187 protein-coding genes and 3 pseudogenes (1 of these 190 running past the window's edge) are annotated in these 196,123 nt (G+C 70.5%); 82 read left to right on the forward strand and 108 right to left on the reverse strand.

The window, feature by feature from the left end; all coding sequences use genetic code 11:
* Both RT2_RS07485 and RT2_RS07490 read left to right on the forward strand, forming a co-directional pair.
* A protein-coding gene (locus RT2_RS07485) for a response regulator (protein WP_072843934.1) crosses the window boundary here: on the forward strand, positions 1-334 show its 3' portion. The gene continues 308 nt to the left of window position 1, outside the view; 334 of the gene's 642 nt are visible here — the last part of the coding sequence; the start codon falls outside the window, past its left edge; it ends in the stop codon at positions 332-334.
* A gap of 51 nt (positions 335-385) precedes the next feature.
* Positions 386-2,014: a GAF domain-containing sensor histidine kinase gene (locus RT2_RS07490; RefSeq protein ID WP_307718207.1), complete on the forward strand. Its 1,629-nt coding sequence runs from the start codon at positions 386-388 to the stop codon at positions 2,012-2,014.
* 93 nt (positions 2,015-2,107) lie between these two features.
* Here the strand turns inward: RT2_RS07490 and RT2_RS07495 are convergent, their stop codons facing one another.
* The 4 genes from RT2_RS07495 to hemE all read right to left on the reverse strand — a co-directional run bounded on the left by RT2_RS07495 (position 2,108) and on the right by hemE (position 5,735).
* Positions 2,108-2,425: a hypothetical protein gene (locus tag RT2_RS07495; RefSeq protein WP_072843938.1), complete on the reverse strand. Its 318-nt coding sequence runs from the start codon at positions 2,423-2,425 to the stop codon at positions 2,108-2,110.
* A 169-nt stretch (positions 2,426-2,594) separates the two neighbouring features.
* Complete coding sequence (gene hemQ, locus RT2_RS07500; RefSeq protein ID WP_072843940.1) at positions 2,595-3,290, reverse strand: hydrogen peroxide-dependent heme synthase; 696 nt, start codon at positions 3,288-3,290, stop codon at positions 2,595-2,597.
* Positions 3,291-3,294: 4 nt separating this feature from the next.
* Positions 3,295-4,641 (reverse strand): protoporphyrinogen oxidase, encoded by a 1,347-nt coding sequence (locus RT2_RS07505; RefSeq protein WP_072843941.1) that lies wholly within the window; start codon positions 4,639-4,641, stop codon positions 3,295-3,297.
* Positions 4,638-5,735, reverse strand: a complete 1,098-nt coding sequence (gene hemE / locus RT2_RS07510) for a uroporphyrinogen decarboxylase (protein WP_072843942.1) — start codon at positions 5,733-5,735, stop codon at positions 4,638-4,640. The genes RT2_RS07505 and hemE overlap by 4 nt, the downstream gene beginning before the upstream one ends.
* 126 nt (positions 5,736-5,861) lie before the next feature.
* Here hemE and RT2_RS07515 point away from each other — a divergent pair, with 126 nt between their 5' ends.
* Complete coding sequence (locus RT2_RS07515) at positions 5,862-6,446, forward strand: DUF3000 domain-containing protein (RefSeq protein ID WP_072843943.1); 585 nt, start codon at positions 5,862-5,864, stop codon at positions 6,444-6,446.
* Here RT2_RS07515 and RT2_RS07520 read toward each other — a convergent pair.
* Entirely contained in the window at positions 6,395-7,705 is a 1,311-nt protein-coding gene (locus RT2_RS07520) for an alpha/beta hydrolase (RefSeq protein WP_072843944.1), read from the reverse strand. The two genes, RT2_RS07515 and RT2_RS07520, sit on opposite strands and share 52 nt — an antisense overlap.
* An 82-nt stretch (positions 7,706-7,787) precedes the next feature.
* Here RT2_RS07520 and RT2_RS07525 point away from each other — a divergent pair, with 82 nt between their 5' ends.
* Positions 7,788-9,212 carry a WS/DGAT/MGAT family O-acyltransferase gene (locus tag RT2_RS07525; RefSeq protein WP_072843946.1) on the forward strand — a complete coding sequence of 475 codons (1,425 nt, stop codon included), beginning with the start codon at positions 7,788-7,790 and terminating at the stop codon, positions 9,210-9,212.
* Here RT2_RS07525 and RT2_RS07530 read toward each other — a convergent pair.
* A complete protein-coding gene (locus RT2_RS07530) occupies positions 9,157-9,975 on the reverse strand; it encodes an alpha/beta fold hydrolase (protein ID WP_072844235.1) in 819 nt (272 codons plus the stop codon). The two genes, RT2_RS07525 and RT2_RS07530, sit on opposite strands and share 56 nt — an antisense overlap.
* Before the next feature lie 205 nt (positions 9,976-10,180).
* Between RT2_RS07530 and RT2_RS07535 the strand changes: the two genes are divergently transcribed.
* The 6 genes from RT2_RS07535 (at position 10,181) to RT2_RS07560 (ending at position 18,919) form a co-directional block, all read left to right on the forward strand.
* Positions 10,181-11,434: an HRDC domain-containing protein gene (locus tag RT2_RS07535; protein WP_072843948.1), complete on the forward strand. Its 1,254-nt coding sequence runs from the start codon at positions 10,181-10,183 to the stop codon at positions 11,432-11,434.
* A 129-nt stretch (positions 11,435-11,563) separates the two neighbouring features.
* The gene (locus tag RT2_RS07540) at positions 11,564-12,781 is read left to right on the forward strand and encodes a thiolase family protein (RefSeq protein ID WP_072843949.1); all 1,218 of its coding nucleotides are present in this window, start codon (positions 11,564-11,566) and stop codon (positions 12,779-12,781) included.
* Positions 12,781-14,886, forward strand: a complete 2,106-nt coding sequence (locus RT2_RS07545) for a 3-hydroxyacyl-CoA dehydrogenase NAD-binding domain-containing protein (protein WP_072843951.1) — start codon at positions 12,781-12,783, stop codon at positions 14,884-14,886. Before RT2_RS07540 ends, RT2_RS07545 begins: the two co-directional genes overlap by 1 nt.
* A gap of 348 nt (positions 14,887-15,234) precedes the next feature.
* Entirely contained in the window at positions 15,235-16,233 is a 999-nt protein-coding gene (locus RT2_RS07550; RefSeq protein ID WP_245709166.1) for an alpha/beta hydrolase, read from the forward strand.
* A gap of 100 nt (positions 16,234-16,333) precedes the next feature.
* Positions 16,334-17,341 carry an iron-siderophore ABC transporter substrate-binding protein gene (locus RT2_RS07555; protein WP_072843955.1) on the forward strand — a complete coding sequence of 336 codons (1,008 nt, stop codon included), beginning with the start codon at positions 16,334-16,336 and terminating at the stop codon, positions 17,339-17,341.
* Between the two features lie 132 nt (positions 17,342-17,473).
* Positions 17,474-18,919 carry a sugar porter family MFS transporter gene (locus tag RT2_RS07560; RefSeq protein ID WP_072844237.1) on the forward strand — a complete coding sequence of 482 codons (1,446 nt, stop codon included), beginning with the start codon at positions 17,474-17,476 and terminating at the stop codon, positions 18,917-18,919.
* 12 nt (positions 18,920-18,931) lie between these two features.
* Here RT2_RS07560 and RT2_RS07565 read toward each other — a convergent pair whose 3' ends face one another.
* Together RT2_RS07565 and dxs are read right to left on the reverse strand one after the other, a co-directional pair.
* Entirely contained in the window at positions 18,932-20,596 is a 1,665-nt protein-coding gene (locus tag RT2_RS07565; RefSeq protein WP_072843957.1) for an amidase, read from the reverse strand.
* Positions 20,597-20,743: 147 nt separating this feature from the next.
* Complete coding sequence (gene dxs / locus RT2_RS07570; protein WP_072843959.1) at positions 20,744-22,678, reverse strand: 1-deoxy-D-xylulose-5-phosphate synthase; 1,935 nt, start codon at positions 22,676-22,678, stop codon at positions 20,744-20,746.
* 182 nt (positions 22,679-22,860) lie between these two features.
* On the opposite strand from dxs, the gene glsA reads away from it, so the two are divergent.
* The 4 genes from glsA to RT2_RS07590 are packed head-to-tail and all read left to right on the forward strand — an operon-like array spanning position 22,861 to position 27,241.
* On the forward strand, positions 22,861-24,711 hold the full coding sequence (glsA, locus tag RT2_RS07575; protein WP_072843960.1) for a glutaminase A: 1,851 nt from the start codon (positions 22,861-22,863) through the stop codon (positions 24,709-24,711).
* 54 nt (positions 24,712-24,765) lie between these two features.
* Entirely contained in the window at positions 24,766-25,773 is a 1,008-nt protein-coding gene (locus RT2_RS07580) for an ATP-binding cassette domain-containing protein (RefSeq protein ID WP_072843961.1), read from the forward strand.
* Positions 25,770-26,606 (forward strand): ABC transporter permease, encoded by an 837-nt coding sequence (locus RT2_RS07585; RefSeq protein WP_072843963.1) that lies wholly within the window; start codon positions 25,770-25,772, stop codon positions 26,604-26,606. The genes RT2_RS07580 and RT2_RS07585 overlap by 4 nt, the downstream gene beginning before the upstream one ends.
* Positions 26,603-27,241 carry an SIMPL domain-containing protein gene (locus RT2_RS07590; RefSeq protein WP_072843965.1) on the forward strand — a complete coding sequence of 213 codons (639 nt, stop codon included), beginning with the start codon at positions 26,603-26,605 and terminating at the stop codon, positions 27,239-27,241. The genes RT2_RS07585 and RT2_RS07590 overlap by 4 nt, the downstream gene beginning before the upstream one ends.
* A gap of 74 nt (positions 27,242-27,315) precedes the next feature.
* On the opposite strand, the gene RT2_RS07595 is transcribed toward RT2_RS07590, so the two are convergent.
* Both RT2_RS07595 and RT2_RS07600 read right to left on the reverse strand, forming a co-directional pair.
* Positions 27,316-28,845: an MDR family MFS transporter gene (locus tag RT2_RS07595; RefSeq protein WP_092775914.1), complete on the reverse strand. Its 1,530-nt coding sequence runs from the start codon at positions 28,843-28,845 to the stop codon at positions 27,316-27,318.
* Positions 28,846-28,898: 53 nt separating this feature from the next.
* Positions 28,899-29,390 (reverse strand): MarR family winged helix-turn-helix transcriptional regulator, encoded by a 492-nt coding sequence (locus RT2_RS07600; RefSeq protein ID WP_072843969.1) that lies wholly within the window; start codon positions 29,388-29,390, stop codon positions 28,899-28,901.
* Between the two features lie 197 nt (positions 29,391-29,587).
* Between RT2_RS07600 and RT2_RS07605 the strand changes: the two genes are divergently transcribed.
* Entirely contained in the window at positions 29,588-30,559 is a 972-nt protein-coding gene (locus tag RT2_RS07605; RefSeq protein ID WP_072843971.1) for an esterase/lipase family protein, read from the forward strand.
* Between the two features lie 77 nt (positions 30,560-30,636).
* Here the strand turns inward: RT2_RS07605 and RT2_RS07610 are convergent, their stop codons facing one another.
* Positions 30,637-31,905 carry a class I SAM-dependent RNA methyltransferase gene (locus RT2_RS07610; RefSeq protein WP_072843973.1) on the reverse strand — a complete coding sequence of 423 codons (1,269 nt, stop codon included), beginning with the start codon at positions 31,903-31,905 and terminating at the stop codon, positions 30,637-30,639.
* A 4-nt stretch (positions 31,906-31,909) separates the two neighbouring features.
* Complete coding sequence (locus RT2_RS07615; protein ID WP_072843975.1) at positions 31,910-33,919, reverse strand: APC family permease; 2,010 nt, start codon at positions 33,917-33,919, stop codon at positions 31,910-31,912.
* A gap of 207 nt (positions 33,920-34,126) precedes the next feature.
* Here RT2_RS07615 and RT2_RS07620 point away from each other — a divergent pair, with 207 nt between their 5' ends.
* Both RT2_RS07620 and RT2_RS07625 read left to right on the forward strand, forming a co-directional pair.
* Positions 34,127-34,792, forward strand: coding sequence for a potassium channel family protein (locus RT2_RS07620; protein ID WP_072843976.1), 666 nt, complete (start codon positions 34,127-34,129; stop codon positions 34,790-34,792).
* 85 nt (positions 34,793-34,877) lie between these two features.
* Positions 34,878-35,546: a potassium channel family protein gene (locus RT2_RS07625; protein ID WP_072843977.1), complete on the forward strand. Its 669-nt coding sequence runs from the start codon at positions 34,878-34,880 to the stop codon at positions 35,544-35,546.
* Positions 35,547-35,671: 125 nt separating this feature from the next.
* On the opposite strand, the gene RT2_RS07630 is transcribed toward RT2_RS07625, so the two are convergent.
* From RT2_RS07630 to RT2_RS07640, 3 genes are all read right to left on the reverse strand, one after another.
* The gene (locus RT2_RS07630; RefSeq protein ID WP_072843978.1) at positions 35,672-36,634 is read right to left on the reverse strand and encodes a pirin family protein; all 963 of its coding nucleotides are present in this window, start codon (positions 36,632-36,634) and stop codon (positions 35,672-35,674) included.
* Positions 36,635-36,805: 171 nt separating this feature from the next.
* Positions 36,806-37,525, reverse strand: a complete 720-nt coding sequence (locus RT2_RS07635; protein WP_245709167.1) for a DUF3159 domain-containing protein — start codon at positions 37,523-37,525, stop codon at positions 36,806-36,808.
* 31 nt (positions 37,526-37,556) lie between these two features.
* On the reverse strand, positions 37,557-37,937 hold the full coding sequence (locus tag RT2_RS07640; protein ID WP_072843982.1) for an OB-fold nucleic acid binding domain-containing protein: 381 nt from the start codon (positions 37,935-37,937) through the stop codon (positions 37,557-37,559).
* A 137-nt stretch (positions 37,938-38,074) separates the two neighbouring features.
* Here RT2_RS07640 and RT2_RS07645 point away from each other — a divergent pair, with 137 nt between their 5' ends.
* Positions 38,075-38,797, forward strand: coding sequence for an alpha/beta fold hydrolase (locus RT2_RS07645; RefSeq protein ID WP_072843984.1), 723 nt, complete (start codon positions 38,075-38,077; stop codon positions 38,795-38,797).
* Positions 38,798-38,829: 32 nt separating this feature from the next.
* Here RT2_RS07645 and RT2_RS07650 read toward each other — a convergent pair whose 3' ends face one another.
* A complete protein-coding gene (locus RT2_RS07650) occupies positions 38,830-39,687 on the reverse strand; it encodes a DUF3710 domain-containing protein (protein ID WP_072843985.1) in 858 nt (285 codons plus the stop codon).
* Positions 39,687-40,223, reverse strand: a complete 537-nt coding sequence (gene dut, locus RT2_RS07655) for a dUTP diphosphatase (RefSeq protein ID WP_072843986.1) — start codon at positions 40,221-40,223, stop codon at positions 39,687-39,689. The genes RT2_RS07650 and dut overlap by 1 nt, the downstream gene beginning before the upstream one ends.
* Here dut and RT2_RS07660 point away from each other — a divergent pair.
* Positions 40,203-40,712 (forward strand): DUF3093 domain-containing protein, encoded by a 510-nt coding sequence (locus RT2_RS07660; protein ID WP_072843988.1) that lies wholly within the window; start codon positions 40,203-40,205, stop codon positions 40,710-40,712. The two genes, dut and RT2_RS07660, sit on opposite strands and share 21 nt — an antisense overlap.
* A gap of 201 nt (positions 40,713-40,913) precedes the next feature.
* Here the strand turns inward: RT2_RS07660 and RT2_RS07665 are convergent, their stop codons facing one another.
* Entirely contained in the window at positions 40,914-41,216 is a 303-nt protein-coding gene (locus RT2_RS07665) for a DUF4193 domain-containing protein (protein ID WP_072843989.1), read from the reverse strand.
* A gap of 497 nt (positions 41,217-41,713) precedes the next feature.
* On the opposite strand from RT2_RS07665, the gene cei reads away from it, so the two are divergent.
* Positions 41,714-42,403, forward strand: coding sequence for an envelope integrity protein Cei (cei, locus tag RT2_RS07670; RefSeq protein ID WP_072843990.1), 690 nt, complete (start codon positions 41,714-41,716; stop codon positions 42,401-42,403).
* A gap of 31 nt (positions 42,404-42,434) precedes the next feature.
* Here cei and RT2_RS07675 read toward each other — a convergent pair whose 3' ends face one another.
* Complete coding sequence (locus RT2_RS07675) at positions 42,435-43,307, reverse strand: inositol monophosphatase family protein (RefSeq protein WP_072844239.1); 873 nt, start codon at positions 43,305-43,307, stop codon at positions 42,435-42,437.
* Between the two features lie 137 nt (positions 43,308-43,444).
* On the opposite strand from RT2_RS07675, the gene ppgK reads away from it, so the two are divergent.
* Complete coding sequence (ppgK, locus tag RT2_RS07680) at positions 43,445-44,257, forward strand: polyphosphate--glucose phosphotransferase (RefSeq protein WP_083577171.1); 813 nt, start codon at positions 43,445-43,447, stop codon at positions 44,255-44,257.
* Positions 44,258-44,452: 195 nt separating this feature from the next.
* Positions 44,453-45,856, forward strand: a pseudogene (locus tag RT2_RS07685) (RNA polymerase sigma factor); the annotation flags it as partial.
* Positions 45,857-45,935: 79 nt separating this feature from the next.
* On the opposite strand, the gene RT2_RS07690 reads toward RT2_RS07685, so the two are convergent.
* From RT2_RS07690 to RT2_RS07700, 3 genes are all read right to left on the reverse strand, one after another.
* Positions 45,936-47,147 carry a cation:proton antiporter gene (locus RT2_RS07690; protein WP_072843992.1) on the reverse strand — a complete coding sequence of 404 codons (1,212 nt, stop codon included), beginning with the start codon at positions 47,145-47,147 and terminating at the stop codon, positions 45,936-45,938.
* A 40-nt stretch (positions 47,148-47,187) separates the two neighbouring features.
* Complete coding sequence (locus tag RT2_RS07695; RefSeq protein WP_072843994.1) at positions 47,188-47,670, reverse strand: cation:proton antiporter regulatory subunit; 483 nt, start codon at positions 47,668-47,670, stop codon at positions 47,188-47,190.
* Positions 47,671-47,768: 98 nt separating this feature from the next.
* Positions 47,769-48,125 (reverse strand): DUF952 domain-containing protein, encoded by a 357-nt coding sequence (locus RT2_RS07700; RefSeq protein ID WP_072843996.1) that lies wholly within the window; start codon positions 48,123-48,125, stop codon positions 47,769-47,771.
* Positions 48,126-48,325: 200 nt separating this feature from the next.
* Between RT2_RS07700 and RT2_RS07705 the strand changes: the two genes are divergently transcribed.
* Entirely contained in the window at positions 48,326-48,526 is a 201-nt protein-coding gene (locus RT2_RS07705; RefSeq protein WP_072843998.1) for a DUF7455 domain-containing protein, read from the forward strand.
* Positions 48,527-48,657: 131 nt separating this feature from the next.
* Here the strand turns inward: RT2_RS07705 and RT2_RS07710 are convergent, their stop codons facing one another.
* Positions 48,658-50,391 carry a DEAD/DEAH box helicase gene (locus RT2_RS07710; RefSeq protein WP_083577175.1) on the reverse strand — a complete coding sequence of 578 codons (1,734 nt, stop codon included), beginning with the start codon at positions 50,389-50,391 and terminating at the stop codon, positions 48,658-48,660.
* Positions 50,392-50,681: 290 nt separating this feature from the next.
* On the opposite strand from RT2_RS07710, the gene RT2_RS07715 reads away from it, so the two are divergent.
* Positions 50,682-51,782, forward strand: a complete 1,101-nt coding sequence (locus RT2_RS07715) for a YihY/virulence factor BrkB family protein (protein WP_072844242.1) — start codon at positions 50,682-50,684, stop codon at positions 51,780-51,782.
* Here the strand turns inward: RT2_RS07715 and RT2_RS07720 are convergent.
* Positions 51,755-51,991 (reverse strand): DUF3039 domain-containing protein, encoded by a 237-nt coding sequence (locus RT2_RS07720; RefSeq protein WP_072844000.1) that lies wholly within the window; start codon positions 51,989-51,991, stop codon positions 51,755-51,757. The genes RT2_RS07715 and RT2_RS07720 overlap by 28 nt on opposite strands.
* 80 nt (positions 51,992-52,071) lie before the next feature.
* Here RT2_RS07720 and RT2_RS07725 point away from each other — a divergent pair, with 80 nt between their 5' ends.
* From RT2_RS07725 to RT2_RS07740, 4 genes are all read left to right on the forward strand, one after another.
* Positions 52,072-52,443, forward strand: coding sequence for a DUF3099 domain-containing protein (locus RT2_RS07725; RefSeq protein ID WP_072844002.1), 372 nt, complete (start codon positions 52,072-52,074; stop codon positions 52,441-52,443).
* A 56-nt stretch (positions 52,444-52,499) separates the two neighbouring features.
* Positions 52,500-54,005, forward strand: coding sequence for a DUF7782 domain-containing protein (locus RT2_RS07730; protein WP_072844004.1), 1,506 nt, complete (start codon positions 52,500-52,502; stop codon positions 54,003-54,005).
* Positions 54,006-54,147: 142 nt separating this feature from the next.
* The gene (locus RT2_RS07735; protein ID WP_072844006.1) at positions 54,148-55,119 is read left to right on the forward strand and encodes a sigma-70 family RNA polymerase sigma factor; all 972 of its coding nucleotides are present in this window, start codon (positions 54,148-54,150) and stop codon (positions 55,117-55,119) included.
* A 127-nt stretch (positions 55,120-55,246) separates the two neighbouring features.
* Positions 55,247-55,801, forward strand: a complete 555-nt coding sequence (locus RT2_RS07740) for a universal stress protein (RefSeq protein ID WP_072844008.1) — start codon at positions 55,247-55,249, stop codon at positions 55,799-55,801.
* A gap of 27 nt (positions 55,802-55,828) precedes the next feature.
* Here the strand turns inward: RT2_RS07740 and RT2_RS07745 are convergent, their stop codons facing one another.
* Entirely contained in the window at positions 55,829-58,516 is a 2,688-nt protein-coding gene (locus RT2_RS07745) for a bifunctional acetate--CoA ligase family protein/GNAT family N-acetyltransferase (RefSeq protein ID WP_371851144.1), read from the reverse strand.
* Positions 58,509-59,795 (reverse strand): acetoin utilization protein AcuC, encoded by a 1,287-nt coding sequence (locus RT2_RS07750; protein ID WP_072844010.1) that lies wholly within the window; start codon positions 59,793-59,795, stop codon positions 58,509-58,511. The genes RT2_RS07745 and RT2_RS07750 overlap by 8 nt, the downstream gene beginning before the upstream one ends.
* A 166-nt stretch (positions 59,796-59,961) precedes the next feature.
* Between RT2_RS07750 and RT2_RS07755 the strand changes: the two genes are divergently transcribed.
* From RT2_RS07755 to RT2_RS07765, 3 genes are read left to right on the forward strand one after another with little or no spacing between them, the layout of a single operon-like run.
* Positions 59,962-60,648 carry an iron-dependent transcriptional repressor DtxR gene (locus RT2_RS07755; RefSeq protein WP_072844246.1) on the forward strand — a complete coding sequence of 229 codons (687 nt, stop codon included), beginning with the start codon at positions 59,962-59,964 and terminating at the stop codon, positions 60,646-60,648.
* Positions 60,649-60,654: 6 nt separating this feature from the next.
* The gene (gene galE / locus RT2_RS07760) at positions 60,655-61,653 is read left to right on the forward strand and encodes a UDP-glucose 4-epimerase GalE (RefSeq protein ID WP_072844011.1); all 999 of its coding nucleotides are present in this window, start codon (positions 60,655-60,657) and stop codon (positions 61,651-61,653) included.
* A gap of 58 nt (positions 61,654-61,711) precedes the next feature.
* Positions 61,712-62,761 carry a phosphatidylinositol-specific phospholipase C gene (locus RT2_RS07765; protein ID WP_245709168.1) on the forward strand — a complete coding sequence of 350 codons (1,050 nt, stop codon included), beginning with the start codon at positions 61,712-61,714 and terminating at the stop codon, positions 62,759-62,761.
* Here RT2_RS07765 and RT2_RS07770 read toward each other — a convergent pair.
* Both RT2_RS07770 and RT2_RS07775 read right to left on the reverse strand, forming a co-directional pair.
* Positions 62,754-63,872, reverse strand: a complete 1,119-nt coding sequence (locus tag RT2_RS07770; protein WP_169888208.1) for a DUF4192 domain-containing protein — start codon at positions 63,870-63,872, stop codon at positions 62,754-62,756. The genes RT2_RS07765 and RT2_RS07770 overlap by 8 nt on opposite strands.
* Positions 63,873-64,004: 132 nt before the next feature.
* Positions 64,005-64,694 (reverse strand): sensor domain-containing protein, encoded by a 690-nt coding sequence (locus RT2_RS07775; RefSeq protein ID WP_245709169.1) that lies wholly within the window; start codon positions 64,692-64,694, stop codon positions 64,005-64,007.
* A 314-nt stretch (positions 64,695-65,008) separates the two neighbouring features.
* Between RT2_RS07775 and RT2_RS07780 the strand changes: the two genes are divergently transcribed.
* From RT2_RS07780 to RT2_RS07790, 3 genes are all read left to right on the forward strand, one after another.
* The gene (locus tag RT2_RS07780; protein ID WP_072844013.1) at positions 65,009-65,959 is read left to right on the forward strand and encodes a proteasome assembly chaperone family protein; all 951 of its coding nucleotides are present in this window, start codon (positions 65,009-65,011) and stop codon (positions 65,957-65,959) included.
* Between the two features lie 106 nt (positions 65,960-66,065).
* Positions 66,066-67,103 (forward strand): alpha/beta fold hydrolase, encoded by a 1,038-nt coding sequence (locus RT2_RS07785; protein ID WP_072844015.1) that lies wholly within the window; start codon positions 66,066-66,068, stop codon positions 67,101-67,103.
* A 23-nt stretch (positions 67,104-67,126) separates the two neighbouring features.
* The gene (locus tag RT2_RS07790) at positions 67,127-69,631 is read left to right on the forward strand and encodes a DEAD/DEAH box helicase (protein ID WP_072844017.1); all 2,505 of its coding nucleotides are present in this window, start codon (positions 67,127-67,129) and stop codon (positions 69,629-69,631) included.
* Positions 69,632-69,701: 70 nt separating this feature from the next.
* Here the strand turns inward: RT2_RS07790 and RT2_RS07795 are convergent, their stop codons facing one another.
* Together RT2_RS07795 and RT2_RS07800 are read right to left on the reverse strand one after the other, a co-directional pair.
* Complete coding sequence (locus RT2_RS07795; protein WP_072844019.1) at positions 69,702-69,881, reverse strand: hypothetical protein; 180 nt, start codon at positions 69,879-69,881, stop codon at positions 69,702-69,704.
* A gap of 316 nt (positions 69,882-70,197) precedes the next feature.
* The gene (locus RT2_RS07800) at positions 70,198-70,635 is read right to left on the reverse strand and encodes a DUF5997 family protein (RefSeq protein WP_072844021.1); all 438 of its coding nucleotides are present in this window, start codon (positions 70,633-70,635) and stop codon (positions 70,198-70,200) included.
* Positions 70,636-70,719: 84 nt separating this feature from the next.
* Between RT2_RS07800 and RT2_RS07805 the strand changes: the two genes are divergently transcribed.
* Positions 70,720-71,574 carry a LysR substrate-binding domain-containing protein gene (locus RT2_RS07805; RefSeq protein ID WP_072844023.1) on the forward strand — a complete coding sequence of 285 codons (855 nt, stop codon included), beginning with the start codon at positions 70,720-70,722 and terminating at the stop codon, positions 71,572-71,574.
* Between the two features lie 89 nt (positions 71,575-71,663).
* Here the strand turns inward: RT2_RS07805 and RT2_RS07810 are convergent, their stop codons facing one another.
* A complete protein-coding gene (locus RT2_RS07810) occupies positions 71,664-72,584 on the reverse strand; it encodes a hydrogen peroxide-inducible genes activator (protein ID WP_072844025.1) in 921 nt (306 codons plus the stop codon).
* A 228-nt stretch (positions 72,585-72,812) separates the two neighbouring features.
* Here RT2_RS07810 and RT2_RS07815 point away from each other — a divergent pair, with 228 nt between their 5' ends.
* The 3 genes from RT2_RS07815 (at position 72,813) to RT2_RS07825 (ending at position 74,709) form a co-directional block, all read left to right on the forward strand.
* A complete protein-coding gene (locus RT2_RS07815) occupies positions 72,813-73,400 on the forward strand; it encodes a peroxiredoxin (RefSeq protein WP_072844027.1) in 588 nt (195 codons plus the stop codon).
* 2 nt (positions 73,401-73,402) lie between these two features.
* The gene (ahpD, locus tag RT2_RS07820; RefSeq protein ID WP_072844028.1) at positions 73,403-73,930 is read left to right on the forward strand and encodes an alkylhydroperoxidase, AhpD family; all 528 of its coding nucleotides are present in this window, start codon (positions 73,403-73,405) and stop codon (positions 73,928-73,930) included.
* A 104-nt stretch (positions 73,931-74,034) separates the two neighbouring features.
* Positions 74,035-74,709: a PhzF family phenazine biosynthesis protein gene (locus tag RT2_RS07825; protein ID WP_072844030.1), complete on the forward strand. Its 675-nt coding sequence runs from the start codon at positions 74,035-74,037 to the stop codon at positions 74,707-74,709.
* A 99-nt stretch (positions 74,710-74,808) separates the two neighbouring features.
* Here the strand turns inward: RT2_RS07825 and RT2_RS07830 are convergent, their stop codons facing one another.
* Positions 74,809-75,384, reverse strand: coding sequence for a LysM peptidoglycan-binding domain-containing protein (locus RT2_RS07830; RefSeq protein ID WP_072844032.1), 576 nt, complete (start codon positions 75,382-75,384; stop codon positions 74,809-74,811).
* A gap of 374 nt (positions 75,385-75,758) precedes the next feature.
* Complete coding sequence (locus RT2_RS07835; protein WP_072844034.1) at positions 75,759-76,241, reverse strand: MarR family winged helix-turn-helix transcriptional regulator; 483 nt, start codon at positions 76,239-76,241, stop codon at positions 75,759-75,761.
* 97 nt (positions 76,242-76,338) lie between these two features.
* On the opposite strand from RT2_RS07835, the gene RT2_RS07840 reads away from it, so the two are divergent.
* Complete coding sequence (locus RT2_RS07840) at positions 76,339-77,256, forward strand: alpha/beta fold hydrolase (RefSeq protein WP_072844035.1); 918 nt, start codon at positions 76,339-76,341, stop codon at positions 77,254-77,256.
* Here the strand turns inward: RT2_RS07840 and RT2_RS07845 are convergent.
* Entirely contained in the window at positions 77,207-77,902 is a 696-nt protein-coding gene (locus RT2_RS07845) for a hypothetical protein (protein ID WP_072844037.1), read from the reverse strand. The two genes, RT2_RS07840 and RT2_RS07845, sit on opposite strands and share 50 nt — an antisense overlap.
* A gap of 17 nt (positions 77,903-77,919) precedes the next feature.
* On the opposite strand from RT2_RS07845, the gene RT2_RS07850 reads away from it, so the two are divergent.
* The 3 genes from RT2_RS07850 (at position 77,920) to RT2_RS07860 (ending at position 81,269) form a co-directional block, all read left to right on the forward strand.
* Positions 77,920-78,171 carry a hypothetical protein gene (locus RT2_RS07850; protein WP_072844039.1) on the forward strand — a complete coding sequence of 84 codons (252 nt, stop codon included), beginning with the start codon at positions 77,920-77,922 and terminating at the stop codon, positions 78,169-78,171.
* A 578-nt stretch (positions 78,172-78,749) separates the two neighbouring features.
* Complete coding sequence (locus RT2_RS07855; protein ID WP_072844041.1) at positions 78,750-80,135, forward strand: WS/DGAT/MGAT family O-acyltransferase; 1,386 nt, start codon at positions 78,750-78,752, stop codon at positions 80,133-80,135.
* A gap of 150 nt (positions 80,136-80,285) precedes the next feature.
* On the forward strand, positions 80,286-81,269 hold the full coding sequence (locus RT2_RS07860) for a TauD/TfdA family dioxygenase (RefSeq protein ID WP_245709170.1): 984 nt from the start codon (positions 80,286-80,288) through the stop codon (positions 81,267-81,269).
* A gap of 86 nt (positions 81,270-81,355) precedes the next feature.
* Here RT2_RS07860 and RT2_RS07865 read toward each other — a convergent pair whose 3' ends face one another.
* Positions 81,356-82,549, reverse strand: coding sequence for an aminotransferase family protein (locus RT2_RS07865; RefSeq protein WP_072844256.1), 1,194 nt, complete (start codon positions 82,547-82,549; stop codon positions 81,356-81,358).
* 38 nt (positions 82,550-82,587) lie between these two features.
* Positions 82,588-83,241, reverse strand: a complete 654-nt coding sequence (locus RT2_RS07870) for a Pr6Pr family membrane protein (RefSeq protein WP_072844043.1) — start codon at positions 83,239-83,241, stop codon at positions 82,588-82,590.
* Between the two features lie 151 nt (positions 83,242-83,392).
* On the opposite strand from RT2_RS07870, the gene hrpA reads away from it, so the two are divergent.
* The gene (gene hrpA / locus RT2_RS07875) at positions 83,393-87,325 is read left to right on the forward strand and encodes an ATP-dependent RNA helicase HrpA (protein WP_072844044.1); all 3,933 of its coding nucleotides are present in this window, start codon (positions 83,393-83,395) and stop codon (positions 87,323-87,325) included.
* A gap of 52 nt (positions 87,326-87,377) precedes the next feature.
* On the opposite strand, the gene nrdR is transcribed toward hrpA, so the two are convergent.
* Positions 87,378-87,842: a transcriptional regulator NrdR gene (gene nrdR / locus RT2_RS07880; protein ID WP_072844046.1), complete on the reverse strand. Its 465-nt coding sequence runs from the start codon at positions 87,840-87,842 to the stop codon at positions 87,378-87,380.
* 126 nt (positions 87,843-87,968) lie between these two features.
* Entirely contained in the window at positions 87,969-88,469 is a 501-nt protein-coding gene (locus RT2_RS07885; protein ID WP_072844048.1) for a LysM peptidoglycan-binding domain-containing protein, read from the reverse strand.
* A 310-nt stretch (positions 88,470-88,779) separates the two neighbouring features.
* Between RT2_RS07885 and lexA the strand changes: the two genes are divergently transcribed.
* A complete protein-coding gene (gene lexA / locus RT2_RS07890) occupies positions 88,780-89,502 on the forward strand; it encodes a transcriptional repressor LexA (RefSeq protein ID WP_072844050.1) in 723 nt (240 codons plus the stop codon).
* 75 nt (positions 89,503-89,577) lie between these two features.
* On the opposite strand, the gene RT2_RS07895 is transcribed toward lexA, so the two are convergent.
* Positions 89,578-90,720: an acyl-CoA dehydrogenase family protein gene (locus RT2_RS07895; RefSeq protein WP_072844052.1), complete on the reverse strand. Its 1,143-nt coding sequence runs from the start codon at positions 90,718-90,720 to the stop codon at positions 89,578-89,580.
* 127 nt (positions 90,721-90,847) lie between these two features.
* On the reverse strand, positions 90,848-94,123 hold the full coding sequence (locus RT2_RS07900; RefSeq protein WP_072844258.1) for a helix-turn-helix transcriptional regulator: 3,276 nt from the start codon (positions 94,121-94,123) through the stop codon (positions 90,848-90,850).
* A 232-nt stretch (positions 94,124-94,355) separates the two neighbouring features.
* On the opposite strand from RT2_RS07900, the gene RT2_RS07905 reads away from it, so the two are divergent.
* Positions 94,356-95,627 carry a cytochrome P450 gene (locus tag RT2_RS07905; protein ID WP_072844054.1) on the forward strand — a complete coding sequence of 424 codons (1,272 nt, stop codon included), beginning with the start codon at positions 94,356-94,358 and terminating at the stop codon, positions 95,625-95,627.
* On the opposite strand, the gene RT2_RS07910 is transcribed toward RT2_RS07905, so the two are convergent.
* On the reverse strand, positions 95,588-96,880 hold the full coding sequence (locus tag RT2_RS07910; protein WP_072844055.1) for a uracil-xanthine permease family protein: 1,293 nt from the start codon (positions 96,878-96,880) through the stop codon (positions 95,588-95,590). The two genes, RT2_RS07905 and RT2_RS07910, sit on opposite strands and share 40 nt — an antisense overlap.
* A gap of 141 nt (positions 96,881-97,021) precedes the next feature.
* On the opposite strand from RT2_RS07910, the gene RT2_RS07915 reads away from it, so the two are divergent.
* A complete protein-coding gene (locus RT2_RS07915; protein WP_072844057.1) occupies positions 97,022-97,657 on the forward strand; it encodes a pyridoxamine 5'-phosphate oxidase family protein in 636 nt (211 codons plus the stop codon).
* Here the strand turns inward: RT2_RS07915 and RT2_RS07920 are convergent.
* Both RT2_RS07920 and RT2_RS07925 read right to left on the reverse strand, forming a co-directional pair.
* Positions 97,647-98,672, reverse strand: a complete 1,026-nt coding sequence (locus RT2_RS07920; RefSeq protein WP_072844260.1) for a PHP domain-containing protein — start codon at positions 98,670-98,672, stop codon at positions 97,647-97,649. The two genes, RT2_RS07915 and RT2_RS07920, sit on opposite strands and share 11 nt — an antisense overlap.
* A 32-nt stretch (positions 98,673-98,704) precedes the next feature.
* Positions 98,705-100,411, reverse strand: coding sequence for a phosphoenolpyruvate--protein phosphotransferase (locus RT2_RS07925; RefSeq protein ID WP_072844059.1), 1,707 nt, complete (start codon positions 100,409-100,411; stop codon positions 98,705-98,707).
* Positions 100,412-100,554: 143 nt separating this feature from the next.
* Between RT2_RS07925 and RT2_RS07930 the strand changes: the two genes are divergently transcribed.
* The 4 genes from RT2_RS07930 to RT2_RS07945 all read left to right on the forward strand — a co-directional run bounded on the left by RT2_RS07930 (position 100,555) and on the right by RT2_RS07945 (position 104,699).
* On the forward strand, positions 100,555-101,316 hold the full coding sequence (locus tag RT2_RS07930; protein ID WP_072844061.1) for a DeoR/GlpR family DNA-binding transcription regulator: 762 nt from the start codon (positions 100,555-100,557) through the stop codon (positions 101,314-101,316).
* Complete coding sequence (locus RT2_RS07935) at positions 101,313-102,338, forward strand: 1-phosphofructokinase family hexose kinase (RefSeq protein ID WP_072844063.1); 1,026 nt, start codon at positions 101,313-101,315, stop codon at positions 102,336-102,338. Before RT2_RS07930 ends, RT2_RS07935 begins: the two co-directional genes overlap by 4 nt.
* A gap of 9 nt (positions 102,339-102,347) precedes the next feature.
* Positions 102,348-104,375 (forward strand): PTS fructose transporter subunit IIABC, encoded by a 2,028-nt coding sequence (locus RT2_RS07940; RefSeq protein WP_072844065.1) that lies wholly within the window; start codon positions 102,348-102,350, stop codon positions 104,373-104,375.
* Between the two features lie 66 nt (positions 104,376-104,441).
* Positions 104,442-104,699, forward strand: coding sequence for an HPr family phosphocarrier protein (locus RT2_RS07945; protein ID WP_072844067.1), 258 nt, complete (start codon positions 104,442-104,444; stop codon positions 104,697-104,699).
* Positions 104,700-105,128: 429 nt separating this feature from the next.
* On the opposite strand, the gene RT2_RS25775 is transcribed toward RT2_RS07945, so the two are convergent.
* Together RT2_RS25775 and RT2_RS07955 are read right to left on the reverse strand one after the other, a co-directional pair.
* A complete protein-coding gene (locus tag RT2_RS25775; protein WP_169888211.1) occupies positions 105,129-105,272 on the reverse strand; it encodes a hypothetical protein in 144 nt (47 codons plus the stop codon).
* A gap of 230 nt (positions 105,273-105,502) precedes the next feature.
* Complete coding sequence (locus RT2_RS07955; RefSeq protein ID WP_072844069.1) at positions 105,503-106,126, reverse strand: dihydrofolate reductase family protein; 624 nt, start codon at positions 106,124-106,126, stop codon at positions 105,503-105,505.
* A 316-nt stretch (positions 106,127-106,442) separates the two neighbouring features.
* Between RT2_RS07955 and RT2_RS07960 the strand changes: the two genes are divergently transcribed.
* Both RT2_RS07960 and RT2_RS07965 read left to right on the forward strand, forming a co-directional pair.
* On the forward strand, positions 106,443-107,543 hold the full coding sequence (locus RT2_RS07960; protein WP_072844261.1) for a PQQ-dependent sugar dehydrogenase: 1,101 nt from the start codon (positions 106,443-106,445) through the stop codon (positions 107,541-107,543).
* A 69-nt stretch (positions 107,544-107,612) separates the two neighbouring features.
* Positions 107,613-108,125: pseudogene (locus RT2_RS07965) on the forward strand (Tn3 family transposase); the annotation flags it as partial.
* Between the two features lie 266 nt (positions 108,126-108,391).
* On the opposite strand, the gene RT2_RS07975 reads toward RT2_RS07965, so the two are convergent.
* Complete coding sequence (locus tag RT2_RS07975) at positions 108,392-109,786, reverse strand: FAD-dependent oxidoreductase (RefSeq protein ID WP_072844071.1); 1,395 nt, start codon at positions 109,784-109,786, stop codon at positions 108,392-108,394.
* A 12-nt stretch (positions 109,787-109,798) separates the two neighbouring features.
* Positions 109,799-110,686 (reverse strand): AurF N-oxygenase family protein, encoded by an 888-nt coding sequence (locus RT2_RS07980; RefSeq protein ID WP_072844072.1) that lies wholly within the window; start codon positions 110,684-110,686, stop codon positions 109,799-109,801.
* Positions 110,687-111,101: 415 nt separating this feature from the next.
* Between RT2_RS07980 and RT2_RS07985 the strand changes: the two genes are divergently transcribed.
* Positions 111,102-111,566, forward strand: a complete 465-nt coding sequence (locus RT2_RS07985; RefSeq protein ID WP_083577181.1) for a MarR family winged helix-turn-helix transcriptional regulator — start codon at positions 111,102-111,104, stop codon at positions 111,564-111,566.
* Between the two features lie 7 nt (positions 111,567-111,573).
* On the opposite strand, the gene RT2_RS07990 is transcribed toward RT2_RS07985, so the two are convergent.
* From RT2_RS07990 to RT2_RS08025, 8 genes are all read right to left on the reverse strand, one after another.
* Positions 111,574-112,515, reverse strand: coding sequence for a VOC family protein (locus tag RT2_RS07990; protein ID WP_083577183.1), 942 nt, complete (start codon positions 112,513-112,515; stop codon positions 111,574-111,576).
* Positions 112,516-113,019: 504 nt separating this feature from the next.
* Positions 113,020-114,345, reverse strand: coding sequence for an alpha/beta hydrolase (locus tag RT2_RS07995; RefSeq protein WP_072844076.1), 1,326 nt, complete (start codon positions 114,343-114,345; stop codon positions 113,020-113,022).
* A gap of 86 nt (positions 114,346-114,431) precedes the next feature.
* The gene (locus RT2_RS08000; protein ID WP_072844078.1) at positions 114,432-115,514 is read right to left on the reverse strand and encodes a hypothetical protein; all 1,083 of its coding nucleotides are present in this window, start codon (positions 115,512-115,514) and stop codon (positions 114,432-114,434) included.
* A gap of 86 nt (positions 115,515-115,600) precedes the next feature.
* Complete coding sequence (hflX, locus tag RT2_RS08005; protein WP_072844080.1) at positions 115,601-117,088, reverse strand: GTPase HflX; 1,488 nt, start codon at positions 117,086-117,088, stop codon at positions 115,601-115,603.
* Between the two features lie 69 nt (positions 117,089-117,157).
* On the reverse strand, positions 117,158-118,027 hold the full coding sequence (gene dapF, locus RT2_RS08010; RefSeq protein ID WP_072844265.1) for a diaminopimelate epimerase: 870 nt from the start codon (positions 118,025-118,027) through the stop codon (positions 117,158-117,160).
* A 10-nt stretch (positions 118,028-118,037) separates the two neighbouring features.
* Positions 118,038-118,916 carry a TrmH family RNA methyltransferase gene (locus RT2_RS08015; protein WP_072844081.1) on the reverse strand — a complete coding sequence of 293 codons (879 nt, stop codon included), beginning with the start codon at positions 118,914-118,916 and terminating at the stop codon, positions 118,038-118,040.
* Positions 118,913-119,830, reverse strand: coding sequence for a tRNA (adenosine(37)-N6)-dimethylallyltransferase MiaA (miaA, locus tag RT2_RS08020; protein ID WP_072844083.1), 918 nt, complete (start codon positions 119,828-119,830; stop codon positions 118,913-118,915). The genes RT2_RS08015 and miaA overlap by 4 nt, the downstream gene beginning before the upstream one ends.
* Positions 119,818-120,534 carry a class III extradiol ring-cleavage dioxygenase family protein gene (locus RT2_RS08025; protein ID WP_072844085.1) on the reverse strand — a complete coding sequence of 239 codons (717 nt, stop codon included), beginning with the start codon at positions 120,532-120,534 and terminating at the stop codon, positions 119,818-119,820. Before RT2_RS08025 ends, miaA begins: the two co-directional genes overlap by 13 nt.
* 172 nt (positions 120,535-120,706) lie before the next feature.
* Between RT2_RS08025 and RT2_RS08030 the strand changes: the two genes are divergently transcribed.
* On the forward strand, positions 120,707-122,047 hold the full coding sequence (locus tag RT2_RS08030; RefSeq protein WP_072844087.1) for a DUF349 domain-containing protein: 1,341 nt from the start codon (positions 120,707-120,709) through the stop codon (positions 122,045-122,047).
* Positions 122,048-122,195: 148 nt separating this feature from the next.
* Here RT2_RS08030 and RT2_RS08035 read toward each other — a convergent pair whose 3' ends face one another.
* From RT2_RS08035 to ctaD, 3 genes are all read right to left on the reverse strand, one after another.
* A complete protein-coding gene (locus RT2_RS08035) occupies positions 122,196-122,771 on the reverse strand; it encodes an Rv2732c family membrane protein (RefSeq protein ID WP_083577185.1) in 576 nt (191 codons plus the stop codon).
* Entirely contained in the window at positions 122,768-124,327 is a 1,560-nt protein-coding gene (miaB, locus tag RT2_RS08040; RefSeq protein WP_371851145.1) for a tRNA (N6-isopentenyl adenosine(37)-C2)-methylthiotransferase MiaB, read from the reverse strand. The genes RT2_RS08035 and miaB overlap by 4 nt, the downstream gene beginning before the upstream one ends.
* A gap of 98 nt (positions 124,328-124,425) precedes the next feature.
* A complete protein-coding gene (ctaD, locus tag RT2_RS08045) occupies positions 124,426-126,189 on the reverse strand; it encodes an aa3-type cytochrome oxidase subunit I (protein WP_072844093.1) in 1,764 nt (587 codons plus the stop codon).
* Positions 126,190-126,328: 139 nt separating this feature from the next.
* On the opposite strand from ctaD, the gene RT2_RS08050 reads away from it, so the two are divergent.
* The 5 genes from RT2_RS08050 (at position 126,329) to RT2_RS08070 (ending at position 130,406) form a co-directional block, all read left to right on the forward strand.
* The gene (locus RT2_RS08050) at positions 126,329-127,075 is read left to right on the forward strand and encodes a helix-turn-helix transcriptional regulator (protein ID WP_072844095.1); all 747 of its coding nucleotides are present in this window, start codon (positions 126,329-126,331) and stop codon (positions 127,073-127,075) included.
* 129 nt (positions 127,076-127,204) lie between these two features.
* The gene (locus RT2_RS08055) at positions 127,205-127,933 is read left to right on the forward strand and encodes an amino acid ABC transporter ATP-binding protein (RefSeq protein WP_083577200.1); all 729 of its coding nucleotides are present in this window, start codon (positions 127,205-127,207) and stop codon (positions 127,931-127,933) included.
* A 17-nt stretch (positions 127,934-127,950) separates the two neighbouring features.
* The gene (locus RT2_RS08060; protein WP_072844099.1) at positions 127,951-128,781 is read left to right on the forward strand and encodes a glutamate ABC transporter substrate-binding protein; all 831 of its coding nucleotides are present in this window, start codon (positions 127,951-127,953) and stop codon (positions 128,779-128,781) included.
* Positions 128,782-128,805: 24 nt separating this feature from the next.
* Positions 128,806-129,492, forward strand: coding sequence for an amino acid ABC transporter permease (locus RT2_RS08065; protein WP_072844267.1), 687 nt, complete (start codon positions 128,806-128,808; stop codon positions 129,490-129,492).
* Positions 129,489-130,406, forward strand: a complete 918-nt coding sequence (locus RT2_RS08070; protein WP_072844100.1) for an amino acid ABC transporter permease — start codon at positions 129,489-129,491, stop codon at positions 130,404-130,406. Before RT2_RS08065 ends, RT2_RS08070 begins: the two co-directional genes overlap by 4 nt.
* Positions 130,407-130,496: 90 nt before the next feature.
* On the opposite strand, the gene recX is transcribed toward RT2_RS08070, so the two are convergent.
* The 9 genes from recX to RT2_RS08115 form a co-directional block, all read right to left on the reverse strand.
* Complete coding sequence (gene recX / locus RT2_RS08075) at positions 130,497-131,057, reverse strand: recombination regulator RecX (RefSeq protein ID WP_072844102.1); 561 nt, start codon at positions 131,055-131,057, stop codon at positions 130,497-130,499.
* 10 nt (positions 131,058-131,067) lie between these two features.
* Entirely contained in the window at positions 131,068-132,111 is a 1,044-nt protein-coding gene (recA, locus tag RT2_RS08080) for a recombinase RecA (RefSeq protein WP_072844104.1), read from the reverse strand.
* Positions 132,112-132,385: 274 nt separating this feature from the next.
* Complete coding sequence (locus RT2_RS08085; protein ID WP_072844269.1) at positions 132,386-132,580, reverse strand: DUF3046 domain-containing protein; 195 nt, start codon at positions 132,578-132,580, stop codon at positions 132,386-132,388.
* A gap of 9 nt (positions 132,581-132,589) precedes the next feature.
* The gene (locus tag RT2_RS08090; protein WP_072844105.1) at positions 132,590-133,744 is read right to left on the reverse strand and encodes a glycosyltransferase; all 1,155 of its coding nucleotides are present in this window, start codon (positions 133,742-133,744) and stop codon (positions 132,590-132,592) included.
* Positions 133,745-133,828: 84 nt separating this feature from the next.
* On the reverse strand, positions 133,829-134,497 hold the full coding sequence (locus tag RT2_RS08095) for a hypothetical protein (RefSeq protein WP_072844107.1): 669 nt from the start codon (positions 134,495-134,497) through the stop codon (positions 133,829-133,831).
* A gap of 19 nt (positions 134,498-134,516) precedes the next feature.
* Positions 134,517-135,500, reverse strand: a complete 984-nt coding sequence (locus RT2_RS08100) for an LLM class F420-dependent oxidoreductase (RefSeq protein ID WP_174556681.1) — start codon at positions 135,498-135,500, stop codon at positions 134,517-134,519.
* Positions 135,501-135,564: 64 nt separating this feature from the next.
* On the reverse strand, positions 135,565-136,107 hold the full coding sequence (locus RT2_RS08105) for a DinB family protein (protein ID WP_072844111.1): 543 nt from the start codon (positions 136,105-136,107) through the stop codon (positions 135,565-135,567).
* Positions 136,108-136,224: 117 nt separating this feature from the next.
* The gene (locus RT2_RS08110) at positions 136,225-137,751 is read right to left on the reverse strand and encodes a glycerol-3-phosphate dehydrogenase/oxidase (protein WP_072844112.1); all 1,527 of its coding nucleotides are present in this window, start codon (positions 137,749-137,751) and stop codon (positions 136,225-136,227) included.
* Between the two features lie 25 nt (positions 137,752-137,776).
* A complete protein-coding gene (locus RT2_RS08115) occupies positions 137,777-138,376 on the reverse strand; it encodes a TetR/AcrR family transcriptional regulator (protein WP_072844114.1) in 600 nt (199 codons plus the stop codon).
* Between the two features lie 86 nt (positions 138,377-138,462).
* Here RT2_RS08115 and RT2_RS08120 point away from each other — a divergent pair, with 86 nt between their 5' ends.
* The gene (locus RT2_RS08120; RefSeq protein WP_169888220.1) at positions 138,463-140,043 is read left to right on the forward strand and encodes an FAD-binding oxidoreductase; all 1,581 of its coding nucleotides are present in this window, start codon (positions 138,463-138,465) and stop codon (positions 140,041-140,043) included.
* A complete protein-coding gene (locus RT2_RS08125) occupies positions 140,040-140,966 on the forward strand; it encodes a diacylglycerol kinase (RefSeq protein ID WP_072844118.1) in 927 nt (308 codons plus the stop codon). The genes RT2_RS08120 and RT2_RS08125 overlap by 4 nt, the downstream gene beginning before the upstream one ends.
* Here RT2_RS08125 and RT2_RS08130 read toward each other — a convergent pair.
* Positions 140,960-141,667 (reverse strand): PIG-L deacetylase family protein, encoded by a 708-nt coding sequence (locus RT2_RS08130; RefSeq protein WP_072844271.1) that lies wholly within the window; start codon positions 141,665-141,667, stop codon positions 140,960-140,962. The genes RT2_RS08125 and RT2_RS08130 overlap by 7 nt on opposite strands.
* A 66-nt stretch (positions 141,668-141,733) precedes the next feature.
* Positions 141,734-141,907, reverse strand: coding sequence for a hypothetical protein (locus tag RT2_RS25780; protein ID WP_169888214.1), 174 nt, complete (start codon positions 141,905-141,907; stop codon positions 141,734-141,736).
* 238 nt (positions 141,908-142,145) lie between these two features.
* Between RT2_RS25780 and RT2_RS08135 the strand changes: the two genes are divergently transcribed.
* From RT2_RS08135 to RT2_RS08145, 3 genes are read left to right on the forward strand one after another with little or no spacing between them, the layout of a single operon-like run.
* Entirely contained in the window at positions 142,146-142,754 is a 609-nt protein-coding gene (locus RT2_RS08135; protein ID WP_072844120.1) for a biotin transporter BioY, read from the forward strand.
* Between the two features lie 10 nt (positions 142,755-142,764).
* Positions 142,765-143,445: an energy-coupling factor ABC transporter ATP-binding protein gene (locus RT2_RS08140; RefSeq protein ID WP_072844122.1), complete on the forward strand. Its 681-nt coding sequence runs from the start codon at positions 142,765-142,767 to the stop codon at positions 143,443-143,445.
* Positions 143,442-144,047, forward strand: coding sequence for an energy-coupling factor transporter transmembrane component T family protein (locus RT2_RS08145; protein WP_072844124.1), 606 nt, complete (start codon positions 143,442-143,444; stop codon positions 144,045-144,047). Before RT2_RS08140 ends, RT2_RS08145 begins: the two co-directional genes overlap by 4 nt.
* A gap of 23 nt (positions 144,048-144,070) precedes the next feature.
* On the opposite strand, the gene RT2_RS08150 is transcribed toward RT2_RS08145, so the two are convergent.
* Positions 144,071-144,637: a GNAT family N-acetyltransferase gene (locus tag RT2_RS08150; RefSeq protein WP_245709172.1), complete on the reverse strand. Its 567-nt coding sequence runs from the start codon at positions 144,635-144,637 to the stop codon at positions 144,071-144,073.
* A 160-nt stretch (positions 144,638-144,797) separates the two neighbouring features.
* Here RT2_RS08150 and RT2_RS08155 point away from each other — a divergent pair, with 160 nt between their 5' ends.
* Both RT2_RS08155 and RT2_RS08160 read left to right on the forward strand, forming a co-directional pair.
* On the forward strand, positions 144,798-145,403 hold the full coding sequence (locus RT2_RS08155) for a ClpP family protease (protein WP_072844127.1): 606 nt from the start codon (positions 144,798-144,800) through the stop codon (positions 145,401-145,403).
* The gene (locus RT2_RS08160; RefSeq protein WP_072844128.1) at positions 145,403-145,999 is read left to right on the forward strand and encodes an ATP-dependent Clp protease proteolytic subunit; all 597 of its coding nucleotides are present in this window, start codon (positions 145,403-145,405) and stop codon (positions 145,997-145,999) included. The genes RT2_RS08155 and RT2_RS08160 overlap by 1 nt, the downstream gene beginning before the upstream one ends.
* 6 nt (positions 146,000-146,005) lie before the next feature.
* On the opposite strand, the gene RT2_RS08165 is transcribed toward RT2_RS08160, so the two are convergent.
* From RT2_RS08165 to pgsA, 5 genes are all read right to left on the reverse strand, one after another.
* Positions 146,006-146,392 (reverse strand): helix-turn-helix domain-containing protein, encoded by a 387-nt coding sequence (locus tag RT2_RS08165; protein WP_072844130.1) that lies wholly within the window; start codon positions 146,390-146,392, stop codon positions 146,006-146,008.
* A gap of 153 nt (positions 146,393-146,545) precedes the next feature.
* On the reverse strand, positions 146,546-147,379 hold the full coding sequence (locus tag RT2_RS08170; protein ID WP_072844132.1) for a PspA/IM30 family protein: 834 nt from the start codon (positions 147,377-147,379) through the stop codon (positions 146,546-146,548).
* 217 nt (positions 147,380-147,596) lie between these two features.
* Positions 147,597-147,986: a helix-turn-helix domain-containing protein gene (locus RT2_RS08175; protein ID WP_072844134.1), complete on the reverse strand. Its 390-nt coding sequence runs from the start codon at positions 147,984-147,986 to the stop codon at positions 147,597-147,599.
* Positions 147,987-148,053: 67 nt separating this feature from the next.
* Positions 148,054-148,566 (reverse strand): CinA family protein, encoded by a 513-nt coding sequence (locus RT2_RS08180; RefSeq protein ID WP_072844136.1) that lies wholly within the window; start codon positions 148,564-148,566, stop codon positions 148,054-148,056.
* Entirely contained in the window at positions 148,563-149,204 is a 642-nt protein-coding gene (gene pgsA, locus RT2_RS08185; protein ID WP_083577187.1) for a CDP-diacylglycerol--glycerol-3-phosphate 3-phosphatidyltransferase, read from the reverse strand. The genes RT2_RS08180 and pgsA overlap by 4 nt, the downstream gene beginning before the upstream one ends.
* Before the next feature lie 123 nt (positions 149,205-149,327).
* Here pgsA and RT2_RS08190 point away from each other — a divergent pair, with 123 nt between their 5' ends.
* Together RT2_RS08190 and RT2_RS08195 are read left to right on the forward strand one after the other, a co-directional pair.
* Positions 149,328-149,852, forward strand: a complete 525-nt coding sequence (locus RT2_RS08190) for an amino-acid N-acetyltransferase (RefSeq protein WP_072844138.1) — start codon at positions 149,328-149,330, stop codon at positions 149,850-149,852.
* Between the two features lie 33 nt (positions 149,853-149,885).
* Positions 149,886-150,173 (forward strand): YciI family protein, encoded by a 288-nt coding sequence (locus RT2_RS08195; protein WP_072844140.1) that lies wholly within the window; start codon positions 149,886-149,888, stop codon positions 150,171-150,173.
* A gap of 112 nt (positions 150,174-150,285) precedes the next feature.
* On the opposite strand, the gene RT2_RS08200 is transcribed toward RT2_RS08195, so the two are convergent.
* From RT2_RS08200 to thyX, 5 genes are all read right to left on the reverse strand, one after another.
* Positions 150,286-151,275, reverse strand: coding sequence for a TerC family protein (locus tag RT2_RS08200; RefSeq protein ID WP_072844142.1), 990 nt, complete (start codon positions 151,273-151,275; stop codon positions 150,286-150,288).
* 193 nt (positions 151,276-151,468) lie between these two features.
* Positions 151,469-154,198, reverse strand: coding sequence for a DNA translocase FtsK (locus tag RT2_RS08205; protein WP_174556682.1), 2,730 nt, complete (start codon positions 154,196-154,198; stop codon positions 151,469-151,471).
* Positions 154,199-154,292: 94 nt separating this feature from the next.
* A complete protein-coding gene (locus RT2_RS08210) occupies positions 154,293-156,308 on the reverse strand; it encodes a ribonuclease J (RefSeq protein WP_072844144.1) in 2,016 nt (671 codons plus the stop codon).
* The gene (gene dapA / locus RT2_RS08215) at positions 156,305-157,210 is read right to left on the reverse strand and encodes a 4-hydroxy-tetrahydrodipicolinate synthase (RefSeq protein ID WP_072844145.1); all 906 of its coding nucleotides are present in this window, start codon (positions 157,208-157,210) and stop codon (positions 156,305-156,307) included. Before dapA ends, RT2_RS08210 begins: the two co-directional genes overlap by 4 nt.
* Before the next feature lie 67 nt (positions 157,211-157,277).
* On the reverse strand, positions 157,278-158,030 hold the full coding sequence (gene thyX, locus RT2_RS08220; protein ID WP_072844148.1) for an FAD-dependent thymidylate synthase: 753 nt from the start codon (positions 158,028-158,030) through the stop codon (positions 157,278-157,280).
* Between the two features lie 216 nt (positions 158,031-158,246).
* Between thyX and RT2_RS08225 the strand changes: the two genes are divergently transcribed.
* The 4 genes from RT2_RS08225 to RT2_RS08240 all read left to right on the forward strand — a co-directional run bounded on the left by RT2_RS08225 (position 158,247) and on the right by RT2_RS08240 (position 160,952).
* Positions 158,247-159,056 (forward strand): tyrosine-protein phosphatase, encoded by an 810-nt coding sequence (locus tag RT2_RS08225; protein WP_072844150.1) that lies wholly within the window; start codon positions 158,247-158,249, stop codon positions 159,054-159,056.
* Positions 159,057-159,125: 69 nt separating this feature from the next.
* Complete coding sequence (locus tag RT2_RS08230) at positions 159,126-159,608, forward strand: hypothetical protein (protein WP_072844151.1); 483 nt, start codon at positions 159,126-159,128, stop codon at positions 159,606-159,608.
* A gap of 107 nt (positions 159,609-159,715) precedes the next feature.
* Positions 159,716-160,150, forward strand: coding sequence for an SRPBCC family protein (locus tag RT2_RS08235; RefSeq protein ID WP_072844153.1), 435 nt, complete (start codon positions 159,716-159,718; stop codon positions 160,148-160,150).
* Positions 160,151-160,232: 82 nt separating this feature from the next.
* On the forward strand, positions 160,233-160,952 hold the full coding sequence (locus RT2_RS08240; RefSeq protein WP_072844154.1) for a DUF427 domain-containing protein: 720 nt from the start codon (positions 160,233-160,235) through the stop codon (positions 160,950-160,952).
* A 41-nt stretch (positions 160,953-160,993) separates the two neighbouring features.
* Here RT2_RS08240 and RT2_RS08245 read toward each other — a convergent pair whose 3' ends face one another.
* Positions 160,994-161,722, reverse strand: a complete 729-nt coding sequence (locus RT2_RS08245; protein ID WP_072844156.1) for a sulfite exporter TauE/SafE family protein — start codon at positions 161,720-161,722, stop codon at positions 160,994-160,996.
* 157 nt (positions 161,723-161,879) lie between these two features.
* Between RT2_RS08245 and RT2_RS08250 the strand changes: the two genes are divergently transcribed.
* Positions 161,880-162,935, forward strand: a complete 1,056-nt coding sequence (locus RT2_RS08250) for a pirin family protein (RefSeq protein WP_072844157.1) — start codon at positions 161,880-161,882, stop codon at positions 162,933-162,935.
* Positions 162,936-162,978: 43 nt separating this feature from the next.
* Here the strand turns inward: RT2_RS08250 and RT2_RS08255 are convergent, their stop codons facing one another.
* From RT2_RS08255 to dapB, 4 genes are all read right to left on the reverse strand, one after another.
* The gene (locus RT2_RS08255) at positions 162,979-163,458 is read right to left on the reverse strand and encodes a flavodoxin family protein (RefSeq protein ID WP_072844159.1); all 480 of its coding nucleotides are present in this window, start codon (positions 163,456-163,458) and stop codon (positions 162,979-162,981) included.
* An 18-nt stretch (positions 163,459-163,476) separates the two neighbouring features.
* On the reverse strand, positions 163,477-163,815 hold the full coding sequence (locus tag RT2_RS08260; RefSeq protein ID WP_072844161.1) for a hypothetical protein: 339 nt from the start codon (positions 163,813-163,815) through the stop codon (positions 163,477-163,479).
* A gap of 82 nt (positions 163,816-163,897) precedes the next feature.
* Positions 163,898-164,365, reverse strand: coding sequence for a hypothetical protein (locus tag RT2_RS08265; protein ID WP_072844164.1), 468 nt, complete (start codon positions 164,363-164,365; stop codon positions 163,898-163,900).
* Entirely contained in the window at positions 164,362-165,126 is a 765-nt protein-coding gene (dapB, locus tag RT2_RS08270) for a 4-hydroxy-tetrahydrodipicolinate reductase (RefSeq protein WP_072844277.1), read from the reverse strand. Before dapB ends, RT2_RS08265 begins: the two co-directional genes overlap by 4 nt.
* Before the next feature lie 323 nt (positions 165,127-165,449).
* Here dapB and RT2_RS08275 point away from each other — a divergent pair, with 323 nt between their 5' ends.
* The gene (locus tag RT2_RS08275; RefSeq protein ID WP_139191136.1) at positions 165,450-166,433 is read left to right on the forward strand and encodes a hypothetical protein; all 984 of its coding nucleotides are present in this window, start codon (positions 165,450-165,452) and stop codon (positions 166,431-166,433) included.
* A gap of 272 nt (positions 166,434-166,705) precedes the next feature.
* Here RT2_RS08275 and RT2_RS08280 read toward each other — a convergent pair whose 3' ends face one another.
* From RT2_RS08280 to RT2_RS08300, 5 genes are all read right to left on the reverse strand, one after another.
* Entirely contained in the window at positions 166,706-167,077 is a 372-nt protein-coding gene (locus RT2_RS08280; protein WP_245709190.1) for a VanZ family protein, read from the reverse strand.
* A 12-nt stretch (positions 167,078-167,089) separates the two neighbouring features.
* Positions 167,090-168,433, reverse strand: coding sequence for a M16 family metallopeptidase (locus tag RT2_RS08285; protein ID WP_072844166.1), 1,344 nt, complete (start codon positions 168,431-168,433; stop codon positions 167,090-167,092).
* A gap of 185 nt (positions 168,434-168,618) precedes the next feature.
* Positions 168,619-170,892 carry a polyribonucleotide nucleotidyltransferase gene (locus RT2_RS08290; protein WP_072844167.1) on the reverse strand — a complete coding sequence of 758 codons (2,274 nt, stop codon included), beginning with the start codon at positions 170,890-170,892 and terminating at the stop codon, positions 168,619-168,621.
* A gap of 448 nt (positions 170,893-171,340) precedes the next feature.
* The gene (gene rpsO / locus RT2_RS08295; RefSeq protein WP_072844169.1) at positions 171,341-171,610 is read right to left on the reverse strand and encodes a 30S ribosomal protein S15; all 270 of its coding nucleotides are present in this window, start codon (positions 171,608-171,610) and stop codon (positions 171,341-171,343) included.
* Positions 171,611-171,754: 144 nt separating this feature from the next.
* Positions 171,755-172,735, reverse strand: coding sequence for a bifunctional riboflavin kinase/FAD synthetase (locus RT2_RS08300; protein WP_174556683.1), 981 nt, complete (start codon positions 172,733-172,735; stop codon positions 171,755-171,757).
* A 94-nt stretch (positions 172,736-172,829) separates the two neighbouring features.
* Between RT2_RS08300 and RT2_RS08305 the strand changes: the two genes are divergently transcribed.
* Positions 172,830-173,567, forward strand: a complete 738-nt coding sequence (locus RT2_RS08305) for a metal-dependent transcriptional regulator (protein ID WP_072844171.1) — start codon at positions 172,830-172,832, stop codon at positions 173,565-173,567.
* Entirely contained in the window at positions 173,564-173,758 is a 195-nt protein-coding gene (locus tag RT2_RS08310; RefSeq protein ID WP_072844173.1) for a hypothetical protein, read from the forward strand. The genes RT2_RS08305 and RT2_RS08310 overlap by 4 nt, the downstream gene beginning before the upstream one ends.
* Before the next feature lie 106 nt (positions 173,759-173,864).
* Here RT2_RS08310 and truB read toward each other — a convergent pair whose 3' ends face one another.
* The 11 genes from truB to rimP all read right to left on the reverse strand — a co-directional run bounded on the left by truB (position 173,865) and on the right by rimP (position 184,771).
* A complete protein-coding gene (truB, locus tag RT2_RS08315; protein ID WP_072844175.1) occupies positions 173,865-174,785 on the reverse strand; it encodes a tRNA pseudouridine(55) synthase TruB in 921 nt (306 codons plus the stop codon).
* An 11-nt stretch (positions 174,786-174,796) separates the two neighbouring features.
* Positions 174,797-175,468 carry a 4'-phosphopantetheinyl transferase Npt gene (gene npt / locus RT2_RS08320; protein ID WP_072844176.1) on the reverse strand — a complete coding sequence of 224 codons (672 nt, stop codon included), beginning with the start codon at positions 175,466-175,468 and terminating at the stop codon, positions 174,797-174,799.
* Positions 175,465-176,391, reverse strand: a complete 927-nt coding sequence (locus tag RT2_RS08325; protein ID WP_072844178.1) for a metallophosphoesterase family protein — start codon at positions 176,389-176,391, stop codon at positions 175,465-175,467. Before RT2_RS08325 ends, npt begins: the two co-directional genes overlap by 4 nt.
* Positions 176,388-177,719, reverse strand: coding sequence for an MATE family efflux transporter (locus tag RT2_RS08330; protein WP_072844180.1), 1,332 nt, complete (start codon positions 177,717-177,719; stop codon positions 176,388-176,390). Before RT2_RS08330 ends, RT2_RS08325 begins: the two co-directional genes overlap by 4 nt.
* 9 nt (positions 177,720-177,728) lie before the next feature.
* The gene (locus tag RT2_RS08335; protein WP_072844182.1) at positions 177,729-178,724 is read right to left on the reverse strand and encodes a DHH family phosphoesterase; all 996 of its coding nucleotides are present in this window, start codon (positions 178,722-178,724) and stop codon (positions 177,729-177,731) included.
* A gap of 28 nt (positions 178,725-178,752) precedes the next feature.
* Positions 178,753-179,223 (reverse strand): 30S ribosome-binding factor RbfA, encoded by a 471-nt coding sequence (gene rbfA, locus RT2_RS08340; protein WP_072844184.1) that lies wholly within the window; start codon positions 179,221-179,223, stop codon positions 178,753-178,755.
* Between the two features lie 107 nt (positions 179,224-179,330).
* On the reverse strand, positions 179,331-179,621 hold the full coding sequence (locus tag RT2_RS08345; RefSeq protein ID WP_072844186.1) for a DUF503 domain-containing protein: 291 nt from the start codon (positions 179,619-179,621) through the stop codon (positions 179,331-179,333).
* 113 nt (positions 179,622-179,734) lie between these two features.
* Positions 179,735-182,623, reverse strand: coding sequence for a translation initiation factor IF-2 (infB, locus tag RT2_RS08350; protein WP_072844188.1), 2,889 nt, complete (start codon positions 182,621-182,623; stop codon positions 179,735-179,737).
* 156 nt (positions 182,624-182,779) lie between these two features.
* Positions 182,780-183,088, reverse strand: coding sequence for a YlxR family protein (locus RT2_RS08355; RefSeq protein ID WP_072844189.1), 309 nt, complete (start codon positions 183,086-183,088; stop codon positions 182,780-182,782).
* 44 nt (positions 183,089-183,132) lie between these two features.
* Entirely contained in the window at positions 183,133-184,164 is a 1,032-nt protein-coding gene (gene nusA, locus RT2_RS08360) for a transcription termination factor NusA (protein ID WP_072844191.1), read from the reverse strand.
* 4 nt (positions 184,165-184,168) lie between these two features.
* Positions 184,169-184,771, reverse strand: a complete 603-nt coding sequence (gene rimP / locus RT2_RS08365) for a ribosome maturation factor RimP (RefSeq protein ID WP_072844194.1) — start codon at positions 184,769-184,771, stop codon at positions 184,169-184,171.
* Between the two features lie 132 nt (positions 184,772-184,903).
* Between rimP and RT2_RS08370 the strand changes: the two genes are divergently transcribed.
* On the forward strand, positions 184,904-185,410 hold the full coding sequence (locus tag RT2_RS08370) for a hypothetical protein (RefSeq protein ID WP_169888217.1): 507 nt from the start codon (positions 184,904-184,906) through the stop codon (positions 185,408-185,410).
* A complete protein-coding gene (locus RT2_RS08375) occupies positions 185,407-185,862 on the forward strand; it encodes a ferritin-like domain-containing protein (RefSeq protein WP_072844195.1) in 456 nt (151 codons plus the stop codon). Before RT2_RS08370 ends, RT2_RS08375 begins: the two co-directional genes overlap by 4 nt.
* Positions 185,863-185,890: 28 nt before the next feature.
* Here the strand turns inward: RT2_RS08375 and RT2_RS08380 are convergent, their stop codons facing one another.
* On the reverse strand, positions 185,891-186,997 hold the full coding sequence (locus RT2_RS08380) for a PQQ-dependent sugar dehydrogenase (RefSeq protein WP_245709173.1): 1,107 nt from the start codon (positions 186,995-186,997) through the stop codon (positions 185,891-185,893).
* 113 nt (positions 186,998-187,110) lie between these two features.
* The gene (locus RT2_RS08385) at positions 187,111-188,541 is read right to left on the reverse strand and encodes a DHA2 family efflux MFS transporter permease subunit (protein WP_072844288.1); all 1,431 of its coding nucleotides are present in this window, start codon (positions 188,539-188,541) and stop codon (positions 187,111-187,113) included.
* 103 nt (positions 188,542-188,644) lie between these two features.
* Here RT2_RS08385 and RT2_RS08390 point away from each other — a divergent pair, with 103 nt between their 5' ends.
* A complete protein-coding gene (locus tag RT2_RS08390) occupies positions 188,645-189,271 on the forward strand; it encodes a TetR/AcrR family transcriptional regulator (RefSeq protein WP_072844197.1) in 627 nt (208 codons plus the stop codon).
* Positions 189,272-189,560: 289 nt separating this feature from the next.
* Here the strand turns inward: RT2_RS08390 and RT2_RS08395 are convergent, their stop codons facing one another.
* A complete protein-coding gene (locus RT2_RS08395) occupies positions 189,561-190,460 on the reverse strand; it encodes a hypothetical protein (RefSeq protein ID WP_139280376.1) in 900 nt (299 codons plus the stop codon).
* An 896-nt stretch (positions 190,461-191,356) separates the two neighbouring features.
* Positions 191,357-192,036: pseudogene (locus tag RT2_RS26795) on the reverse strand (O-methyltransferase).
* A 137-nt stretch (positions 192,037-192,173) separates the two neighbouring features.
* Here RT2_RS26795 and RT2_RS08405 point away from each other — a divergent pair.
* From RT2_RS08405 to RT2_RS08415, 3 genes are all read left to right on the forward strand, one after another.
* Entirely contained in the window at positions 192,174-192,701 is a 528-nt protein-coding gene (locus RT2_RS08405) for a nuclear transport factor 2 family protein (RefSeq protein ID WP_072844201.1), read from the forward strand.
* Positions 192,698-193,531 (forward strand): SDR family NAD(P)-dependent oxidoreductase, encoded by an 834-nt coding sequence (locus RT2_RS08410; RefSeq protein WP_072844203.1) that lies wholly within the window; start codon positions 192,698-192,700, stop codon positions 193,529-193,531. The genes RT2_RS08405 and RT2_RS08410 overlap by 4 nt, the downstream gene beginning before the upstream one ends.
* Before the next feature lie 106 nt (positions 193,532-193,637).
* On the forward strand, positions 193,638-194,258 hold the full coding sequence (locus RT2_RS08415) for an FHA domain-containing protein (protein ID WP_072844205.1): 621 nt from the start codon (positions 193,638-193,640) through the stop codon (positions 194,256-194,258).
* Here the strand turns inward: RT2_RS08415 and RT2_RS08420 are convergent, their stop codons facing one another.
* The 3 genes from RT2_RS08420 to RT2_RS08430 all read right to left on the reverse strand — a co-directional run.
* Positions 194,259-195,239, reverse strand: coding sequence for an alpha/beta fold hydrolase (locus RT2_RS08420; RefSeq protein ID WP_072844207.1), 981 nt, complete (start codon positions 195,237-195,239; stop codon positions 194,259-194,261). It abuts the gene before it with no gap.
* 61 nt (positions 195,240-195,300) lie between these two features.
* Positions 195,301-195,600, reverse strand: a complete 300-nt coding sequence (locus tag RT2_RS08425) for a hypothetical protein (RefSeq protein WP_072844208.1) — start codon at positions 195,598-195,600, stop codon at positions 195,301-195,303.
* Between the two features lie 86 nt (positions 195,601-195,686).
* On the reverse strand, positions 195,687-196,123 hold a 437-nt coding region (locus RT2_RS08430; RefSeq protein WP_072844210.1), incomplete at its 5' end, for a hypothetical protein.

Raw genomic sequence — 196,123 nt, forward strand, 5'->3', positions numbered from 1 at the left:
CAAGGACATCAAGGGCATGGAACTCGCGCGGGCGGTCCGCGACGTCGGCGAGGGGAAGTCACTGCTCGACAGCCGGGCGGCCGAGGCCCTGATGTCGAAGCTGCGCCACCAGACGCGGGACGCCGACGGACCGTTCGCCGAACTCACCGACCAGGAGCGGACCCTGCTCTCCCTCCTCGGCGAGGGGTTGACCAACAGACAGATCGCCGGACGGATGTTCCTGGCGGAGAAGACGGTGAAGAACTACGTCTCGCGGCTGCTGACGAAGCTGGGTGTCGAACGAAGGACGCAGGCCGCCGTCCTCGCCACGAAGATGACACCGCGACCTCGGTGAGCCTCTCCGGACCGTGCCCGGCCGGGTGCCACCCGTGACAGACTGAACCGCGTGACGCCCGCCGGGAGCAGGCCAGACGATCCGGAACCCGCACCGCTGCTCGGAGCCGTGCTGGCCGTGGCAGCGGGTCTCGATCTCGACGAAACGCTGCGTTCCATCGTCCATGCCGCGGTACTACTGGTCGACGCCCGCTACGGCGCCCTGGGTGTGCGCGGACCAGGCGATGAGCTCACCGAATTCGTCTACGAGGGCATCGACGACGAGACCCGGACGCTCATCGGGGACCTGCCCCGCGGACGCGGCGTCCTGGGCCTGCTGATCGCCGAGCCGAAACCGATTCGCCTGGACGACATTGCCGCTCATCCGGCATCGGTCGGGTTTCCCGCCCACCACCCGCCGATGAAGACGTTCCTCGGGGTGCCGGTCCAGATCCGGGACGAGGTGTTCGGCAACCTCTATCTCACGGAGAAGTCGGGCGGCGAACCGTTCACCGCACACGACGAGGCGGTTCTGACGGCCCTGGCCGCGGCCGCCGGCATCGCGGTCGACAACGCCCGCCTCTACCAGCAGTCGCAAATCAGACAGGCCTGGCTCGAGGCGACCAGCGACATCGCCACCGGACTCCTCGCCGGTGGCGACCCGACCGAGGTCCTGCAGCTGATAGCCGACAAGGCGCTCGGGCTGACCGATTCCGACAGCGCCTTCCTCGCCGTCCCGGACGATCCGGACGCCGGGCCCGAGGACGTGGCCGAGCTGGTGGTCACCGTCTCGACCGGGGCGACGGACACACTCGTGGGCCACGTCATTCCGCTGACCGGCTCCACCTCGGGCGAGGCCTTCCGGAGCCGTCGGCCGCTGCAGGTGGACATGCTCGCCTTCGACCCGGGTGCCGAGGTGCGCACCCGATTCGGTCCCGCCCTGGTGCTGCCGTTGCGCGCCGCGGAGTCTGTCGCGGGGGTGCTGGTGACCCTTCGCCGCGGCGGGTCCCCGCAGTTCGACGCGGAGCAACTTTCGTTCATGTCCGCGTTCGCCGACCAGGCAGCCGTCGCCCTCCAACTGGCCAACACCCAACAGCGAATGCGGGAACTCGACGTGCTCGCGGACCGTGACCGGATCGCCCGTGACCTGCACGACCACGTCATCCAACGGCTCTTCGCCGTCGGCCTCTCCGTGCAGGGCACCCTGCAACGCGCCCGATCACCCGAGGTGCAACGGCGCCTGACCGACACCGTCGACGACCTGCAGGAGATCGTGCAGGACATTCGCACCGCGATCTTCGACCTGCACGGCGGCACCGAGGGAACGACCCGGCTGCGGAGCCGCCTGCACGAGGTCATCGCCGAGACGACCGCCGACTCCGGTCTGCGCACCACGGTCCACATGTCGGGGCCGTTGTCGGTCGTCGACCCGGACCTCGCCGATCATGCCGTGGCCGTACTCCGCGAGGCTCTGAGCAATGTCGTCAGGCACGCCGATGCCGATGCCGTCACCGTGAAGGTCTCGGTGTTCGACGACCTGACAATGGAAGTCACCGACAACGGCGCCGGTATCCCGGTGGACGCCGAGCGTCACGGACTCGACAACCTGGCCGCACGGGCAGCCGAAGTCGGCGGCACGATGACCGCGGAACCCGCGCCGGCCGGGGGCACCACTGTCCGGTGGTCTGCCCCACTGCCGTGAACCGCTCGGCCGCGAACGATCATCAGCGGGCACTGGACCCGTCCCAGCAAGAAGGGCGTCCGGGCACAGGGTTCGAGTCGGCGCTCCGGGTGCTCACGGCACAGGGAACACACCCGTTCCGGCGATGGTCTCGTAGCCGGTCGTCATCGATGCGGTCACCAGTCCCGCCCCGGTGAACACGCTCATCGCCTGGCTGTACGGGATCGTCAGCACCCCCGAGGCGCCGGTCCCCAGATTTCTCCAGTGCATCCAGTAGGTCCAGTTGGTGTTGGCGCCGGGTGACAGGGCGGGGAACGTGACGGTGCCGGGCGCCTCCCCCGTGATCGCGACCGGGGCGGACGTGCAGTAGAGGGAAAGACCGCACGACCAGATGCTGTTGGGCGTGACGAGTGGAACCTGAAAGGTGTTCACGACAGGCGCGGCCGACGCCGGAGCCGTCAGACCTACCGCGGGAACGACGACAAGGCCGGCGGCTACCACGCTTGCACCCAGTGACCGTCGTGGACTCCACATCGGGATGCCTTTCCTCGGGAAATTCAGGATACGAGGAAAGGCATCCCGGGTGCAGAAGTCCTACCGGTCAGGGCAGGGCAGCGATCAACTGCTCGACGGAGACCCGCGGCCCGGAGAAGAACGGCGTCTCCTCGCGCACGTGCATCCGGGCCTCGGTGGCGCGCAGGTCACGCATGAGGTCGACGATGCGGTCCATCGCGGGCGCCTCGAAGGCCAGGAGCCACTCGTAGTCGCCGAGCGCGAACGCGGGGACGGTGTTGGCCCGCACGTCCGGGTAGTCGCGGGCCTCCTTGCCGTGGTCGGCGAGCATCTTGCGCCGCTCCGCGTCGGGCAGCAGGTACCACTCGTAGGACCGCACGAACGGGTACACGCAGATGTAGTCGCCCGGCTCCTCGCCGGCGACGAACGCCGGCAGGTGGCTCTTGTTGAACTCGGCGGGACGGTGCAGGCACGCGTTCGACCACACCGGGTCGCTGGCCTGCCCGAGGTCGGTGGTGCGCCGGAAGTCGGCGTACAGCTTCTGCAGGTCCTCCAGCCGTTCGGCGTGGTACCAGATCATGAAGTCGGCGTCCGCGCGCAGACCCGAGACGTCGTAGATGCCGCGGACGATCACGTCGGTCTCGTCGAAGGACGCGAAGAAGGCCTTCGCGTCCTCGATCGCCTTCGTGCGGTCCTCGTCGAGGACACCGGGCTGCACCTGGAACACCGAGAACATCGCGTACCGGAGCGTGGAATTGAGCTTGTCGTAATCGAGGCGTGCCATGGCCCTATCCTGCCACCCGCGCCGCGGCCCGTGCGGCCGCCGTCGCCGACGCCACACAGGCGGGCACGCCGACGCCGTGCAGCAGCGCGCCGGCCACCCCGAGCCCAGGCAACTCGGCCACGCCGTCCTCGATCGTCGCGACCCGGTCCAGGTGCCGCGGCCCGTACTGGGGCAGGCCGCCGTGCCATCGCTGCACCGCAGCGCCGACCGGGTCGGCCCGCAGCCCGGTGACCTCCGCGAGGTCCGTCCGGGCCAGCGCGACGAGTTCGTCGTCGGTGGCGTCGACCACCGCGGCGTCGCCGAACCGGCCGAACGAGGCCCGGACCAGCCCGCCGCCACGCTCGGCCAGGTGCGGCCACTTGCGGCTCGACAGCGTGAAGGCCTTGGCGCGCAACGACTCCCCCGTCGCGACCAGGATGCCCGAGTTCTGCGGCAGGTCCACCCCGACCGGCAGCGCCAGCGCGACCACCACCGACGAGGCCAGCGGGACGTCCGCGGCGGCAGCGCTCGCGGCGGGCGCGACGTCGCGTAGCAGTGCGGCCAGTCGCGGCGCGGGCACCGCCAGCACCACGCCGTCGACCCGTCCCACCGGGTCCAGCCACCAGCCGTCGCCGTCGCGCCGCAGCCCGGACGCACCCGCGGTGACCACCGTCGGACGGGCTCGTTCGAGCAGCGCGTCGAGCAGCACGCCGTAGCCGTCGCGCAGGCCCCCGAACACCGGTCCCGGCTTCGGTTCGGGCATCGCCTCGGCAACCGCCGCCGTCAGGCTCGGTGCCCCGCGGTCCAGGGCGGCGGCCAGCGTCGGCAACGCCGCCCGGACCCCGATGGAGTCCGAGAGCCCGGAGTAGACGCCGCCGAGCAGCGGGTCCACCGACCGGCGGACCACCTGCTCGCCGAACCGCTCGCCGACCAGCGTCGCGACGTCGGTGTCCGAGCCGGGACGCCAGTGCAGCGGCGACCGCGGTTCGGCGTCGATCCGGGCCAGGGTCTGCGCGTCGACCAGCCCCGTCAGCGCCTGCGCGGACGCCGGGACGCCCATCAGGGTGCCGATGGGCAACGGATGCAGCGCGCCACCGGACCAGATCAGCGGCCGGGCGCCCGACGGCTCGACCACCTGGTCGGACAGGCCCAGCTCCGCGAGCAGTGCCGGCACCTCGGGGCGCCGGGCGATGAACGCCTCGGCGCCGACGTCCACCGGGCCGCCCGCGAGGGTGACGGTGCGGAGTTTGCCGCCGACCCTGGCCGACTCCTCGACGAGGGTGATCTCGGCGTCGGGGCCGAGCAGGCCGCGCAGCCGGTAGGCGGCGACCAGCCCGGAGATGCCCCCGCCGACGACGGCGAACGCGGTCACAGCGAGTGCACCAACTCCACCACCGCGGTCAGCACGCCCGGGTCGGTGTCCGGCAGCACGCCGTGGCCGAGGTTGAAGATGTGGCCGGTGGCGCCGGCCGCGAGCGCCCGGTCGGCCTCGGCGGCGATCCGGCGGACCTCCCGCTCGACCGCGTCCGCGCCCGCGAAGAGCACGGCCGGATCCAGGTTGCCCTGCAGTGCCTTGCCGGGGCCCACCCGGCGGGCGGCCTCGTCCAGCGGGATCCGCCAGTCCACGCCGACCACGTCGGCGCCGACCTCGCCCATCACCCCGAGCAGCTCACCGGTGCCCACCCCGAAGTGGATACGGGGCACGCCGGCGTCGGCCACCTCGGCGAGGACCCGCTCGGAGTGCGGCAACACGAAGGTGCGGTACTCGGCCAGCGACAGCGTCCCGGCCCAGGAGTCGAACAGCTGGATCGCGTCGACTCCGGCGTGCAACTGCGCCTGCAGGAACGCGATGGTGGTGTCCGCGATCGTGCCGAGCAGCGCGTGCCACGTCTTGGGGTCCGAGTGCATGAGCGCCTTGGTGCGCTCGTGGTTGCGACTCGGCCCGCCCTCGACCAGGTAGGAGGCGAGCGTGAACGGCGCCCCGGCGAAGCCGATCAGCGGGGTGTCGCCGAGCTCACGGGTGAGCAGCGAGACGGCCTCGCTGACGGCCCCGACCTGCTCGGGCCGCAGCCGCGGCAGCGCGGCGACGTCGGCGATGGTGCGCACCGGGTTGGCCACCACCGGGCCGACACCGGCCACGATGTCGAGGTCGATTCCCGCGGCCTTGAGCGGAACCACGATGTCGGAGAACAGGATTGCCGCGTCCACCTTGTGCCGGCGCACCGGCTGCATGGTGATCTCGCAGACCAGTTCCGGGTTGAAGCAGGACTCCAGCATCCCGATCCCGGCCCGGACCTCCCGGTACTCCGGCAGCGACCGTCCCGCCTGCCGCATGAACCACACCGGCCGGTGCGCGGGGCGCCTGCCGGTCGCGGCAGCGATCAGCGGTGCGTCCGCAATCGTTCGCCGGAACGGGTACTTCGTCCCGCTCGTCATCGCCGAATTCGTGTCTTCCAAGTCGCTCATGTGTCCCAACGCTCGTCGCCCGCCGTGTACGTCCACCGGCCATGCTGCCAGATGACCGGGCGGAGCCGGGCGGGTGCTCGGCGCGCCTCCACCACCGACCATCGGAGCCCGTCTACCGTCCGCGATGTGACCACGTCCGGATCCGCCGCCGAGCCAGCGCAGTTCCGTACCGCCGTCGAGTCGATGCTCAGGGCCGCGGTACACCCGCAGATCGAGATCGGCCCGATCCGGCCCCCGCAGCGGCTGGCGCCCTTCAGCTACGCGATCGGCGCGGAGGTCACCCACCCGGACGCCGACGTCGTCACCCAGGACTCCGAGGGCGACGCCTTCGGTCGGCTGATCCTGCTGCACGACCCCGCCGGCGACGAGGCCTGGCACGGCACCATGCGACTGGTCGCGTACATCCAGGCCGACCTCGACGAAGACCTGGCCGCGGACCCACTGCTCCCCGAGGTCGCGTGGAGCTGGCTGGTCGACGCACTGGAGGCGCGGCACGAGCCGCTGACCGCGCTGGGCGGCACCGTCACCGCCACCAGCTCGGTCCGGTACGGCGACATCGCCGGCCCCCCGCGCGCACACCAACTCGAACTGCGCGCCTCCTGGACGGCCACCACCACCGAGCTGGCGGGGCACGTCGAGGCGTTCTGCGAGGTGCTGGCCTACGCGGCGGGACTGCCGCCGGCCGGGGTCAGCCCGCTCGGCGGCCGCTGATCCGCTTCGGCTTCCATCGGCACCGGCGCGTCCGCCACGTCGGGCGCCTCGCCTGCCGGTCGCAGGGTCCCGAGCCGGGCCGCGTCGAGGAACGCCGCCGCACCGCTGATCACCCGCTCGGTGCGGATCGAGTGGAAGATCTCGAAGGCGTGCTGCGCGCCCCGCAACTCCGCGTACCCGACCGGGTTCGACGAGACGTCCCGCAGCCGCCGGACGAATTCGCGGGCCTCGGCCACGGGGATCAGCGAGTCGTTGGTGCCGTGCACCACCAGGAACGGCGGCGCGTCGGCGTGCAGCCTGGCCAGCGGCGACGCGGCCAGGTAGTCCCGCGGGAACTGCGCGTTCCGGCCGAGGATCATCGCGCTCAGCGGTGACTGCACCCGCGCCGTGACGGCCTTGATCCCGGTCTCCGCGGCGAAGTCGTAGGCGCCGTAGAACGGCACGCAGGCCTGCACCGAGGTGTCGACGCCCTCGAAGCCCGGCTGGTACTGCGGGTCGTTCCCGGTGAGCGCGAGCATGGTCGCCAGGTGCCCGCCCGCGGAACCGCCGGTGACGGCGAGGAAGTCGGGGTTGCCGCCGAAACTGGGCGCCTCGGCGCGCAGCCAGGCGATGGCCTGCTTGAGCGCCACCAGGTGCGCCGGCCACTTGGCCTTCGGCGAGAGCGGGTAGTTCACCGCCGCGCAGACCCAGCCACGCGAGGCCATCTCCGCCATCAGCGGCAGGCCCTGGTGGTCCTTGCTGCCGACCACCCAGCCGCCGCCGTGGACCTGCAGCAGGATCGGCGCGTCGGGCGGGGTGTCGCGGCGGTGGTAGACGTCCACCCGGAACCGGACACCGCCGGGGGCGTACTCGAGGTTGCGCACCCGGCGGACCTCGGGCCGGACCATCCGGAACGGCCGTGCGGTGGCCCGCCAGTCCAGCGGCAGCCCGGCGGCCGGGTCCGTCACCCCGACCTCGGCGAGGGCGGTCGCCATCTCCGCGCCCGCCCGCCGGGACGCCACGACGTTCGCGGTCAGGCCGGCGGCGGACGCGGCCGCCAGCGCCAGACCCAGCCGCTCGGTTCGGGTCGAGACCCGGCCGCGGGCCACCTGGACCGCCGCGTCCAGCACCGTCGCGCCGAGCTGCTGGGGGGCCAGTTCCGAAGTGAGCCAGCCGGCGAAGAAGGCGCCCACCGATGCCGGCATGCCGGGCACCGGCCGCAGCGAATTCGCGGTCAGGGCGAGGTTCACAGCCTGACGGGCCAGGAAACGTTGCGTCATATGGCGCCTTTCACGGTCGACTCGTGGGCCCGAAAAACCGAAGTCCCGGCCTCAATCTAGAACAGGATTTACGATCACCGCCATGGAGAGACTAAGCGGTCTGGATTCCACGTTCCTCTACCTCGAAACGCCTTCTCAGCTGCTCCACGTCTGCGGACTGATCGTCCTCGACGTCTCGACCGTCCCCGGCGGCTACAATTTCCCCGCCTTCAAGACCGAGCTGACGGCGCGGGTCCGGTCCATGCCCGGCTTCCGTCGCAAGCTCTTCGACTCCGCTCTGAACCTCGACCACCCGGCCTGGGTGGAGGACACCCAGTTCGACATCGACCGACACGTGCACCGGGTCGCGGTGCCCGCGCCCGGCGGCCGGGCGGAGCTCGCGGACCTCTGCGGCCACATCGCCAGCCAGCAGATGGACCGGACCATCCCGCTGTGGGAGATGTGGGTGATCGAGGGCCTCGACGACGGCTCCGTGGCCATCATGTCGAAGATGCACCACGCCAACGTGGACGGCGTCACCGGCGCGAGCATGATGGCGCAGCTCTGCGGGCTCACCCCGGACGCGCCGCGGCCCGAGCCGGACCCCGACCAGCCCCAGCTGGGCCGGGCGAACACCCTGGACCTGGCCGTCGGCGGCCTGATCGGCTTCGCCGGCCGGCCCCTGAAGATGGCGAAGGTGCTGCCGAGCGGGGTGGCGTTGCTGCCCAGGTGGATCCGTCGGGCGCGCCGCGGCGAGGCCATGCCCGCGCCGTTCACCGCGCCGCGCACCTCGCTCAACGGCGCGATCACCGGGCACCGCAACATCGCCTACTCGCAGCTCGACCTCGGCAAGGTGAAACTGGTCAAGGACGCCTTCGGGGTCAAGGTCAACGACGTGGTGATGGCCACGGTCGCGGGCGCGCTGCGCCGCTACCTCGCCGACCGCGACGAGCTGCCCGACTCCTCGCTGGTGGCGATGGTGCCGGTCTCCGTGCACGACACCTCCGACCGGCCGGGCACCAACCAGATCTCCGGGATGTTCACCCAACTGGGCACGCAGATCGCCGATCCGGTCGAGCGACTGAACGAGACCAACGTGCACAACACGATGGTCAAGTCGCACAACGCCTCGCTCGGTGCCAGCCTGCTGCAGGACTGGTCCCAGTTCGCCGCGCCCGCCGCCTTCGGTGGCGCGATGCGGGTCTACTCCAACCTCAAACTCGCCGAACACCACCCCGTGGTGCACAACCTGGTGGTCTCCAACGTGCCGGGGCCACCGGTCCCGCTGTACTTCCTCGGCGCCCGGATCTCGGCGATGTACCCGCTCGGGCCGATCTTCCACGGCGCCGGCCTCAACGTCACCGTGATGTCGATGGACGGCAAGCTCAACGTGGGCCTGGTGTCCTGCCGGGAGCTCGCGCCCCAACTGTGGGACCTCGCGGACGCGTTCGGCCCCGCACTCGAGGAACTGGTCAAGGTCGCACGCGCGAAGACACGGAAACGCACGCGGGCAGCAAACCCGAAATGAACGTCTCGGATTCGAGCACACAGGAGGCGTGCCCGGCGTCCACCTCGTAGGTCGACGCCCCGTCGATCTGCCGGGCCATCCAGCGCTGCCTGCGCGCCGGGATGACCAGGTCGGTCCCGGTCACCACGACCGCGGTCGGCACGTCCACGTCTGCGATCCACCCGCTGGAGTCGAACTTGCCGATCTCCGCGGTGGCCCGCCCGACCGCACCCGCGCTGGTGGACCGGAACTGACGCAGTGCCCAGGCCCGGTCCTGCGCGTCCGTCCGGTCCAGCCCGTCCGGCCGCTCCGGCCCGGGCGGGCGGCCGGCGCCGGGGCGGAGCGTCCCCATCCAGGCGTTCAGGGCGTCGAGGGTGACCCGTTCGCGGGGCGCACGCCGGAACCCGGTGGTCCCGGCGCACAGAACCAGGCCGGCCACCCGGTCCCGGTGCCTGCGCCAGGTCAACTGGGCGACGAGGGTCCCCATCGAGTAGCCGACCGGCACGACGCGCTCGAGCCCGAGCGCGTCGGCCAGTGCGGCGACGTCGTCGGCGCAGTCCTCGAGGGTGAACCGCTCGGACCGGATCCCGCGTCCGTGCCAGCGCTGGTCGAGGGTCACCACCCGGTACCGTTCCGCGAGCCGCGGGATTGCCGGGTACCAGGTGAGCGCGCCGGTGCAGGCCAGGGCGTGCAGCAGGACCAGCGTCGGCTTCGGCGACGCGCCGCCGCCGGGCGCACCGGTGTCGGTGACGTACGTACTGCCGCGGCCTGGCAGATCCACCATCGAGCCGGACGGTGGTTCGCCGACGGGGGCGACGTTCGCGAGTGTCAGCACGCTCCACTGCCTTTCGGTCACACCGGCTTTCGGTCACACCGGCCAGGGTTCGAATTACGTTCTACCTTATTACGGATCTCCGGGAGCACGGAGACTGGCCGCGTCGGGCACCGGATGCGCGACCGGGGCCGCCGCGGGTCGTAAGGTCACGGTCATGTCAGAGGCCAGCGACCAGGAATCCGAGCGCACCGTGGTGCCGCTCCTCGCCCCAGCCGACGGAGTGCCCGCCGTCGTCGACTCCCCGCGACTGCTCGCCGACGCCGTGCGAGCGCTCGCCGACGGCACCGGCCCCCTCGCCGTCGACGCGGAACGCGCGTCCGGCTTCCGCTACTCGGCCCGTGCGTACCTGCTGCAGTTCCGACGCGCCGGCGCCGGCACCATCCTGATCGACCCGATCCCCCTGACCGGCGCGATGGACGCGCTCGCCGACGTGATCAACCCCCTCGAGTGGGTACTGCACTCGGCCGACCAGGACCTGCCCGGCCTCGACGAGCTGGGACTGCGCCCCGCTGCGCTCTACGACACCGAGCTCGCGGGCCGGCTGGCCGGCTTCGAGCGCGTCGGGCTGGCCGCGATCGTCGAACGCACCCTGGGACTGGGCCTGCAGAAGGGCCACGGCGCCGCCGACTGGTCCTCGAGGCCGCTGCCCGACTCCTGGCTGAACTACGCCGCGCTCGACGTCGAGGTGCTGCTGGAACTACACGAGGCGATGGCCGCGGAACTCGAGTCGCAGGGCAAGACCGAGTGGGCCGCACAGGAATTCGAGCACATTCGGCTGGCCGGTCCGCCGAAGCCCAAGCCGGACCGCTGGCGCCGCACCTCGGGGATCCACTCGCTCAAGACCCAGCGCCAACTGGCCGCGGTCCGCGAGTTGTGGACCACCCGCGACGAGATGGCGAGCTCCCGCGACATCGCCCCGGGACGGGTGCTGCCGGACAAGGCGATCGTCGACGCCGCGGGCGCCGACCCGAGGACCGTCGACGCGCTGCGGGCCCTGCCGATCTTCGGCGGTCCCCGCCAGCGCCGGATGTCCAAGACCTGGCTGCAGGCGCTCGACCGGGCCCGCGCGCTGCCCGACGACGAACTGCCTCCCCTCGCGCAGCCGTTCACCGGCCCCCCGCCGGTGAGCAAGTGGCAGCGCCGCAACCCCGAGGCGGCCGACCGACTGGCCGCCGAACGGGCCGCGATGACCGAACTCAGCGAGCGGGTACGGGTGCCGGTGGAGAACCTGCTGACGCCGGACCTGGTCCGCAGGCTGGTCTGGGACTGGACCCCCGGCCCCGCCGAGGCGGCCGAGGCCCGGGTGGACGCCGTCCTCGTCGCGGGCGGTGCGCGCCCGTGGCAGCGCCAGCTCACCGTGCCGATGCTGGCCGCGGCCCTGTCCACCGCCTCGGCCACGGCCGACTGAGCGGGGCGTCGCGCCGGGTTTCCGCGACCGAGGCGGCCGCTATGTTACCGGCGGGTAATTAGCGCTAGAGTGGAGTCTGCCGGGCCAAAGCTCGGCAGACCGCTCCACTCCCGCCAGGAGGAATCCAGCGTGGCTGCATCCACATCACCGCGAAGTGTCGTCTTCGTCGACGGCATCCGTACCCCGTTCGGCAAGGCCGGACCGAAGGGCATGTACGCCGACACCCGCGCCGACGACCTGGTCGTCAAGGCGATCCGCGAACTGCTCCGCCGCAACCCCCAGCTGCCGCCCGAGCGGATCGACGAGGTCGCCGTCGCCGCCACCACGCAGACCGGCGACCAGGGCCTGACCATCGGCCGCACCTCCGCGATCCTCGCCGGGCTGCCGGAGACCGTGCCGGGCTTCGCCATCGACCGCATGTGCGCCGGCGCGATGACCGCCGTCACCACGACCGCGTCCGGCATCGGCTTCGGCCAGTACGACGTGGTCGTCGCCGGCGGCGTCGAGCACATGGGCCGTCACCCGATGGGCGAGGGCGCCGATCCGAACCCGCGGTTCCTGGCCGACAAGCTCGTCGACCCGAGCGCCCTGGTGATGGGCAACACCGCCGAGAACCTGCACGACCGGTTCCCGACCATCACCAAGGAGCGCACCGACGCCTACGCCGTCGCGTCGCAGAACAAGTACGAGGCCGCCAGGAAGGCCGGCTTCATCGCCGACACCCTGGTGCCCGTCGCCACCCGCTCCGCCGCGGGCTGGGGCCTGGCCACCGAGGACGAGCCGCCGCGCCCCGGCACGACGGTCGAGGACCTCGCCCAGCTCAAGACCCCGTTCCGCCCGGCCGGCCGGATCACCGCCGGCAACGCCGCCGGCCTCAACGACGGTGCCACCGCGGCGATCCTCGCCGGGGAGGACACCGCCCGCGAACTCGGCCTGCCGGTCGGCATGCGGATGGTCGGCTTCGCCTACCAGGGCGTCGACCCCGCCGTGATGGGCATCGGCCCGGTCCCCGCGACCGAGAAGCTGCTGGCCCGCACCGGTCTGAAGATCGAGGACATCGGCCTGTTCGAGATCAACGAGGCGTTCGCCGTGCAGGTGCTCGCCTTCCTCGAGCACTTCGGCATCGCGGACGACGACCCGCGGGTCAACCAGTGGGGCGGCGCCATCGCGTGCGGCCACCCGCTCGCGTCCTCCGGAGTCCGCCTGATGACGCAGCTCTCGCACCAGTTCGCCCAGAACCCGGACGTCCGTTACGGCCTGACCACCATGTGCATCGGTCTCGGCATGGGCGGCACCGTCATCTGGGAGAACCCGAACCATGCCGATTACGAAGCCGGAGTCGCGTAATGACTGACATCGCAACCGCTTTCGCCGACGAGGTCGTGACGAACGCATACACCAAGATCATCTCGGTCCCCGGCATCGAGGGCCCGGTCGCGCTGATCACCCTCGACAACGGCTTCGACCACACCAAGCCGAACTCCTTCGGCCCCGCCGGCCTGCTCGCCTTCGACAAGGCGATCGACGAGGCGTTCGCCGCGAACCCGGCGGCCATCGCGGTGACCGGCAAGCCGTTCATCTTCGCCGCGGGTGCGGACCTCAAGGGGGTGCCGTCGATCACCTCCCGCGAGCAGGGCCTCGAACTGGGACGACTGGGCCACAAGGTGTTCCGTCGCCTGCGTGAGTCCTCGGTGCCCACCTTCGCGTTCGTCAACGGCGTCGCCCTCGGCGGCGGCCTCGAAGTGGGCCTGCACTGCCACTACCGCACCTTCGCCGACAACGTCGGCGCCCTCGGCCTGCCCGAGGCGATGCTGGGCCTGGTTCCCGGCTGGGGCGGAACGCAGTTGCTGCCCAACCTGATCGGGCCGTCGAACGCCGTCACCGTGGCGGTCGAGAACCCGCTCAACAACGGCAAGGTCATCAACTCGAAGAAGGCGCTCGAGCTCGGTATCGCCGACGTCGTGCTCGGCTCCGCCGACTTCGTCGAGCAGTCCCTCGCCTGGGCGTCGCAGGTGCTCGCGGGCACCGTCACCCCCGCCCGCCCCGAGATCGACCGCGGCGCCGGCTGGGACGAGGCCATCGCCCGCGCCAAGGCCATCGTCGAGGGCAAGACCAAGAACAACGCGCCCGGCGCGGTTCGCACGGTCGCACTGCTCGAGCTCGCGCGCACCACCGACCTGTCCGACCCCGCCTCGCTCGACGCCGGCTTCGCGGCCGAGGACGAGGCGCTCGCGGACCTGCTCATGACCGACGAGCTGCGTGCCGGCCTGTACGCCTTCGACCTGGTGAACAGGCGGGCCAAGCGTCCCGCCGGCGCGCCGGACAAGTCGTTGGCGCGCAAGGTCTCCGGCGTCGGCATCGTCGGTGCCGGCCTGATGGCCAGCCAGCTCGCGCTGCTGTTCGTCAAGCAGCTCAAGGTGCCGGTGATCCTCACGGACATCGACCAGGAGCGCATCGACAAGGGCGTGGGCTATGTGCACGCCGAGATCGACAAGCTCCACGGCAAGGGCCGGCTGTCCCCCGACGCCGCGAACCGGCTCAAGGCCCTGGTCTCCGGTTCGCTGGACAAGGCAGCGTTCGCCAAGACCGACTTCGTCATCGAGGCCGTCTTCGAGAACATGGACGTCAAGAAGAAGGTGTTCGCCGAGCTCGAGGAGCACATCGCGCCCGAGACCATCCTGGCGACCAACACCTCCTCGCTGTCGATCACCGAGATGGCGTCCGACCTGAAGCACCCGGAGCGGGTCGTGGGCTTCCACTTCTTCAACCCGGTCGCGGTGCTCCCGCTGCTCGAGATCATCCGCGGCGAGAAGACCGACGACGCGACCCTGGCGACGGCGTTCGCCACCGCCAAGTCGCTGCGCAAGTCCGCGGTGCTGTGCGGCGACAAGGCCGGCTTCGTGTTCAACCGGCTCGTCACCCGCACCCTGGGCGAGGTCATGTCCGCGGTGGACGAGGGCACCCCGTTCGACGTCGCGGACAACGCGATCGCCGAGCTCGGCATGCCGATGAGCCCGTTCACCCTGCTTGCCCTCGTCGGCCCGGCGGTGGCGCTGCACACCGGCGAGACGCTGCAGGCGTCGTACCCGGAGCGGTTCAAGTCCTCCCCCGGCCTCGAGGCCCTCGTCGAGGCGCGCAAGCCCGGCGTGTGGACCTGGGGCCCCGAGGGCCAGGCCGTCGACCCCGAGGTGGCCGCGCTCTGGCCGCAGGGCGACAAGGTGTCCACCGCCGAGGAGGTGCTCGAGCGGACGCGTCGCGCGTTCGCCGAGGAGATCGCGATCATGCTCGACGAGGGCGTCGTCGCGGCGGCCGAGGACATCGACCTCTGCCTGATCCTGGGCGGCGGGTTCGGATTCTGGAACGGCGGCATCACCCCGTACCTGGACCGCACCGGCACCTCCGAGGCCGTGAACGGCAGGCGGTTCCTCGCCGAGGGCGTGGCGAGCGTCTAGCTAACGCGGACATCCGTCACGACGAAACGGGCGCGGCGCGGGAGGTTTCCCGTGTCGCGCCCGTTTCGTGACATCCGGCGTCGCCCAAGCGAAGCCGAGACCTCTGTACGCCCTCGACCTGCGGATACTGTCAGCCCCCGCAATCCGGGCGGTCCGGAACGAGGCGGACACCTGCTTCCGACACCACGTTTTCGGCGGCTCTTGCCGACGACGCCGCGATAGGGTGCACGAGTCCGTGTACCGCGGCCAAGCCTGGCCGCAATTACGAAAGGCCTGACAGTTATGCGAGTCAGACGTCTGAGAGCCGGGAGAGCCACCGCGTTGCTCAAGCGGTCGATGCTGGTGTCAATGGCGATCCTGCTGCCGCTCGGGGCGTCGGTAGCAGGTCCCGTGGGCACCGCGTCGGCCGCTTACGACCCGAATTTCGGGTTCGACTTCTGGGCCGACTCCGACATGGGACCGATCAAGTCGCGCATCTTCCGCGCGGCGGACGGCAACAGGGACAGGGTGGTGTACGCGCTCGACGGCATGCGCGCCCGCAACGACCTCAACGGCTGGGAGATCGACACCAACGTGGCGCGGGCGTTGACCGCGGCGAACATCAACGTCGTGATGCCGGTCGGCGGCGAGTCCAGCTTCTACGCGGACTGGAACGCGCCCAGCACCTGGGGTCCGGGCGACCTCGGGTCGTCCACCGGCAGCTCCGGCGGATCGTCGGCGCTCGGCAGCTCAGATGCCGCGGGCGATGTCGACGGCAAGGTCAACACCTACCGCTGGGAGACCTTCCTGACCCGCCAGCTGCCGAGCGCGCTGGCCGCACGGGAAGGGTTCAGCTCGACCCGCAACGGCGTGTTCGGCCTGTCGATGGGCGGCAGCGCCGCGCTGACCCTGGCCGCGTACTACCCGCGGCAGTTCAGCTTCGCCGGCTCGTACTCCGGCTTCCTCAACAACTCCGCGCCCGGCATGCGTGAGGCCCTGCGCGTCGCGATGGTCTCCGCCGGTGGCTTCAACATCGACGCGATGGCGCCGCCGTGGGGGAAGCAGTGGCTGCGGATGGACCCGTTCGTGTTCGCGCCGATGCTCAAGGCCAACAAGACCCGGCTGTGGATCTCCTCCGGGAGCGCCGTCCCCGGTCCGGGTGACATCTCCAATGCGATGGAGATCGTGCAGGGCATGCCGTTGGAGGCCCTGGCGCTGGCCAACACCCGCGCCTTCGAGGTCCGGATGGCCACCATCGGAGGGGGCAACGCCCACTACGACTACCCCGCCACGGGCGTGCACAACTGGAAGAACTGGGAGGACCAGGTCAACCGCATGATTCCCGACCTGTCCGCCAACATCGGCTGACACGTCGAGCGGCGTTCGCCACGGATCCGCGCCCCAGGCCCTGCGCCCGGGGCGCGGTTCTGTTTTCCGCCACCCGCAGACATAGGTTAGGCTTCCCTTCGTGAAGCTCCCTCTCCGTCTCGGTATCGCCGCCCTCGCCATCACCACACTGGTCGGCTGCTCAGCCGACACCGGCAGCTCCGACGGTGCGACCTCCGGCGCCGACGGCTCCTTCCCCGTGAGCATCGACCACACCTTCGGCACCACCACCGTCGACAGCTCCCCGCAGCGGCTCGTCACCATGGGCTGGAACGCGCAGGACGTGCTCTACGCGCTCGGGCTCTCGCCCGTCGGCCAGCCGAGGTACAGCTACGGCGCCACCCCGGCCGGCATCATGCCGTGGACGGAGAAGTACTTCGACCCCACCGAGACCACGCTGTACGAGGACCCGGCGGCAGGCGAACCGTCGATCGAGGCGATCGCCGCCCTCGCGCCCGACGCGATCCTCGCCCCGTACGAGGGCTTCGACGAGGCCTACTACGACAAGCTCAGTGCACTCGCACCGACCGTCGCATATCCGGGCGACGCCTGGCAGACCACCTGGCAGGACCAGACCACCCTCGTCGGCCAGGCGGTCGGCAAGCCGGAGGAGGCCCGCGGCCTGGTCGACGGGCTCGGCCGGACCCTGTCGGACACCGCCGCCGCGCACCCCGAGTTCGCGGGCAAGACCCTCGCCGTGGTCAACCTCGACACCGCCTCGGGCGAGGCCAACGTCTACCTGCCCACCGATCCCCGCGTGCAGGTGCTGACCGAACTGGGCTTCGTCGATGCGCCGGGAGTCGAGGCGCTGGCCGAGGACAACCCGGCAGGCAACTTCTTCAAGTCGATCTCACTCGAGAACCTCCGCGACATCGATGCGGACGTGGTCGTCGGGTTCGTCAGCGGAAACGCCGGTCCCGCTTCCGATCCCGCATTCGCCCAGCTCTCGGCCTTCGGCCGCGGCTCGGCGGTGGTGCTGAGTGACGAACAGGTCATCTCCGGCCTGAGCAGCGTGAGCGTCCTGAGCGTCCCGTGGGTCCTGGACAAGATCGTCCCGCAGCTCGCCGAGGCCGCCCGCCGGGCCGGCTGAGCGTCGCGGCGCCCCCGAGGAGTGGGCGCTGAAATGTGGGCACCGGGACCGAGCGCGCAGTAGCGTTCGATCCAGTCCCCGGGTGTTGTACGACGCAATGGGGCGTCGACCGCGGGGCCCAAGGGGCCGATGATGTCACCCAGCGACACAGTCTTCGGTGGACCGGGATCGAGCGCGGCGAAGGCCGACGTCGCGCACGCGGTGATGTTCTCCGCCGCCGCCGCCCTCGGCGGCTTCCTCTTCGGCTACGACACCGCGGTCATCAACGGCGCGGTGGGTGCCATCCGGGACAAGTACGACATCGGCGCGGGCGGCACGGGTCTGACCGTGTCGCTGACCCTGCTCGGCGCCGCGCTCGGCGCCTGGATCGCGGGCACCCTGGCGGATCGGCTCGGCCGCATCCGGGTGATGCAGCTCGCCTCGGTCATGTTCATCGTCGGGGCGATCGGGTCCGCGTTCCCGTTCACCGTCTACGACCTCACCGCCTGGCGGGTCCTCGGCGGCGTCGCGGTCGGCTTCGCGTCGGTGATCGCCCCCGCCTACATCGCGGAGATCTCCCCCGCCGCCATCCGCGGCCGGCTCGGGTCGATGTACCAGCTCGCCATCGTGCTGGGCATCGCCATCTCCCAGCTGGTCAACTACGCCCTCTCGTCGACGGCCGGCGGCGCTCGGGGCATGCTCGCGGGCGTCGAGGCCTGGCAGTGGATGCTGGCGCTCGAGGCGGTGCCGGCCGCGCTCTACCTGATCATGACGTTCACCATCCCGGAGTCGCCCCGGTACCTGGTCGCACGGGGCCACGACGACGACGCCCGTGCCATCATCTCCGAGCTCGAGGGCGGCGACCACGACGCGGTGACCCACCGGATGGACGAGATCCGGAACTCGCTCAGCGAGCACCGGACCAAGACCACGGTGCGAGAACTGTTCTCCCGCAAGCTCGGTGTCGCACCGCTGGTCTGGATCGGCATGGCCCTCGCCGCGCTGCAGCAGTTCGTCGGCATCAACGTGATCTTCTACTACTCGAGCACGCTGTGGCAGGCCGTCGGGTTCGGCGAGGACCGGTCGCTGTTCATCAGCGTGGTCAGCGCGATGGTCAACATCGTCGGCACCTTCGTCGCGATCGCGGTGATCGACCGGATCGGCCGTAAACCGCTGCTGCTCATCGGTTCCGTCGGCATGGCACTCTCGCTCGGGACCGCCGCCGTCTGCTTCCACTCGGCGGTGGTGACCACCAACGACATCGGCGAGTCCGTCGCGACCCTCGAGGGCACCAACGCGACCGTCGCACTGATCGCGGCCAATGCGTTCGTCTTCTTCTTCGCGTTCTCGTGGGGCCCGGTGGTGTGGGTGCTGATCAGCGAGATGTTCCCCAACCGGGTGCGCGCGGCGGCGGTCGGCATCGCCACCGCCGCCAACTGGGTGGCGAACTTCCTGGTCTCGTCGACCTTCCCGGCACTGGCCGACTGGAACCTCTCGCTCACCTACGGCGGCTACGCCGTGATGGCGGTCGTGTCGCTGTTCGTGGTGTCCCGGTTCGTCACCGAGACCCGCGGTCGCACCCTCGAACAGGCGGGCTGACGCCGGACCGACTCACACGGGGTCGGTCGCGGTCGACGCCGTGAACCGCAGGGCCGGCGGCGCGGCGTCGGTGTTGGTCGGGTCCGGACCCGGACCCGGTGTCGTGCGAACGGCTTCGGGGATCGCCCGCGGCGACGCCGGGAGATCCGGCGCGTCACGCCAGTACGGCCGTGCCTCCTGCAGTTCGAGCGCAAGAGAGACCAGTCCTGCCTCGTCCCACGGGCGCCCGCCCACCTGGACCCCGAAGGGGATGCCGGTGGCCGCGGACCGACCGGCCGGCGTACAGACGACGGGTGCGCCGCTGAGGTTCGCCCACTGCGCCGCGCCGTTGACGTACTGTCCTGGGCCGCCGCCCCGCCGCATCCCGTCGTGGATGGTGCCTGGTACCAGCACCGCGTCCAGTCGCGCCTCGGCGAACAGGCGGTTGTAGGCACGCTGATAGGTGGCACGCTCGCGGTTGAGCTTCAACTGGTCGGCGACCGGCCCGGAGAGGGACGCGACGGCAGCGGTGACCTGCGCCGCGTTCACCGCGTCGTAGGACCCGACCCGGTCCGTGAACTGCTGGTGGTAGGCCCCTGCCTCGAACTGGTCTCCGAGCAGCAGCCCCTTCGGCAGCGGGGGCATCGTGACATCGACGATCTCGCCGCCGAGTTCGCGCACCAGCCCCAGGAAGTCGTCGAACAGGGCGGCGGTTGCCTCCGGCAGATCGTCGCTCACGGTAGCGGGAAGGCCGAATCGCTTTCCCGCCAAGGGCTTCCGGCCGCCGCGGGCGACGAGTGGGTAGCCGTCGGCACCGACGTCCGGCCCCAACTTGGTGACGACGTCGTTGGCGTCCGGGCCCGCCATGTGGGAGAGCAACAGTGCGGCGTCGGCAACGCTGCGCCCCATTGCGCCGACGTGGTCACGGTTCCATGCCAACGGGATCACCCCGTAGGTGCTGCATCGACCGAACGTCGGCTTGATCGAGGTGACACCGCAGACGGATGCAGGGAACCGGATGGAGCCACCGGTGTCGGTTCCTACGGCCAGCGGAGTGAATCTCGCCGCGAGCGCCGCTGCGCTACCACCCGAGGACCCGCCGACCGACGCCGCCGTGTCCCAGGGATTCCCAGTCTGCGGAGTGCCGGCGCCGAGGGCAAACTCGTGGGTGTGCGCGTGACCCAAAAGCACCATGCCCGACTCACCGAGACGACGCCACACGGTCGAGTCACCCGCGGCGATGTTGCCCTCCAGGACGCGACTCGACGCGGTCAGCGGCAGGCCCTTGACCGCGAACAGGTCCTTGAGCGCGATGGGCAGACCGCACACCAGCGGTGCGGCGCCGTCACGACGCACCCCGTCCGCGGAGAGCCTGGTCCCGGCGCGCTCGGCCTGTTCGCGCGCGACCTCGGGGTAGATGCGCACCCAAGACCCGATGTCGCCGTCGTGTCCGGCGCTGCGGGTGAGGCACGCCTCCAGCAACTCCCGCGGATGCAGCTTACGTGCCTGCAGCAGGCTGGCCGCCTCGACTGCACTGAGCAGCGCGGGGTCGGTCACGGTGATCGAATCGACGTCCGGCAGCGTGCGCTCGCGTCGGTGGATCCGCTCGCCTGCGGCCGCCCGGCCGCCTAGTCCGACCGCGGCAGCGCCGACCCCGGCTCCGGCAATGAACGTCCTACGTGACAAACCCTCGCGCATCGACTGCTCCCAGTTGAACTGTCATCGCCGACCGGCAAATACCTGGACAAGCGTTCAGCATAAGTCGAATCCCGGGATTCGAGACGCGGTAGGCCAGATCGGACGCGGGTTTTCGGGTCCGATCCACAGCTTGCCGAGCGACCGGCCCTAGCCGATGCCAGGCGTGCCGGTACCCAGCCCAGACTCCGCCTGCTGCTCGTCGGTGTGCATCCCCGCCACCCAGCCGGTGATCTGACGGGCCAGGTCCTGAGCGGTCAGCCCGACCTCGGCCAGGATCTGGTCGCGGGAGGCATGGTCGAGGAAGCGCTGCGGGATGCCGGCATCGCGGGCCGGGGTGTCCACGCCGGCCGCCCGCAACGCCGCCGACACCGACGCGCCGATCCCGCCCTGCACGCCGCTGTCCTCGAGCGTGACGACCAGCCGGAACTTCGCTCCCAACTCGATCACGGACGCCGGCACGGGCAGCACCCAGCGCGGGTCCACGACGGTCGCGGTGATGCCCTGCTGCCCGAGCCGCGTCGCGGTCTCGAGCGCCACCGTGGCGAACGGACCGACCGCCACGATCAGCACGTCACCGCCCTCGCCCTCCGGCCGGGCCAGCACGTCGACGCCGTCGACGAGCCGCTCCACGGCCGGGATGTCTTCGGCGACAGCGCCCTTCGGGAAGCGCAGCGCGGTGGGCCCGTCGTCGACGGCGAGCGCCTCACCGAGCTCCTCGCGCAGGGTGGCCGCGTCCCGCGGTGCGGCGACGCGCATCCCGGGCACGATCCCCAGCAGCGAGAAGTCCCACATACCGTTGTGGCTGGCACCGTCCGGGCCGGTGACGCCGGCCCGGTCCAGGACCAGGGTCACCGGCTGGTCGAGCAGCGCGACGTCCATCAGCACCTGGTCGAAGGCACGGTTGAGGAAGGTCGAGTAGACGGCGACCACCGGGTGCAGGCCGCCCAGCGCCAGGCCCGCCGCGGACGTCATCGCGTGCTGCTCGGCGATGCCGACGTCGAACATCCGGTCCGGGAACCGCTCCCCGAACGCGGCGAGGCCGGTGGGACCGGGCATGGCCGCGGTGATCGCGACGATGTCCTCGCGCTGCTCGGCCCGCGCGATCAGCTCGCTGGAGAACACCGACGTCCAGTCCGGCGCGGACACCGTGGTCGCACGCCCGGTGCGCGGGTCGATCACGCCGGTCGCGTGCATCTGGTCGGCCTTGTGGTTCTCGGCGGGCGCGTAGCCCATGCCCTTGCGGGTCACGGCGTGCACGATCACCGGACCGCCGAAGTCCTTGGCCCGCCGCAGCGCCGACTCGAGCGCCGCCTGGTCGTGGCCGTCCACCGGACCGAGGTACTTGACGCCCAGGTCGGTGAACATCACCTGCGGGCTCACCATGTCCTTGATGCCGGCCTTCATGCCGTGCAGCAGCTGGTAGGCCGCCCGGCCGACCCACGGCATCTTCTTGACCATCCGACGGCTGTTGTCGAGGACCTTCTCGTAGCCGGGCTGCAGCCGCAGCGCCGCGAGATGGTCGGCGAGGCCGCCGATGGTCGGGGCGTAGGAGCGACCGTTGTCGTTGACGACGATGACCACCGACCGGTCCTTGCCGGCGGCGATGTTGTTGAGCGCCTCCCAGCACATGCCGCCGGTGAGCGCGCCGTCGCCGACGATCGCGACGACATGCCGGTCCTGACCGGTCAGCTCGAACGCCTTCGCCAGGCCGTCCGCGTACGACAGCGCCGCCGACGCGTGCGAGGACTCCACCCAGTCGTGCTCGCTCTCGGCGCGACACGGGTAGCCCGACAGGCCGCCCTTCTTGCGCAGGGTGTCGAACTGGTCCATCCGGCCGGTGACCATCTTGTGCACGTAAGCCTGGTGTCCGGTGTCGAAGAGGATCGCGTCCCGCGGCGAGTCGAAGATCCGGTGCACGGCGAGGGTCAGCTCGACGACACCGAGGTTCGGACCGAGATGACCGCCCGTGGCGGAGACCTTGTGGACCAGGAAGTCCCGCGCCTCAGCGGCTAGCTCACGCATCTCGGCGAGGCTCAGCCCCCGTAGATCGCCGGGCGTCTGGACTCGCGATAGGACACCCAACGAGATCGCTCCCTCCGAGGAACACCGCCGACCGCGTGTCGGTGGACCGGCCCAGTCTACGGAGCCTCATACCCACACCACCGCCAGGCGTGCCGACAGCCACGCCGGACAGCAACGCTGCCAGCCCATTATGCCCGCAATCGTGAGTCAGTTCACAGGTCGAAACCCCTAGGCTGATCGCCATGGGACGCATCGAGGACACCTCGCCGGGCAACGTCGTCGACCGGATCATCCACGAGGTGTACACGCTGTGCCGGGAGAACCGGGCGGGTGAACTCGCCGACTACATCCCCGAACTCGCCGCGGTCGAACCGGACGAGTTCTCGCTGTGCGTGGCCACCAGCGACGGCTACGTCTACCGAGCGGGCAACGCGGACACCGAGTTCACCATCCAGTCGATCTCCAAGCCCCTCACCTACGGTCTCGCGCTCGCCGACCACGGCGTCGACGCCGTCGCCCGGAAGATCGACGTCGAGCCGTCAGGCGAGCCGTTCAACGAGATCAGCCTGGACCCGGTGACCGAGCGTCCCCGCAACCCGATGATCAACGCGGGCGCCATCACCTCCGCGTCGCTGATCCAGGGCGCGGACCCGGCGGAGCGATTCGAACGGTTACGGCGCTGCTACTCCCTCTACGCGGGCCGGGACCTCGAACTCAACCAGGACGTGTACGCCTCCGAGTCCCGGACCGGGCATCGCAACCGGGCGATCGGGCACATGCTGCGGTCCTTCGACATCGTCTCCGGCGACCCGGACGAGGCCGTGGACCTCTACTTCCGGCAGTGCTCGATCAACGTCACCTGCCGCGACCTCGCCCTGATGGCGGCCACGCTCGCGAACAACGGCGTCAATCCGCTGACCCGGGAGCGGGCCCTGGCCCCGGACCTGGTGGAGCGGGTGCTCAGCGTCATGACGTCCTGCGGCATGTACGACGCCGCCGGGGACTGGATCACGCAGGTCGGCCTGCCCGCGAAGAGCGGGGTCGGCGGCGGCGTACTGGCGGTGCTGCCCGGTCAGATCGGGATCGCGGTGCACTCCCCCCGGCTCGACTCGCACGGCAACAGTGTCCGCGGTGTCCAGGCCTGCCGGGAGCTCTCGCGCACCCTCGAACTGCACTTCATGCACGTCACCCGGGCCGGCCGGTCCGCCATCCGGACCAGCTACTCCGTCTCCGAGGTGCCCTCGCGGCAGCGGCGCAGCGGGGCCGAGCTGTCCACGCTGGCCACCTACGGGAACAGGGCCCGGATCTACGAACTGCACGGCGACCTGCTGTTCTCGGGCGCGGAGACCGCGGTCCGCGCGATCGCCGAGCGCGGCACCGACCTCGAGGCACTGGTGGTGGACCTGCGCCGGGTCGACGACGTGAGCGCGGTGGCCCGCCGGATGCTCGACACCCAGCACGCGGAACTCGCCGAACGCGGGTGCCAGGCCGCGGTCGTCGACCCGGACGGGCGGCTCGGGCGCACCGCCTCGCGGCTCGGGTCCGGCGCCGCGGCGGGGCGGGTGTTCGTGGACCTCGACGTCGCGCTGGAGTGGTGCGAGGGCGTCCTGCTCGACCGGCACTGCACCGGCGAGCGGATCCCGGCGTCCATCACGCTGGCCGAGCACCCGCTGCTGACCGCGCTGACCGACGACCAGTTCGCCCGGGTGAGCGGCGACCTCGAGCGCCGCACCGTCGCCCGGGGCGAGACGATCGTGCATCGCGGCGACCCGGCGGCCGGCATCTTCCTGATCCTCTCCGGCCAGGTCAGCCACCTGCTGCCCGGCGGAGACGGCCGCACCCACCGGATCACCTCGCTCTCGCCTGGCATGACGTTCGGCGAGATGACGACCCTGATCGGCGGCACCGCCCTGGGCGACATGCGGGCCGACACCGCGGTGACGCTGGCCCTGCTGACACCGGAGGCGTTCGCGGCGCTGACCGCGCAAGCGCCGCAACTCAAGTCGGCACTGCTCGAGCGTCTCGCGGCGGGCGCGTACGCGCAGCTCGACGCCGCCGTCCGGTCCGTCGCGCTGCGCGGTCCCGCGATGTGAACAATCTCTAATATTCATTTCCGTTCATTCCTCCGATCGGACAAGGTGAACGCCATGCACTCGCAGAGAGAACTGGCCATCCACACCGAGGGCCTGGTGAAGCGGTTCGGGACGAACATCGCGGTCGCCGGGGTGGACCTCGCGGTACCCACCGGGGGCGTGTACGGCGTCCTCGGACCCAACGGGGCCGGCAAGACCACCACCATCCGGATGCTCGCCACCCTGCTGGAGATCGACGGCGGCACCGCCCGGGTCCTCGGGCACGACGTGGCCCGCGAGGCCGACGCCGTCCGCAGCAAGGTCTCGCTCACCGGCCAGTTCGCCTCCCTCGACGAGGACCTGACCGGCACCGAGAACCTGCTCCTGCTGGCCCGGCTGTTCGGCTTCTCCCGGGCCGCGGCCCGGGCGCGTTCCGAACAACTGCTCACCGCGTTCGACCTGAGCGAGGCCGGCTCGCGCCAGGTCAAGACCTTCTCCGGCGGTATGCGCCGGCGCCTCGACATCGCCGCCAGCATCATCGTCACACCCGAGCTGATATTCCTCGACGAACCGACCACCGGGCTCGACCCGCGCAGCCGCAACCAGGTCTGGGAGATCGTCCGGGCGCTCGTCGCCGGCGGCACGACCGTCCTGCTGACCACCCAGTACCTCGACGAGGCCGACCAGCTCGCCGACCGCATCGCGGTGATCGACCACGGCAAGGTGATCGCCGAGGGCACCACCGGCGAGCTCAAGGCCTCGGTGGGATCCGGGGCGTTGCACGTCCGGGTCATGGACCCGTCCCAGCGGGCGGCCGCGGCGGTGCTGCTGACCGACGTGCTCGGGGTCGACGTGACCTCGGAGTCCGACCCGGCGGCGCTGACCGCCCGGATCAGCGACCCGAAGCGGGTGTCGCTGGCCCTGCCCGCGCTGGACGACGCCGGGATCGCGGTCGCGACGTTCGCCCTCGGCCAGCCCAGCCTGGACGAGGTGTTCCTGGCACTGACCGGCCACCCCGCGGAGTCCGAGTCCGGCTCCGCATCCGAGAACGACCCCACCGCACTGAAGGAGACCGCATCATGACCTCGACGACGGTGGCGAGCCCCACGGCGGCCGCGGTGGGCGACGTCCTGCAGCTGACCGGTCCACGACCGGCCCGGCCCAGCGCGTTGTCGGCATCGCTGTCCTTCGGCTGGCGGGCGCTGCTCAAGATCAAGCACGTGCCCGAGCAACTGTTCGACGTGACCATGTTCCCGATCATGTTCACGCTGATGTTCACCTACCTGTTCGGCGGCGCCCTGGCCGGTTCCACCGCCGACTACCTGCAGTTCCTGCTGCCCGGGATCCTGGTGCAGACGGTCGTGATGATCACCATGTACACCGGACTGACCCTGAACAAGGACATCTCGGCGGGCGTCTTCGACCGGTTCCGGTCGCTGCCGATCTGGCGTCCGGCCCCACTGGTCGGCGCGCTCTTCGGGGACGTCGTCCGGTACACGATCGCGTCGACGATCGTGCTGCTGCTCGGCCTGGTCCTCGGCTTCCGGCCCGCGGGCGGCGTGGTCGGGGTGCTCGCAGCCGTGCTCCTGCTGCTGCTGTTCTCGTTCAGCATGTCCTGGATCTGGACGATGATCGCGATGGTGATGCGCAGCGAGCAGTCCGTGATCGGCGTGTCGATGATGATCCTGTTCCCGCTGACCTTCGCCAGCAACATCTTCGTGGACCCGGCGACCATGCCGGGCTGGCTGCAGGCCTTCGTCAACGCCAACCCGATCACTCACCTGGTGTCCGCCATCCGGGGCCTGATGGCGGGCAGCGTCGAGATCGGCGAGCTCGCGATGGTGTTCGGCTGGTGCGCCGGCTTCATGCTGATCTTCGGACCGCTCACCATGCGGCTGTACAACCGGAAGTCGTGACCGTGGTGACGCCGTCGGTGACCGTGCTCGGTCAGGGATCCGCGTCGGCCACGCCGGACCTGATGCGGGTGACCGTGACGGTGGAGGTGCGGCGGCCGGACGTGGCGGGCGCCTTCGCGCGGGCCGGGGTCGCGGCCCGCGCGGTTTCGGCGGCGCTGCGGGACGCGGGCGTCGCGGACGCGGACCTGTCGACCACCGGCCTCGGGGTGCAGGCCGACACCGTCTGGCAGGAGAACCATGGCCAGAAGGTGGTCGGCTACCTCGCGAGCAGCACCCTGTCGGTCACGCTCCGGGACCTGTCGGATCCGGGGCGGGTGATCGCGGACTGCGTCGCCGCAGGCGGGGACGACGTCCGGCTCGGCGGGCTCGACCTGGGCCTCGCCGACCAGTCCGACCTGCTCGCCCGGGCCCGCGAGGCCGCCTACGCGGACGCACGCGCGAAGGCCGAGCAGTACGCGCGGCTGTCCGGGCGCGCCCTCGGCGCGGTGCTCGAGGTGACCGAGACACCCGACGCGCCGGGGCCGCGGCCGATGCTGCGGGCGATGGCCGCCCCCGCCTCCGACGCCTCGATGCCCGTCGAGCGCGGCGAGAGCACGGTCGCCGCCTCGGTTCGGGTGTGCTGGGCGCTGGCCTGACGCCGCAGACCTCTCCGACACGCGGAAGGCCCCGACGCACCTGCGTCGGGGCCTTCCGTCAGATCTGAGGAGATCTAGACCTTCGCGTACTCCTCGTCCAGCTCGGACGGCCCGAGGTCGATGGTGGTGCGCAGCGGCTTGTTCGGCAGGAAGACCACCGCGACCACGGTGATCACCGAGACCGCCGCCGAGACCAGGAAGATCAGCCCGGTGGCGTCGCCGTAGGACATCCGGACGACCTCCTGCACCGGCTCGGGGAGCACCGCCAGGTTCAGGTTGCCGCCGCCCTGACCGTGGGTGTCGATGCCGAGCGTCGCGAGGCCCGTCGCGGTCAGTTCGGAGACGCGGGTGGCCAGGACCGATCCGAGAACCGAGACGCCGATCGCGCCGCCGAAGGTCCGGAAGAACGCCACCACACTGCTGGCCGCGCCGATGTCCTGCACGCTGACGGTGTTCTGCACCGCGAGCACGACGTTCTGCATCAGCATGCCGGTACCCAGACCCAGCACCGCGATCATCGCCCCGATCACCCACATGTGCGTCTCGTGGTCGACGGTGCCCAGCATCAGGAAGCCGACGAGCTGCAGCACCGCGCCGGCCACGACGAAGCTCTTCCACTTGCCGAACTTGGTGATCAGCTGGCCGGAGCCGACGGTGCCCAGGAGCATGCCGAGGACCATCGGGATGGTGAGCAGGCCGGCCTCGGTGGGTGAGTACCCGCGGGCGGTCTGGAAGTACTGACCGAGGAACGTGGTGGCGCCGAAGAGCCCGACGCCGACGGCGACCGAGGAGATGATGGCCAGCGCGGTGGTGCGCTCCATGACGATCTTCAGCGGGATGATCGGCGACTTCGCGCGGCTCTCGACGAGGACCGTCAGCACGAGCAGCACCACGCCGGCGCCGACCATCAGGGCCGACTCGGTGGAGATCCAGTCGTAGTAGGCGGCCTTGCCGGCGAAGGAGACCCACACCAGCAGCACGGAGACGCCGGCGGTGAGCAGGGTGGCGCCGAGCCAGTCGATGGACACGTCGTCCTTGCGCACCGTCTCGATGTGCAGGGTCTTGTGAAGCAGGAACAGCGCGATCACGGCGAGCGGGACGCACACGAAGAAGCACCAGCGCCAGCCGAGGCCGTCGGCGATGACGCCGCCCGCGACCGGTCCGCCGGCCATGGCGACGGCCATGACGGCGCCCATGTAGCCGGAGTACCGGCCACGCTCACGCGGCGGGATGATGGTGCCGATGATCGCGACGACGAGCGCGGTCAGGCCGCCCATGCCGATGCCCTGGATCACCCGGGCGCCGAGCAGGACCGGCACGTTGTGGGACAGGCCCGCGATCACGGAACCGACCACGAAGATCACGATCGCGCTCTGGACCAGCAACTTCTTGTTGTACAGGTCGGCGAGCTTGCCCCAGATCGGAGTCGAGGCGGCGGTCGCCAGCAGCGAGGTGGTGATGACCCAGGCGTACTGGGTCTGGCTGCCGTTGAGGTCGCCGATGATCGTCGGCAGGGCCGTCGAGACGATGGTCGAACTGATCAACGCGGTGAACAGCGCGGCGAGCAGGCCGGCGAGGACCTCGAGGATCTGACGGTGAGTCATCAGCGGCGCGGCGCCCGGCGACGCCGACCGCGCCGCGGTGTTGTCTGTGCCTGTCATGGGCGTGTGTCCCCCCGGAAATCGGTTTCGGTGGCGGCCACGGTCTGCCGTGCCGTCGGGTTGACGAAGGTGTCCTTGAGCCGACGCAGCGACGCGAGCGCGGTGTCCGCCTCGTCCTCGCTCCACGAGTCGAGCAGTGCGGTCAGCCGCCGTGCGCGGTCCGCCCGGTTGTCCTCGAGCAGTCGCAGGCCCGACTCCGACGCCTGCACCAGGCAGGCCCGGCCGTCGTCGGGATCGGGACGGCGCTCGACGAAGCCGGCGTCGAAGAGGTCGGCGATCTGCCTGCTCAGCGACGACTGGCTCACGCACAGGCCGGCGGCAAGGTCGCCCTGCCGGCGCGGTCCCCCGGTGGCCAACGAGTGCAGGACCCCCAGCAACGCCGGGGGCAGTCCGGTCTCGTCGTCCGCGAGCAGGACGTTGCGCAGCACCCTGCCGAAAAGGAACACCTCCTCGACGAGGTTCTCCGCGGTGGCGGGGTGTACCGACATTTCAATCCTCAAGGTAAAGAGTCATTAATGATGCTTGCAGTAAGCAACTATATATTGGTTGCATTACCCACACAATTGGCTGTGACGGACCAGACACGGCCCCACCGCGCTCGGGACGGGCGGAGAACCGGTGGTGTCGCCGGTCGGACACCGGCAATCCCCGCACTAGGCAACGGACCGAGCAGTTGCTAGGTTCGATGACCCGTACAACATTCGGAGGCTCTGTGTTACGTACGTCACGTGCTGTCGTCCTTGCGCTGTCCCTGGTCGCGTTGGTGTTGCCGTTCGGGGCAGGTGGCGCTCAGGCCCAGCCGCTGCCCGAGAACTACAACTTCTTCGCGGGCATCCCGGACGAGCTGACCAACCCCGGCGGGTCGCTGCCCGGATCGAACGACTTCTCGTGCAAGCCGTCGGCGGAGCATCCACGGCCGGTGGTACTGGTGCACGGCACCGGGGGTTCGCAGCAGACCAACTGGGGCGCATACGTCCCGATGCTCAAGAACGCCGGCTACTGCGTGTTCGCCCTGACCTACGGCGCCATTCCGGGTGCGCCGTGGCCGATCTCGGCGATCGGCGGGATGGGTCCGATCGGTGAGAGCGCCGCCCAGTTCAAGACCTTCGTCGACCGGATCCGCTCGTCGACCGGTGCACAGACGGTGGATGTCGTCGGCCACTCGCAGGGCACGATCATCCCGACCTACTACCTCAAGCAACTGGGCGGTGAGGGGACCATCACCAACTACGTCTCCATCGCTCCCCCGTGGCGCGGCCTCACCACGCTCGGTGCGGACGGACTCCCCGCGCTCGCGAAGCGACTGGGCGTGCCGGAGTCCTCGATACCCGTGTGCCAGGCGTGTGGCGAGATGACGGCCGAATCCGAGGTGGTCAAGAAGGTCAACGCCGGCGGCACCCCCTACGTCGAGGGCGTGAACTACACCAACATCTCCACCCGCTACGACGAGGCCATCCGGCTCGAACAGGGCCAGGTCCCGGGCCCGCCCGGCTACAACGTGACAAACATCGTGGTGCAGGACACGTGCTCGCAGGACTACTCCGAGCACGCGGCGATCGCGGGATCCAGGCGCGCGGCCTACATGACGCTCAACGCCCTGGACCCGGCGCACCCACGCGAGGTGCCGTGCATGTTCGTGCCCCCGTTCAGCGGCTGACCACAGCGTCCCTCTGAGGAGACGGTGCCGGCCGGTGCCTCCCGGGCCGGCCGGCACCGTGCCCGCACACCGGTGCCCTACCTCGTCAACAGCGCCAGGCACTCCACATGATGGGTGAGCGGGAAGGCATCGAACGCCCGCACCTGCTCGAGCCGGTAGCCCTGCGCCAGGTACAACCCCACGTCGCGGCCGAACGCCGCCGGGTCGCAGCCGATGTGCACCACCCGCTCCGCGCCCGCCGCGGCGACCGCCTCGACCACCTCGCGGCCCGCACCAGCCCGCGGCGGATCCAGCACCACCGTCCGGACCGGACCGGGCAACTCGCCGACCACGGTTTCGACCCGATCCGCCCGCAACTGCACCTGGCCCAGGTCGCCGAGCGCGCGCCTGCCGTCCTCGACCGCGCCGCGGCCGGACTCCACCGACATCACCAGGCCTCGCTCGCCGACCCGGCTCGCCAGTTCCGCGGCGAACACACCGACCCCGCCGTAGAGGTCCCAGGCGGTGTCCCCGGGGGTCAGACCCGACCACTGCCCCACCGCGTCCGAGTAGGCGGCGGCTGCGCCGCGGTGCGCCTGCCAGAACCCGGTCGCGGACAGCTCCCAGGTCCTCTCCCCCACCCGCTCCACCGCGCGGCCGGTGCCGAAGGCCACCCGCTCGCGGCGGGGCCGCGCCGAGGCCGCCCGCCGGGCCATGGCGCCGCGGCGGCCGGGACTGCGCCTGCCGGTCTGCGAGATCCGGGCCGGCTCGATCTCCACCACGTGCCGCGTGCCGTCCGCGTCGACGGTGACCTGCAGCTCGCCGCCGGGGCGCCAGCTCTGCTCCGCGAGCCCTGCGAACGCCCCCGCCACCGCCTGCGGGCACGCCAGTTCGGTGACAACCGCGCTGCTGCGGTACCCGTGGAAACCGGCCGCCCCCTGCCCGTCGACGGCCAGCCGGACCCGGGTGCGCCAGCCGGTACCGTCGCCCGTGCCGGGCAGCTCCTCGACCTCGACGTCCCACTCCAGGCCCGCCAACCGGCGTAGCTGCTCGGCCACCACCGCGGCCTTCATCGACCGACCGGCGGCCGGCGTCGCGTGCGAGTAGTCGCAGCAGCCCGCGCCGCCCGGCCCGGAGATCGGGCACAGCGGCGCCACCCGGTCCGCGGAAGCCTCGAGCACCTCGACGGCGTCGGCCCGGCAGAACGAGCCGCCGCGGTCCTCGGTGACCCGGGCCCGGACCAGTTCGCCCGGCAGCCCGTGCCGGACGAACACCACCCGTCCCTCGTGACGGGCCACGCATAACCCGCCGTGCCCCGGATTGCCCAGGCGCAGATCGAATTCCAGCCCGAACCAGTTCTCGCTCATCTACCTACTTGCCTTCCGGTGCGTCGAAACCCCGACGCGTCGCGCCCGGTGCCGCCGACGGTTCGACCCGTCGGGCGCGTTCACGGGCCTTCTCCGACGAACTGAGCTGCCAGGGCACGCTGGTGACCATCACGCCGGGCTGGAACAGCAGCCGGCTCTTGAGCCGCAGCGCGCTCTGGTTGTGCAGGATCTGCTCCCACCAGTGCCCGACCACGTACTCGGGGATGAAGACCGTCACCACGTCCCGCGGCGAGTCCCGACGGACCCGCCGGACGTAGTCCAGGATCGGCTTGGTGATCTCCCGGTACGGGGACTCGATCACCTTGAGCGGCACCGTGACGTCGCTGCGCTCCCACTCGCGCACCAGGGCACGGGTGTCCGGCTCGTCGACGTTGACCGTCACCGCCTCGAGGGTGTCCGGCCGGGTGGCGCGGGCGTAGGCCAGCGCGCGCATCGTCGGCATGTGCAGCTTGGACACCAGGACGATCGAGTGGGTCCGACTGGGCAGCACGCCGTCCCACTCCTGCTCGTCCAGTTCGGCGGCGACGTTGTCGTAGTGCCGCCGGATCGACTTCATCACCAGGAAGATCGCGATCATCGCGACGATCGCGATCCAGGCGCCGGCGGCGAACTTGGTGAGCAGCACGATGATCAGCACCGCGCCGGTCATGGCCAGGCCGATCGAGTTGATCACCCGGGAACGATGCATGCGCCGGCGCTGCGCCGGATCGGTCTCGGACTTCAGGTGCCGGGTCCAGTGCCGGATCATGCCGGTCTGGCTGAGTACGAACGAGACGAAGACGCCGACGATGTAGAGCTGGATCAGCTTGGTGACCTCGGCCCCGAACACCACCACGAACGCGATCGCCGCGCCGGAGAGGAACAGGATGCCGTTGCTGAACGCGAGCCGGTCGCCGCGGGTGTGCAGCTGGCGGGGCAGGTAGCGGTCCTGGGCCAGGATGGAGCCGAGCACCGGGAAGCCGTTGAAGGCCGTGTTGGCGGCCAGCACCAGGATCAGCGCGGTGACGATCGCGATGAAGTAGAAGCCGATCGGGAAGCCGGCGAACACCGCCTCCGCCAGCTGCGCGATGAGCGTCTTCTGCTGGTAGCCCTCGGGCGCGCCGACCAACTGCTCCGCAGGGTTGTGGGCGTACACGATCCCGATCTTCTGGGCCAGGATGATGATGCCCATCAGCAGCACGATCGCAAAGGTGCCGAGCAGCAGCAGCGTGGTCGCGGCGTTGCGGGACTTAGGCTTCTGGAATGCGGGAACGCCGTTGCTGATCGCCTCGACGCCGGTCAGCGCGGCACAGCCCGAGGAGAACGCGCGGGCAATCAGAAACGCGAACGCGATCCCGTACAGGTGCTGGTCCTCGGCGTTCAGGACGAACCCGGACGAGACCGCGCGCACGTCGTCACCGAGCACGTAGATCCGGAACAGCCCCCATCCGAGCATCACGAACATACCCACGATGAAGGCGTAGGTCGGGAGCGCAAACGCGGTGCCGGACTCCCGGATGCCGCGCAGGTTGATGGCGGTGAGCAGCACGATGGCGGCGACCGCGAACAGCACCTTGTGGGTCGCGACGAACGGCACCGCCGAACCGATGTTGGACGCCGCCGAGGAGATCGAGACCGCCACGGTGAGCACGTAGTCGACCATCAGGGCGCTGCCGACGGTCAGCCCGGCATTCGGACCGAGGTTGGTCGTCGCCACCTCGTAGTCGCCGCCGCCGGACGGGTAGGCGTGCACGTTCTGGCGGTAACTCGCCACCACAACCGCCATCACGACGCAGACGGCGAGGCCGATCCACGGGGTGTACGCATATGCCGAGATGCCGGCCACCGACAGCACCAGGAAGATCTCCTCGGGTGCGTAGGCGACCGACGACATCGCATCGGATGCGAACACGGGCAGCGCAATCCGCTTCGGCAAGAGGGTGTGCCCCAGCTTGTCGCTTCGGAACGGTCTACCCACCAACAGCCGCTTCGTGGCGGTCGAGAGCTTTGACACTGGCAAAGCGTAAGCCGTCGGAACCGATCCAGTGCCATCGCACGCCAACTCGCGGTCCAATACGGACAACGGCACGGGCCGGCGACAGGCGAATACCGACGGCACGCGGCACCGCCGCGGCGGGGGCGGTAGCGTTCCACCGACCGGTCGCCGCCACCGCGGCGACCCCAACCAGAGCGTCGGGAGACCGACGAGCGGAGGCCAGCGGTGTATGTAGTCGTGATGGGGTGCGGCCGAGTCGGATCTGCCCTCGCGGCGGGTCTGAGCCGGATCGGCCACGAGGTCGCAATCATCGACCGGGACCCCGAGTCGTTCCGCCGGCTCGACCCCGAGTTCACCGGCACGCGGGTGGTCGGCATGGGATTCGACCGCGACGTGCTGATCAAGGCCGGCATCGAGCGGGCCGAGGCGTTCGCGGCGGTGTCCTCCGGCGACAACTCGAACATCATCTCCGCCCGGGTGGCCCGGGAGACCTTCGGCGTCAGCCGGGTCGTCGCGCGGATCTACGACGCCAAGCGCGCCGCCGTGTACGAACGCCTGGGCATCCCGACCGTCGCGACCGTGCCGTGGACGACCGACCGGTTCCTGCACCACCTCACCCGGGAGTCCGACACCACCAAGTGGCGCGATCCCACCGGCACCGTGGAGGTGGCCGAACTCGCGTTGCACGAGGACTGGGTGGGGCACTCGGTCGCGGAGCTCGAGGAATTCACCGCCTCGCGGGTGGCCTTCCTGATCCGGTTCGGCACCGGCGTGTTGCCGGACCGCAAGACCGTCATCCAGGCCGACGACCAGGTGTACGTCGCCGCGGTGTCGGGGCGGGCCGCCGAGGCCCTCGCCCTGGCCGCGACCCCGCCGCCGGTGGACGCGTGAGCGCCCCCGCCGCGGCAGCGGCAGTGGCATCAGCCGCGGCGCCGGCCGTGACCTGTCCGTCCACCAACCTGATCGGAGGGACCCGATGAGGGTCGCAATCGCTGGAGCCGGTGCCGTCGGGCGGTCGATCGCCCGCGAGCTGATCCGCAGCGAGCACCACGTCATGTTGCTCGAACGCAAGCTCGAGCACGTCGAGCCCGATGTCCTGCCCGAGGCGCTGTGGGTGCACGCCGACGCCTGCGAGCTCGCGCTGCTCGAGGCGGCGAAGCTCGAGTCCTACGACGTGATGATCGCGGCGACCGGCGACGACAAGGCGAACATCGTGGTCAGCCTGCTCGCCAAGACCGAGTTCGCGGTCCGGCGCGTCGTTGCGCGGGTCAACGACCCCCGCAACGAGTGGCTCTTCGACGAGTCCTGGGGCGTCGACGTCGCGGTGTCGACGCCGCGGATGCTGGCCTCGCTGGTCGAGGAGGCCGTCTCCGTGGGTGACCTCGTCCGCCTGATGACCTTCCGGCAGGGCCAGGCGAACCTGGTGGAGATCACCCTGTCCGACGACACCCCGCTGGCCGGCAAGCCGGTGCGAAAGATCCAGCTGCCCCGCGACGCCGCCCTGGTGACCATCCTGCGCGGCGGCCGGGTGATCGTGCCGCAGCCCGACGACCCGATCGAGGGCGGAGACGAGCTGCTGTTCGTGGCGTCCCACGAGGTGGAGGACGAACTGCGCGAGGCGGTCGGTGTCCGGCGCCTGAGCTGACGGCCCCGTTCCGTTCGGCGAAGTCCCCGCCGACCGGTCCCCTATGTCACATTTGGTGTCCCTGGATACCGAATGTGACATAGGGGAGCGCGTAGGAGCGGAGCCTGCGGAGCGACCGGCTCCGGTCAGCGGGTGCGGCCGCCCGGCTTCAACGCTCCCGGCGGCAGTGCCGGCGCGGGCAGCTGCGGACCGTCGTAGGCGTTGACCACCCCGAATCCGGTGCCGCTCGAGTACTCGGTTCGGGCGGCGACGATCTCCTCGTGGCTGCGGGCCACGAAGTTCCACCACATCACGATCTGCTCCTCGAACGGTTCGCCGCCGAGCAGCATGACCCGCGATTCCACCTCGCCGTGCACGGCGAGCTCGGTGCGTCCGCAGCCGAGGTAGAGCATCGACCCCGGCCCGACCTGGACCCCGTCGAAGACGACGACGCCCGACATCACGAGCACCGCATGCTCGAAGTCACGCTCGAGGGGCAACCGGGCGGTCACCCCGCTGCCGACGGCAAGGTCGGCGCCGACCAGCGGGCTGAAGGTGGTGCCCGGCGAGCGGGCCCCGTCCACCTCGCCCAGGATCACCGTGGTGTGGTGGCCCCGCCCGGAGAGCGCCGGCAGCTCGGCGTGGTGCTCCCAGGACGGCGCGGTGAAGCGGTCCCGGTCCGGCAGTGCCACCCACAGCTGGACGCCGTGCAGGAGCGGGCTGTGCCCGGCGGGGCTGTGCTCGGCGTGGGAGATGGCCCGACCCGACGTCATCAACCCCAGCTCGCCGGGACAGAACTGCTGGTCGCTGCCGATGCTGTCGCGGTGCCGGATCTCCCCCTCCAGCAGCCAACTGACGGTCTGCAGGCCGGTGTGCGGGTGCGGCGGCACCGCCATGCCGGGCTCGGACTCGATGTCGTCGGGACCGTAGTGGTCGACGAAGCACCACGCGCCGACGAGGCGCCGGCCCAGGTTCGGCAGTATCCGGCGGACCGGCGTGTTGCCCAACATCACCTCGCGGCCCGCGTACGTCTCCAGAACCGGGGTGGCTGCCGTGTCACCGAGCCCGCCGCAGACGGTCTCGCGGGGCGCGGTTTCCAGGTTGCTCATGCCTCGACGGTACGGGCGTCGTCAAGGCCTGCGAGGGGCGCACCGAGCGAATGGAAATGGACGTTTGTTTCATTAATCGGCGGACCGATTGGAGCGTGTAGCAGAAATTGCCGGCGATATACCGGGACATCCGATTTTCAATTCACAACGACACGCAATTGTGAGGTCCGTCTACCTGTCGCGGGAATTCCCGGTCTCGGTCCCGTCGACGTCGGAGACATCACTTTCGGCCTCCGCAACTGCCGTGTCGGCACTCGCCGCGTCGTCGGCATCGAGGCCGGCCGCGTCCACCACCCGGTCGGCCCGCCGGACCGCCCACACCGTGACCACCATGACCAGGGCCGTCAACGGCCAGCCCATCGCGATCCGGGAGAAGGCCAGCCAGCCGGTGTGGTCGGTGTCGTAGAGCTGCGACTGCACCAGGTACCGGGCGCCGAAGACCAGCGCCCAAGCCGCGGTCGCGATGTCGTAGGCCCGCACCGCTGGTCGGGCGCGTCGCCAACTGTTGCCGTGGCCGTTGAGGAAGCCCCACAGCACACCGACCAGGGGCCAGCGCGCGAGGATCGACACCAGGAACACCCCGGCGTACAGCAGGCTGGTGTAGATCCCGAACAGGAAGTAGCCCTTGGCGTCACCGGTCCGGTGCGCGATGAAGGCGCACACACCGACACCGATGAAGCCGGAGATCGCCGGCTGGACGGTCCCCTTGACCGCCAGGCGCCACACGAGGACGACAGCCGCCGCGCCGAGCGCGGCCCAGATCGCGGCGGTCAGCCCCCAGATGCTGTTGACCGGCACGAACAGCAGGATGGGCAGGGTCGAGTAGACCAACCCACTGATCCCGCCGAGTTGCTCGAGGATGGTCTGCTGATCCCGCTGCGCGTCTGCCACCACACGAGGGTGCCACAGACGGGCGACTGGGTTACGAGTCGCCTTGCAGCTCGTAGTAGGGGTTGTAGATGACCTTCAGCCCGTTGCGGTCGCCGAGGCGCCCTCGGACCAGGATCTTCTTCCCCGATTCGATGCCCGCGATGCGGCGGCGACCGAACCACACCAGGGTCACCGCGTCGGTGCCGTCGAAGAACTCGGCCTCCACGCTGGCGGCCGACGCCTTGGGACAGGCCGCGACCGCGCGCAGCCGCCCGTACATGGTGACCTCTTCACCACAAGCACAGTCACGGGCGCGTTGAGCGCCCGACGCATGTGCCGACTCGGCCATCATCTCCTCGGCATCGAGCTGATCGATGTCCTCGGTGAGTCGATGGGTGAGCCGACGGAAGTAGCCGGTGGCCGCGAGTGCCATAACGCGCTCCTGGAGCATGTGCGGGGCGACGGTCGCTCCGCGTGAAAGGGCTGTATATCCGCAACTGTAGCCCCGATCGCAGACGTCAACCCACACCGCCCGAGTGACCCGCCTCACGCACGAGGCAGTATCGACGTATGCCACATCAGAAGTTGCCGCCCGTCGCGGTGGTCCTGCCCGGAACCGGATCCGACGCCGCCTTCGCCACGAGGGCGTTCACCGACGCGTTGTCGCAGGTGGGAGTGCGGGTGATCGCGGTCGAACCGAATCCGCGGCGGGTGGTCGGCAGCTACCTCGACGCCCTCGACGAGGCGGCCGCGGAGCACGGCTCGATCCTCGCCGGCGGCGTCTCCATCGGCGCCGCCGTGGCCCTCGCCTGGGCCGCCGAACACCCGTCCCGCACGGCGGGCGTGCTGGCGGCGCTGCCGGCCTGGACCGGGTCCCCGGAAGGCGCACCCGCGGCCATGAGCGCCGCCTACACGGCCGGCCGACTCCGGGCCGAAGGCCTCGACGCCGTCACCTCGGCGATGATCGAGACCAGCCCGGCCTGGCTGGGCGGTGAACTCGAGCGGTCCTGGCGCTCGCAGTGGCCGCACCTGCCGTCGGCTCTGGACGAGGCGTCCGGCTACCGGGGGCTGACCGAGGCGGAGATGGCACGGATGACGGTTCCCGTCGGCATCTGTGCGGCGACCGACGACCCGGTTCACCCGCACGAGGTGGCCTCGGAGTGGGCGGCGGCGCTGCCCGTCGCCGCCGTCGCGACGACCACCCTGGACGCGATCGGCGCCGATGCCGGGGTGCTGGGACGGGCCTGCCTGACGGCCCTGAGCGACGCCCTGTCCCGGCGGCCCGTGGGCTGACCGGCCCCCGCCCCTAGCTGCTGACTCGGCGCCTAATGGCCGAGCTGCTGCATGGCCGATCCCCCGCCGCCCGGACGCTGTTCGGGCGGCTGGACGGCCGGTTCCTCGGGCAGCACGGCGGCCTGCTCGGGCACCGGCGGCTGCTGTTGCTGCTGTTGCTGCTGGACCTGCTGTTGTTGCTGCTGCGCGAGCTCCTGCTCCTGCTGGGCCTGCAACTGCTGCTGCTGCGCCGCGATCAACTGCTCCGCGAGCATCTGCGGCAGCACCACGGGCAACGGGGTGCGCACCGGGTGCGGCTCGTCGCCGCGCTGGACGACGGTGTCGCGCAGGACCTCCCGCGCCGACTCGGCGAGCGGCGAGTCCAGGCCCACGGACCCGGCCGGACCGGCCACGACGCACCGGATCATCCACCGGTAACCGTCCACGCCGATGAAGCGCAGGTCCGCACCGGGGGTGACGGCGTGCAGCTCACGTCCCCAGGGACCGGATTCCACGCTCACCGCGGCGTTGTCGTTGCGCAGCGAGTCGGCCAGGTCCGCGGCGACCTCGCGCCACTGACCGGCGGACTTCGGCGCGGCGTACGCCGCCACCGTGATCCGACCCAGCACGGTCACCAGGTGGACGGCCTGGGGCGTGCCGTCCGGCGCCATCTCCACCTGGATCTGGCCGCCCTCGGGCATCGGCACCAGCACCGACCCGAGGTCGAGGCGAGGGCCGTTCTCGCCCTCGGTCGGCTCCGCGCCGTCGAGGTCCGCCAGGTCGTAGGGGCCGCGGTCCTCGACACCCGTCGGCGCGTCCACGTCGACCTCCGCCGCGGCATCGTCGCGCAGGTCCGCGAAACGGTCCGCTGCCGCGTCCTGCGCAGCGTCCTTCTTCTTACGTCCGAACATCAATGCGCCTCTTCCTGGGGCAGTGCCGACACCGCATGCAGGATCGCATGACCGCCGGTGGAGCCGTGACCTGCCTCACCCCGACTGGTCTCGTCGAGCGAGTCGACCTCGACGAAGGTGACCAACTCGACGCGCTGGACCAGCAGCTGAGCGATGCGGTCGCCGCGCCGGATCTCGACCGCGGTGCGAGTGTCGTGGTTGATCAGGCAGACCTTGATCTCCCCGCGGTAGCCGGCATCGACCGTGCCGGGCGTGTTGACCACCGACAATCCGGACTTTGCGGCCAGGCCGGAACGGGGATGGATCAGCCCGACCGTGCCGACCGGCAGCGCAATGGCGATGCCGGTGCCGACCAGCACGCGTTCGCCTGGCTCGATGGTCACATCGACGGTCGAACACAGGTCGACGCCGGCGTCCCCCTCGTGCGCCCGTGTCGGGACCGGCATCTGGGGATCGAGGCGCAGCAGCTCGATGGCAGGAAGATCGTTCACGTGCACCGAGACTACTCTGGATGCGTGCCCGAGAACCCGCAACATGCCCCTGCCGCCTCCCACGACCCGGCCACCGCGCCGCGGTACTCCGAACGCCTGTGGGTTCCGATCTGGTGGTGGCTCGCCGGCCTCGGGGTGGCCGGCCTGCTGGCCGCCGAGATCCACATGGGCGCGCCCGGACTGTTCGCCTGGCTGCCCTACGTGCTGCTGTTCCCGTTCCCGGTGTGGGGACTGCTGTGGCTCAGCCGCCTCCGCGTCGAGGTCGTCGACGGGGCGCCCGGCAGCCCGGGTGAACTCCGCGTCGGCCGGGCCCGGCTGCCGCTCGACGTCATCTCCCGGGTCGCGGTGGTTCCCGGCACCGCGAAGTCCGCGGCCCTGGGGCGTCAGCTCGACCCGACCGCCTTCGTCCAGCACCGGACCTGGGTCAAGCCGATGGTGCTGATCGTGCTCGACGACCCGGAGGATCCGACGCCGTACTGGCTGGTCAGCACGCGTCACCCGGAGAAGCTCGCGGCGGAACTCGGCGGCCGCTGACCGCGCCCCCCGCTCGACCCGGAGCGGCCCGATCGAAGAACGAGAGCGGTGCCCGGCCATGGAGGCCGGGCACCGCTCTCGTGGTTCGGGGCACGCGCGCGCATCTGGGCTGGATGCGGCCGCGCTACGCCACGGCCGGACCCGTCACGGTCCGGCCACAGCACACGGCGCCACTCGCACCGCGGCACGTCTGCATCGTCGTCAGGCGGCGCAGTCCATGCAGATCAGCACGCCGTCGGCGTCGCTGGCGAGCCTGCTCCGGTGGTGCACCAGGAAGCAGCTCGAGCAGGTGAACTCGTCGGCCTGCTTCGGTACGACCCGGACGGACAGTTCTTCGCCGGACAGATCCGCGCCGGGCAGCTCGAAGGACTCCGCCGTATCCGACTCGTCGACGTCGACCACCGCGGACTGTGCCTCGTTGCGCCGAGCCTTCAACTCCTCGAGTGAATCCTCCGATACCTCGTCGGATTCCGAACGCCTCGGTGCGTCGTAGTCGGTTGCCATCTCGTCTTCCCCTCGTCCTCTCTGATGATTCGATCCCGTTCACCGCGTCCCGTGGGACACGTGGCTGCATAACGCGTTGGTTCCCGAAATGGTGCCCAGAAGTTAACGTCAGCAAATATGACTTGTGCCACATTCACAGTCGACTCCCAACTATCGACACCCACGTTCTGTCAGCATGGGGCCGCCAGACAATAGCCGAACTCGGCGCAAATGTCGCAGTCCTATTCGTCGAGGCCCGAAAACCGTCCGACAATCGAGATAAACGCCGACGGGAAGCGAGACATTCCGGGCATCGTGACGGCCGCCGCCGCCGCCCGCCGCGACGCGCCGACCCGCGCCGGACGCCAGGCTCACGGCTCTCTAAGCTGTCCTTCTCTACAGTGGGTCGAGCTTTGCGCTGGGACTCGTTCCCGAGCACCATCCAGCGAGTTGCACCCAGCGAGTCGGTCGCCGCCTGCGGTAACCGGCACCCGAACACCGAGAGGTCAGGACGAATCGTGGTTTCACTGATCGCCGATGGGCACAGCAGCGACGAGAACGGCCGGCCGTTCCGACGCCGTCGCGCCCTGCCCGTCGTCGCCCTGCTCGGCGTTCTCGCGGTGCTCGGCTCCGTCCTGTGGTTCCGGATCCTCACCAAGGACGAGGTGCTCTCCGCCACGGTCACCTGCAACCTGCCGCAGACACCCGCGACACTGGACCCGGACGCGCCCGCCCCGCAGCCACTCGGCGCGAAGGTCAATCCCGACACCATGCTCGACGTCGAACCGGCCGCGCTGTCGGCCACCCGGGTCCGGGTGTTCAACGCGAACGGCGAGCGCGGTCAGGCCGCCCACGTCGCCTCGCAGCTGAGCGACTACGGATTCGCCAGCGCCCCCGACGTGCAGGTCGGCAACGACCCCGTCTACGTCGACCAGAACATGCAGTGCCAGGGCCAGATCCGGTTCGGCCCGAACGGAATGGCGGCGGCCAGCACGCTGTGGCTGATCGAGCCCTGCGCCGAGCTCATCCAGGACGAGCGCGCGGACGACAGCGTGGACCTGGCGCTGGGAACCTACTTCCGGGAACTGCAGCCGAACACCGACGCCGAGGAGGTGCTCGCCTCGCTGAAGAACCCCGCGCCCGGCGGAAGCGCCACGGCGCCGGTGGACATCGACCTGCTCAAGGCAGCCCGCACCACGCGCTGCTGAGCCGCCCCGGGCTGCGTCGGCCCGGCGACCCTCACGCCGGGATCGGCGCGAACACCCCCAGCTCGTCAAACATCGCGTCCAACTCGGCCGCGATGCCGGGTGCGGCGGCGACTGTCACCAGCCCGTCGTCGCTGGTCGAGTCCGGCGCGGGCAGTCGCACCTCCGCTCCCGCCTCCGACGCGATCAGCGCGCCCGCCGCCCAGTCCCAGGGGCTCAGGCCGTGCTCGAAGTGCGCGTCCACCCGGCCGGTCGCGACCATGCACAGGTCCAGCGCCGCGGACCCGATCCGGCGGATGTCACGCACCCGCGGCAGCACCGACGCGATCAACTCGCCCTGCCGGACGCGACGGCTCCGCGCGTACCCGAACCCGGTGGCCAGCAACGCCATTGACACGTCGGTGACCGGGTTGCAGCGCAGCGCGTGCACCTCGCCGGACGCCTCGTGCAGGCTGGCACCGCCACCCCGGGCGGCGGAGTAGACCGCGCCCGCCGCGACGTCGACCACGGCACCGGCCACGGAGACGCCGTCGACCTGCGCCGCGACCGACACCGCGAAAGCCGGGATCCCGTAGAGGAAGTTCACGGTGCCGTCGATGGGGTCGACGATCCACTGCACCCCGTCGACCCTGCCCGCGGCTCCCCCGCCCTCCTCGCCGAGTATCGCGTCCGCCGGGCGCCATCGGGCCAGCAGAGCGCGGACAAGCTCCTCCGTCTCGGTGTCGACGACGGTGACCGGGTCGGTCGGTGTGGACTTCGTCGCCACCGCCTCGTCGGTCTCGGCGGCGCCTCCGCCGACCGCGCCGAACACCTCGGGACGACGGACCCGCACGTGCTGGGCAGCCTCGACGGCGATCCGGACCGCCACGCCGCGCAACACCTCCGGGTCGTCGGAACCGGCCGACAGGTCGGGCGCCGGGAGAGCTCGGACAGCGGGATGGTTCTCGAAAAGTGGCACGCCCCATGGTGCCTCACCTCGATCCGGCCGCGCGAGTTCTTCCCTGGCCGTGCCGGCCGCAGGGTGCGGCCACTATGGTGGCCCCCATGGCTGAATCGGTGAACGACCTGTCCCCCGCCGTCGCGGCGGCCTCGGCGGGCGACGTCTCGGGGCGACGCGGGTTCGGCGTCGACGTCGGCGGCAGCGGCGTCAAGGGGGGTCTGGTCGACCTCGAGACCGGCGAGTTGATCGGTGACCGGATCAAGATCGAGACGCCGCAGCCCGCCACCCCCGACGCCATCGCCGCCACCGTCCGCGAGATCGTCACGCAGGCCGGCTGGGACGGCGAGGTCGGGCTCACGCTGCCCTCGGTGGTCACCGACGGCGTCGCACGGACCGCGGCGAACATCGACAAGTCCTGGATCGGCACCGACGCACGGGCCCTGTTCTCCGCGGCACTCAGCGGTCGCCCCGTGACCGTCCTCAACGACGCCGACGCGGCGGGCATCGCGGAGGACCGCTACGGCGCCGGCAAGGACGTCGACGGCGTCGTCGTGCTGCTGACCTTCGGCACCGGCATCGGCTCGGCGATCCTGCACCACGGCGTCCTGCTGCCGAACACCGAGCTCGGACACATGGAGGTGGACGGCAAGGAGGCCGAGCACCGGGCCGCGTCCTCGGTCAAGGAGCAGCAGGACCTGTCCTACAAGGACTGGTCGAAGGAGGTCACGCGGGTGCTGACCCGGTTCGAGGACCTGCTGTGGCCGGACCTGTTCATCGCAGGTGGCGGCATCAGCCGCAAGGGCGAGAAGTGGATTCCGCACCTGACGAACCGGACCCCGGTGGTGGCCGCCACGCTGCGCAACACCGCCGGCATCGTGGGCGCCGCGCTCGCCGCCCAGTCCACCCCGGCCCGCTGAACGGGCTGCGCCGCGCCGGCCTCCCGACCCCGCGGCGCTGCCTCTCGACCCCCGCAGCGCAGCGTCTCGACCCCGGAGCACACGCCCCGATCACCGCGTCGACCAGCATCTGGACATCAACGCCCGAATCGATAGTTACAATGGTGGGGCCCGGCTCGATGCCGGCGAAACTCAACTGACCTCTCCGCCGGAAAATCACTCTGGCGTGACGCCGCACGACACCGTCACGAAAGGGCGTACGTGGCCGCCACCGATACAAGTCAGACCGCCGAACCGAGCACCGAATCGGCGTCCGCCGAGGCGGCCACGGGCACCGCACCTGCGAAGAAGGCTGCAGCGAAGAAGGCCCCCGCGAAGAAGGCGCCGGCCAAGAAGGCCCCCGCCAAGAAGGCCGCCGCGAAGAAGGCCCCCGCCAAGAAGACGGCCGCGAAGAAGGCCCCCGCCAAGAAGGCCGCCGCGAAGGGTGACCCCGAGGGCCACGAGGACAACATCGACATGGCCGACCTCGAGGTCCCCGAGGGCGACCTCACCGACGAGGTGGTCGAGGTCGTCGCCGTCGAGGAGGACGAGGAAGAGACCGCCGAGCCGACCGAGAAGGACAAGGCCTCCGGAGACTTCGTCTGGGACGAGGAAGAGTCCGAGGCACTGCGCCAGGCGCGCAAGGACGCCGAGCTCACCGCGTCGGCCGACTCGGTCCGCGCGTACCTCAAGCAGATCGGCAAGGTCGCCCTCCTCAACGCCGAGGAGGAGGTCGAGCTCGCCAAGCGCATCGAGGCCGGTCTGTTCGCGACGCACAAGATGGGCAAGATGGCGGAGGCCGGCGAGAAGCCGACCCCCACCGATCGTCGCAACCTGAACTGGATCACCCGCGACGGCAACCGCGCCAAGAACCACCTGCTCGAGGCGAACCTTCGCCTCGTCGTCTCGCTGGCCAAGCGCTACACCGGTCGCGGCATGGCGTTCCTGGACCTGATCCAGGAGGGCAACCTCGGACTGATCCGCGCGGTCGAGAAGTTCGACTACACCAAGGGTTACAAGTTCTCCACGTACGCCACGTGGTGGATTCGCCAGGCGATCACCCGCGCGATGGCCGACCAGGCCCGCACCATCCGTATCCCGGTGCACATGGTCGAGGTCATCAACAAGCTCGGCCGCATCCAGCGTGAGCTGCTCCAGGACCTGGGCCGCGAGCCCACGCCCGAGGAGCTCGCCAAGGAAATGGACATCACGCCCGAGAAGGTGCTGGAGATCCAGCAGTACGCGCGTGAGCCCATCTCGCTCGACCAGACGATCGGCGACGAGGGCGACAGCCAGCTCGGCGACTTCATCGAGGACTCCGAGGCCGTGGTCGCGGTGGACGCGGTCTCGTTCACCCTGCTGCAGGACCAGCTGGCATCGGTGCTCGAGACGCTCTCCGAGCGCGAAGCCGGCGTCGTGCGCCTGCGCTTCGGTCTCACCGACGGCCAGCCGCGCACTTTAGACGAAATCGGTCAGGTCTACGGCGTCACGCGTGAGCGGATCCGCCAGATCGAGTCGAAGACGATGTCGAAGCTACGCCACCCGTCGCGTTCGCAGGTGCTCCGGGACTACCTGGACTAATCGGTCCCGACCAGACGACGAATGCCCCGTCACCGCGAAGGTGGCGGGGCATTCGTGTGTCCGGTCGACGGGTGCGGGCTCAGTCGCCGGCGGGCACCGGAGTGACGCCGGGACCGCCCGTCGAGCCCGGCACCAGGCGCAGCACCGCGCGGGCCGTCGGTTCGACCACCCGGGCGGCCACGGGACCGAGCACGGCCATCAGCAGCACGTAGGCGGTCGCGAGGGCCGCCAACTCCCCCTCGACCGCGCCGGCGGAGACCGCGAGCCCGGCGATGACGATCGAGAACTCGCCGCGGGCCACCAGCGCGGCGCCGGCCCGGGCCTGGCCCATCCTGGCGATCCCCTGCCGCCGCGCGGCCCACACCCCGGTCGCCACCTTGGTGAGGGTGGTGACCACCGCCAGCACCACCGCCCACCCCAGCACGGGCGGGATGGTGCCGGGATCGGTGTTCAGGCCGAACACGACGAAGAACATCGCCGCAAACAGGTCCCGTAGCGGCTCGAGCACCTTGGTGGCGTTGCGCGCGGTCGACCCCGAAATCGCGATGCCGAGCAGGAACGCCCCGACCGCCGCCGACACCTGCATCGCCGACGCGAGGCCCGCGACCAGCAACGCCGCGCCGAGCAGCTTGAGGAGGAAGACCTCCTTGTCCTTGCTGTCGACGACCGCGGACACGACGTGGCCGTACTTGAGCGCGATGACGAGCACCAGGGTGACCACGCACAGCGAGATGCCTACCGCCTTGAGGCCGCCGAGCAGGCTCACCCCGGCCAGCAGGGCGGTGAGGATGGGGAGGTAGACGGCCATCGCCAGGTCCTCGAACACCAGGATGGACAGCACCACCGGCGTCTCCCTGTTGCCGAGGCGGCCCAGGTCCCCGAGCACCTTGGCCACGATCCCCGACGACGAGATGTAGGTGACGCCCGCCATCACCATGGCCCCGACGGGACCCCAGCCGAGCATCAACGCGACCAGCGCTCCGGGTGTCGCATTCAGCACCAGGTCCAGGACGCCGCCCATCCAGGACTTGCGCAGCCCGGTCATCAGCTCCGATGCCGTGTACTCGAGGCCGAGCAGCAACAGCAGCAGCACCACGCCGATCTCGCTGGCCAGGTGCGAGAACGAGCCGATGTCACCGAGTTCGAGGAAGCCGCCCTCCCCGAAGCAGAGCCCGCCGACCAGGTACAGCGGAATCGGCGAGAGCCCGATCCGGCCGGCCAGCCGGCCGAGCACACCCAGGGCGAAGAACACCGCGCCGAGTTGGATCAGGGCCAGCGCGGTGCTGGTCACCGTCCACCCCGCGCAGGACTACCGGTGCGGAAGACCGACCTCATCCGTGATGCAGGATCTTCGTCGCACTGTCGAGGCCGTCGGCGGTGCCGACTGCCACCAGCAGGTCGCCCGCGGTGAGGTTGAAGTCCGGGGTCGGCGACGGGTATGCGTGCCCGGCGCGCATCACCGCGACCACGGACACCCCGGTCCGGGTCCGCAGTGCCGTCTCGCCCAGCGTCCGGCCGTCGAACGGGGAGTCGTCGACGATCGGCAGCTGCCGGGTGTTGATGCCGGCCAGCTCCCGGTGCTCCTCGCGCAGCTGCGCGACCAGCTGCGGGGCGCCCAGCAGATTCGCCAGCACCCCCGCCTCGTCACTGCTCAGCGGGATCGACGCCATGCACGCATCGGGGTCGTCCCGCTTCGAGATGATGAGGTCGGTCCCGCCGTCGCGATGACTGACGACACCGATGCGCCGCCCGGTGGTGGTCTCGAAGTCCTTGCGGATACCGATACCGGGAAGAGGGGTCACTTCCACGTTCATGCCACCACGGTAACCGTGTGCCGCCACCCGAGGGGAGGGAACCTCCCCGGCCGCCCGCCGGCGCCGCCCGCGACGCCCGGCGACGTCGTGCGCAGGCGCTACGCCGGCGGTCCGAATGCCCCGTCGGCGCCGGGCAGGTACTCGCGCACCTCGGTCACCGCGGCCACCGGGAGGGTCCCGTACAGGTGCGGGAACAGCATGGCGTCCGGGTCCCCGGGCACCCCCGGCTCCCAGCGGACCTCGGCGCCGAACCGGTCCGCGTCCAGGTGGAGCAGGACCAGGTCGGTGCGGCCGGCGAACAACCGGTTCGCGGGCAGGTGCACCTGCGCGGTGGTGGACAGGTGCACGAACCCGTCCGCGGCGTAGGTCTCGGGGACCCGCTCCCCCGCCCGCTGGGCCTGTCGCCACTGCTCGACCGTGCAGATGTGTACCAGGGTGTCCGTCCGATCCGTCACCTGCGAAGGCTATCGCCGAGCGCGGTATGACCTGCGTCACCGCGGCCGCGTGTTCCCTGTTAGAGAAACCACAAAGAAACGCTGCCGGGAACAACGACGGCACGCCAAACGTCTGACAGAGTGGATCCACCGCGCCAACCCGACGCGGCGGACCAGGCCCCAGGCGGCCGGCTAGGACCGGAAGCCAGTACGGAGGAGTCATGCCCGGAACACTGACCAGCCCCCCGTTGACCGCAGCCGACCGGTGCGACCGGTGCGGTGCAGGAGCCCGCGTCCGCGCGGTGTTGTCCTCTGGTGGTGAGCTTCTCTTCTGCCAGCACCACGCCAACGAGCACGAAGATCGACTTCGCTCGATGAACGCCACGATCGTCAGCGGCGTCCTCGACGAGGCAGCGATCTAGGCCGTCAGCGCCACCGGGCGCCCACGAGGGCCCCATACGACAAGCACGACACAGAGAGCCCGCACCGAACCGGTGCGGGCTCTCTGCTGTGTGTCTCCCCGACGCCGCTGCCACTACCCAGCGCGGCGCCGCTACCACTTACGCAGCGTGGCGATCCGCTCGGTCAGCTGCTCGACGGTCGCGATCGCGGTCGGCGGGCCGCCGCAGACCCGGCGCAGCTCCCCGTGGATCCAGCCGTGCGGCTTGCCGGTGCGGTGGTGCTGCATGGCGACCAGCCCGTTGAGTTCCTTGCGGAGCTCGGCCAGCTTCCCCGCCGAGGCCACCCGGTCCGCGACCGCGGTCGGCGCGGCGACGGTGGGCGCGGCCTGGCGGGCGGCGACCTTGTCGAGCTGAGTGGCCTGGCGTTCGCGCAGCAGCGCCCGCATCTGGTCGGCGTCGAGCAGGCCGGGCAGGCCGAGGTAGTCGGCCTCCTCGTCGCTGCCCGCGAAGGTGGCCGTCCCGAACGAGGAGCCGTCGTAGATCACCTGGTCCAGTTCGGCGTCGGCGCCGAGCGAGGTGAACGCCTTCTCCTCCTCGCCCGGCTCGTCCTTCTGCTTGTTGGCGTCGGCGAGCAGCTCGTCCTCGAGGCCGTCCTTCTCGCGGTGCGGCTTGCCGAGTACGTGGTCGCGCTGCACCTCGAGCTGGCTGGCCAGGTCGAGCAGGACCGGCACCGAGGGGACGAAGACGCTCGCCGTCTCGCCCTTGCGGCGCATCCGCACGAATCGGCCGATGGCCTGGGCGAAGTACAGCGGCGTCGAGGCGCTGGTGGCGTACACACCGACCGCGAGGCGGGGCACGTCGACGCCCTCGGACACCATCCGCACCGCGACCATCCAGGCGTCGGTGCTGGCACTGAACTCGGCGATGCGCTTGGACGCCGTCGGGTCGTCGGAGAGCACCAGGGTCGGCGTCGTCCCGGTGATGGTCTCGAGGATCTTCGCGTAGGCCCGGGCCACGGTCTGGTCGGTCGCGATCACGAGGCCGCCCGCGTCCGGTATGCCGCCGGCCCGCAGCTGTCCGAGCCGGGTGTTGGCCGCGGTCAGCACCGCCGGGATCCAGTCGCCGGTCGGGTCCAGCGCGGTACGCCAGGCCCGTGCGGTCTGCTCGGCGTTGAGAGGCTCGCCGAGCCGGGCGGTGAACTCCTCGCCCGCGCTGGTGCGCCAGCGCGCCTCGCCCGAGTACGCCAGGAACACGACGGGCCGCACGACGCCGTCGGCGAGCGCGTCGGAGTATCCGTAGGCGTGGTCCGCCTTGGACCGCAGCAGCCCCTCCCGGTCCGGCTCGTACTGGATGAACGGGATGGCGCTGTCGTCGCTGCGGAACGGGGTACCGGTGAGGGCAAGCCGCCGGGTCGCCGGGTCGTAGGCCTCCCGGATCGCCTCACCCCAGCTCTTGGCGTCGCCGCCGTGGTGGATCTCGTCGAGGATCACCAGGGTGCGGCGGTTCTCGGTGCGGACCCGGTGCCGGGTGGGGTGCGAGGCCACCTGCGCATAGGTCACCACCACACCGTGGTAGTCCGATGACGTCTGCCCGGTCGAGTTGGAGAAGTTCGAGTCCAGTGCGATGCCCATGCGCGCCGCCGACTCGGCCCACTGGTGCTTGAGGTGCTCGGTCGGCGCGACCACCGTGACCTCGTCCACAGTGCGGTCGCCGAGCAGTTCGGCCGCCACGCGGAGCGCGAAGGTGGTCTTGCCCGCGCCGGGGGTGGCTACGGCGAGGAAGTCGCGAGGTTTGGTCGCCAGGTACTTCGTGAGGGCACGGCGCTGCCACGCTCGAAGGGTGGCGACGGGTGCGGGTGGCGGAGATTCGGCGTTACCCGTGAGCACTGTCGCTTTCGCTCCTTCTGGTCTGCTGTCGGTCGCGATGGAGCCTAACCCTGACGACCGACCTTCTCCGCATCCCCGACACGCCGCCCGCGGGTCCGCCGCGTGTCGCGGTGGCAGAATTTTCCCGACACGGCCACCGCAATCGGCGGCCCCGACCGGCAGTCAGGAATGCTGGACTCACCATGAGTGAACCGATCCCGGGAGAGCGCGCCGGCACGCCGCCGGCCGCGCGGGTCGGCGCACCCGCGGCGACGGAGCCGCCCGAGGGCAGCGCACTGCGCCTGGTGTGGATGGTCGTCGCCCGTACCGCCGTCAAGGCGTGGGGGGACTCGATCTTCGGCAAGGCCGCGACCGCCGCGTTCTGGCAGACGCTGTCCCTTCCGCCGCTGCTCCTGGGCCTGCTGGGCACCCTCGGCTACGTCGGCGGCTGGTTCGGCCCGGACACCGTCGACATCATCGAGTCCAAGATCATCACCTTCAGCCACACCGTGTTCAGCGAGAACGTCGTCGACCAGATCATCCGGCCGACCGTCACCGACGTCCTGGGCCGCGGACGGCCCGAGGTGGTCTCGGCCGGCTTCCTGCTGTCGCTGTGGGCGGGCTCGTCGGCGATCTCCACGTTCGTCGACTCGATCGTGGAGGCACACGGGCAGAAGGACGCCCGCAACCCGGTGTGGCAGCGGATCTTCGCGCTGCTGCTCTACGTGATGTTTCTCATCGTGTCGATGTTCGTGCTGCCGTTGGTGGCGCTGGGGCCGACGCTCATCGGCCAGGCACTGCCCGAGGCCTGGTACGAGGTCGGCTCGCAGACCATCGACACCTTCTACTACCCGGCGGTGGGCCTGCTGCTGATCGCCGGCCTGACCACGCTCTACAAGGTCGCGCTGCCCAAGTCCCTGCCCTGGCACCGACTGCTCGGCGGGTCGCTGCTGGCCGGGGTGTTCTTCATGGCGGCGAGCGCGTTGCTGCGCCGGTACCTGACCTGGATCACCGGCACCGGCTACACCTACGGCGCGTTGGCCGCGCCGATCGCCTTCCTGCTGTTCACGTTCTTCCTGGGGTTCGCCGTCGTGCTCGGCGCACAGTTCAACGCCACCATCCAGGAGTTCTGGCCCGCACGCGCCACCCGGATCGAGCAGATGCGTGAATGGCTGGCCGCCCAGGCTGCCGCGGCCGCGAGCGCGCCGCCCGGCACCTCCACGGGCCCGGTCACCGGCGCGGTGACCAACCTCACCTGGCGGCTGGCGACCGGCCCGATCCGTACCACCGGGACCGACCGCACCACCGGGACCGGTTCGGCGGCCGCCGAACCGGAAGGCCCGGTGCCACCGCCGCCTCCGGCCGCGGTGGCGGCTCAGTCGGCTCAGTCGCCCGCGCGCAACCCCTCGTAGATCTCCTTGCAGGCCGGGCACACCGGTGAACCCGGCTTCGCGGACTTGGTCACGGGAAACACCTCGCCGCACAGCGCGACGACATGGGTGCCCATGACCGCGCTCTCCGCGATCTTGTTCTTCTTCACGTAGTGGAAGAACTTGGGCGCGTCGTCGTCGGTCGACTCGTCGGTGGTGGTGTCGGGACGTTCCTTGGTCTGGGTGCTCACCCCACCATGATGACGCATTCGCCCCCTGGTCGGCGAGACCCGGTAGTGCATCGGGGCCGCCGGAGTGGGAGGCTGGAGTAATGGCAGCCAGTTCGGGATTCTTCCGGCCCACCGACAACGGCGGCGGCGACGACGCGGCCCGCAATCCGGTCCTCATCACCGACGCGGCCCAGTCCTTCCAGGACCAGCAGCACGCCCGGGTGCGCAAGTACACGATCCTGATGGCCTTCCGCATCCCCGCGCTGGTACTCGCCGCGATCGCCTACGGCGAGTGGCACAACGGCTGGATCAGCCTGCTGATCATCGGCGCCTCGATCCCCCTGCCGTGGATCGCCGTGCTGATCGCCAACGACCGTCCGCCCCGCCGCTCGGACGAGCCTCGCCGCTACGACCACCGCCCCCCGACGTCGCCACAGATCGAACCCGGAAACCGTCACACCATCGAGGGCTGAGCGCTCCTCGGGTCCGCGCGGGCAGAGGCCGGCCCGGGCCCTGCGAGACTGTGCGGGTGAACCGCGAACTGCTCTCCCTCTGCGGCCCGCTGCGCGAGGCCCTCCGCCGTACCGAGTACACCGCCGACGCGCTGCTCGACGCGCTGGGCCCGCAGGCCCACGACGCACTCGGACGCAACGAGCCGGTGCCGGTGCGGCGGGCCACCCGAGACGCCGGCGGCCTCGGCGTCCTGACCAGGCTTTTCCTCCTCGGCGACGACTGCCCGGCCACCGAGGTCGCGGCGGCGCTGGCCCCCGTCGACCTCGACCACGCGGTCGCGGCAGGACTGCTCGAGCGCGACGGCGACGAGGTCCGCGCGGCGCTCGACCTGCGCCCCCTCGACCTCGGCGCCGGCAACCGCTGGGTGATCTCCGATCTCGACGGCGCGCTCCGGCCCCGGCAGACCGCCCCGGACCACGTCCTCGGCGTCGGGCACGCCTCGCTCTCGCTGCTGCGCGGCACTCCCACGGCCCCGGCCGGCTCGGTGCTCGACATCGGCACGGGCTGCGGCATCCAGGCGCTGCACGCCACCGGCTACGGCACGTCGGTGACCGCGACGGACGTGAACCTGCGGGCCCTCGACCTCTCGGCGGCGACGTTCGCGCTCAACGACGTGGACGTCGACCTGCTCGCCGGGTCCTGGTACGAGCCGGTGGCGGGACGCCGGTTCGACCGCATCGTCGCCAACCCGCCGTTCGTTGTCGGCCGGGCCCGCGTCGAGCACACCTACCGCGACTCCGGGCTCGACCTGGACGGCGCCAGCGAACTGATGATCTCGCGGACCCTCGACCACCTCGAGCCGGGCGGCACCGCGTCCATGCTGGCCTCGTGGGTGCACGTCGCCGGCGAGGACTGGCGCTCCCGCGTGGCGTCGTGGCTGCCCGCGCACGGCGTGGACGCCTGGGTTGTGCAACGCGACGTCGCGGATCCCGCCCTGTACGTCGGCACCTGGATGCGCGACGCCGGACTCGACCCGCGTGACCCGGCCACCGCCGCCCAGGCCGACGCCTGGCTGACGCACTTCGAGGAGAGCGACGTCGAGGGCATCGGTTTCGGGTTCGTCTACCTGCGCCGCACCGACGAGGTCAGCGACGTGATGGCCGAGGACCTGCGGCACGGCTACACCGACCCGCTCGGCGACGAGGCCTTCGGCTACTTCGACCGGGTGCGGTGGCTGCGGGATCGGGACGTGCTCGAGCACCGGTTCCTGGTCGCCGACTCGACCGCACTCGAGCGGGTGTACCTGCCCGGCGAGGAGGGCTGGCGTCAGGTGGTCGCGCGGGTGCACCGCGGCGACGGCCCGAACTGGCAGCACGAGGTGGACGACCTGGCGGCGGCGTTGCTCGGCGGAATGCAGCCCGGCGGTCTGGCGTTGGAGGAACTGGTCGAGTTGCTCGCGGCCGCGCACGGCGAGGACGCAACCGACCTTGCGGCGGCCGCGGCGCCCCTCGTCCACTCCCTGGTGCGGCACGGGCTGGTGCTGCCCGACGGCGTGGGCTCCGACCGGTTCCCGGCGAACTAGCGGATCGTCGCCTTCTCAGCAAGTTCTCAGGACCGCCCCCACGTAACGCCAGGTCAGAGACATTGTGACGCAGGTCTCGCGGGAACTTTGGGTGGCAAATCGGCGTTGAGCCATATGAGAGACGCCGATGAGGAGGCAGGCCATGACGAGCCCCACCACCACCGAACGAGCGCGGCCCACCGCCGAGGATCTGGACGCCCAGAGCCCGGCCGCAGACCTGGTCCGGGTGTACCTGAACGGAATCGGGCGCACCGCGCTGCTGACCGCGGCGGAAGAGGTCGAGTTGGCCAAGCGCATCGAGGCGGGGTTGTACGCTGCCCACGTCCTCGACACCCGCAAACGACTCACCCCCGCCAAGAAGCGGGATCTTGCCACCGTTGTCCGTCAGGGACAGTCGGCACGAAGCCACCTGCTCGAGGCCAACCTGCGCCTCGTGGTCTCCCTCGCCAAGCGCTACACCGGACGAGGCATGCCGCTGCTGGACCTGATCCAGGAGGGCAACCTGGGGCTGATCCGCGCGATGGAGAAGTTCGACTACGCCAAGGGCTTCAAGTTCTCGACCTACGCCACCTGGTGGATCCGGCAGGCCATCACCCGCGGCATGGCCGACCAGTCCCGCACCATCCGGCTCCCCGTGCACCTGGTCGAGCAGGTCAACAAGTTGGCCCGGATCAAGCGGGAACTGCACCAGCAGCTCGGCCGCGAGGCCACCGACGACGAGTTGTCGAGCGAGTCCGGCATCCCGGTCGCGAAGATCGCGGACCTGCTCGACCACAGCCGTGACCCGGTCAGCCTGGACATGCCGGTCGGCAGCGACGAGGAGGCGCCGCTCGGCGACTTCATCGAGGACTCCGAGGCGACGTCCGCGGAGAACGCCGTCATCGCGGGCCTGCTGCACAGCGACATCCGCAGCGTCCTGGGCACCCTCGACGAGCGCGAGCAGCAGGTCATCCGGCTGCGCTACGGGCTCGACGACGGGCAGCCGCGCACCCTCGACCAGATCGGCAAGATCTTCGGCCTCTCCCGCGAGCGGGTGCGTCAGATCGAGCGCGAGGTCATGGGCAAGCTCCGGCAGGGCGACCGCGCCGAGCGGTTGCGCTCCTACGCGAGCTGACCTCCGCACAGGGCCAGCGGGCCGGCGACGATCCCCTCACGTCGCCGGCCCGCTTTCTGCTCTGTGCCCCCGGGCGGCCTCCGGAGCATGATGGTGGTGCTGGACCGCCGAGCACCGGAGGTGCGCAATGACCGCCAGCCACCGGCACCGTCGCCCCACCGGGGTCCCGTCGACCCCGGCCGCGCCGGTCCCCGCGCGGGACTGGCGGGACCGCACCCGCGTCGAGCATCCGCTCGGCCACGGCCCGGTCACCCAGCACCTGGTGGTCGGGCTGGACGACCATGGCCCCAGCCACCGCGCGCTCGCCTACGCGATCGAACTCGCCACGTCGCTGAACGCCCACCTCGACGTGGTGCACGTCGTCGACATCGAGGACATCCCCGTCGACCCCGAGTTGCGGGACTTCGACGAACAGATCCTGGGGCACCTCGACCGGGCCCGGGCCGAGACCGAACGGCTGATGGCCGCGTGCTCGCAGCGGTGGACCTACCACTGCGCCCGCGGCGATCCGGCGAACCTGCTGCGCACCGTCGCCCGGGAGAACGACGCAACGATGATCCTCGTCGGCAGTCCCCGCCACCGCATGCTGTCCTGGGTCGAACGACTCCTCGGCACCTCGGTGTCCGGCAGCCTGGTCCGTCACGGCCACCGGACCGTCGTCGTGGTGCCCGACGCGGCCTGACCCCGCCCGCGACCGGGGGCGCCCGGGCTATCGGAGCCGGCGGGGCCCCAGGTCCACCCGGCCGCTCGGCTCCGGGCCGATCCGCACCCGCGCGTCGGTGACAACGGCCCCGGACGCGCTGGCCAGCACCGGTTCGCACACCAGCTCGCGCACCTCGGGCAGGTCGTCGCCGAGCGCCGAGATCCGCTGCACCAGTTCCACCAGAGCCGCCTTGTCCACGGTCGGCGCGCTGCGGTAACCGGAGAGCAGCGGCGCGGCCTTGGGCGCGTCGATCAGCTCGGCGGCTTCGTCCTCGGTGACCGGGAGTACCCGGTAGGCCCGGTCGCCCAGCAGGTCCGAGATCACCCCGGCCAGTCCGAACGAGATCAGCGAGCCGAACGACGGGTCGTCCTGGACCGCGACCACGCAGCCGATGCCCTTGGTCGCCATCTTCTGCACGTGCAGCAGCGGCTCCCCTGACGCGGCGGCCAGGTCCCGGTACGCGACGCGGACTGAGTCCGCGGTGGTCAGGTCCAGCCGCACACCACCCAGGTCGGGTCGGTGCCGCCACTGCTCGCCGGTGGCCTTGACGGCGACCGGGAAGCCGAGCGCCTCGGCGGCCGCCACCGCCTCGTCCTCGCCTGTCGCGGCGGCGAACTCGATCACCGGCACGCCGTAGCAGGCGAGCAGTTCGGCCGCCTCGAAGTCACTGAGCCAGCGCCCTTCCCCGTCGCCGAGCCAGGTGTCCACCAGCCGGGCGGCGCGGTCGGCATCGATCCCGCCCGGCCGCACCACCTTCGAGACGGGCCGCGTCTTCCACTGCGCGTAGCGCCAGGCCCGCGCCAACGCGAGTGCCGCCCGCTCGGGGCCGGGATAGGACGGCACCGAGCCGCGCACCGGGCTTCCGTCCGGCCCGCGCACCGCCAGGAGGTCCGGGATACCCTCGGCGGCAAGGAATGTCGAGACGATCGGCTTGCTGGTGTCGCACGCTGCCTCACGCAGCGCCTTCGCGTACGGCTCGGCGTCCATCGCCACCGGCGGCACGAACACCGCGATCACCGAGTCCACGTCGTCGGAGTCGATCGCCGCGGTCACGGCGCCCGCGAACTCCTCGGGGGTCGCCTGGGCACCCAGGTCGACGGGGTCACGCACGTCGAGCCCCTCGCTGCGGGCCGCGTCGGCCGCCAGGACCCCCAGCGCGGTGGAGTTGCCGACCACCGCCAGCCGGGGTCCGGCCGGCAACGGCTGGTAGCCGAAGATCACGGCGCAGTCGAAGAGTTGGGCGATGGACCCGACCTGAACCACGCCGGCCTGCTCGAACAGCGCGGACACGATGGAGTCGTCGATCTCCACCCCGGTGGCGGCCAACGCGGGCGGCACCGCGTGCCGACCGGACTTCACCGCCACGATCGGCTTGTTCCGGGCCACCCGGCGCGCGATCCGGGAGAACTTGCGCGGGTTGCCGAAGCTCTCCAGGTACAGCAGCACCACCTCGGTCTCCGGGTCGGAGTCCCAGTACTGCAGCAGGTCGTTGCCGGACACGTCGGCGCGGTTGCCCGCGGAGACGAAAGTGGACAGGCCGAGTCGGCGGCGCGCGGCCTCGTCGAGGATCGCGATGCCGAGGGCACCGGACTGGCAGAAGAAGCCCACCCGGCCGGCCGGCGGCAGCGCCGGCGCCAGGGTCGCGTTCAGCCGCACCGCCGGGCTGGTGTTCGCCACGCCCAGCGCGTTCGGTCCGACCAACCGCATCCCGTGTGCGCGCGCCGCGTGCACCAGGCGCCGCTCGGACTGACTGCCGTCGGGACCGGTCTCGCTGAATCCCGCGGACACCACCACCAGCGCCTTGACGCCCTTGGCGAGGCAGTCGTCGAGCACCGAGTCGATCGCCTCGGCGGGCACCGCGACGACGGCGAGGTCGACGTCGTCGGGAATGTCCCGCACCGACGGGTACGCGCGCACCCCCCGCACGGAGCGGCGCTCCGCGTTGACCGGGTAGACCGGACCGGAGAAACCGGCGCCGAGGAGGTTGCGCAGCACCGCGTTGCCCACCTTCGCGTCGTCGGTGGACGCGCCGATCACCGCCACCGACTGCGGGCTGAGCAGGTTCCGGACGCTGCGCGCCTCCGCCGACCGCTCCCGGGCGTTGCGCACGTTGACCAGCGCCTCGGTGGGGTCGATGGCGAACTCGAGTCGCAACACACCGCCGTCGAAGCTGCGGCTCACCTGGTAACCGGCCTCGCGGAACACACTGAGCATGCTGCGGTTCTCGGCCAGCACCTCGGCGACGAACATGGTCAGGCCGTTCTCGGCGGCGGCCGCCGCCAGGTGCTCGAGCAGGATCGAGCCGAGCCCGCGGCCCTGGTGCGCGTCGGCCACCACGAAGGCGACCTCGGCGGAGTTCCCGTCGCCGACCTCGAGCAACCGCTCGTACCGGCCGACGGCGATGATCTCGTCCCCGAGGACCGCGACGAAGGCGACCCGGTTGTGGTGGTCCACGGTGGTGAACCGGACCAGGTCGCGGTTGGACATGGTCGGGTACGGCCCGAAGTAGCGCAGGTACCGCGTCCGCTCGGAAAGCTTGGCGTGGAAGGCGATCAGCCGGTCGGCGTCGGCCGGGGTGATCGGGCGCAGGTGCACCGCGCCGCCGTCGGTCGCGAGCACGTCGACCACCCAGTGCGGCGGGAACTGCGCGTGCGCGGCCGGCGTGGCATCGGCGGTGTCGTTCAGGTCAGTCACGGGGATCCTCCGGATCGAGTCCGAGCAGTGGGAACGTTGCCCGCCGGGTGGCGATGATGGCCGAGTCCAACCGGACCAGCGCACGGTCGACGCTCTCCACCCCGGTCTCGACGGTGCCGCCGGGACCGTCCCACGGCCGGTAGTCCCCCGAACTCCCGTCGCTCATCGTCTCGGGCGCGGCCACCTCCGGCGCCAGGCCCGCGACCCGATCGCGCCAGGACCCCGGCACCGCGGTCTGCGGGTCCAGGTCGCGGTCGAGCGCAGTCGCGATCAGGTGCGTCCAGGCGCGCGGTACCACCCGGATCAGCCCGTAACCGCCGCCGCCGAGGGCGAGCCAGCGTCCGTCGGCGTAGCGGTCGGCGAGGTCCCGCATCGCCCGGAAGGCCGCCCGCTGGCCGTCGACGGTCAGTGACAGGTCCGCCAGCGGGTCCTCCCGATGGCTGTCCACACCGCACTGACTGATCACGATCTGCGGCTTGAACGCGGCCACCGCGGCCGGGACCACCGCGTGAAATCCCCTCAGCCACACCGAGTCCACCGTGCCGGGCAGCACCGGGAGGTTCACCGAGGTGCCCTCGCCCGCACCGGCCCCGACCTCACTCGACCATCCGGTGTTGGGCCACAACGTCGCCGGGTGCTGGTGGAGCGAGATCGTCAGCACCCGAGGGTCGCCGAGGAACGCGTGCTGCACGCCGTCGCCGTGGTGGGCGTCGACGTCGATGTAGGCGATCCGGTCGAATCCGTTCTCCAGCAACCAGGAAATGGCGATCGCGGCGTCGTTGTAGACGCAGAACCCGGAGGCGTAGTCGGGCATCGCGTGGTGCATGCCACCGCCGATGCTCACCGCCCGGCGGGCCCGGCCGGACGCGATCTCCTTGGCCGCCGCCAGCGACCCGCCCGCCAGGATCGCGCTCGCCTCGTGCATCCGCGGGAAGATCGGGTTGTCCTCGGTGCCGAGCCCGTGTGGCGCCGCGGCGCCGTCGGCCCGGGCGTCGGCCAGCCCCTGCACGGTCCCGTGGCCGGCAGCCTTGACCGCCGCGACGTAGGCCGGCGTGTGGATCCGCATCAGGTCACCGTCCGACGCCGCCGCAGGCCGGACCAGTTCCACGCCCTCGATCAGGCCGAGCCCGCGGGCGAGCCCCATGGTGAGGTCCAGCCGGGTCGGGTTCATCGGGTGGTCTGCGCTCCACCGGTAGTCCAGGTACTCCGGGCTCCACACCACGACGCCGCCGGTCGGCGGCCGATCCGTGGCGGGAGGGTGAGGGGAATTCAGGGCCATGGATCCACGCTACGTGCGCACCCTCGCCGGGCGCGAACGGCGGGTCGGGTGGACCGGGGGCGCCACACCTGGTGGGGTATTCGGCGCGGGGGTGCCCCGACTGTCGGTGCCGAACCGAAAGTGCGGCACAGCCAGGTAGAATCGGCGCAGACGAAGGGGCGTGAGCGTGAAGGATCTTGTCGACACAACGGAGATGTACCTCCGGACGATCTACGACCTCGAGGAGGAAGGCGTAGTTCCGCTGCGGGCGCGTATTGCCGAGCGGCTCGAGCAGAGTGGCCCGACCGTGAGCCAGACTGTGGCGCGCATGGAGCGCGACGGGCTGCTGCGGGTCGCCGGCGACCGCCATCTCGAACTGACCGACCGGGGACGCGACCTCGCGGTCTCCGTGATGCGCAAGCACCGGCTGGCCGAGCGGCTGCTGGTGGACGTGATCGGACTCGAGTGGGACCAGGTGCATGCCGAGGCGTGCCGCTGGGAGCACGTGATGAGCGAGGACGTCGAGCGGCGCCTGGTGAAGGTGCTCAACAACCCCACCACATCGCCGTACGGCAACCCGATTCCCGGCCTGGACCAGCTGGGGCTGGACCGTCCCGTGGACAACGTCGAGACGCTGATCCGGCTCACCGACGTGCCGCAGGGCAAGCCGACCGCCGTGGTGGTCCGCAGGCTCGCCGAGCACGTGCAGTCCGATCCCGACGTGATCGTGCAGCTGCGCGCGGCCGGCGTGGTGCCGGACGCACGCGTCACCGTCGAGCGCACGCCGGGCTCGGTGACGATCACGGTGCCCGGGCACGACGGGGTCGAACTCCCCGAGGAGATGGCACACGCAGTCCAGGTCAAGCAGGTCTAGCGGCCAGTGCGACTTCTCGTCACCGGCGGAGCCGGATACGTAGGCAGTGTGTGCGCGACGGTGCTGATCGAGCGCGGTCACGAGGTGGTGGTGGTCGACGACCTGTCGACCGGCAACGCGGACGCGGTCCCCGCGGGCGCACAGTTCGTCGAGGGCGACGTCGGCGAGGTGGCCGCGTCGGTCCTCGGCGACGGTTCGGACGGGCCGCGGTTCGACGGTGTGCTGCACTTCGCGGCGCAGTCCCTGGTCGGCGAGTCGGTGCTCGAGCCCGAGAAGTACTGGCGCGGAAACGTCGTCACCACTCTCGCGCTGCTGGAGGCGATCCGGGTCTCCGGCACGCCGCGGTTGGTGTTCTCGTCCACCGCGGCGACGTACGGCGAACCCGACCGCTCCCCGATCACCGAGTCGGACCCGACCCGCCCGACCAACCCGTACGGGGCGACCAAGCTGGCGATCGACCACGCGATCACCTCCTACTGCCAGGCGTACGGCCTGGCCGCGACCAGCCTGCGGTACTTCAACGTCGCGGGGGCCTACCGCGGAGCGGGCGAAAACCGGGTTGTGGAAACACATCTCATCCCGTTGGTGCTGCAGGTGGCGCTCAGGCAGCGGGACAAGATCTCGGTGTTCGGCACGGACTGGCCGACACCGGACGGCACCGCGGTCCGGGACTACATCCACGTCCTCGACCTGGCCGAGGCGCACCTGCTCGCGCTGGAGAAGGCGAGCGCCGGCACGCACGGCATCTACAACCTCGGCAGCGGCGCCGGTTTCAGTGTCCGCGAGGTGATCTCGGCATGCCGTCGGGTGACCGGGCTGCCGATCGCGGCGGAGGACGCGCCGCGTCGCGCGGGCGACCCGGCGGTGCTCGTGGCGTCGAGCGAGCGCGCGATGGCCGAGCTCGGGTGGCGTCCGGAGCGAACCGACCTCGACGAGATCGTCTCCGATGCATGGACTTTCCTGCAGGAGCTCGGAGACCGTTCGCACTCGGCCCGCCGCGGCTGAGCGCACCTGTTCGCAGAAAGGACCTCGGGGGTCGGCGCTGCATGCCATGCTGCCGACCATGGTGCTGACCCCCGAGCTCCGCGGCCGAAAAGTGGCCCGCAGACACACCCTGATGCCGCTCGTCGCGGCCACCTTCCTCGCCGCGGCGTCCCTGCTGGTCAGCGCCCCCACCACGGTCGCCATGCCGGCCGGGTCCGCCGGGTCGTCGACCCTGTCGGCGGGGTCGGACAGCGGACTCGACACCGCCCACGACCCGGACTGGATGGCCGGGCTGCCCGACTCCGCGAGCCTCGCCACCCTCTCGGTTCCCGGCACCCACGACACCATGACCACGGGCGCATCGGTTCTCGCGCAGACCCAGGATCGCTCGTTGCCGGTGCAACTCGAGGCCGGGGTCCGCGCCCTGGACATCCGCACCCGGCACTTCCGGGACGCCTTTCCGATTCACCACAGCCTCGAGTACCTCGACGCCAACTTCACCGACGTGGTCCGACAGGCCACCGACTTCCTCCGCGCACACCCCACGGAGACGGTGCTGATGCGGATGAAGAGCGAGCACACGGAGGCCGAGAACACCCGCACCTACGAGGACACCCTCGACTGGTACATCCACGACAACCCGGACACCCGGGACCTGCTCGACACTCACCTGTGGACCCCTCCCGCCGGGTACGACGGCGCCCTCCCCACCCTGGGCGAGACCCGTGGCAAGCTTGTCATCTTGCAGAACTTCACCACCACAAAGTCTTTCGGCCCCCAGTGGGCCGGTCCGCACACGGACATCCAGGACGACTACCAGCTCGGCAACCTCGCCGACCTCCCGCAGAAATGGGACGCGGCCCGAGTCCAGTTCGAGCGCGCCGATGTCGGCGCACCGGACACCCTGTTCGTCAACCACCTCAGTGCCACCGGCGTCCCCGACCCGGTTGCGATGGCGTCCGGCGCAGTGCCCGTCACGATTGCCGCCGGCGCGCCCGGGCACCCCGGGATGAATTCGCGCGCCACGGAGTACCTGCAAGCGGGGACCACCGGCCGCACCGGCATCGTGATGGCCGACTTCCCCACCGCCGCACTGGTCGAGGCCGTCATCGCCCACAACTTCAGCTGACCGGCGGCAACGTCACACCGAGCCGGTCTGCCACGTCGAGACCGGTCCGGGCAAGATCCGTCACCGCTTCCGGCCGCACCCCACGCTGCATGGCCTCGTCCAGCAGACCCGCCAGCCGGTGCCCCGGGTGCGCGCCGAGCGCCGCCCCCAACGCTATGCCCGCCAGCGGGCCGTCGCCGCGCGCGTAGGCACTGAACCCGAACATCGTCGCCGCCTCCGCGCAGTCCGGCGGCGGCAACGCCCGCGCCAGCCGCAGCCACATCCGCTCGGCCGCCGCGGCCTCCTCGGTGAGAGCCAGCCCCAGCAGGGCGTCGCGGACCGTCGGCACCGCGAGCGCCAGCGCGATCTCCACCAGGTCACGGTCGGCGAACTCTTCCCTCGACTCCGCCCGGGCGATCGCGGTCAGGACCGACTCGAGCAGCACGCGGGCAAGTTCGTCGGGCATCTCGCCGGCGGGCGATCCCGCGGCCGCACCCGGCGGCGGGGTCGGCTCCGAATCCGCGCGGGCCCGGGCGAGCAGCAGCGCCAACCGCCGCCGACCGTCCTCGCCGTCCGGGCGCAGCACGTCCGCCAGATCCTCGCGGGTGGGGTGGATGACACGGCCCTCGAACACGAGGGTCGCGGCCAGTTGGGACGCCCCGGGATCCGGCAGCACACCGCCGTCGCCGTCGCCGCGTCGTCCACACCACGGCGCGCCCGCCTCCAGCGCCGCCAGCTCGAAGGACTCCCGCAACGGGACGCCGCGCTCGGCGAGGAAGTCCCGCAGCACCTCGAGCAGGTACGCGTGCATCCGGCGGGCGCCGGCCGAGTCGTCCTCGTCGATCACCACCGCCACGGCGAACTCGAAGTCCTCGCGCCCGCACACCCCGGCGATCCGGTACAGGGGTTCGAGATCGGGCGGGTCGATCCCGCTGTCGGGCAGGTCGTGACGCATCACGGCCCGCACGGCGCAGCGGCCGCGGTCGCCCACCGCGGCGAAGCCGATCACCACCAGCGAGCGTTCCGGGCAGAATCCGAGCATCGCCGGGATTGCCGCGATCAGGTCGCCGGGGTCCGTGATCCGGACCGAGCCGGGCATCTCGGGGTGCGGGTTCGGGTGCATGGTTGCCATGCCCCGGACCCTGCCCCGGCCGCCGGCTTCGACCCGGGCCTCGACCTGGGCTTTCAGTTGCCCTGTGGATGAACGGACAGCCATCCACAGGCGGGTGGACAGGAGGGGCCCGCCGTCAGGCCTCCTGCCCGGTCAGGCCTCGGCGTTGACCCGCGCCACGGCCTCGGTGAACACCTGGTCCAGGGTCGCGGAGTCGGGCACCCCGGCACCGAACGACATGAACGTCGCCGACACCCGCACGTCCCTGACCTGCGCGATCAGCGAGAGCGTCGACTGTGTGACCGTCTCGGCCCCGGCGCCGGAGGTCACCGTCTGCCGCAACGCCAACGTGTCGTCCGCGTTCAGCGGAGGCGCGGGCACGATCGCGGTCTTCACCGTCGCGGTGGCCCCGTTCTTGGTGGTGGTCACCTCGAGGCAGTTGCCGATCTCCTTCTCGCGAACGGAGAGCGGGGTCGCGGTCCGCATCAGCTCGACGGAGATGGTGGCCCGGTTCGCGTTGTCGGTGCCCACGATCATCGCGGTGCCGTCCGCGCTGTAGTCCTGGTTCGGCGGCTTGCACCCCGCCGGGTCCACCTTCGCGCCGGCCGGGATGCCGCTGAGGTCGGCCGCGGCCTGTGCCACCGCCTGCGACGGCAGCACGATGGCCTCGTACGGGGCCGGGAAGTCGGTCGGCGTCAACAACATCGAACCGAGCGAGGCGTCGATGGTGGCCGAGTCGCCCGTCTCCGGGGTCGGCGCGGCGACGCCCGCCACGGTCGACGAACACCCGGCGAGGGCCAGGGACGCGGCGGCGAGACCGGCGACCAGGATGCGGCGAGTCAACTTCGATCCTCCAGGGTGCAGTGGCACAGCGGTACGAGACACCGGGTTACGCGGTGAACAGCGGTTCGGGCGTTGGCCGGCGCCGTCAGGAGCCGACACCGACCACTCTGCCACCCCGGCCCCGGCCAGTCGCACAGGCCGGTCACGCGTCGCGGCCGCGCCACACCCCAAACCGCCCGTTTCGCTGTGAGCGCAATCCCCTTTCGCCCGGGAATGAACGCGCTGCCGGGATGCTTTCCACCGACAGACGGGTGTGAGCACATCGGCGCCTCGTGAGGGACACTGATAGGGAACGAAGAAGCGAAGGGGTCACGATGGACGATCAGTCGAGAATGTATGAGCTCGAATTCCCGGCGCCTCAGGTCATGCCCGGGGACGGGCGCGGCCCGGTGCTGGTCCACGGTCTCGAGGGCTTTTCCGATGCCGGGCACGCGGTCAAGATCGCGACCACCCACCTGCGCGAGAGCCTCGAGTCGGAACTGGTCGCCTCGTTCGCGGTGGACGAGCTGATCGACTACCGGTCGCGTCGGCCCACCATGACGTTCAAGGCGGACCACTTCTCCGACTACGACGAGCCGCAGCTGAACCTCTACGCGCTCAAGGACACCGCCGGCACGCCGTTCCTGCTGCTTGCGGGCCTGGAGCCGGACCTGAAGTGGGAGCGGTTCACCACCGCCGTCCGGCTGCTCGCCGAGCAGCTCGGGGTGCGGCGGACCATCGGCCTCGGCGCGATCCCGATGGCGATCCCGCACACCCGGCCCCTCGGCGTGACCGCGCACTCGACCAACAAGGACCTGATCGGCGAGAACCAGAGCTGGGCCGGCGAGCTGCAGATCCCCGGCAGTGCCTCCTCGCTGCTCGAACTGCGGATGGCGCAGCACGGCCACGAGTCGCTGGGCTACTCGGTGCACGTGCCGCACTACCTCGCACAGACCGACTATCCGGCCGCCGCCGAGACGCTGCTCGAGAACCTCTGCGAGACCGGCGACCTGGAGCTCCCGCTGGCCGCGCTGGGCGAGGCCGCGGCGCGGGTTCGCGAGCAGGTCGACGCGCAGATCACCGGCAACGAGGAGGTCCAGTCCGTGGTGCACGCACTGGAGCGCCAGTACGACACCTACGTGGCCGCACAGGAGCAGCAGTCCAGCCTCCTGGCCACGGACGGCGACCTGCCGAGCGGCGACGAACTCGGCGCCGAGTTCGAGCGATTCCTCGCTGAGCAGGCCGGACTCGGCGACAACCCCGACTCGGACGAGCCGAAAATGTAACGCGTTTCACTGTTCGGGGGGCGCGTCGGGGGCGCCAACCGTACGATCGTCCAGGTACGGGGGCCGACCGGGGACAGCCGGATCGGCCCGGCGACAGGAGACGAGAATGAGTGCACGCCGAGACCGCGCCCTGCGCACCGTGCCGGATACCGAACCCCGCCTGGTGTTCCGGACCATCCACGGGTACCGGCGCGCATTCCGGATCGCCGGTTCCGGGCCGGCGCTGCTGCTGATCCACGGGATCGGGGACAACTCGTCCACCTGGAACGAGGTGATTCCGCACCTGGCGAAAAACTTCACCGTCATCGCCCCGGACCTGCTCGGTCACGGCCGCTCCGACAAGCCGCGCGCCGACTACTCGATCGCGGCCTACGCCAACGGCATGCGGGACCTGCTCACCGTGCTGGGCATCGAGCGGGCCACGGTGATCGGGCACTCACTGGGCGGCGGCGTCGCCCTGCAGTTCGCCTACCAGTTCCCGCAGATGGTCGAGCGACTCGTGGTGGTCGCGCCGGGCGGCGTCACCAAGGACGTCAACCCCGCCCTGCGGTTCGCGTCCGTGCCGGTGGCGGGCGCGGCCCTGAGTCTGCTGCAGGTGCCCGGCTGCATGACCGCGCTGAGCGTGCTCGGCAAGGTCGCCGACCAGCTCTACCGGGGACCGTTCAAGTCCGTGACCGTCTTCCACGACGCGCCCGACCTCGTCCGCGTCCTCAGTGACCTGCCCGACCCCACCGCCCGCGAGGCATTCCTGCGGACGCTGCGCGCCGTGGTGGACTGGCGCGGCCAGGTGGTCACGATGCTCGACCGGTGTTACCTCACGGGGCAGCTCCCGGTGCAGATCATCTGGGGCGACGTCGACTCCGTCATCCCGGTCACCCATGCGTACCTGGCGCACTCGGCGCTGCCGGAGTCGCGGTTGGAGATCTTCGCCGGCAGCGGGCACTTCCCGTTCCACGACGACCCGATTCGCTTCCTGCGGGTGATCGAGGAGTTCGTCGAGTCCACCCAGCCGCACGAGTTCGACGTCGAGGCGTGGCGGCAGACGCTGATCGCGGGCGTCGGCGAGGCCCACATCACCGGGTCGACGTCGACCCGCGAGGCGGTGCTCGGCGCCATGGGGGCGGACGAGCGCAACGCCACCTGAGCGCGACCGCATAGCCTGTATCGGTGCTCCTCACCGACCTCGTCCCCGCCAGCCCCGACGCCGACTCCCTCTTCGACGCCTTCTCCGAGTGGGCGACGGGCCAGGGCCTGACCCTCTACCCCGCGCAGGAGGAGTCGCTGATCGAGGTGGTCTCCGGTGCCAACGTCATCCTGTCCACCCCCACCGGGTCCGGGAAGTCGATGGTCGCGATCGGCGCTCACTTCGCCGCCCTCGCCGCGGGACGTCGCACCTTCTACACCGCGCCGATCAAGGCGCTGGTCAGCGAGAAGTTCTTCGCCCTCTGCGAGGTGTTCGGCGCCGAGAACGTCGGCATGATGACCGGTGACGCGGCGGTGAACTCGTCGGCACCGATCATCTGCGCGACCGCGGAGATCGTCGCGAACCTGGCGCTACGCCAGGGCGCCGGTGCCGACATCGGCCAGGTGGTGATGGACGAGTTCCACTACTACTCGGAACCGGACCGCGGCTGGGCCTGGCAGGTTCCGCTGATCGAGCTGCCGAACGCGCAGTTCCTGCTGATGTCCGCGACCCTCGGCGACGTCTCGTTCTTCCAGGAGGACCTCACCCGCCGGACGGGTCGGCCCACCACCGTGGTCGGCGGCACCGAACGTCCCGTGCCGCTGACCTTCTCGTACGCGCGCACCCCCGTCGGCGAGACCATCGAGGAGCTCGCCACCACCAACCAGGCGCCGGTGTACGTGGTGCACTTCACCCAGGCCGCAGCGCTCGAGCGCGCGCAGGCGCTGACCAGCGTGAACTTCAGCTCCCGAGCCGAGAAGGACGCCATCGCGGAGGCCATCGGCTCCTTCCGGTTCACCACCGGCTTCGGTAAGACTTTGTCCCGCTTGGTCCGTCACGGTATCGGCGTCCACCACGCGGGCATGCTGCCGAAGTACCGGCGGCTGGTCGAGAAGCTGGCACAGGACGGGCTGCTCAAGGTCATCTGCGGTACCGACACCCTCGGCGTCGGCATCAACGTGCCGATCCGCACGGTGCTGCTGACCGGGCTCACCAAGTACGACGGCACCCGCACCCGCCACCTGCGGGCCCGCGAGTTCCACCAGATCGCCGGCCGGGCCGGCCGCGCCGGGTACGACACCATGGGCACCGTGGTCGTGCAGGCACCCGAGCACGACATCGAGAACTACCGGATGGTCGCCAAGGCCGGCGACGACCCGAAGAAGCTGAAGAAGATCCAGCGCAAGAAGGCGCCGGAGGGCTTCGTCTCCTGGGGCGAGCCGACCTTCGAGCGGCTCGTGTCGGCGTCGCCGGAACAGCTGACGTCGCGCTTCCAGGTGTCGAACTCGATGCTGCTCAACGTGATCGCGCGCCCCGGCAACTGTTTCGACGCGATGCGGCACCTGCTCGAGGACAGCCACGAGACGCGCGCGCAGCAACGCAAGCACATCTTGCGGGCCATCGCGCTGTACCGGGGGCTGCTGCAGGCCGGCATCGTCGAGCAGCTCGACGAACCTGACGCGGACGGCTCGATGGCCCGGCTGACGGTGGACCTGCAGCGCGACTTCGCGCTCAACCAGCCGCTCTCGCCCTTCGCGCTGGCGGCGATCGAGTTGCTGGACGTGGAGGCGCCGACCTACGCCCTCGACGTGGTCTCGGTGATCGAGTCGACGCTCGACGACCCGCGTCAGATCCTGATGGGCCAGCAGCACCAGGCCCGGGGCGAAGCGGTCGCGCAGATGAAGGCCGACGGCATCGAGTACGACGAGCGGATGGAGCTGCTCGAGGAGGTCACCTGGCCGAAGCCACTGGCGGACCTGCTCTTCCCCGCGTTCGAGATGTACCGCGGCGGGCACCCCTGGGTCTCGGAGTTCGCCCTCTCCCCCAAGTCCGTGGTCCGGGACATGGTGGAGAAGTCGATGACGTTCGCCGAACTGGTGAGCCACTACGGCCTGACCCGCTCCGAGGGGCTGGTGCTGCGGTACCTGGCCGACGCGTACCGGGCCCTGCGGCAGACGGTGCCGGACTCGGCGCGGACCGAGGAGCTCGAGGACATCACGGAGTGGCTCGGCGAGCTGATCCGTCAGGTGGACTCGTCGCTGCTCGACGAGTGGGAGCAGCTGACCAACCCGGGCGTCGAGGCCGACGATCAGCAGATCGCGTTCGGCGCGGACATCCCGCGGCCGGTCTCGGCGAACACCCGCGCGTTCAAGGTGATGATCCGCAACGCGATGTTCAAGCGGGTCTCGCTGGCCGCGCGCAAGCGCTGGGACCTGCTCGCCGAGCTGGGCGACGGGCTCGAGGCCGAGGACTGGTCGGACCTGATGGAGCTGTACTTCGAGGAGTACGACGAGATCGGCACCGGCCCGGACGCGCGCGGACCGCAGCTGTTCACCGTCTCCGTCGAGCCGGAGCTGTGGCGGGTGCGTCAGACGCTGGCCGACCCGATCGGCGACCACGGCTGGGCGCTGGTCGGCGAGGTGAACCTCGCGGAGTCGGACGCCGCGGGCGAGGTGGTCTTCGACGAGTTCGAGGTGATCGAGGGCTGAGCGGGCAGCCCTCGCGGGCAGCCCACCGGGGCGGCCCCGTCACAGACGGGGCCGCAGGGCGCCTGGCCGGCTACTTCGTGTCGGGGCAGTCCTTGACCCACTTCACGTTGCCGTCGAAGTTGCAGCTACCCGCATGCGTCCCGGCGAGGGCCGGTCCCACGGCAAGTCCGAGGGGCAGCACGGCGAGCGCACCGGTCAGCGCGACCTTGGCGACGAAGCGGCGGGTGGATGACTTGGCGGAGGTCGTCACAGTGGGTCGATCCTTACGTTCACGGCAGCCCTGAACGCGTGGCACCAGCGCTCTTGACCGGCACCTTCCGGCTGCCTTGCGGGGGGTCCGCACCTGATTACGCCGATTCGCGCACCGGAACGGTGTAGCCATGGTATAGGGATTTTCAGCCCAAGGGTAGGGGTCTTTTCACCCTGGGGTGGGGTGCGCGTCTATCGCCGGAGGTGTAGGGGCAGCCCGTTGGCCGCCCGGAGCGGGAATCGTGCCCAGACAACAAACAGCGGCCGGGCACCATGCCCGGCCGCTACCTTGGTCTCTGACTGTCCGGCTGCCGCGCCTACTTGTCGGCCGGGTGCATGATCGGCTTGGCGTGCCGCTCCCGGCGGTTGGACTGCTCGCGACGGGCCGCCTGCTGCTCCTTGATCCGCTTCTCGTCCTTGCGGACCTCCACCAGCGAGGCGCGTTCGGCCTGCAGCCAGTCCGGCTGATCCGCGAGCAGGGCATCGATCTGCTCGGTGGTCAGCGCCTCCTCGACGCCTCCGCGGGACAGGCCCGCGATGGAGACCCCGAGCTTGGCTGCGACCACGGGCCGCGGGTGCGGGCCGACGGCACGCAGTTCGACGAGCCACGCCGGGGGGTCGGCCTGCAGTGCGGCGAGTTCGTCGCGCGTGACCGGACCCGCCTGGAACTCGGCGGGGGTGGCCTCGAGGTACACGCCCAGCTTCTTTGCCGCGGTTGCGGGCTTCATGTTCTGGGCGCTCTTGTGCGACGTCATGGGTCAAGGGTAACGAGCGGCCGCGACGACGGCCCCCTCGGTGCGCCGGTCGTGGGCCGCGGCGCGCACCGGTAGCCTGAACCGATGACCGATCCGGCGCCGTCGCCCTCCTTCCGGCTGGCGTACGTCGCCGGTGTCACCCCCACCAAGTGGACGCGAATCTGGGCCGAACGCCTCCCCGACGTCCGACTCGAACTGGTGAGCCTGCCCGCGCTCGAGGTGGCCGACGCGCTGCGGGACGACACCGTCGACGCCGCACTGGTGCGCCTGCCCGTCGACCGCGAGGGCCCGCGGCCGCTGAGCGTCATCCGGCTCTACGCCGAGACGCCGGTGGTCGTGATCCCGAAGGACCACGTCATCTCCGCGGTCGACGAGATCGGCGTCGAGGACCTGGCCGGGGAGATCGTGCTGCATCCGCTCGACGACCTGCTCGAGTGGGACGCACTGCCCGGCGAGCGGGCCGCCCAGCGTCCCGAGACCACCGAAGATGCCGTCGAACTGGTGGCCGCCGGGATCGGCGTGGTGGTGGTGCCCCAGTCGCTGGCCCGGCTGCACCACCGCAAGGACCTGACGTACCGCCCGGTGACCGGGGCACCCGAGTCGCCGATCGCGTTGGCCTGGCCGGAGGACGCCACCACCGACCTGGTCGAGGAGTTCATCGGCATCGTGCGGGGGCGCACCGCGAACAGCTCCCGTGGCCGCGCCGCCGCCGAGACCGGTCCCGCGCCGAAGCGGAAGGCGTCGGAGAAGACGGCGGACAAGGCTGCCGCGAAGGCTGCGGCGGGAAAGTTGCCGTCCGGCAAGGCTTCACCCAAGGGCTCAGCCAAGGGATCGGCCGGCAAGTCGGGCGCCAAGGGCGCGCCGGCCAAGGGCACGGCGGGCAAGGCCGCGGCGAGCAAGCGCAGCGGCAAGGGGTCGGGCGGCCGCGGCCGCCGCTGACACACAACGCCGACGAACGGGCGGTTACCGGAACAACCGCCGGGTGACCCGCCCGGTAGCCGCCCGTTCATGAGCGAAAGCCGGGCTCGCTACCGAGTTCCCTTGGGCGCCACCGAGGTCACCAACTCCGCCAGCGCCCGGTAGGCGTCGGCGCGACCGCTCGACGCCCGGAAGACCAGCCCGATCGCCCGGCCCGGCGCCGGTGCCGCGAACCGCGCGGTGGCCAGGTCGCCGCGGCCGGTCTCGACCGCGACCGCCGAGTCCGGAACCAGGGTCACGCCGAGACCGCCTGCGACACACTGCACCACGGTGGTCAGCGAGGTGGCGCGGGTGTCGCCGGAGACCGGCCGCGCGTCCACCGAGCGGCACAGGTCCAGGGTCTGGTCGCGCAGGCAGTGCCCCTCGTCGAGGAGCAGCAGCGGCAGCTCGTCGAGCACGTCGATCGACAAGTCCGTTCGCCCGGCCAGCGCATGCCCCGCCGGCACGACCATCACGAAATCCTCTTGGTAGACCGGGATCTCGACCATCCCCGGCGCCTCGGACGGCAAGGCCAGCACCGCCACGTCGAGCACCCCGACGCGCAGCGAGTCGAGCAGCCGGGCGGTCTGGTCCTCGACCACGAACGGCCGCACCGAGGGCAACTGATCACGCAACGCCGGCAGCAGCACGGGCAGCACGTACGGCGCGACCGTCGGGATCAGCCCGATCCGCAGCGGCCCGGTCAGCGCCTCCCCCACACCCGCGGCCGCCGCGACGAATCCGTCGGCCGCCTCCAGGATCACCTTCGCCTGCGCGAGCAGCTGCGAGCCGGCCGGCGTCACCAGCACGCGCCGGGTGCTGCGCTCGATCAACTGCACGCCGAGGCCGTTCTCCAGCGCCGCCAGCGCCTGCGAGAGTGTGGGTTGACTCACACCCAAACGCGCTGCAGCGGTACCGAAGTGGCGATACTCGGCGACCGCGACGAAGGCACGCAGCTGCGACAGTGTGGGTTGATAAGTCTGATCAGCCATGCCTATCAGTGTAGTGACACCTATCGCCTTTACCTTTTGCATAGCTTCGGGCACTATGGAGTCATACCGAGTTGAGCGCAGAACACCGCGGCTCACTCGGGTGAAACCACCAGTACACCGACCGCACCAGTGCGCCGACCCCGGCGCAGCCAGGTGTACTGCCGCATGCCCGAGATGAAGTCACGGCGCCGACCGCGCCGTGGACCCGCACAAGTAGGAGGACCACACATGGCTCTGCTGACCATCGGCGACCAGTTCCCGGCTTACAACCTCAAGGCTGTCATCGGCGGTGACCTGTCCAAGGTCGACGCGCAGCAGCCCGACGACTACTTCACCCAGGTGACCAGCGACGACTACGCCGGCAAGTGGCGCATCGTGTTCTTCTGGCCCAAGGACTTCACCTTCGTCTGCCCCACCGAGATCGCCGCCTTCGGCAAGCTCAACGAGGAGTTCGCGGACCGCGACGCGCAGGTGCTCGGCGCCTCCGTCGACAACGAGTTCGTGCACTTCCAGTGGCGTGCGCAGCACGACGAGCTCAAGACCCTGCCCTTCCCGATGCTCTCGGACCTCAAGCGCGAGCTGGCCGAGGCCACCGGCGTCCTGAACGCCGACGGCGTCGCGGACCGCGCCACCTTCATCGTCGACCCGAACAACGAGATCCAGTTCGTGTCCGTCACCGCCGGCTCCGTGGGCCGCAACGTCGACGAGGTGCTGCGCGTGCTCGACGCACTGCAGTCCGACGAGCTGTGCGCCTGCAACTGGAAGAAGGGCGACCCGACCATCAACGTCGGCGAGCTGCTCTCCGAGAGCGTCTGACCATGAGCGTCGAGAACCTCAAGAACTCGCTGCCCGAGTACGCGAAGGACCTCAAGCTCAACCTCGGCTCCCTCGCGCGCTCGACCGAGCTCACCGAGCAGCAGCTCTGGGGCACCTTCCTCGCGTGCGCGGCCGCCAGCAAGTCGGCGACCGTGCTGCGTGAGATCGCGGAGGAGGCTGCCGACAACCTGTCGGCCGAGGCCTACAACGCCGCGCTCGGCGCCGCTTCGATCATGGGCATGAACAACGTCGCCTACCGGGCCAAGAGCTTCCTCGGTGACGAGTTCGCCCAGGTGCGAATGGGTCTGCGGATGAACATCATCGGCAACCCCGGCGTGGAGAAGGTCGACTTCGAGCTGTGGTCGCTCGCCGTCTCGACCATCAACGGCTGCCACGACTGCACCGCCGCCCACGACGCGGTGGTCCGCAAGGAGGGCATGACCAAGGAGCAGGTCTGGGAGGCCGTCAAGGTCGCCGCGACCGTCCAGGGCGTCGCCCAGGCCATCGTGGCCAGCGAGACGCTCGCCTGATCGTCAGTTCCGCTCGACTGTGCGCGGTCTCCACCCCGACGGGGAGGAGACCGCGCACAGTTGCATTCCGGGCCGGACGTTGCGTTTGGCGGTATCGTTTAGCGATGGGTATCGAGGTTGAGGTAGTCAGGGTTTTCACCGACGCCGATGGCCGCCACGGCAATCCGCTCGGCATCGTGGACGCGGCACTCGTCGCTCCCCCGGGCCGACAGGCGCTGGCCGCCGAACTGGGCTTCAGCGAGACCGTCTTCGTCGAACTGCCCACGCCGGGAGCCGATTCCGTGCATGCACAGATCTACACACCCGCCGTCGAACTGCCCTTCGCGGGACACCCCACGGTCGGGCTGTCGTGGTGGTTGCGCGAGCGCGGGCACGACATCGAGACGCTCGAGGTGCCGGCCGGGCCGGTCACCACCCGATTCGCGGACGGGTTGACCTGGATCCGCGCCAAGGCGGACTGGGCGCCGGAGTTCGTGCTGCACCCCGCGCCAGACTCCGAGGCCGTGCGCACGGCCCGGGCGGCCGCCTACGACAGCGGGCACCACTACGTGTGGGCCTGGGCCGGCGAGGGCGCGATCCGGAGCCGGATGTTCGCCCCGGACATGGGCGTTCCCGAGGACGAGGCCACCGGCGCCGCGGCAGTCCGGATCACCGACCACCTGCGCCGCAGCCTGCACATCACCCAGGGCCGCGGGTCGCAGATCTTCACCGTCTACGCCCCCGACGGCTGGATCGAGGTCGGCGGCCGGGTGCACCCCGACCGCACCCTCACCGTCTGATCCGCCGCCCGGCGACACGCCGCGGCGACGACGAGGGGGCGGGCCTAGTCACGTGACTCGGCCCGCCCCCTCGTCGTCGAGGTCAGACCGGCGCCGAGGTCAGACCGACAGGGTCTGGCCCGGGAAGATCAGGTCGACGTTCTGGACCTGACCGGCCAGCGAATCCACCGAGACGCCGTGCGCGGCGGCGATGCCCGAGAGGGTGTCGCCCGAGACGACCACGTAGGTGCCGCCCGCGGGTGCCGGCGCGGACACAGCGGGGGTGGAGGCGACGGGGGCCGATGCCAGGACCGGCTCGGCAACGTCGGAGACCGTGGTCTCGTAGCCGGCGGCGGTGGTGCCGGCGGTCAGGTACTGACCGCACACGGGCCACGCACCGGCGCCCTGGCCCGCGAGCACGTTCTCCGCGACGCGGATCTGCTCGGCCTGGCTGGCGTCCGCCGCGTTGCCGGTGCCGCCGTAGGCCGCCCAGGTGCTGGGGGTGAACTGCAGGCCACCGGAGAAGCCGTTACCGGTGTTGGTGTTCCAGTTGCCGCCGCTCTCGCACTGCGCGACGCCGGACCAGTCGTGGCCCTGCGCGGAGGCGGTTCCGGTGGCCAGGGCCATCGGGACCGCGACGAGGGCGCCGGTGGCGACGACGGCGCCGAGGGCGCGCTTGATGGTGAAATCGGTCATGAACGTGGATCCTCTCCGCTCCCGCCGGCGAGGTGGACCGCCGGCGACAACTGCGTCGTCGCCCTGGTGCTGCGTCCGTCTCGCTCCCGCCCCTGAAGGGATTTCGGCGATTCCGGTCCGCGGGGCGAGATCGAGCGGTGGCGGACCGGCGTTTGCCCGGCTGTTTCGGGCTGGTTCTGACCGTAGGGGATGGTCACGGACAGATCACGACGCACGTTTCTGGCACAGCCGTACCGCTCCCGAACTCCCGGTTCGAGGTTCCCGCAGGCCCGGTCGGCGATCCCCGAAAGTCACATCGCGGTAGTTACACGGCCGTAAGGTGATGACCGACACAGCACAATTGTGGCGCCGGTCACACCATCCGGGCCTGCCGCCTACCGCTCGACGTCCCCGCCCGGCCGGGCCGCCTCGATCGCGGATCGCATGTCGCCCAGGAACTTGACGACCGTCGCCCTCTCCGCGTCGCTGTAACCGTCGAGGGCCGCGGACGCGTTCGCGATCACCGGCCCGAAGAACGACCAGCCGAGCTCCATGGCCGCGGGCGTGACGGCCAGCAGGACCCGCCTGCGGTCGCCGGGGTCGCGCTCGCGCCGGACGTGCCCCGCCTTCTCCATCCGGTCGACCAGCGCGGTCACCGACGCCGAGTTCAGGTGGAGCTCCTGCGCCAACCACCCCGGTGTCGCCGTCCGACCGCCGCGGTCCGCGTCGAGGAGGCAGATCAATGCCCGGACGTCGGTCGGGTGCAGTCCGTGCACGCGCGCGAACTCCGCACCCAGCAGGTGCAGATCGACCGTCAGCGCCCGCAGACGATGCACGGTGGCAAGGGAATCCCCGGCCGGTTCGCGTCCGACACCCATCACGGCCTCCCGCTCGACAACATCACCCGGCCAATCTACTATCTCGACACACCAATTATCTCGATCAATCGAACTAAATTGAGACGAGGAGACCCCGATGCCCCCGTTGTCGACGGCAGCCTTCGCAGCCACCCCTGCAGGATCCGCCTTCTACCGCGCCTATGACCGCGTGCTGGCGAAGTGGCCGGTCGAGGTCACCGGCGTCGACCTCGAGTCGGCGCACGGGACCACCCGGGTCAACGTGTGCGGGCCGACCGACGCCCCGCCGGTGGTACTGCTGCCGGGCGGCGGGGCCACGTCGACGGTGTGGTTCGAGAACGTCGCCGCGCTCGCCGAGCGGCACCGGGTGTTCGCGGTCGACCTGATGGGCGACCCCGGCCGCAGCGCCGCCGGGGCCATGCCGCCGCGGACCGCCGAGGACCTCACGTCCTGGCTCGACGCCGTCGTGACGACGGCGGGCCTGGACGAGTTCGGTCTCGTCGGCCACTCCTACGGGGCGATGATCGCGCTCGCCTACGCGCTGCGTGAGCCGGGCCGAGTGAGGAACCTGGTGCTGTTCGACCCCAGTTCGTGCTTCACCGGCATGCGCGCGCAGTACCTCGCGCGCGCGGTCCCCCTGCTGGTGCGGCCCACCGAGAAGCGCCAACGCGACTTCATCCGGTGGGAGACCGACGGCCGGGACGTCGACGAGGACTGGCTGGAGCTCATCGCCCTTGGCGCAGCGCATTTCCCGAAGTCGAAAACTGTCGTGCCCAAGCGCCCGGGCCGGGACGTTCTCGCCACCCTGACGCCCGCCACCACGGTGCTCCTCGCCGCCGGCAGCAAGGTGCACGACAGCAGGAAACTGAAAGCCACAGTCGCGGAGTCGAACCCGCGACTGCGCACCGTCGTCGTCGACGGCACCACGCACCACACCATGCCGATGATTCCCGCCGCCGAACTGAACCGCGCCCTGCTCGGCGCACTCAGCGATGCGGGTCCGGTGGCCGACCCGCCGCCAGGTCATCGTCGCTGAGCAGGACGGCGATCTCCCGGCCCAGCTCGGCGCCCGGGGCCAGCGGCAGTCGGTCACCGCTCCAGAACCGTCCCGGGTCGTACCAGTTCGTCTTCTTCCGCTCGGTGAGCAGACCCATCGACTCGTAGGTCTGCGCGACCACCTCGGCGCAGTACGCACTCTCGAGCCCGGCGGCCTTCTCCTCCTGAGATCGCCTGCGCAACGCCGGAAGTCGGCCGCCGAACCAGCGCGAGGCCAGCTTCGCCGTCGAGGGGAACGGGGTGCCGTCGAGCCGGGCAATGGTCCGCAGCAGCTCGTCCTCCTGCTCCCGGGTGACGGGCCGGTCCAGCTGACGCAGCCAGCCGCGCTGACCGTACCGAGCGCCCCAGACCTGCACGGCCTGACGCAGGTCGTGCAGCTGGACGCCGCGCTGGAATCGCCCGGTCCACATGTCCTGCAACGAATGTCCGAGCTCGGCATGCCACATCAGCGGCGGCATGTCGTCGAGCACCACCGACATCCCGACGTGGTTGACGGGGCTGTTGGTCAGCGTCTGGATTGCCCGGTCCGCGCCGGAATGTCCACGGAATATCCAGATGTCGCCGGTCCGGGTGGCCTCGACGGCCGCGTCCAGGCTCACCTGTGATTCGTGCATCCGCCTGCTCATCCACCTAGCCTAGAGCGATGGGAATCGAAGGCAGGCACCTGTGGAAGTTCGTCGGCCTCGCCGGCGTGGTCGGCGTCGCCGCCACCGGGGCGTTGACGGTCCGCGCCGAGCGCAAGCGCCGCGCCTACTCCCCCGACGAGGTGCGCTCCCAACTGCACGCCCGCTTCGCCCAGGCCACCACGGCCGCCGCGTCCGAGCGGCCGACGGTGGATCTCACACCCGTCAGACCCAGCCTCCGGCAACGCCTCTCGCACCTCCGGCGCCGGTGAGCGACGCTCGGCACAAATGCCGCTGATGCACTCGATAGAAATTGAATTGAATCAATCCTCAACCAAAATGGGAAACCTTGACTATTAATCGCCCAGACCATTGGACAAGGACACGGTTCGGAGTGTCGCGGACTTCGATCGCCGTAATCGATCGCGCGCCCTTTCCGGGTCGATCGAATGAATGAACTCTGAATGAACGCACTGCGGCAGTCGCTCCCTGTCGTCGGCCTCTCGGGTCCCCCGACTCCGTGACGGAAACTCGTCGTGACCTCGCGGTTGCGACATGAGTCCAGTTCAGACGTCGGATCTCAGGTCACCACCCCCGATTCCCGATCGGCGGGCAGTCCGGATCGCCGCCAACCCGGAACTCGAACCCGGGCGCCGCACCGAGTGTCCCGTTCGGGTTGGTGGTCGCACACAAATCATGTAGAACAGATCACTACTGATCCAGGTTCGTGATCTTGATTCAATGGCGATGTTTTGGTGGGAAACACGCACAGGACGCGGCCTGTATCGAGGTCCCCCGGGGGGCCGGACCGCAGGGTCCGGGCACGGGCTAAAAGAGAACAGGCGAAATCATGCTATTACCGATGTCACCGGCCGATTCGATGTTCCTGCTCGGCGAGTCTCGCGAGCATCCGATGCACGTAGGAGGGCTTGCGCTCTTGGCCCCGCCGGAAGGCGGCGATGCCGACGATGTGCGGGCCATGCTCGATTCCGCATTGGCCGGCGGGGCGGTGTCGCCGGTGCTGCGCAAGCGCCCGCGGCGATCGCTGACCTCGCTCGGGCAGTGGGGCTGGGAAGAGGACGTCGAGGTCGACCTCAGCCACCACATTCGTCACAGCGCCCTGCCGCAACCGGGCGGCGTCAAGGAACTCCTCGAGTTGGTCTCACGGCTGCACGCGCACCTGCTCGACCGCAACCGGCCGCTGTGGGAGATGCACCTGATCGAGGGCCTCTCGGACGGGCGCTTCGCCGTGTACATGAAGATCCACCACGCGGTGACCGACGGCGTCTCCGCGATGAAGCTGTTGCGCAGCACGCTCAGCGAGGACTCGGGTGAGCGCGGGATGCCGGCGCCGTGGGAGCCGCTGGCGCGGGATCGTCCGGCGAGGGTCCCGGCCGCCGCGCCCGACGGCTTCAACCTGCTCGGCCTGCCCGGCGCGGCCGTGGGCGCGGTTCGCGGCGCGTTCGGCCTGCTGCCGGTGCTCGCGACCACCGTCGACCGGGCGCGCAACAACCGCGGCGGCTCGCTCTCGCTCGCCGCCCCGAAGAGCATTCTCAACGTGCCGATCGGCGGGGCCCGCCGCTTCGCCGCCAGGTCCTGGCCGATCGAGCGGCTCCGACTCGTCGCGAAGGCGGGCGACGCCACCATCAACGACGTGGTCCTCGCGATGTGCTCCGGTGCGCTGCGCAGCTATCTGGACGAGCTCGACGTCCTCCCCGCCGACCCCCTCGTGGCACTGGTGCCGGTCTCGCTGCGACGGGAAGGCGTGGAGAGCAAGTCCGGCAACGACTTCGGGCTTCTCTCGTGCAATCTGGCCACCCATCTCGAGGAGCCCGCAGAGCGGTTCGACGCGGTCCGCAAGACGATGGGTGAGGGCAAGGAGGAGATGAGCACCAGGAGTTCGGGCGAGATCCTGGCGATGAGCGCGCTCGGCGCCGTTCCGCTGGTGCTCGGGGTGCTCTTCGGCGAGCGGGCGCCCATCCGGCCCCCGAACGTGATGATCTCCAACGTGCCGGGGCCGGGCATGCCGCTGTACTGGAACGGCGCGCGGCTGACTGCGCTGTACCCGCTGTCGATCGCCGTCGACGGGCAGGCCCTGAACATCACCATCACCAGCACCGACGACGAGATCGCATTCGGCATCACCGGATGCCGTCGCAGCGTGCCGCCACTGGCTCCGCTGCTGGGATGCCTCGACGACGAACTCGGTGCCCTCGAGGCGGCGGTCGGGTTGTAGCCACCGTCCGGGCGGTCGGGTTGTAGCCACCGCCCGGACGGTCAGTCCCTGCGCGCCCGCTGCGTCACCGCGGCGGCCGAACCTACCCGTCACACCGATCCGGCAGGCATGATGGTCACGCCCGACACCGCACGCACACCGGGAGACGACGTGTCCGACCGCTCACCCCAGGATTCAGACGCGGTCTGGACGAGACCTGACTTCCCGGACAGCTCGACGTGGACCGTGGTGCTGTCGGAGGCCGAGCGGGCGGAGATCGTCGACGCGGGCAGGGCCGACGGGCTCGACCCGTCGCGCCTGTTCCCCACCCTCCGGTCCCGCTGCGAGGAGTGGGCGCACACGCTCAGCGCCGGATGTGGATTCGTGCTCCTGCGCGGGTTTCCCGTCGACGAGCTCGGCACCGAGCAGACCGAGCGCGCATACCTCGCCCTGGGTGCCATGCTCGGGACGCCGGTGGGCCAGGACCGGGAAGGGTCCGTACTCACCCACATTCGTGACGAACGAATCACCAGGACCGACCCCACCGTCCGGCTCTACCGGACGAGGGAACGTCAGGACTTCCACACCGACGGTTCCGACCTGGTCTCGCTGCTGTGCCTGAGCCAGGCGCAGGCCGGCGGAGAGAGCCTGATCGCCAGTTCCGCGGCGATCTACAACGAGGTGTTGCGACGACGCCCGGACCTGCTCGAAGTGCTCTACTCCCCCATGCCGTGGGATCGCAACGGCGAGGAGCCGCCGGGGCAGCCGCCCTACTTCGAACTCGCACCCCTCAACGACATCGACGGGGCGCCGCGTCTGTTCTACATCAGCTGGTACATCCGTGACTCCCAACGACATCCGGAGGCTCCACGGCTGACCGCCGGCCAACTCGAGGCCCTCGAGCTCGTCGAGACCATCGCCAACGAGCCACGCTTCCACGTCGAGATGGTCTTCGAACCCGGCGACATCCAGATCCTGCACAACGGGCGCATCCTGCACGCCCGCAACGCCTACCGAGACCACCCCGACCTCGACCAGCGGCGGCACCTGCTCCGACTGTGGTTGACGGCCAGGAACTTCCACGGCGTCGCAGAACCGTTGCGGTCGGGAATCCCGTCGCGGTCTGCGAACGACGGCCCCGCCGCGACACGCTGACCCGCCGGCCGATGTGCGTGTGCCGGCACGGCCGGACCGGCTTCCGGCGGGTCAGCGACTGCCGCAGCACTGGTCGGTGTTCAGGCCTAGCCGAGCGCCGAGAGGACCCCCGCCGCCATCTCGGCGACCTGCGCGTCGGTCATCACGAACGACGGCGAGAACTGCATGGCCCCGACGCCGGCCGCGCGACCGGAGATGCCGAACTTGCGCAGCGTCTTCACGAACGGCAGCGCCTCGGCCGGATCCGCGAGCTGCACGGCGGCGACCGCACCGAGACCGCTGCGCACCTCTTGCACCCGTGGGTGCTCGGCCAGCGGCGCGAACTGCTCGTGCAGCGTGCGCTCGAGCCGGGCGGCGTCGTCGAGCAGGTTCTCCCGCTCGATGATGTCCAGGTTCGCCATCGCCGCGGCCGCCGCACCGGCGTGCCCGCCGTAGGTGTAGCCGTGACGCCACCAGACCCCACCCGCGAAGAACGGCTCCGCGACGTTCGGCGCGATGAACACCGCGCCCATCGGGACGTACCCGGAGGTCAGTCCCTTCGCGGTCGTCACCATGTCCGGCTGCAGGTCGAATCGGGTGGAGGCAAACCAGGATCCACCGATGCGGCCGAAGCCGGTGACGACCTCGTCGACGACGAAGAGGATGTCGTGGTCGCGGCAGATCTCGCGGACCTCGCGCAGGTACCCCTCGGGCGGCAGGTAGATCCCGCCGGCGCCGATGATCGGCTCGCAGAAGAACGCGGCGATGGAGTCGGCACCCTCCTTCTCGATCAGTTCGAGCAGCGACTTCGCATCGTCCCACGCCACGGTGCGCGCGTCGGCCATCAGCTCGCCGTAGCCCTCCCGGTTCACCGGGATGCCGGCCAGCGCGGTGCCGGCGACGTGCATGCCGTGGTACGCCTTCTGGCGGCCGACCACGATCCGCTTGCCGGGCTTGCCCATCTCGTGCCAGTAGCGTCGCGCCAGCTTGGCCGCGGTGTCCACCGAGTCGGACCCGCCGGAGGTGAAGAAGATCTTGCTCCCGGGCACCGGCGCGATCGCCGCGAGCCGCTCGGCCAGCGCCGCCGTCGTCTCCGGGACGAAGTCGCCGAAGTTCGAGAAGTGCGCGATCGTCGACAGCTGGGTAGCGACGGCGTCGGCGATCTCCTTGCGGCCGTGCCCGACGTTGGTGAACCACAGCCCTGCCGTCGCGTCGAGGTACCGGGAGCCCTGGTCGTCCCAGATGTACGCGCCCTCACCCCGACTGACGACGAACGCGCCATCCTGCTGCACCGCGCCCATGTCCGCGAACCCGTGCCACAGTGCGGAACCGTTTGAACTCACGCCTCGACCTCCATCTCGCCACTCTCGATCTCCGCCGGCGTCAACGGACGGATGTCCTTGCCGTAACGCCGGCGCCGGGCCAGCCTACCTGCGGCGTTGACCGCCAGCGCCATCAGCACGAAGGCCAGGAGCAGCACCACCAGCCCGATCGACATCTGCAGGTAGCCCTGCTTCATCGGGCTGAGGAACGGGTAGGGGTACCAGTCGACGACCGCCCCGCGGATCAGGCTGTACACCCCGTAGACGAGCGGGAACCACAGCCAGCCGACGGCCTGCTTGTCGCTGATCCGCATCCGCGGCGGGTTGACGAGCCAGTCGAGGAGGATCACCAGCGGCAGGATCCGGTGCAGGGAGTTGTTGATCCAGTCGTCGTTGAGGTTCACGTCGATGCCGGCGAGCAGGACGGCGTAGATGATCCCGGTGATGACCATGTAGAGGGTCGTCGCGCCGCGGAAGAGCTGCCAGCGACGCGACTGCGGGTCGGTGAGCCCGCCGACCGCGAACACGACCACGGTGAGCACGTTGCTCAGGATGGTGAAGTAGCTGAAGTAGTTGACGACGGAGAACGAGTCGCTGTCGATCTCGCGGATCGGTATCCACGCCAGCGCCACGACGCCGAGGGCGGCGAAGGCCAGTCGCAGAGCGCGCATGAGCGGGCTCGTCCGGGGGTACACCGTCGCTTCGGTGGTGGCAGCAGTCACCCGCCGATGCTCGCACGCCCGCCCGCCCGGAGGCCGGACCGACGCGCACCGGTTCCGGCCTGCGCGGCCCGCGTGGGGCGTTCGATACGCTGGCACGAGCATGTCGAACACAGAGCCCACGACCCCGCCCGGCACCCCGCCCGCCGCCCAGCCCGGCCTCGACCGCCGCGAGCTCAAGAGGCTCCTCCCCGACCTCTCCCTCCGCGACGAGCACCGGCTCCGCCGCAAGCTCGACCGCGCCCGAACCCCGGAGGCGCTCGCGTCGCTCGCCCGCGAGGTGAACCAGGCCCAGGCCCGGATCTCGTCGCGCCGGGCCTGCGTGCCGAAGACCAGCTACCCGGAGGGCCTTCCGGTCAGCGCCCGGCGCGACGACATCGCCGCGGCTATCGAGGCCCACCAGGTGGTGATCGTGGCCGGCGAGACCGGCTCCGGCAAGACCACCCAGATCCCGAAGATCTGCCTGGACCTGGGCCGCGGGGTGCGCGGGCTCATCGGGCACACCCAGCCGCGCCGGCTCGCCGCCCGCACCGTCGCCGAGCGGATCGCCGAGGAACTCGACACCGAGCTCGGCGAGGCCGTCGGCTACACGGTCCGGTTCACCGACCAGGTCTCCGACGGCACCCTGGTCAAGCTGATGACCGACGGCATCCTGCTCGCGGAGATCCAGCGCGACCGCCTGCTGCGCCGCTACGACACCCTGATCATCGACGAGGCCCACGAGCGCAGCCTCAACATCGACTTCATCCTCGGCTACCTCCGCGAGCTGTTGCCGCGCCGGCCCGACCTGAAGGTGATCATCACCTCCGCCACCATCGACCCGGAACGGTTCGCCGAGCACTTCACCGTGAACGGCGTCCCGGCGCCGATCGTCGAGGTGTCCGGCCGCACCTTCCCCGTGGAGATGCGCTACCGCCCGCTGAGCGTCGACGTGGGCGAGCAGACCATCGACCGCGACCCGGTCGACGCCGTCGGCGAGGCGGTCGAGGAACTGATGGCCGAGGGCGACGGCGACATCCTGGTGTTCCTGTCCGGCGAACGCGAGATCCGCGACACCGCCGAGGCGCTGCGCGAGCGCAAGCTGCGCGGCACCGAGATCCTGCCGCTGTACGCCCGGCTGTCCGCGGCCGAGCAGCACCGGGTCTTCGAGCGGCACACCGGCCGCCGGGTGGTGCTCTCGACGAACGTCGCGGAGACGTCGCTGACGGTGCCCGGCATCCGTTACGTAGTGGACCCGGGCACGGCCCGCATCTCCCGCTACTCCGTGCGCACCAAGGTCCAGCGACTGCCCATCGAGGAGATCTCGCAGGCCTCGGCCCGCCAGCGCGCGGGCCGCTGCGGCCGCGTCGCCGACGGCATCTGCATCCGGCTGTACTCCGAGGAGGACTTCGAGTCCCGGCCCGAGTTCACCGAACCCGAGATCCTGCGCACCAACCTGGCGTCGGTGGTCCTGCAGATGACCGCCCTCGGCCTCGGCGACATCGCCGCGTTCCCGTTCGTGGAGGCGCCGGACCCGCGCGCCATCCGGGACGGCATCGCGCTGCTCGAGGAACTCGGCGCGATCAAGCCGGCCGGCAAGGACGCGGTCGCCGAGCTCACCCCCGTCGGGCGGGAGCTGGCCCAGCTGCCGGTCGACCCGCGGATGGCCCGGATGCTCGCGCAGGCCCACAACACGGGCTGCCTGCGCGAGACCCTGATCATCGTCGCCGCACTGTCGATTCAGGACGTGCGCGAGCGGCCCGCCGAACACCAGCAGGCCGCCGACGAGAAGCACGCCCGGTTCAACGTCGCCGGCTCGGACTTCCTCGCCTACCTCAAGCTCTGGGACTACCTCCGCGAGCAGCGCCGGGAGCTCTCCTCCAACCAGTTCCGCAAGATGTGCAAGAGCGAGTTCCTGCACTGGCTGCGGATCCGGGAGTGGCAGGACCTGCACGGCCAGCTCTCCCAGATCACCCGCGGCCTCGGCTGGACCGGCAACGACCAGCCCGCGAGCGAGGCCTCGGTGCACCAGGCGCTGCTGTCCGGGCTGCTCTCGCACATCGGCCTGCGCGAGGGCGAGAAGCGGGACTTCCTCGGCGCCCGCGGCGCCCGGTTCGCGGTGTTCCCCGGGTCGTCGCTGTTCAAGAAGCCGCCGCGCTGGGTGATGGCCGCCGAACTGGTGGAGACCACCCGGCTGTGGGGCCGGATGGCCGCGGGCATCGAACCGGAGTGGGCCGAGAAGCTGGCCCCGCACCTGGTCAAGCGCACCTACTCGGAGCCGCACTGGTCCACCAAGCGGGCCGCCGCGATGGCCTACGAGCGGGTCACGCTCTACGGCATCCCGCTGGTCGCCAAGCGCGCCGTCGGCTACGCCACCATCGACCCGGAGGCCTCGCGGGAGCTGTTCATCCGGCACGCGCTGGTGCAGGGCGAGTGGCAGACCCAGCACAAGTTCTTCCACCAGAACCGCGCCCTGCTCGACGACGTCGAGGAGATGGAGACCCGGGCCCGCCGGCGCGACATCCTGGTCGACGACGAGACGCTGTTCGAGTTCTACGACGAGCGCGTCGGCCCTGAGGCGGTGTCCGCCAAGCACTTCGACACCTGGTGGAAGCAGGCCCGCCGCGCCGACCCGGACCTGCTGACGTTCACCGCCAAGACCGTCGTCAACGCCGACGCCGCCGGGGTGCTCGGCGGCGACTACCCGAACACCTGGCGCCAGGGCGACATCTCGTTCCCGCTGACCTACCAGTTCGAGCCGGGCACCGAGGACGACGGCGTCACCGCCCGCATCCCGGTGGCCCTGCTGGCGCAGCTGCGGGACGTCGGCTTCGAGTGGCTGGTCCCCGGCATGCGTGAGGAACTGGTCACCGCACTGATCAAGTCGCTGCCGAAGGCGCTGCGGCGCACCGTCGTTCCGGCGCCGGACTACGCCCGGGCAGCGCTGTCCGCGGTCAAGGCCCGCGCCGAGCCGCTGACCGTCGCAATCGCGCGGGAACTCTCGCGGATGGCCGGAACCCCCATCGCGCCCACCGACTTCGACCTGACGGCGGTACCGGACCACCTGCGGATGACCTTCGCCGCGGTGGACCCCGGCGGCAAGGTGCTCGGACGCAGCAAGAACCTGAGCCAGTTGCGTGAACAGCTCGCTCCCCGGGTGGCGAAGGAGGTCTCGCGGGCGACCGCGACGACCGAGCGGCCCGCGGCCACGGTGTGGACGTCGGAGACGCTGGGGTCGCTGCCGGAATCGGTCTCGCGCACCCTCGGCGGGCAGAAGGTCGTCGGGTACCCGGCGCTGGCCCCGGAGGCCCGCGGCGTCGCGGTGCGGGTGTTCGCGACGCCGGCCGAGCAGCGACGGGCGATGCAGGACGGCACCCGGGCGCTGCTGCTGCGGGCGATCCCGACGCCGACGAAGTCCGCAGTCGGCGGGCTCGGCACCCGGGACCGGCTGGCGCTGGGGCAGAACCCGCACGGGAGCGTGGACGCCCTCGTGGAGGACTGCCGCGCCTGCGCGGTGGACGCGCTGATGGACGCGCACGGCGGTCCGTCCCGCACCCCGGAGGGCTATCAGAAGCTCGAGGCGGCGGTGCGCCCCGAACTGCCGCGGCAGGTGGCCGCCTTGGTGCGTCTGGTGGTACCCGTCCTCGACCGGGCGCACCGGCTGCGGCTGCTGCTCGACCGCACCTCAGGCGAGGCCGCCGACGACGTCCGCGAGCAACTGGAGTCGTTGGTGTACCCCGGTTTCGTCGCGGACACCGGCGCCGTGCGACTGCGCGATCTGCCGAGGTACCTTGACGGCGCGATCAAGCGGCTCGAGGCACTGCCCGGCTCCGCGACCCGGGACCGGCAGGCCCTCGCGGTCCTGGACGCCGTCTACGACGACTACGCGAGGATGCTGACGCGGCTCGACCCGCGCCGGCAGTTCGACCCGGACGTCGAGGCGGTCCGCTGGATGATCGAGGAGCTGCGGGTGAGCCTGTTTGCGCAGTCCCTCGGAACCCCGCAGCCGGTGTCCGACAAGCGCATTCGCAAGACGATCGCCTCGATCACCAAGTAGCGCAGCGACCGGGGCGCCGACGGCCGAACAGCCTCCGCACCCGGGCGCGGCGTTACCCGCCGTCGACGTTGTCGCGGTGCGCCTGCAGGTCCTTGATCTCGCGCTCGAAGTCCTCCACCGAGGTGAATGACCGGTAGACAGAGGCGAATCGGAGGTAGGCCACCTCGTCGAGGTCGCGCAGCGGCCCCAGGATCGCCAGGCCCACCTCGTTGCTCGGCACCTCGGCGGACCCGCCTGCGCGAATGGCCTCCTCGACCTTCTGGGCGAGCTTGTAGAGGGCGTCGTCGTCCACCGCCCGGCCCTGGCAGGCCCGGCGGACGCCGCGAACGACCTTCTCGCGGCTGAACGGTTCGGTGACCCCGCTGCGCTTGACCACCGACAACACCGCGGTCTCGACGGTGGTGAAACGGCGGCCGCACTCAGGACAGGAGCGGCGCCGACGGATGGCCTGACCCTCGTCGGCCTCCCGCGAGTCGACGACGCGCGAATCGGGATGTCGGCAGAACGGGCAGTGCATGGCGAATCCTTCGTCTGAGCCGAGAAGCCCGATACTCCCACTGGATGTGGTAGGGCCAACAGGGTTCGAGGATACCGCCGAGTGCCACTCCGGCGTGCAGATGCCCGTCTCAGCGCCCACGTCGACTCAGCCCGCGGACGAGACCGGCACCACCAGCGACTGCCCGGCGTGCACTCCCGACCCCTCGAGCGCGTTCAGCTCCACGATGCGCTCCACCACCTGATCGACCCGGGCCTGCGGCGCCACCCGGGCCGCCAGCTGCCCCAGCGACTCCCCGCCGCGCACCTGCACCACCGCCGTCGCGCCGGGCACCGTCGGGTTCGACCGCAACTGAGCGAGTCCGAACAGGCCTAACGCCACCAGCGCCGAACACAGCAGCCCGGCCAGCATCGTCGGGAACTCGACCTGCGTGCGAGCCCGACCGTGCGGCGCCCGCGACCGCGGCACCCGAGCGCGTTCGTAGCTCACGAAGCCTGCGGGCCGGTGCCGCGAGTCCGATCGCCGGCTGCCGCGCTCCACCCCGACGCGGGCCGACGGCCGAACGACCCGGCGTCCCTGAGGCATTCCCTGCCCGGGAACCGTGTACCGCTCGGGAAACGCCGCGCTGCTGTCCACCGTCACGCTCATCAGAACCTCCGCCAGGTAGGCCGATCGGGCTCGACCGAAGTTATCGATCAGGCGTTCGAGAGAACGCTTGTTCGATTTCTACCACGACACATCGACAATGTCGCGAATTGACAGCAAACATGTCGAACAAATGTTTGGAAACCGCAGGAAAACGGGCTAGATTCGATCCAGACGACACGCAAGTCGACAACAGCCGGCCACACCGACCACCAAGCACCGCAGCGCAATCCAGTTCGGCCGGCAGTCCAGTTCCACCAGCAGTCGAGATCCACCAGCACGCACCCGACCCGGCTACTCAGGAGGCCCACCCATGAAGCAAAAAAGCTCCAACGACGGCTCGGCGGTCGCCGGCGCCGGCCGCACGGCGGGGCTCACCGACCGACAGCGCCGGGTCCTCGAGGTGATCCGGGCATCCGTCAGCGAACGCGGGTACCCGCCGAGCATCCGCGAGATCGGCGACGCCGTCGGCCTCACCTCCACCTCTTCGGTGGCGCACCAGCTGCGCACCCTGGAGAAGAAGGGTTACCTGCGGCGCGACCCGAATCGCCCGCGGGCGGTCGACGTGCGCGGCCTGGACGACGGCGTCGCCGCCTCGGACACCGAGGCCGGCTTCGAGAACGCCGCGCAGGGCGGCGAGGGCGCCGAGGCTGTCATGCCGAAGCCGACCTTCGTCCCGGTCCTGGGCCGGATCGCCGCCGGTGGGCCGATCCTCGCGGAGGAGGCCATCGAGGACGTGTTCCCGCTGCCGCGTGAGCTGGTCGGCCAGGGTTCGCTTTTCCTGCTCAAGGTGGTCGGCGAGTCGATGCGCGACGCCGCCATCTGCGACGGGGACTGGGTGGTGGTGCGGCAGCAGAGCGTCGCCGACAACGGCGACATCGTCGCGGCGATGCTGGACGGCGAGGCCACCGTCAAGACGTTCAAGCGGACCAAGGGCGAGGTGTGGCTGATGCCACACAACCCGCTGTTCGAACCCATCCCCGGCAACGACGCCGCGATTCTCGGCAAGGTCGTCACGGTGATCCGCAAGCTCTGACGGTAGCCCGGTACCCAGACATGACGAGGGCCGCGACGGATGTCCGTCGCGGCCCTCGGTTGTCTCAGTCGACGGTCAGAGGTTCAGGCCCCGCCCGATGATCTCCTTCATGATCTCGGTGGTGCCGCCGTAGATGGTCTGTACCCGGGAGTCCATGTACGCCTTGGCGATCGGGTACTCCCGCATGTAGCCGTAGCCGCCGTGCAACTGCAGGCAGCGGTCGATCAGCTTGACCTGCGCCTCGGTGGTCCACCACTTGGCCATCGCGGCCTCCTGGACGGTCAGCTTCCCGGCGTTGAGCTGCTCGATGAACTTGTCCACCAGGATCCGGACCGCGGTGGTCTCGGTGGCGAGCTCGGCGAGCACGAACCGGGTGTTCTGGAAGCTGCCGATCGACTTGCCGAAGGCCTTGCGGTCGCGGCAGTACTGGATCGTCATGTCCAGGCAGGACTCCATCGCGGCGGCCGCCACGACGGCGATCGACAGCCGCTCCTGCGGCAGGTTCTGCATCAGGTAGATGAAGCCCATGCCCTCCTCGCCGAGGAGGTTCGCGGCCGGCACCCGGACGTCGGCGAAACTCAGCTCGGCGGTGTCCTGCGCCTTGAGCCCGATCTTGTCGAGGTTGCGGCCCCGCTCGAAGCCCGCCATGCCGCGCTCGACGACGAGCAGCGAGAAGCCCTGCGCGCCCTTGTCGGGGTCGGTGCAGGCCACCACGACCACCAGGTCGGCGTTGATGCCGTTGGTGATGAAGGTCTTGGAACCGTTGAGCACCCAGTCGTCGCCGTCGCGGACGGCGCGGGTCTTGATGTTCTGCAGGTCGCTGCCGGTGCCGGGCTCGGTCATCGCGATCGCGGTGATGATCTCGCCGGAGCAGAAGCCGGGCAGCCAGCGCCGCTTCTGCTCCTCGTTCGCGAGCTTGACCAGGTAGGGCGCCACGACGTCGTTGTGGAGCATGAAGCCGACGCCGCTGAAGCCGCCGCGGGTGGTCTCCTCGGTGATGATCGCGTTGTAGCGGAAGTCCTCGACTCCGCCGCCGCCGTACTCCTCGGGCACCGCCATGCCGAGGAAGCCCTGCTCCCCCGCCTTCTTCCAGACCTCACGGTCGACGATGTTCTGCTCCTCCCACCGGTCGTGGTGGGGAGCGACTTCCTGCGCGAGGAACTTCTGGTAGGACTCGCGGAAAAGTTCGTGCTCAGGCTCGAAAAGCGTGCGTTCCATCAAGGCTCCTGTGTGATCGGGCTTACCTGGCTGCCAGGGTAGGCCCACCCCCGCGAACCGGTCGATGACCCGAACGATCGGGAAATGTGACCTGGGGAGTCCGCCGACGCGTGCCCGCCCATGCCGGTCAGGCGTGGCGGGCGGCTTCCTGGGCGAGCTGCACGCGAGAACTCAGGCCGAGCTTGGCGAAGACATGAGTGAGATGGCTCTGCACGGTGCGCGGCGAGACGAACAGCCGCCCGGCGATCTCCTTGTTGCCGAGCCCGGTGCTGACCAGGCGGACGATGTCGCGCTCGGTTGGCGTCAGTGACGCCCAGCCGCTCGCCGGCCGCTTGCGCGGGCCGTGGCCGCGCTGCGCGTAGGCGATCGCCTCGTCGGTGGACAGCGCCGCGCCCTCGGCCCAAGCGCTGTCACATTCATGGTCGCCCATGGCGTTTCGCAACTTCGCCACCGAGGACTCGTATCCGGCCTGGTGAACCTTGAACCGGACCACGCCCGTTCGCTGCCGGACCGCCTCGGCGGCGCCGAACAGCCGCGCGGCTTCGCGGCGACGGCCGTCGGCGTCGGCGTCGGCGGCGGCGGCCGCCAGTTCGGCGAGGCATTCGAGGATGCCGGGGACGGTCAGGTGCGCCCGGAGGTCGGCCGCGCAGGCGAGTGCGGTGTGCGCGTCACGGTCGGCCTGTTCCCGCTCGTCGGCGGCGATCGCGATCCGGGCGCGCACGGTCAGCGCTATCACCAGGTGCCAGCCGGTCGCCACCGAGACGGCATCGTCGGCCCAGCGGCGGGCCGTGGCGAGATCGCCGGTCGCCAGCGCGACCTCGGTCCCGTTGAAGGCGCGCTGCGCCGCCGCGAACGAGGGTTCGAAACTCATGAACCGCCAGGCGCACTCGCTGGCCTCGCGCGCTGCCGCGACGTCGCCGGCAGCCAGCGCCGCGAGCGCCACCGCCGAATGGCCCAGCGCCAGGAAGAACCCGCCGTTCTCGGTGGCCGCCGAGAGAGCGGCATCGGCCGCCGCCCCAGCCGCACCGATCTCTCCCTGGTGGGCGAGTGCTGCAGACAGGCCTTGGCAGCTTCCTGGCAGGAGGAAGATGTCGTGAGCCGCCTCGACGTCGGCGACCACCTCGCGAGTCTGCGCGACCGCTCCGGACACATCGCCCTGGATCAGCCGTGCCCACCCGAGGCACAGCCGGCATTCCTGCGAGGCGGGATGGTCACCGATCGCCTCGGCGAGGTCGCGGCCTTCCTCGGCGGCCGCGCGCGCCGAGATCGGATCACCGACGAACATGGCGCTCACCGCCTTCCGGGTGAGAACCTGGCTCAGCCTCCACCGATCATCCAACGACCGGGCAAGGTCGATCGCTTCGGTGAAGTAGCGCTGGGCCCGCTCGGCGTCGTAGCCGTAGCTCGCGACGTAGGAGCACGCGGCCAGCGCCCGGGCGAGCAGGGCCGGGTCGCCGAGATCACGGGCGATCGCCAGCGCGCTACGCGCCTGATCCATGCCGGCTGCGACATCCACCCAGATGTCAAGCGCCGCCTTGTCTGCGAGTGCTCGCGCCCGCGCGGCGGCCGGCACCGCAATATCGCACGGGTCGTCGCCGGTGAGGACGGAGCCGAACCAGGCTCGCCCCTCCTGTATGCGTCCCCGTGAGAGCCACAACGGCTGGAGCGAGGACGCCAGCGCCAACGCGCGCTCGGTTTCGGAGTTCTCTCGGCTCCACGCGAATGCAGCCCGGAGGTTGTCGATCTCGGTCTCGGCCTGCTCGACACGCCGCTCATGGTCGGCGCTGCCAGGAGCGTCCAGCAGCGCGGCCGTCGCCGTGTAGTGGTCGCGGTGGCGCGCCCGGACGGCATCGGCCTCGCCGGATTCGCGGAGCTTCTCCAGTGCGTACTGACGCACCGTCTCGAGCAGGCGAAACCGAGTGCCGCGGCGACGATCGTCGGCCACCACCAGGGACTTGTCGACAAGCATGGTGAGCCGATCGAGGACCTCGTAGTGCTCGGCGTCGTCACCGCAGACGAACAGCGCGGCATCGAGGTCGAATCCGCCCAGGAACACCGCCAGTCGCCCGAACAGCACCCGTTCGGGCTCCGGCAGCAGCGCATGCGACCAGTCCACCGAGGCGCGCAACGTCTGCTGACGTCGCACGGCGGTGCGGGCGCCGCCGGTCAGCAGCCGGAAACGGTCGTGCAGGCCCTCGGCGATCTCGTCCGGCGACAGCGCCCGCACACGTGCTGCCGCGAGTTCGATCGCCAGCGGCAGGCCGTCGAGGCGCCGGCAGATCTCGCGCACCGTCGCGGCATTGTCGTCGGCGACGCGGAACTCCGGCCGCACCCGGCGGGCGCGGTCGGTGAACAATGCGACCGCCTCGTCGTCGAGCGACAACGAGGGCACCCGCCAGCTCACCTCGCCGGCCACCCCGATCGGCTCGCGGCTGGTCGCGAGCACCGTCAGTTCCGGGCAGGCGCCGAGCAGGGCGACGACCAACGCCGCGCACGCGTCGAGCAGATGCTCGCAGTTGTCGAGCACCACCAGGGTTCGAGCGTCGGCGATGAAGCGGGTCAGGGTGTCCGTCGTGGACCGGCCCGGCTGGTCGGGCAGCCCCAGCGCACGGGCCATGGCGCCCGGCACCCCGCCGGGGTCGGTCAGTGGCGCCAGATCGACGCACCACACCCCGCCGTCGAAATCGCCGGCCACTTCCGCCGCGACCCGCAACGCAAGGCGGGTCTTGCCGACTCCTCCCGCACCGGTGAGTGTCATCAGCCGGTTGTGCGCAAGGATCTCGCGCACGTCGCTCATCTCGACTGAGCGGCCGACGAAGCTCGTCAGCTGCACCGGGAGGTGTGGGGCGCCTCGCTCGCTGAGCGTGCGCAGTGGCGGGAAGTCGGCCCGCAGGTCGGGGTGGCACAGCTGCAGGACCCGCTCAGGACGCGGTAGATCGCGCAGCGGATGTGTGCCCAGGCCGGTCAGCGACGCACCGTTCGGGAGCTGATCGGTGACCACCGCCTCGGTCGCGCCCGACAACACGGTCTGGCCACCGTGCGCCAGATCGCGCAGGCGTGCCGCCCGATTGACGGTGGGGCCGATGTAGTTTCCCTCGTCACGCAGCTGTACCTCGCCGGTGTGTACGCCGATACGCAGTGCGATCGGCGCCAAGGGTGCCCGCTGGATGTCCAGTGCACACGCCACGGCGTCGCTGGCCCGGGTGAAGGCGGCCACGAAACTGTCTCCTTCGCCCTGTTCGACCGGGCGCGCACCGCCGTGCGCGGTGACCAACTCCGAGACCGTGCGGTCGAGCAGTGCGACGGCGTCCGTCATGTCGTCGGGCCGGGATTCCCACAACCGTGTCGAACCCTCGACGTCGGCGAGGAGCAGTGTCACCGTTCCGGTCGGCAGCTCGCTCATGTCCAATTCGCTCCAGTCCACCGTGACGAGGCCGCCCCGGGGTCGCTCCTACTCATCGTAGGCAGTGCGCCGTGATGCACATCACAGAACATCGGCGAGATCGCGCATCACACCCGCACCCGCGACGCCGAGCCATGCGGCCCCGCACCGGGCTTTTACGCCTTCCGGCCGATGGTCCGTCGCCGGTGCCGAGGGATATTCGAATCGGCACCGATCCGAGGAGGCCATCGCAATGACCGTCGACACGCACAGTCCGAGCATCTTCGATGTGGCACTGCCGACCATCGCCTGTCAAGACGCCCCAAACCCCGACGAAGCTCACCGCCTCATCGGGCAGGCACTCGCGCAGGCACCGATCGCACTGGGCCCCTACGGGCCCGAGGTGCTCGCGTACGACCTGGTGCGCACCGTATTGCGTGATGCCAGATTCGCCATGCCGAAGGGGGTCGCGCTGCAGGTACAGGGCATGACCAACGGCCCCGTCTGGGACAGGGTCACCAAGACGATCGTGAGCCTCGACGGTGCCGAACACCAGCGGCTGCGCCGGCTGGTGTCGAAGGCGTTCACCCCCGCCAGGGTTGCGCGGCTGCACGGCCTGATCGTCGAGATCATCACCGAACTGGTCGATCCGGTCACCGATGTCGGCAGCTGCGACATCGTCGCCGACATCGCCAGGCCGTACCCGATTCCGATCATCTGCGCGCTGCTCGGGGCACCCCGTGAGGACTGGCCGTTGTTCTCCAGCTGGGCCTCCGACATCAGCAAGGCATTCGGAGTGGACGTCGCCACCGACGCGCCCGCCATCGTGCGGGCCTGGGATGCCCTCGACGCCTACGTCGAGGACATGATCGCCGACCGGCGCCGGTCGCTCAGCGACGACCTGATCTCCGATCTCATCCGCGCCGAAGCCGACGGCGGCCGCCTGACTCATGACGAGCTGGTCAGCCTCGCGGCCATCCTGCTCAACGCCGGCACCGACACCACACGCAACCAGTTGGCCGCCGCGGTGCAGGCGCTCTGCGAGCACCCCGACCAGTGGGCACTGCTCGCCGAGCATCCCGAACTCGCCCCCACGGCGGTCGAGGAACTCATGCGCTACTCGCCGGCCATCTTCACCACGTTGCGCGTGGCGGTCGAAGACGTCGAGCTCGCCGGGATCCGCATCCCGGCCGGCGCTTTCGTCATCGCCAACACCGCCGCCGCCAACCGCGATCCGGCGGTCTACGACGAACCCGACCGCCTCGACATCACCCGGCAGGGACCGCCGCCGATGCTGACCTTCGGCGGCGGCGTGCACTACTGCCTCGGATCGCACCTGGCCAGACTCGAACTCGCCGAGGCGCTGCGGGTCCTCACCCATGCGATGACCAACCCGCGCCGCACCGGACCCGCCCCCTGGAAACCCATCCTCGGACTCACCGGGCCGACCACGCTGCCCATCGAGTTCGACGCCACGCCGGGCGGCTACCGGCGCATCCTGGCCAGCCAACGCATCAGCGGGTAGCCGACCAGGATGCCCACCGAACCCCAGGCGATGCCGCCGAGTTCGACGGAACCGAGGCGCAGGGTGAGGTCACCGATGCCGGCCACCAGCGCGGCCGCGACCACGGTCAGGTTCACCGGGTCGGTGAAGTCCACCTTGGCCTCCATCCAGATCCGCACGCCGAGAATGCCGATCAGGCCGTACAGCACCAGGGTCGCGCCGCCGATCACGCCGTCCGGCACCGTGAACACCAGTGCGCCGAACTTCGGCGAGAACGCCAGCACCACCGCGGTCGCGGCGGCCACCCAGTAGGCGGCCGTCGAGTAGACGCGCGTTGCCGCCATCACGCCGATGTTCTCCGCGTAGGTGGTGGTGCCGGAGCCACCGCCGGCACCGGCGAGGGTGGTCGCGAGCCCGTCGGCGATCAACGCGTTGCCGGCCATGTCATCGAGGTTGCGGCCGGCCATCGCTGCCACCGCCTTCACGTGGCCGACGTTCTCGGCGATCAGCACGATCACCACGGGCAACGCCAGCGCGATGACCGACCAGTCGAACGACGGCCCGCGCAGGTGTGGCACCCCGATCCAGGCGGCCTCCCGCAGCGCGTCGACGCGCTCGTCCGCGAGACCGCCGGTGACCCAGGCGAACACCCACCCGACCACCACGCCGACGAGGATGCCGAGCCGGCCCAGCAGGCCCGGTCCGACCGCGGTGACCACCAGGATGGCCAGCAGCGTGACGACGGCGATCAGCGGCTGCGCCTCGAACGAGCCGACGGCGGCGGGTGCGAGGTTCAGGCCGATCAGGGCCACCACGGCGCCGGTGACCACCGGCGGCATCACGGCGTCCAGGACGCGGGGGCCCGCGAGTTTGACCACCAGGCCCACGGCCATCAGCACCAGGCCCACGGACAATACCGCGCCGAGCTGCGCGGCCTGGCCGTACCCCGCGGAGGCGGTCAGCGGCGCGATGAACGCGAACGACGACCCCAGGTAGCTCGGCACCCGGCCCCGGGTGATCAGCAGGAACAGCGCCGTGCCGATGCCGGAGAACAGCAGCGTCGTGGTGACCGGGAAGCCGGTGATCGTCGGGACCAGCAGCGTGGCGCCGAACATCGCGATCACATGCTGCATGCCGATGCCCATGGTGCGCGGCCAGGTCAGCCGCTCGTGGGGGGCCACCACCTCGCCGACGGTGATGTTCTTGCCGTCGCCGTGCAGTTGCCACCCGAATCCGGCCGGGCCGCGTGTCGTGTCGTCCGCTTGCTTCGTCACGGGCAAATACTAGGCCGGTTGGCCGGGTCCGGTCGGCCGCGCCGCCCCGTCGGAGATGTGCTGCGCCTGGCGACGGGACCGGGCTACGGTTACGCCGACGTTCCGCCCACCGGCCGGCTGGCCCCAAGGACTAGGAGCCCCATGACATCTGGTGACACTTCGGGGAGTGTCGGTGAACGGGAACTGCAGCGCGAGCACGGCACGGTCGAGCGTGCCGAGCGGTTCTACTCCGACCAGGTCCTCGACCACCTGAACCCGACCATGATCGAGTTCACCAGCCGGCAGGAGATGGCCTTCATCGCCACCTCGGACTCCCGCGGCGAGTGCGACTCGTCCCTGCGCGCCGGCGAGCCCGGCTTCCTGCACGTGCTCGACGCACAGACCCTGGCCTACCCCGAGTACCGCGGCAACGGCGTGATGGCCAGCCTGGGGAACATCCGGGAGAACCCGCACATCGGGATCCTGATGGTCGACTTCGTCGAGGACCTGATCGGCCTGCACGTCAACGGCTCCGCCCGCATCGTCGAGGACGACGCGATGCGCGCCGCCCACCCCGGCCTGCCGGCCGTCCACGCCGCCGGACGCACCCCGGAACGGTGGGTGGTGGTCGACGTGGAGGAAGCGTACATCCACTGCCGCAAGCACATTCCGCGGATGGCACCTGTGCCGCGGACCCGCGACTGGGGCAGCGACGACGTCCGGCGCAAGGGCGGGGACTACTTCGGCGCCAAGGCCGCCGCGCGCGAGCTCGCGGGCACTGCCGCCGTCACCGACTGACGGTGCGGTCCGCGGTCCAGGCCAGCAGCTCGTCCGCCGGCCAGGTGTTGACCACCCGCTCGGCGGGCACCGCGCTCGCCTGGGCCCGCTCGCATCCGTAGCCCTGGAAGTCGAGTTGGCCGGGCGCGTGCGCGTCGGTGTCGACGGCGAACAGGCAGCCGCGTTCGAGCGCCGTCGCGATCAGCCGGGCCGGCGGGTCGCGGCGCTCGGGCCGGCTGTTGATCTCCACCGCGGTGCCGAACTGCCGGCAGGCCTCGAACACCACCTCCGCGTTGAACTTCGACTCCGGCCTGGTGCCGCGGGCGCCCTCGACGAGCCGGCCGGTGCAGTGCCCGAGCACGTCCACGTGCGGGCTGGCGACGGCGCGGACCATCCGACGGGTCATCGCGTCGTGCTCCATCGACAGCTTCGAGTGCACGCTGGCGACCACGACGTCCAGCTCGGCGAGCAGGTGCTCGTCCTGGTCGAGAGTGCCGTCGTCGAGGATGTCGACCTCGATGCCGGTGAGGATGCGGAAGGGCGCCAGCTCGGCGTTGAGTTCGGCGATCACCTCGAGCTGGCGACGCAGCCGGTCGGCGGACAGCCCGTTGGCGACGGTCAGCCGGGGCGAGTGGTCGGTGAGCGCGCAGTACTCGTGCCCGATCAGCGCCGCCCGGCGCATCATCTCCTCGATGGGGCTGCCGCCGTCCGACCAGTCGGAATGGGTGTGCAGGTCGCCGCGCAGGGCGGCCAGCAGCTCCCGGCCGCCGGCCCCGATTTGCCCGGCCTTCGCCTTGACCTCGGTCAGGTACCGCGGCACCCGGCCCGCGTACGCCTCCGCGATCACGGCGGCGGTCTTCGGCCCGATCCCGCTCAGCGCGGTCCAGGTCTCGGTGCGGCCCAAGCGTTCTCGCTGCTCGACCGACAGCGCGGCCACGATGTCCGCGGCCCGGCGGTAGGCCTTGACCCGGTGCGTCTCGGCCCGCCCGCGCTCGAGCCAGTACGCGATCTCCCGCAGCGCCTCGACCGGGTCCATCACCTCATCCTGGGCCATCTCCCCCGACTCGGCTACCCCTGCAGGATCTGCGCCGCGCGCGCCCGGGCGGACTGCGGGTCGGCGCCGCCGAGCGCCGCCTCCGCCGCGCGGCGGCACTGCGCGAGGTCCGCGCCGGACAGCGCCGAACCGGTGGCCGCGACCGCGGTGGCGGCCATCGACAGCGAGGTGACCCCGAACCCGGCCAGCACGCAGGCGAGCAGCGGGTCGGCGGCCGCCTCGCCGCACACGCCGACCGGCTTCCCGGCCCGCGCGCCGTCGGCGGCGGTCCGGGCCACCAGCCCCAGCACGGCGGGCTGCCACGGGTCGCTCAACGCGGCCAACGACGCGGACAGCCGGTCCGCGGCCATCGTGTACTGGGTCAGGTCGTTGGTGCCGAGCGAGAGGAAGTCGACGTGCTCGAGCAGCCGGTCGGCTAGCAGCGCCGCCGACGGCACCTCCACCATCACCCCGGGCACCAGGTCGCGGGCCCGGACGGCCGTGGCGAACTCCGCCGCCTCGGCCACGGTCGCGATCATCGGGGCCATCACCAGCACCGACGCGGTCGACTCGCGCGCCGCCGCGGCGATCGCGTCCAGCTGCCGCGCGAGCATCTCGGGATGCTCCGCCGCGATCCGGTAGCCGCGCACGCCGAGCGCCGGGTTGGGTTCGTCGGTGGGACCGGCGAACTTGAGCGGCTTGTCCGAGCCGGCGTCGAGGGTGCGGACCACGACCTTGCGGCCGGCGAAGGCGTCGAACACCTCGCGGTAGATCGCCGCCTGCTCCTCGACGGTCGGCTCGGTGTCGCGGTCCAGGAACGCCAGTTCCGTGCGGAACAGGCCGACGCCCTCGGCCGCCGACGACGCGGCCGCGCGGGCGCCCGCGCCGTCCTGCACGTTGGCCAGCACCGCCACCGGGTGGCCGTCACGGGTGCGCCCCGGGCCGGTCCAGGACTCGGCGCGGCGGCGGACCTGCGCGGCGCGGGTGACCGCGGCGGCGGCACGCTCGGGGTCGGGCTCGACCTCCACCCGTCCGGCGGCGCCGTCCACCAGGACCGGGGCGCCGACGCCGACGCCGTCGAGGCCGGCGACCCCGACCACGCAGGCGATGCCGAGCTGCCGGGCGATGATCGCGGTGTGGCTGGTGGGGCCGCCGAGAGTGGTCGCAATGCCCAAGACCAGGGCCGGGTCCAGGACGGCGGTGTCCGCCGGGGCCAGGTCCCGGGCCAGCAGCACCGACGGCACCGCCGGGGCCGGGATGCCCGGTTCGGGGGCGCCGAGCAGTTCGGCTACCACCCGGTCCCGCACGTCGAGCAGGTCGGTCACCCGTTCGGCCATCAGCCCGCCCAGCTTGGTGAAGACGGCCGCGAACTGCTCGGTGGCGGCGGCCGCCGCGGACTCCGCGCCCGCGCCGGCGTCGACGAGCGACCCGGCGGCGCCGAGCCAGCCGCGATCGGTGGCCAGCGCGGCCGTGGCCCGCAGCACCTCCGCACCCGCGCCCGCGGCGGCGTCGGCCCGGGCCAGCAGCCGCGCGGACACCGTCTCCGCGGCCGCGAGGAATCGCCGCTTCTCCGCCGGGCGGTCGGCCTCGGGCAGGTCGGCGCCTCGGTCCGGGATCGCGGGCCGCCCGCCGGGCCGGATCACCGGGCCGTAGCCGACCCCGGGCACTACCGGCGTGCCGGCCAGCACGTCCGCACCGCCGTCCACCTGCGGCGCAGCGCTTCCTCGCTCAGACCCGGTCATCCTCACTCCTCGGCTCGTTCCCATTACGACTCCCACGTCACTCAACACAAGCACTGTGACGAGGATTACCCCAAACCATTGACATGTCAACACATACAGGCGTAAAACAACATAAATCAACATTACTTCGGGCAGGAGGCCACATGTACGCGGAAGAGCGACAGCAGGCGATCGCGGGGCTGATCGGCCAGCGCGGTCGCGTCTCGGTCGCCGACCTCGCGGAGGCCTACGAGGTGACCACCGAGACGGTCCGCCGCGACCTCGCGGCCCTCGACCGGCTCGGCCTGATCCGCCGGGTGCACGGCGGCGCCGTGTCGGCCACCGCGATCACGCTCGGCGAGACGGGCCTGACCGAGCGCGAACACAGCCACGCCCAGGCCAAGGACCGGATCGCCGCGGCGGCGCTGGCCTACCTGCCGGGTCAGGGCGGCAGCATCGTGCTGGACGCCGGCACCACCACGGCCCGGATCGCGCCGCTGCTCCCCGCCGAGCGCGAGCTGACCGTGGTCACCAACTCGATCCCGGTCGCCGCCCGGTGCGCGGGCCAGCACAGCCTGCAGGTGCTCGGCGGCCGGGTCCGCGGCGTCACCCAGGCGGTGGTCGGCGACCAGGCCGTCGCGACCCTCGCCGGCCTGCGCGTGGACGTCGCCTTCGTCGGGACCAACGCCCTCACCGTCGACCACGGGTTGTCCACCCCGGACCTCGACGAGGCCGCCGTCAAACGCGCCCTGGTCCGCTGCGCCAACCTGGTGGTGGTGGTCGCCGACGCGAGCAAGGTCGGCCGGGAGGACCTCGTGAGCTTCGCCGCCGTCGACGCCGTGGACGTGCTGGTGACCGACACCGACCTCGATCCCGGTGCCCGCACCGAACTCGAGGCCCGCGGCATCGAGGTGGTCCTCGCATGATCGTCACCCTCACCGCCAACCCCAGCCTCGACAGCACCGTCGAACTGGCCACCCGGCTCGAGCGCGGCGCGGTGCACCGCGCCGTCGCCACCAGCACCGATCCCGGCGGCAAGGGCGTCAACGTCGCCCGCGTGGTCGCGGCGGCGCAGTGCCCGGCCGTCGCGATCCTGCCCGCCCGCGCCGAGGACCCGCTGGTCGCCGCGCTCACCGACCGGGGCATCGCGCACCACCTGGTGCCCACCGCGGGACCGGTCCGGGGCAACCTGACCGTCACCGAGCCGGACGGCACCACCACCAAGCTCAACGAACCGGGGCACCCCCTCGACACCGGCCAACTCGACGCGCTCACCCGCCTGCTCGCCGAGCACGCCGGCGACGCCCGGTGGGTCGCGCTGTGCGGGTCGCTCCCGCCGGGGGCCCCGGACGACTGGTACGGCCACCTGGTGCGGACCCTGCGGGCGCTGCCCTGCGCGGTCGCGGTGGACACCTCCGACGTCCCGCTGCGCGCACTGGCCGCGGGCTTCCCCGGCACCGCGCCGGACCTGGTGAAGCCGAACTCCGAGGAGCTGGCCCAGCTGACCGGCTACGACGCCGGCGCGCTCGAGGCGGCCGCCGACGCCGGCGACCCGAGCCTGACCGTCCGGGCCGCGCGGGCCCTGCTGGAGCGGGGAGTCGGCTCGGTGCTGGCCACCCTCGGCTCCGCGGGCGCCGTCCTGGTCACCGGCGAGGGCGCCTGGTTCGCCCGGGCCCCGCGGATCACCCCCCGCAGCACCGTGGGCGCGGGCGACTCCGCGCTCGCCGGCTACCTGCTCGCGCAGGTGGCCGGGGACGGCCCTCCGCGGGCCCTGCAGCTCGCGGTGGCCTACGGCACGGCCGCCGCCGGCCTGCCCGGCACCGCCCTCCCCCGCCCCGACCAGGTCGACCGCGACGCCGTCGTCGTCACCACCCTCGACGCCCCGAATCCGACGGTCTGGGCCGCCGCACCATCCACCACGGCCGCCGACCCGGCCGCCGAGCACTGAGGACCCGACATGTCCACTCCCACCGCAGGTTCCCCGGCGATCATCACCGCCGAGCTGATCGCCCTCGACGCCGACCTGGGCGCCGACACGGAGGCGGTCATCGGCTCGCTCGCGGCCCGGCTCGCCGGGGCCGGACGCGCCACCGACGTCGACGCCCTGCGCGTGGCGGCCCTGGCCCGCGAGGCGCAGTCCGCGACCGGGCTGCCCGGCGGCATCGCCATCCCGCACTGCCGGTCCGCGGCCGTCACCGCCGCCTCCCTCGGGTTCGCGCGGCTGCAGCCGAAGGTCGACTTCGGCGCCCCCGACGGTCCCGCCGACCTGGTCTTCCTCATCGCCGCGCCCGAGGGCGCCGGTGCCGAACACATGAAGCTGCTCTCCGGCCTGGCCCGCGCGCTCGTGCGGCCCGAGTTCGTCGCGTCGCTGCGCGCGGCCCCGGACGCCGACGCGGTGGTGGCGCTGGTGCACGAGGCGCTCGGCCTCGAGGTACCCGGGCAGGCCGCACCGGCCCCCGCACCCGCACCGACGCCCGTCGCCGCCGCACCGTCGACCTCCGGGCGCTACGTCGTCGCGGTCACCGCCTGCCCCACCGGCATCGCCCACACCTACATGGCCGCCGACTCGCTGGTCGCGGCCGGCGAACGGGCGTCGGTCCCGGTGCGGGTGGAGACCCAGGGCTCGAGCGGCGGCACGTCGCTGAGCCCCGAGGTGATCGCCGGCGCGGCCGCCGTCATCTTCGCCACCGACGTCGGCGTCAAGGGCCGGGAGCGCTTCGCGGGCAAGCCCGTCGTCGCGTCCGGCGTCAAGCGCGCCATCAACGAGCCCGACGTGATGCTCGCCGAGGCCGTGCGGGCCGCCGACGACCCGTCCGCCGCCCGGGTGGCCGGCACCGCCGCCGGAACCGACACCGCCGCGGCGGCCTCGGACGTCGGCTGGGGCACCCGGCTGCGCCAGATCCTGCTGACCGGCGTGAGCTACATGATCCCGTTCGTCGCCGCGGGCGGCCTGCTGATCGCGCTCGGCTTCCTCTTCGGCGGGTACGAGATCTCCAGCGGCGCCAAGGAAATCGTCCTCGACAACTCGCTGTGGAACCTGCCCGACGGCGGGCTCGGCACCTACCTGGGCGCCGTGCTCTACCAGCTCGGCTCGCTGGCGTTCAGCTTCCTCGTCCCGGCGCTGGCCGGTTACATCGCCTTCGCCATCGCCGACCGGCCCGGCCTCGCACCGGGTTTCACCGCCGGCGCGGTCGCGGTCTTCGTCGGCGCCGGCTTCATCGGCGGCCTGGTCGGCGGCATCATCGCCGGCTTCGCGGCCCTGTGGATCGGCCGGCTCCGGGTGCCGCAGGTGCTCCGCGGCCTGATGCCGGTGGTCGTCATCCCGCTGTTCGCCACCCTCGTCGTCGGCGCGCTGATGTTCATGGTGCTCGGCCGGCCGCTGGCCGCGATCACCAGCGGCCTGACCAACTGGCTGGGCGGTCTGTCCGGCAGCTCCGCCGTCGCGCTCGGCATCATCCTCGGCCTGATGATGTGCTTCGACCTCGGCGGCCCGGTCAACAAGGCGGCCTACGCATTCGCCGTAGCCGGGCTCAGCGTCACCGACCCGGCGACCCTGCGGATCATGGCCGCGGTGATGGCCGCCGGCATGGTGCCGCCGCTGGCGATGGCACTCGCGTCGACCATCCGGCCGGGCCTGTTCAGCGAGGCGGAGCGGGAGAACGGCAAGGCGGCCTGGTTCCTCGGCGCCGCGTTCATCTCCGAGGGTGCCATCCCGTTCGCCGCGGCCGACCCGCTGCGGGTGATCCCGTCGATGATGACGGGCGGCGCGGTGACCGGGGCGTTGATCATGGCCACCGACGTCACCCTCAGCGCCCCGCACGGCGGCATCTTCGTCCTGTTCGCGATCGGCAACATCGCCTGGTTCCTGATCTCGATCCTCGCCGGCATGGTCGTCGCTGCGGTCGCGGTGGTGCTGGCGAAGCAGTTCCTCCGCCGTCGTGGCGAGCCGGAGTCGGCGGACGAACTCGTCCCCGTCGCCGCCTGATCGGCTGCCCCGCAACCGAACCCGCAAGTTCCGTCATCGAAATCTCCACCGAGGAAAGGTCACACCATGCCCAGCACCACCGTCGCCGTCGGTTCGTCCATCGGCCTGCACGCCCGCCCCGCCGCCGTCATCGCCGAAGCGGTCACCTCGGCCGGGGTCCCGGTCACCCTGTCGGTGACCGGCGGCGACCCGGTCGACGCCGGCTCGGCTCTGATGATCATGACCCTCGGCGCGACGCAGGGCGTCGAGGTCACCGTCACCAGCGACGACCAGGCCGCCGTCGACGCGGTGGCCAAGCTGGTCGCCGCCGACCTGGACGCGTGACCCGCCACGCCCGGTTTGCGAGCAGGCCGGTGCAGCGGGGCGGCGGGTCCGGAGCGCCGGCCGGGCGGGGGGCCAGGTCACTGCGGCCTACTTATGCGGTCAGGTCTCGGAGTACTGGCGGTCGGCAACTCCCGGTGAGTTGGCGTCTCGATGCCGGTTGACGAAAGGTGTGGCCTTGACACGGAGGATTCGTGATGGGGTGTTCTTCACAACCCCAGCGGAGCTACCTCGGGGCGGGCACGAGCTGAGCCGAGACAAGGTTCTTGCGGCGCAGCGCGAGCGACTGATGATTGCCGCAACGGAACTGATGGCCGAGTCGGGCTATCGCGGCATACAGACAACACGTCTCGCCCTCCCTTCGAGTTTCGATCCCGCACAAAGCCGCCCCTCCGTCGGGAGGAGCGGCTTTCGTGGTGCGGCTGGGCCTGCCTAGAAAGGCTGGCCCAGCAGCGTCGCGATCAATTGCAACGGCATCGTGACGAACGCCGCCCCGACGAAGAGTGCCGATCTCAGCGGATCACCGGCCAAGTACCCCTCGCGAATCCACTCCAAGGCATCCACAGCTGAACCCATTCGATGTCCCTCCCCATTACTCTTGCGATTCACGGAACTGTCGTCCGCGAGAACTGTTCTGTTACAGGGTCTAACAGTGGGCGACCCGTCGCCGTCACGTCCCCGGACCTGGCGTCACGCCGATCGGACGATTGTGACGCCGACGAGCAGTCGTCCTCCACCCGTATCGCCGCCGCACAATTCGCGCCAGGCCGTCTGACGTAGCCCCCGCGCTCGGAGCCGAGCGTCGGCTAACCCGCCTGGTCGACCGCCGACATGTCGCCAACGCCTGGCGTCCCGTCAGCGAGCGCGTAGCGCAGCAGCACCGCGCCCTTCGGAGAGGAGACGACCGGCTCGACGAGTCTGAGGTTCGTCGGAACCACCCCGTCGGTGAAGATCTTCTTCCCACCGCCGAGGAGGATCGGGTACACCCAGAGCGTGAGCCGGTCGAAGAGCCCCTGCGCGAACAGGGTCTGCACGAAGTCGAGGCTGCCGATGACGTGGATCTCCGTGTGTCGGCCGCGCAGCTCACGGACCGCGGAGGAGACATCCGGACCGATCACCATCGAGTTGGCCCACTCGAGGTTGCGCGCCTGGCGCGATGCCACGTATTTCGGGAGGCGGTTGAGCAGCCGCGCGATGCTCCCGTCCGCCTGCGGCCAGTACCCGGCGAATATGTCGTAGGTGCGGCGCCCGAGTAGCAGCGCGTCCATCCCCGCCATCCCGGAGGCGATCTGTTCGCCGACGACCTCGTCGATGAGAGGTGCCTGCCAGCCGCCGAACGCGAACCCGCCGTCGGTATCCTCGCCCGGCCCGCCAGGCGCCTGCGCGACGCCGTCGAGAGTGGTGAACAGGTCGATGCAGATGAGCCCCATGTGCGCTCCGCCCCTGCCGGTCGTCGTTGCCCGTCGCCGTCGCCGTCGCCACGACGTGACGTGACATCAAGACTGCCACCCGATTCCCCGACGGAACAACCGGTGAACCCACCGGGAACAGTCAGAGCGATCAACCCGAGGTCAATGTTGGCCTCGTCGGTGAGAACCGCGGTTCCGACGGGGCCGCGGCTGCAATGATCGAGGGGTGGTTCGACCGCACCCACCCCGTTCACCGTTCGCCCGCCGCGATCCCGGCCCGGGCCGGGCCGGGCGGTACCGCGGGCGGGCGGTGATCGCGCTCTGCTGTGCGGCGACGATGACGGCCTGCGGTGCGCCGCGTCCGGACGGCACGGCGCCCTTTCCCACATTGGACGTCGTCACCGAGATCGCCGATCTCGACCATCCGTGGGACGTGGTGGCCGCCCCGGACGGCACCCTGCTGACCGGTGAGCGATCAGGACGCTTCGTCGTCAAGCGACCGGGCGGCTCGGCCCGCGAAGTGGTGGCGGCAGATCTGCCCGGCCTCGTCGTCGACCGCGAACTCGGCCTGATGGGGATCGCCCTCGCCCCCGACTTCGACGCCACCCGCACCATGTACTCCTGTCGCAGTTACGCGGCGGGCGGGGCCGTCGACATCCGGGTGCAGTCCTGGACCGTCGACGAGCACTGGACCGCACTCACCCCCACCGGCACCCTGGTCTCCGGGCTTCCCCTCAGCAGCCGCGGCCGGCACGGCGGCTGCCGTCTCCTCCCCCTCCCGGACGGGACGCTGTTGATCGGCACCGGCGATGCCACCCAAGCGACGTCACCGCAGGACCCCAGCTCGCTCGGCGGCAAGGTGCTGCGGGTCGACGCCGCTACCGGGGCACCCGCCGCGGGCAACCCGTTCCCCGACAGCGCCGTCTACACCCTCGGACACCGCAACGTCCAGGGACTGACGATCCGACCGGGCACCGGGGAAATCTACTCCGTCGAGCAGGGCACGCACCGCGACGACGAGGTGAACCGGCTGGTCCCCGGCGGCAACTACGGATGGAACCCGGACGCCGGCGACGGCTTCTACGACGAATCCGTGCCGATGACCGACCCAGACCGGGTACCCGGGGCGATCGCGGCGGTGTGGAGTTCGGGTCCGGCCACCATCGCCACCGCCAGCGGGACGTTCGTCACCGGCCCGGGGTGGGGCGAATGGGACGGCGCCCTGGCCGTCGGCGTCCAGAAAGGCCGCAAGGTGCTGTTCCTCCGTCTCGCACCCGACGGTCGCAGTGTGATCGCCGAAACCGCGCCACCCGAACTGGCCGACGAGTACGGCCGGATCCGCACGGTCGTCGCCCAACCCGACGGGTCGCTGCTGGTGACCACCGACAACGGCGGCGACGACAAGGTGCTGCGGGTGACGGCCTCAACCGGGCGGTGATTCGGCACCGCCCGGCGTCCCTGTCACCGAAGCGCTGGTGGGTCGCACCGTCGTTGCCGGGACGAACTCGCCGGGCGTCGGATGCGCGACGAACTCGCCGATCGCGGTAAAGGCAGGAGAGGACCGGCATGCGTTGTTGGACGAGCTGCTGGTGATTGTTTTCGACCCGGTGATTGGCGACGAGGAGATCGGCGGCATGATCCGGGGCGAGCGGACCGGGTGGGAGCGGCTGCGGGCCGCGGTGGCGCAGGCCGTACCGAGGCTGCCACGCGATCACGGCCACCTGGCCGCCATCGATGCCTCGTATTCGTACCTGCGGCAGTTCACCCCGGCGGTGTTGTCGTCGGTGCGGTTCGCCGGCGGTACCGCGGCGACCGAACTGTTGGTCGCGGTGGACGTGCTGCGGGAACTGAACGCTACCGGCACCCGGAAGGTCCCCGAGGAGGCGCCGACCGGGTTCGTGCCCACCAAGTGGAGCAGATACCTCGACGAGGCCCGCAATCCGGCAACGGCACCGCCTACCGGCACTACTGGGAGCTATGCGTGCTGCTCGGCCTGATCCACCGCCGATACCACGACCCCGACGACGACTCCAGCCTGGCCGATCTGGCCGATGAGTACAGCGTCGGCCGCTCCACCATCCACCGCATCGTCAGCGGCACCGCCCCCAAGACGTAGGACCTGCTTCCTCGATCACGTCATTCATCAGGCAGAAGGCCGGAACTTCGTTGGATTCTCGGCGATTACTACCCGTACCCCGACACTTCGGCGATCAGCCTGTACTCGACGACGAAGCGGTCTCGCACCGCCAGCGGCCGGTTTCCGGGCTCGTGGTAATCGTCCGGAAGTCACACCCGCGAGCGCAGGTCCGTCGCGAGTTGTGTGACGGTTTCGGCCGCGCAGATGCGGTTGTCGCCGACGCCGCCGGACGCGCCTCGTTTCGCCCAGCCGACGACGTACAGTCCCTCGACCGGTTCGCCGGTGTCGTGGGAGATCACCTGTCCCCGCCGGTTGGGCACCACCCCGCGTGTGTCCAGTGGGACACCGTCGATCCGCTTGGTGGTGAACCCGGTGGCGCAGATCGCGGAGTTCGCGCGGAAGGCACGACCGGCCGTCGTCGTGACCTCGACGGCGCCGAGGTCGGTCTGTGCGAGGTCGGCCACCTCTTGTCCGAACGACAGGACGACGCGCAGGAGACCCGTGGCGTCGGCCGGCAGCCCGCGCATGCCGTGGACGTCGGTGGAAGGCAGGTGCGACAGCTCGCGTAGCAGCGAACCGTCCGCGCCGGCGCGGGGCACGCTACCGGCGCCGTCGATCAGCACCTCGGTGTGTTCGAGGTCGAGAAGCTCGTAGAACGCAGACGGAGTGAACGAGGCTCCTGCCGGAGCCGACCTGGACAGGACCACCAGTTCTCTGACTTGTTCGCCCGCGGCAGCTCGGCGGCGGTTCTTCGCGACCCACCGGACGATGTCGAAGGCAACGTTTCCCGCGCCGATCACGATGCACGTGGGTCCGGCGGGCGCGGGCGGGGGAAACCCCGCGGACCCGCAGTTCTCGGCGACCAGGATGTCGATGGCCTGGCGGATTCCGCCGCCGGCGGAGGCGGGCCCGAGCTGGCGCGGCTGCGAGGCGCCACAGGCGAGAACAACGGCGTCGAATCTCGCCCGGAGTTCGTCGATCGAGATGTCCACGCCGACTTCGGTGTCGTGCACGATCGTGACGCGGTCGTCGCGGAACGGCACGTCGAACAGCCTGATCATCGCGCGCACCCCGACGTGGTCGAGGGACACACCCCGGTGCAGCAGGCCCCCGACGGTGTCGTACTGCTCGTAGACGGTGACACGGATCGACGTCGATCGCCGCAGGAGCTCGCGAACGGTGTACATCGCAGCCGGCCCCGACCCCACCACGGCGACCTCGAGCCTGTCGCTCGGACTTGCCAGTGGCAGTTCGAAGACGGCGCGCGGTCGGGGGCGCGGCACGGCGGGGATCTGCGCAAAGAACTCCCTGTTGCGGGTGGCGTAGGGGCGCTCGGCCGGGGTCAGCGCATGCTCGGGTTTGATGGCCGAGGCCGGGCAGGCCTCGACGCATGCGGTGCAGTCGATGCACGAGTCGGGGTCGATGAAAAGCGTCTCGGCGGAGGCGAAGCCGTCCTCGCCGGGGGCGGGATGAATGCAGTTCTGCGGGCATACCCGCACGCACGAGGCATCCTTACAGCAATTCCCCAGAATGACGTGGGTCACGACGACTCCTGCTCAGAGAAGGTTTGATTTTCGGTAGATCCATCGAGCGCCGAAATTCAGCAGTCCTTCTTTGCTCAGGAATTCGATGAACGGTTCCGCGGCCCTGCGGAACATGATGCGGTGGTGTTCGTTTCCGTCGATATTCGACCTCACGACGTCCCAGTCGAGACCGAGGGCGTCGTACACCCGCCGATTGACCAGTCCCTTGGCGACCAGGTGCGTTCCCACCGCGATGATCAGCGTGCTCACAAAGCGTCGGAAGCGGGAGATCCCGATCAATCGATCACGGATCTTCTGACGCGCGTACGCCATGTGCCTGGACTCTTCGACCACGTGAATGTAGGCCGCGCGGCGAATCGGTGCGGCGACGCCGTCGCTCGTCATCCAGTCACGCTGCATGACGTCGAAGATCTCTTCACCTGCTAGGACGACGCCGTACGCCACTTCGTCCCAGGCGATGTGGCGGAACACCCAGCCGAAGAAGTCCAGCATGCGGTCACGCGGATAGAACTTCGATCCGATGCTTTCGACGGCGTTGGCAAACATCAACGAGTGCAGGTTCTCGTCCGCACATTCGTTGAAGAGGAACTTGACGTCCGGTCGCGCCGGATTCGCACTGTGGCTCGCCCTCAGCAGTGCCACCTGCAGGCCCACCTCCAGCCAGATGCCGACACCCAGGAACTGGGCCACTTCGCTTCTGGTGAGTCGGACGCGCTCCGCCTCGGACATGGCGTCCCACATCGGGGTGCCGAAGAGCGGTGACCACTCCGGTGTCATGCCGTGACGTTCGTCGTCGCCGGGTTCGGCCTGGCAGACCAGCGGACTCCGCGAATCGAAGGACAACCGCTTGGCGGATTCCAAAAGGGTCTTGAATATCGCGTCGCTTTCGGAAGCGGTCATCCTTCCCTACTCCTCAATTCGGTTGCAATCAGTATTCGATTCGATCACTGTCTCGATGCGGAACTGCAGGTTCCGGCTCGCACTCATTCGAGCACGGGACCACATACTCGGACACCGCCTGGGCGGCGCCTTGAACAAAGGAATAGGTTCTCTTTACTGTTTAGATACTGCCTGCGCAGTGTCGCCTGAATCATACGGGCGTTCGTGACCGGGTGACGTATTGGCACTCGGCAACATGCCGGACAGAAACCGCGCCGGCCCTCGCCAGGACCGGCGCGGCGACAGGAGATGTCGATCGCCGGCCGACTCTCGCCGGAAGCGCAAAGCCGTCTGCCCTGCCATCAATTCGGCAAGCCATTCACATGGTCAGCAAACAGTTGGGATACCCAGAATTTAGGTGCCCTATAGTGACGCCATGAGTTCGTCGGACCCTGCCAGCACTCCCAGACTCTCCGACCGTCCGGGATACGCCCTGGTCAGAGCGGCAATGAAGGTCCGCCAGTGTTATGCGGACACCCTGGCAGCGGCCGGACTGCTACCCAATCAGCACGCGATTCTCAGCACGCTGCACGAGGCCGGTCCATGCAATCAGAAGGAACTCGCACTGCGAGTCGTGGTCAACCCCGCCGACATCGTGGCCTACCTCGACGGACTGCAGGATCGCGAATTCATCGTCCGGGAGCGCGATCCCGCAGACCGTCGTCGTCAGATCGTGACGATCACCGATGCCGGCCTCGCGAAACTGATCGACGCGGATCGTGCACTTGACAGCGTCGAGACCGCGGTGTTCAGCGGCCTCTCCACCCAGGACCTCGCGTCCCTCAACAGGATTGCGGCCCGCGTGTACGACGCCGCGGACGCCGTGAACTCCACGCGATAGGGCGGCGTCACCGCGGCGCGCCCGCAGCCGCGGCGACGAGGCCGTCTACGGCGATCGGCTTCACGATCCCCGGGACCCGCGACTTCGCGGCGTCGGAGAGCTTGTGCCCCCAGTAGCTCGGCCGGTTGTAGGTACGCGCGACCCAGCTCAGGTCGTCGACAGTGAGACCGCCGTGCCCGTACTCGATCTGCAGGCCCGACGGGCTTCCGATGTAGACCGAGGTCATAAGGTCGTTGGTGTGCCGGCCGAGTGACTGCATCACGTCGACGTCATGTTCGTCGACCAGGTCGATCATTCTGCCCAGGTCGTCCAAGTGCTCAACCTCGAGCATCAGGTGATTGAAACCCACGTGGCCGGGATACTCCGACAGCGCGAGCGAGTGATGCCGGCCGTTGACGTGATAGAAGCGCACACCGACGTACTTCGTGTTGATCCGGTCGGACAGCCGGAATCCCAGGACGTCGACGTAGAACCTGTTGGCCTCCTCGATGTCCGGCACCTGGAACACGACGTGCCCGAGACCCTGGTCGCCGGTGACGAATCCACCGCGCATGGTCCGGCCGGTCGAGAAGGACAGTGGTGTCGCGGCCTTCCCCCAGGTCAGCTCGTGCCGGATCCCCCAGGGATCCTCGAACCAGGCCAACTCCGCCACCTCCCGCTCCTGGCACAGGCCGGGTTCGCCCGAGTACACCGCGACCCCACGGGATTCGAGATGGTCGACAAAATCGTGCAGGTCGGTCTCGTTGGCCATCCCCCAACCCGCGTAACGGAACTCGTCCTCCGCTGCGGGGTGGACCGCAATTCGGTAGTTGATGTCGTCGACCGCGAGCCGGACCGCCCCGTCCGGCCCGTCGGGTGCGAGCATCGTGCCGAGAAGTCCCGTTCCGTAGGTCCGCCACTCCTCGGACCGCGGCGAGCCGATGCCGATGTAGGACAGCTCTTGAATCATGTTGGCAACTCCTTCGTTCGGTGCGCCCGAGGACCGTCTCCGCCACTTCGGTGCTGTACGGAGGAAATTACATTGATAACCAAACGATTGGCAACCCTACCTATTTGCAGCTTGTTGCCTGCCCGCCGAATCGACGAAGTCCACCGACCGGATCGTTTCGCGCGGCGGGCTGCACCACCGACTACCGGTGGCCCCGCGCGAGGAGATGTCTCGCACTAGCCTCGAAGCCCTCGGGACTGAGCACCTCGAAGGCAAAGGCATTGCGGCGAGGCGGTTCGTCGTGTTGAAAGCGAAGCTGACGGCGAGTGCGTCCTGGATCTGCTGGCGTGAGACACCGCCGGCGACCACGCGGGGTTGGCGACGGACCGAATGCGGCAAACCACCGGAATCACATTGCCCGCGCGCGGCGCCGCCGACGCTCGTGCCGTCCGGGTTCGATCCTGGCCCAGGCTGTCGATGCCGTCGAGCACGAAACCGATTCTTCAGTCCACCGGATCAGCCTGACTACGCCAGCAGACCGGTCCGCCGGGCCAGCCAGTCCAGCTCGCCGGCCAGCGCGGGCGCCCACACCTGACCGGTGTGCCCGCCCGGCAGCTCGTAGTAGCGCACGTCCAGGCCGGCCGCGTGGGCCGCGGCGTACATCCGCCGCTGCTGGGGCCGGTACTCCTCGTCGTCCGCGCCGGCCACGAACACGCCTGCCACACCCGGCAACCCGCGTCGGGCCAGTACGTCCCGGGCATTGACCGCGGCGAACGCCACCTCGTCCCCGCCGAAGGTCGCCGCGACGGTGCCGGGGTGATCGCCCAGCGACGGCTCGTCCTGGCCGGAGATGTCCAGGAAGGTCGGGTACACGCCGGGATGGTTGGCGGACAACTGGATCGAGCAGGTCCCGCCGTACGAGTAGCCGCCGATCGCCCAGGCCCGCGGGTCCGTGTCCACCTGCAGGTTCTGCCCGATCCAGGCGGGCACGTCGACGGCCAGGTAGGTGTCGACGTTGCCCAGGTGCGAGTCCAGGCACAGCGGCTCGGCGTCCTGGGCGCCCAGCGCGTCGGGCACCACCACCACCGGCGCGAGTCCGTCGTGCGCGGCCGCGAACGCAGTCACCGAGTCGGCCAACCCGTTGCCGAGCCAGTCGTCCGGGCTGCCCGGGTTCCCCGCCACCAGCACCAGCACCGGCAGCACCGCGCGGGGCGAGTCCAGGTAGGCCGGCGGCAGGTACACCAGCGCAGGGCGCGCCGAGAACCCGGACGCCGGCCCCGGGATCACCACGTGGGTCAGGACGCCGTCCGCGGTCCGCCGCACCGGCGGCTGCCAGACCCGCGACGTCGGCCACCCCGACTGGACCCGCGGCTGCGGGCCCGGCACCGCCGCGAAGTCGACGACGTGGACGGTCGGCGGAGGGCGATGTCCGACGGCGGCACCGAGAGTCGGGAAGCTGCCGGTGTCCCTGTTGACGACCCCGGCGGCGGACACGCACACCGCCGCCGCGGCGAGGGCAGCCACGATCACCCGCCCGGGACGCGGGCCCCGGGCGAGAACGGCGACGGCCGCGAGAATCCCGAGCAGCGCGGCGACGACGGCGACGCAGTCCCACGCCGACAGTTGCAACGGCAACGGCCGGTAGGCCGCCCACACCGTGACGGCGATCCCAGCGGCTCCGGCGACCGTGGCGGCCGCGACCACAGCCAGCGCCCGCAGGCGCATCCGGCCGACCGCGACCAGCAGCCCCACCACGCCCAGCCCGCCGACCACCAGCATCGCGACCAACGCCCAACGGCCGGTGACCGACAGGTGTGACGCCGTGGTCAGCAGGTGATGGGCGGACTGCATCGGGTCAGTATCCCGGGACCGGCGGCCCTACTTCCAATCGGACACGGCGGACGCGGTCACCGCACAGCCAGTTCCGGGCGGCGCGGTCACGCGTCCCGGCGAGCCCGGAACCACAGCGCCCCGCCGCCGAGCGCGGCGGCACCCATGCCGGCCGCGACCGCGACCACCGCGCCCGTTGCGCCCGAGTCGGCCTGCGCCGCGGCCACCACGGGGGGCGGCGGCGCGGGGAGGTCGACCAGCCCGGTGGCGCCGCGCAGGATCTGGATCGGAGGCAGCGGACCGCCGTTCGCCTCCGAGGCGCTGAGCAGGTCGCCGTCCGGGGTGAAGGCGATGGCCTCGCCCTGCGGCTGGTTCGGCATCGGGACCCGCACCGGCGTCGCGCCGGTCAGCGCGGCCGCGATGTCGCCGTCCGGCGCCGGGTAGAGGTAGACGTCGGTGTAGGTGCGCACCGCGACGACCCGGCCGTCGGCGCTGACCGCGCCGCCGGTGACCAGGATCGACCCCGCGACCGGCATCGGGCTGCCGGGAGTGTCGGTGGGTGCATAGGCGATCTGCCCGATGCGCTGCAGCGGCGCCGGGCCCGGGCCGAGTTGGTCCAGCGTCGCGCCGCCGGCCGGTCGGTAGATGCCGCTGGCCGCGAGGATCTCCTTGGTGACGATCACCGGCCGGCCGTCGCGGCCGACCAGCAGCGTCTCCGCGTCGTGCGGGCCGTCCGGGTAGGTGAGCAGGTGCCTCGCGCCGGCGCCGGTGACGGGGTCCACGTCGGTCAGCGACACCTGCTGGCGGACCTTGGTGTTGTCGCCGGTGTCCGCGAGCCAGAGCCGGCCGCCGGCCATGGCCATGTCCTCGACGTCGAACGGGGTCGGCGGCACCGGAACCGTGCCGGTGACCTGGCACTGGTCGTCGAGCACCCACACCTCGTCGTCGGTGCCGCTGTCGCCGATCGCATACATCGTGCCGCCGGTCGAGACGAGTCCGGAGATCTCCGCGAGACCGGGATCGGTTGGGGTGCAGAGCGTCTCGAAACGGGCGTCGGACACCTGGGAACCGGTCGAGGAACCGGCGGAGCCGGTGGAACCGCTCGAGTCCGGCGCGGCCCCGGCCGGGGCCGCGGTCACCACGGCCGACCCGACCACCGCCAGCGCGAGCAGCGCCAGCCGGCTACGCATCGGCGCGCCCGGCTGATCCGGCCGCGGTGCCCGCGGCGTCGACACAGGCAGCAGTGCCCTGTTCCGTCATGTCCGTTCCTGTCCGGTCAGGCGCTGTGTCGGTACTCCTGGAGTGCGGAGGCCAGCGCCTCCGGCACCTTCGCGCGCACCAGTGTGCCTTCCGGCTCGTGCGAGGACCCGAGAATTCGCCCATCGGCGTGAATTCGGGCCATCAGGTCGCCGCGGGTGTACGGGACCAGGGCGGTCAGCTCCACCTCCGGCGACTTCACGAGCTCCGAGAGCGTCTCGCGCAGGTCGGCGATGCCCTCCCCGGTCCGCGCGGACACGAACACCGCGCCGGGCAGGAGGCCCCGCAGCTGGGTCAGGGTGACCGGGTCCGCCGCGTCGATCTTGTTGACCACCAACAGCTCCGGCGGCGCCGGGGCGTCGGTCTCGCGGAGCACCGCGGTGATCACCTCGCGCACCGCCTTGATCTGCTCGGTCGGCAGCGGGTCGGACCCGTCGACGACGTGCACCAGCAGGTCGGCGTCGGTGACCTCCTCGAGGGTCGAGCGGAACGCCTCGACGAGCTGGGTGGGCAGGTGTCGGACGAAGCCGACCGTGTCGGTGAGCACGTACTGCCGGCCGTCCTCGAACTCCGCCTTGCGGGTGGTCGGGTCGAGGGTGGCGAACAGCGCGTTCTGCACCAGCACGCCCGCGCCGGTGAGGGAGTTGAGCAGGCTCGACTTGCCCGCGTTGGTGTAGCCGACGATCGCGACCGACGGCACCTCGTTGCGCAGCCGCTGCGTGCGCTTGGTGTCGCGGGCGCCCTTCATCTCCTTGATCTCGCGGCGCAGCTTGGCCATCCGCTCGCGGATCCGGCGCCGGTCGGTCTCGATCTTCGTCTCGCCCGGTCCGCGGGTTCCCACGCCGCCGTCCTTGCCGGCACGGCCACCGGCCTGCCGGGACATCGACTCACCCCAGCCGCGCAGCCGCGGCAGCATGTACTGCATCTGGGCCAGCGCGACCTGCGCCTTGCCCTCGCTGGAGGTGGCGTGCTGGGCGAAGATGTCGAGGATCAGGGCGGTGCGGTCGATGACCTTGACCTTCACCACCTTCTCCAGCGCGTTGAGCTGGGCCGGCGTCAACTCGCCGTCGGCGATGACGGTGTCGGCACCCGTCGCCATCACCACCTCGCGCAGTTCGTTGGCCTTGCCGGAGCCGATGTAGGTGGCGGCGTCGGGCTTGTCGCGACGCTGCACCAGCCCCTCGAGCACCTCGGAGCCGGCGGTCTCGGCGAGCGCCGCCAGCTCGGTCATGCTGGCCTCGGCCTGCGCTGCCGTGCCGTGGGTCCAGACCCCGACGAGCACCACCCGTTCCAGGCGCAGCTGCCGGTACTCGACCTCGGTGACGTCGGTGAGTTCGGTGGACAGGCCGACGACGCGGCGCAGGGCGCTGCGCTCGTCGAGCTGCATCTCGCCGGTGGACGGTTCGTGCCGCGTCCAGCCGGTGTCCCGGCTGGGCCCGGTGCCGGCGTCGGCCTCGTGGTCGCGGTCGCGGTCGGAGTTCTCCGTTGCTTCATGTGTGTTCGTCATACAAGACCCATGGTCCCACGTCGCCCCGGCCGGGCGCACTCGGATTATCCGCCGGCCGCCCGCGGCGGCTCAGCCCAGCCTCGCCCACCAGGCGTCGTCGACCTGCCCGGACGCGACGAGCACGGACGGCCCGCGCAGCTCGGCGACGCCGCCGCGCACGCTGACCTGCACCTCACCGCCGAGCACCCGTACCCGCACCTCGCCCTCGGTGCGCCCGGCCGACCGCAACGCGGCGGCGGCCGCGGCGACCGTCCCGGTGCCGCAGGAGCGGGTCTCGCCGACGCCGCGCTCGTAGACACGCATGTCCACCGCCCCGTCCGCCATCGGGGTGAGGATCTCCACGTTCACCCCGTGCGGGAAGAAGTCCGTGTCGAACACCGGGGCCGTGGTCAGGTCCAGCGCGGCCAGTTTCGCCGCGGTGAGGCCCTTGTCCACGCAGGCCAGGTGCGGGTTGCCGACGTCGATACCGAGCCCGGTCAGGGTCTGCCCGTCCAGGGTCGCAGTGGAGGTGCCCAGCTCGCGCACCTCGCCCATCCCGACGGTCACCTCGCCGGTGGCGCCGTCGCAGCGGTGCACCACCACCGGGCGGGCGCCGGCGCGGCTGCCGACCACGAACTCGTCGGCGCTCTCGCGGCCGGTGGCGCGCAGGTAGTGGGCGAACACGCGGACGCCGTTGCCGCACATCTCGGCGATCGACCCGTCCGCGTTGCGGTAGTCCATGAACCAGTCGTCGGCGCCGACCCCGGCCGGGGCCGCGTCGAGCACCCCGGCGGCGACCAGCGCGCCGGTCCGGGCCACCCGGAGCAGTCCGTCGCCGCCGACCCCGGCGCGGCGGTCACACAGTGCGGCCACCCGGTCCGCCCGCAGGTCCAGGCGCACGTCCGGGTCCGGGAGCACCACGAAGTCGTTCTCGGTGCCGTGACCCTTGCTGAAATCCATGCCGCTCATGCTACCGAGGGCCGGCCGGCGCCTGGATCCGCTGCCGCGCCGCCTCGTACAGGCACACCGCCCCGGCGGACGGCGCGCCCAGCGAGCTGGCGGCCCCGCCGATCGGGATGCTGACGGTGACGTCGCAGGCCTGACGCCAGCCGGTGCTCATGCCGCGGGTCTCGTTGCCCACCACCAGGATCGTGCCGCCGGTGAAGTCGTGCCCGAAGACCGGCACGTCGCCGTCCTCGTCGGTGCCGACGACGCGCAGATCCACCCCGCCGGCGCGCTGGCGATCCCGGAAGGCCAGCACCTCGCTCGCGTCGGCCGCCGCGTACACCGGCATCGCGAACAGCGAACCGGTCGAGGCCCGCACGCACTGCGGGTCGTAGGGGTCGGCGGCGTGGCCGGTGACGATCACCGCGTCGGCGCCGAAGGCGTCCGCCGAGCGCACCAGGGTGCCGAGGTTGCCGGGCGAGGTGGGCCGGTCGAAGACCACCAGCAGCGGCGCGGCGTCGCCCGCGGCCCGGAGGGTCAGCGAGCCGAGCCCGCGCTGGCGGGTCTTCGCGACCGCGATCAGCTCCGGGTCGCTGTCCGACTTCTCCCCCAGCTCGCGCATGAGTTCGCCGCTGACGCCGACCTTCTCGTGCCGCCACTCCTCGAGCACCCCGCGCGCCCACGCCGACAGCGGCGGCCCGTCGAGCCGGTAGAGCAATGCCTCGGCCGGCCAGTCGTGTTCGAGTGCCAGGGTCAGCGGCCGCACCCCCTGGATCAGGAACCGGGCCGCCTTGGTCCGCTTGGCCCGGGTGCTCAGGTACGACTGCCACTGCTGGAACCGCGCGTTGCGCACGGTCACCTTCGCGTCGTGGCCGTGCGTCGGGCGGGTGGTCTTCTTGGTCACGGGGTCTCCACAATCGTCAGGGCCAGCGAGGTCAGGTCGTCGTCCGCGCCGTCGAGCCAGTGCACGCGCGGGTCGCGCCGGAACCAGGACCGCTGCCGGCGAACGTACCGGCGGGTGCCGATCAGCGTCCGCTCGTGCGCCTCGTCGAGGTCGTACTCGCCGTCCATCGCGGCGAGCACCTGCGCGTAGCCGATGGCCCGGGACGCGGTGACGCCCTCGCGCAGCCCGACCTCGGTCAGCGCGCGGACCTCCTCGACGAGGCCGCCGTCGAACATGGCCCGGGTGCGAAGGGCGATCCGGTCGTCGAGTTCGGCGGTGTCGCGGTCGACGCCCAGGATGACCGTGCCCCAGCGCGGTTCCCCGATGGTCGGCGCGGACGCGGCGAACGGCATCCCGGTCAGCTCCACCACCTCGAGCGCACGCACCATCCGACGGCCGTCGGTCGGCAGGATCGTCGCGGCGGCCTGCGGGTCCGCCCGGGTCAGTTCGGCGTGCACGGCGGCGACGCCGCCCTCGGCGAGGACGGCCTCCCACTTGGCCCGCACCTGCGGGTCGGTGGCCGGGAACGACCAGTCGTCGAGCAGCGACTGCACGTACATCATCGACCCGCCGACGATGACGGGCACCGCGCCGCGGGCAGCGATGTCCTCGACGTCGGCGCGGGCCGAGCGCTGGTAGTTGGCGACCGTCGCGGTCTCGGTGACGTCGAGCACGTCCAGCTGGTGGTGCACGATGCCGCGCCGTTCGTCGACGGGCAGCTTCGCGGTCCCGATGTCCATGCCGCGGTACTGCTGCATGGCGTCGATGTTCACGATCTCGCCGCCGAGGCGCTGCGCCAGGTCGAGGCCGAGGTCTGACTTGCCGGTGGCGGTCGGCCCGACCACCGCGATCGGACGCACGCTCACCGTTCCCACGTCCCGACGTGGTAGCCGACGCCGTAGGGCGCGCCCTGGTAGTCGGTGCGGCAGCGCGGCGCATCGTCGCCGAACAGCCCGGCCAGCACCTGCCAGGCGGCCCGGCCCTCGATGCCGAGGTCCGCGCAGGCCACCGGGTCCAGCTGCCGCAGGAACTCGAGGTCGCCCGCGGTCAGCGCGGCGTCCAGCTCGGCCTGGGCGCCGGGGGCGCGGTCGTCGAACGCGCCGGGCGCCTTGGCGGTGAGCGTGGTGGCCCCGTCCGCGACCACCAGCACCCCGTGGGGCTCGGCCGCGGCGTCGAGCCGGGCCCGGAGCCTGGCCCCGACCTCGGCGCAGTAGACGGGCGAGGTGTCGGCGGCGACGACGATCGCGTGGGCGGCGGCGTCGGGGGCGGCGTGGGCGCGCAGCCAGCCCGCCACCAGCACCGCCAGCGGCAGGTCACGGCGTGACGACGCGGCGGCGTCCGGGGACAGCGCGACCCGGACGTCGGCGCCGAAGCCCGCGAAGCTGCCCGACGTGTCCGGGCCCAGCTCGGCCTCGGTGGCGCCGACCCCGACGACGGTCCAGTGCGGCGCGAGCTCGCGGAGCCGGGCGGCGACCGCCAGGCTGGCGGCCCGCAGGTCCGCCGTCTCGGCGGCCGCAGCACCGGCAAGTTCGGGAATCAACAGGGGTGGGGCGGAGACCAGAGCCGCGGCGGTGAACACACTGCGCAACGGTAGTCGACCCTTGAATCCACGTTCTGGGGGTCTGAACTGTTTCAATGGTCCCTACTGCTCGTTCCGGGTTGAATGGAACCCGCACACGCCGAACCCAGCGGGCACGGTGTGTGAACAGACGAGGCACGGCAGCCGTGACGCGCGGCAGAGATGAGGAGTCATGACCGACAGCAGCGCACCCAAGCCAGGCGCCCCGAAGCCGGGCGCACCCAGGCCCGGCGCCCCGAAGCCGGCGGCACCACGGCCCGGTCCCGCGGTCGCGCATGCGCCGTCGGTGGCCCCGCCGAGCGATCCGAGCCTGTTCGGCCGCGTCGACGACGACGGCACCGCCTGGGTCAAGACCACCGACGGCGAACGCCAGATCGGATCCTGGCAGGCCGGCGACGCCGCGGAGGGCCTCGCGCACTTCGGCCGCCGCTACGACGACATGGCCACCGAGGTGGGCCTGCTCGAGGCACGGCTGAGCTCCGGGGCGGGCGACGCGAAGAAGACCCGGGCGGCCGCGGTCGCGCTGTTGGAGTCGCTGCCGACCGCCGCGGCGATCGGCGACCTCGACGCGCTGGCCCGGCGGCTCGACGTGGTGATCGCGGGTTCCGAGAAGGCCGCCGTCGCGGCCAAGGCGGAGCGCGAGCACGAGCGCGAAGAGCACACCCACCGCAAGGAGGTACTCGCCGCGGAGGCAGAGCAGATCGGCGCCGAGTCCACCCAGTGGAAGGTCGCCGGCGACCGGCTGCGGGAGATCCTCGACGAGTGGAAGACCATCCGCGGCGTGGACCGCAAGGTCGACGACGCGCTGTGGAAGCGGTACTCGAAGGCCCGTGAGGCCTTCAACCGGCGCCGCGGCGCCCACTTCGCGGAACTCGACCGCGACCGCGCCTCCGCGAAGGTCCACAAGGAGGAGCTGGTGGAGCGCGCCGAGGCGCTCTCCGACTCCACCGACTGGGGCCCGACTGCGGGTGCGTTCCGCGACCTGCTGGCCGAGTGGAAGGCCGCCGGGCGGGCGCCGCGCGACGCCGACGACGCCCTGTGGAAGCGGTTCAAGGGCGCGCAGGACGTGTTCTTCGCGGCCCGCAACGCGGCCGCCTCCGAGCGGGACGCCGAGTTCGAGGACAACGCCGTCGCCAAGGAGGCCCTGCTGCGCGAGGCCGGGAACATCGATCCCGCACGGGATCTCGAGGCGGCGCGGAGCGCACTGCGCGACCTGCAGGAGAAGTGGGACGCGATCGGCAAGGTTCCGCGCGAGCGCATGCACGACCTCGAGGGCAAGCTGCGCGCCATCGAGAAGACCGTGCACGACGCGGTCGACTCGCAGTGGCGCCGGACCGACCCGGAGGCGATGGCCCGGGCCGCGCAGTTCCGCGAGCGGGTCGCGCAGTTCGAGGAGCAGGCAGAGAAGGCCACCGCCGCGGGCAAGACCAAGGACGCCGAGAAGGCGCTCGCACAGGCGCAGCAGTGGCGCGAGTGGGCCGATGCGGCCGAGGGCGCGGTCAACGAGCGCTGACGCCCGCCCGGCGTCTGCCCGACGCCACCGGCACGATCACGCACAGCCGGCCAGACCGGGACGGGCCCCACGGGCTCGACCGGGTCTGGCCGGCTGTGTTTCGCGTGCCCAGGGCGGGTGAGGCCCCGGGACCGGGCGAACTCCGGCGTCAGTTGTTGTCGTCGCCCCAGATCGACCGGCGCTCGGCCTCCGCCGTCTGCTCCCGGCGCGCCTGCTCGGCGGCGAGCTGGACGGAGGTGCGGGTCCACACCACCTTGATCCAGTGGAAGGTCAGCACCATCACCGTGATCCAGCCGAGGACCAGGCCGATGCCGGGTCCGGCGCCGGGATCGCCCGGGGACAGGGTCTGCCGCGACCAGATCGCGAGCATCCCGAACACGCTGGCGACGGCGGTACCGGCCAGGGCCAGCCAGGCCAGCGTCCAGCGCCGGGTGACCAGCGCCAGGGCGCCGACGACCACACCGAACACCAGCGCCAGCCAGACGAAGATCCGGGACGGCAGCGCGATGGACTCGCCCAGGGCGACGTCGTTGCCGACCAGCACGTCCCAGCCGGAGGCCGACCCCGTGTGCGGGAGGGTGAAGCTGAGCAGCAGCACCAGCACACCGGCCGCGACGACGACGCCGCGGATGCCGGGATCGATCTCCGAGGTGACCTTCCGCTCGGCCGCCTCGATGTCCTTTCGGATGTGTTCGATCGGGTCCTCGTGCTTGTCCTTGATCATGCTCCACATCCCGTTGCGGTCGGCAGCGGCGCGGGCGCGCCGATCTGCGGTAGTCCCAGTCCCACCCCGATGGGTGGGGTCTTCGGCGTGATGCCACGTTCGTGCGAGTCGCCGGCGCGGGTGCGCCGGTGGGTGAGCACCGGGCCGTCCGCGATCAGGTGGTGCGGGGCCGCGCCGGTGACCACGGTGGTGACGACGTCGCCGGGCCGGATGTCGCCGACGACGGACCCGGCGCCCTCCGGGCGGAAGTGCACGAGCCGGCCGTCACGGGCCCGGCCACTCATCCGGTGGGTGGCCGCGTCCTTGCGGCCCTCCCCCGCCGCGACCAGCAGTTCCACCTCGGCGCCGAGCAGCTTCTGGTTCTCCTCGAGCGTGATCTGCTCCTGCAGCGCGATGAGGCGGTCGTAGCGTCCCTGCACGACCTCCTTCGGCAGCTGGTCCGGCATCTCCGCCGCGGGCGTGCCCGGGCGCTTGGAGTACTGGAAGGTGAACGCGCTGGTGAAGCGGGCCTGCCGGACCACGTCCAGGGTCTCGAGGAAGTCGTCCTCGGTCTCCCCGGGGAAGCCGACGATGATGTCGGTGGTGATCGCGGCGTGCGGCATCGCGGCCCGCACCTTCTCGATGATGCCGAGGAACTTGGCCTTGCGGTAGGACCGGCGCATCGCCTTGAGCACCCGGTCGGAGCCGGACTGCAGCGGCATGTGCAACTGCGGGCACACGTTCGGGGTGGCGGCCATCGCCTCGATCACGTCGTCGGTGAACTCCGCGGGGTGCGGGGAGGTGAAGCGGACCCGCTCGAGTCCCTCGATGTTCCCGCAGGCGCTGAGCAGGGCGGCGAATGCGCCCCGGTCGCGCGGGATGTCGGGGTCCACGAAGGAGACGCCGTAGGAGTTGACGTTCTGCCCGAGCAGGGTGACCTCGAGCACGCCCTCGTCGACGAGCGCCTGCACCTCGGCGAGGATGTCGCCGGGCCGGCGGTCCACCTCCTTGCCGCGCAGCGCGGGCACGATGCAGAACGTGCAGGTGTTGTTGCAGCCCACCGAGATCGACACCCAGCCGGCGTACGCGGACTCGCGCTTGGCGGGGAGCGTGGAGGGAAACGCCTCGAGCGACTCGAGGATCTCGACCTCCGCCCGCTCGTTGTGCCGGGCGCGTTCGAGCAGGGTCGGCAGCGAACCGATGTTGTGGGTGCCGAAGACCACGTCCACCCACGGCGCCTTCTTCACGACGGTGTCGCGATCCTTCTGCGCCAGGCAGCCGCCGACCGCGATCTGCATCCCCGGATGCGACGCCTTGGTCGGACGCAGCATGCCGAGGGTGCCGTAGAGCTTGTTGTCGGCGTTCTCGCGGACCGCGCAGGTGTTGAAGACCAGCAGGTCGGGCTGCGCGCCGGCAGCCGCCTTGGTGTAGCCCGCGTCCTCGAGCAGACCGGACAGCCGCTCCGAGTCGTGCACGTTCATCTGGCAGCCGAAGGTGCGTACCTCGTAACTCCGGGGCTCGGTGGTCGCGGGGTCTCCGGGTGCCGCCGGTGCCGTGTCGGGGAGGTCTCGGTCGATCGTGTCCACGTCATCAAGGGTACGGCCCCGGCCGAACCCGCCCGAATCCCGCGTACCGACGTCAGCGGGAAGCCGCCGCCGCGGCGGCCTGGGCGAGCTCAGTCATCGGGCGCGCGGTCCGCGGGCGCGTCCGCCCCGACCTCGACGAGCTCGGCAGACTGCTCACGGTGACGGGTTCCGACGTGCGCCTCCGCGCGCAACCGCTCGACCATGTGCGGGTAGTGCAGCTCGAAGGCCGGGCGCTCGCTGCGGATCCGGGGCAGCTCGGTGAAGTTGTGCCGCGGCGGCGGGCAGCTGGTGGCCCACTCGAGCGAGTTGCCGTAGCCCCACGGGTCGTCGACCGTGACGATCTCGCCGTACCGGTAGCTCTTGAAGACGTTCCAGACGAACGGCAGCGTCGAGGCACCGAGGACGAACGAGCCGATCGTGGAGATGGTGTTCAGCGTGGTGAAGCCGTCGCTGGGCAGGTAGTCCGCGTAGCGACGCGGCATGCCCTCGTTGCCGAGCCAGTGCTGGACCAGGAACGTGGTGTGGAAGCCGATGAAGGTGGTCCAGAAGTGCCACTTGCCGAGGCGCTCGTCCATCAGGCGGCCCGTCATCTTCGGGAACCAGAAGTAGATGCCGGCGTAGGTGGCGAACACGATGGTGCCGAAGAGCACGTAGTGGAAGTGCGCCACCACGAAGTAGCTGTCGGTGACGTGGAAGTCCAGCGGCGGGCTGGCGAGGATGACGCCGGACAGGCCGCCGAACAGGAACGTGATGATGAATCCCAGGCAGAAGAGCATCGGCGCCTCGAAGGTGACCTGCCCCTTCCACATGGTGCCGATCCAGTTGAAGAACTTCACACCGGTCGGGACCGCGATGAGGAACGTCATGAAGGAGAAGAACGGCAGCAGCACGGCGCCGGTGGCGTACATGTGGTGCGCCCACACGGCGATCGACAGCGCCGCGATCGACATCGTCGCGTAGACCATTCCGTTGTAGCCGAAGAGCGGCTTGCGTGAGAACACCGGGATGATCTCGGTGACGATCCCGAAGAACGGCAGCGCCACGATGTAGACCTCGGGGTGACCGAAGAACCAGAACAGGTGCTGCCAGAGCAGGGTCCCGCCGTTGGCCGGGTCGAAGATGTGCGCGCCCAGGTGCCGGTCCACGAACACGCCCATCAGAGCCGCGGTGAGGATCGGAAACGCGAGCAACACCATGATCATCGTGATGAAGATGTTCCAGGTGAAGATCGGCATCCGGAACATGGTCATGCCGGGGGCACGCAGGCAGATCACCGTGGTGATCATGTTGACGCCGCCGAGGATGGTGCCGACGCCTGCGACCGCCAGGCCCATGATCCACAGGTCGGCGCCGACGCCGGGCGAGTGCACCGCGTCGGTCAGCGGGCTGTAGGCCGTCCAGCCGAAGTCGGCCGCGCCACCCGGGGTGAGGAACCCACCCATGGCGATCAGCGCGCCGAACAGGTACAGCCAGTAGCTCAGCGCGTTCAACCGCGGGAACGCCACGTCCGGCGCGCCGATCTGCAGCGGCAGGATGTAGTTCGCGAAACCGAACACGATCGGCGTCGCGTACAGCAGCAGCATGATCGTGCCGTGCATGGTGAACAGCTGGTTGAACTGCTCGTTCGACAGGAACTGCATCCCCGGAACCGCGAGCTCGGTCCGCATCAGCAGGGCCATCAGCCCGCCCGCGAGGAAGAAGGCGAACGAGGTGACCATGTACATGATCCCGAGGGTCTTCGGGTCAGTCGTGGTGACCATCTTGTAGATGTAGGTGCCCTTGGGACCGAGTCGCGCGGGGTACGGCCGCGCGGCTTCGGTGTCGAGTGCCGGCCCGGGCGACGTGGCGGTCATCGCGTCGTACCCCTCGCACGCGCGAACCGCGACTGGTCGTTCACCGAATGCTCGACACCCATGGAATCCTCCCAGGTCGGCGCTCGTCACCTCCCCCGATTAAACACGAATCCAGTCGTTTTTAATATAGAATTGGCGAATGAACGACCGGCGGTCACCGCGCACCGCGGCGCATGCCGTCCTGGCGTCACCCAGCCGGCGACGCCTCCTCGACGTGCTCTCCCGCAGCGCGGCGGCGCTCGACGCGCGGCACCTCGCGGACGAGTCGGGCCTGCACGTGTCCACGGTCCGGTTCCACCTGGCCGCGCTGGAGCAGGCCGGCCTGGTGCGCACGGCGCCCGCGGCGCCCACCGGCCGGGGGCGGCCCCAGCTGCTCTACCGCGCCGTGCAGTCGGACGTCGACCGCGAGTCCGGCCGGTACGGCAGGCTGGCGGCCGTGCTGATCGGACGCTGGACGGGGTCCGGCGAGCACCGCGACTCCCCCGGGTCCGGCTCACGGCGCGCCGAACTTGCCGGCGACGACTGGGCGGCGCAGGAACTCGCGACCCTGACGCCGTCGGCCCCACAGACCATGCCCGACGCGGTCCGCACCGCCGCGGCCGTCCTGGACCGGCTGGGCTACGACCCCGAGATCACCGAGGCGCGGCCGGACTCCGCGGAGCTGACGTTGCACACCTGCCCGTACGCCGACCTGCTCGCCGTCGACGCCGAGGTGGTCTGCGCGGTGCACCTCGGCCTGCTGCGGGGGCTGGTCGGCCGGCTCGGCCACCCGGACGCCGCGATCCGGGTGGGGCCGTGGTCGACGCCGGGCCGATGCGTCGCCCACCTGAGTGCCGCCGACGGCCCGTCCACCGAGAGGCACCTCCGGAGCGAATCCGCACAGTAAAGAATCCACAACGCCGCGGGCGCCGCGCCACCCAAATGCGACAACGGCCCCTCCGACCGCATAAAGTCTGCAACCATGACGCATGCGGACGAATCCGGAACTACGGCGTCGGCGGTGGTCCGCCCCACGATGATCTCCATGAAGTCGGTGCAGAAACACTTCGGTGCGCTGCACGTTCTGCGGGACATCGACCTGGAGGTGCCGACCGGCCAGGTGGTGATGGTGCTCGGGCCTTCCGGCTCCGGCAAGTCGACCCTGTGCCGGACGATCAACCGGCTCGAACCGATCGACTCCGGCACCATCACGATCGACGGCAAGGAACTGCCCGCCGAGGGCCGGGCGCTGGCCGCGCTGCGCGCCGACGTCGGGATGGTGTTCCAGTCCTTCAACCTCTTCGCGCACAAGACGATCCTCGAGAACGTCATGCTCGCGCCGATGAAGGTCCGCAAGAAGAACAAGGCCGACGCCAAGGCGAAGGCACTCGAACTGCTCGACCGGGTCGGCATCGCCAACCAGGCGGACAAGTACCCGGCCCAGCTGTCCGGCGGGCAGCAGCAGCGCGTCGCGATCGCGCGGGCCCTGGCGATGAACCCGAAGGTCATGCTGTTCGACGAGCCGACCTCCGCGCTCGACCCCGAGATGGTCAACGAGGTTCTCGACGTGATGGTCGGGCTCGCCAAGGAGGGCATGACCATGCTCGTGGTGACCCACGAGATGGGCTTCGCCCGCAAGGCCGCGGACCGGATCATCTTCATGGCCGACGGGGTCGTCGTCGAGGACAGCACCCCCGACAGCTTCTTCACCGCACCCAAGTCCGACCGCGCCAAGGACTTCCTCAGCAAGATCCTCGGACACTGAGCGGGAAGGCGCGGACGGTGAGACTTCGCAAGGCCACTACCGCGGTGGCGCTGCTCCTCGCGGTCGTCGTGACGGCGTCCGCCTGCGGGAGCAGCGAGCCCCGCGACGTCCTGCAGGACGCCGCGGACGGCCACCTCGTCATCGGGACCAAGTTCGACCAGCCCGGCCTCGCCGTGCGCGAACCGGACAAGACGATGTCCGGCTTCGACATCGACGTCGCCAAGTACATCGCCAACTACCTGGGGGTGCCGGAGGACGGCATCACCTGGAAGGAAGCACCCTCCGCGCAGCGCGAGACGCTGATCAAGAACGGTGAGGTCGACTACGTCGTCGGCACCTACTCGATCACCGACAACCGCAAGAAGGTCGTCGACTTCGCCGGGCCGTACTACGTCGCCGGACAGTCGCTGCTGGTCCGCGCCGACGACGACTCCATCACCGGCGCCGAGTCGCTGGAAGGCGGCAAGAAGCTCTGTTCGGTGGCCGGCTCCACGCCGGCGCAGAAGATCAAGAAGTCCTACCCGGGTGTGCAGCTGCAGCAGTTCGACAGCTACTCCTCGTGTGTGGAGGCGCTGCACCGCGGCAAGGTGGACGCCCTGACCACCGACGACATCATCCTCGCCGGCTTCGCGGCCCAGTACCCGGGCGAGTTCAAGCTCGCAGGCGAGCCCTTCACCACCGAGCTGTACGGGGTGGGGCTGCCCAAGGGCGACACGGAGGCCCGGATGAAGATCAACGACGCGATCGAGGACATGATCGCCACCGGCGCCTGGCAGGCCGCGTGGGAGAAGTCCCTCGGCGATTCGGGCCTCACACTGCCACCGCCGCCCACCGTCGACCGCTACTGACCCGCCAACCTGAAGGAGGTGAACATGGGACGACTGCTCGAAACCTACGGCGACCAGTTGATCAGCGCATTCTGGATGACGATCCAACTCACGTTCTGGTCCGCCATCGGCTCCCTCGTCTGGGGCACCCTGCTCGCGTCGATGCGGGTCTCCCCCGTGCCGATCCTCCGGGCAACCGGGACGGCGTACGTGAACATCGTCCGCAACACCCCGCTCACCCTGATCATCGTGTTCACCTCGATCGGGCTGTACCAGAACCTGGGTGTGGCGTTCGCCCCGGAGGGCGACCCGGCGTTCATCGACACCAACAACTTCCGGCTGGCGGTGCTCGGATTCATCGTCTACACCTCGGCTTTCGTGTGCGAGTCACTGCGCTCGGGCATCAACACGGTCCCGGTCGGGCAGGCTGAGGCCTTCCGCTCGCTGGGGCTCTCGTTCAGCCAGGGCATCCGGCTGGTCGTGCTGCCGCAGGCCTTTCGTGCGGTCGTCGCTCCGCTCGGCAGCGTGCTGATCGCACTGACCAAGAACACCACCATCGCCTCTGCGATCGGTGTCGCCGAGGCGTCCCTGTTGATGAAGACGATGATCGAGAACGAGGCGGATCAGTTGTTCGTGGTGTTCGCAATCTTCGCGATCGGCTTCATGGTCCTGACGCTGCCGATTGGGTTCCTCTTCGGCTACCTCGGCAAGCGACTGGCGGTGAAGCGATGACCGATCAGGCGAGCGTCCTCTTCGACATCCCCGGCCCGCGGGCCCGGATCAGGAACCGGATCACGGCGATCGCGTTCGGACTCGTGCTGGTCGTCGTCGGCCTGTACGTGCTGCGCGTGCTGGCGGAGAACGGGCAGTTCGAGGCGGACAAGTGGTCGCCGTTCCTCAACCACTACACCTGGACCACGTACCTGCTGCCGGGCCTGAAGGGCACCCTGGTCGCGGCCGGGCTCTCGCTGGTGTTCGCGCTCGTCCTCGGCGCCGTCCTCGGCGTCGGCCGGCTCTCCGACCACCGCTGGGTGCGGTGGGTGTCCGGGGCGTTCGTCGAGTTCTTCCGGGCGATCCCGGTGCTGATCCTGATGATCTTCGCGTACCAGGCGTTCGCGCAGTACGGCGTGTTCCCCTCGGGCGAGCTCGCGCTCGCCGCCGTGGTCGTCGGCCTGACGCTGTACAACGGGTCGGTCATCGCGGAGATCCTCCGCGCGGGCATCTACTCGCTGCCGAAGGGACAGACCGAGGCCGCGGTCGCGATGGGCATGCGCAAGGGTCAGACCATGCGGCTCGTGCTGTTGCCGCAGGCGATCACGTCCATGCTGCCGGCGCTGGTGTCGCAGATGGTGGTGGCGTTGAAGGACTCCGCGCTCGGCTACCAGATCGGCTACGTCGAGATCGTCCGCAGCGGCCAGCAGGCCGCCTCATACTACCGCAACTTCTTCGCGGCCCTGGTCGTCGTCGGCATCATCATGATCATCATCAACTTCGGGCTGTCCTACTTCGCGACCTGGCTCGAGAAGCGACTGCGGACCGGACGCAAGGGCGGACGCCCGCCGATCGCGCCGCTGGACGCCGATGTGATCGACGGGGCGCCCGGCATCGACGACGTGATGACCTTCACCGACAAGCGGCCCGCCTGACCGGCGGCCTCCCAGCGAGGCCGCCGCGCCAGTCCCCTTCGGGCCAGTCCCCACCAGTCCGTCTGGTTAGTCCGCACCGAGTCCGTCTGGTTAGTCCGCACTGAGTCCGTCGGTGTCCGTACCGGCCTGGGCCAGTTCGGCCTTCACCACGTCGAACGCCATGCCCTGCGGGTAGCCGCGGCGCGCGAGCATCGACACCAGCCGGCGGACCACCCGGTCGCGTTCGCTGCTGCGACCGCCGGGCCCGTCCACCTCGAAGTCCAGCGAGGTGGTGCGCAGCTTGCGCCGGACCAGTTCGACCGCGCGCTCGCGCTCGTCGTCGCCGTCGATCTGGTCGAGGGCGACCGCGGCGACCTCCGGGGCCACGCCCTTGGTGCGCAGCTCCATCGCCAGCGCCCGCTTCCCCTTGCCGGAGAACACGTGCCGGGAGCGCACCCACTGCTCGGCGAACGCGGCGTCGTCGACCAGTCCGACCTCGGTCAGCCGGTCGAGGACCCGGGCGCTGACGCTCTCGTCGTAACCCTTGTCCGCGAGCTTCTTCGACAGTTCCGCGCGACTGCGGGGCCGGTCAGTCAGGAGGCGCAGGCACAGGTCCTTGGCCTGCACCTCCTGCTGGGCCGGCGGCACGGTCACCGGATCACCGGAACGCATCGGCGGCGACCTAGAAGTCGACCGGGTCCGCGTCCTTGTCGGACGCGGTCACGTCCGCGCCGATGCCCAGCTTCTCCTTGATCTTCTTCTCGATCTCGTCCCGGATGTCGGTGTTCTCCAGCAGGAACTTGCGGGCGTTCTCCTTGCCCTGGCCCAGCTGGTCACCCTCGTAGGTGAACCAGGAACCCGACTTCCGGATGAAGCCGTGCTCGACACCCATGTCGATCAGCGACCCCTCCTTGCTGATGCCGTGACCGTAGAGAATGTCGAACTCGGCCTGCTTGAACGGCGGCGCCACCTTGTTCTTGACCACCTTGACGCGGGTGCGGTTGCCGACCGCGTCGCTGCCGTCCTTGAGCGTCTCGATGCGGCGGATGTCCATGCGCACCGACGCGTAGAACTTGAGCGCCTTACCGCCGGTGGTGGTCTCCGGGGAGCCGAACATCACACCGATCTTCTCGCGCAGCTGGTTGATGAAGATGACGGTGGTGCCGGAGTTGTTCATTGCGCCGGTGATCTTGCGCAGCGCCTGGCTCATCAGCCGGGCCTGCAGGCCGACGTGGCTGTCACCCATCTCGCCCTCGATCTCGGCGCGGGGCACCAGGGCCGCCACGGAGTCGACGACCAGGATGTCGAGCGCGCCGGAGCGGATCAGCATGTCCGTGATCTCCAGGGCCTGCTCACCGGTGTCCGGCTGGGAGACCAGCAGCGCGTCGGTGTCCACGCCCAGCTTGGCGGCGTAGTCCGGGTCGAGCGCGTGCTCGGCGTCGATGAAGGCGGCGATGCCGCCGTTGGCCTGGGCGTTGGCGACCGCGTGCAGTGCCACCGTGGTCTTACCCGAGGACTCCGGGCCATAGATCTCCACGACCCGGCCGCGGGGCAGACCACCGATGCCCAGCGCGATGTCCAGCGCAATGGAGCCGGTGGGGATCACCGCGATGGGCTGGCGGGACTCCTCACCGAGGCGCATCACCGAACCCTTGCCGAAGTTCTTGTCGATCTGCGCCAGCGCGAGCTCGAGCGCCTTGTCGCGATCGTTTGCCTGAGGTGCCATCGAGTTCTCCTTAGTCAGCGTCTCGTCCGGTGGTCCGGGATGAAGATCCGGGCTCGTCGGCGATCTGTGTTCCGTGATGCCGTTACGTTAGAGCGGGGTACCGACAACCTTGCGTAGGTCCGGTCTCGGGTCGGGCCCGAACCCGGCGGACGACCACCGGCGCCGCGGACGGCCGCGAGGCCACCGAACAGAACCCCCTCAGCATAAGGGAACATCTGTTCGAGTCAACTTTCGAACCGCCTGGGGCTCGTTGCGACTCCCGGCGGCATCGCCGTCACCAGCGCGAACGCGGCACCTCGAAGTCCGCGCACAGTGCGCGCCACACGTCCCGCGGTTCCTGACCCGCCTCGATCGCCTGCGCCGCGGTCATGCCGCCCAGGCTGGTCAGCACGTGGTCCACCAGCAGGGATTCGCCGTACAGGCGGCCGAACTGGCCGTGCACCAGCTCGTTGAACTCGGTCAGTCTCACCACACCACGCTAGCGCCCCTGCGCTGCCGCAACGCACACCGCCACCGGGTCCGCCACCTCCGCGAGCCCGTCGGAGGCACGTCGCGCCGACTCCGCGAAGCCGGGCTCGTCCAGCACCCGCAGCACCGCCTCCCGCAGGGTCTGTGCGGTCAGCGGGCGCACCACCACCGCGCTGCCCTGCCGGGCCGCCCGGTTGGCCAGTTCCCACTGGTCACCGCCGCCGGGCACGGCCGCCACCGGCACCCCCGCCATCAACGCCTTCGCCAGCATGCCGTGGCCCGCGCCGCACACCACCGCGGCGGCCTGGCCGAGCATCACGTCCTGGCGTCCCAACCCGGCCCGGGCCCAGGACGGCAGGTCGGCCGGCGGGGCGTCGAGCATCGACGCGACGACCCGCACCCCGGCGCCGTCGAGCCCGGCCAGTGCGGTCTCGAGCATGCCCTCGGCCCCGGTGAACGCGGTCGACGGCGCGATCATCACCAGCGGGTCGTCGCCGGGCGGCGGGTCCAGCACCTCGGCGGTCGGCTCCCACAGCAGCGGCCCCACCACGTGCGCGTCCTCCGGCCAGTCCGGCCGCGGCACCTCCAGCGCCGGCATCGTCGCGATCAGCCGCGCCACCGGGCCGGGGTCGACGGCGGGCAGGCCGATGCTCACCCGGGCCGCCGAGCGCTGCCGCTGGCCCTGCTTGATCGAACGCCCGGTCGCCGCGCGCATCAGCGCGTCGCGGGCCTGCCCGCGCAGCCCCTCCCCCGGCGCCAGGCCGCTGCCGATCGGCGGCAGCCCCTTCGAGGGGGCGTAGAGCGGGTGCGGGGACAGTTCCACCCACGGCACGTCGAGCCGTTCGGCGGCCATCCCACCGCCCGCGGTGAGGATGTCCGAGACCACGAGGTCCGGCAGCATGGCACTCAGGTCCGGAAGGATCTCGGTGGAGATGTGCGCGGCCCGGGAGTGGATCCGCTGACCGGCGTCCAGGTCGTCGTCCTCCGGGCGCGGTGCGAGCCCCTTGAGCTTGCGTGCGCTGATCCCCGCCGCCCGCGCCTGCTCGAGCCATCGGTCACCGGTGAACAGCACCGGATCCTCGCCCGCGGCAAGCAGTTTCAGGCACAGTGCGATGGCGGGAAAGGCATGGCCGGCATCGGGCCCGGCGACAACGGCGACTCGCATCCGCCCAGGGTGCCACAGTGCCCGCGGGCGGCCCGTCACCAGTGCGGCAGATGGGCCGCGACCGCGGGGCAACGGCCTTTGCCGTCAGCCGTCCGTGGTCGGGCCGGGCCGGCGGGCGGCGAGGATGAAGACACTGATCACCAGGACCCACACGGGGAACACCAGCGTCACCCAGAGGCTGAGGCTGACCACCAGCAGCAGAGTCAGCGACAGCAAGTAGGTCGTCATCACCAACCAGCGCGGCATCAGGCCGGTGCGCAGCCAGATCGTGCCGAGCGAGATCATGAACACCCCGGCCATCCGCACCGCGTAGACGTTGCTGACCTGCAGCATCACCTCGCGGCCGAAGTAGACGATCTCGGCCTCGGAGCCGCCTGCGTGCCGGGACATCGCGAGAATCCCGCCGGCCACCGCCGTCGAGACGAAGGCCATGGCCAGGAACAGCAGTCCGCTGCCGAGGAACACCGTCGCGAAGAACCGGTCCTCGAGGTCGCCGAGGCGGTCTCGGACGACGCCGATGAACCACAGGAACGCGATGCCCGCGAACGGCGCCAGCACCAGGGCGGCCGCCATTCGCGAGGCGGCGCTCCCCGTCCAGGCGGTCACGGCGAACGGATCGGCCGGTAGCGCGGTGCGCATCAGCACCAGGCTGGTCCCGAAGAGGACCGCGAAGAGGATGCCGGCGACCGCCGCCGACCGCGGCGTCGTCAGCTGACGGAACCGTTCGTCCTGCCTGTCGGACCCGGGCGTCACGTCACCACACCCCCGGTGGTCAGTCGATCACCAGTGGGCGCAGGGCCGCGCCCGCCAACTCCACGATCCCCGGCTCGTCGCCGTTGGCGACCAGGTTGATCACGATCCCGTCGACGCCGTGGTCGAGGACCCGGGTCTGGATCTGTTCGGCCACCTCGTCCGGACTGCCGACGAACTGCCGATCGGTGGCGGCGGCCCGGTCCTCCGCAGACAGCGCCGACAGGTCGACGCCGCGGGAGAGCAGGAACTCGCGCTGCAGCTGCCGGGCCCGGTCGCCGTCCTCGTCTATCATCACGAACGCGAGGAAGCTCGTCTCGAGGGTGCCGCGGTCGCGGCCCGCCTCCTCGCAGCGCTGGGCCAGCGCGTCGAGCTTGCGCGGCAGCTCCGAGGCGTTGCAGATGATGTTCAGGTGGTCGGCGTAGCGGGCCGCGTAGCCGAAGGTCTTCTTCTCGCCGCCGCCACCGAGCAACACCGGCAGGTCGTCGCGGACGCGGGGCTCGTTGATCGCACCCTCGGTCCGGTACCACTTGCCCTCGAACGTCGGCCGCTGCCCGCGCAGCATCGGCACGATGATCTCCAGGGCCTCCCCGAGCCGCTCGAACCGCTCGGTGAAAGTGCCGAACTCGTAACCGAACTGGCGGTGTTCGAGCTCGAACCAGCCGGCCCCGATGCCGAGCACCGCACGCCCGCCGCTGACCACGTCCAGGGTGGTGACGGTCTTGGCCAGCATCGGCGGGTTGCGGTAGGTGTTGCCGGTGACCAGCGCGGAGAGCTGGATGCTCGAGGTCGACGCCGCCAGGCCGGCCAGCGCGGTGTAGGCCTCGAGCATCGGCTCGTCCGGTTCCCCGATGCCGGGCAACTGGTAGAAGTGGTCCATCACGAAGGCGGTGTCGAAGCCCGCTGCCTCCGCCTCCCGGGCCTGGGCGACGACGGTGGGGAACAACTCCACGACCGGCTTCGCGTAGCTGAAGTTGGGCATCTGGTATCCGAGTCGAATACTCACAAGGCCCGACGTTACCCCGGTGGGACCCGGTCCTGCCGGGCGAAACTGCGCTCCCGCCGGTGGGTCAGAACTCCATGCCGGCGTCCGCGCCCATCTGCATCGTGGTGTTCGCGCCGTCCAGCGACTCGCGGATGATGTCCGCGTGCCCCGAGTGGTGCGCGGTCTCCCGGATGACGTGCAGCAGCAGCCTTCTCGCCGTCCACCACTCGCGTTCCGGGGCCCACGGCGCGGTCGGCAACGGCACCAGCAGGTCCAGGTCGGGCAGCGACGCCACCGCCGCCTCGGTCGCGGCGGCGACGGCGTCGTACTGCGCGAGCAGCGATTCGACCGTGTCGCTCTCGACTACCGTCCAACTCTCGGTCGCGGTGGCCATGTCGAACTCGGCGTTCTCGTCGCGTTCGAGCAGCGTCTCGAGCCAGTTCCGTTCGGTGCCCGCCACGTGCTTGAGCAGCGCGGCCAGGGTCAGCTCGCTGGCCGTCGAGCGGGTGCGCGCGCCGGCGTCGTCGAGCCCGCGGTAGGCGATGAGGAACGTCCTGCGCTGGTCGGCGAGGATCGAGAGGATGTCGGCGCGCTCGCCGGTCAGTTCGGGCTGCGATGAGATGGTCACGGTGTGGTCCCTTCCTTCATGTCGGTAGGGACCACGCTACGAGCGATTGCGGACAGGATCAGTCCTAAATTGTGCGCCCGACGAAATTTGTCGCCCGACGCCCCCACGACCGGGAAATCAGCTGCGCGCCAACGCCTCCGTCGCCGCGGCCAGCGCCCGCTCCCGGTCGGCGGGCACCAGACCGATCCGGGTCCTGCGGTCCAGCAGGTCGCCGGTGTCGAGGGCGCCCTCGTGGCTCACCGCAAACGCCAGCTCGGCCCGGGTGACGTCGATGCCCTCCGCCACCGGCGTCAGCTCCCCGGCGCGGGCCACCGCCGCCGACTCGGCCCCGTACCGGAGCGTCAACGACGCGGGCAGGTCCCGCGGCACCGGACCGGCGCCGGGCGCGGGGCCGGACCCCACCAGCGGCAGGTCCGCGGTCAGGCACGGCCCGGCCTCGAGCCCGCTCTCACGGACCGCCAGGTCGACGGCGTCCTGCGCCATCTTCCGGTAGGTGGTGAGCTTGCCGCCGACCACGCTGATCACCCCGTTCGCGGAGCGCAGCACCGCGTGGTTGCGCGAGAGGTCGGCGGTGGAGCCCTCGCCGGTGTCCAGCAGCGGCCGCAGCCCCGAGTAGGTGGCGAGCACGTCGTCGCGGGTCAGCGGGGTGCCCAGCGCGGTGTTCACGGTGTCCAGCAGGAAATCGATCTCGAAGTCGGCGGCTGTCGGCACGTCGGGGATCTCGCCCTCGACGGCCTCGTCGGTCAGTCCCAGGTACACCCGGCCGAGCTGCGCGGGCAGCGCAAAGACGAATCGGTTGGTCTCCCCCGGAATCGGCACCGTCAACGCCGCGGTCGGGTTGCCGAGCGCCTCGGCCGAGAGCACCAGGTGGGTGCCGCGGCTGGGCTTGAGCCGGATCTCGGGGTCGATCTGCCCCGCCCACACGCCGGCCGCGTTGACGACGGCCTTGGCCCGGACGGTCAGCTCCTCGCCGGTCAGCTCGTCGCGCAGCCGCGCCGAGCCGCCGGTCACGTCGTAGGCCCCCACCCGGGTCAGGACGGTGGCGCCGCGCAGGGCCGCGGTCCGGGCCAGCGCGACCACCAGCCGGGAGTCGTCGACGAGCTGGCCGTCGTAGGCCAGCAGCCCGCCGCGCAGACCCTCCCGCCGGACCGCGGGGGCCATCTCCGCGGCCCGGTCCGCGGAGACCCGGCGCGACCGCGGCAGCACCGACGACGGCGTCCGGGCGGTCGCCCGCAACAGGTCACCGGCGAAGAACCCCGTTCGCACCAGCGACTTCTCGAACACGCCGACGGAGGGCAGCAGCGGCACCAGCTGCGGCATCGCCCGGACCAGGTGCGGGGCCGTCCGGGTCATCAGGATGCCCCGCTCGACGGCGCTCTCGCGCGCGATCCCGACGTTGCCGGTCGCCAGGTAGCGCAGCCCGCCGTGCACCAGCTTCGAACTCCACCGGCTGGTGCCGAAGGCCAGGTCGTGACGCTCCACCAGCAGCACCCGCAGCCCACGGGCGGCGGCGTCGAGCGCGGCGCCGACGCCGGTGACGCCACCGCCGATCACCAGCACGTCGACCTCGGGGCGGTCGCCGAGGGCGGCGAGGTCGCGGGAGCGTCGGTCCGCGTTGAGCGCGGACAGGGAGTAGGGATGCACGGTGAGCTCCTCTTGGTGGGGGCGGCTAGCGGGGGGTGAGGTAGGCGTCGACGGCCAGGCGCAGTTCCTCGACCAGGGCGTCGGGCGAGAGCACGTCGGCGACGATGCCGGCGGACTGGACAGCGGACTGCGCGATCAGCAGCACCATGGTCGCGAGCGCCGCGGGATCACCGGCGCGGATCGAACCGTCGCGCTGACCGGCGTCGACCACGGGGGTGAGCACGTCGATGATGGCCCGCTGGCTGGCGCCGAGCCGGTCGACGATGTACGGGACCAGCAGTTCCGGGTCCGAACGGACGATCTTGACGAACAGCGGGTGGGTGCGCACCTTCTCCGCCACCTCGACGACGCCGTTCACCAGCTGCTCGCGGGCGCCGTGCGGGCCGGACATCTCGGGCAGCGCCTGCCGGATCTCCCGGGTCAGCAGGTCTCCGACCACGGCCCGGGTGTCGGGCCAGCGCCGGTAGACGGTCGGGCGGCTGACGCCGGCGCGACGGGCGATCTCCGCGAGGGTGGTCCGGCGCAGGCCGAACTCGAGCACACAGGTCCGGGCCGCGTCGAGGATCAGGTCGTCGACGCTGGGCGCGGCATCACGGACGCCGGAATCTTCGTTACGGATAGACATCGTGTGTAACACTGTAACGCATGACCGACACCACAGCGCCGCGTTCGCAGTCGCCACTCGCCCGCCCCGACACCGAGGCTCCCACCATGGAGTGGGACGCGTGGGGTGTCGGCGAGTTCCGTAAGCAACTCTCCCCGCAGGTCGTCTCGCTGCTGCAGGCCGCACTCGGCGTGTCCGCCGAGCAGGCGCCGCCGCCCACCGAGTCCGACGCCGTACTCCGCCCCACCGCGCTGACGTCCGCGCACCGGGACGCGCTCGAGTCGCTGCTCGGCGCCGAGCAGGTGCGCACCGACGACGCGACGCGACTGCGCCACGCCGGCGGCAAGAGCACCCCGGACCTGTTGCGCCGCAAGGACACCCAGCCCCAGGACGCCCCCGACGCGGTGGTCCTGCCCGGTTCGCACGACGAGGTCCTGGCCCTGCTGCAGTGGTGCGCGGACCAGTCCGTCGCGGCCGTCCCGTTCGGCGGCGGCACCAGCGTGGTCGGCGGCGTCGACCCGGTCCGCGGCGACTTCGCCGAGGTGCTCGCGCTCGACCTGCGCCGGCTCGACGCGCTGGTGAGCCTCGACGCGGTCTCCGGGATCGCCGTCCTCGAGGCCGGCGTCACCGGCCCGCAGGCCGAGGCGCTGCTCGGCGCGCACGGCTTCTCGCTCGGACACTTCCCGCAGAGCTTCCAGTTCGCCACCATCGGCGGGTTCGCCGCGACACGGTCGTCCGGTCAGGCGTCCGCCGGTTACGGCCGGTTCGACGACATGGTCGAGCGGATCACCGTCGCCACCCCGTCCGGCACCCTCGAGCTGGGGCGCGGCCCGGGCTCCGCCGCGGGCCCCGACCTGCGTCAACTGTTCGTCGGGTCCGAGGGCGTCCTCGGGATCATCACCTCCGTCGCGGTCCGGGTGCACCCTGTCCCCGAGACCACCGCCTACCAGGCCTGGTCGTTCCCCGACTTCGAGACCGGCGCCGCCGCGCTGCGCACGGTGATCCAGAGCGGCGCCGCGCCGACCGTCATGCGCCTGTCCGACGAGGCCGAGACCGGTCTCAACCTGGCCCTGGCTTCCAAGGTCGGCGGCGAGAGCCCCACCGCGGGCTGCCTGTCCGTCACCACCTTCGAGGGCACCGCCGCGCACGTGCAGTCGCGATACGCCGAGGCCACCGCGGTGCTCACCGCCGCGGGAGGCACCGCCCTCGGCGAGCAGCCGGCCCGGGACTGGGAGCACGGCCGGTTCGACGCGCCGTACCTGCGCGACGCCCTGCTCAACGCCGGCGCCATCGTCGAGACGCTCGAGACCGCCACCACCTGGTCCAACCTGTCGAACCTGCGCGGCGCGGTCACCGGCGCCCTCACCGAATCGCTCGCCGGGCAGGGCACCCCGCCGCTGGTGATGTGCCACATCTCGCACACCTACCCCACCGGCGCGTCGCTGTACTTCACGGTCGTCTGCGCGCAGGCCGCCGATCCCCTAGCGCAGTGGGCCGTCGCCAAGAAGGCCGCCGGCGACGCCATCGTGGCCGCGGGCGGCACCATCACCCACCACCACGCCGTCGGGCGCGACCACCAGCCGTGGATGGTGGACGAGATCGGCGAGCTGGGCGGCAAGGTGCTGCGGGCGGTCAAGGACGCACTCGACCCCACCGGCATCCTCAACCCTGGCAAGCTGCTGCCATGACACGATCGGTCACCGTCCTCACCAACCCTGCCGCGGGCAACGGACATGCCCCGGAGGCCGCGGCCACCGCCGTGGCCCGCCTGCGCGAACTCGGCGTCACCGTGACCGAGATCGAGGGCCGCGACGCCGCCGAGGCGCTCACCCTGGCCCGCAAGGCGGTCGCCGCCGGCACCGACGCACTGGTTGCCGCCGGCGGCGACGGACTGATCAGCATCGCGTGGCAGGCACTGGCCGAAACCGGTGTGCCGCTGGGCATCATCCCGGGCGGCACCGGCAACGACCACGCGCGTCAGCTGCACATCCCCGTCGACGACCCGGTCGCGGCCGCCGACGTGATCGCGCACGGCGAGGTGGCCACCCTCGACCTCGGCCGCGCCGGCGACCGCTGGTTCGGCACGGTGCTCTCGAGCGGCTTCGACTCGCTGGTCACCGACCGGGCGAACCGGATGCGGTGGCCCCGCGGCCCGATGCGCTACAACGCCGCGATGCTCGTCGAGCTGGCGCAGCTGCGGCCGATCCCCTACCGGATCGTGCTCGACGACCAGACGATCGAACTGGACGCGGCGATGGTCACGGTCGGCAACGGCACCTCCTACGGCGGCGGCATGCAGATCACCCCGAACGCCCGTTTCGACGACGGGCTGCTCGACGTGACCGTGGTGACCGCCGGCAGCCGGCTCAAGCTGATCCGGTTGTTCCCGACCGTCTACAAGGGCACCCATGTCGACCTCGACGAGGTGCAGACGTTCCGCTCCCGCAAGATCCGGCTGGAGGCGCCGCGTGACGGCATCGGCGGGTCCGTCATCACGCCCTACGCGGACGGCGAGCGGCTGGATCCGCTGCCGCTCGACATCGAGGCGGTGCCGGACGCCGGCCGGGCGATCGTCGGGGCGCCGCTCCACGGCGGACCGGGCGGTCAGTAGCAGTACAGCTCGAAGGCCACCGCCCGTTGCGCCGGGAAACCGTCCTTCGGCGCGGTGGCCATCTCGATCTGGTTCGCGGCCTGCTCCGCCACCGGGGTCGCGCTCAGAGCTTCGAGGTACCGCCGGTGTTCGGTCAGCGAGGCGACCGCCGACGCCACGGTCTCGGTGACGTCGACGGCGTGGGTGGCCCCGACCATGACGTTCACCGCGACCCAGCGCACCCCCGCCCACGGCGACTCGGTCAGCTCGGGGAAGATCCACGCGTTGGCGGCGTCGGACACCGCGTCCAGCACCGAGATCCCGAGCGCGCGGTGGTCGGCGCTGTTCAGGTAGCCGGGCGCCCACGTCTCGCGAAAGTTCATGGTGGCCACGAACTCCGGGCGGTGCCGCCGGATGGCCGCGGCGAGCGAGGCCCGCAGCGCCAGGTCCGCCCGCAGTCGGCCGTCGGGGTGGCCGAGGAACTCGACCTCGCTGACCCCGACGACCGCGGCCGAGCGCCGCTCCTCGTCCTCGCGCAGCCGGCGGCACTCGTCCGGCGCGAGCCCGTCGATGCCGGCCTCGCCGCTGGTCGCGAGGACGTACCGGACGTCCTTGCCCTGCGCGGTCCACCGGGCCACCGCCGCGGCGCACCCGTACTCGATGTCGTCGGGGTGGGCGACGATCACGACGCCGCGCTGCCAGTCCTCGGGAATCGGCTCCATCCGTTCAGGATGCCCGTAGTCGCGGGCACCCGCAGCGGTCACCGAGCATCTCGCGGGCCCGGCGGGTCAGATCCGGTCGATGTCGTGCGCGTCGCTGCCCGACATCGCCTTGAACAGCAGGTACAGCCCGAACACCACGGCGCCGACGACCAGCACCCAGAACAGCCCCTTCACCAGCGCACCGACCACCGCCAACGCGATCCAGACCAGGGCGACAATTCCTACGATCTTCCAGAACACCAGGGTTCTCCGTTCACTCGCTCCGGCCGCCGCACCGACGGCCCGATGCGTTCAGCCTCGCAGGCCTCGACGAGAAAAGCACCAGCTCAGACGCAAGATCAGGGAAAGATCAGGGTGATCCCCCAGGCCGGTCGGGGGCGCCTGCGGCGGGTGCCCCCGAATACGACGTGACCTGGGCAACCGGCCGGTGAACTAAGCTCGCCGGGTTACCCCACCCTTTCCTGAGGAGCATTTCGCCGTGTCCACCAGCACCCCTGGCGCCCCGACCTTCACCGCGCGTGACCTCGCACAGGTGGCGGTGTTCGCCGCGCTGATCATCGCGCTGGGCCTGCCCGGCACCATCACCGTCGGCGGTTCCGGCGTCCCGATCACCCTGCAGACGCTCGGCGTCATGCTCGCCGGCGCGCTGCTGGGACCCCGCAAGGGTGTGCTGGCGGTGCTCACCGTGATCGTGCTGGGCCTGGCGCTGCCCGTGCTGGCCGGTGGCCGCACCTCGCTGACCTCCCTGGCCGGGCCGACTGCCGGCTTCCTGATCGGCTGGATCCCCACGGTCGCGGTGATCGGCTGGCTCACCGTCAAGATGCTGCCGCGCTACAGCGTCGTGGTCGGGACCGCGATCAACCTCCTCGGCGGCATCGTCGTGCTCTACGGGTTCGGCATCGCCGGCCTGATGCTGCGCACCGACCTGACCCTCTGGCAGGCGCTGAGCACCAACGTCACGTTCCTGCCGGGCGACGCGGTCAAGGCCGTCGTGGCGGCGCTGGTCGCCGTGCAGGTGCACCGCGCGTACCCGGCGCTGTTGGCGCCGCGGTCGACGACGTACGCCCCCGTCGCCGACCCCGCCTGACGCACCTCGCATGACCGAGATCCGCTTCGAGTCCGTCTCGCACCGTTACGGCGATCGTGCGGTGCTCGCGGACGTCAGCCTCAGCCTCACCGAGCGCCGGATCGGGATCGTCGGCGCCAACGGCAGCGGCAAGTCCACGCTCGCCCGGATGATCAACGGCCTGGTGCTGCCCAGCGGCGGCCGGGTCACCGTGGACGGACTCGACACCGCGCGCGAGGGCCGCAAGGTCCGGCGCAAGGTCGGGTTCGTCTTCACCGACCCCGATCACCAGATCATCATGCCGACGGTCGCCGAGGACATCGCGTTCTCGTTGCGCCGGACGTCGGTGCCGCAGGCCGAGCGGGCCGCGCGGGTGAGCGCGGTGCTCGAGAACTTCGGTCTGGCCGGACACGCCGAGCATCCGACTCACCTGCTCTCCGGCGGCCAGAAGCAGATGCTCGCGCTCGCGGCGATCATGGTCACCGAACCGGAGGTGATCGTCGCCGACGAACCGACCACGCTGCTGGACCTGCGCAACACCCGGGTGGTGGCACAGACGTTGGCGGCGCTGCCGCAGCAGGTGGTCGCAGTGACCCATCAACTCGACCTGCTCGCCGACTTCGACCGGGTGCTGGTCGTCGACGCAGGCGCAGTGGTCGCGGACGGCCTGCCGGGCGAGTCGATCGCCTTCTACCGCCGCCTCATCGGATGACCACGCTCGGCCTCTACCACCCGGCCGGGTTGGTGCTGCACCGGTTGCCCGCGGGCGCGAAGCTCGCGGGACTGCTGGTGGCACTGGTCGCGGTGACGGCCGCGGTCCGCGAGCCCTGGCACCTGGCTCCCGCCGCGGCAGTGCTGATCGCCGCGTACGCGGTGGCCCGGATCCCGGTCCGGGTGGCGCTGAGCCAACTGCGCCCGGTGCTGTGGATGCTGCTGTTCGTCGGCGCCTTCCAGGTGGTCTTCACGGGCTGGCGCCGCGCGCTGGTGGTGTGCGGGGTGCTGCTGCTGTCCGTGGCGGCCGCGGCGCTCGTCACGCTGACCACGCGGGTGATCGACATGCTCGACGCCGTGCAGCGCCTCCTGGCGCCGTTGCGGCGCTTCGGCGTCAACCCGGACCGGGTGGGCCTGGTGCTGGCGATGACCCTGCGCTGCATCCCGCTGCTCGCCGGCCTGGTCTCCGACGTGACCGAGGCCCGCAAGGCCCGCGGGCTCGGGTTCTCGCTGCGGGCACTGGCCGTCCCGGTGGTGATCGGGGCGCTGCGGACCGCAGACGCGATGGGCGAGGCCCTCGCGGCGCGCGGGGTCGACGACTAGGCCCGGCGACCAGCCCGACGCGACTAGGCCCGACGTGCGACCTGTCGGTGCATCCTCCACACGTCGGGCCCGCCGTCGAGCGTGATGTGGCCGGTGACCACGAACCCGTGGCGTTCGTAGAGCGGCAGGTTCCGGTCGGTCGAGGTGTCGAGACTGCAGGCGCGCTCGTGCCGGTCCAGTTCCGCCAGGCCGGCTTTCAACAACGCTCCGCCCAGTCCGGCGCCCTGACCTGCACGGGTGACTCCGACGGTCGCCAGGGTCCAGGCGTCGGGTTCGGCCGGGAGCCTCGACAGCTGATTCTCGGCCTCGACCAGTCGCCCGACCCGGTCACCGTGCAGCTCGACGATCTTCGAGACGACGCTCTCGGCCGGTTCCGGCATGTCCGGCGGAACGAACGCGGCCACGCCGCTACCCGACGCATCGATGTAGGCCGCGCCGTACGGCAGCGCCATGTGTTCGAGGTAGATGCGCTGTAGCCCCGCGAGCCGTTCGGTGTGGGAATCGGCCGCCACGCACCAGTCGGTCCACGGGTAGCCGGTGAATGCGTCCGCCAGGACGCCCGCTGCGCGGTCGAGGTCTGGCGCCCGCATCGGTCGAACGTGATTCTCCATGCCCTACAACACCACGGACGGATCGAACGACGCCAGTCAATATCCGAGGGCCTCGACATCCGACGCGCTGGGCGCGGCCTCGTCTGCCCTTGGCAGACAAATCGATTCGCATCCACATCCGCCCGATACAACGGGATGCATGATCGAGAAATCGCCCCTGGACTACCGCGACCAACTCACCGACCGACTCTTCCGCCAGCGCACCCTGCTGCTCACCGGGGAGGTGAACGACGAGATGGCCGAGCGGGTGTGCGCCGAACTGGTGCTGCTCGCCACGGCCGACGCCGACCGCGACGTCGTCCTCTACATCAACTCACCCGGCGGGTCCGTGCTGGCCGGTCTGGCCATCTACGACACCATGAAGCTGATCCCCAACGACGTGGTGACCGTGGCCCTCGGCTTCGCCGCGAGCATGGGCCAGGTGCTGCTCGCCTCGGGTACGCACGGCAAGCGGATCAGCCTGGCGCACAGCCGAATCATGATGCACCAGCCGTCCGCCGGGATCGGCGGCACCGCGATGGACATTGCCATTCAGGCGGACAACTGGGAGTACATGAAGCGGCAGTCGGAGGAGATTCTCGCGGCGGAGACCGGCCGCCCGGTCGAGGAGATCGCCGCCGACAGTGATCGCGACCGCTGGTTCACCCCGGAGCAGGCCCGCGACTACGGGATCGTCGACGCGGTCGTCGGTTCCTTCGCTCAGATCGCGCCCTTCGCGACCGCCGGACGGATGGGGCTGCAGTGATGTCCCAGTACACGATTCCCAACGTCATCGAGCGGACACCGGCGGGCGAACGGTCCTTCGACGTGTTCAGCCGCCTGCTCAACGAGCGAATCATCTTCCTGGGTACCGAGATCGACGACGGCGTCGCGAACGTCGTGATGGCGCAACTGCTGCACCTCGAGGCGGAGGCACCGGACCGGGAGATCGGATTGTACATCAACTCCCCGGGGGGATCGACCACCGCGATGCTGGCGGTCTACGACACCATGCAGTTCCTGCGCCCGCAGGTCGCGACCTACTGCATGGGTCAGGCTGCGTCGGCGGCGGCTGTCCTGCTCGCCGCGGGCGCGCCCGGCAGGCGGTATGTGCTCGCGCACTCCCGCGTCCTGCTGCACCAGCCGTCGACCCAGGGGCAGGGCTCCATCTCGGACCTCGCGCTGCAGGCCGCGGAGGTGCTGCGGATCCGGTCGCAGACCGAGGAGATCCTCAGCGCACACACCGGCCAAGACGCGGCGCGGCTGCGCAAGGACACCGACCGGGACCGGATCTTCACCGCACAGGAGGCGCTCGACTACGGCCTGGCCGACCAGGTGATCGTCACCCGCGACGCCGGGTGAGAGCGTCTACGCGGCCAGCAGTTCGACTTGCGGGCTCCGCTCCTGCGGCGGGCCGGACAATGCGCCCGTTCCGGCCCGTCGCGTGACGGCCAGTCGCCGCACGCCACGGGCCAGCAGGTGCTCGAGCGGCAGGCCGAGCGCGCCGCACACCGAGTGCAGCATCTCCGACGACGGCTCCTTGCGCCCGCGTTCGACCTCGGACAGGTACTGCTTGGACATTCCGACCGCGCGCGCGACCTCGGCGAGGGTGCGGTCCTGGTCGCGGCGCTCGTCGCGCAGGATCTCGCCGTAGACCGTGCGCAGCAGCGGCGCCGGGGCGTCGGCACGGGCGGGGCCCCGCCGGTCACGCCGCCGGGCGGCGAGGTCGACGACGGTGCGGTCCGCTGCAGCCATGACCCGAGCCTTCCACCGGTCGGCGGCCGCAGGGCCGCTGTTCGCCGACAGCAGACCCCTCGACCCGCCAGTTCGACACAACGACGAGGGCCGACCGGACAGTGTCCGGTCGGCCCTCGTAGTTACGGGGTCCGCGTTGCCGCGTGGTCCGAGCTACTGGGCGTTCGGTCCCGCTGCCTCCGGCTTGGTGACGGGGGTGGCCGGCGCGGCGGGGGTAGCCGGCGCGGCGGTCGGTGTGGCGGCGCCACCGGAGGGCAGCGCGTCGCCCTTCATGGACGCACGGATCTGCTCGAGGCGGCTGTGCCCGGCCATCTGGACGCTGGCCTGCTCGACCTCCATCATCCGACCCTGCACCGAGTTGCCGGCGAGCTCCGCGGAGCCCAGCGCGTCGGCGTAGCGACGTTCGATCTTGTCGCGCACGGCGTCGAGGCTGGGGGTGTTGCCGGGCGCGGACAGGGTGCTGTCCATCGAGCGCAGCGACTCGCTGACCTTCTCCTGCATCTTGGCCTGCTCGAGCTGGCTGAGCAGCTTGGTGCGCTCGGCGACCTTGGCCTGCAGGGCCATCGCGTTCTGCTCGACGGCCTTCTTCGCCTGCGCGGCGGCCTGCAGCGACTGGTCGTGCAGCACCTTGAGGTCCTCGACACCCTGCTCGGCGGTCACGAGCTGGGCGGCGAACGCCTCGGCGGCGTTGGTGTACTGGGTTGCCTTCTCCACGTCGCCGGCGGTGGCGGCCTGGTCGGCGAGCGTGACGGCCTGCCGGGCGTTGGCGTTGAGCTTCTCCACCTCGTCGAGCTGGCGGCTGAGCTTCATCTCCAGCTGACGCTGGTTACCGATCACCGACGCAGCCTGCTGGGACAGGGCCTGGTGCTGGCGCTGGGCGTCCTCGATGGCCTGTTGAATCTGCACCTTCGGGTCGGCCTTCTCCTCGATCTTCGAGTTGAAGAGCGCCATCAGGTACTTCCACCCCTTGACGAACGGATTAGCCATGGATTGATCCCGCCTCCATCTGATGCGCCGCGCGGTGCGCGACCCGATGCGCGACCGTCACGCACCGGTTCTAGGGCTGTGCCCTACCTGCTCGTCGTCCCTGCCGGTTCGAAAGCTGGTGGTCGGTAACGAATCTACAATGCCAGGGCCCGCAGCGGAGCTTCGCCGGGCCGAACCACCGCCCCGGTTCCCGATGCGGCGACAGCCGAGCAAACGGCTAGGCCGCCGCGAGGGCCCGTGCCTTCGGCGCGGGGATCACCATGCGGGTGTCCTCCGCGATCCGGGCCTGACCGTCCAGCACCGTGGGGCTCACGCCGACACGCGGGGCGCCGGCCTCGGCGCGCTGGTGTACCCGTGCGGCACGGTCGGTGCCGCCGTCCGACAGCGACTCGCTGACGTCGTAGAGCACCTCCGACAGCGGAACCTCGAGGGCCGAGCAGATGGCGGCCAGCAACTCGCTGGACGCCTCCTTCCGACCCCGTTCCACCTCGGAGAGGTACCCGAGGCTGACCCTGGCGGAGCTCGAGACTTCACGCAGGGTACGGCTCTGCGACACCCGCGTGCGCCGCAGACTGTCGCCGATTGCTTCACGCAACAGGACCGTCATCTGGCTCCTCCTTCTTCCGACCCGACTGTTGGGTAAACGTCCAACTGTCCCGAATTGGTTCCCGACCCTATCGCGGGGCGGTGACACTCATGCGATCGAGGAGCCCGGACACCGCCGACGCGACCGCAGCGGTGCGGATCGCCCATCGGTCACCGGGCAACGTCAACCGGGTCACGTCGACCCCGTCGGGTCCGGCAATCCCCAGGTAGACCGTACCCACCGGCTGCCCGTCCTGTTCGTCCGGTCCGGCAACGCCGGTCAGTCCGACGCCCCAGTCGGCACCGCAACGGGCCCGCGCGCCCTGCGCCAGCCCCTCGGCGGTGCGCTCCGCGACCGGGCCGTCCGCGTCGAGGACGGCGGGGTCGACGCCCGCGAGCGTCGACTTCAGGTCGGTCGCGTAGACCACCAGTCCCCCGCGCAGGACCAGGCTGGCCCCCGGCACGCCCGCGACCGCGGCGGCCAGCAAGCCCGCAGTCAACGACTCCGCGGTGGCCAAAGTCTGTCCGCGAGCGGTCAGGGTCGACACCAGTTCCGCCGCGCGGGTGCCGGACAGCAGCGGATCGGCCGGCGGGAAGCTCACCGCGCCGGGTGGTGGGCGTGGACGCCGGCCCGCAGCCGGACGGACTGGATCACGTAGTCGAGGCCGGTGACGACGGTGAGCAGCACCGCCAGCCCCATCAGCACCGCGCTGGCGGTCGCCCAGCCGTCGGGCAGCGGCAGCAGGTACATGCCGATCGCGAACGACTGCACCAGCGTCTTCGCCTTGCCGCCGCGGCTGGCCGGGATGACTCCGTGCCGCAGCACCGCGAAGCGCAGCAGCGTGACGCCCAGCTCGCGGGCCGCGATCACGCCGGTCACCCACCAGCTCAGTTCGCCCAGCATGGACAGGCCCACCAGCGCGGCGCCGATCAGCGCCTTGTCCGCGATCGGGTCGGCGAGCTTCCCGAAATCGGTGACCAGCCCGTACTTCCGGGCCAGCTGGCCGTCGATCCGATCGGTGATGGCGGCGACCGCGAAGATGACGGTGGCGATGATCCGCCAGGTCGTCGACTGGCCGTCGTCGACGAACAGGGCCGCCAGGAAGACCGGGACCAGCAGGATCCGCAGCACGGTCAGGATGTTGGCGATGTTGACCAACGGCACCGGCTGCTCGTGCGCCGGAACCTCAGATCCGGACGCCACGACACCGTCGGTGGCGTCGTGGGGCTTCGCGGTCACCCGAACACCCGCCCGGTGTCGGGAAACTCCCCCGCGCCCACGGGGACGTCGAGGCGGGCGAAAGCAGGTCGGAGCGGCACACGGCCCAGAATATCGTTTACCGCGCCGACTAATGTGCAGCACATGACTTCAGGCCCCCTCGTTTCCGATCCGGACAAACCTATCGTCCGCCGCGCCCGCACCTCCGACGTCCCGGAGATCAAGCGCCTGATCGACATCTACGCGGGCCGCATCCTGCTCGAGAAGAACCTCGTCACCCTCTACGAGGCGGTCCAGGAGTTCTGGGTCGTGGAGGTCGACGGCGAGGTGATCGGTTGCGGCGCACTGCATGTGCTCTGGTCCGACCTCGGCGAGATCCGCACCGTCGCGGTCGACCCGAAGGCCAAGGGCCGCGGCGCCGGGCACCTGGTGGTGGCGCAGCTGATCGAGGTGGCGCGCCAGCTCGAACTCGAGCGGGTGTTTGTGCTCACCTTCGAGGTCGACTTCTTCGGCAGGCACGGATTCCTGGAGATCGAGGGCACGCCGGTCACCGCCGAGGTGTTCGCCGAGATGTGCCGGTCCTACGACACCGGCGTCGCCGAGTTCCTGGACCTGAGCTACGTCAAGCCGAACACGCTCGGCAACACCCGCCTGCTGCTCACCCTCTGACCGGACCGACCCCACCCCGAAAGCGAGACTTCGATGCCCCTGTTCGCCGTCGAGTACACCTATAGCGCCGCCACGTCCGACCGCCGCGACGAGGTGCGACCGGACCACCGCGGTTGGCTCGCCGAACTCGTCGCCGCCGGCGCCGTGGTCAGCACCGGCCCGTACGCGGACGGCAGCGGCGCGCTGATCATCGCGGACGCCGCCGACGAGGCCGCCGTCCGGGAACTGTTCACCCAGGACCCGTTCGCGCGGGCCGGACTCGTCGACTCCGCCCGCTTCACCGAGTGGACCCCGGTGATGGGCCTGCTCAGCGACCGCTGAACCCAGTGGCCCGGAAACACAGCACGCCAGAAACACGACGGCCGGGGCGGACCCCTTCCAGGGACCGGCCCGGCCGTGCGTCGGTGCGGCGCCGGGACGACCGGCGCGGCGGTCAGGCCTTCGCGGCGGCGTTGGTGCTGCGGGTCTTGAGCAGGCTCGCCACGGTCGTGACGATCAGGACGCCGAGGATCACCAGCAGCGACGTCCCGGTGCTGATCTCCGGCACCGCGACGTGCTCGCCGCCGTTGATGAACGGCAGCGTGTTCTCGTGCAGCGCGTGCAGCACCAGCTTCACACCGATGAACGCCAGGATGATGGACAGGCCGTAGGACAGGTAGACCAGCCGCTCGAGCAGCCCGCCGATCAGGAAGTACAGCTGACGCAGGCCCATGAGGGCGAAGGCGTTGGCGGTGAACACGATGTAGGCCTCGCTGGTGAGACCGTAGATCGCGGGGATCGAGTCCAGCGCGAAGAGCACGTCGGTGAAGCCGATCGCGACCAGCGCCAGCAGCAGCGGGGTGACCACTCGCTTGCCGTCGATCTTGGTGATCAGCTTGTCGCCGTCGTACTCGTCGGTGGTCGGCAGGAGCTTCTTGGCGATCCGGATGATCCGGCTCTCGCGTTCCTCCTCGATCTCCGCCTCGTGGCCGGAGTCCTTGACCAGCTTGATCGCGGTGTAGACCAGGAAGAAGCCGAACAGGTAGAAGACCCAGCTGTATGCGTTGATCGCGGCGGCGCCGACAGCGATGAAGGCACCGCGCATCACCAGTGCCATCACGATGCCGATGAGCAGCACCTTCTGCTGGTACTCCCGAGGAACCGCGAAGGTCGACATGATGATCACGAAGACGAAGAGGTTGTCGACCGACAGGGCCTTCTCGGTCACGTAGCCGGCGAAGTACTCACCGCCGTAGGTCCCGCCCCAGATCCAGATCACCACGACGCCGAACAGCAGTGCGATGCCGATGTAGACCGCGGACCAGAACGCGGACTCGCGGAAGGTCGGAGCGTGCGGGGTGCGCACGTGCGCATAGAAGTCGAAGACGAACAGGCCCAGGATCACCGCACAGGTGATGACCCAGACCAGGGGTGAGATGTGCATTCTCTTACCATCCTCCGGTAGTCATGCTCAAGACACCGGAGGTCTCTCCCGCCGACCTAGGTCGACCGGCAACCCCGGACCGGCATCGGAGCCGATCGTGTTGACGGGATTGCCACAGGGGTGGGGATACTCCCCTCCAAGGCGTTTCATTCAACCACAAAACGGACACCGGACTTCACACCCGAGGCCGCCGTCACTCGTCCTCGGCGGAGGCCTCCGGGTCGCCGCCGCGGATCGACCACATCAGCCCCTCCAGTTCGTCGGGCTTGATCAGCACGTCGCGGGCCTTGGACCCCTCGGACGGGCCGACCACCCCGCGGGTCTCCATCAGGTCCATCAGGCGCCCCGCCTTGGCGAAACCCACCCGCAGCTTGCGTTGCAACATCGAGGTGGACCCGAACTGGCTGGTGACCACCAGCTCCACCGCCTGCAGCAACACGTCCATGTCGCCGCCGATGTCGGGGTCGACGTCCTTCTTGTCCGCCGCCTTCGACGCGGTGACGCCGTCGGTGTACTCGGGATCCGCCTGGGTCTTGGCGAAGTCGACGATTGCGGAGATCTCTTCGTCGGTGATGAACGCGCCCTGCAGCCGGGTCGGCTTGCCGGCGCCCATCGGCAGGAACAGCGCGTCGCCCATGCCGATCAGCTTCTCCGCGCCCGGCTGGTCCAGGATGACCCGCGAGTCGGTCAGTGACGACGTCGCGAAGGCCAGCCGCGAGGGCACGTTGGTCTTGATCAGGCCGGTCACCACGTCCACCGAGGGGCGCTGGGTGGCCAGCACCAGGTGGATGCCCGCGGCCCGGGCCTTCTGGGTGATCCGCACGATCGCCTCTTCGACGTCGCGCGGGGCGGTCATCATGAGGTCGGCGAGCTCGTCCACGATCGCGAGGATGTACGGGTACGGCCGGTAGACACGCTCGCTGCCCAGCGGCGCCGTGATCTCCCCGGACCGGACCTTCTTGTTGAAGTCGTCGACGTGCCGGACCTTGTTGGCCTGCATGTCCTGGTAGCGCTGCTCCATCTCCTCGACCAACCACGCCAACGCCGCCGCGGCCTTCTTCGGCTGGGTGATGATCGGCGTGATCAGGTGCGGGATGCCCTCGTACGGGGTCAGCTCCACCATCTTCGGGTCGATCAGGATCATCCGGACCTCGTCCGGGGTGGCGCGGGCCAGCAGCGAGACCAGCATCGAGTTCACGAAGCTCGACTTACCGGAACCGGTGGAGCCGGCCACCAGCAGGTGCGGCATCTTCGCCAGGTTGGCGCTGACGAAGTTGCCCTCGATGTCCTTGCCCAGGCCGATCACCAGCGGGTGGTGGTCCTTGCGGGTGGACGGCGCGGCGAGCACGTCGGCGAGCCGGACCATCTCGCGGTCCGTGTTGGGCACCTCGATGCCGACCGCGGACTTGCCGGGGATCGGGGCGAGCAGGCGCACGTTGTCGGTCGCGACGGCGTACGCGATGTTGCGGGCCAGCGCGGTGATCTTCTCGACCTTGACGCCGGGGCCGAGCTCCACCTCGTAGCGGGTGACCGTCGGGCCGCGGGTGAAACCGGTGACGGCCGCGTCGATCTTGAACTGGTCGAGCACCTCGGTGATGGCCTCGATCATCGCGTCGTTCGCTGCGCTGCCGGTCTTCGGCGGGTCGCCCTCGATCAGCAGGTCGGTCGGCGGCAGCGTGTAGTCGCCCTCGATGACGCGGTCGGCGACCGTCATCTCCGGCTCGTCGTCCTCCGGTTCCGGCGCGGGCCGCGGCTTCGGGGGCGTCGGCGCCACCTTCGGCGCCGGACGCGGGCGCACCGCGGCCGGGGCAGGCGCGATCGGCGCCGCCGCGATGACCTCGGTGAAGGCGTCGTCCGCGGTCTCCTCGACCGGGTAGTTGCCGGCCGGCGGGGCGGCTGCCGCGTCGTCGACGGGGTAGCCGTCGGCGTCGAACAGCTCCGGGTCGTAGTCCGCGGGGTCCTTGCGGGAGCGCGGGTGCCGGCGGGTCGGCCGCAGGGTGCGCAGGTCGTCGAGGTCGTCGTGCCCGTAGTCGACGTCCTCCCCGTCGGTGTCGTGGGTCTCGTCGTCGTACGGTTCGTACTCGTCGCCGTGGTGGTGGCCCGTACCCAACATGGTGCGCAGCCGTTCCGGGACCTCCCGGATGGTGGTCCCGGTGATGAGCAGGACACCGAAGCCCAGCGCGAGCAGCAGCAACGGGACGGACAACCACATGGTCAGGCCGTCGGTCAGCGGGCCGCCGACGACGTACCCGACGAAGCCGGCGCCCTCCGCACGACCCGACGCGTCGGTCGGGGTACCTCTGATGACGTGGTAGATCCCGAGCAGGGGCAGCCCGATCAGCAGCGACCCGAGCACCAGTCGCGGCCGCACCTCGGGCTTGGGCTCGGTGCGCATCAACGCCACCGCGACCCCGATGCCGACGAGCGGCAGCACCGCGCCGGCGCCGCCGAACAGTGCCCGGACCCCCGTCTCGATCCAGCCGCCGACCGGTCCCCCGGCCGCGAACCACATGGCGGCGGCGATGACGACGCTGACCGCGATCAGGCCGAGCGCGATGCCGTCGCGGCGGTGGCCGTGCTCGATGTCGGCGGCTTTGCCGACGGTGCGGGTGGTGGCACCGACACCGCGGGCGACCATGGTCCAGCCGCTGCTCAGGCCGCTCCCGACCACCTGCAGAGGTCCGCGGGCGGACTTCGACGAGGGCTTGCGAGCGGTGGCGTTGCTGCGCGTGGTGCGCGGCGCGGTCGGCTTGCGCGGGGTGGTGACGGTCTTGGTGGTGCGACCACCGGACCGGGGCTTCGCTCCCCCGCCCCGCGTCGAGCCGGCCCTCGACGACGCAGACCCCGACGATCCTCGCGGCGCTGTGGCGCGCCCTGAGGTCGTCGGGGTCTGCGTGGATCGGGTGCCGGTCTTACCTGCCATGCCTGTCAGGTTAGTCGCTCCGGCCCCATCGGGACCATTCCGCAACACGAGTAACAGGCGTGCCGCGCTCCGACCAGCGGTTCGAACGTCTGTGTCAGACGCCGATCACCGTCGGGATGATCATCGGGCGGCGACGGTACTTGTCCGCCACCCAGCGGCCGACGACGCGACGGACGGCCTGCGCGATCCGATGGGTGTCGGTGATGCCCTCCTGCGCGAGCCGGGCCAGTTCGGACTCCACCAGCACGGCGGCCTCCTTGAGGGCGGCCGGGTCGTCGGAGAAACCGCGGCCCGACACCTCGGGGGTGCTGACGGGCTTGCCGGTGTGGATGTCGACGGCCAGCGAGATGGCGATGAAGCCGCCCTCGCCGAGCACCAGGCGGTCCGAGAGGGTCGAGTCGCCGACGTCGCCGACGGAGTTCCCGTCCACGTAGACCATGCCGACCGGGACCCGGCCCACGATCTCCGCGAGACCGTCGACCATGTCCACCACGACGCCGTCCTCGGCGAGCACGATGCGCTCCTCCGGGACACCCGTGGCCTTGGCCAGCGCCGCGTTGGCCCGCAGGTGCCGCCACTCGCCGTGCACGGGCATGGCGTTGGTGGGGCGCACCGCGTTGTAGAGGTAGAGCAGCTCGCCCGCCGAGGCGTGGCCGGACACGTGCACCTTGGCGCTCTGCTGGGTGACGACGGTGGCACCACGCTTGGCGAGGCCGTTGACCACCGCGAACACCGAGTTCTCGTTGCCGGGGATCAGCGACGACGCGAGGACCACGAGGTCGTTCGCGCGGACGTTGATCTGCCGGTGCTCGCCGCGGGCCATCCGGGACAGCGCGGAGAGCGGTTCGCCCTGCGAGCCGGTGGAGATGAGCACCAACCGGTCGTCGGGCAGGTTCGCCGCGGTGTCGACGTCGACGACGACGCCGTCCGGGACGCGGAGGTAGCCGAGGTCCTGGGCGATCTGCATGTTGCGGACCATGGACCGGCCGACGAACGCGATCCGGCGGTTGTACCGCACCGCGACGTCCACCACCTGCTGGATGCGGTGCACGTGGCTGGCGAACGACGCGACGATGACGCGCTGCTTGGCCTTGCCGATGACGTTGTCCAGGACGCCGCCGATCTCCCGCTCGGGAGTGACGAAGCCGGGCACCTCGGCGTTGGTGGAGTCCACCAGGAACAGGTCGACGCCCTCGTCGCCGAGCCGCGAGAAGCCGGCGAGGTCGGTCAGGCGGCCGTCGAGCGGCAGCTGGTCGAGCTTGATGTCGCCGGTGTGCAGCACGATGCCGGCGTCGGTGCGGATCGCGATGGCGATGGCGTCCGGAATCGAGTGGTTGACGGCGAAGTACTCGCACTCGAACGGGCCGTGCGTGGTGCGCTGACCCTCGGTGACCTCGATCAGGTTCGGCCGCTGCCGGTGCTCGCGGCACTTCGCGGCGACCAGCGCCAGGGTGAACTTCGAGCCGATGACCGGCAGGTCCGGGCGCAGGCGCAGCAGGAACGGGATCGCGCCGATGTGGTCCTCGTGGCCGTGCGTGAGCACCACTGCCTCGACGTCCGCCATCCGGTCCTCGATGTGCGCGAAGTCCGGGAGGATCAGGTCGACACCGGGCTGCTGGTCCTCGGGGAAGAGCACGCCGCAGTCGACGATGAGGATCTTGCCCTTGTGCTCGAAGACCGTCATGTTGCGGCCGATCTCGCCGATGCCGCCCAGCGCGACGACCCGCAGGCCGTTGTGCGGCGCCTTCGGCGGCAGTCCGAGCCGCTCGGTGGGATCGACTCCCGCCCGGCCGTCGGGCCGCTGGCCGCCGGAGCTCCTCTGACGCTGCGGCCGGTTGCCGCCGCCTCCGCCGCCGCGCGAGCGGGACGAGTCGGACTTGCGCTGGCGCGAGCCGGACTTCGGGGCTTCGCCCTTCGGCGCCTCGGCCTTGGCGGCCTGAGACTTCGGGGCTTCGGCCTTGGGGGCCTGAGACTTCGGGGCCTCAGCCTTCGGAGCCTCGGCCTTGGGGGCCTGGGTCTTCGGCGCCTCGGCCTTGGGAGCCTCGGGCGCCGCTTGGGACGGCGGGCCGGCCTGACGGCTGGCGCTACGTCGACGGGTAGGACGGGTCATGAAAGAACCTCCGCTGCACGCAGGTCGGCCGTGAGGCCCTCGAGTTGTTCAGGAGTGGGTGGGACCTGCGGCAAGCGCGGGTCCCCGACGTCGATGCCCTGCAGGCGCAGGCCGGCCTTGCTCGCCGACACACCACCCAGACGGCTCGCCGCACGGTAGAGCGGCATCAGTCCAACGTTGATCTCGCGGGCCTTCGCGATGTCACCGGACTCGAAGGCGTCGAGCATCGCACGCAGTCGGCCGGGCGCGAGGTGCCCGATGACGCTGACGAATCCGACCGCGCCGACCGAGAGCCACGGCAGGTTCAGCTGGTCGTCGCCGGAGTAGAACAGCAGGTCGGTCTGGGCGATCAGCTCGGCACCCGCGTTGAGGTCGCCCTTGGCGTCCTTGACCGCGAGGATCCGGGGGTGCTCGGCCAGCCGGTAGATGGTCTCGGTCTCGATCGGCACGACGGAGCGGCCCGGAATGTCGTAGAGCATCACCGGCAGGTCCGTGGCGTCGGCGACGGCGGTGAAGTGCGCCAGCAGGCCGGACTGCGGCGGCTTGGAGTAGTACGGGGTCACCACGAGCAGGCCGTGGGCACCGGCCCGGGCGGCGTCGCGGGCGAGGTCGACGCTGTGCGCCGTGTCGTTGCTGCCGGCGCCGGCGACGATCTTGGCGCGGTCACCGACCGCGGCGATCACCGCGCGCATCAGCTCGAGCTTCTCGTTCTCGGTGGTGGTGGGCGATTCGCCGGTGGTGCCCGCGAGCACGAGGCCGTCGCAGCCGCCGTCGACGAGGTGCGTCGCCAACCGGACACCGGCATCCACGTCGAGCTTGCCGTCCGCGGCAAAGGGGGTCGCCATAGCGGTCAGGATCGTGCCGAACGGACGCTCGACTGGGGCGGAATCACCGTTGATCATGGTCAGAAGGTTACCCGGTGGCCCGGCCTGGATTGCACACCGCGGCGGCGCGACGCGTGCCGCCGGGTCAGGACTGCTGGTCGAACTCGCTGACCGCCACCTCGGTACCGTCCGGAAGTTCGGCAATCGTGAAGTCCCCGAACACGTTTGGAGCCGCAACCGAAAGCTGCCGCAGGCACTCGACGGCCACCTCACGGATCTCCACGTCGGCATGCTCGGTGGCACGCATCGACACGAAGTGCCGCCACGCCCGGTAGTTTCCGGTGACCACGATGCGAGTCTCGGTGGCGTTCGGGAGCACCGAGCGCGCCGCCTGCCGGGCCTGGCGAGCGCGCACCGACCCGTTCGGCACGTGCGCAAGCTTGGCATCGAGCGCGTCGAGCAGGTCCGCATAGGCGGCCCGGCTGGCATCCGTGGCGGCCTCGAACAACGCCTCGAGTTCGGGGTCACCGACGATCGCGGGCGGCGGCACCACCTTCGCGTCCCGTTCGGGGACCGAGCGCTGGGACAGCTGCGAGTAGGACAGGTGCCGGTGCCGGATCAATTCGTGCGTGCAGGAGCGGGAGATGCCGGTGATGTAGAAGCTGACGCTGCCGTGTTCGAGCACGGAGAAGTTCCCCACCTCGAGCAGGTGCCGCAGGTAGCCCTCGTTGGTCGCCGTGCGCGGGTTCGGCTTGGACCAACTCTGGTAGCAGGCCCGGCCCGCGAACTCGACGAGCGCCTCGCCGCCGTCCGCGTCGGTCACCCAGGGCACGTCCGGCGGCGGGACGAACTCCGTCTTCGCAATGAGCTGCACCTTCAGGGACACCGCTTGCCGCACCGCACACCCTTCCTCGGCCCACGCCCACCGGGCCACTTCCGCTCTGCCCACCGGGCTCCACCCAACCGCACCATAGTCCCCACCAGCCTCGACGGGCGGGCGAGTCTGCTCATTCGCCATCCACTGTTTGCCTTGACGGTGTATCAACTGGGTGTACATAGCGTCAGCCGAAGCCGCAGCCGCGGATCGGTATCCGTTCTCGAGATGGAGCGCCATATGTCCCACACCCCTACCCGCTTGCGCGTCGTACGCGCGGCAGCCGCGCTCACCGCCGGCGCCGCACTCTTCGTCGGCGGACCCGCCGGCGTCGCCCTGGCCGCCCCGCCCGCGGTCGTCGCGGCGGCCACCGACCACTCACTGCACCTCGAGGGCGCCCCGAACGCCCGCGACGTGGGTGGCTACGAAACCGTCGACGGCAAGACCGTCAGGACCAACACGGTCTTCCGCACGGACGCGCTCGACAAGCTGACCCCGGCCGACCTCGCCAAGCTGGAGGGCTGGAACGTCAAGGTGGTCGACGACCTGCGCACGGTGTACGAGCGAGCCCTGCAGCCGGACAAGTTGCCCGCGGGCGCCACGTCGAACTGGTACGACGTGCTTGGCCAGGCACCCATCACCACGGCATTGGACCTCCAGTCCGCATACGTCGCCTTCATCGACGCCCCCGGCGCCAGCGAGGCGTTCGCCTCGGTGCTGCGTGACATCCGCGAAACCGACGGCACGGTGCTGTACCACTGCAGCGCCGGCAAGGACCGGACCGGCTGGACCACCGCGGTGCTGTTGACGATCCTCGGCGTGGACCGGGCCACCGTGAATGCGGACTACATGCTGACGAACGAGTACGTCGACGACAGCGGTTCCAGCATCTCCGGCAGCCTGATGGGCGGCGGAGTGAAGCAGGAGTGGCTGGACACCTCGTTTGCCACCGCCGAGGCGAAGTACGGCAGCTTCGACAACTACGTGCACCAAGGGCTCGGGTTGACCGACAACGACATCGCAGCCCTGAAGGCCAAGCTGCTCGTCTGACATCGCCCTCGGTCAGTGTGACGTCACAAGACGGTTGACTGACGTCATCTGTGACGTCACACTGACCGCATGAACCTCTCGGACTACACCCAGACGCTGCGTACCGACCTGATCGCCGCGGCGGCGCTCGGTGACGAGAACACCCGCCGGATCGCCGAGGCCCTCGCCGGCGCCGCCGAGAACTCGGCCCGGCTGATGCTGCTGGCCGCCCTGTCCGACCTCGCGACCGAGGTGTCGGCCGAACTCGGCGACCGCACCGTGCACGTGAGGTTCGACGGCACCGACGCCGCCGTCGAGATCACCCGCCCCGCCACCGCCGACACCGGCGCACCCGACGACGCGGGCCCGGAGGGCGGCAGCGGGACCGGACCCACCTTCGACGACGTGACGGGGGACATCTCCCGGGTGACCCTGCGACTGGTCGAGCAGATGAAGGCCCGCGCCGAGGACGCCGCCGCCCAGAACGGGATGTCGCTGAACTCCTGGGTCGGGCAGGCCGTACAGGGCGCGCTGCGCGACCAGACCCGCAAGGGCCGGCACAGCGACCGGTGATTCCCGGGGACCGTCGGTCCCCCGACCGCGAACAGTGGAGTGGTCTAATGACGCCACGCTCGAGCACCATTCGACCCGTTCGCAATCACAGATATGGGGTAGACCCGATGGCCGTGTCCGGAAGCAAGGAATTCGACATCAAGGCCGATCCGGCCACCGTCATGGCCGCGATCGTGGCGGTCGACCGACTCGGCGAGTGGTCCTCGGCCCACAAGTCGGTCACGATCGAGAGCACCTACCCCGACGGTCGTCCGCACCGCGTCCGGATGGTCGTCTCCGTCGTGGGCATCAGCGACGAGCAGGTCGTGGACTACGCGTGGGACGGCGAGAACCACATGTCCTGGACCCTCGTCGAGAGTGGTCAGCAGAACAAGCAGGACGGCTCCTACACACTGACGCCGATCGACGGCGGCACCCGGGTCAAGTTCGAGCTGACCATCGACCCGAAGATCCCGCTGCCCGGCTTCATCGTCAAGAAGGCGCAGAAGACGGCGATCGACACCGCCTCCAAGGGCCTGACGAAGTTCTCCGAGAGCTTCTGACGACCCGGCCACGACGCGACGGCGCGAGACCGCCGTCGCGTCGGCCGTCGCGGCCGGCGGCGCGCGGGACTAGCCTGGTCACATGCGGGTGGAACCCAGCGACAGGTGGGTACGCGGACTGACGGGCGACACCGTCGTCGTCAGCAGCTTTGCGCCGCTGCTCTTCTGGGAAGACGCCTTCCCGGTGCCGTCGTATGCCTACCCCCACGAGGACGTCCGGACGGACCTGCTGCGACCAGGCTCGGAACCCGCCTCCCCGCACCCGTTCTTCGGGCCGCACGGCCCGGTCAGCGAGTGGTTCGACCTCGAGACCGGCGACGGCCGGACGCTCCGCGCCATCGCCTGGGTTCGTGACGACCCCGCCCTCGCGGACCACATCGTGTGCTCCTGGGAACCGGGCCTGCTCGACCGCTGGCTGGAGGAGGACGAGGAAGTCTCCGGCCACCCCCGCGATCCTCATGCGCGGGTCGACGCGCTGCCGAGTTCAAGGCACGTCACCGTCGCGCTCGATGGCGTCGTGCTGGCCGAAACTTCCAGTCCGGTACTGCTTTTCGAGACCGGACTGCCCACCCGGTACTACCTGCCCCGCGAGGACGTCGACCTCGGCAAGCTGACCGCCAGGTCTCGCCGTACCCACTGCCCGTACAAGGGGGACGCCGAGGAGTACTGGGACGCGCCGGGAGCGGAGGGCGTCGCCTGGTCCTACCCGCACCCGTACCCGGCGGTCGCCGCGATCGCCGGCCGCGTCGCGTTCTACAACGAACTCGTCGACATCACCGTGGACGGCCACGCCCCGGCCTGAGCCGGGCACCGCGTTGCCTCTCCCCGTACGTGGACGACGTCCTACGCCGTCACGATCGTGAGCATCCCCGCCGCCGTCACCAGCACGACCACGGCCCACCGGAAACTCCCGACGGACAGCCTCTTCGCGATCCCGATGCCGAGCGCGTTGCCGGCGAGTCCCACGGCCGAACAGCCGAGGAGCATCGGCCAGTTGGTGGTCGGGTCCGTGTCGGAGTAGAGCCACAGCAACGCCAGCGACAGGGTGTTGGTGATGACGAAGAACCCGGCCAGGTCCGCGATGAAACTCATCGGGGGCAGCCTGGCGCGGCTGAGCAGCAGCACCACGGGCGGCCCGTTCAGCGAGGTCGTGGCGCCGAAGTAGCCGCTGACGAACCCCGCGACCGACAGGGCCGGCCGCGACGGCGGCCGGGTGCCGCCGGACGGCTGGATCGCCAGCGCCAGCCCACAGAGCACCGTCAGCGCGCCTACCGCCGGTTTGAGGTAGGCGACGGGCAGCAGCGCCACCGTCAGCACACCCAGCCAGGACCCCGGCAGACTGGCGCCCCCCATCCACCCGACGCGCCGCCATTCGATGTGGGCCCGCAACTGGATGACGACCGCGATCCTCGTCACCAGTCCGACGACCAGGTTGACCACGACGACCTCGGCAACCCCGACGCCGGCCAGCAACATGAGCGGGGCGGCGATCAGCGCGGTCCCAAAACCCGTGGCGCCACCGATGATCGACGCGAAACCGACGCACAGCATTGCCAGCGCGAGCACGGACACGGGACCGGCGCCTCCTTCGTCGTGGCAGCTACGGGATTCGCCGCCGACCCTATCGGTCGCCCGCCGGGCCCATCCCAATCGGAATAGCGATTCGGACGATTCGGTTGTGCAGTCTGAGCAGCGGCAGCTGGGCCGCGGCGAACGAAGGGGGAACTCCATGGAGGCATCCAGCGATCGCGGACAGGTCTTCCGGCTCGGCCAGCCCTGGCAGGGCGCGCCGCCCTTCCTGTTCGCCAACTGGCACGTGGACCACTACCCGGCCGGCAACGAGGACATGACCCCGGCGACGGGACTGGACGGCCGCCCCCTGGGCAGCGACTTCGGCCACCCGTCCGGCTGGAACATGTACCACGGCCAGTCCGTGCCCGGCTTTCCCGCGCATCCGCACCGGGGATTCGAGACCATCACCATCCTGTCGGGCGGGTACGTCGATCACGCCGACTCCACCGGCGCCGCCGCCCGTTTCGGGCCCGGCGACGTGCAGTGGCTGACCGCCGGGCGCGGCATCTCCCACTCGGAGATGTTCCCGCTGCTCGAGACGGACGCGGACAACCCGTTCGAACTCTTCCAGATCTGGCTGAACCTGCCCGCCGCGTCGAAGATGGTGGAGCCCGAGTTCCGGATGCTCTGGAACGAGGACATCCCCGTCGTCCGGGTCGCGGGCCCCGGCGGCGGCGAGGCCCGCGTCAAGGTGATCGCCGGGCGCTACCTCACCGAACAGGGCGACGCCGTCGACCCCCTCGCGCCGCCCGTCGGGTCCTGGGCCGCCGACCCGGCCTCCGACGTCGCCGTCTGGCTGCTGGAACTCGACCCGCACGCGCGTGTCGAGCTGCCCGCCCAGTCTGCCGACCAGGCCCAACGGGTGCTGTACGTCTACGGCGACGGGTCTCACGCCACAGTCGCGGGGCGGGGCGTCGAGGCCGGGTTCGGCTTCGCTCAGGCCGGACCCGGCACGACGCTGATCGAGACCGGGGCCTCCGGCGCAAAGCTCCTGCTACTGCAGGGCGTGCCCATCGACGAGCCGGTCGCACAGCACGGGCCCTTTGTGATGAACACCCGGGACGAGCTCATCGAGGCCTACGACGAGTACCAGCGCACCCGCTTCGGCGGCTGGCCGTGGGGGCGCGACGACGTGGTGCACCCCCGCACCGAGGGCCGCTTCGCCAGGCACACCGACGGCCGGTTGGAGCGTCCGGGCGCGACGGCACGCTGACCGGACCGCCACCGCGGTGTCAGGAGCCGTGACGCTCGCGGTGTCAGCCTTCCGCGAGCGTCACCGCGACCGTCGCGCCCAGCTCGTAGCACCTCTCCCGCGCCGCGGCGTCGACCCCGCCGGTGATCTCCACCGTCTGCGCAACCTGGGTCAGCGCCAGCCCCGCGACGATCTTGTCGACCGAGCGGACCGCCCCCGCGGTGTCGTTGTTGCCGTGCACCCACAGTCCGAACGGCCGGCCCGCCACCGCGTCCAGGCACGGGTAGTAGACCGTGTCGAAGAAGTGCTTGAGCGCGCCGGACATGTACCCGAAGTTCGCGCTGGTGCCGAACAGGTAGCCGTCCGCCGCCAGCACGTCGGGCACGGTGGCTCCGAGTGCCGGTACCGAGCGGACCGCCACGCCCTCGATGTCGGGGTCGTGCGCACCCGCGAGCACCGCCTCGAGCAGTTCCCGGGTGGGCGGCGAGGGGGTGTGGTGCACGACGAGCAGGGTGCGCTCACCGACGACGGGGACTTCGGTCACCCCAGCAGACTACTCACGTCACGGCCGAGACCTGTTGGATCCGAACGACCCTCGACGCGACAGGTCCGGCCACGGCGGCCGCCGCAGCACCGCCAACGTGGCGATCACCGTCGCCGCCAGTCCGATGGACACGGCGAGCAGCCCGACCCGGGTCTCGTCGACGGCTGCCTCCCAGGAGACCTTTCCGTCGTGGACGACGAACGCGCCGACCGGCGTCGCGGTGAATCCGCGCCCACCACCCCGAATCCTCGCGACGGTGACGATCGTCGCCCCGTCGACTGTCTCGTACGGCTCCCCGAAGACGCGTGATGCGGACGGATCGGTCCGCACCCCGTTCACCAAATCCGGAGTCTCCATTGCGGCACCTCTCGTCGGTATTCGCGCGTCGCATCGCCACCAGGCTATCGACGCCTGCCGACCGATGCCGGGTGCCGCGTCGCTAGCTGTCCCGCTCCAGCGCTTCGAGCGCGACGGCCCGCTTCATGGTGTCCCGGGCCCGGCCGCGGTCGCCCGCGTAGTCGTAGGCGCGGGCCAGCCGGTACGAGTTCCGCCAGTTGTCCGGGTCGGCCTCCCACTCGGTCTTGACCTGTGCGAACAGCGCATCCGCGGCGTCGCGGTCGACCCGGCCGGAGGGCCGCTTCGGCAGCTCCGAGATGTCCAGTTCGAGACCCTCCTCGCGGATCCGGGTGGCGAGGTGCTGGTGCTGCAGTCCGGACCGGACTGTGGCGAAGACCATCCACACGCCGAGCACCGGAAGGATCAGCACCGCGATGCCCAGCACGACCGGGACCGCCCGCCCGTCCTGGACCAGCGCGAGGCCACGCTGGCCGAGCAGCACGAAGTAGAACGAGAGCGCGACGACGATCGCCGCGATGGTGACGACGACCTTGGTGGAGGTGCCCTTCACAGGTCGAGCAGCGGGTCGAGTCCGACGGTCAGGCCCGGACGGGAGCCGATCTCCCGCACGCCGAGCAGCACGCCGGGCGCAAACGAGTTCCGGTCGATCGAGTCGTGCCGGATAGTCAGGGTCTCGCCCTGGGTGCCCAGCAGGATCTCCTGGTGCGCGACGAGGCCGGCCAGGCGCACAGAGTGCACGCGCACCCCGTCCACGTCGGCGCCGCGGGCGCCCTCGAGTTCGGTGCTGGTGGCGTCCGGGCTGAGTCCGACGCCGGCCTTCGCCCGTGCCGCCGCGATCAGCGCGGCCGTGCGGTAGGCGGTGCCGGACGGCGCGTCCGCCTTGTGCGGGTGGTGCAACTCGATGACCTCGACGGAGTCGAAGAAGCGGGCCGCCTGCTCGGCGAACCGCATCGACAGCACGGCGCCGATCGCGAAGTTCGGCGCGATCAGCACGCCCGTCGTCGGGTTCTCGTCGAGCCAGCCGCGCACCTGCGCCAGGCGTGCGTCGTCGAAGCCGGTGGTGCCGACGACGGCGTGAATCCGGTTGGCCACCAGGAACTTCAGGTTGTCCATCACCACGTCGGGGTGGGTGAAGTCGACGACGACCTGAGTGCGGGTGTCGACGAACGTCTCGATCGGGTCGCCCTGGTCGACGGTCGCGACGAGTTCCAGGTCCGCCGCCTGCTCGACGGCCTCGCAGATAGCCCGGCCGACCTTGCCATTGGCACCCAGGACTCCGACCCGGATTGGCGCTGAGGTCACTTGATTCATCTCCATCCACTCGCGTACGAGAGCAAAGCCTACGCGGGCGCCGGGGGCGTCACCGCGACCGACTACTCGTGACAGCACTTGCCCTCACTGCGATAATTCCTCGATGCGGATTCATTCCGCTCCAACTGGTCTGCGACGTCGAACCATGTCCGATCCGCCCCGTGCGCGTCACATGGCGTCGCCCACCACGTCCCGGTCGGCTGCTGACGTGCGCGGCCGCCCCAATCATGTGCATCTCCAGCAGCGGCACAGTCAGGTGCGGCCGACCCCGCACGAGATGTCGTGTGTGCCGTGGACAGCGAGAACGCACGAGAGGAAGCGACATGAGATCTTCCTGGAAGTGTGCGTTGGCCATCGCCACGTGCATCGCGCTGGCGACGGCCGGGTGTTCGAGCGACAACCCAGGCACTCCTGCGGCCAATGACACCACCGCGGCCGCCACGTCCGCGTCCGGCACGCACTCGTCGAAAACCACGGCAACCAAGGCGGACGCGACAGGGTCGGCGGATGCTGCCGATGTCACGGTCGACAAGACCGGCTGGTTCGGCGGGTTCGCGATCACAGTCGACAAGGCCACGGCGACACCTCAGTCCACCACCGCCACGTCCCAGGGCTCGACCACGGCGGTGGACCTCGAGCTGAGCTACGAGAACCTGGTCGGCGTGAAGGCACCCCCACCCGAGGATGCCTACCTCGACGTGAACGGCTCCGTCGTCGACGTCAAGTTCGATGACCAGACGGTCGCGGGATTCGGAAAGGCGTCCGGGACCGCGAAGGCCTCGGTCAAGGCGGTCGGCAGCACGGCCGATCCCACGAAGCTGCTCGACGCCGCGACGCTCGTCTACGGCGATACCGACAGCAACCAGACCAAGATTCCGTTCGCCAAGGACGGCACGGTCACGAGCATCGAGCCCAGGGGCATCCCGGTCGGGCAAACGCTTGGTGGTGCGGTCAAGGTCCAACTGACCAAGGCGTTTCTGTGGCCGAGCTACCAGCCCGGGGAGAAGGACAAGTACGAGCTCTGGATCGAGTTCAGGGCCGATTGCGTCGACTGCCCTGGCGGAATCCTCAGTTACACGGCGGACCGTGGAACCATCACGCTGACAACACCCACCGGCCAGACCCTCCCTGCAGATGCCAGAAGCCCGTGGTCCGCTAGCAGGGTCAGTTCAAGTAGCAACGTCGAAGGTGCCTGGGCGGTGTTCCTCATCGACGCTCCCGCGAAGGGCGACTACACCCTCAAGATCGACTTCACCGGTTCCAATACCGCCCTGAAGGTCCAGGACACGACCACCATCACCCTTTAGCCATCCCTCGAGGTACTGGCGGCCGACCACCCCGCCCTGCGAATGTGCGACCACGTCCACCTGATCGGCACCGGTGCTCCGAGGACGCGACCGACGAACGCACCGACCTCCCTGGCCGACGTCGGGATGTCACCGGTCGCGCACATGCCCCTCGAGCCGAGCATGCTGGTCGGGTCCTGACCCTAGCTACTTCAGCAACGCAACCCAGATCACAGGATCTTGCGAGCGGACGAGATCCGCACGGGCCGGACGCACCGCAGATCCGCCCTGGCTCAACCCTCGTCGGGTGCCGTCCGGGCCGGGTCCGCGCGCCGCGCCCGACGCTGCCATGCCCAGAAGAGCAGCAGGCCCACTGTCACGCCGAGCAGGTCGGCCGCCACATCCCACACCGAGGCGCTGCGATGGATCGGCAGCAGGCCCTGCAGCACCTCGCTCACCACGGCGTACGCCCCCGCCCACAACGCGACGGCGAGCACCCCGTGGCGGGCGTACCGCGCCGCGAAGACCAGCACCGCGAACATCAGGAAGTGCGTGAGCTTGTCGGAGTTCGGCGGCCCACTCGGCACCGTGGACCCCGGCGAGAACAGCATCACGAGGGTGACCGCGAAGGCCGCCGGCAGCGGCCACGACCGGCGGCCCGGCACGCTCACCGACACTCAGACGATCCCGCGCACGACCGCCGGCAGGTCCCGCTTGCGCCGGTAGGGGCCCACCACGGAGGCCGCAAACGGCCGGGACAGGAGTTCCGCGGCCACGGCCCGCACCTCCTCGGTGGTCACCGCGTCGATCCGGGCGAGGGTCTCGCTGATGGTGCGGTGGGTGCCGTAGTTCAGTTCGCTGCGGCCGATCCGGTGCATCCGCGACCCGGAGTCCTCCAGGCCCAGCACCATGCCGCCGCGGATCGAGCCCTTGGCCCGCGCGCACTCGGCGTCGGTGATGCCGTTCGCGGCGACGTCCGCCAGCACCCCGCGGATCAGAGTGGTCACCTCGGCCAGGTTGTCGGGCTGGCAGCCCGCGTACACCGAGAACGCACCGGTGTCCGCGAAGGTGTCGACGCTCGAGTACACCGAGTACGCCAGCCCGCGCGATTCCCGAACCTCTTGGAACAGACGGGAACTCAGGCCGCCGCCGACCGCGGTGTTCAGCACCGACAGCGCCCAGCGGTGCCCCTGGTGCCGGCCGTAGCCACGCACACCGAGGCACAGGTGGGCCTGTTCGCTGTCCCGGTTGAGCACGGTCAGCTCCGGCGCGGTGCGCAGCCGCAGGGTGCCCTCGCGACGCGGGGCGGGCACGGCGCTGTCCTTCAGGTGCCCGGCGAAGCTGCGGCGCACCAGTTCCACGGTCTCGTCGTGGTCGACGTTGCCCGCGACGGCCACCACCATCCGTTCCGGGGTGTACCGGCGGACGTGGAACGAGTGCACCTGCGCGCGGGTCATCGACTCGATCGACTCGGTGCTGCCGATCACCGGCCGGCCCACCGGGTGGTCGCCGAACAGCGCGGTGAGGAACTCGTCGCCGAGCAGGTCCTCCGGGTCGTCGTCGCGCATCGAGATCTCCTCGAGCACCACCTGACGTTCGACGTCGACGTCGTCGGACAGGCACCGCCCCCGCAGCACCACGTCGCTGACCAGGTCCACCGCCAGCGCCAGGTCCTCGTCGAGGACGTGCGCGTAGAAGCAGGTGTGTTCGCGGGAGGTGAAGGCGTTGAGTTCGCCGCCGATGCCGTCGACCACCTGGGCGATCTCGAGCGCGCTGCGGGTGGGTGTCGACTTGAACAGCAGGTGTTCGAGGAAGTGCGCGGCGCCGGCCACGGTGGGCTTCTCGTCGCGGGAGCCGACCCCCACCCAGACGCCGACCGACGCGGAGCGCACCCCGGGCATGTACTCGGTGACGACGCGGAGGCCACCGGGGAGAACGGTGCGGCGGACGCCGGAGTCCTCGGTGCGAGCTCCCACTTTCCGGGTCGACGCGGTGGTGCGGTGGTGTTCGATGTCGGCCATGTATGTGGTCAGCGGTTCCTCTGAGCTGTGTGGGCGTAGAGCATCACAGAGTACACAGCGCGGCCGTCACGACCGGCGCCGGTGCAGTGCGCTCCGTCCGGCTGCGGGTGCGCCCGGACGCACCGGCGCCCCCGCACGAAGTGTGCGGGGGCGCCGGGTCTGACATGTGTTGACGCGGGGCGCGACTACTCCGAGTCGGTGCCCTCGGCGGCCGGGGCGTCCGCCGCCGCGGCGGCGTCGTCCTCGACCGGGACGAGCGAGATCTTGCCGCGGTTGTCGATGTCCGCGATCTCGACCCGGATCTTGGAGCCGACGTTCACGACGTCCTCGACCTTGGCAATCCGCTTGCCGTTGCCCAGCTTCGAGATGTGCACCAGCCCGTCACGGCCCGGGAGCAGGGAGACGAACGCGCCGAAGGCGGTGGTCTTGACGACCGTGCCGAGGAAACGCTCGCCGACCTTGGGCAGCTGCGGGTTGGCGATGGCGTTGATCATGTCGATCGCGGCCTGCGCAGACGGACCATCGGTGGCGCCGACGAACACGGTGCCGTCGTCCTCGATGGAGATGTTGGCACCGGTCTGCTCGGTGATCGAGTTGATCATCTTGCCCTTGGGGCCGATGACCTCGCCGATCTTGTCGACGGGCACCTTGATGGCCGTGACGCGCGGGGCGAACGGGCTCATCTCGTCCGGGGTGTCGATGGCCTCGGCCATGACCTCCAGGATGGTGGTGCGGGCGTCGTGCGCCTGCGAGAGCGCGCCGGCCAGGACCTTGGACGGGATGCCGTCGAGCTTGGTGTCCAGCTGCAGGGCCGTCACGAAGTCCTTGGTACCCGCGACCTTGAAGTCCATGTCGCCGAAGGCATCCTCGGCGCCGAGGATGTCGGTCAGCGCCACGTACCGGGTCTCGCCGTCGACCTGGTCGGAGACCAGGCCCATCGCGATGCCGGCGACCGGGGCCTTCAGCGGCACACCGGCGTTGAGCAGCGACAGCGTCGAGGCGCAGACGGAGCCCATCGAGGTGGAACCGTTGGAGCTGAGCGCCTCGGAGACCTGACGGATCGCGTACGGGAACTCGTCCTGGCTCGGCAGCACCGGCATCAGGGCGCGCTCGGCGAGGGCGCCGTGGCCGATCTCGCGACGCTTCGGCGAACCGACGCGGCCCGTCTCACCGGTGGAGTACGGCGGGAAGTTGTAGTGGTGCATGTAACGCTTGCTGGTCTCGGGGCCCAGCGAGTCGATCTGCTGCGCCATCTTGACCATGTCCAGGGTGGTGACGCCCATGATCTGGGTCTCGCCACGCTCGAACAGCGCCGAGCCGTGCGCCCGCGGGATCACGGCGACCTCGGCCGAGAGCGACCGGATGTCGGTGATGCCACGGCCGTCGATGCGGAAGTGGTCCTTGAGGATCCGCTGGCGGACCAGCTTCTTGGTCAGCGAGCGGAACGCCGCGCCGATCTCCTTCTCGCGACCCTCGAAGTTCGGGGCGACCAGCTCGAGGACCTCGACCTTGACCTCGTCGGTCTTGTCGTCGCGCTCCTGCTTGCCGGCGATGGACAGCGCGGCGGTCAGCTTTGCGGACGCGGCGGCCTCGACGGCGGCGAAGACGTCGTCCTGGTAGGCCGGGAAGACCGGGTACTCGCCGGTCGGCTTGGCGGCCTTGGCGGCCAGCGCCTGCTGTGCGGCGCACAGACGGGCGATGAACGGCTTGGCGGCCTCGAGGCCCTGCGCGACGATCGCCTCGGTCGGCGCCTGCGCGCCGCCCTCGATCAGGCTGATCACGTGTGCGGGGGCCTCGGCCTCGACCATCATGATCGCGACGTCGGCGTTGTCACCGGAACCGGAGACGACGCGGCCGGCGACGACCATGTCGAAGACGGCGTTCTCGAGCTGCTCGACGGTCGGGAAGGCGACCCACTGGCCGGCCTTGTTCTCGTCCGAGGTGAGCAGCGCGACACGCACGCCGCCGACCGGGCCGGAGAACGGCAGGCCCGCGATCTGCGTCGACGCCGAGGCGGCGTTGATCGCGACCACGTCGTAGAGGTCCTTCGGGTCCAGGCTCAGGACCGTCACGACGACCTGGATCTCGTTGCGCAGACCGTCGACGAAGGACGGGCGCAGCGGCCGGTCGATCAGGCGGCAGGTCAGGATCGCGTCGGTGGAGGGGCGACCCTCACGACGGAAGAACGAGCCGGGGATGCGGCCCGCGGCGTACATGCGCTCCTCGACGTCCACCGTGAGGGGGAAGAAGTCGAAGTGCTCCTTGGGGTGCTTGCTGGCCGTGGTGGCCGACAGCAGCATGGTCTCGTCGTCCAGGTAGGCGACGACGGCGCCGGCGGCCTGCTGCGCGAGGCGGCCGGTCTCGAAACGGATGGTGCGGGTGCCGTAGCTCCCGTTGTCGATGACGGCGGTGGATTCGAACACGCCTTCGTCGACCTCTACTGCGGTGTTTTCTGACATCTTTTCTCTTCTCGTCCTCTCGTCTTTGCCGTATCCGCGTGATCGTCGCTGCCATCGACGGCGGCGACGACGCACCTTGGGCGAGGGCGTTCCCTCTGCGCGGAGGCGGTCATCGATCGAAGCCCTCCGGCGGTCGTCACGTTTGACGACCTGCCGAGTGGCCACTACCGAGGACCGACGCCACGACTGGCGGGTGCGTACGGCTGGATCTCGTGGATCCTGGTCCTACTGCAACTCGGTGCTGCGGTGAAACCTGGTTGCTCTGAAACTCTGTGCTGCTGAAACTCTGTCCTGCTGGCAATTCTTGGTGGAACTGGTGGGGCGGCGCAACCGGTGGAACCGGAAACCGCGGGCCCCCTCATACGCAGGTAGCCAGCGAGGCTCATTCTATGCGTGGCCTCGCTGGCTACCGGTCAAGCCGCACTGGTCGGCAGGGCGCGTCGGAAAACTAGCGACGCAGACCCAGACGCTCGATCAGCGAGCGGTAACGCGCGATGTCCACCTTCTGGATGTACTTGAGCAGACGACGACGGCGTCCGACCAGCAGCAGGAGGCCGCGGCGGGAGTGGTGGTCGTGCTTGTGCATCTTCAGGTGCTCGGTGAGGTCGACGATGCGCTTGGTGAGCATGGCCACCTGCGCCTCCGGCGAACCGGTGTCGGTCTCGTGCAGGCCGTACTCTGCGAGAACGGTCTTCTTCTCTTCGGTGGTCAAAGCCACTGTGAATCTCCTGATCACTGACGTCCGCGCAACTGGAACGAGGACCGCCACCCCGGAATGCGGGCGGCGCACCACGCCGGCGCGGCCACCGCGGACCGCAGCGCACACCAGGAAGCATCCTACCAGGGGCTACGGGCCGGACCGTCAGCCGTGCTGCTGCAGGTCCGCGCGGGTGAGGATTTCACGAACCTTCTCGGCGTCCCGGCCCATCTCCTCGACCAGCGCGTCGACGGAGTCGAACTTCTCCATGCCGCGCACCCGGTCGACGAAGTCGACCGCCACGTGCTGGCCGTACAGGTCCGCCTCGGCGTCGAGGACGAAGGCCTCGACGGTGCGGGTGCGACCGGAGAAGGTCGGGTTGGTGCCGACCGACACGGCGGCCGGGTAGCGCTCCCCCGACTCGACGGTGCCGGCCACCGGACCGGGACCCAGCAGGGTGAACCACGCCGCGTACACCCCGTCGGCAGGGATCGCCGAGTGCGTCGGCGGCGCGATGTTCGCGGTCGGGAAGCCGAGCAGGCGGCCGCGGCCGTCGCCGTGCACCACCACGCCCTCGACGCGGTGCGGCCGGCCCAGTGCCTCCGCCGCGGCCGCGACGTCGCCGGCGTCCACGCAGGAGCGGATGTAGGTCGACGAGAAGGTCACCGCGTGCTCGGCCAGCAGGTTGACGCCGTCGACGGCGAAGCCGAACCGGGAACCGATCTGCCGCAGCAGGTCCACGGTGCCCGCGGCCTTCTTCCCGAAGGTGAAGTTCTCGCCGACCACGACCTCCGCCACGTGCAGCCGCTCCACCAGGATCTCGTGGGCGTACCGCTCGGGGCTCAGCTTCATGAACTCGGGGGTGAAGGGGATGACGCAGAACACGTCGACGCCCAGCTCCTCCGCGAGCTCCGCGCGGCGCGCCAAAGTCGTCAGTTGCGCCGGGTGACTACCCGGCCGCACGACCTCCATCGGGTGGGGGTCGAAAGTCATGACCACACTGGGGACTCCGCGCTCGCTGGCGGCCTTCACGGCACGACTGATCAGCTGCGCGTGACCTCGGTGCACGCCATCGAAAACGCCGATAGTGAGAACGCAACGGCCCCAATCGGCAGGTACCTCGTCGAGACCTCGCCATCTCTGCACGAGTGGCAGCCTACGGCCCGCCTCCGACGCCGTCACGCGCGGATTCCCGTACACGGGTGCGAAGTGGGCGACCCGCGGCCAATTGCCTAAGCTCATGATCGTGGGCGAGCGCAGTGGTGAACCGGACCCGACGACCGGAAACGATCGAACCGAGACCCTGACGACGGTCGCACAGGACTACCTGAAGGTGATCTGGACGGCCGCGGAATGGTCGGGTGAGCAGGTCACGACCAAGATGCTGGCCGAACGGATCGGGGTGTCCGCCTCGACGGTGTCCGAGGCGATCCGCAAGCTGGCGGGCCAGGGTCTGGTGGACCATGCCCGCTACGGCTCGATCTCGCTGACCGACTCCGGCCGGGCCGCCGCCGTCGCGATGGTCCGCCGGCACCGGCTGATCGAGACCTACCTCGTCAACGAACTCGGCTACGGCTGGGACGAGGTGCACGACGAGGCCGAGGTCCTCGAGCACGCAGTCTCCGAGCTGATGGTCGACCGGATCGACGCGAAACTCGGTCACCCGGAACGAGATCCGCACGGCGACCCCATCCCGAGCCGTGACGGCTCCATCCCCACCCCGCCGGCCCGCCAGCTCAGCGACTTCGCGGACGGCGAGCACGGCACGGTGGCGCGGATCTCCGACTCCGATCCGGCGATGCTGCGTTACTTCGACTCCGTCGGCATCGCGCTGGACGTGACGATCACCGTCGTCGAACGTCGCGACTACGCCGGCACCGTCTCCGTACGACTCGGCGACGGCGCCGACGGGGCGACGATCAGCACGGTCGACCTCGGCAACCCTGCCGCCGAGGCGATCTGGCTGGTCGAGCAGTGAGCGCCCGCCCCTCCCTCGGCGCGTCACTCTTCCGCGGTGTGTTCCTGGCCGCGCTCGCGTTCCTGCTGGTTTCGGGGATCACCGAGGGCAGCTGGTGGACCGTCGTCTACGCGGTGGTGCTGGTGTGGTTCCTGCTCGACTGGCGGTCCGACCGCCGCAACCTCGCATCGGGGCCCCAGAACCGCGGATAGGCGCCCGCCGCACACGGCACACACCCGTTGTCGGGATCACACACCTGTTCCACGTACAACGCGGGTGTGACGCGGCGAATGGGCGTGTGCCGGCGCGGCGGAGGCCTCAGAGACCGCGCAGGGTCGCCGGCCGCACCACCATCACCGAACTGGCCCGACGGCCGCGTTCCTGCAGCAGCGCGATGGTGTGGCCAGTGGGGTCGATCGCCGCGTACACGCCGGGAATGCCGACCGGCTCGAGCCAGCGGCCCTGGCTGATCGCCTCGGCCTCCTCCGTGCTGATCTGCCGGTGCGCGAACGCCGTCTGCGCGGCGTGGTCGATGTCCAGGCTGACGGCCGGGTCCTCGGCGAGCTGCTCGAGGGTCCGGGCGTGCTCGAGGGTGAACGGACCGACGCGGGTGCGCCGCAGCGCGGTCAGGTGCCCGCCCACGCCGAGCGCCGCGCCGAGGTCGCGGGCGAGGGCCCGGACGTAGGTCCCGGAGGAGCACTCGACCTCCACGTCCAGGTCGATCGAGTCGACGCCGCGGCGGGTCGCGGTCAGCTCGAAGCGGTCGACGGTCACCGGACGCGCCTTGAGCTCGAACTCCTCCCCCGCCCGGATCAGCTTGTGCGCGCGCTGGCCGTCGACCTTGATGGCGCTGACGCTCGACGGCACCTGCTCGATGGCGCCGGTCAGGGTCGTCATCACCGCGGCGATCTCCGCGTCGGTCACCCCCGACGCGTCGGCCCGCGAGATCTCCTCGCCCTCCGCGTCGTCGGTGGTCATCGCCTGACCCAGCCGGATCGTCGCGGTGTACGCCTTGGTGGTCAGCGCCAGCAGTCCGAGCAGCTTGGTGGCCCGCTCGACGCCGAGCACGAGCACGCCCGTGGCCATCGGGTCCAGGGTCCCCGCGTGGCCCACCTTGCGGGTGTTGAGGATCTTGCGGCAGCGTGCGACGACGTCGTGGCTGGTGACGCCGGCGTCCTTGTCGATGACCAACAGCCCGGCGCCATCGAGGCCGGAGGACGGTTTGCGGTGAGAAGACACGATTTTCGAGCCTACTGGACGGTGATCGCGGTGATGACCAGGCCGTCGGAGACCAGCCAGCGCCCGTCGAGAGACGCCAGCGGCGGCCCGTCGAGGGTCTGGCCGGGTACCAGCAGCTCGGAGTGGAACGTGCCGTGGGCGCCGCCGTCGCTCGTCGGTTCGGTGGTCGCGAAGGTGATCCGCGCGTCCTCGAAGCCCAGCCACCGCTCGGTCAGCGGGAACCAGGCCTTGTAGGTCGCCTCCTTGGCGCAGAACAGCAGCCGGTCCCAGTGCACCGAGCCGTCGGCCCGGGCGGCGAGGACCGCGCGCTCCTCGGGCAGGCTCACCGCGTCGAGCACGCCGTCGGGCAGCGGCCCGTGCGGTTCCGCGTCGATGCCGACGGAGCGCACCTGCATCGCGAAGCCGAGCACCGCGGCGCGGTAGCCGTCGCAGTGGGTGAGGCTGCCGACCACCCCGCGCGGGAACCGGGGCACGCCCCGTTCGCCGCGCAGGATCGGTGCCGGCTCCACGCCGAGCTTGCCGAGCGCGACGCGGGCGCAGTGCCGCGCGCTGGTGAACTCGCGGCGGCGCTTGTCCACCGCGCGCGCGATCAGCGCCTCCTCCTGCGGGTGCACCGTGAGGCCGGGCGGGTCCTCGAACAACTCGGCCGCGACGACCCCCGTGGGCAGAATCTGCTCGATCACTTCCGGGCCGCCTTCATCGCCTCGAACTCCGCTTCCTGCTGTGGGGTGATGTGGAAGTGCCCACCCCACTTGTTCAGGGTTCCCGGCGGGTACTCCGGGACGGGCAGGATCTGCCGCAGGAGCCGCTCCGGGAGCCCGCGCTTCTGCCACTCGCGGGGGTACCCGAGCGAGACCTCCTCGAAGCGGACGCCGTCGTAGTAGGTGGTGCGCGGGATGTGCAGGTGCCCGTAGACACTGCAGATCGCGTTGTAGCGGGTGTGCCAGTCCGCGGTCAGTTCGGTGCCGCACCACAGCGAGAACTCGGGGTAGAACAGCACCCGGGTGGGCTCGCGGACCAGCGGGAAGTGGTTGATCAGCACGGTCGGGATGCTCAGGTCGAGCTCGTCGAGTCGGGCCCTGGTCGACTCCACCCGGGCGTGGCACCACGCCTCGCGGGTGGCGTACGGCTCGCTGGAGAGCAGGAACTCGTCGCTGGCGACCACGTTCTTGTCGCGCGCGAAGGCGAGGGCGTCGGCCTTGTTCGTGGTGCCCTCAGGCCTGAACGAGTAGTCGTAGAGCAGGAACATCGGCACCAGCGTCGCCGGGCCGCCCTCCCCCTCCCACACCGGGTACGGGTCCTCGGGGGTCACCACGTCGAGTTCCCGGCACATGTTGACCAGGTACTCGTAGCGGGCGGCGCCGTGGATCTGCACGGGGTCCTTGGCGGTGGTCCACAGTTCGTGGTTGCCCGGCACCCAGATGACCTTCTCGAACCGGCTGCGCGCCAGCTTCAGTGCCCACGCGATGTCGTCGGTCTTCTCGGAGACGTCGCCGGCCAGGATCAGCCAGTCCTGCGGGGACTCCGGGTACAGGTCCTCGGTGATCGGGCGGTTCCCGCGATGCCCCACGTGGGTGTCGCTCACCGCCCACAACTTGCGCGTCACTCGTTCCGCCTTCCCGCCGGTATGTCGGCGCCGGTCACAGTCCAGTGCCCGGACGCGGTCCGCCACACGACGGCCAGCATCCTCAGCACCATGAACACCGTAAGCCCCGCCCAGATTCCGGTGAGACCCCAGTCGTACTCGAGCGACAGCCAGATCGGCGGCAGGAACCCGACCAGCGCACAGCCCAGCGTCGCGTTCCGCAGGAACGCCGCGTCGCCCGCGCCCAGCAGCACCCCGTCGAGGGCGAAGACCACACCGGCGACCGGGATCATCGCCGCGAAGATCCACCAGATGGTGCCGATCTGGTCGAGCACCGCCGGGTCGTCGGTGAACAGGCCCGGCACCGCCGAGCGGGCCAGCACGAACACGCCGGCCAGCGCCAGGGCGAACACCGTGGACCACCGCGTCAGCCGGCCGGCCAGTTCCCGGGCGGTCGCGGCGTTGCCGGCCCCCAGCGCCGCCCCGACCAGGGTCTGCGCGGCGATCGCCAGCGAGTCCAGCGTGAGCGCCACCAGGTTCCACAGCTGCAGCACCACCTGGTGCGCCGCGACGGCGGCGGCGCCGAACCGGGCCGCGACGGCCGCCGCGGAGAGGAAGCAGGCCTGGAAGGCCAGGCTGCGCAGGATCAGGTCCCGGCCCAGCACCACCTGCGCGCGCATCACCGACGCGTGCGGGCGCATCGGCACCCGCTCGCGCAGCAGCGCCGCCACGAAGCAGGCCGCGGTCACGGTCTGGCCGGCCACGTTGGCCACCGCGGACCCGGCCAGTTCCCAGCGCGGCGCGCCGAGCAGGCCGTGCACCAGGACCGGGCACAGAATCGCCGAGAGCCCCAGCCCGGCCAGCACGAACCTCAGCGGCCGCAGCGTGTTCTGCACCCCGCGCATCCACCCGTTGCCCGCCATCGCGACCAGGATGAGCGGCGCGCCGAAGACGGCGATCCGCAGCCACGACAGCGCCTCGGCGGCGATGTCGCCGCCGCCGGCGATCGCCGAGGTGACCGGGCCCCCGACGGCGTACACGGCGGCCACCACCGCCAGGCCGATGCCGACCGCCAGGTAGGTGGCCTGCACCCCCTCGGCGACCGCGCCGCGCTCGTCGCCGGCGCCGTGCCGACGGGAGGCCCGCGCGGTGGTGCCGTAGGAGAGGAAGGTGAGCTGGGTGCTGAGCATCGCCAGGATCAGCCCGCCGACAGCGAGGCCCGCCAGCGGGAGTGCGCCGAGCCGGCCCACCACCGCGATGTCGAAGAGCAGGTACAGCGGTTCGGCGGCCAGTACCCCCAACGCGGGGACGGCCAGCCCGAGGATGCGCCGCGACGACGGTTCAGCCAACGCGACGGTTCACCCGAACGCGGCAAGCAGCCCGGCGACGACCTCGTCGGCGTCGCCGAACGCGGTGTAGCCCGACGCGAAGCGGTGCCCGCCCCCGCCGAGCCCCCCGGCGACCTCGGACACGTCGACCGCGGACTTCGAGCGCAGCGAGACCGACCACTCGCCGGGCCGGATCTCCTTGAGGACCGACGCCACCTCCGCCTGCGCGGTGGTGCGGACGATGTCGATGACGCTCTCGATCTCCTCGGCTCCCATGCCCGCCGTGTCGGCGTTCCGCACCAAGGCGTAGACCAGGCCACGGCCGCCGACGGCGTCGGGCACCAGCCGGGCCGTGCCGAGCACCGCCGAAAGCATCGGCAGCCAGCCGAACGGGTGGGTGTCGAGCAGCCGACGCGCGATGGCGGTGGAGTCGATGCCGGTGTCGATCAGCCGCTCGGCCAGCCGGTGGGTGCCCGGCTGCACCCAGCGGAACGAACCGGTGTCGGTGACCAGTCCGGCGTACAGGCAGTGCGCCAGGTCCGCGTCGATCTCCACACCCCAGGCGTCGAACAGACGCGCCAGGATCGCCGTCGTCGACTCCGCGGAGTCGTCCACGAGGTTGAACTGGGCGTAACGGGTGTTGGACCGGTGGTGGTCGAGGACCAGGCTGGTGCGGGCACCGTCGAGACGGTTGCCGAGCACGCCGAGCCGACCGCGGCTGCCGCAGTCGACGGTGACCACCAGGTCCACCTCGGCCGCGACCTGGTCCGGCCGGACCAGCAGGTCGACCCCGGGCAGGTCGCGCATCGACTCCGGCAGCTCGTCGGGCTGCGCGAAGGAGACCTGGACGGGTGTTCCCCGGCGGCTGAACACCTGGGCCAGCGCGAGTCCGCTGCCGATGGTGTCCGCGTCCGGGTGGACGTGGCACAGCACGGTCACCGACGTCGCCTCGGACAGCAGCGCGAGCGCGCCTTCGAGGTCCGTCTCGGCGCCGGCGGCCGCGGCCGGCGGCACGGTCTCGGTCATGCCCGAAGTCCTGTCGTCACCGAGTGCCCTACTCGGCTTCGTCGACCGCGTCGTCACCCTCGTCGACCACGCGAGGCTCCTTGTACGGATCGGCGTCGCCGGCCGGGGTCGCGTTCTCGCGGGCCCGGGCGACCTCGTCGTCCGCGGCCCGTGCACGGGCCAGCAGCTCCTCCATGTGGCGCGCCGCCTCGGGCACCGTGTCCGGGACGAACGCGAGGGTCGGTGTGAACCGCACGCCGGTGCCGGCGCCCACCTTGGACCGCAGCGAACCGGCGGCCTTGGCCAGGCCGGCCGCCGCACCTTCCATGTCGGGCTCGGTGTTGAGATCGACGCCGCGCACCGTGTAGTACACGGTCGCGTCGTGCAGGTCTGCGGTCACCTTCACGTCGGTGATGGTGACGTAGTCCAGCCGGGGATCCTTGATCTCTCCCCCGATCGCCGTCGCGACGATCGTCGAGATTCGCTTGGCCAGCTTCCGCGCCCTCGCCGGATCTGCCATGACGGGATGTCCCTTCTTCGCGACGGCGGTGCCGTCAAGTTGTGCCGACGGCGTCGCCGTCCGATGTGCGTGGCGGCAGTGCCGCCGAAGTATGTGTGTGTTCTCGTTCAGTCTTCTGGACCGAAGATCCTGCGCCGCACGGCCAGCAACTGCAATTCCGGCCGCGACGCCACGTGACGCTCGCAGGTGTCGAGCACCCCGTTGAGGTGGTCGACGTCCGGGCTGACCACGGCCACCCCGATCAGCGAGCGGCGGTAGACGTCGTGATCACCGGTCTCCGAGACGGACACCCCGTACCTGGCCAGTGCCGTGATGACGGGTCTGACGATCGACCGCTTCTCCTTGAGGGAGCGCACGTCGCCGAGCAGGATGTCCAGTTCCAGCGCACCCAGGTACACCAGCGCCTCCCTTCCGGCGGCAGCCGGTCGGCCCGGGACCGGGCCTGTGCGGGGTGTGCGTCCCCGCGGGTCCGAAGACCCGCGGGGACGCACACCTCACGACGCTGCGACGGTCAGTCGCGCGGCTTCTCGCGCAGCTCGTACGCCTCGATCACGTCACCGACCTTGATGTCGCTGTACGTCACCGTCAGACCGCACTCGTAACCCTCGCGGACCTCGGTCGCGTCTTCCTTCTCCCGCTTGAGCGAGGAGATGGTGACCGTCTCCGCGACAACCACGTTGTCACGGATCAGGCGCGCCTTGGCGTTGCGCTTCATGATGCCCGAGGTGACCAGGCAGCCCGCGATGTTACCGATCTTGGAGGACCGGAACATGGCACGGATTTCCGCCCGGCCGAGCTCGACCTCTTCGTAGATCGGCTTGAGCATGCCCTTGAGGGCCTTCTCGATCTCGTCGATGGCCTGGTAGATCACCGAGTAGTACCGGATGTCGACGCCCTCGCGGTTCGCCAGCTCCGTTGCCTTGCCCTCGGCCCGGACGTTGAAGCCGATGATGATCGCGTTCGAGGCCGAGGCCAGGTTCACGTTCGTCTCGGTCACGCCACCGACACCGCGGTCGATGACGCGCAACTGCACCTCGTCGTCGATCTGGATGCCGAGCAGGGCCTCCTCGAGCGCCTCCACGGTGCCCGAGTTGTCGCCCTTGAGGATCAGGTTGAGCTGACTCGTCTCCTTGAGCGCTGCATCGAGATCGTCGAGGCTGATCCGCTTGCGGCTGCGTGCGGCCAGCGCGTTGCGCTTACGCGCATTGCGACGGTCCGCGATCTGCCGGGCGATGCGGTCCTCGTCGACCACGAGCAGGTTGTCGCCTGCGCCGGGGACCGACGTGAAGCCGACCACCTGGACGGGACGCGAGGGCAGCGCCTCGAGCACGTCGTCGCCATGCTCGTCGACCATCCGACGGACGCGTCCGTAGGCGTCGCCGGCCACGATCGAGTCGCCGACCCGCAGCGTTCCGCGCTGGATGAGCACGGTGGCAACGGGGCCACGGCCGCGGTCGAGGTGCGCCTCGATGGCGACACCCTGGGCGTCCATGTCCGGGTTGGCCCGCAGGTCCAGCGAGGCGTCCGCGGTGAGCAGCACGGCCTCGAGCAGCGCATCGATGTTGGTGCCCTGCTTCGCCGAGATGTCGACGAACATGGTCTCTCCGCCGTACTCCTCGGCGACCAGTCCGTACTCGGTCAGCTGCTGCCGGATCTTGTCCGGGTTCGCGCCTTCCTTGTCGATCTTGTTCACCGCGACCACGATCGGCACGTCGGCCGCCTGGGCGTGGTTGATCGCCTCGACCGTCTGCGGCATGACGCCGTCGTCGGCCGCGACCACCAGGATCGCGATGTCGGTGGCCTTCGCACCACGGGCACGCATGGCCGTGAAGGCCTCGTGACCCGGGGTGTCGATGAAGGTGACCAGACGATCCTCGCCGTTGAGGTGCGTGAGCACCTGGTAGGCACCGATGTGCTGGGTGATGCCACCGGCCTCGCCCTCGCCGACGTTCTCCTTACGGATCGTGTCGAGCAGGCGGGTCTTGCCGTGGTCGACGTGACCCATGACGGTGACCACCGGCGGACGGGACTCGAGGTCTTCCTCGGTGCCCGCGTCCTCGCCGTAGGTGAGGTCGAAGCTGTCGAGCAGCTCGCGGTCCTCGTCCTCCGGGCTGACGACCTGCACGACGTAGTTCATCTCGCCGCCGAGCAGCTCGAGGGTCTCGTCGTTCACCGACTGGGTGGCCGTGACCATCTCGCCGAGGTTGAACAGCGCCTGCACGAGTGCTGCGGGGTTCGCATCGATCTTGTCCGCGAAGTCCGACAGCGATGCGCCGCGAGCGAGACGGATGGTCTCGCCGTTGCCGCGGGGCAGCCGGACGCCGCCGACTGCGGGCGCCTGCATGCTTTCGTACTCGGCGCGCTTCGCCCGCTTCGACTTACGGCCACGGCGCACTGCTCCGCCGGGACGACCGAAGGCACCTGCTGCTGCGCCGCGCTGACCGGGACGGCCACCGCCGCCACCGGGGCGACCGCGGAAACCGCCGGCGGGAGCTCCACCTGCACCGGGTGCACCTGCACCGGCACCGGGGGCACCGCCACCGCGGTAGCCACCGCCACCGCCGGCGCCACCGGGACGACCGCCCGGTCCGCCCGGACGTCCGCCGCCGGGACGACCTGCGCCCGGGGCCGGACGTGCCGAACGTGCGGGCATCGCGCCCGGGTTCGGGCGAGGAGGCATCGAGCCGGGGCTAGGACGGGGACCGCCCTGACCCGGGGCCGGACGCGGTCCGCCCGGACCTGCGGCGGGACGCGGGGCACCCGGAGCCGGACGGGGACCGCCCTGGCCGGGAGCCGGACGCGGTCCGCCGGGACGCGGGGCACCGGGTGCCGGACGCGGGGCGGGACGCTCGGCCGGGGCCGAGGAGTACGGGTTGTTCGCAACGCGCGGCGCCTTGGGACCGGGCTTCGGACCCGGAGCCGACGGCGCGGGAGCCGGAGCGGCACTCGCGGCCGGTGCCACGGGGGCGGCCGGAGCGGCGGGAGCCGGCTTCGGTGCCGGTGCGGCGGGCACGGGTGCGCCGGGACGCGGTCCGGGTGCGGCCGCCGCGGGAGCGGGCGCTGCCGGTGCCGGCGCTGCCGGTGTGGGCTGTGCTGCGACCGGCGCGGGAGCAGCCGGTGCTGGTGCCGGAGCCGCCGGAGCGGGCGCCGGTGCCGGAGCCGCCGGCTTCGGGCCGGGACGCGGTCCGCCGGGCTTCGGCGACGCCGCCTGGGGCTTTGCGGGTGCTGCCGCCGAATCGGCCGACGGGAAGGACTCCCGCAGCCGCCGTGCGACGGGCGCCTCCACTGTGGAGGACGCCGACTTCACGAACTCGCCCTGCTCCTTGAGCCGTGCGAGTAGTTCCTTACTGGTGACACCGAGTTCCTTTGCCAACTCGTGTACACGGGCCTTGCCTGCCACTGCTCTCCTCACTGATGAGGTCGAGCGCGGCTGGGCGCCCGCACGACCTCGGGTTAACTCCGATGGACGATCATCGTTGGTGCTTCACGGTGTGCTCATGAGTGTGTTTGCCTAACTCGTCTCAAGAGGTACTGCTCTGTTGTGGATGCGGCTCGATCACGAGATCTGCTCGATCTCCCGATCCAGTGCCGCCGTGTCCAGGGTTCCGGACACTCGCAGCGCTCTGCCGAATGCTCGGCGCTTCTCCGCCAGGCTCAGACAGTTCGGTTCGGGGTGCAACCACGCACCTCGTCCCGGGAGCCTGCGCCGAGGATCGGGCACCGCGGCCCAGCCCTCCGGCTGAACCTCGCGTGCGACGACCCGCAGCAGATCCGCGGCCAGCGCGCGTTTACGGCATCCGACGCACGTGCGCACCGGTTGACCGGTGCATTCGCGCGTCTCCGCCGAAAACTCATGCTGAGCCATCGACCACTCTACCGCTGTTGACAACAGTTACGTACATGCCGCCCCTAAACGCGCGTCGACGCAGGTCCGGACGGCGAGTCAGTCACCGGCGCGGCGTCGGATCGGATGTCGATCCGCCAGCCCGTCAAGCGTGCAGCCAGGCGGGCGTTTTGCCCCTCCTTGCCGATGGCCAGCGACAACTGGAAGTCGGGGACCACCACGCGCGCGGCGCGCGCGTCGGCGTCCACCACTGTGACGGACACAACCTTCGACGGCGACAGCGCGTTGCCCACGAACCGGGCCGGGTTGTCGTCGAAGTCGATGATGTCGATCTTCTCGCCGGCCAGTTCGCTCATCACGTTGCGCACCCGCTGGCCCATCGGGCCGATGCACGCGCCCTTGGCGTTGAGACCCTGGACCCGGGACGCGACGGCGATCTTGGTGCGGTGACCGGCCTCGCGCGCGACCGCGACGATCTCGACCGAGCCGTCCGCGATCTCGGGCACCTCGAGCGCGAAGAGCTTGCGCACGAGGTTCGGGTGGGTGCGCGAGAGGGTGATCTGCGGGCCGCGCTGGCCGCGGGTGACACCCACGACGTAGCACTTGATCCGCTCGCCGTGCTCGTAGGTCTCCCCCGGCACCTGCTCGGCCGCGGGCAGCACGCCCTCGGCTCCGTTGGCCTCGCTGCCGATCCGCACCACGACCATGCCGCGGGCGTTGGCACGGGTGTCGCGCTGGATGATGCCGCCGACGATCTCGCCCTCGTGGGTGGAGAACTCGCCGAAGCTCTTCTCGTGCTCGGCGTCCCGCAGTCTCTGCAGGATCACCTGCCGGGCCGTGGTCGCGGCGATCCGGCCGAAGCCCTCGGGGGTGTCGTCCCACTCCTCACCGACGATGTTGCCGTCGGAGTCGACCTCGCGGGCCATCACCCGGACGATGCCGCTCTTGGTGTCCACGTCGATGCGGGCGTGGGACTGGTGCCCCTCGGTGTGCCGGTAGGCGGTGAGCAGCGCGGTCTGGATGGTCTCGATGATCGTGCCGACCGAGATCCCCTTGTCTTCCTCAATGGCGCGCAGCGCGGCAATGTCGATATTCACTTGTCTACCCTTCTACCTGAAATTCGTCGTCTGTCTCGTCTGTCTCGTCCGCGCCTGCGGTCAGGTCCACCGCGTCGTCGACGTCGGTGGGCAGGACCCGACCCTCGGCCACCCCGCCCGCGAGTTCGAGCTCGGCCGGGTTGGGCTTCGAAAACTCCACCTGCACTACCGCTTTCACCACATCGGCGAGGGCGATCTCCCGCACCGTCGGTCCACCCTTGCCGGGCAGCACCAGCGCGACGACGCCGTCGCCGAGGGCACCCACCCGGCCGGTCAGCTGCTCGTCGGCGAACTGGACCGCCACCTTGCGGCCGCGCGCGCGACGCCAGTGCCGGGGTTCGGTGAGCGGGCGGTCGACACCGGGCGAGGTGACCTCGAGCGTGTACGGGGTCTCGCCGAACTCGGTTGCGGCGTCGAACGCGTCGGAGATCACCCGGCTCAGCTCGGCGACCGCGTCCAACTCGAGGCCGGCATCGCCGTCCACCATCACGCGGACCACGCTGTGCTTGCCGGCCTGGGTGACGGTGACGTCCTCCAGGTCGTATCCCTGTCGGTCTACAAGACCGGAGAGGAGTTCGACCACCCTCTCCTTTGACGGAACCGGCATCAGTGGAACTCCTCGTTCAGTTGTGTTCGGATCACAAGTCTTCGGCGCGAAGACTAAGGATATCGTGCATTTGACCCTCCGGTGACCAGCCTGGGTTCGGATGCCCGACAGCACACCTGACAGGATGGGTCCGTGCCTGCAGCCCTCATCAGCCCCGCGCTCTCACGACGCGGCGCCTTCCGGGTGGCCGGCGCCGCGGCCCTCGGCCTCGCCGCCCTCGGCGCCACCGCCGGATGCGCCGGTTCCGGTTCGAACGACGAGGCCCGGGAACCGGACCCCCTGCTCGTCCCGCTGGCCGCGGCCAGACGGGACGCGGCCGCGGCCACCGCCGCCGCGGCCCTGGCACCCGACCGGGCCGGGGCCCTGACCGTCGTCGCGAACGAACGCACCGCCCACGCCGACGCGCTGTCCGCCGAGATCCTCCGGGCCGCCGGCAGCGAGGCCACCGCGACCACCACCGCGGCGCCGAGCACCACCGCCGCCTCGGCGCCCCCGGCAGTGGACGACGTCCGCGCCGGCCTGGCCGATTCGCAGCGCGGCGCGGCCGCTCTGGCGCGGCGCCTGGACGGCTACCGGGCCGGACTCCTCGGCTCCATCAGCGCGGCCGTGGCCGTGCAGCAGGCGGTGTTGCTGCCATGACCTCCCCCACCACCTCGCTCGGGCCCGAGCAGCAGGCCCTGGTCGACGCCCTGCGCGCCGAGCACGCCGCCGTGTTCGCCTACGGGATCGTCGCGGCCTTCTCCAACCCCGCGCGGATAGGACAGATCTCGGCGGACGCCGCATCGCACCGGGCCCGGCGCGATGCCACCGTCGACGCGCTCGTCGCGGCGAGCGTGACCCCGCCTGGCGCCGAGCCCGGGTACACCATCCCGTTCCCGGTCACCGACCCGACCACCGCGGTCCAGCTCGCCGCCCGGGTGGAGGGTGACGCCGCGGTCGCGTGGCGGTCGGTGATCGAACGCGCACAGTCCGAGCACACCCGGGGCGTCGCGGTCGACGCCCTCACCGAAACCGCTCTGCGCCTTGCGAACTGGCAGGCGGTTCTCGGCGTCACACCGCCGACCACGGCGTTCCCCGGTCAGCCCGGCTAGGGCATTGTGTGGCGTCGCCGTGCGCCAGTCACCGCCCTCCCACCGTCACCGCGAGTATGCGGTCGTCGCCGATCCCGGGGGAACCGCGCCCGTCTCGGTTGGAGGTGGTCACCCACAGGCGGCCGTCGGGCGCGAACGCCACGGTGCGCATCCGGCCGTACTCGCCGACGAAGAAGTCGCGCGGTTCGGCGGCGGTGCCGGTGGTGACGTCGATGCGCCAGAGCCGTTGCCCGCGCAGCGCCGCCATCCACAGACGGCCTTGCGCGTAGGCCAACCCCGACGGCGACGCCTCGGAGACACCCCAGGTCAGCTGGGGATCTGTGTACGGTTCGCGACCGCCGACTCCTTCTGTCGCGGGCCATCCGTAGTTGCCGCCGGGTTGGATGCGATTGAGTTCGTCGGATCGACTCGAGCCGAACTCGCTGGCCCAAAGCGTCCCGTGGTCGTCGAAGGCGAGGCCCTGCACATTGCGGTGGCCCAGGCTCCAGACCGGCGAGGTCGGGGTCGGGTTGCCCGGCGCGGGTCGACCGTCGGTGGTGATACGAAGTATCTTGCCGCCCAACGAATCCGGTTCCTGCGCGAGGTCCCGATCCCCGGCTTCGCCGGTGGACACGTAGAGGTATCCGTCCGGCCCGAAGGCGAGACGTCCGCCGTCGTGGATGGACCCGGCGGGGATGCCGTCGAGGATGACATCGAGCGCGCCGAGTCCCCCGTCGTGGAGTGTGGTGCGTACGACCCTGTTGTCGGTGCTCGTGGTGAAGTAGAAGTACACGAACCGGTCGGTGTCGAAGGTCGGCGAAACGGCGACGCCGAGCAGACCCGCCTCGCCCCGCGGCGCTGCCGGGTCGATCGTTCCGACCACCGTCGTCCGGCCGTCACGAACAGCGAGGACTCGGCGCGTGTCTCGTTCGGTGACGATCGCCGTTGTGTCGGGGAGGAACGCGAGTCCCCACGGGGTCTCGAGTCCCTCGGCGATCGTGTCCACGACGGTCGGGGCCTGCGAATCCTGGGCCGGCGCCTCGGCGTTCGTCGCCTGGGCCGAAGTGGCGCCCCCGGTTGTGCCGGGGTTGCCGGAGACGCAACCGGTCAGACCGAGGAGAAGGACCAGCACGACGAGCACTCTCACGCCGGTCACCTGCCTTCCGTCACTTCCATGCTCACGCTGGGAGACGCGCGAACGGTAGACCTGACGCCACGGACCCATCATATGAGTCACGGTCGACCCGTGAGCGGCCCTTCGTACTGCCTCTACACCGACTGCTCCTTGCGGCTCGGCATCGCCAGCGCCGCCACGATCGCGACGACGACGGAGGCCGCGCCTACCAGCAGCGCGGGCTGCAGGCCGTCCGCGTAGCCCGCCGGGGTGAGGCTGCCGCCCTTGCCGAGGAACACCGCGGTCAGCACCGCGACACCGAGCGCGACGCCGACCTCGCGGATCGTCGAGTTCACGGAACTTGCTGTGGCGTGGTCGACCTCGGCCATGTCGATGAGAACCGCGGTGGCACTGGGAGCGAAGGTCAGGCCCATCCCGATGCCCGCCATCGCGAGCGCCGGCACCATCGCCCCGTAGCTGGTGCCGGGTTCGAGGATCATCGCCATCCACACCAGCGACGCCGCCTGCAGGGTCAGACCGGAGACCAGCAGCGGACGCAGCCCGACCCGCGGCGCCAGGATGCCGGCGATCGGCGCCACCACCATCGGTGCGGCGGTCCACGGCAGGGTGCGCAGGCCGGCCTGGAACGGCGTGTAGCCCATCACGATCTGCAGGTACTGGGCGAGCAGGAACACCGCACCGAACATCCCGAGCGTGAAGGCGAGGCCGATCACGTTGGCGACCGAGAAGCTGCGGGAGCGGAACAGTCGCATCGGCATCACCGGGTTCGGGGTGCGCAGCTCGTGGATCACGAAGCCGGTCAGGGCGAGTGCCGACGCGGCGAGCGAACCGAGGACCATCGCCGAGGTCCAGCCGTCGTCGTTGCCGTGCACGATCGCCCACACCCCGAGGAACACGCCGGCCCCGGCCAGTGCCACACCGAGCAGGTCCATCGGCGCACGCCGACCGCGGGACTCCCCCAGCGCGTAGAGCGCCAGCGGCACCGCGACCAGGGCCACCGGCACGTTGAGCCAGAAGATCGCCTGCCACGAGACGCCGTCGACAACGGCGCCGCCGATCACCGGGCCGAGCGCGACCCCGAGTCCGGAGACACCACCCCAGACGCCGATGGCGAGCGCGCGCTTCGCGGCCGGAACGGCGCCGGCCAGCAGGGTGAGCGAGAGCGGCATGATCGCGGCCGCACCGACGCCCTGGACGGCCCGCGCCGCGATCAACATCGCGGGGGTCGTCGACAGCGCAGACGCGATCGAGGCCGCGGTGAACAGCGCGATGCCGTAGAGGAAGACGCGGCGCCGGCCCCAGCGGTCGCCGAGGCCGGCCGCGGCGAGCATCAGGGTGGCGAACGCGAGGGTGTAGGCGTTCATGAACCACTGCAGCTGACCCACCGTGGCCTGCAGGTTCTGCTGGATCACCGGGAGCGCGCTGGTCATGACGAGGTTGTCGAGGGTTGCCATGAACATCGGCAGCGAGGCCGCGATCAGGGCCAACCAGATCGGGACCGTCCGACGCGCGGACGACGGTTGCGGCTCGACGAGGACGTCGAGTTGATCGGAGACTGTGGTCATCACTGTTCCTCGGAGATGAGGGCTCCGGATCCGGAGTCGTTTGTAAGCATCGAATGATTACTTGATTCGTCCGACGCTAGTTATCAAGTGATAACCTGTCAATATGTCTGCACCCACGAATTCCCCGCGGCCTACCCGGATGAGCGCACCGGAACGTCGGGAGCTCGTCCTGGCCGCGGCGTCGCGGGCGTTCGCGCGCGGCGGGTACGCGGGCACCAGCACCGACGCGGTGGCCAAGGAGGCCGGGGTCTCCCAGCCCTACGTGGTGCGCATGTTCGGCACCAAGGCGGAACTGTTCCGCGAGGTGCTCGCACGGGCGCTGACCAGGATCGTCGAGACCTTCGACGCGGAACTCGACCGGCTGACGATCGACCCGGACAGCGAGGAGTTCTGGGCCCAGCTCGGCGCCGCCTACGCCGGGCTGATCGCCGACCAGGACCTGCTGCTGGTGATGATGCACGGATTCTCGGCGGGCGGCACCCCGGAGATCGGCGCCCAGGCGCGGTCCACGATGTCCGCGATCTACACCCAGATCCGCACCCGCACCGGCTGCACCCCGGAGAAGGCGCGTGAGTTCATCGCCCAGGGCATGCTGATCAACACGATGCTCGCGATGCGGGCGCCGGAGCACTTCGACGAGGACCCCGCACTCGCGGAACTGTCGGCCTGCGTGTTCGGCGGCACCCTCGACGCCGCGTTGGCCGACGGAATTCACCTGCAGGACACATGACCTGGCCCGCAGACGGCGAAGGAAGCCAGTGCAACCTACAGGCAACCGCACAGCTCGCCTGGATTATTCACGGCCCAGATCAGAGTGTCGAAATGACGGAGAAACAACCGCCGCCGGGTAGTGGAACCCAGCGTCCCCCGCAGGCGACCTGCGGCGTGACTGCCTACCCTCCACCCGAGAAGACGAGATCAGCTCACGACCACAGGACTCCTCGGGACGGCTCGGCCACCCGTGAAAATCGAGGCAGGTCAAGGCACGAAACCCCAGTGGTGACGGTGTCGGCGAGTTTTCAGGCTGGTGCGATCGGCCATTGAAAATAGCGGGTGATCACAGAGCCGGAGGGATTATCTTCTGGGCTGAAGGCGATGTAGGACGAGCCTTCTAATTGGATGTCGAAACGCACCTCGAGGTCGATGATCAGCGGCCGGTCAGCGCGTGGCAACCCGAATTGCAAGGCGGGCATCGGCTGATACCCGGGAAGCGGCTCGGTATGCCCGTAGCCGGTGCCGTCGAGGTCGATCAATTGGCGCGATGAGGTGTTCTCACCGCACAGACGCCAGGTGCCGATGTCGTCAACGAACTGGATGGCCGCCTGGCGGAGGAAGAGCCTGCATTTGGACCATTTGTCGTCGCAGGCCCACGGGCAGTGCTGCAAGTTCGCCCACCCGTAGACGTTGCCGAATAGCTCCACGTATGGCGCGGAATAGTAGCGTCCAGACGCGGAGGGCCCGCGTCGCTCGGGCTGCAGCTCGAATGTCGCCCACGAACCGACCGAAAATGAGATCAGATTGTCGCCGCTGTAGTCGCGGTGTCCGTAGAAGTGCAGTCCGTCGGACTGGTCGTCCGCCTGAATACCGCCCGCCCAGAACCAATTCGTTCTCGCCCACCACATGACGTTGTCGATCGCGCGCGGCGCAGGATCAAGATCGGTCAGCGGCAGATCGAGAGTCGGCAACGGGCTGCCAGTGATTCGTTCCGTGAAGCCTCGCAACGCACTCCGGATTCTGTCGTCAGGGACTTGGTCGGTCTCGTCGCCGTCGGAAGAGAGTAGCCTTCGCTCCTCAGCTGTCACCTTGGTCGACGTAGCCAGTTCGTGACCACGGCCGAGCGCAGCCATCCGACTGGCTCGGTCCTCGTCGAGTGCGCTGATGACATACGCAGGAAGCTCGTGTTCGGGATTCGTACGCACTGTGCTGATTTGATCGGTTACAGATGACATCGAATTCCTCCAGAATTTTGAACCAAATTCGCCGTAAGTCCAGCCTGTATCAGTCCGGCTGAGGCCTGCGAGTAGTCGGCGACCCGAGTTTCGGAGGGCTGAGCGCGAAGCACACATATCCCCGCCAAGATGGGCTGATTCATCCACCAACTCCAGCCACACGCCGAAACCGGACCGGTTGCTGCGGGCCGCTTGGCGGCCTCCTCAAGCCTTAAGGAGAGGCCCGGCAGCCTGGCAACCCCCAGCAGCCATCATGACGCGGGACCAGTGGCAAAAACTCTCCAGCCGAAGAAAAGGACTGGTTGGTCGATACCTGATTGTTCTCTCTCCCGCCCGCGATGTCACTGCTGATTCGCATCTCTAACCACAATCAAGCGTTACGGAACACAGCCCTTGTCATCAGAAGAAACCAGACACCAAATCCCACCCTCGGAGATGATTACCGGGGGACACCGCTTCAGTCGCGCCGACCCGCAGTCGCGGACAGGGTGCAGCGCCCGGGTTATCGCGCTGAGCTCCTGCGGTTGACTGGATCACCTTTGAACCTGCGTGTCCAGTGTCCGGGCCGACTGGCGCAAGGTCCGTCGTGAAGTGCTTGCACTTGACGGCCTCGGGGTTGGTGTTCTCCTTGCAAGATGCGCAGACTCCGCCGTGTGGCAGGTTCTGTGGCGTGATCATGGATTGGCAGTGCTTGCAGCGGAGTGCGTCAGCCTTCACTGTCCTTGCAGAATGGGCACTGAGTTGTCCCGGATTCGTGATCAGACATCGAATAGCCTCCCCACACACCGGCGAGCTCACATCGTGGATCAAGACTCACCTTGGCACGCGGCGCTCACTGCCGCGCCGGCATCGACGCCGGCGGGCCCTCAGTCCCCGACGACCGCGATCGCGAACCCGTCCCATCCCTTCGACCCGACGGTCTGCAACGCCGTCGCGTCCAGTCGCGCTTCTGCCGCCATCAGCGCGAGCATTTCCCGGCACGGGCCTGCGTGTTGGCGGTCGCCGGGGCGCCGACCGCGCCCCGGCGCACCACGTTGTCCACCACGATCACCGTGCCGGGGTGCGCCAGCCGCACCACCCAGCGCACGTATTCGGGGTTGCTCTCCCTGTCAGCGTCGATGAACACCAGGTCGAACGGCTCCTCTGCCTCGAGAGTCGGCAACGAGTCCAGCGCCGCGCCGACGATCACCCGCACCCCGGTCCCAACACTGGCACGGTCGAGATTCGCCCGGGCCACGGCCGCATGCCCGGGGGCGACTCGAGGCTCACCACCACGCCGCCGTCGCCGACCTACCTGGGCAGCCAGATCGTGCTGCACCCGCCGAGGGTCCCGATCCCCAGAACCGTTCGAGCGCCACACATTCGAGCCAGCAAGGCCAGGAACTTGCCCTGGTTGGACGCACCGTCGATGCGAGGCAGGCCTGCCGCATGATTCGCCTCAAGCGCCGCGTCCTGTGCGGTCGGCGCCGATCAGCGTCTCGACCAGGTATTCGTCGCCCGTGCCCCAGCCCAAGCCGTCGCCGCGGCCGTCGTGTTCGGCGTCCATGCCCTGCAGAGTGCGCCCGCTCCATCCGGCAGTTGCCAGCAGTCACCGCCCGCTGATTGGGAGGACCCGCTGCGAGTGTGACGGCGCACACCCTAGGGTCTCCTCACACGCAACAACAGCCACAGACGGGACGCATCTTGGACCTCGCGCAGCGGATCGACAACCTCGAACAGGTCGAGGCGATCAAGAAACTCAAGTACGGGTACTGGCGGGCCTGCGACGCCAAGGACCCGGTCGCCTTCCGGGCCAGCTTCGTGCGCACCGGCGCCGACATCGACTACGGCCGTCTCGGCGCGTTCCAGGACGCCGACCCGATGACGGAGATCTTCACCAAGGTCGCGCTGGCCAAGGTCGACGGCGAGCACGTCATCTACGACATGCACCACGGCATGCACCCGGAGATCACCGTGACCGGCGAGCACACCGCCACCGGTCGCTGGACCCTGCGGTTCCGGCAGGTGAACCTGCTCGACCGCACCGAGACGCTGACCACCGGCGAGTACGACGACGAGTACCTGCTCGAGGACGGCGAGTGGAAGATGTCCAAGTGCCACTTCACGGCGACCTGGTCGATCCAGCAGCCGCTGGCCGCGGACGCGGTCGTCACCGGCAACTTCCCCGCGGCGACGCCGCAGTCGCCCGAGAACACGGTGGTGGACCGATGAGCGAACGCAAGGTCGCCCTCGTCACCGGCGCCAGCCGCAGCGTCGGCAAGGGCGTCGCCCTGGCACTCGGATCGGACGGCTGGACCGTCTACGTCACCTCCCGCGGCGAGGTGGGCACCGGCGGGCCACTCGACGCCACCGTCGGCGAGATCGACGCGCGCGGCGGCAAGGGCGTCGCGGTGCAGTGCGACCACACCGACGACGCCCAGATCCAGCAGCTGTTCGCCCGGATCGCCGAGGAGCAGGACGGCCGGCTGGACCTGCTGGTCAACAACGCCTGGGCGGGCCCGTCCGACGGGTACGCCGGATTCTCGCAGCCGTTCTGGAAGCGCCCGATCAGCGACTGGGATTCGCTGATCGGGATCGGCCTGCGCGCGCACTACGTCGCCAGCGTCGAGGCCGCGAAGCTGATGGTGCCGCGCGGCAGCGGGCTGATCGGCAACATCTCGTCCTTCGGCACCCGCGGGTACCTGCACTCGGTGCTGTACGGGATGTCCAAGGCGGGGCTGGACAAGATGGCGGCGGACATGGCCGTCGAGCTCAAGGGCACCGGGGTCAGCGCGTTGTCCTTCTGGCCCGGCCTGGTCCGCAACGAGGCGATGGTCGCGAGCGGCATGAAGAGCTTCGAGGGGTTCTCCCTCGCGGACGCCGAGACCCCCGAGTTCATCGGGCGGGTGATCGTCGCGCTGGCCAACGACCCGAACGTCGGCGAGCGCAGCGGACACACCCAGATCGTGGCGGAGACCGCGCTGGAGTACGGCATCACCGACGTCGACGGCAACCAGCCGGCCTCGCACCGGGCGGCGTTCGGCGGCGGCGCGCTGTACTGACCGCGCCCCACCCGCCGGCGCCGCTCACAGGTCGCGTCTCCCGGCCCCGCCCTTGCCCGACGGCGGGGCCGGGAGGCACGATTGACCCGTGCCCTCGGAGGTGCCCATGGACAGACCCGCTGAGTCTCGGCTGGTCTACGCCGGTCCCGACGGCAGTCGGCACCTGCTGGACCTGTCGCCCGACCTGCCCCGCCTCACCGTCGGACGCGCCCCGACGTCGGGCCTGCGGCTCGGCGACGACGACGAGGTCTCCCGGCTACACGCGGTGATCGAATGCGTCGGCGCGCACTGGACGATCGTCGACGACGGACTCTCCCGCAACGGCACCTTCGTCAACGGTGACCGCATCGTCGGCCGGCGACGGCTCACCACCGGCGACAGCATCCGGATCGGTGGCACGGTGATGACCTACCAGGAGTTCGGTGGCGAACCGGTCGAGGCGACGATGGTGGCCGCCAACACACCCACCGCCCGGTCGCTGACGGAGACGCAGCGCGCGATCCTGACCGCGCTGTGCCGGCCCTACAAGCACGGCGCGATGTTCGCGAACCCGGCATCGAACCAGCAGATCGCCGCGGAACTCTTCCTCAGTGTCGACACAGTCAAGACGCACCTGCGCACCCTGTTCGGCAAGTTCGGGGTCGAGGACCTGCCGCAGAACCAGAAGCGGGTGCGGCTGGCCGAGCGGGCGATGCACAGCGGCATCATCAACGCCCGCGACCTCTGATCAACCGGTCGCCGTGGCCATGCCCCGGTCGGCCGCGCTCGACCCGACGGCCGCCGCGCCGACTCGCGCCACCAGCGCCGCGATCGCGCCCGCGACCTCCGCCGGGCGCTCGAGGATCACCGAGTGCCCGGCGCCCTCGATCCGCACCAGGTCGGCGGCCGGCAACCGGCTCGCCATCGCGGTCGAGTGCGAGAACGGCGTCAGCAGGTCCGCGCTGCCGCACACCACGACGGACGGGATGCCCGCCAACGTCGTCAGCGTCCCGGTCTCGTCGAATCCCGCGAACGACGCCAGGAAGCCGCACATCGTCGCCACCGAGGTGTCGTTCACCATCGCCGCTGCCACCGCGACTATGCGTGGGTCCACGCTGCGGTTTCCGACGGCCGCGATGCGGACGAGCGCGCCGCACAGGTTGTGACCCAGCCGCCGCGAGCCCTGGGCTATCCGCGGCGTCCACCGGACCGCCGCCTGCAGCACGGACAGCGCGGGGCCGCGCAGCAGCCGTCCGGGTCCGGTGTCGGCCAGCCCGCCCGCCGCCGTCGAGATCAGGGCGAGGCCCGCCAGTCGGTCGCCGACCAGCAGCGGGTTCTGCCGCGCGTAGGTCAGTGCGGTCATCCCGCCCATCGAGTGTCCGACGAGCACCACCGGCCCGTGCGGCGCGACCGCGGCGAGAACCGCGCCGAGGTCGCGGCCGAGTTGCTCGATCGTGTAGGCCGCCGCGGGGGCGTGACCGGACTCGCCGTGCCCCCGGTGGTCGTAGAAGACCATCCGCACCTCGTCGCCCCAGGAACCGGCCAACTGCTCCCGCAGGAACGACCACGACTCCGAGTGCAGGCAGTGCCCGTGCGCGAAGACTGCGGTGACCGGGGCGTCGGGACTGCCGTACTCGCGGACGGCGAGGGGAACGCCGTCGTCGGCAACGACCGTGACCCGACGCCCGCCCGTGAGGACTGTCTTCGACCTGGTGCCCTCGTTCGACATGGTGCCCTCCTCACGTACTTGCTGTATCGGTTCGGCGCCGCGGATCCTTACATCCGGATTGCTACTTCAGGGGCGGCAGTCCCGGGATACTCGGGCCGCTGCCGAGATTCACCCCGCCGGGGCCCGCGCCGATGCCGCCGACACCGATCGGTCCGACGTTGGCGCCGCCGATGGCGACATTGCCGTTCGAGCCGGGGGCACCTGTCACGCCGGGGGCGCCGTTGCCGGGGGCCGCGTTCTGCTGGCCCCCGAAGCCGAAGTCCGGGGTCTGAGCGGATGCGATGCCTGCGCCCGCGGAGAGCATGAGGAAGGCCGCAGCCGCTGCCATGGTGGTGCGTCGGGCGATTGTGTTGTCGAACATTTCTGGTCCCTTCGGAGTGTGGAGGGGGCCGGCACCGGCCTGGTGACGTGGTGCCGGCCCCTGGGTGGTCGGGTCGTGCCGGTGGATCAGCAGAAGATGAACGGGAAGCTGCAGCTCTCCTCGGTGGTCGTCGTGGTCGTGGTGTTGGTGGTGGTCGGGTTGTTCGTCCCGCCCGCGCCGCCGGCGCCACCGGCCCCGCCACCGCCACCGTTCGCGTCACCGGTGGTCGCGTTGCCGCTGTTCCCGCCGATCGCGCCGCCACCGTTTCCGGAGGACACGCCACCCTGGTTGCCGTTGCCGATGTTCACGCCGCCGATGGCCACGTTGCCGTTGCCGCCCGCACCACCGGTGGCGTTGCCACCGTTGCCGGTCTGGGCGTTACCCGACTGGGCGGATCCGCCCGCGCCACCGGGTGCGCCCGCACCGCCGTTCGCGTCAGCGGAGGCGATGCCCGCTCCGGCGGCCAGGGCGAAGGCGGCGATGGCTGCGGTAGCGAAAGCGCGCTTGATGGTGTTCGACATTG

The organism is Rhodococcus tukisamuensis NBRC 100609, assembly GCF_001894985.1.
Lineage (GTDB): Bacteria > Actinomycetota > Actinomycetes > Mycobacteriales > Mycobacteriaceae > Rhodococcus_G > Rhodococcus_G tukisamuensis.

Excerpts from the sequence above, each read along its gene's own strand:
- hemQ (WP_072843940.1), bottom strand. The coding sequence starts at position 3,290 with ATGGCACGCCTCGATTACGACAAGCTCAATTCCACGCTCCGGTACGCG.
- hemE (WP_072843942.1), bottom strand. The coding sequence starts at position 5,735 with ATGAGCGACTTGGAAGACACGAATTCGGCGATGACGAGCGGGACGAAG.
- RT2_RS07520 (WP_072843944.1), bottom strand. The coding sequence starts at position 7,705 with ATGACGCAACGTTTCCTGGCCCGTCAGGCTGTGAACCTCGCCCTGACC.
- RT2_RS07525 (WP_072843946.1), top strand. The coding sequence starts at position 7,788 with ATGGAGAGACTAAGCGGTCTGGATTCCACGTTCCTCTACCTCGAAACG.
- RT2_RS07530 (WP_072844235.1), bottom strand. The coding sequence starts at position 9,975 with ATGGTGGATCTGCCAGGCCGCGGCAGTACGTACGTCACCGACACCGGT.
- RT2_RS07535 (WP_072843948.1), top strand. The coding sequence starts at position 10,181 with ATGTCAGAGGCCAGCGACCAGGAATCCGAGCGCACCGTGGTGCCGCTC.
- RT2_RS07545 (WP_072843951.1), top strand. The coding sequence starts at position 12,781 with ATGACTGACATCGCAACCGCTTTCGCCGACGAGGTCGTGACGAACGCA.
- RT2_RS07550 (WP_245709166.1), top strand. The coding sequence starts at position 15,235 with ATGGCGATCCTGCTGCCGCTCGGGGCGTCGGTAGCAGGTCCCGTGGGC.
- RT2_RS07560 (WP_072844237.1), top strand. The coding sequence starts at position 17,474 with ATGTCACCCAGCGACACAGTCTTCGGTGGACCGGGATCGAGCGCGGCG.
- RT2_RS07565 (WP_072843957.1), bottom strand. The coding sequence starts at position 20,596 with ATGCGCGAGGGTTTGTCACGTAGGACGTTCATTGCCGGAGCCGGGGTC.
- glsA (WP_072843960.1), top strand. The coding sequence starts at position 22,861 with ATGGGACGCATCGAGGACACCTCGCCGGGCAACGTCGTCGACCGGATC.
- RT2_RS07580 (WP_072843961.1), top strand. The coding sequence starts at position 24,766 with ATGCACTCGCAGAGAGAACTGGCCATCCACACCGAGGGCCTGGTGAAG.
- RT2_RS07585 (WP_072843963.1), top strand. The coding sequence starts at position 25,770 with ATGACCTCGACGACGGTGGCGAGCCCCACGGCGGCCGCGGTGGGCGAC.
- RT2_RS07595 (WP_092775914.1), bottom strand. The coding sequence starts at position 28,845 with ATGACTCACCGTCAGATCCTCGAGGTCCTCGCCGGCCTGCTCGCCGCG.
- RT2_RS07600 (WP_072843969.1), bottom strand. The coding sequence starts at position 29,390 with ATGTCGGTACACCCCGCCACCGCGGAGAACCTCGTCGAGGAGGTGTTC.
- RT2_RS07605 (WP_072843971.1), top strand. The coding sequence starts at position 29,588 with ATGACCCGTACAACATTCGGAGGCTCTGTGTTACGTACGTCACGTGCT.
- RT2_RS07610 (WP_072843973.1), bottom strand. The coding sequence starts at position 31,905 with ATGAGCGAGAACTGGTTCGGGCTGGAATTCGATCTGCGCCTGGGCAAT.
- RT2_RS07625 (WP_072843977.1), top strand. The coding sequence starts at position 34,878 with ATGAGGGTCGCAATCGCTGGAGCCGGTGCCGTCGGGCGGTCGATCGCC.
- RT2_RS07630 (WP_072843978.1), bottom strand. The coding sequence starts at position 36,634 with ATGAGCAACCTGGAAACCGCGCCCCGCGAGACCGTCTGCGGCGGGCTC.
- RT2_RS07640 (WP_072843982.1), bottom strand. The coding sequence starts at position 37,937 with ATGGCACTCGCGGCCACCGGCTACTTCCGTCGGCTCACCCATCGACTC.
- RT2_RS07645 (WP_072843984.1), top strand. The coding sequence starts at position 38,075 with ATGCCACATCAGAAGTTGCCGCCCGTCGCGGTGGTCCTGCCCGGAACC.
- RT2_RS07650 (WP_072843985.1), bottom strand. The coding sequence starts at position 39,687 with ATGTTCGGACGTAAGAAGAAGGACGCTGCGCAGGACGCGGCAGCGGAC.
- dut (WP_072843986.1), bottom strand. The coding sequence starts at position 40,223 with ATGTTGCGGGTTCTCGGGCACGCATCCAGAGTAGTCTCGGTGCACGTG.
- RT2_RS07665 (WP_072843989.1), bottom strand. The coding sequence starts at position 41,216 with ATGGCAACCGACTACGACGCACCGAGGCGTTCGGAATCCGACGAGGTA.
- ppgK (WP_083577171.1), top strand. The coding sequence starts at position 43,445 with ATGGCTGAATCGGTGAACGACCTGTCCCCCGCCGTCGCGGCGGCCTCG.
- RT2_RS07695 (WP_072843994.1), bottom strand. The coding sequence starts at position 47,670 with ATGAACGTGGAAGTGACCCCTCTTCCCGGTATCGGTATCCGCAAGGAC.
- RT2_RS07705 (WP_072843998.1), top strand. The coding sequence starts at position 48,326 with ATGCCCGGAACACTGACCAGCCCCCCGTTGACCGCAGCCGACCGGTGC.
- RT2_RS07715 (WP_072844242.1), top strand. The coding sequence starts at position 50,682 with ATGGTCGTCGCCCGTACCGCCGTCAAGGCGTGGGGGGACTCGATCTTC.
- RT2_RS07725 (WP_072844002.1), top strand. The coding sequence starts at position 52,072 with ATGGCAGCCAGTTCGGGATTCTTCCGGCCCACCGACAACGGCGGCGGC.
- RT2_RS07735 (WP_072844006.1), top strand. The coding sequence starts at position 54,148 with ATGACGAGCCCCACCACCACCGAACGAGCGCGGCCCACCGCCGAGGAT.
- RT2_RS07740 (WP_072844008.1), top strand. The coding sequence starts at position 55,247 with ATGACCGCCAGCCACCGGCACCGTCGCCCCACCGGGGTCCCGTCGACC.
- RT2_RS07750 (WP_072844010.1), bottom strand. The coding sequence starts at position 59,795 with ATGGCCCTGAATTCCCCTCACCCTCCCGCCACGGATCGGCCGCCGACC.
- RT2_RS07765 (WP_245709168.1), top strand. The coding sequence starts at position 61,712 with ATGGTGCTGACCCCCGAGCTCCGCGGCCGAAAAGTGGCCCGCAGACAC.
- RT2_RS07770 (WP_169888208.1), bottom strand. The coding sequence starts at position 63,872 with ATGGCAACCATGCACCCGAACCCGCACCCCGAGATGCCCGGCTCGGTC.
- RT2_RS07780 (WP_072844013.1), top strand. The coding sequence starts at position 65,009 with ATGGACGATCAGTCGAGAATGTATGAGCTCGAATTCCCGGCGCCTCAG.
- RT2_RS07785 (WP_072844015.1), top strand. The coding sequence starts at position 66,066 with ATGAGTGCACGCCGAGACCGCGCCCTGCGCACCGTGCCGGATACCGAA.
- RT2_RS07800 (WP_072844021.1), bottom strand. The coding sequence starts at position 70,635 with ATGACGTCGCACAAGAGCGCCCAGAACATGAAGCCCGCAACCGCGGCA.
- RT2_RS07805 (WP_072844023.1), top strand. The coding sequence starts at position 70,720 with ATGACCGATCCGGCGCCGTCGCCCTCCTTCCGGCTGGCGTACGTCGCC.
- RT2_RS07810 (WP_072844025.1), bottom strand. The coding sequence starts at position 72,584 with ATGGCTGATCAGACTTATCAACCCACACTGTCGCAGCTGCGTGCCTTC.
- RT2_RS07815 (WP_072844027.1), top strand. The coding sequence starts at position 72,813 with ATGGCTCTGCTGACCATCGGCGACCAGTTCCCGGCTTACAACCTCAAG.
- ahpD (WP_072844028.1), top strand. The coding sequence starts at position 73,403 with ATGAGCGTCGAGAACCTCAAGAACTCGCTGCCCGAGTACGCGAAGGAC.
- RT2_RS07825 (WP_072844030.1), top strand. The coding sequence starts at position 74,035 with ATGGGTATCGAGGTTGAGGTAGTCAGGGTTTTCACCGACGCCGATGGC.
- RT2_RS07830 (WP_072844032.1), bottom strand. The coding sequence starts at position 75,384 with ATGACCGATTTCACCATCAAGCGCGCCCTCGGCGCCGTCGTCGCCACC.
- RT2_RS07835 (WP_072844034.1), bottom strand. The coding sequence starts at position 76,241 with ATGGGTGTCGGACGCGAACCGGCCGGGGATTCCCTTGCCACCGTGCAT.
- RT2_RS07840 (WP_072844035.1), top strand. The coding sequence starts at position 76,339 with ATGCCCCCGTTGTCGACGGCAGCCTTCGCAGCCACCCCTGCAGGATCC.
- RT2_RS07845 (WP_072844037.1), bottom strand. The coding sequence starts at position 77,902 with ATGAGCAGGCGGATGCACGAATCACAGGTGAGCCTGGACGCGGCCGTC.
- RT2_RS07850 (WP_072844039.1), top strand. The coding sequence starts at position 77,920 with ATGGGAATCGAAGGCAGGCACCTGTGGAAGTTCGTCGGCCTCGCCGGC.
- RT2_RS07855 (WP_072844041.1), top strand. The coding sequence starts at position 78,750 with ATGCTATTACCGATGTCACCGGCCGATTCGATGTTCCTGCTCGGCGAG.
- RT2_RS07865 (WP_072844256.1), bottom strand. The coding sequence starts at position 82,549 with ATGGGCGCGGTGCAGCAGGATGGCGCGTTCGTCGTCAGTCGGGGTGAG.
- RT2_RS07870 (WP_072844043.1), bottom strand. The coding sequence starts at position 83,241 with ATGCGCGCTCTGCGACTGGCCTTCGCCGCCCTCGGCGTCGTGGCGCTG.
- hrpA (WP_072844044.1), top strand. The coding sequence starts at position 83,393 with ATGTCGAACACAGAGCCCACGACCCCGCCCGGCACCCCGCCCGCCGCC.
- nrdR (WP_072844046.1), bottom strand. The coding sequence starts at position 87,842 with ATGCACTGCCCGTTCTGCCGACATCCCGATTCGCGCGTCGTCGACTCG.
- RT2_RS07885 (WP_072844048.1), bottom strand. The coding sequence starts at position 88,469 with ATGAGCGTGACGGTGGACAGCAGCGCGGCGTTTCCCGAGCGGTACACG.
- lexA (WP_072844050.1), top strand. The coding sequence starts at position 88,780 with ATGAAGCAAAAAAGCTCCAACGACGGCTCGGCGGTCGCCGGCGCCGGC.
- RT2_RS07895 (WP_072844052.1), bottom strand. The coding sequence starts at position 90,720 with ATGGAACGCACGCTTTTCGAGCCTGAGCACGAACTTTTCCGCGAGTCC.
- RT2_RS07900 (WP_072844258.1), bottom strand. The coding sequence starts at position 94,123 with ATGAGCGAGCTGCCGACCGGAACGGTGACACTGCTCCTCGCCGACGTC.
- RT2_RS07905 (WP_072844054.1), top strand. The coding sequence starts at position 94,356 with ATGACCGTCGACACGCACAGTCCGAGCATCTTCGATGTGGCACTGCCG.
- RT2_RS07915 (WP_072844057.1), top strand. The coding sequence starts at position 97,022 with ATGACATCTGGTGACACTTCGGGGAGTGTCGGTGAACGGGAACTGCAG.
- RT2_RS07920 (WP_072844260.1), bottom strand. The coding sequence starts at position 98,672 with ATGGACCCGGTCGAGGCGCTGCGGGAGATCGCGTACTGGCTCGAGCGC.
- RT2_RS07925 (WP_072844059.1), bottom strand. The coding sequence starts at position 100,411 with ATGACCGGGTCTGAGCGAGGAAGCGCTGCGCCGCAGGTGGACGGCGGT.
- RT2_RS07930 (WP_072844061.1), top strand. The coding sequence starts at position 100,555 with ATGTACGCGGAAGAGCGACAGCAGGCGATCGCGGGGCTGATCGGCCAG.
- RT2_RS07935 (WP_072844063.1), top strand. The coding sequence starts at position 101,313 with ATGATCGTCACCCTCACCGCCAACCCCAGCCTCGACAGCACCGTCGAA.
- RT2_RS07940 (WP_072844065.1), top strand. The coding sequence starts at position 102,348 with ATGTCCACTCCCACCGCAGGTTCCCCGGCGATCATCACCGCCGAGCTG.
- RT2_RS07945 (WP_072844067.1), top strand. The coding sequence starts at position 104,442 with ATGCCCAGCACCACCGTCGCCGTCGGTTCGTCCATCGGCCTGCACGCC.
- RT2_RS25775 (WP_169888211.1), bottom strand. The coding sequence starts at position 105,272 with ATGGGTTCAGCTGTGGATGCCTTGGAGTGGATTCGCGAGGGGTACTTG.
- RT2_RS07955 (WP_072844069.1), bottom strand. The coding sequence starts at position 106,126 with ATGGGGCTCATCTGCATCGACCTGTTCACCACTCTCGACGGCGTCGCG.
- RT2_RS07960 (WP_072844261.1), top strand. The coding sequence starts at position 106,443 with ATGACGGCCTGCGGTGCGCCGCGTCCGGACGGCACGGCGCCCTTTCCC.
- RT2_RS07980 (WP_072844072.1), bottom strand. The coding sequence starts at position 110,686 with ATGACCGCTTCCGAAAGCGACGCGATATTCAAGACCCTTTTGGAATCC.
- RT2_RS07985 (WP_083577181.1), top strand. The coding sequence starts at position 111,102 with ATGAGTTCGTCGGACCCTGCCAGCACTCCCAGACTCTCCGACCGTCCG.
- RT2_RS07990 (WP_083577183.1), bottom strand. The coding sequence starts at position 112,515 with ATGATTCAAGAGCTGTCCTACATCGGCATCGGCTCGCCGCGGTCCGAG.
- RT2_RS07995 (WP_072844076.1), bottom strand. The coding sequence starts at position 114,345 with ATGCAGTCCGCCCATCACCTGCTGACCACGGCGTCACACCTGTCGGTC.
- RT2_RS08000 (WP_072844078.1), bottom strand. The coding sequence starts at position 115,514 with ATGCGTAGCCGGCTGGCGCTGCTCGCGCTGGCGGTGGTCGGGTCGGCC.
- hflX (WP_072844080.1), bottom strand. The coding sequence starts at position 117,088 with ATGACGAACACACATGAAGCAACGGAGAACTCCGACCGCGACCGCGAC.
- dapF (WP_072844265.1), bottom strand. The coding sequence starts at position 118,027 with ATGGATTTCAGCAAGGGTCACGGCACCGAGAACGACTTCGTGGTGCTC.
- RT2_RS08030 (WP_072844087.1), top strand. The coding sequence starts at position 120,707 with ATGACCGACAGCAGCGCACCCAAGCCAGGCGCCCCGAAGCCGGGCGCA.
- RT2_RS08035 (WP_083577185.1), bottom strand. The coding sequence starts at position 122,771 with ATGATCAAGGACAAGCACGAGGACCCGATCGAACACATCCGAAAGGAC.
- ctaD (WP_072844093.1), bottom strand. The coding sequence starts at position 126,189 with ATGACCGCCACGTCGCCCGGGCCGGCACTCGACACCGAAGCCGCGCGG.
- RT2_RS08050 (WP_072844095.1), top strand. The coding sequence starts at position 126,329 with ATGAACGACCGGCGGTCACCGCGCACCGCGGCGCATGCCGTCCTGGCG.
- RT2_RS08055 (WP_083577200.1), top strand. The coding sequence starts at position 127,205 with ATGATCTCCATGAAGTCGGTGCAGAAACACTTCGGTGCGCTGCACGTT.
- RT2_RS08065 (WP_072844267.1), top strand. The coding sequence starts at position 128,806 with ATGGGACGACTGCTCGAAACCTACGGCGACCAGTTGATCAGCGCATTC.
- RT2_RS08070 (WP_072844100.1), top strand. The coding sequence starts at position 129,489 with ATGACCGATCAGGCGAGCGTCCTCTTCGACATCCCCGGCCCGCGGGCC.
- recX (WP_072844102.1), bottom strand. The coding sequence starts at position 131,057 with ATGCGTTCCGGTGATCCGGTGACCGTGCCGCCGGCCCAGCAGGAGGTG.
- recA (WP_072844104.1), bottom strand. The coding sequence starts at position 132,111 with ATGGCACCTCAGGCAAACGATCGCGACAAGGCGCTCGAGCTCGCGCTG.
- RT2_RS08090 (WP_072844105.1), bottom strand. The coding sequence starts at position 133,744 with ATGCGAGTCGCCGTTGTCGCCGGGCCCGATGCCGGCCATGCCTTTCCC.
- RT2_RS08115 (WP_072844114.1), bottom strand. The coding sequence starts at position 138,376 with ATGTCTATCCGTAACGAAGATTCCGGCGTCCGTGATGCCGCGCCCAGC.
- RT2_RS08120 (WP_169888220.1), top strand. The coding sequence starts at position 138,463 with ATGGAGTGGGACGCGTGGGGTGTCGGCGAGTTCCGTAAGCAACTCTCC.
- RT2_RS08125 (WP_072844118.1), top strand. The coding sequence starts at position 140,040 with ATGACACGATCGGTCACCGTCCTCACCAACCCTGCCGCGGGCAACGGA.
- RT2_RS08130 (WP_072844271.1), bottom strand. The coding sequence starts at position 141,667 with ATGGAGCCGATTCCCGAGGACTGGCAGCGCGGCGTCGTGATCGTCGCC.
- RT2_RS08140 (WP_072844122.1), top strand. The coding sequence starts at position 142,765 with ATGACCGAGATCCGCTTCGAGTCCGTCTCGCACCGTTACGGCGATCGT.
- RT2_RS08145 (WP_072844124.1), top strand. The coding sequence starts at position 143,442 with ATGACCACGCTCGGCCTCTACCACCCGGCCGGGTTGGTGCTGCACCGG.
- RT2_RS08150 (WP_245709172.1), bottom strand. The coding sequence starts at position 144,637 with ATGCGGGCGCCAGACCTCGACCGCGCAGCGGGCGTCCTGGCGGACGCA.
- RT2_RS08155 (WP_072844127.1), top strand. The coding sequence starts at position 144,798 with ATGATCGAGAAATCGCCCCTGGACTACCGCGACCAACTCACCGACCGA.
- RT2_RS08160 (WP_072844128.1), top strand. The coding sequence starts at position 145,403 with ATGTCCCAGTACACGATTCCCAACGTCATCGAGCGGACACCGGCGGGC.
- RT2_RS08165 (WP_072844130.1), bottom strand. The coding sequence starts at position 146,392 with ATGGCTGCAGCGGACCGCACCGTCGTCGACCTCGCCGCCCGGCGGCGT.
- RT2_RS08170 (WP_072844132.1), bottom strand. The coding sequence starts at position 147,379 with ATGGCTAATCCGTTCGTCAAGGGGTGGAAGTACCTGATGGCGCTCTTC.
- RT2_RS08175 (WP_072844134.1), bottom strand. The coding sequence starts at position 147,986 with ATGACGGTCCTGTTGCGTGAAGCAATCGGCGACAGTCTGCGGCGCACG.
- RT2_RS08190 (WP_072844138.1), top strand. The coding sequence starts at position 149,328 with ATGACTTCAGGCCCCCTCGTTTCCGATCCGGACAAACCTATCGTCCGC.
- RT2_RS08195 (WP_072844140.1), top strand. The coding sequence starts at position 149,886 with ATGCCCCTGTTCGCCGTCGAGTACACCTATAGCGCCGCCACGTCCGAC.
- RT2_RS08200 (WP_072844142.1), bottom strand. The coding sequence starts at position 151,275 with ATGCACATCTCACCCCTGGTCTGGGTCATCACCTGTGCGGTGATCCTG.
- RT2_RS08205 (WP_174556682.1), bottom strand. The coding sequence starts at position 154,198 with ATGGCAGGTAAGACCGGCACCCGATCCACGCAGACCCCGACGACCTCA.
- RT2_RS08210 (WP_072844144.1), bottom strand. The coding sequence starts at position 156,308 with ATGACCCGTCCTACCCGTCGACGTAGCGCCAGCCGTCAGGCCGGCCCG.
- dapA (WP_072844145.1), bottom strand. The coding sequence starts at position 157,210 with ATGATCAACGGTGATTCCGCCCCAGTCGAGCGTCCGTTCGGCACGATC.
- RT2_RS08225 (WP_072844150.1), top strand. The coding sequence starts at position 158,247 with ATGTCCCACACCCCTACCCGCTTGCGCGTCGTACGCGCGGCAGCCGCG.
- RT2_RS08230 (WP_072844151.1), top strand. The coding sequence starts at position 159,126 with ATGAACCTCTCGGACTACACCCAGACGCTGCGTACCGACCTGATCGCC.
- RT2_RS08235 (WP_072844153.1), top strand. The coding sequence starts at position 159,716 with ATGGCCGTGTCCGGAAGCAAGGAATTCGACATCAAGGCCGATCCGGCC.
- RT2_RS08240 (WP_072844154.1), top strand. The coding sequence starts at position 160,233 with ATGCGGGTGGAACCCAGCGACAGGTGGGTACGCGGACTGACGGGCGAC.
- RT2_RS08250 (WP_072844157.1), top strand. The coding sequence starts at position 161,880 with ATGGAGGCATCCAGCGATCGCGGACAGGTCTTCCGGCTCGGCCAGCCC.
- RT2_RS08260 (WP_072844161.1), bottom strand. The coding sequence starts at position 163,815 with ATGGAGACTCCGGATTTGGTGAACGGGGTGCGGACCGATCCGTCCGCA.
- dapB (WP_072844277.1), bottom strand. The coding sequence starts at position 165,126 with ATGAATCAAGTGACCTCAGCGCCAATCCGGGTCGGAGTCCTGGGTGCC.
- RT2_RS08275 (WP_139191136.1), top strand. The coding sequence starts at position 165,450 with ATGAGATCTTCCTGGAAGTGTGCGTTGGCCATCGCCACGTGCATCGCG.
- RT2_RS08285 (WP_072844166.1), bottom strand. The coding sequence starts at position 168,433 with ATGGCCGACATCGAACACCACCGCACCACCGCGTCGACCCGGAAAGTG.
- RT2_RS08290 (WP_072844167.1), bottom strand. The coding sequence starts at position 170,892 with ATGTCAGAAAACACCGCAGTAGAGGTCGACGAAGGCGTGTTCGAATCC.
- RT2_RS08305 (WP_072844171.1), top strand. The coding sequence starts at position 172,830 with ATGATCGTGGGCGAGCGCAGTGGTGAACCGGACCCGACGACCGGAAAC.
- RT2_RS08335 (WP_072844182.1), bottom strand. The coding sequence starts at position 178,724 with ATGACCGAGACCGTGCCGCCGGCCGCGGCCGCCGGCGCCGAGACGGAC.
- rbfA (WP_072844184.1), bottom strand. The coding sequence starts at position 179,223 with ATGGCAGATCCGGCGAGGGCGCGGAAGCTGGCCAAGCGAATCTCGACG.
- RT2_RS08355 (WP_072844189.1), bottom strand. The coding sequence starts at position 183,088 with ATGGCTCAGCATGAGTTTTCGGCGGAGACGCGCGAATGCACCGGTCAA.
- rimP (WP_072844194.1), bottom strand. The coding sequence starts at position 184,771 with ATGCCGGTTCCGTCAAAGGAGAGGGTGGTCGAACTCCTCTCCGGTCTT.
- RT2_RS08375 (WP_072844195.1), top strand. The coding sequence starts at position 185,407 with ATGACCTCCCCCACCACCTCGCTCGGGCCCGAGCAGCAGGCCCTGGTC.
- RT2_RS08385 (WP_072844288.1), bottom strand. The coding sequence starts at position 188,541 with ATGACCACAGTCTCCGATCAACTCGACGTCCTCGTCGAGCCGCAACCG.
- RT2_RS08390 (WP_072844197.1), top strand. The coding sequence starts at position 188,645 with ATGTCTGCACCCACGAATTCCCCGCGGCCTACCCGGATGAGCGCACCG.
- RT2_RS08410 (WP_072844203.1), top strand. The coding sequence starts at position 192,698 with ATGAGCGAACGCAAGGTCGCCCTCGTCACCGGCGCCAGCCGCAGCGTC.
- RT2_RS08415 (WP_072844205.1), top strand. The coding sequence starts at position 193,638 with ATGGACAGACCCGCTGAGTCTCGGCTGGTCTACGCCGGTCCCGACGGC.
- RT2_RS08420 (WP_072844207.1), bottom strand. The coding sequence starts at position 195,239 with ATGTCGAACGAGGGCACCAGGTCGAAGACAGTCCTCACGGGCGGGCGT.
- RT2_RS08425 (WP_072844208.1), bottom strand. The coding sequence starts at position 195,600 with ATGTTCGACAACACAATCGCCCGACGCACCACCATGGCAGCGGCTGCG.